The organism is Sphingomonas sp. LM7, assembly GCF_002002925.1.
Classification (GTDB): domain Bacteria; phylum Pseudomonadota; class Alphaproteobacteria; order Sphingomonadales; family Sphingomonadaceae; genus Sphingomonas.
This window is the reverse complement of sequence record NZ_CP019511.1, coordinates 341255-564618: the sequence shown is the minus strand read 5'-3', so window position 1 is coordinate 564618 and position 223364 is coordinate 341255. Positions and strand designations below refer to the sequence as shown.

The following is a 223364-nucleotide window of genomic DNA, read 5'->3' as shown; positions in this document are numbered from 1 at the left end:
AGCACGGCGCCGACGATACGGTCGTCCTTGACCACCACGCGCTTGTAGACTCCGCGGCTGGCGTCGCGCAGGACGATGTCCTCGGCGCCGTCGCCGCCCGAGAAATCGCCCGCCGAGAACACGTCGATCCCGGAGACCTTGAGCTTGGTCGAAGTGACCGAGCCCGTATAGCCGCTATGCTTCTCGACCAATCCGTCGGCAAGCGCGCGGCACATCTCCCACAGCGGCGCGACCAGGCCGTAGACTTGTCCGGCATGCTCGACGCACTCGCCGACCGCGAGCACATCGGCGTCGCTGGTGACCATATGGTCGTCGACCTGGATGCCGCGGCCAACCGCCAGCCCGGCCTCGCGGGCGAGCGCGGTGCTGGGGCGGATGCCCACTGCCATCACCACGAGGCTCGCAGGGATCACGCTGCCGTCCTTGAGCCTGACACCCTCGACTGCGTCCGTGCCGAGGATCTCGGCGGTGTCGGCGCCCGTCAGGATCGTCTGGCCTCGTGCTTCGAGAGCCGATTTGAGCAGCCATCCCGCCGCCTCGTCGAGCTGCCGCTCCATCAGCGTCGGCATCAGGTGGAGCACGGTGACCTTCATGCCGCGCAAGGTCAGACCGTGCGCGGCCTCGAGCCCGAGCAACCCGCCGCCGATCACCACGGCATCGCCGCCCTTGCCCGCCGCGGCGAGCATCGCATCGACGTCGTTCATGTCGCGGAAGCTGATCACTCCCGGCAGATCCTTACCCGGCACCGGGATGATGAAGGGGTCCGAGCCGGTGGCGATCAGCAGCTTGTCATAGCCGAGCGTCCGGCCGCTGCGCGACGTGACGGTTCTGCCCGCACGGTTGATCGCAATCACCGGGTCGCTGGAGACCAGCTCGATCTGGTTGTCGCGATACCAGGCGGCATCGTTGATCACGATCTCGTCGAAGGTCTTCTCCCCCGCGAGCACCGGCGAGAGCATGATCCGGTTGTAGTTCACATGTGACTCGGCGCCGAAGATCGTCACGCGATACCGGTGCGGATCGCGCGCCAGCAGTTCCTCGACGGCGCGGCACCCCGCCATGCCGTTGCCGACCACTACCAGATGCGGTCGCGGATCGGCTGCCGCCGCGCCTTCGCCGATCGTGCCAGGTTGGAAGTTCATCTGCTTCGCTCCAACGCAAAAAAGGCCGCCATGCAGGTCATCGGAGAGATCCGACGCCTGCATGGCGGCCTTGCCATTCACCCTGACCGGCGATTGCCGGTCGATGCGCCTCCGATTCCCGTCCTTGGGAGCGGCGGCTATGTCTCGTTCGGGCGACCTTGCCCGATCGCAGCCATGATGCTGATTCGCCGCGGCTTGATCAAGTGCGAATTTTGCACTGCAGCATCAAAGCGTCCAATCGAGCTGCAGCCATAGCTTCTGCGTATCGGTCGCGAAGCGATCCGCGTGATAATCGGCATAGCGCAGCGCCACGGTTGTCCGCCCCAGCTTGCCGCTGGCGATCAGGTCGATTTCGTCGCCATAATGCCGCACCAGCCGATCGCTCTCGAAATGGTGATACTGGGCCTGCAAGGTGACTGCCCTGAACGGTCCAGCCTTGGACCGGCCGAACCCGACCGTACCGAACAGGTCGCGGACGCCGTCGGGTGGGTCGGGCGAGAACTTGCCCGCATTGCCCTGATAGCGAAATGCCGTGCCCACCGGGAACTGGAACGAAGTGAACGGCCTGCCATCCGAAGCGCCGAGCACTTCATAGGTCGCACCGATCCGCCACGGCGCAACGTCGAGCCCGGCGTCGAGCTGATAATAACTAGCAGAATAGTGATTGGGATTGCGGTGATAGTCGCTCTGCCGCGCGTAGCTCCCGGCATAGGTCAGCTTCACGGTGCGCGAGAGCGGCTGGCTGCCGGCAAGCCGCGCGCCATAGCTCTGGTTGGACAGCCGATACCCCTGCACCGCCGCCTCGTCCTGATCGACAAGGATCGCGAAACCGGTGAGCGTCCCGACAGGCGTCGCGTAGCCCAAAGTCGCGAAGACATTGTCGCCGCCGACCGAAGCCTGCCGCGCGCCGTTGCCCTCGACGCCCCAGATCGTCCGCACGCTCCAGGCATAGGTCAGGTCCGCCTTGAGCCCCTTCAACGGCATCAGCTCGAAGCGCACCGCGTCGAAGGTCTGCGCATTTTGCCGGAACGGCGACGTCCCCACGAACCGCTCGTCGTCGAGCGCGATCCGCTGGCGCCCCGCGGTCACCACCACCGCCTTGCTCCTGTACTGAATTTGCGCGCGATACAGCGCGATATTCTCCGGGTCCGAGATCAGCGGCCGCGTCGCGGCGCCGTGCAGCCCGTCATAATAGTCGCCGACCACCGCCATGTTGCCCTGTGCCTCGACCAGCGCAGTCCAGTGTCCGGCCGACGCCTGCACGCCCGTGCGGACGCGTATCGTCACCGCCTCGGCGTCCTGCGCCAGCCCGTCCTGCTCGACATGCTCGTAGCGGACCCGCGCCTCGGCAAGGGGCTTGATTTCCTGCGCGCAGGCTGGCGCCGCGGTTGCCAGTGCGGCGCCCGCCAATAGCATAGATCGCATGTCGTCCCCCCTGCTGGGCGGTGCCGTAGCCCCTGCCCCCTGCCCGCTCAGATCCGCGCGCCGCTCGTCCAGGTCGCCCGCCAGCGCCCCTCGACCAGCCGCAACCCGGCCAGCGCCACCAGCGCCAGCCCCGCGAAGATCAGGAACCCCGCCGAGAAGCTCCCTGTCAACTGCTTGGCGACGCCCAGCGAAGAAGCGAGGTAGAACCCGCCGACTCCGCCGGCCATGCCGACCAGCCCGGTCATCACTCCGATCTCAGCCTGGAAACGCTGCGGCACAAGCTGAAACACCGCACCATTGCCGGTGCCCAGCGCAAGCATCGCCAGCACGAACAGGGTAAGTGCGCTCGCCACGCTTTGCGCCGCGCTGACGCCCGCCAGCGCGAGTGCCGCGACGACGAACACCACCGACAGCGCCTTCACGCCGCCGATCCGGTCGGCCAGCGCCCCACCGAGCGGTCGCACCAGCGATCCCGCGAACACGCAGGCCGCCGTGCAATAGCCCGCCGTGATCGTGCTCAGCTCGAACCGGTCGGTGAAATAGATCGGCAGCGACGCCGCCAGCCCGACGAACCCGCCGAAGGTGACGGCGTAAAAGCCCATCAGCCACCACGCGTCTGGCAGCTTGAGCGGTTGGAAATAGGCCGTCAGCTTCTTGGGCGCAGGCGCATTGGGCGCGTCCTTCGCCATCAGCATGTACGCGACGAACACGATCGCCAGCGGAATGCAGGCGAGCCCGAGCACTGCGTTCCATCCGAACAGCTTGGCCAATGCCGGCGCGAACAACGCGGCGAGCACCGTCCCAGAATTGCCCATGCCCGCAAGCCCCATCGCCTTGCCCTGATGCTCGGGCGGATACCAGCGGCTGGCCAGCGGCAATGCGATCGCGAAGCTCGCCCCGGCAAAGCCAAGGATCACCCCCAGCGCCAGCGTGCCGGCGAAGCTGTTCACGCCCATCGCCCACGCTGTGAACAGCCCGGCGATCACAATGATCTGGCTGATCGCGCCCGAGCGCTTGGGCCCGATCCGATCGACCAGCAGCCCGTTGACGACGCGCAGCAGCGCCCCGGCAAGCGTCGGTGTCGCTACCATCAGCCCCTTCTGCGCCGCGGTCAGCTGCAGCGTCTTGGCGATGTCCGGCGCCAGCGGCCCGAGCAGCACCCAGACCATGAACGCCAGATCGAAATAGAGAAACGCCGCGACCAGCGTCGGCGTGTGCCCCGATTGCCAGAAGGTTGCTTTCGGCCGTGCCGGAAGGCGGTCCACATCGGCGCCGCCGCCCGCATAGTCGAAGCCTTCGCGCATCAGTTCCGCAATCTTCATCGCCCGAACTCCCCGTTGCCATTTAGGCACGAAAAAAGCCGCCTCCGGCCTCATGCACATGCAGGGACCGGACAGCGGCTTTGCTGATAATGTGTGAGAAGGACCGCCCCGGCGCTGGGGTGCCCTCCATGGACGCGCTTCATCGCGCGTTGGCCCTAAAGCTTCCTCAATTCGATTCTTTTCGCAAGTGCAAAAAACTTACCCGCGCCTAGCGGGTAAGCGCAGCGAGATAGGCCGGAAGGTCCTCGGGATCGAACACCGTCCCGTCGAAGAAGCGATCCGGCCCCAGCGTCAATGCTCCCTGATGCGCGCCGACCGGCAACGGCGCAGCCAGCGCCCCCTCCAGCTTCATGCTTGCCCCAGGCATCGGCAGCCCTGCCCCGCCCAACGCGCGGCGGTAGATATCGGGCCGGAACACATCGGCGGCCCGGCGCTCGGTCACGGGATCGGCCTCGACCATCCCCCAGCGCACCAGCTGCGAATAGATCCACAGCGCCTGGCTCCGCCACGGAAAGCCCGAAGCCTCGCGGTGGAACAGCAGGAAATCTGGTATATCGACCGGGGCGTCGCCGCGGCGCAGCACGAACTTGCCGCTCAGCGCCGTCCCGATCCATTCTGCAGGCTGGCCGACATATTCAGGCCGTTCGAGCAAGCCCGCCAGTTCCGCGCGATTGGCTGGATCGTCGCACCACGCCGCCGCCTGCGACATCGCCACCAGCAATCGATCGACCGTCCCGGCATTGGCCTCCATCCAGTCGGTCCGCATCGCCAGCACCTTCTCGACGCCGCGCCGCCAGATATTGACTCCCACCGCGACGATCTCGCCCACCCCTTCGGCCACCGCGACGCTGTTCCACGGCTCGCCGGCGATGAACCCGTCGATCTCGCCGAGCCGCAGCGCTTCGACCATGAACGACGGCGGCAGCACGCGCAGGCTGACGTCGCGGTCGGGATCGACGCCCGCATAACCCAGCCAATAGCGCAGCATCAGCGCGTGGCTGGAGAAGCGGTGGACCACGCCGATCACCGGCTTGCGCTTGTAGAGCCCGATCGCGTTGGCGAAGTCGTGCGCCGCCGCCTCGGGATCCTGCACGCGCCTGGCCGGATCGGGATCGAGCGCCAGCGCGAATTCACTCGCCATCACCAGCGCATTGCCGTTGACGTTGAGCTTGAACGGCGCCGAGATCGCCGCCGGATGCTGGCTGAGCCCCAGATTCACGGCGATCGCCAATGGCGCCAGCATGTGCGCCGCCTGCACCTGGCCATAGACCAGCCGGTCGCGCAGCGTTGCCCAGGACGTGGTCCGCACCAGCTCGAGGTCGATTCCCTGCGCCTCGGCAAAGCCCTTTGCGCGGGCAACGACCAGGGGTGCGCTGTCGGTCAGCGGCAGGAAGGCAATCGAAAGCGGAATCATGGCTGCCCCCCGAGCAGGCTTTGGGCGGTGATCAGCGCATCGGCGACATCGGCGATGCGCCTGTTCTGGCGCATCGCCGTCGAGCGCAGCAGCGCATAGGCATCGGGTTCGGCGAGTCCGCGGGTCTGCATCAATATCGCCTTGGCCCTGTCGATCGTCTTGCGGTCGGCAAGCGCGGTGCGCGCCTCGTCCAGCTCGGCCTGCATCCGAGCAAAGGCATTGAACCGGCGGATGGCGAGATCCAGGATCGGCTTGACCCGGTCCTTGCGCAGCCCATCGACGACATAGGCCGAGATCCCCGCATCGATCGCCGCGCCTATCATCGCATCGTCGGACTGGTCGACGAACATCGCGATCGGCCGGGCCAGCGCGCGGCTGACCGCCAGCATCTCCTCCAGCGTGTCGCGGCTCGGGCTGCCCAGGTCCATCAGCACCACGTCGGGCGCCATCCGCTCGATCTTGGCAACGAACGCACCCTGTGGCGGCACGACGTGGATGTCGTCATAGCCCGCGTCCCGCAGCCCCTCCTCGAGCACGGTCGCGCGCAATCCGCTGTCGTCGACGATCACGATCCGCAAGGATCCGTTCCCCCAGGAGCCGCGAGCCTAATGCAGGCCCGCGACGCCGCCGGTCAATCGTCGATCGATCGCTTGTAGGTTTCGGGGAGCAGGAAAAGCCCCAGCACCAGCGTTACCAGAGCGGCGACCACCGGATACCAGAGCCCGTAATAGATGTCCCCGGTAGCTGCGACCATCGCGAACGCCGTCGCCGGCAGGAACCCGCCGAACCAGCCATTGCCGATATGATAGGGCAGCGACATCGATGTGTAGCGGATGCGGCTGGGGAACAGCTCGACCAGCAGCGCCGCGATCGGGCCGTAGACCATCGTCACCAGCAGGACGAGCGCAGTCAGCACCGCCACGACCATCGGCTTGTTGATCGCATCCGGATCGGCCTTGGCGGGATAGCCCGCCCCCGCCAGCGCCGCCTTTGCCGCATCCTCGAAATCGGCGATGCCGATCGTCGCAACGGCGTCCTCGCGCAGCACTTCCTTGCGCGGATCATAGGCGGGCACCTGCTGCGATCCGATCTGCACCACGGCGGTCGTCCCCGCCGGCGCCTCGATATTGCGATAGGCGACGCCTTGCTTGGCGAGGAACGTCTTGGCGATGTCGCAGCTGGAGCCGTTGAACTTGTTCTTGCCGATCGGATCGAACTGGAACGAGCATTCGGCGGGATCGGCGGTGACGCTGATCGGGGAGGTGCGCTGGGCATGCGCCAGCGCCGGGTTCGCCGCTTCGGTGAGCATCCCGAACAGCGGGAAATAGCTCGCCGCCGCAATCGCGCAGCCGGCAAGGATGATCGGCTTGCGCCCGATCTTGTCGGAGAGCCAACCGAAGAACACGAAGAACGGCGTGCCGATCGCCAGCGCGATCGCAATCAGGATGTTGGTCGTCCAGCCATCCACCTTGAGCGTCTTCTCGAGGAAGAACAGCGCGTAGAATTGCCCGGTATACCAGACCACGGCCTGCCCGACGACAGCGCCGAACAGCGCGATCAGCACTAGCCGCAGGTTGCTCCACCGTCCGAACGCCTCGGTCAGCGGCGCCTTGGACGTGGTGCCCTCGTCCTTCATCTTCTGGAACACCGGGCTCTCGTTGAGCTGGAGCCGGATCCACATCGAGACGCCGAGCAGTACGATCGAGACGAGGAACGGCACGCGCCAGCCCCAGTCGCCGAACGCCGCCTCGCCGATGATCCAGCGCGTGCCGATCACCACCAGCAATGCCGCGAACAGCCCCATCGTCGCCGTGGTCTGGATCCAGCTGGTGTAGAGCCCGCGCTTGTTGTTGGGGGCGTGCTCGGCGACATAGGTCGCGGCACCGCCATATTCGCCGCCCAGCGCCAGGCCCTGTGCCAGCCGCAGCACGATCAGGATCACCGGCGCAGTCACGCCGATGCTCGCATAGCTCGGCAACAGCCCGACCGCGAAGGTCGACAGGCCCATGATCGCCATGGTGACTAGGAAGGTGTTCTTGCGGCCGACGAGGTCGCCGATCCGCCCGAAGACGAGCGCGCCGAACGGTCGCACCGCAAAGCCCGCGGCAAAGGCGGCGAGCGCGAAGATGAAGCCGGTCGTCTCGTTGACGCCGGAGAAAAACTTGGCCGAGATGATCGTCGCGAGCAGGCCGTAGAGATAGAAATCATACCATTCGAAAACGGTGCCGAGCGACGAGGCCGCGATCACCAGCTTCTCGTTCTGCGTCGCCTGGTGGTGCTCGGGTGTCCCCGCAGTCTCGGCCATGAATCGCTCCCCCTTATTCACGTTATCGCTACCTGACGGCAACACGGCGCGAGTGCAAACCCCTTGTACTTCACAGCGCGCGACAAGCGCACTAAGCAACTCGGCATGATCGACCGTTTCTTCCTCTCTCACCCCCGCAGCGTCGGCGAGAGCTATGGCGAGCACGCCGCCACCGCGTCGCGCTTTGGTATCACCATGATCGTCGGGGGCGCCGCCTGCCTGGTGCATGCGGTGCTGCCGAACCTGTTCGCCCGCACGGCGAGCGACACGGTCAAGCGGCTCTACGGCCAGATGAAGGCGCGCCAGCCGGCCTTCTCGCAGGAGCGCCCGGCGTTCCAGCAGCCCGAATGGCAGATCGAATACGAAATCTGACTAATGCAGGGGACGTTGTCTTTTCCTCCCTCGCGGAGCGGGGGAGGTGGCGCGTGCAGCGCGACGGAGGGGGCCTCGCCACGCTCGACGCGCTTGCGGAGGCGCGCCCTCCGTCATGCTTTGCATGCCACCTCCCCCGCTTCGCGAGGGAGGAATTTTAGTTGATCGAACATGTCGCCATCATCGGCGCAGGCTTTTCGGGCACGCTTCAGGCGATCAACCTGCTCCGCCACGAAGGCCCGCGCGCCACGCTGATCGAACGCGCGCCGGTGGCGGGCACCGGCCTCGCTTATGGCGCCGCGCATCCCAGCCATGTGCTCAACGTCCGCGCCGGCAACATGAGCGCGTTCCCGGACGATCCTTCGCACTTTGTCCGTTGGCTCGAAGCGCGCGGCGTGCAGGATGCGCCGACTGCCTTCATCCCGCGCGTCACTTATGGCGAATATCTCCGCGAATTGCTCGAAGCAGCGCTCAAGGATCCCAGCGGCCGCCTCACGCTCCTTCGCGACGAAGTTCAGGATGTCGAGCTCAACGGCAGTGTGAAGGTCCAGCTGCGCAACGCCACGCTCCGCGCCGATGCCGCAGTGCTCGCGGTCGGCAATTTGCCGCCGCACGATCCGCCCGGCCTGGATCCCGCCAGGCTCTCCGCGATGCGCTACAAGGGCGATCCCTGGGACACGTCGGTTCCGGAGAATTTGGGACCGGACGATACCGTTCTGGTGATCGGCACCGGCCTCACCATGATCGACGTCGTGCTGCTGCTCGACGCACGCGGCTTTCGCGGCAAGATCGTCGCGCTGTCGCGCCGCGGGTTGCTCCCCCGCCCGCACGGACCCGGCAGCGACTGGCAGAAGATCGACGAGCGCCCCACCACTGCCGCCTCGCGCCTGCTTCAAAGCGTCCGCACGCGCGGTGATTCGATCGGCTGGCGCAACGCCGTCGATGAGCTCCGCCCCTTCACCCAGGCGATGTGGGGCAATGCCAGCGAAGCCGAACGCGCCCGCTTCCTGCGCCATTTGCGCCCATGGTGGGACGTCCATCGGCACCGCCTCGCGCCGGAGGTCCATGCACGGCTGATGGCAGTGATCGAGCGCGGCCAGCTCGACGTGATCGCCGGCAAGACAATGGACGTCGCCGAACGCCCCTATGGCATCGAAGTCCGCTTCCGCCGCCGCGGCGCCGACACAGGCGAGACGCTGCTCGCCCAGCGCATCGTCAACTGCACCGGCCCGCTCGGCGATCTCGCCCGCACCCAGGAGCCTTTGCTTCAGAAGCTGGCGGCACGCGGGCTGATCCGCCCCGATGCCGCACATCTCGGGATCGACGTCGACAATCAGGGCCAGACCATCGACGCGAACGGCCAGCCCAATGCCGATCTCTATGCGCTTGGCCCGATGACGCGCGGCGCCTTCTGGGAGATCGTCGCCGTACCCGACATCCGGACACAGACCTGGAACGTCGCCCGCCGTCTCTCCAACGCGCACTGGGTCGGCGGCGAAGGGCTCTAGCGTCGCGTCGGGCAGAGTTAGTATCAATTGACACTATGTGTTCTGCGGGCGTATCTGCAGTGCATGACCGATCCTGCAAATCCGAACCCCTTGGGCCTTAACGGCTTCGAGTTCGTGGAATTCACGTCGCCCGATCCGGACGCGATGGCGCGCCAGTTCGAGCAGATGGGCTTCGTCGCCAGCCACACGCATCCGCGCAAGAACGTCACGCGCTACAAACAAGGCCGCATCAACCTGATGCTCAACCGCGACGAGACCGGTCGCGTCGCCGAATTCCGCGCGGCGCACGGCCCTTCGGCCAGCGCGATGGCGTTCCGCGTCGCCGACCCCGAAGCCGCAATGACCTGGGCGCTCGAGCATGGCGCCAAGCCTACGATCGAGGACGACACCGTCATCGAGGGCATTGGCGGCTCGTACCTCTATTTCATCCAGGACGGCACCGACCTCTACGCCGATTGGCAGGAAATCCCCGGCTGGCAGCAGGCCGAGGCAGAGAACAATGTCGGGCTCGACCTGCTCGACCACCTCACTCACAACGTCCGCCGCGGGCAGATGCAGGTGTGGTCGCAATTCTACAAGACGCTCTTCGGCTTCGAGGAGCAGAAGTATTTCGACATCAAGGGCCAGGCGACCGGGCTGTTCAGCCAAGCGATGATCGCTCCCGACAAGGCGATCCGCATCCCGCTCAACGAGAGCCAGGACGACACCAGCCAGATCGAGGAATTCATCCGCGAATATCAGGGTGAGGGCATCCAGCACCTCGCGCTGACCACCCCCGACATCTACGATACCGTCGAGCGGCTGCGTGCCCGCGGGGTGAAGCTGCAGGATACGATCGAGACCTATTTCGAGCTGATCGACAAGCGCGTCCCCGGCCATGGCGAGGACGTCGAGCGCCTGCGCAAGAATCGCATCCTGATCGACGGCAGCGTCGAGAACGGCGAAGGCCTGCTGCTCCAGATCTTCACCGAGAACATGTTCGGCCCGATCTTCTTCGAGATCATCCAGCGCAAGGGCAATGAGGGCTTCGGCAACGGCAATTTCCAGGCGCTGTTCGAGAGCATCGAACTCGACCAGATCCGCCGCGGCGTAATCAAGGTCGACGCATAAGGTTTGGAGAGGAAGAGCCGGGACGCGGCGCGGCGCAAGCTGCGACGCGATCCCGGCCAATTCCCTTTCCCCTTGGGAGAAGGGTTCTAGGATCAGCCAATGACCGACTATTTCCCCGGCTTCGGCAACCATGTCTCCACCGAGGCAGTAGCCGGCGCGCTCCCTGTCGGCCGCAACAGCCCGCAAAGGCCCGCTTTCGGCCTCTATGCCGAACAGCTGTCGGGCAGCGCGTTCACCGCCCCGCGCCACGAGAACCGGCGCTCCTGGCTTTATCGCCTCCGACCCACCGCCGAACACCCGCCCTTCGTCCGCTACGAAGGCGCGAAGCACTTCGCTCCCGGCACGGTGGACGCGCCGCTGCCGCCCAATCGCCTGCGCTGGGACCCGATCCCCGCCCTCACCGCGCCTACCGATCTGATCGACGGCATGACCACGATGCTCGCCAACCGTGATCCCGCCGATCTCGAAGGCGTCGCCGTCCATCTCTACGTCGCCAACAAGGACATGATTGACCGCGTTTTCGTCAACGCAGATGGCGAACTGCTGTTCATCCCCCAAGCCGGGCGGCTCGAATTGCTGACCGAGCTGGGCAGGATCGTAGTCGCGCCGGGTCAGATCGCACTGATTCCCCGCGGCGTTAAGTTCCGCGCACTGCTCCCCGATGGCGAAGCGCACGGCTATGTCGCCGAAAACCACGGCGCGCTGTTCCGCCTCCCCGATCTCGGCCCGATCGGCGCCAACGGACTAGCTAACCCGCGCGACTTCGAGACCCCCGCCGCCTGGTTCGAAGACCGCGACGACGCCACCGAGGTGGTCCAGAAATATCTCGGCAGCCTGTGGACGACGACGCTCGATCACTCGCCGCTCGACGTCGTCGCCTGGCACGGCAATCTCGCGCCGTGGCGCTACGATCTGTCGCGGTTCAACACGATCAACACGGTGAGCTTCGACCATCCCGACCCGTCGATCTTCACCGTGCTCACGTCGCCCAGCGACGTCCCCGGCCGCGCCAATGCCGATTTCGTGATCTTCCCGCCGCGCTGGATGGTCGCCGAAGGCACGTTCCGTCCGCCCTGGTTCCACCGCAACGTGATGAGCGAAGCGATGGGGCTGATCCACGGCGCCTACGACGCCAAGGCCGAAGGCTTCGCGCCGGGCGGCTTATCGCTGCACAATCTGATGTCCGGGCATGGCCCCGATCTGGCGAGTTGGGAAGGCGCGTCGAACGCCGAGCTCAAGCCGCACAAGATCGAAGGGACGATGGCGTTCATGGTGGAGACGTGCTGGCCGTATCGGCCGACACAGTTCGCCCTGGACCGCGCGCAGCCGGATTATGATGCGGCGTGGAAGGGGTTTCCGAAGGCGGTACTGCCGACGTGACGGTCAACCCTACGCCGTTCGTGCTGAGCTTGTCGAAGCACCGTATTTCTATTTCCCGCGCGGATGACGAACAACCGCCCTTCGACAAACTCAGGGGGCACGGCTGTGGGTGAACGCCTCACCGCCACCCCACCCGGCGTAAAGCTAGGCCCCCTCACGCTCATCCCAGACGACACCGCCCGCAACTTCGTCCTGGAACTACGCGCCGGCCGCTTTCATGGCTTCGTCGTCCGGAAGGGTGACGCCGTGCATGGCTATGTCGATCTCTGCGCGCACATGGCGCTGCCACTCGCGCAAGAACTCGACCAATATCTCACGCCCGATGCCAGCCTCATCCAGTGCAGCTGGCACGGCGCGCTCTATCGAATTGAGGACGGCATTTGCGTCGGCGGCCCATGCGTCGGCGCGCGATTGCGGCCCTGGCCGGTGACGGTAAGCGACGGCATGATCGTCACCGCCTGAGTGCTTGCGATCCCACGCGAGATCGGCGAAAAGCAAGTCAAATAGGACAGCATTGCTGACACGTCCTCAAGGAGAGGCAAGATGGAACCCACGCTCGATTTCGGTCTCGGCGAGACCGCCGACATGATCCGCGAGACCACTGCGCGCTTCGCCGCCGACAAGATCGCCCCGCTTGCCGCCAGGATCGACGCCGAGGACTGGTTCCCGCGCGAGCTGTGGCCGGCGATGGGCGAGCTCGGCCTTCACGGCATCACTGTCGACGAGGAATATGGCGGCCTCGGCCTCGGCTATCTCGAGCATGTCATCGCGTGCGAAGAAGTCAGCCGCGCCTCGGCCTCGATCGGGCTTTCCTACGGCGCGCATTCGAACCTGTGCGTCAACCAGATCAGCCGCTGGGCGAGCCCCGAGCAAAAGGCCAAATATCTCCCCAAGCTGATCTCGGGCGAGCATGTCGGCAGCCTCGCGATGTCGGAGGCCGGCGCCGGCTCCGACGTCGTCAGCATGAAGCTGCGCGCCGAGAAGACTGCCAATGGCTATGTCCTCAACGGCACCAAATTCTGGATCACCAACGCAGCCTATGCCGACACGCTGGTCGTCTATGCAAAGACCGGCGAGGGATCGCGCGGCATCACCACCTTCCTGATCGAGAAGGACATGCCCGGCTTCTCGATCGGCCAGAAGATCGACAAGATGGGGATGCGCGGCTCGCCCACCGCCGAACTCGTGTTCAACGATTGCGAAGTCTCCGACGAGCAGGTGATGGGCCCGCTAAACGGCGGCGTCGGCGTGCTGATGTCGGGGCTCGATTACGAGCGCACCGTGCTCGCCGGGATCCAGCTCGGGATCATGCAGGCCTGCCTCGACGTAGTGTTGCCGTATCTGCGCGAGCGGAAGCAGTTCGGCCAGCCGATCGGGCATTTCCAGCTGATGCAGGCCAAGGTGGCGGACATGTATGTCGCGCTCAATTCGGCGAGGGCATATGTCTATACTGTCGCGAAGAATTGCGACGCCGGACGGACCACCCGCTTCGACGCGGCAGGCGCGATCCTGCTGGCGAGCGAAAATGCGGTGCGGGTCTCGCTCGAAGCAATCCAGGCACTGGGCGGCGCAGGCTATACCAAGGACTGGCCGGTCGAACGCTTCGCCCGCGACGCCAAGCTGCTCGATATCGGCGCCGGCACCAACGAGATCCGCCGCATGCTGATCGGCCGGGAATTGATTGGGGGCTAAATCTCGAATTCCCTCTCCCTTCGGGAAAGGGAGGGAGGCGACGAAGTCGGCGGAAGGGTGAGGGCAGATTGCGGGCACCTATGCCCTCGCCCTTCGCACCGCTTCGCGGTGGCCCCTTCCCGCTCTCAACAGGAGCGGGAGATTACCGGAACAGCTTCAGATCGATCGCCTCGCCCATCAAGGTCTCCCCACGCCCATCAGGGTGCAGATTGTCGCCGCCCTGAATGTTCGCAGCGAGTCGCTTCGGGTTGGCCGGATCGGCGACGATCTTCTCCATATCGATCACCGCGTCGAATGCCTTGGACGCGCGGATCCACTGGTTGACCTGTACCCGCATCGCCTCCCCTGCCGGCGTCGCATAGCCCGCACCTTCATACGGCAGGATCGTCATCGCATAGACCTTGATGCCGCGCTCATGCGCACGCACCGCAAGCTGCCTGTAGCCCGCGATAAGCTGGTCCGCGGTGATCGTCGGCCGCGGCACCCCGTTCACTTCGCGGCCCGAATTGCCGATGTCGTTGATCCCTTCGAGCAGCACGACATGGCTGACCCCCGGCACCGCAAGCACGTCGCGGTCGAACCGGGACAGCGCGCTGGGTCCGGTGCCATGCGCCAGGATGCGGTTGCCCGAGATTGCCTGGGTCACCACGACATGCGGCATGCCGGCAGCGGTCAATCGCCGCGCGAGCACGTCGCCCCAGCGGCAGCGCGGCATCGCGTCGTTGGCGCAGCCGACATTGTCGGTGATCGAATCGCCGAACGCGACGATCACGGGACGCGGCTTTACCGCCAATACGTCGAGCCCCGCGATCAGCGGGCGCAGGCGCCATTGCTCAGCAGGCGCAAAATCCTTGGCGCTATGGTCTCCAGGGGCCGAGACCAGCGTCTTCTGCCCGACCACGTCGTGGACGGTGTTGAGCTGCGTCGCTTCGGGGAAGAACAGCGAAACTTCGACCACGTCGAATGCCTTGACCGGCAGCGCAACCGGATCGCTGACCAGCGGCGCCCCCTCTGGCACGCGCACCGAGCCCTGGCCGCCGAACGTAACCCGCACCGCCTGCCCGCCGGGGAGCCGCACCGTCGCCGCACCGATCGTCAGCGCCGCGCCATAATCGTTGGCGAGCCGCAACCGGATTTGCCCGCCACCCGCGCCGACGCGCACCGCCGATCGGATCGTGACATTCTCCAGCGTCTTTACCTGATCGGCCGGCGCCTGCCACATGCTCGCGGTCCACGCGCGCGTCCAGCGATCGCCCGCCGGTGCCGCCGCAACGAGCCAAAGCGCCGTTGCCGCCGCGACGATCTTCATCCCCCGCATCCTCGTCTCCCCTTTTTGCTTACCAGACCTTCACGCGCTGCTCGGGCGTCAGGAACAGCTTCTGCCCCGCGGTCACGTCGAAAGCCGGATACCAGGCATCGAGGTTGCGCACCGTCTGCGCCCGCCAGCGCGCCGGCGCATGTGCGTCCGTGGCGATGCGCGCGCGCAGCGTCTGCTCGCGCGACTTGTCGCGCCACGCCTGGGCATAAGCGAGGAAGAAGCGCTGGTCGCCGGTCAGCTCACCGATCACCGGCGCCGCCTTGGCCCCCAGCGAGGCCCGATATGCCTCGTACGCCGCAGTCAGCCCGGCGACGTCGGCAATGTTCTCGCTCAATGTCTGCTGGCCCTTGAGGTGGAGGCCCGGCAGCGCCTCATAGGCGTCATACTGCGCGGCCAGTGCCTTGCCGCTCGCCTTGAACCGCGAGAGGTCCTGCGGCGTCCACCAGTTGCGCAGGCGCCCCGTCGCGTCGAAATTGGCACCGAGATCGTCGAAGCTATGGCTGATCTCGTGCCCGATCACCGCGCCGATCGCGCCGTAATTGGCCGCCGCATCGGCACCCGGATCGTAGAAGGGCGCCTGCAGGATCGCGGCCGGGAAGTTGAGCGCGTTCTGGAGCGGCAGGTTCACGGCATTGACCGTCTGCGGCGTCATCCACCATTCGCCGCGGTCCACCGGCTTGCCCAGCTTGCCGATCTGGTGGCGATATTCGGCCAGCTCGGCGCGGCGCAGATTGCCGACCGGATCGTCGGTTTTCACGTCGAGGGCGGCATAGCTGCGCCAGGTCTCGGGATAGCCGATCCCGACCTGCATGCCGGCGATCTTGCGACGCGCCTCGGCCTTGGTCGCATCGGCCATCCACGGCAGCGCGGCGACGCGCTTGTCGAACGCGGCGAGGATACCCTTCACCATTGCTTGGATATCTGCCTTGGACGACGCCGGGAAATAGTCCTTCACATAGAGCTGGCCGACGGCGTCGCCGAGCCAGTTGTTGACCGATCCGATCGCGCGCCTGTCGCGCGGGCGCGGCTTGGGCTGGCCGTTCAGCGTGTGGCTGAAGAACTCGAAATGCGCTTGGTCGAATGCGCTCGGCAGCACGTCGGCGACTTCGTTGATGCGGTGGAAGGTGAGCCAGTCCTGCCACGCCTGAAGCGGCTCGCTCGCCACCAGCTTCGCCACGGCGGCGACGGTCTGTGGCTGCCAGACGAGGAAGTCCTGCTGCCCGCCCAGCCCTGCAGCGGCCCAGAACGCATCCCAGTCGATCCCCGGCGCCTTCCTGGCGAAATCGGCCTTTTTCCACGGGTTGTTGGCCCTGTGGATGTCCTGGCTGGCGACGATGTCGGTATGCGCGCGCGCGATCTTGGTCTCGAGCTCGAACACGCGCTGCGCCCGGGTGTCGGGCTCGGTGATGTTGGCAAGGCTCAGCAGCTTGCCGATATAGGCGCGATACTGGTTGCGGATCGTCGCCATCTCGGGCTTGTCCGACAGATAGTAATCGCGCTCGGGCAGCCCGAGCCCGCCTTGCAGCAGATAGGGCAGATTGGCGTCGGGCCGGTCCAGCGCCTGGGTGACGAACAGCCCGAACAGATTCTCGGTCTCGAGATCGGTCGCATTCAAAGGGTCGACATCCGCTCGCACATTGGCGCCCAGCATCGCCGACAGCGCCTTCTTGTCGGACAGGCCCGCGATCGCGTCCATCTCGGTGCCCAGCGGTGCCAGTCCGCGCTGGTCGATCGCCCCAGTGTCGGTGAAGGCATTGTACCAGTCGGCGATGCGGCGCTGGTCGGTGCCCGGCGCGGCATTGGCGCGGAGTGCGGCCTGGATGATCGCGGCGTTGTTGGCTTCGGCCTTGTTGAACACTTCAAGGAACACGCCGGTGCTCGAACGGTCGGCCGGAATCTCGGTGCGCGCGCGCCAGCCGCCGCTGGCATATTCGTCGAAATCGTCGCCCGGCTTTACGCTCTTGTTGAGCCCCGCGACGTCGACTCCGATTCCGGCGCCCGCCTGGGTGGCAGCGTCGTTCCCCGGCGCGCCTCCCCCCGGCGTGCAGGCCGCGGTTGCGAGAAGCAGTGCAAACAACGCCGCGCGTGTCACCTTCGGGCTCTCCCACTCATTCCAGTCGTGCTGCGTGCTACTCCCGCAGCGGCGCGCGTACCAGTCTTTCCAACCGGCCGGCACGGGTGTAGGCAGGGGAAAACTAGGACAGGAAGGATGCCCTAATGAGCGCCCCGGTGCTCGAGACCAAGGTATCGCTCGAAGGAGAGGAATTTCGCGCCCGCGCCGCGCATAACCGCGCGCTGGCCGAGCGTTTGCGCGCAGATGTCGCGCAGGCCGCCCTCGGCGGACCGGAAGCTTCGCGTGAACGTCATACCAGCCGCGGCAAGCTCCTCCCCCGCGAGCGAGTCGAACGGCTGCTCGATCCCGGTTCACCGTTCCTCGAAATCGGCCAGCTAGCCGCCTGCGACATGTACGAAGGCGAAGTCCCCGGCGCGGGGATGATCGCGGGTATCGGCCGGGTCTCGGGGCGCACCTGCATGATCGTCTGCAACGATGCGACGGTGAAGGGTGGCACTTATTATCCGATGACGGTCAAGAAGCATCTCCGCGCGCAGGAGATCGCCGAGGCCAACCGACTGCCCTGCATCTATCTCGTCGATTCGGGCGGCGCCAATCTGCCCCACCAGGCCGAGGTGTTCCCCGACCGCGACCATTTCGGCCGGATCTTCTTCAACCAAGCGAACATGTCCGCGCTCGGCATCCCGCAGATTGCCTGCGTGATGGGCAGCTGCACCGCGGGCGGCGCCTATGTCCCCGCGATGAGCGACGAGAGCGTGATCGTCCGCAACCAGGGCACGATCTTCCTCGCCGGGCCGCCGCTGGTGAAGGCCGCGACCGGCGAAGTGATCAGCGCCGAGGATCTGGGTGGCGGCGACCTGCACGGCCGCAAGTCGGGCGTGGTCGATCATGTCGCCGAGAACGACGAGCATGCGCTGACCATCGTCCGCGACATCGTCAGCCACTTGCCTGCGGACCGCACGCCCGACATCGCATTGCTCGATCCCCGCCCGCCCAAATATGGCGCGGAAGAGCTCTACGGCATCGTCCCCGAGGATGTCCGCGCGCCCTATGACGTGCACGAGGTCATCGCGCGGATCGTCGACGGCAGCGAATTCCATGAGTTCAAGGCGCTCTACGGGACCTCGCTGGTATGCGGCTTCGCGCATATCTGGGGCATGCCGGTCGGTATCATTGCCAATAACGGCATCCTGTTCTCGGAGAGCGCGCAGAAGGGCGCGCACTTCATCGAACTCGCCTGCCAGCGCCGCATTCCGCTGTTGTTCCTCCAGAACATCTCCGGCTTCATGGTCGGCGGCAAGTACGAGGCCGAAGGTATTGCCAAGCACGGCGCCAAGCTCGTCACCGCCGTCGCCACCGCGACGGTCCCCAAGATTACCGTGCTGATCGGCGGCAGCTTCGGCGCAGGCAATTACGGCATGTGCGGGCGGGCGTATTCGCCGCGCTTCCTGTTCAGCTGGCCCAACAGCCGCATCTCGGTGATGGGCGGCGAGCAGGCGGCGAGCGTGCTGGCGACGGTCCACCGCGACGCCGAGAAATGGACGCCCGAGGAGGCCGAAGCGTTCAAGGCGCCGATCCGCGCGAAATACGAGGACGAAGGCAATCCGTGGTACGCCACCGCGCGTTTATGGGACGACGGCATCATCGATCCGGCGCAGACGCGCGACGTGCTCGGCCTAGCCCTCGCGGCAACACTCAATGCCCCGATCCCCGAGCGGCCGGCGTTCGGGGTGTTCCGGATGTGATGATGCAGGCGAGCCCTAGAATTCCTCCTCGGAACGGGGATGGGCGCCGCTCGCCTAAGGCGAGTGGCGGAGGGGGCCCACGCCAGCCAAAGGCACTACGCGCGCCGATCAAGGATGTGAAGAAGGCCCGCGCCGACCGCAAGCAAATGTCCTTCCCCGAAGTGCTGCTCTGGCAGCAGCTAAGGAAAGAACCGGACGGCTTCCGGTTTCGGCGGCAGAACCCGCAGATTGGCTATCTGACGCTACGCATTCCCGCTGTGGAGATCCTGAAGGATCTCGGTGCCGTGATCACCGGCCTTGTCGTCGCCTGCCGAGAGCGGGGCCCCCTCCACCGTCCTTCGGACGGGCCCCCTCCCCGTTCCGGGGAGGAATTTTGAAGGAATGCCGATGCTGCTCCCTCTCCTCCTCGCGCTGCAGACCACCCCGGTCGCGCCGATCGTCAAGGGCACGGCGCTGCCCCCGCCCGGCACCGAGGAAGCCGCGGTACTCGCGCCGATCAACGGCATCTTCACTGCCATCGCGCGCCGCGACGGCCAAGCCGCGCTGCCGCACGTCCGCGCCGAGGGACGCGCCACCGCGACCGGCACCAAGCCCGACGGCACCCCGGTGATCAACGGCCGCAGCTGGACCGAATTCGCCGGCGGTCTTACCGCTGGGCCTGAGCGCTATGAGGAACGGATGCCCAGCCCGGCGATCGAAGTCGATGGCGACATCGCGATGGTCTGGGGCGACTATGTCTTCCTGATCGACGGCAAGGTCGCGCATTGCGGCGTCAACCATTTCGACCTGGTCCGCGAAGCCGGTGCGTGGAAGGTGCTCAACATCACCTGGTCGCGCCGTACCACCGGATGCCCCGGCCAATGAGCCGCGACACGCTGTTCCTGCTCGAACCCGAATTCGCCGATCCGGCGCTTCCCGGCCGCAGCTTCTATTGCAAGGACTGTATCACGATCGAGGGCCTGCTCGCCGCCTTCCCCGATCGCGCGGCGAACATCAACGTTGTCCATGTCGCCTATCCGCGTCCGCGCGCTGCAGTGATCGCGGCGATCGGCGAGGCGAACCAGAACCTGCCCGCGCTCGTCTGGGACGGCGGTTTTGCAAACGAGATCGAAGCGCTGCTCGCCGCGCTCGCCGAGCGCCATGGCTTTCCGGAGCGCCATCCATGATCCGTTCCCTCCTCATCGCCAATCGCGGCGAGATCGCCTGCCGGATCATCCGCACCGCACGGAGGATGGGCGTGCGCACGGTAGCCGTCTATTCGGACGCCGACGCTGGCGCGCTCCATGTCCGCCAGGCTGATGAGGCAGTGCATATCGGCCCCTCGCCGGCGCGCGAAAGCTACCTTGTCGGCGACAAGATCATCGCCGCCGCCAAGGCGACAGGCGCCGAGGCGATCCACCCCGGCTATGGCTTCCTGTCCGAGAATGCCGACTTCGCCCAGGCGGTGATCGACGCCGGGCTGGTCTGGGTCGGCCCCAGGCCCGACAGCATCCGGGCGATGGGGCTGAAGGACGCCGCCAAGGCGCGGATGATCGCCGCGGGCGTGCCGGTAACCCCCGGCTATCTCGGCGAGGACCAGTCGCCCGAACGCCTCCAGGCCGAGGCTGATGCGATCGGCTATCCGGTGCTGATCAAGGCCGTCGCGGGCGGCGGCGGCAAGGGCATGCGCCGCGTCGATGCTGCGCAGCAATTCGCGGAAATGCTGCAGTCCTGCAAGCGCGAGGCGGCCTCCTCGTTCGGCGACGATCGCGTGCTGATCGAGAAATACATCCTCTCGCCGCGCCACATCGAAGTGCAGGTGTTCGGCGACAGCCACGGCAATGTCGTCCATCTGTTCGAGCGTGACTGCTCGCTCCAGCGCCGCCACCAGAAGGTGATCGAGGAGGCCCCCGCCCCGGGCATGGACTGGCCCACCCGCCATGCGATCTGCTCGGCGGCGGTCCGCGCCGCCAAGGCAGTCGACTATGTCGGCGCGGGCACGATCGAATTCATCGCCGACGCCAGCGAAGGCCTGCGCGCCGACCGCATCTGGTTCATGGAAATGAACACGCGCCTCCAGGTGGAGCATCCGGTGACCGAGGAGATCACGGGGGTCGATCTGGTCGAATGGCAGCTGCGCGTGGCTTCGGGCGAGGCGGTACCGAAGCGGCAGGGCGAGTTGAAGATCGACGGCTGGGCGATGGAAGCGCGGCTCTATGCGGAGGACCCGGCACGCGATTTCCTGCCGAGCACCGGCAAGCTCGACTATCTGTACCTGCCACAGGAGACCCGGATCGAAACCGGGGTGGAGGAAGGCGACACGATTTCGCCGTTCTACGATCCGATGATCGCAAAAATCGTGGTGCGCGGCGCCGACCGCGACGATGCCAGAACGGCTCTGGCGCAAGGGTGCGAGGCTACCTGCTGTGCACCAGTCCGCACCAATGCCTGGTTTCTGCGGCGGCTCGTCGAGCATCCGGTATTCGCCTCGGGCCAGATTTCGACCGGCTTCATCGGCGCGTTCGCCGACGAACTGACTGCCCCGCCGGAGCCCAGCCCGCTATTGCTGCAAGAAGCGGCGGAGCGCCTGATCTTCGACAATTGGGGCAAGCCCTCTGCGTGGGAGCATCGCGCGCTCGACTTCAAGCGCGGCCTCACCGGCTTTCGTCTCAATCGCCTGCCAGAGACGCGCGTGTCGCTCTACCTCGACAGCAAACCGCTGCCCACCTTCGCCTATGATCTCGCGCTCTATGACAGCGCAGCCACCTATGAAGTCAGCAACGGCGCATCGCACAACCTGCGCGAAGCCACCTATTTCGAGGGCGGGGCCGCCTTCACCTTCCGTCGATTTGCCGAAGTCTCCCGCGCGAGCACGGCAGGCGACGGCGCGATCCTCGCCCCGATGCCGGGGCGGGTTACGGCGGTCGAAGTCGGCAGCGGCGACATTGTCGCCAAGGGCCAGCGCCTCGTAACGCTCGAGGCGATGAAGATGGAGCATAGCCTCACCGCGCCATTCGATGGGGTGGTCGGCGAGATGAACGCGACTCCCGGCGCGCAGGTCAGCGAAGGCGTGTTGCTGGTGCGGATCGAGAAGGCCGAAGAATAGCGGCAAAAACCGTTCGCCCAGAGCTTGTCGAGGGGCCATTCTTCCAGGAGAACAAGGACGGTGCTTCGACAAGCTCAGCACGAACGGGACTGGTAGATGGCAGGCAGATTTTACGAGGAATGGCAGATCGGCGACCGGATCGAGCACAACCTGCGCCGCACGGTGACCGAAACCGACAATCTGCTCTTTTCCACCCTCACCCACAACACTCAGCCGCTGCACATCGACGCCGAGGCGGCGCGGGCGAGCGAGTTCGGCCAGATCCTCGTCAACGGCACTTTCACCTTCAGCCTGATGGTCGGGATCACCGTGGGCGACACCACCGCGGGAACGCTCGTCGCCAATCTGGGCTATGACAAGCTGGTGATGCCGAAGCCGGTGTTCCTCGGCGACACGCTGCGCGCCAGCAGCGAAGTCACCGAACTTCGCCCTAGCAAGTCGCGTCCTGGCCAGGGAATCGTCACGTGGCGACACCAGATGCACAACCAGCGCGGCGAACTGGTCTGCGAGTGCTTCCGCTCGGCACTGCTGCGGAGCCGCGCCACCTGAGCGGCGTTGAGCGACGATGAACGAAGTGAATGTCGCAGTGATCGGCGGGGGTGCAGCGGGGATTGCCGCAGCGCGGACGCTCGCCGATGCCGGAGTCGAAACCCTGATCCTCGAGGCGAGCGATCGGCTCGGCGGGCGCGCGCACACCGTGCAGGTCGACAATATGCCGCTCGATCTCGGCGCGGGCTGGCTTCATTCGGCCGAGCATAATCCGTGGGTCGGCATCGCCGAATCCAGCGGGTTCACCGTCGACCGCACGCTCCCGCGCTGGCGCGAGCAATGGCGCGATCTCGGCTTCTCCACCCCGGAACGCACCGATGCGGGCAAGGCCTATGAGGCGTTCGACCGGCGGATGCGCGACGACCCGCCCGCCAGCGACCGCGCCGCCGATGCGCTGGCGCCGGGCTGCGAATGGAACGGCTATCTCGACGCGCTGAGCGGCTACATCAACGGTGCGGGCAATGCCGAGGTCTCGATCCGCGATTACCTTGCCTATGACGACGCCGCGACCGAGACCGATTGGCGCGTGGTCCAGGGCTATGGCGCGCTGGTCGCCGCGCATGCAGCCGCAATCCGTACGCGCTTCTCCGCCCCCGTCACCGCAATCGATAGCAGCGACCAGTTGCTTCGCATCAGTACCCGGCAAGGCACGATCCGCGCGCGCTCGGCGATCGTCACGGTCTCCACCAACGTGCTGGCACGCGGCGCGATCCGCTTCGACGCGGCACACGATGCCGTGCTCCACGCTGCGTCGCGGCTGCCGCTGGGGCTTGCCGACAAGCTCTTCCTGGCGATCGACGGTGACGCGGAGATGGATGCGAACGCCCATCTGCTCGGCAATCCCCGCGCGGCGATCACCGGCACCTATACGCTATGGCCGTTCGGCCGCCCTGTCGTCGAGGTGATGTTCGGCGGCGAAGGCGCCAAGGCCATGGAGGCCGCGGGGCTGGACGGTGCCGACGCCTTCGCGCTCGACGAACTGTGCGGACTTCTGGGGAGCGGCTGGCGCAAACGACTTAGGCTGGTCGCCGGCTCGGCGTGGGGCCGCACCGATCATATCCTCGGCAGCTACAGCCACGCGCTGCCGGGCGAGGCCGATGCACGGCGGGTGCTCGCCGAGCCGGTCGATCCGCGCATCCGCTTCGCCGGGGAAGCCTGTTCGCCGACCGAATTCTCGACGGTGCATGGTGCCTACAAGACCGGCGTCGCAGCGGCGAAATCGCTGCTGGCTTAAGCGGCGCGGCGCCTGGCTGGCTCGGGATTGGAGAATTCCATCTCCTGATCGATGCCGCCATATTTCAGCGCCATCACGTCGAGCGTGTAATTCTGGTGCACCCGCCAGGGCTTGCGGGTGCCCTGCCGCGGCAGATGGGCGGCGGCGCGCTGGACATAGCCCGAGGTGAATTCGAGGAACGGCGCATCCTCGACCGGCGCCTTGAGCCGCGGCGTCACCTGCCGCATCCCGCGCTTTTTCATCGCGTTGAGCAGCCGCGTCACGTAGGTTGCCGTCAGATCGGCCTTCAGCGTCCAGCTGGCATTGGTGTAGCCGAACGAGATCGCGAAATTGGGAACGTCGGAGAACATCATGCCCTTGTAGGTCATGTGCTTCACTGGCTCGAAGCGCGTGCCGTCCACCATGACCGGCATGCCGCTCAGCAGCTGGATCTCCAGGCCCGTCGCCGTGACGACCAGATCCGCCGCAAGCTCCCTGCCCGACGCCAGCCGGATCCCCGTCTCGGTGAAGCGCTCGATCGTATCGGTGACGACTTCGGCCTTGCCCTCGCGGATCGACGCGAACAGGTCGGCGTCGGGAACGAGGCAGAGGCGCTGGTCCCAGGGATTATAACTCGGCGTGAAGTGGGTATCGACGTCATGCCCGGGCAACTCGGCCCGAACCATGTCGACCAGTGCCTTCTTCGCCTTGCCCGGATGTTTGCGCATCGCCCGGAAGAAATATTGCTGGAGCAGCACATTTTTCCAGCGGGTGATGCCATAGGCGGCCTTTGCTGGCAGCCTGCCGCGCAGCCAATTGGCGATTTTGTCCTCGGACGGCCGCGCGACGATATAGGTGGGCGAGCGCTGCAGCATCGTCACCGACGCCGCCTGCTTCGCCAGCTCGGGCACCAGGGTCACCGCAGTCGCGCCGCTGCCGATCACAACGACGTTCTTGCCGGCATAATCGATATCGTCCGTCCAGAATTGCGGATGGACGACCTGTCCCTTGAAGTCCGCAAAGCCGGGAAAGTCGGGCGAATAGCCGCGGTCGTAATTGTAATAGCCCGTGCACATGAACAGGAAGCCGCAAGTAAAGAGCATCTCTTCGCCTCCGCGCTCCACCACCACTGTCCAGCGCGCGTCCGCGCTAGACCAGTCGGCGCGCTTGACGCGGTGGCTATAGCGGATGTGCCGGTCGATGCCGTTCTCCCGGACCGTCTCGTCGAGATAGCGCAGGATCGACGGACCATCGGCGATCGCCTTGGCCTGCGTCCACGGCTTGAACGAGAAGCCGAGCGTGTACATGTCCGAATCCGAGCGGATGCCGGGATAGCGGAACAGGTCCCAGGTCCCGCCCAGTTGCTCCCGCCCTTCGAGGATCACATAGCTGCGATCGGGGCTGTTGGCCTGCAAATGCCAGCCCGCGCCAATGCCGGAAATCCCGGCTCCCACCACCACGACGTCGAAATGCTCGCTCATCCGGCCCTCCCCGGCCGACTGCTTACAACACTGTAAATAGCCGGGCCAGCATCAATAATCGCGTGAGTAGCGCAGGCTCACGCCGGATCCGCCGAACGAACCGGTCTGCGAGAGCAGGCTCAGCGCGCGGGTGAGCGCGATCTCGATCTGGGTAGCGGTATAGCCGCGGGCGTCTGTGATGATCTCGATATAGATGTCGTCGGTGATGTACTTGCCCGCCGCGAGCGAAGTGCCCCGCCCGCTGGCATCGTCGGCGCCGAGGATGCGCAGGCGGTCGATACCCGTCGCCGATTTAAGCTGGCCGAGGGGATTGAGGCCGCCGCCGGTCCCGCGCAGCGAATTGAGCGCCGCGGCCAGCTGGATCGCCTCAGTCGCGGACAAATTGGTCACGTTGGTCCCGAAGAACAGCCGCGCCAGCACTTCTTCCTGCGGAAGCGTCGGCGTCGAGGTGAACGCGATCTGCGGCCGCTGCGCGGTGCCCGACACCGACAGGATCGCCGTGATCCCCTCCGCTGTAGTGGTTGCCGCGATGTCGATCGTCGGGTTCGACAGCTGCCCGCCCTGGAAGCGGATCGTGCCGCGGGTCACTTCGAAGCGGCGGCTGGCGAAGCTGTAGGTGCCGCGCTCGATTTCCATCGTGCCGCGCACTTCGGGCGCCGCACTGGTACCGCCCACGACGATCCGCGCGCTCCATTCGGATTCGAGCCCCATGCCCGAGACGAAGATCCGGTTGTCGGCGACGATCCGCAGATCGAGGTCGAAGATCGACGCATTGCGTGCGGGCGCTTTGGCCGCAGTATCCCCATTCGCCACCAGCTGGCTCTTGCGGCGGATGCCGGTGAGCTCGGGGATCTCGGCCGCGCCCTGGCGGATGATCTCGTAGCGCGCCTCGGGGATCGTGAGCCGGCCCTCGATCTTCGAAACCTGCGGGTTCTTGGTGACCGTGATCTTGCCGGTCGCGGTGGCGCCGAGCGCATCGCTGCGCGCGAGCCGCGCATTGTTGAAGTCGGCGGTCAGGCTCATTGGATAGCCGTTGGCGGCCGAGAAGCCGATCCGGCCCTGCGCCTTGATCGTGCCGTCGCCCGCCTTGCCGCTCGCGTCGTTGAGGATCAGCTCGTCGTCCGAGAAGCGCCCGTCGATCTTCAGGTTGGTGATCTGGGTGCCATAGGTCTCGTTGCCATAGGTCAGGCCTTCGCCGCGCACGACGCCGGTGAGATCAGGCGCCTCGACACGGCCCGAGAAGTCGGCGGCGATTCCGATCGGTCCGGTCAGATGCTGGTCGGACAGGCCGGCCAGCGAGAAAGGCACCGCAGCGGGACCGTTATAGCGAATGCCGCCGGAAAGCGGCGCGCCGGACAGCCGCTCGGTCCACGAGCCAGCCCCCGGCCCCAGCGGCCGCAACGTGGCGACGACACGCCCGATCGTCGTCGTGCCGCGCTTGATCAGCGCGCGCATGTCGCCGCCGTCGGGCAGCAGCTTGCCGACGAAGCTGACATCTACGGGGGTCGATACGGTGGCGAGGCTCGACCGCGTGAAATTGTCGATCTCGAGCCGCGCATCGGCGCTCGGGAAGGCATTGGGATCGGGTTGCGCGAAATCCAGGCTGCCGCTCGCCGTGCCGCCCACGCCGATCCCCGGCATGAAGCCGTTGACCACCGCGAGGTCGAGCTTGTCGAGCCGCGCCTGCAGCGCGATGCCGTTGCCATAGCTGCCCGCGATCCGCGCGGTGCCCTGGTCGAAGTCGATCTGGGTCGGCAGCAGGCGATAGGCGCTGCCGGCGATGTCGATCCGCGCCGGATTGACCGTGTGGAACTTGATCCCGCTCCCCTGGCCCTGCAGCGCGACCAGCCATTGCTGCGGTGACAGGCGCGCATTGGCGGCGATCTGGAAGGGCACGCCCGACGATCCCGTCGCCACCACCTGCGCAGTGCCGTTACCGCCCTGGTAATCGACCTTCGCCCGCGCGGTCTTGAGCACGAACTGACCGCTGCGGAAATTGGCGATCTGCGCATCGGCGACGATCTGCGGCGTCTCGGTCAGCACGACGCTGGCGGTGACGAGCCCGCGGCCGATCGTCAGCCCGGCCTGGCCCGGTATCGCGGCGTTGAGCGCCCGCGCCTGGACGTCGGCGCGCTGATACTTGCCCTGCGCGGCTAGATCGGCGCTGCCGTTCACCCCCGAGCCCGCGAAGGTCAACCGCCCGGCGAACGGTCCCGCGGCAGTCTGCTGGAGGCTGCCGGCGATATCCATGCCGGCAAAGCGCGCGCTTTCGATGTCGACGCCGAGCGTGCGGCCGTTGCGGACCAGCACGTTCGCGCTGAACGGCCCGTAATTGGTCCCGCCGGTCGCCACGATCGCATAGGCATTGCCGCGTCCGCGAACCCGCGCTTCAAGATCGACCAGCCCGACGCCAAGCCCCGGCCGCGCGGCGCGCAGCAGCACTTGTGGCGCGGTGAGCGACCCGGTCACCCGTGCGCTGAGCGGGCCGTATACGGTCGACACCGCATCGGCGTTGATCAGGATCGGCCCGGCGGGATCATAGCGCCCCGAGCCGCGCAGGATGCGGAATTGCGGCGCGCGCATCCGGATGTCGCTGACCGCGATGATGCCCTTGGGATCCAGATTGACCCGCGCCGACGCGACTGCATTGCCGCCCAGGAAATCGCGCACGCTCGCATTGGTAAGGCGGTGCGTCTCGGCCGCGACTTGCCCGCGAATACCCCAGCCGCCGCCGGGCGCTGCATAGAGCTGCGCATCGGTCTTGAGATTGACCACGCCGACGCCGTTGATCGCATAGTCGTTTATCCGGCCCTTGATCGCGCCGGTATAGCGGCCGGTGCTCATGTCGGCGGCGATGATCGCCGTTGCATCGACACGGTCCGAGCGCAGGCGCAAATTATCGGAGAGGATCTGCGCGCCCGAGATGGCAAGGTCGCCGGCGACCGACAAATTGGTCACCAGCCCGCCGGCCGCAGCATTGAGCCCGCTGACCCGCGCCGCGCGCGCGCGCACCGGAATGAGGATACGGTCGGCATCGACGCGAGCCCGGCCCTCGGCATAGAGCTTCTCGACGACCATCTCGCCAAAGCCCAGCGCCGCGGCCTGGATCTTGTAGTCGACCACCGGCGCATTGAACGGCCCGTCGAGCGCCAGCGCGGCGCGTACCGAGCGGCCGTTGAGATTGGGCGCGATCGCCCCGGGGGTGAGCAGCATCGCATCGATGTTGAGATTGCTGAAACGGTTGCGGCCTAGATCGACAAGGCCCTTGGCTTCGAGCGACATCGCACTTGAGCGCAGCTTGAGCACGCCGTTCGCAGTACGGTCCTTCCACACCGCGTCCGCCTCGACATCGAGTTGCGGCGAGGCCAGCCGTTCGACGGGCCCTTCCATATATACGCCGGGCCACGTCGGGCCGCGAACCTGGAAGCGGCCGTTCTGCGCACTCACGGCGAGATCGGCGAGCTTGCGTCCGCCCAGCGTGCCCGCCGCCTGTCCGCGCCAGTTCTGCCAGTTGCCGCGCCCGCCGACCGTCACTGCGATCGGCCGGTCGAGGCCAGCGAGCCCGGTGACGAAGCCGCCGACCGGGCCGTTCAGCCGCATGTCGATATCGAGCTTGTTCTGCTCGGGCACCGCGTCGAGCTTGAGCACCAGCGCATCGCCGCCGGCCACACCCGGCGCGGCGACGGTCCCGCCGTCCAGCGCGAGTTCGGCCCGCCCGCCGGCGATACGTGCGCTGCCCTTGAGGCGCCCGATATGCCGCTGACCGGCCACCGCCGGCGCCAGGTCGATGCGCGCCACATCAAGCCGGGCGATGTCGATGTCGAGATCGGGCAGCAGCGGCCCGCTCGGATCGGTCGATGGCTTGAGCGCGGGCAGTCGCAGCAGCTTCACTTCGGGACTGGTCAGGCTGCGGACGTCGACATGGTTGCGGACATAGGCGAGCGGCCGCCAGTCGAGCGCGATCTCCTTCGACGTGGCGAACACGCCCTGGGTATCGCGCACCTCGACATCGCGCAGCACCAGCGCGCCGAACAGCGATCCCTCGATCCGGCCGATGCGGAAATTGAGCCCGGACGCCAGCGTGAGCTTGCTCAGCTGCTGGGCAACGAAGTTGCGGCCCGGCTGGGTATTGATCCCGATGACGAGCGCGCCGAGCAGCAGCGCGATCACACCGACGCCGACTGCGCCCCATTTGACGATGCGCTGCCAGAGCGGTGCCCGTTCGACGACATGCGTCACCGGCGCTTCGGCATCGTTGGTGATTTCGGTCTCGGGAAGGTCGGACGCCATCAGAATGCCTGTCCGATCGAAATGTAGAGGGCGATCTTGGATTCGCCAGGCTTGCGCCCGATCGGCGTCGCCACGTCGACGCGCAGCGGCCCGAAATTGGTGTAGAGCCGCCCGCCGATCCCCGCGCCGAAGCGCATGTTCTGGCCGGTCGGGTAGAGCCCCTCATAGACCTGTCCGGCATCGACGAACGGCACGATCCCGAAATTGCCGAAGCGATAGCGGGCCTCGAGCGCGAATTCGTTGAGGCTGCGCCCGCCCACAGGCTTGCCGTCGGGCGAGCGCGGGCCCAGCTCCTGATAGCCGAAGCCGCGCACCGATCCGCCGCCGCCGGCATAATAACGCCGCGAGGGCGGCAGATCGTTGCGAGCGATGCCGGGGATCGAGCCGACCCGCGCCCGGCCTGCAATCACGATGCTGGAAGACACCGGGTAATAGGCCGTGCCTTCGACCATCAGCCGCGCATAGGGCCGGATCGAGCCGCGCACCGATGTCTCAGGACTGACATTGGCCTTCAGGCGGAAGCCGCGCGTCGGATTGAGCAGATTGTCCGAAACGTCATAGCCGACAAAGCCGGGCAGCGCCGCGATCAGCCAGGTACCGCGATCGCGCGCGCCCTTGTTGTAATTATACTGGTCCTCGTTCGATCCGACGAGTTCCGCGCCGTAGAAATAGGTCCAGCGCTTCTGCCAGATCGGCGTCGAATCGCGTGACCATCGTACCGCCAGCGTGCCGGTGTAGGATTCATACGCGGCATAATCCGAATGATTGATCCCCGCCTGCATCTGGAACGTGCGGTCGCGCTGGCCCGCGTTCGATCGGCGGAACGTGCCGGAGATGCCTTGTTCCTGCGTGCCGAGCACCGCGCTGCCGATCAGCGCGCCTTCATGCGGGAAGAAATTGCGGTGCGTCCAGCTGCCCTCCGCGCGGAAGCCCTGCCCGGTGCTGTAGCCGATCTCGCCGGCCAGCGTGCGCGGCCGCCCGGCATTCTGGCGGACGAGCAGGTTCACCACTTCGGTGCCGTCGGGCCCCGGCTGACCGGTCTTCACCGGCTCGACCGCGACGGTCGAGAACAGGCTCGTCGCAACTAGCGCCTCGCGCAGATCGTCGACCTGGCGGGAATCGTAGATCGCCCCCTGTTTGTAGCGCCGCAGGATGTTGATGTGCTCGACATCGAACACCGGGCGCTCGCCCTGGCTGACGATCTCGCCGAATACCGCGCGCGGCCCGAGCTCGACCGGCAGGGTGTAATCGCCGAGCTGGGTTTCCTCGTCGAGCAGGATGTCGCGCTCGCCCAGCTTGACGAAGGGATAGCCCTGCTGCGGCAGCCTCAGGCTGACATTGGCTTCGGCGCCCTGGACGCGCTCGGCCTGGATCGGATCGCCCGGATTGAGGTTGAGCTCGCGGTCGACCAGCCCCGCCGGAACCGTGGGTCCGGCAACGACATTGACCTGGCCCAACCGATAGAGCTTGCCCGGCGTCGCCGTGATCGTCGCGCGGACATTGCCCGAATTCCTGGGGTTCTGGTCGATCATCGAGATCGCGGTGCCGTCATAATAGCCAAGCGACTGCATCAGCCGCACCGCAAGCCGCTCGTCCTCGCGCGCCCGCGCCGAAACCATCGTCGCGTTCGCCGCCTTGCCGTCGCCATCCTCCAGCGCGGAGAGATCGCGGAACCGGTCCTCGAGCCCGACGGCGTCGAGCCCCTCGACCACTGTCGTGTAGCGGATCGTCGCCACCTTCTCGTCGTCGACACCTTCGATCTTGACCGGCTCGACCTTGAATTCGGCGAGCGGCGTCAGCGGCCGCGCGAATTCGGGCGCCTCGGCCGCCGGCGGCGGGAAGCTCTCGATCTGGCTGGTTACGGCGCCCGGCGTCGCCGGCTGGGTAACCTGCGGCTTGTCGAAACCCTTCATGGGCTCCAGCGGCGCATTCATATCGTCGCTTAGCTTGGGCAACGCCGCTTCGAATTCGGCATCGGGAACGATCGCCTCGTCCTGCGCGGCGCTGTCCTGTGGCGTCGTCTGGACCGGTTCGGGATTGGGCAAGGACATTGGCGCGCCCTGCCCCGGCCCTGGATCGGAAACCTGCGCACACGCAATCCCCGGCAGGAACGCAGTCCCCGCCAGTGCGGCAATCCACACCGCTTTCACCCCTTTACGCACGCGCCTCCTCGGGAGCCGCAACCCGGGCCCACTCGCTAGCGTAACGACCGACTTCGGCTTTGGGTCCCGGCCCCTGCGATTCATCAGCAAATTCAGCGCGTAGCCACCAATTCACTTCTTGCAGGGCCCGGGATATTTTTCGCTCAACGCGTTGAGCAGGCCGCTGACCGCCGAATATTTGCGCGACTGCGGCTGGGCCCGCCAGCGATCGACCGCCACCTTGCGGATCGTCTCCGCGGTCGTGCCCCGGGGAATGCAGAAATCGACTTCGATCTGATCGGTGTCCTGATAATAGCTCGCCATGTCATGCGCGCCCATCAGGAACCAGTCGCACCGCGCCACGCTCTCGGCATCGGTCGAGACGCAATCGGCATAGACTTGCTCGCCAGTCTTGAAGACGCCGCGTGCCGGCGTGCCGTCCTGCGCCATCGCAGCCACCGGCAGCATGAGCGCGCCGCAAACCAGCGCGGCGCGTAGTTTCCCCGAAAGCATCGCGTCCCCCATCCTGTGCGAAACCGACCGTAACCGGCGCAATTGCAAATGCAATCACTCCGCCTTGGCGCGCGCGCGGAAGCTGTGGAGGAGCGGCTCGGTATAGCCATTGGGCTGGGCGACTCCGTCGAACACCAGAGCGCGGGCGGCCTGGAACGCAAGACTGTCCCCCTCGCGACCGGCCATCGGCCGGTACAGCGGATCGCCCGCATTCTGCGCATCGACCTTCGCCGCCATCCGCCGCAACGCCGCCTCGACATCGGCTTCGCTCGCCACGCCGTGGAGCAGCCAATTGGCGATGTGCTGCGAAGAGATGCGCAACGTCGCGCGGTCCTCCATCAGCCCGATATCGTGGATGTCGGGCACTTTCGAGCAGCCGACGCCCTGATCGATCCAGCGCACGACATAGCCGAGGATGCCCTGGGCATTATTGTCTAGCTCGCGTGCGACTTCGTCGGGCGACCACTTGCGCCCCTGCGCCACAGGTATCGTCAGCAGCGGCGCGAGCCCTGGCACCGGCTCGGACGCGATCGTGCGCTGTCGGGCGAACACGTCGGTCTGGTGATAGTGCAATGCGTGCAGCGTCGCCGCGGTCGGCGACGGCACCCAGGCGGTGTTCGCGCCCGATTCCGGATGCGCACCCTTTTGCGCGAGCATGTCCGCCATCCGGTCGGGCGCGGCCCACATCCCCTTGCCGATCTGGGCCTTGCCCGAGAGCCCGCAGGCAAGCCCGATGCGGACATTGCGGTCCTCATAAGCCTTGATCCAGGCCGAGCCCTTGATCTCGCTTTTCGGCATGATCGGCCCGGCGCGCATGCTGGTGTGGATCTCGTCGCCCGTGCGATCGAGGAAGCCGGTGTTGATGAAGGCGATACGGTCTTTCACGGCGTGGATGCACGCCGCGAGATTGGCCGAGGTCCGTCGCTCCTCGTCCATCACCCCGACCTTGATCGTGTGCCGCGCCAGCCCGAGCAAATCCTCCACCGCATCGAACAGCCGGTCGGTGAAGCCGCACTCCTCGGGCCCGTGCATCTTGGGCTTGACGATATAGACCGATCCCGCCCGGCTATTGCGGAACCGGCCAAGCCCGCGCAGGTCGTAGAGCGCGATCAGGCTGGTCACGATCGCATCCAGAATGCCCTCGGGCGCCTCCCGCCCGTCGGCGAGCAGCACCGCGGGGGTGGTCATCAGATGCCCGACATTGCGCACGAACAACAGCGAGCGTCCGGACAGATCGCCGCGATCCGGGTTCATCTGGCGCGTGACGCTCCGCCCGCCCTTGTCGAACCGCTCTTCCAGATCGCCCTGCATCAGCCCCAGCCAATTGGCGTAGGCGGCGACCTTGTCCTCGGCATCGACCGCCGCGACCGAATCCTCGAGATCGACGATCGTGGTCAGCGCCGATTCGAGCAGCACGTCGGCGATACCCGCCGGATCATCGTGACCGATCGGATGGCCGCGGTCGACCACCACCTTGATGTGCAGGCCGTTGTTGCAAAACAAGAAGCCGTCGCCGGATCGGCCGACCAACTTTTCCGGTTCGCACAGATAGAGTTCGACCTCTTCCGGCGACACTACGTCGGCCCAGTCGATTACCAGCGGCACCGCTTCGTCGAGGAACGCCCTGGCGCGGGCGATAACCTGATCACCCCGCTCCGCATCATATCCGCCTGGCCTCGCCACGCCCGGCAGCGCGTCGGTGCCATACAGCGCATCGTAGAGGCTGCCCCAGCGCGCATTGGCGGCATTGAGCACGAAGCGGGCGTTGAGCGCAGGAACCACCAGCTGCGGTCCGGCCATGCGCGCAATCTCATCGTCGACATTGGCCGTGCCGATCGTGAACGGCCCGGGTTCGGGAACCAGATAGCCGATATCGCGCAGGAATGCCTCCTGCGCCGCGGGATCGGCGGCGCGGGCCGGATTTTCGCCCGACCAGCGGTCGATCTCGGCCTGGAGGTCGTCGCGCTTCGCCAGCAGCGCGCGGTTTTCGGGCGTGAAGCGCGCGAAGAGCTCCGCCGCGCCCGCCCAGAACGCATCCGCCTCGATCGACAGCCCCGGCAGCACGCGCATCTCGACGAAGCGCACGAGCACTTCGGCGACCTTCAGCCCGGCGCGATCGACAGTAGCGGACATGAAAACTCCTCCTGGCGGTATCGTTTACGTGCCTGGGGAGGGCATAAGCGGAGTATCCGGCGTCGCGCCGCTAATCAACCCCGCCGTCCAACACGCGCGCCGCAGCCTCGATCCGCTCCAGCATCGCGCGCAGTTGTTCGCGTTCCGATTCGCTCAGCGTCTCGAAGATCCGCCGCTCGAATTCCAGCGCCTTGGGCGCGACCTGTTCGTAGAGCGCCCAGCCCTGCTCCGACAGAGTCAGAAGATGCGAACGCTGGTCCTCGGGGTTGGCGCCGCGCTGGATCAGACCGCGATCGGCTAGCGCGATCGCGGCGCGGCTGACGGTGACCTTGTCCATCCGCGTCCGCCCGCACAGCGCCTGCTGGCTCATCGCTCCGCCCTCGGCGAGCACTGCGACGAGCCGCCACTCCGGAATCCGCAGCCCGAACAATGTGCGATACGCGCTCGCGACTGCGTCCGACACGATATTGGAGGCGATCGAGAGTCGATAGGGCAGGAATTCGTCGAGCTTTAGCGTCTTGGCCATGCCGGTCACCGTGCGGTCAACTTCCGCTCGCTGCAAGTGACAACGTTGTACGATTGCATATTCTGCAATGGTATCGGCATCACTTCGCACTTGCAACATAACCCGCTGCGGCGCAGAACGATCGGGCCTTTCAGGCATCCTCTCCTAAAACTTTCAAACGGCCGTCCCTCGGGGCGGCCTTTTTTTTCAATTGTCGTCGGGCCGCGTCAGCGAACTCCACAGCCTGCGCAGACCGCGGCCGAATATATACTCAATCAAGCCATAGGCGATGAGGAGTAGGAACAGAACGAGCATCGCCTCCCAAGGGAATGCGCCCTCGGCCTCGCCCAATCGGGAAAGGATGGCCTGGGTCATTTCATCTGCCGTTTGATCGTCGCCCAGGTCGCCTTGCCATAAGGCGGCTTCATCCCCGCCAGCTTCGCCACGTCGAGCCGCGCCTGCTTGTAGATGCTGCGCGCATGGCTGAAGGTGCGAAAGCCTGCCTCGCCATGATAGGCGCCCGTTCCCGAAGGCCCGATCCCGCCGAAGGGCAGTTCCTCCTGGCTGACATGGAAGATCACGTCGTCCAGCGTCACCCCGCCCGAGATCGTCCGGCCGAGCACCCGGCGCCGCTCCTCGCCGTCGCTGCCGAAATAATAGAGCGCCAGCGGCCGGTCGCGGCGATTCACTTCGGCGACGGCGTCATCGATATGCCCGTAGCTCCGCACCGGCAGCACCGGCCCGAAAATCTCCTCCTGCATCACCGTCATCTCGTCGGTCGCGCCGCGGATGATGTGGAGCGGCAGCTTGCGCGAATTGGAGGCCGCGAAGTCCTCGCCCGCCGGGTTGACTGCGATCACTTCGGCGCCCTTGGCGCGCGCATCCTCGATCCAGTCGGTCAGCCGGGCGTGATGCCGGTCGTTGATCACCGCAGTATAGTCCGGGTTGGCGAGCAGGCTGGGATACATCGCCGCCGCGGCCCTTGTCAGCCCGGCGACGACTTCCGCCTCCTTCTCCTCGGGCACCAGCATATAGTCGGGCGCCAGGCATATCTGCCCGGCATTGAGCATCTTGCCCATCGCCACCCGCTCGGTGGCCTTGGCGATATCGGCCGATCGCCCGACCACCACCGGCGATTTGCCGCCGAGCTCGAGCGTCACCGGCGTGAGGTTGTCCGCCGCGGCATGGAGGATATGCCTGGCGATTCCCGTTGCGCCGGTGAACAGCAGATGGTCGAACGGCAATTCGGCGAACGCCTTGCCCACCTCCGGCCCGCCGCTGACGAACGCGACTTCCTCGATCGCGAAATAGCGCGGCGCCAGTTCCTCGAACAACGCCGCGACCACCGGCGTGAACTCGCTTGTCTTGACCATCGCTCGGTTGCCCGCCGCGAGCACGCCGGCCAGCGGACTCATCACCAGGTTCACCGGGAAATTCCACGGCGCGATGATCCCCACCACGCCCTTGGGCTGGTATTCCACCCAGGCGCGCGCACCGAGCAGCCCCAACGGGAACATCGTCGCCTTGCGTTCGGAGCGCGACCAGCGCCCGGCATGCTTGAGGGCGTGGCGGAGCGGCCCCACCGACGCGGCGATATCGGCGATCATCGATTGCTCGCGGCTGCGATGGCCGAAATCCTCGGAGAGCGCGTCGCAGAACCGGCCCGCATTGTCGGCCACCATCGCGATCGCGCGCTTCAGACGGTCGCGGCGCGCGTCGAGCGATACCGGCAGCTCGGTCATGAACGCGGCGCGCTGGCGCTCCAATAGATCCTTCATCGCCCCTCCTGTCCTGCGCAGCTTTATTGCGGCGGCACTTCCAAGTATATCGTGGTCGGCTCGAGCGCGGGCGCCGCCGTGATCGCAGCCCCAATCCACACCGTGAAGGCCGCGGCGGCAAGCATCACGCCGAACGGCAGCCGATCGGTCGCAGCGATCTTCCGCCCGCCCATCCACAGCCCAAATGCGGCCGCCAGCCCGATCAGCGCCGCGGCGAGCAGCACCATCGGCAGCGCCTGCCAGCCCAGCCAGCAGCCGATCGCGCCGAACAGCTTGGGATCGCCCCCGCCCAGCCCCTGCCGCCCACGGATCACGCGATAGCCCGCTGCCACTGCCGCCAGCGCCGCAAAGCCGCCGATCCCGCCAATCAGCCGCGCGTCGATCGCCGGCGCAAGGTCAAGCAATCCGCCCACCAGCCCCGTCGCAGCCAGCGCACCGGTCAGCCAATTGGGAAGCCAGAACGCGGCGAGGTCGAGCGCCGCCAGCGCAAGCAGCAGCCAGCCGAACACCGCCCCGGCCACGCCGGGCAGTCCCGGCGCAACCACACCGGCCGTGACCCCGATCGCCATGCCGGCCAGTTCGGTCGCGACATGCCCCGGATGCATCGGCGCACCACAGCCGCGGCACCGGCCGCGCTGGAGCACATAGCTCAGCACCGGCACCAGTTCACGCGCTACCAGCCCTTTGCCGCAGCCGTCGCATTGCGAGCGCCCCCGCAGCGCCGAGCGCCCCTCGGGCAGGCGAAGCGCTAGCGTGGCGATGAAGCTGCCGAAGACCAGGCCGAGTATCCCGAGCAGTATCGGCCACAGCCAGGCGTCAATCGGCATCATGCGGCGGCCGCTTGCGGATCAGATAGCGATAGACCCCGAAGATGTTGATGGCGAACAGCACCAGGTTCTGCGTCCACAGCGGCGGATCTTCGGACAGGAAGGCGCCGGTGATCCAGCAGATGCTCGACGCGACGAACAGCGCGAAGCCCCAGCCGGTCACTCGCCGCCCGAAATCGAGCGAGACCATGAAGGCGGCAATGATGCCGCTGATCGAAGCCGCCCATTTGAGGATGTCGATGAGCGTCATGCAGAAGCTTCCTTGAAGCGCGGCAGAGGCTTTTGCAAACCGCCCCGCGGGGGACTAGATCGCCCCAACAAACGAGAGGAACCGTAATGTCCGCCGACGAGATCGTCATCGCTTCCTATGCCCGCACGCCGATGGGCAGCTTCCAGGGGTGTCTGGCCGATGCCAGTGCCACCGATCTCGGCGCCACCGCAGTCGGCGCGGCAGTCGAACGCGCCGGGCTGAAGGGCGACGCGATCGAGCGGATCTACATGGGCTGCGTGCTTCCCGCGGGGCTTGGCCAGGCGCCCGCGCGCCAGGCCGCGCTCAACGCCGGGCTGCCGAACCACATCGAGGCGACGACGATCAACAAGATGTGCGGATCGGGCATGCAGGCGGCGATCATGGCCGCCGAAGCACTCGCCGCGGGCTCCGCCGACTTCATCGTCGCGGGCGGGATGGAGAGCATGACCAACGCGCCCTACCTCTCGCTGCGCCACCGCGCCGGCGCGCGGATCGGCCATGACGTGCTCAAGGACCATATGTATCTCGACGGGCTCGAGGACGCCTATGAGCCCGGCCGCCTGATGGGCAGCTTCGCCGAGGAAACCGCGCAGGAATATCAGTTCGCCCGCCAGGCGCAGGATGATTTCGCGATCCAGTCGCTCCAGCGCGCGCAAAAGGCGCAGCAATCGGGGGCGTTCGACCGCGAAATCGTCCCCGTCGAAGTCAAGGGCCGCAAGGGCGTCACCACGGTCACCCTCGACGAACAGCCCGCTCGCGGCGACATCGCGAAAATCCCGACGCTCAAGCCTGCCTTCTCGAAGGACGGCACGATCACCGCCGCCAATGCCTCGTCGATCTCGGACGGTGCGGCGGCGCTGGTGATGACGCGCGCGAGCGTCGCCGATCGGCTCGGGCTCACCCCCGTCGCGCGTGTCGTAGCGCATGCCGCGCACGCCCATGCGCCGTCGCGGTTCACCACCGCTCCGGTCTTTGCGATGCGCCGCGCGCTGGAAAAGGCCGGCTGGCAGATCGGCGACGTCGATCTGTTCGAAGTCAACGAGGCGTTCGCCTGCGTCGCGATGATCGCGATGCACGATCTCGGCATCAGCCACGACGTGCTCAACGTCCATGGCGGCGCCTGCGCGCTCGGCCATCCGGTTGGCGCCAGCGGCGCGCGCGTGCTGGCGACGTTGCTCTCGGCGCTCGAAACCCACGGCCAGAAGCGCGGCCTTGCCTCGCTCTGCATCGGCGGCGGCGAAGCCACCGCGATGGCAGTCGAACTGCTCGATTGAGTCAAGGCTGCATCGACATTCAGATCTCAAACCCCTCCCTCGCTCCGCAGGAGCGGGGGAGGAGGCAGACGTAGCCTGACGGAGGGGATTTGGCCGCAAATTGCACGCCCGTGGATACGCCTCTCCACCACCCGCTGCGGGCGATTTCCAGCGCCGGGTCGATCGGACGGCTGGGCGAGATTTCGCCTGCTGAGATCGACGGTCGGGCACTTAGCCCTTAGCTCTTTGACAGCGTCGATCCCGGCCAGAACGCAAAATCGCGTTGGTTCATCTTTTTTGAAATTTTCCGCCTGGTCACGCCGCCGCTGAAACATCCGCGATAGTGTGACCCCGGTGTGACCTTCGGCTTCGTGATGCGCCCGCCACTGCGATTGCCCTCGCCTCGCCAGCCTCCAATCGAAATGGACCTGAGGGCCCTTCTCCTTGGGGAGAAGAAGGGAGCCGACAAAGTCGGCGGAAGTGTGAGGGTGAAAGCCGGTCACCCTTTCCCATCGCTTCGCGGCGGGCTCCTTCCCGTCCCCAAAAGGAGCAGGAGCTATCAGTTCACCAGTTCGCCCGGCTCGACGCCCCAGATGCGCGATTGCTCGACATAGCCTGCGCGGCCGCCCACATCGAAGCGGCACCAGCCCTCGGCACATTTGCTGATGACACCGACAACCCCGGGCTCGGCGCGCCAGTTCAGATGGGCGTCGGGCTGCGGCGCGGAACGCAGGTCGGCGATGCTGCCGACCACGATTGCGGTGCGCCGCTCGTCGAGGAAGTTGCGCAGCATCCAGCCCTGGGTGCCGCCCGAATCCTCGACCTTGCGCCATTCGCCATAGACGTCGAGCACCTTGAGCGGCAGGTTGCGGCGCTTGTAGAGCCAGCTCGCGGGATAGTTACGCCCGGGGCCGGTGCGCAGATGCGCCTTGTCGACGTCGATCGACACCCAATAAGGCGGCTTGCGCTGCGCCGCGACGGGCACGGCAATCCCGAGCACCACCGCCGCCACTATCAGCCACCCAACGCGCATTCGATCCCCCTGTGTCTGACAGTGTGATACTGCGGGCCGGCCGTGCGCTTCAACCCGTTGACTGCGGCCCCGGCACCGGCCAAGCCGCCCTGAATGGCACAGACCGCGCGCCCCGCCCGCCCCCGCGTGACCGTCACCCGGACGCTTCCCGAGGCCGTGGAGGCGCGGATGGCGGAGTTGTTCGACGCCGTGCTCAACGCCGACGATCGCCCGCTTGACCGCCCGGCACTCGCCGCGGCGATGGCGGACGCCGACGTCTTCGTCCCCACGGTCACCGACCGGATCGACGCCGAGCTGATCGCCGCCGCGCCCGATCGCCTGCGCCTGATCGCCAATTACGGCGCGGGCTTCGGCCATATCGATCTCAGGGCGGCGCGCGAGCGCGGCATCACCGTCACCAACACGCCCGGCGTGCTGACCGAGGATACCGCCGACATGGCGATGGCGCTGATCCTCGCCGCGCCGCGCCGGCTGATCGAAGGCGACAAGCTCGTCCGCTCGGGCGAATGGAGCGGCTGGCGCCCCACCGGCATGCGCGGCCACCGCATCGGCGGCAAGAAGCTCGGCATCCTCGGCATGGGCCGGATCGGCCAGGCGGTCGCCCAGCGCGCCCGCGCCTTCGGCCTCCAGATCCACTATCACAACCGCCACCGCATCCCCGAAGTCGCCGAAGCCCAGCTTGGCGCGACCTGGCATGCCGATCTCGATGCGATGCTGCAGGCGGTCGACATCCTCACCATCCATACGCCGCACAGCGCGTCCACCGGCGGGCTGGTCGACGCGCGCCGGCTCGACCTGCTCGGGCCCCAAGGCTGGCTGATCAACACCGCACGTGGCGAGATCGTCGATCCCGAGGCGCTGGTGACGGCGCTGAGCGAAGGCAGGATCGCCGGCGCCGGGCTCGACGTCTATGTGAACGAGCCTGCCGTCGACCCGCGGCTGATCGCGCTCGACAATGTCGTCCTCCTCCCGCACCTCGGCTCGGCGACCTTCGAAGGCCGCGCAGCGATGGGACAGAAGGTCATCACCAACATCCGCTCCTGGGTCGACGGCCACCGCCCGCCGGATCAGGTACTGGAGGGGTGGCTTTAACAAATCCTCCCCCGCTGAAGCGAGGGAGGATTTATATGCCTCAATCCCCAGTCAAAATCCGGTCGACCAGCTGCTTCACCGTCGGCACGAACCCGTTCGAATAGAATGGATCGCGCTTGAAATTATACGCGCCGTGACCCGCGAACATGAGGTTTTCCTCCACCGGCCCGCCATGCGCGATGTCCTGCAACGTCTTCTGGATGCAGAAGCTGCGCGGGTCGGCCAGCCGGCCGGTCGAGTTGGTCTCGGTATCCGCCCAGGACGAGAATTGGCACTGGCTGAGGCAGCCCATGCAATCGGCCTGGTCCTTGCGGATCACGCCCTTCTCTTCCTCCCCGACGAAGACGAGCGTGTTGTCCGGGGTCTTGAGCGCCGAGGTGAAGCCCAGCCCGAACCACTCCCGCGCGCGCAGCAGATCATTGCGCGTCACCCAGAAGTTCTTGCCCTTCACGCCGACGTCGAGCTGGAAGGTGTGATCGCCCGCCTCCTCGGTCGAATAGGGTATCTGTCGCTCGCTGCGCGCTTCGAGGCTGCGCAGAAACGGATTGCGCACTGCGGACGAATAGAAGCCGGTCGGCGAGAAGCGGTGCAGTAGGATGTCGCCCTCCTCCAGCTGCATCAGCTCGTTCTTCCACCCCTCCGGGATCGGGCTTTCTTTGGTCAGTAGCGGCCGCGTGCCGAACTGGAAGGCGATCTTGCCGAGCTCGGGATTGTCGATCCAGTCGCTCCAGTCGCGCAGGAACCAGACGCCGCCTGCCATCACGATCGGCACGTCGTCCGAAATGCCGCCCTCGCGCATCACGTCGCGCAGTTCCTTGACGCGCGGATACGGGTTCTGCGGGACCAGCGGATCCTCGGCGTTGGACAGCCCGTTATGCCCGCCCGCCAGCCAGGGATCCTCATAGACCACCGCCGCCAGCCACTCGCTCGCTTTCGAATAGGCCCGCTTCCACAAGGCGCGGAATGCGCGGCCCGAGCTGACGATCGGCAGATAGCTCACACCGTACGACGCAGTGATTTCGCTCAATTTATACGGCATGCCTGCACCGCAGGTCACGCCCGCGACCATGCCGCGGGTGCGCTCGAGCACGCCGTGCAGGATCCGCTGGGCGCCGCCCATTTCCCACAGCACGTTGATATTCACCGCGCCCTTGCCGTCGGCGATCTCATACGCCTTCTTCACCTGGGTGACGGCGCCTTCGATCGCGTATTCGACCAGTTCCTCGTGGCGCTCGCGCCTAGTCAGCGCGCGATAGATTTGCGGGATGATCTTGCCCTCGGCGTCGTAGCTGTCGGCGTTGACCGCGCTCACCGTACCGATGCCGCCGGCCGCCGCCCAGGCGCCCGCACTGGCATGGTTCGTAGCCGCGACACCCTTGCCACCCTCGACCAGCGGCCAAACCTCGCGGCCGTTATAGTTGATAGGTGTCAGACCCTTGAACAAAACTACCTCCGGCAAAAATTTGAGCGACGCTATACGCAACCTGCAGCGGACGCGAGTAACATTTGTTACCCTAACACACCTGGACGGCCCATCGCCTCGCCATAGAGCCGCGCATAGGCCGCGATCATCTGTGCCTCGTCGAACAACGCACCAGCGCGCTGACGGTTCTGTTGCCCGATATAACGCATCGAATCCGGGTTGCGCGCCAGCGTGTCGATGCGGTCGCGCAAGTCGACTTCGTGGTGCCGGGGCGCGAGGAACTGGTCGTTCTCGGGCGAAACCATCACCGGGATGTCACCTACGCGGGTCGACACCACCGGCAGCCCCGCCGCCATCGCTTCCAGCACCGAGATCGGCGCCTGCTCGCTCTTCGACGACATCGCATAGATGTCGAACAGCCCCATATAGCGATACGGATCGGGCAGAAATCCGGGCAGGATGACCTGGTCCTCGATCGCCATCGCCTCGGCCGCATCCAGGATGTTCTGCCGCTCGGGCCCCTCGCCCAAGATCACCAGCTTGAAGCGCGCATTCACGCCCGCGCAGGCACGCACGAGCAGCGGCAGGTCCTTGACCGGCCGCAGCCCCGCGACGCAGCCGACGAACACCTCGCCCTCGCGCCGGTTCTTGAGCTGCGGGATCAGGTTCGCGTCGGGCTTGCCGGCATAGAGCGCCGTCGGCACGCCATTGGCGATCCGGTGGACCCGCTCCGCCGGCTGGCGCCAGTGCTTGAGCGCTACCTTCTCCAGCACATGGCTGGGGACCACCAGCGCATTCGCCGCGGGCAACGCGATCCGCCGATACATGTTGCGTACCGGGTTGAGCCGCTCGGCCTCGTCGGCGTTGAAGCCGTCCTCATGATGGACGATCGGCGGCAGCCCCTTGCCGAACACCCGCGCCGCCATCACCCCGTCGATCGCGCCCCAATTATAGGTGAGGACGAGATCGAAGCGCCGCATGAACCGCGCAATCTCCTCGTAGCGCCTGGCCGAGGGCCGGCCGGAGAGCGGCGGCGGGTTCTGGGCGATCTCGTACTTGATCCCCGTGGCGATCGCATCGCGCGCGCCCAGCTGGTCGGGCATCGCCGAGACGATCGTGTGCCGCGCACGATCCCCGAACGCATTCATCAGCCGGACGGCACGCGCTTCCTTGCCGCCATAGTTGAAGGTCGAGTGGAGGTGGAGGATGTGGACGGACATGCTGGGAGGGGTGCTTAGCGGGGAAATCGCTATCCGTCATGCCGGAGTTGCCCACGTCCGCGAGCAGCCTTAGCATCGCCGCATGAGAAGGCGCATCATCATCGGTGTCGGTTGCGCGATCTTCCTGCTTCCGATCGCTGCAGTCGCGCTTCCGCTCGTGCGGACAAGCGAACCCGCGACACAGCCGCATTACGCCAAGGGCCTCAAGCTCGAACTCGATAACTGGAGCGATCCGCCGGCGAGCGTGCGCAGCGGCTGGACCATCGGAGTGGACTATCCGGATTTGCAGCGCGTCCGCGCGTATCTTACCGCCACGACCGGTGGCGTTGACCCCAAATCCTTCAAGATCACTGCCCGTGCACTGGCGCATCCCCACGATGTGCAGGCGCCGGAGTGCTATGCTCCCACGCCCGATCCGGCCTGCATCGTCGTCATCGATCTCCAGCCGGGAGACCTCGCAAGCGGCCTCGAAGTGACGATAACCGGGCAAGGCGCGCTGAAATCGCGCTCCTTCACCCGTGTGTTCCAGTTCGAGAGGCGCACTACGTATAGCAGCCTGTGGTGGGAAGCGATGGTGGGCGTCTGATCGCCGGTCAGGCTTCGATCCGCGCCAACAGCCGCTCGATCGCCGCAACCACCTCGGGCTCGTCGAGCGTCGGGGCATGCCCAACGCCAGCGACGGTCACCAGCTCGCCCTGTGGCAGCCGCGCGACCATCTTCTCCGCCGTCTCCGCGCGCAAAATATCCGATCGCTCGCCGCGCACCACCAGCACCGGCTTGGCCTTGAGCGCATCGATCGTCGGCCACATGTCCGGCCCGGCCTCGTTGCCCGGCACGCGGAACGGCTCGGCGATCTTCATGTCATAGTCGAGCACGATCCGCCCCGAGCTGTTCACGCGGTACAACCGCTTGGCCATCCGCAGCCAATCCTCGATGCCGAAGCCAGGATAGACATCGGCGTTGCTCTCCGCGACGGCACGCGCCGCGTGCATCCAGGTCGGGTGCCACACTGCCTTGCCGACATAGGTGCGGATCCGCGCCAGCCCGCCGGGGTCGAGCTCTGGCCCAACATCGTTCAGCACTGCCCCGGCCAGCTTGGCGCCATCGGTCGCCGCGAGCAGCATCGTCACCAGCCCCCCCAGCGAGGTCCCCACCGCGACGAAGCGCGTGATCGCCAGCTCCGCCAGCAGCGCCTCGACATCCTGCAAATAGGTCAGCGGGACATAGGACATCGGGTCCTTGGCATAGGCGCTCTCGCCGCGCCCGCGGAACTCGACCAGGATGACGCGGCGGTCGCCGGCCAGCCGTTCGGCCAGCGGTGCATAATCGCGCGCATTGCGGGTCAGCCCGGGGAAACAGAGCACCGGCGGCGTGTCGTCGGCACCCGCATAGTCGCGATAATGCAGCCGCAAGCCGTCTTTCGACCACCAGTAGCCATCGCTGTAGTTGCGCCGCTCACCCATCGCTCCCCATATCGCCGCATGGACTTCACTCCGCAACAGGCGATCCTCGAACTGGGCGACGCCTTCTACGATCCCGTCCACGCGGCGAAATTCCCCAAGACCGTGCTGCGCTTCCGCAACGATCGCGCGGCGGCAAGCGTCGGTCTCGACGGACTGAGCGACGCGCGATGGACCGCGCATTTCGGCCGTTTCGAGCCGCTGGCCGGCAGCCTCCAGCAGCCGCTGGCGCTGCGCTATCACGGCCACCAATTCCGCGTGTACAACCCCGAGATCGGCGACGGCCGCGGCTTCCTGTTCGCACAGATGACCGACGACCGCGGCCGCCTGATGGACCTGGGCACCAAGGGTTCGGGCCAGACGCCATGGAGCCGCTTCGGTGACGGCCGGCTAACGCTCAAGGGCGGCATCCGTGAAATCCTCGCCACCGAGATGCTCGAAGCCCTGGGCGTCGAGACTTCGCGCACGTTCTCGCTGATCGAGACCGGCGAGGAGCTCCACCGCGGCGACGAGCCCTCACCCACGCGCTCGGCGGTGCTCGTCCGGCTCAACCACGGCCATATCCGCATCGGCACCTTCCAGCGCCTTGCCTATTCGCAGGACACGGAAAACCTGACGCGCCTCACCGCCTATGTCCTGCGCCATTATTTCGGGGAGGACGGCGGCGACGATGCCCCCCAGCGGCTGCTCGCCCATGTCGCCGCGCGCACCGCGCGGATGGCTGCGCGGTTCATGGCGGCGGGCTTCGTCCACGGCGTGCTCAACAGCGATAATATCAACGTTACCGGCGAGAGCTTCGACTATGGCCCCTGGCGCTTCGCCCCAACCTGGGCGCCCGGCTTCACCGCCGCCTATTTCGACCAGTCCGGCCTCTATTCCTTCGGCCGCCAGCCCGAGGCGATCTATTGGGATGTGATGCAGCTCGCCAGCTCGCTCCGCCTGATCTCGGAGGAGGAACCATTGGTCGCCGCGATGGAGGCGTTCCCTGAAATCTACCAGCGCGAAGTCGCCACCGCGATGCTCTGGCGGCTCGGGGTGACCCCGCGCGGGTCCCAGCATGACCGCCCGCTGATCGGCGCGATCGAGCGCGCGCTGGTCGAGACAGACACGCCGATCGACCGCTTCTTCTTCGACGGCTTCGGCGGCACGCTTCCCGAAAGCTATGGCGAGCCCTTCGCCGAGCTGCGCGCCCTGCTCGCTGCCTACGAGCCGCGCAAGGGCCGCGACCATCCCTATTGGTCCGATCCCGCCCCCTGCTCGATGCTGATCGACGAAGTTGAAGCGATCTGGGCGGCGATCGCGCATGCCGATGTCTGGTCACATCTCGAGGCTAAGGTGGTCGCAATCAGGAGAATGGGCGAAGCGCTCGCCTAGGGGTTGGCAAGCCTCGTCCATTTCGGGCAAGAGCAGGCATCATTCCGGGGACTTCAGCAGAACATAATGCCGGCAACGGAAATCATCTCGACCGAGCCGGCGACGGGTGCCGTGCTCTGGCGCCAGAAGGTCGGCGACGTCGACGTCGAAGTCGCGCACGCCCGCCGCAGCTGGGCCGAATGGGCGGCACGCCCGCTCGCCTATCGAATCGAGGCGCTGCGCCGCTTCGCCAATGTCGTCCGGCAAAAGGCCGACGCCTTCACCGACTTGCTCGCCCGCGAGACCGGGAAGCCGCTCTGGGAAGCGCGCACCGAAGTCGAGACGGTGATCGGCAAGGTCGATATCTCAATCAGCGCCTATTCGGAGCGCACCGGCCAGCGCCGCATCGAAGCCCCGATGAACACCCGGCTGGCGCTCCGCCACAAGCCGCACGGCGTGCTTGCGGTGCTTGGGCCGTATAACTTTCCGGCGCACCTTCCTAATGGGCACATCGTCCCCGCCCTGCTTGCGGGCAATGCGGTGGTGTTCAAGCCGTCGGAGAAGACCCCGGCTTCGGGCGCATTCCTCGTCGATTGCTTCCACCAGGCCGGTATTCCCGAAGGCTGTATCCGCCTGCTGGTCGGCGGTCCGGACGAAGGCAAGGCGCTCGCCGCGCATCCCGATATCGACGGACTGTTGTTCACCGGCTCGGCGAATACCGGCATCGCGCTCAACCGCCAGTTCGCCACGCGGCCCGAGAAGATCCTCGCGCTCGAAATGGGCGGCAACAATCCGATCGTGGTGTGGGACACGCCCGATCTCTATTCGGCCGCCGTGCTCGTCATCCAGTCGGCCTTCACCACCGCCGGCCAGCGCTGCACCGCCGCGCGCCGGCTGATCGTCGACCAGAATCTCTACGATCCGCTGATGGAAGAAGTGAACAAGCTGATCGGCCGCCTCATCATCGGCGAGCCACATGCCGATCCCGCGCCTTTCATGGGTCCGGTGATCGACAATGACAGCGCCGACATGCTGACCGAGAGCTTCCTTGCGCTATCGACGATGGGCGGCCGCCCGCTCCGCCACATGGAGCGCCCGATCGAGGGCCGTCCGTTCATCACCCCCGGGCTGATCGACATGACCCAGGCCAACGACAAGCCCGATGTCGAGCTGTTCGGCCCGGTCCTCCAAATCTACCGCAAGGCCACCTTCGAGGAAGCGATCGCCGAGGCCAACGACACGCGCTACGGTCTGTCGGCCAGCCTCGTCAGCCAGAATCCTCGGCTCTACGACCAGTTCTGGGCAAACATCCGCGCCGGCATCGTCAACTGGAACCGCCCGACCAACGGCGCCTCCTCGTCCGCGCCGTTCGGTGGTGTCGGCTGGTCGGGCAACCACCGCCCTAGCGCCTACTACGCCGCGGATTACTGCGCCTACCCGGTGGTCTCATCCGAATCCGAGCAGGCGCGCGCCTCGATCGGCCTGGGGCTGCGCGACGCCTGATTCTGTCCACGGATAATGTCGCTGGCTGCGCTGGACATCCCGGCGCGGGGCTCGCTATCGCCTTCCGCATGCCAGTTGTCGCCACGATCATGAATTCCACCACCGGCCAGCCGATCCAGAAGCTGACCTTCGGCCGCATGCCCAAGCCCTGGGCGTCGTTCACGCTGGAAAGCGGCGAACTGGTCACCGCCGACCGGGTCGATGTCGGCAAGCCCGCGCCGGGCAAGGTCGTCGTGCCGGTATCGGTCTGGGTGACGCCCAAGAAATAGCCGGCGGCCGCGCGAGCAATATTTCCTTACAGCGCTAACCTTCTCCCGCCATTGAATCCTAACCACTGCCGCCCTAGATTCTTGTCTGCGGGACCGGGCCCCTCTGGCGGCGGCTTCACTTGAAGCCCCGTGATGTCGGACCGCATCGAGCTAGCTCGGTGCAGGTTTGGCGGCTGTCCGTCACCACCCCTCACCGAAGAGCCGGCTCGATCGATGTAACTGTCGATTGGAGTGGCATGTGAGTAATCTGATTGAGCGGCTGATCGCCGCGCACCGCACCCTGAACCGCGAAATCCGTGGTGAGCTCGCGCGTCGCGTGCCGGACCGTTTCCGCCTGAGCCAGCTCAAGAAGGAGCGGCTCGCGATCAAGGACCGGCTCTTTCGCCATATCCCCGACGCGGCCGAAATGCGCCGCATCGCCCGCGGCGCGATCGCTCGCGCGCGCCACGCCTAGGAGAAACCTCAAGTGGATAATCTTTCCGCCTTCAACCGCAGCGCCGCCGCATCCGCGCAGGTCCGCTATGACGAAGGCCTTCGCCGGCACATGCTCGGCATCTACCGCAACATGGGGCTAGGCCTGGCCATAACCGGTCTGGTCGCCCTCGCGGTGGCCAACACGCCTGCGCTGGTCGCGCTGATCTTCGGCACGCCGCTCAAATGGGTGGCGATGCTCGCCCCTCTGGCGTTCGTGTTCTTCTTCACCTTCCGCATCGAGCGGATGACCACGGCCACCGCGCGCACGACCTTCTTCGCGTTCGCCGCAGTGATGGGCGTGTCGATGGCGAGCATCTTCCTGGTGTTTACCGGCACCAGCATCGCGATGGCGTTCTTCACGGCCTCGGCGATGTTCGCCGGCCTCAGCCTGTGGGGCTACACCACCAATCGCGACCTGACCGGCATGGGCACCTTTCTGTTCGTCGGCCTGATCGCAGTGATCGGCGCCAGCCTGGTCAATCTGTTTCTCGGCTCAAGCCTGCTCCAGATGGCGCTGTCGGTCGTCGGCGTGATCGTCTTCGCCGGCCTCACCGCCTGGGACACGCAGCGGCTGAAGAGCGAATATCTCGTCTATGCCAACAGCCAGGCAATCGAGAAGCTCGCGATCATGGGCGCGCTGTCGCTCTATCTCAATCTCATCAACATGTTCCAGCTGCTGCTGGGGCTGATGGGCGAACGGGAGTAACATCATGACCGGCACCTTCACTTGCCCCGTCGACGGCACCAAGCTGGTGCCGATGGAGCGCTCCGGGATCGAGATCGATCATTGCCCCAGCTGCCGCGGCGTCTGGCTGGATCGCGGCGAGCTCGACAAGATCATCGAGCGCAGCGCCGCCTCGGCCGCGCCGGCGATGCCCCAGCAGTCGCAGCCAGCGCCGCAGGCAGCGCGATGGTCCGACGATCGCCCGCGCTACGACGATCGCCAGCGCCATCATGGCGGCCATTATCCGCACAAGAAGCGCAAATCTTTCCTCGAAGAGCTGTTCGACTAAGCCCCCTTCCCCCGAACAGTTCGATCCTGCCCGTCGCCGCGTCCCGGCGGCGGGCATTTTTACGTCGCCGGCTTCCCACGCCGCTGCATCGCGTTACGATCGTCGCAAACCGGGTCGAAGGGAAATTGCATGGTCACGCGCAGAACGATGCTCGGCAGCGCTGCGGCATTGGCGGCCGCCACAAGCCTTCCCGCGCAGGCCGCGCCACCCGCCGCCTTCGTCCGGCGCGAAGGCACCCGCCTGACGCTCGCCGGCAAGCCCTATCGCTTCGCCGGCGCCAATCTCTGGTCCGGCGCCTGGCTGGGCGCCGCAGCCGACTATGGCAACCGCGACCGGCTCGCCCGTGAGCTCGATGCGCTCGCCGCCACCGGCGTCACCAATCTCCGCCTCCTCGCCTCGGCCGAAACCTCACCGCTCAAGAATTCGGTCAGCCCCGGTTTCCGCAACCGCGGCAACGCCTGGAACCCCGCGCTGCTCGACGGGCTCGACCATTGCCTGGCCGAAATGGCGAAGCGCGACATGAAGGCCGTGCTCTACCTGACCAATTTCTGGGAATGGTCGGGCGGCATGATGACCTATCTCTACTACGTCACCGGCAAGTACATGGACGCCAACGATCCGGCCCATCCCTGGCCCGCATTCGCCAACGCCACTGCCCAATTCTATGCCAATTCCAAGGCAGTCGGCCTCTATCACGATTGGGTGCGCACGATCGTAAGCCGTACCAACGCCGTCACCGGCACGCCCTATCGCGACGACCCGACGATCATGGCCTGGCAGCTCGCCAACGAGCCCCGCCCCGCCGGCGACGCCGTCACCGCCGAGCCGCTGCTCCCCGCCTTCTCGGCCTGGATCCAGAGCACCGCCAGGCTGATCAAGTCGCTCGATCGCAACCATCTGGTCTCGACCGGCGGCGAAGGCCTCAAGGGCAGCGTCGAGAACCCAGACATCTTCCGCAAAACGCATGCCTTTCCCGAAATAGACTATCTGACAGCGCATATCTGGCCGCTCAACTGGAGCTGGGTCGATGCGAAGGACATCCCCGGCACCCACGCCGGCGCCACGGCCAAGGTCGCTGAATATCTGCAGCAGCACCAGGCGCTTGCCCGCGAGATCGGAAAGCCGCTGGTGATCGAGGAATTCGGCTATCCGCGTGATGGCGGCGGCTATGATCCCGAAGCCAGCACCCACTTCAAGAACCAATATTACCAGCAGATCTACGACGCCGTCCTGACCAGCGCCCGCACCGGCGGACCGATCGCAGGCTCCAACTTCTGGGCGTGGAACGGCGAAGGCCGCGCCGTGCATGGCGACCACCGCTTCAAGCCCGGCGACACCGCCTGGCTAGGCGACCCTCCGCACGAACCGCAGGGCTGGTACGGCGTGTTCGATACCGACGCGAGCACCCGCGCGGTAATCTCCGCGCACGCGAAAGCGCTGGCGACTGTAGGCGAGCCGATCGCACGGTAGCTATCACCCCGGCTGCCGGAGTCCACGATGCAGCAACTGCAAGACTGGAGCCTCTTGCCCTCACCCCGCCTCACGGTGGACCCCGGCACGAAGTAACCGACGTTCCCGGGCAATCTTCGAAGGTACGCCAGCGCACCGATCGGGAACCGGCGAAAGCTCCGCTACGCCTCTCCCAAGCATCCTTCGATTGCTCCCGGCGCGGCGGAAGCCCATCTGCCGGACCATGGCATCCCTGCTCGATCCCTCCGCCCGCGGGCGCGTCATCCTCGTCGGCGCCGGCCCTGGCGATCCCGGCCTGCTCACCGTGCGTGCGGTGGAGGCGCTCAAGGTCGCCGATGTCCTCGTCCATGACGGGCTCGTCGATGCGCGCGTGCTCGATCTCGCACCCCAGGCGCATCGCATCTCGGTTGCCAAGCAGCGCAACCGCCACACGCTCCCGCAGGACGCGATCAACGCGCTCATCATCGCGCATGTGAAGACCGGCGCGATCGTCGTGCGGTTGAAGGGCGGCGACCCGTTCATCTTCGGCCGCGGCGGCGAGGAAGTCGAAGCCGTGCGCGCAGCCGGCCTGCCCGTCGAAGTCATCCCCGGCATCTCCGCCGCGCTGGGCGCCGCCGCCGAGGCGATGCTACCGCTAACCCATCGCGACTGGTCGAGCGCCGTCAGCTTTGTCGCCGGCCAGTGCAAGGGGCTGAGCGAACAGGATTGGTCGGGCCTCGCCGGCAAGGGTCGTACCCTCGTCATCTATATGGGCGTCGCGACGTGCCCCGACATCGCCGACAAGCTGATGAATGATGGCGTCGCCCCCGACATGCCCGTCGCGGTGCTCGAACGCGGTACGCTCGAAGGCAGCCGCGCGCTGCGCACTCTGCTCGCCGATCTCGGCCCGATGGTCGCGCGCGAGAAGGTCCAAAGCCCGGCGATCATCGTCGTCGGCGACGTGGTGATGCTGGCGGATGCGCAGGACAAGCTCGCCGTCTGGGCCAAGGCTGCGGAGGCGCTCGCATGAAGCTGCTGACCGGAAACGACCTCGCCACCGGCGACGTGACCTGGTGGACCGGCACCGGCTGGTCGCGCCATGTCGAGGACGCCGCCGATGTCGGCGATCAGGGCGACGCGATCGCCCATGCCGAGGAAGGCGCCCGCCGCGTCAACGGCCCCTATGTCATCGACGCGACCGCTACCCCTGAAGGCCCCCGCCCCGCCCACATCAAGGACCGCATCCGCGCGCTCGGCCCGACCGTCCGACCCGATCTCACGCTCAAGCCCGCCGACCCCGAGGCCGGGAGCTGGGTGATATGAGTTTCTTACGCGAAGCCGCTAAGGCGCTAAGAAGTACGCGGTTCGCGCAACGACGTGAAGATGCGACAATGAATCATGGCCGCGTCAGCAGCCCTTTCATGCATACCGTTGAGAAATTCCCTGCCGCTGACGTGGCGCTGTCGCGCAATGCAGATACAATCCTCGCCGCGTCGTCGCGTCGTTGGGCGAACCAATTCTTCGCGCCTTCGTGCCTTCGCGTGAACAATCTCCAGGCCACAAGCTGATGTACAAATACGACGAATATGACCACTCGATCGTCGCATCCCGCGTCGAGGAGTTCCGCGACCAGGTGAACCGCCGTCTCGCCGGCCAGATCACCGAGGACCAGTTCAAGCCGCTGCGTCTGATGAACGGGCTCTATCTCCAGCTCCACGCCTATATGCTGCGCGTCGCGGTGCCCTATGGCACGCTCGACAGCCGCCAGATGCACATGCTGGCCCACATCGCCCGCAAATATGACCGCGGCTATGGCCATTTCACTACGCGCCAGAACCTCCAGTATAACTGGATCAAGCTCGAGGACGCGCCCGATATCCTCGCCGAGCTCGCCACGGTCGAGATGCACGCGATCCAGACCAGCGGGAACTGCATCCGCAACATCTCGTCGGACCAGTTCGCCGGCGCCGCTGCGGACGAACTTGCCGATCCGCGCCCCTGGGCCGAATTGCTTCGCCAGTGGAGCACCTTCCACCCCGAATTCAGCTACTTGCCGCGCAAGTTCAAGATCGCGGTGATCGCCGCTGACGAAGACCGCGCGGCGATGCGGCTTCACGATATCGGCCTGCAGATCGTCGAGCGCGACGGCGCGCTCGGGGTGTCGGTCTATGTCGGCGGCGGCATGGGCCGCACGCCGATGATCGCCCCGCTGATCAAGGACTTCGTGCCGTTCGAGGACTTTGTCAGCTACATGGAAGCGTGCCTGCGCGTGTACAATCGCTACGGCCGTCGCGACAATATCTACAAGGCGCGGATCAAGATCCTCGTCCACGAGATCGGCGCGGAGAAATACGCCGCCGAGGTCGAGGAGGAGTTCGCCCAGGTCAAGGCGCTCGGCATCGATCCGCCCCAGGCCGAGTTCGACCGCATCGCCGCCTTCTTCGCGCCGCCCGCGTGGGAGACCGGGCTTAGCGACGACCTCGATCGCAGCGACCCCGATTTCGCCGTGTGGCTCGACCAGAACGTGGCCGCGCACAAGGCGCCCGGCTATGCGATCGTCACGATCAGTCTCAAGCCAATCGGCGGCATCCCCGGCGACGCCTCGGCCGATCAGATCGACCTGATGGCCAATCTCGCCGCCGCGTACAGCTTCGATGAGTTGCGCGTCACCCACGCCCAGAACATCGTCCTGCCGCACGTCCGGAAGGCCGATCTACACACGATCTGGCAGCAGCTCCGCGACGCCGGGCTGGCCGAGGCCAATCTCGACCTGATCAGCGACATCATCGCCTGCCCTGGACTCGATTATTGCAGCCTCGCCAACGCCCGATCGATCCCGCTCGCCCAGAAGATCGCGACACGCTTCGCCGATCCCGTCCGCCAGCGCGATCTCGGCGAGTTGAAGCTCAAGATCAGCGGCTGCATCAACGCGTGCGGCCACCACCATGCCGGCCATATCGGCATCCTCGGCGTCGACCGTAAGGGCACCGAGAACTACCAGCTGCTGCTCGGCGGATCGGGGGCGGAGGACGTGAGCCTCGCCAAGATCACCGGCCCCGGCTTCTCCGAGGACGGCATCGTCGACGCGATCGAAAAGGCCACCGACGTCTTCGTCGCAAACCGCGAACAGGGCGAGCGCTTCCTCGACACCTATCGCCGCATCGGCATGGAGCCGTTCAAGGAGGCGATCTATGGCTAAGCGCGACGCGGTCTTCCCCGCGAACCCCCATGCGCTGTTCGCCGAACACCGCTATTCCCCGGCGATCCGCGCGAACGGTCTGCTGTTCGTCTCGGGTCAGGTCGGCGCGCGGCAGGATGGTTCGCCCGAGCCCGATCTGGAGGCGCAGATCCGCCTCGCCTTCGACAACCTGATCGCAATCCTCGATGCCGCCGGCTGCACCTTCGACGACGTCATCGACACCACCCTGTTCCTGATCGACCCCGAGCGCGATTTCGAGACCTTGCTCAAGGTGATGCCCGACTATTGGGGTGAGGCGCCCTATCCGGCGCTGACCGGCGTCGGCGTGAACTGGCTCGCCGGCTTCCGCTTCGAGATCAAGGTGATCGCGCGCCTTCCCGAGGGAGCCGAGGCATGACCGACACGATCCTCCGCTTCCGCGACGACGAGCTCCACGAAGAGCCGGCTGTCACGCTCGACTCGTTCCTCGGCCAATCGAACGCCACTGCGGTCCGCATCGAATCGGGCGAGGACGCGCGCGTCCTGCTCCCGCATCTCGAGCGCCTCGCGCTGGTCGAAGTCAGCTTCCCCAAGTTCCGCGACGGCCGCGGCTATTCCTCCGGCCGGATCCTCCGCGAAGCCGGCTACAAGGGCGAGTTGCGCGCACAGGGCGACGTGCTGGTCGATCAGATTCCACTGATGCGCCGCTGCGGGTTCGACAGCTTCGCGCCCGAAGCCCCGGTCGATACCGCCACGCTCGAAGCCAGTCTCGCGCGCTACGACCATGTCTATCAGGCAGCGGCGGACGCTCATGTCCCCGTGTGGAAACGCCGCCATGGCTGAGGCGGCGATGCGCAAGGTCGATCGGCTGGACATCGCCCCCCGCTTCACCGAGCGGGACGCGATCCGCCTCAACAACATGTTTCGCGGCAGCTCGACCGACGAGATGCTGCGCACCGTGATCGGCGAGCAGATGCTCGGCGACATCGCTGTGGTGTCGTCGTTCGGCGCCGAGTCCGCTGCGCTGCTCCATCTGGTCGCCTCGGTCGACGCTTCCGTGCCGGTTCTGTTCCTCGATACCGGCCGCCATTTCCCGGAAACGCTCGCCTATCGCGACGCGCTGGTCGGGCGCTTGGGCCTCACCGACTTCCGCAACCTCCAGCCCGACCCCGACGTCCTCGCCGCGCGCGACGCCAGCGAGCTGCGCTGGTCGTTCGACCCCGATGGCTGCTGCGAAATCCGCAAGGTCGTGCCGCTGGCCAAGGGGCTCGCGGAATTCGACGCGACGATCACCGGCCGCAAGGCCTTCCAGGCCAGGACCCGCAACGCCCTGCCCCGCTTCGAACTCGACACTTCGGACATCTCGGGCCGGCTCAAGGTCAATCCGCTCGCCGACTGGACCCGCGCCGATCTCGACGCGTATTTCGTGCAGCACGATCTGCCGGTCCATCCGCTGGTCGCGCAGGGTTATCCCTCGATCGGCTGCGCGCCGTGCACCAGCGTGGTCAAGCCCGGCGAAGACCCCCGCGCCGGTCGCTGGCGCGGCTGGGACAAGACCGAATGCGGCATCCACACGCCTGTGGCCGATGGCGATCCGGACCTGCCGGTGTTCTGACGCGCCACGCGCCACCCCTCCACCGTCACCCCGGCCTTGTGCCGGGGTCCACGGTTCCGACAGCGAGAGCCTGAAAACAATCGCGCCGCGGTCGCGGCAAACTCTCTAGCCCTTCCCGCCCGGCACGGTGGACCCTGGCACAAAGCCGGGGAGACGAAAGAGGAAAAGGCCGGGGCCACCTCGCGGCAGCCCCGGCGCCCTGCTGACGAACGGTTAGAAAAGTATCGGCAAGCGCGGCGCGATATGGTCGCGCACCCGGTCGCTGCCCCGCGACTCCGCCCCGATCCCGAAGCTGCCCAACAGCGCCCCACCGAGGAACGCGCCGAGCAACAGGCTCAGCCCCGCCAGCGTCTCGCCGGCATCCGAGCCCGGCCCGAAAATCTCGCCCGGCTTCGTCGCATTGAGATCGGCCTGCGTCGCCACCTCCCCGGTATAGGCCGAGCGCCATCCCGCGCCGCTGTCATTCTCATGCAGCACGAAGCCGTCGGCATTGGCGCGGTCGAGCGCGCGGCCGTTGCCGCCCATCGTCACCTGAAGATCGCCGATCTCCTGCTGGCTGATCCCGGTGACCTCGATCGCCTGGTCGCCCTTGGTGATCGCTACCGAACTCGCGAAGTAGACGTTCGGGTTGCCATGGCCCTGCTCGGTGTTGATCGTGATCTTGGTGCCATTGTCGAGCGTGAAGGTCGTCGTGCCCCAGAAGTCATAGGCCTGCTTGCCGTCGATCTCGACATGCGGATCGCCCCAGATCCGCGTGGTCTCGCCGGTATTGGCGTTGGTGATCGTGATCTCGCTGTTATGCTCGTTGAGCTTCAGGCTGTAGCCGTCGCCGAGATCGATCGCGGCCTTGCCGTCGCCGCCGGTCTGCACGGTCCAGCTTGCCTTGGTCTCGCCGCCGCAACGCGCATCGACGTTCCAGTCGCGCGGCAGGCAACCCGAGGCGAACGGCCCGGCGCCGAGCGGGTTGAGCATCTTGCCCATGATCCCCGCGGCTAGCACGAAATTGGCCGAGGCCGATCCGGCAGCGAACGCCTGGAAAGCGCCGAAGGAAGCGTTGGTGTTCGCACTAATAGCGGTCATGTCGCGGTTCCCTGTCCTTGTGGTTCGACAGGACGGTACGCCGGCGCGACGTATCGCGCGCTCCGCATTCCGATTAGGCTGGCTAGTCGCTTCGACTAGCTCGCCCAGGCGGCGATATCGTCCTCCTGCGCGACCATCGCCAGCCCGTGCGCGATCGACGTGAGCTCGCCGCCGCTGCCGATCCGGTCCTCGCCGAAGCGCCGCACGAAGATGTCGCGCACCGCCGGGATCAGCGACGATCCCCCGGTCAGGAACACCCGATCGACTCCCGCCTCGCCTACGCCCGACGCCGCCAGCGCCTGGTCCACCGTCGCCTCGATCCGCGCGAGATCGGGCGCGATCCACCCCTCGAACTGCTCGCGCCGCACTTCGGTGGCGATCTTCACGCCGCCACCCTCGAACTTGAACTCGGCCTGCGCCACGCCCGACAATGCGCGCTTGAGCTTGCCCACTGCGTCGTACAGCCGATAGCCCAGCTCGTTCTCGATGATCGCGATCATCCGCCCGATCGCCTCCGGGTTTTCGGCCGAGCGCTGGAGCTTATGGAGCGCCTCCAGCGTCCGCCGGTTGCGCATCAGCGCCAGCCGCGACCAGTCGCCGAAATCGCTGAAATAACCGCCCGGTATCTCGAGGATCTTGTCGAACGACCGATAGCTCCCGCCCTTGCCGAGCAACGGCAGCACCAGCTGGTCGATGATCCGATAGTCGAACCGGTCGCCTGCGATGCCGATGCCGGCATGCCCCAGCGCGGTACAGCGCCGCGCCGAGCCTGGCGCATCGACGCGCACGACCGAGAAGTCGCTGGTGCCCCCGCCGAAATCCGCGACCAGCAAGGTCGCCGGATCGCTCAGCCTTTTGGCGTAGCTGAACGCCGCGCCGATCGGCTCGTAGACATAATGGATCTCCGCCCCGAACCCGGCGAACATCGCGTCATAACGCTCGCGCGCCAGCTTCGGATCGGGCCGGGCGCCGGCATATTCGATCGGCCGCCCCACAACGATCCGCTGCGGCCGCGCATCGAGCTTGCCCCCCGAATGCTCGACCAGCTTGTTCAGAAAAGTTCGCCCCAGCTCCTCGAAGCGCATCCGCTTGTCGAACACCGAAGCATGTTCGAACGCGCTGCTCGCCGCCACCGACTTGAACGACTGGAGGAACCGGCTCCCCTCGGGATATTCGAGATACTCGGCGATCGCCCAGGGTCCCGCCTCGACCTGCACTCCCGCGTCTTCCCAGAAGCACAGGGCCGAGCGGAACACGGCGCTGGTAGATTCGGGCCCAGCAAACTCCACCATCTCGGGCGCCTCGCCCTCCTGCGCGAGCGCGACCACGCTGTTGGTCGTACCGAAATCGAGCCCAAGGGCAGTGGCGGTCACGCGAGGGGTCCAATCTGAAGCTGCGACGGAGGGCGCCTATGGCCGGGAGAGGCGTGACTCGGCAATAGGGCGCATCTTCGATCGGAGGGAAAGACACAGTGACCACCCATGCCGGCTCCTGCCACTGCGGCGGCATCCGTTTCACGATCTCGCACGACCCCGACGAGCTGACGACGTGCGACTGCTCGTTATGCATCAAGCGCAATGCGTTGATGGTGAAGGTGCCGGAGGCCGCGCTGCGGATCGACGCGGGCGAGGAACTGCTAGCGCTCTACGAATGGAACACCCGGCGCGCCAGGCACCATTTCTGCCGCCGCTGCGGGATCTACGTCTTCCACCGCAAACGGTCCGCGCCAGACCATTTCGGAGTCAATGTCTTCTGCCTCGACGGGTTCGATCGGGCCGCGCTCCCCGTCCGCGCGACCGAAGGAATGGGCATGACGCTCGAATGCGATGCTCCCCGTCCCGAATGGCCCGGCCCGCGTGACGCTGCGGAATAGTCACAATACCGCGTGGAATCGTCACGCAGCTGCAACGGTCACGTCACTGGACTAGCGCGAAACCCCTCTACCGCCCCTCCGGGCTGCATTGTGCTTTGCAGCAATTGGGGGACTATAGAATGACTCGCACGTCGGTTTCGCTATTGGCTTTGGCCGTTTCGTCGCTCCTGCCCGCCGCCGCGATGGCACAGGATGCCGGCGCGCCCACTTCCGTCCCGCCAACCGAAATCGAGGATTCGTCGGTCATCGTCGTCACCGGCCGCGACACGCGCACCTCGGTGGTGCTGCCCGGCACCGAGATGCAAAAGATCCTGCCCGGCGTGAGCCCGCTCAAGGCGATCCAGACGCTGCCGGGCGTGCTGTACATCACCGCCGACCCGTGGGGCTATAACGAGCAGAACGCCCAGATCTTCATCCACGGCTTCGCCGCCAACCAGCTCGGCTACACGATGGACGGCGTGCCCCTCGGCGATCAGAGCTACGGCAATTACAACGGCCTTTCGCCCCAGCGCGCGGTGATCTCGGAGAATGTCGGCCGGGTCGTCGTGTCGACCGGCGCCGGCGATCTCGCCACAGCATCGAACAGCAATCTCGGCGGAACCGTCGAGACCTTTTCATCGGACCCCCGCCCCGCTTTCGGGATCGAGGCCGCCCAGACCGTCGGCAGCTACAGCACCTCGCGCAGCTTCGCCCGCGTCGATACCGGCACCTTCGGCGGCAACAATTCGGCCTATGTCTCGGCAGCGCGCCAGCGCGCCCGCGCCTGGGATTTCGATGGCATCCAGGGCGGCTGGCAAGCCAATGCCAAGTTCGTCCACGACGATTCGATCGGCAAGCTGACGCTCTATTTCGACTATAACGACATGACCCAGCCGAACGAGGACGCCACTGTCTTCTTCAAGCCCTCCGCGGGCGGCACCGCCACCCCGGTCCAGCTCTACACGCCCTACACCAAGCCGTTCTTCTATCCCGAGTTCGACACCTACCGGACTTCGTACCTGACCGCGCTTGGCAATTCGCCCGCGGCCGAGGGCAGCAACTACCGCAACTATTATTCGGACGCGCAGCGCACCGACTATCTCGCATATGGCCGCTACGACGCGCGCTTCTCCGACAAGGTGACACTGTCGACCACCGCCTATTTCCACCACAATGACGGCGCCGGCGTCGTGGCGGGTCCGCTGGGCCAGTCGATCACCACCGCCCAGCCCTATCTCGATCCGGCCTACGCGACGCTGCCCGCCAATTGCCGGTTCGGCGCCAACGCCAACGGCATCCGCCCCGCCGCCTGCACCGCGCTGACCACCGCCCAGGCAGCCGCAGCCGGCGCGGCGCTCGTCGCGGCCACCGGCGGCTCGGGCCTGATCACCCGCACCACCGAATATCGCATTGATCGCTTCGGCGTGATCTCGGCGCTCAACCTCGAGCTCGGCGCGCACAACATCGAGATCGGCGGCTGGTTCGAGCATAACAGCACTACCCAGTGGCGCCGCTGGTACGGGGTCAACGTCAACGACCCCGCTTCGAGCACACCCTATATCCGCCCGCTCGAAGCCGCGCAGCCGCTGTTCACCCAATATCAGGGCGAGGCGCGGATCAACCAGCTCCAGCTCCATGTGCAGGACAGCTGGCAGGTCATCGATCCGCTGCGCGTCCAGTTCGGGTTCAAGACCAGCGCGCAATGGGCCAATGGCTGGTTCCCTGTGCAGCCCAAAGCGGGCTCGCTCTCAGGCCTCGCCGGCGGGCTCCCGCAGGGCAAGATCGACACCAAGAACTGGTTCCTCCCCGCGGTCGGCGCGACCTGGGACTTCAACGGCCACGAGCAAGTCTATTTCAACGTCCAGAAGAACCTGCGCCAGTACCAGGCCTATCTCGCCGGCGGCGGCGGCCCGTGGTTCACTGGCAGCCAGGCGGCGTTCAATGCCTTCGCCACCGAGGGCAAGCCCGAGAGCAGCTGGACCTATGAAGGCGGCCTGCGCACCAGCCGCAGCTTCGCCAACGACATCAGCCTGAACGCGCAGATCAACTATTATCACGTCGTCTTCAACAACCGACTGCTCGCGATCTCGACCAATCCCGGCGGCATTGCCGGCGGCGGCATCACCGGCGGCACTTCGATCCTCGTCAACGTCGGCGACGTCCACACCGACGGCGTCGATGCCGCCTTCACGCTGCGCCTCGGCCGCACCTTCTCGCTCTACAACGCGACCTCGTACAATCTTTCGGAGTACCAGAGCGACTATACCTCCACCGCGTCCGGCATCGGCGCCGCCACCGGCACCTGCATCGGCGGCTACCTCGTCACGGCCGGGGTCGTGCCGACCTGCGGCAAGCAGCTTCCCGGCACGCCCAAATGGATGAACAAGACGGTCGCGACGGTCTCGGTCGGCCCGCTCGAGGCGCAGGTGATCGGCGACTATGTCGGCCGCCGCTACGCAACCTTCAGCAACGACGCCAGCGTGCCGTCGTACTTCCTCACTTCGTTCCGCCTCGCCGCCCGCGTGCCGGACAACATCCTGCCGCTGCGCAAGGCGGAAATCGCGCTCAACGTCACCAATCTGACCGACAAGAAGGGCATCTCGACGCTGTCGGTGGGCTCTGCCACCAACGGCTATTCGGCCTATCCGATCGCCCCCCGCCAGTGGTTCCTGACCTTCTCGGGCGCCTATTGAGGGCATGGGGGACGGCCGGCGTAAGCGCCGGCCGTCCCGTGACGTCGCGATCGATCCGCGGCGCGATAATCCGCCATCAAGTGCTCCTCCGAAAGCAGGAGCCCGGAATCATGCAGCCTTACGCAATACCAAGCTCCTGCCTGCGCAGGAGCACGAGCCGGAAAGGGCAACTATCGCCCCATTGCGGACGTTTTAGGTTTTGCGGGGGGATGCATTGCGCCATGCGTCGGACCTAAACTCTTGCGGCAATTCGTCCTGCCAGGGGTCGAGGCCAAGAGCTTCAACAGCGTCGTACCACTCATCGCGCTTAGAGGGCGGTAGCTTCTCCCCGCACCAGGGGCAGTAGAACAGGGCCTGCCGCGCCGATCCGGCGACTACCCAATACTCGTCGACACGACTGTCGTATTGAACAGTGCCCCAGTCGTTCTGCCGATGTTTGTCCATATGGCCTCGTGATGCGGAGGCCCGATTAATAATCGACTCTGGCAGAGTATCGTCCATGGCGCAGCCTAACCTAGCCCGCGAATGGCAGCTAGCCACCGATAGCGGACGCTCAGCGCCACTGGCGAGCTTGCCCGCTCGAGGCCGATCGATTCGTCGCATTCACGGCGTAGCGGAGGAGAACTACACTCAATCCCCCGACACCAACCGCTATGGCGAATTTGGGTTCGAGCCTGAAAGCGGGCTGGCGGGAAACGCCCCACTAGCGGACTAAAGGTTTTAGTGGTTATGTTCATCTATGAGACGAACCGTGCTCTTCTTCTATTTTGCAATGATCGCGATCGTAGCGCTCCTCTCTTCGCGAACTGCGGTTCGTTCGCTAGAATATATCCTCGATGGGCGATCTTCTGGTGCGATCCTTTTGATCATTGCAGGCTGGTCGCTCGCCACGTTCGCTGCACCACTTCTATCGGTGACTATCTCGACGCGTCGCGGGCGGTCCAAGGCACGCTGGATCCCTCATGCAGTATTCATCCCCTGTGCTATCACCGGCTATTGGGTGGGCGCATCGACGTTCTTCGCGATAGCTGGCGTCGGAGGCGAGGACATTGTTGCGGAATATGCGCTGGTCTGCGCGACCGGACTGCTCCTTCTGACCCTGCTGTTCCACGCTACGGCGATGATCCGGGCCATGGTCGCGACCACCCCTCAATCCGCGAATGGCAGCTAACCACCCGTTAGCAGCCGTCCCGCCCACCGCTTGCAATGTAGGATTTCGTCTGCTTGCCTGAGCGTTGGCCCCGCGCCCGCTCTTTGACGCTGTCGATCCCCTTCTCCCGACGAAACAGAATTTCCTACCCGCGCAACTTCATTGCCGATTCACCGTGAAAACCGTAAAAGTCCGGCCGCCATATCCAACATCCCGCCGCAGCGACGCGCGCTCAATACTCCTCGTGCGCCAAGTCGCTGAACTTGGTGAACTGCCGATCGAAGCGCATGTGCACCGAACCCGTCGCGCCGTGGCGCTGCTTGGCGATGATCACGGTCGCCTTGCCCGATACCTCGAGCTGCTTGGCCTGCCACGCCTCGTACGCCATCCGCTCCTCGGCGGTCTCGGTGCCGTCGGGCGTCTTGGTCGGCGCCTTGAAGTCGTGATAATATTCGTCGCGATAGACGAACAGCACGATATCGGCGTCCTGCTCGATCGATCCCGATTCACGAAGATCCGAAAGCTGCGGCCTTTTGTCCTCGCGGCTTTCCACCGCGCGGCTCAGCTGCGAGAGCGCCAGCACCGGCACATGGAGTTCCTTGGCCAGCGTCTTGAGGCCGCGGCTGATCTCCGAGATTTCCTGCACGCGCCCGTCGCCCGAAGCCTTGGCGCTGCCGGTCAGCAGCTGGAGGTAATCGACGATCACCATGCCGATCTTGTGCTGGCGCTTCATCCGCCGCGCGCGGGTGCGCAGCGCCGCGATGGTCAGGCCCGGCGTATCGTCGATGAACAAGGGCAGCCGCTCGAGATCGCCCGCGGCACGCGCGAACTTCTGGAATTCGGCATGGCTGATCTGCCCCGTACGCAGCTTCTCCGAAACGACTTCGGCCTGCTCGGAAAGGATACGCATCGCCAGCTGGTCGGCCGACATTTCGAGGCTGAAGAACGCCACCGGCGCCCCGATCGACTTGTCCTCGGGAATGCCGGCTTCGAGATCGTCGGCCCAGCGCTTGGCGGCATTGAACGCGATGTTGGTCGCGAGCGAAGTCTTGCCCATGCCCGGGCGCCCCGCGAGGATCAGCAGGTCGGACCGGTTGAACCCGCCGGTATTGGCGTTGAGGTCGGTCAGCCCGGTGGTGATGCCCGAGATGCCGCCGCCCGAATTCATCGCCTTCTCGGCCTGGCGAACCGCCAGCGTCGCGGCGCGCGTGAAGGACTTGAGACCGGCGTCCGAATCGCCCTTCTCGGCGACTTCGTAGAGCTTCATCTCGGCCTGCTCGATCTGCTTGGCCGGGTTGATGTCCTGGCTGGTGTCGAGCGCACCGTCGACCAGGTCGCGCCCCACCGTCACCAGCGCGCGCAGCATCGCAAGGTCATAGATCTGGTCGGCGAACGAGCGCGCGCCGATCAGGCTCGCCGGGTTGCCGGTAAGCTGCGCCAGATAGGCCGGCCCGCCGACTTCCTTCATCGCCGCGTCGGTGGCGAACAGCGGACGCAGCGTCACCGGAGTCGCCAGCCGGTTGTCGCCGACCATCGCCGCGATCGTCTCGTAGATCCGCCCGTGCAGCGGCTCGAAGAAATGCTCGGGCCGCAGCTTCTGGAGCACGTCCTCGGCGACGCGGTTGTCGATCATCATCGCGCCCAGCAGCGCGGCCTCGGCCTCGACATTCTGGGGCAGGCTTACGCCTTCAGGCGTTTCGGGTGTCGGAAAGGGGATCGGCTGGGCCATCCGGCCCTCATTCACTACCCGGGGGATTCGGGCAACGCCGCAGCCTTGTGAAAAGCGGTGATAGGCCGCAAAGCACTGGCGGAATGGCCGATCCGCGCATCATAGACGTGACGCTCGACGAACGCACGATCCTGTGGCGGTCGGCCGATATCGAGCAGGAACGCCGCATCGCGATCTTCGACCTGCTCGAAGAGAATCGCTTCGCTCCCCAGCGCAAGCATGCCGACGGCTATGAAGGACCGTACAAGCTCCATTTGCGAGTTGAGGAAGGCCGGCTGGCGCTGGAAATCCACCGCGCCGACGATTCGCCGCTCGAAACCCTCGTCCTCGGCCTCGCCCGTTTCCGCCGCCCGATCCGCGACTATTTCGCGATCTGCGACTCCTATTACCAGGCGATCCGCGCCGCCTCCCCCGCCCAGATCGAGACGATCGACATGGCAAGGCGCGGCATTCACAATCAGTCGGCCGAGCTGCTGATCGAGCGCCTGGAGGGCAAGATCGACGTCGATTTCGACACCGCCCGCCGCCTGTTCACGCTGATCTGCGTACTCCACATCAAGGGATGATCGCCCTTCTCCTCACGCTGGCGGCGCCCTGTAGCCATGCCGACCCGAGGGTTTCCGAACTGCTTGGCCGCTGGTGCCAGGCAATCGGGCAAGTCGAACGGCAACAGCCTGCTGCCGACGCGTCCCTTCGCGTGAAGATGCATCATCTCGTCCGCCTCGACGAAGTGACCCGCCAGAATCTCTGGATGATCGAGGACCCGTCGCTCGAAGCCGGCCAGCAGCAGATCGTCGGCGAGGCCTTGGGCACATCCCTTCGCGAGATCGACACCCGCAACACCGAGGCGCTGCGCAAGCTGCTTCCCAAGGCCGGCTGGTTCACCAATCGCCTGCACGGCAGGCAGGTCACCCATGGCGCCTGGCTGATCGCACAACACTCGCCCGACGACGCCTTCCGCGAATATGCGCTCGGCAAGATGACAGTGCTGCTCAAATCGGGCGATGTCGATGCGCGGGACTATGCGCTCACCTTCGATCGCGTGCAGGTTCGTAAGGGCCTGCCCCAGCGATACGGCAGCCAGGCCCGATGCCTGAACGGCCGCCTCATTCTCCAGCCAATCGAAGACGAGGCGGCAGTCAATGCAGCGCGAGAGGCAATAGGCTGGGCACAGACGCTAGAAGAGACACGGGGCGATCTTGAGATCGGCAAGCCCTGCAACCTGGGATGACGAGATGACCGACGAGGCACGCACTCTGATCGAAGCGGCCCGTAAGGCTGCGCAAAACGCCTACGCCCCCTATTCGAACTTCGCAGTCGGCGCCGCGGTGCTGCTCAGCGACGGCAGCATCGTCACCGGCGCCAATTTCGAGAATGCCAGCTACGGCCTGTCGCTCTGCGCCGAGACCGTGGCGCTGGCGAGCGTCAGCGCGCAGGGTCGCTTCGCCGACGTCGTCGCGATCGGCGTGATCGGCGGCCGCATCGGCCATGCCGACACCGACCCGATCAGCCCCTGCGGCCGCTGCCGCCAGGTGATCAACGAGGCGGCGCAGGTCGGCGGACGCGATCTGTCGATCTACTGCAGCGGCGCGACGGGAGACGAGGTCGCGGAGCACAAGCTGTCCGAACTTCTTCCTCATGCATTCGGGCCTGCCGATCTGGGGCTGACCGGCAATCGCCCTTGATCGAGCGCGTCCGCTCGCGCCCCAATCGATGACACTCACGGTCTGACGGTTGCCGCCCTTTAGCGGACGTGGGGCGCCTTCTCAAAGAGATGCGCTAACTGGGCCGAAGCATCCCAATGTGCTGGCCTCATACCGCGATGCCCTCTCCATGCCGCGGGCCTGTTCCACTGGGCGCGGTAGGCTTGTAGCGAGCCAAGGATAGTCTCCCGAGCGCAGGACGATGCGGCGGGATTATCATCGAAACCAGGTTCCCAAAGGCAGCACGGACAGATGCCGAGTGGAATGCCGCCTCTCTCATCGTAGGCGTCCGTGACCACATATCTGGAAAGCCGCATGCAGGACGCAGCAGCTTGCCCTGGTCATCACGGACATTGAACTGACAAGGGTCAACCATCCCTCGTTCTTACGATTGGGTAAGTCTGCTTTCCACCCTTGCGGCCTCTTGGCAGACAGTCCGCAAACCATCCACTCCCAGTCGTCCGGCCTTGCAATGTAGGATTTGCGCTGCTTACCGAAGCGTGGCCTCGCCGCACGCTCTTTCATATCGCAGGCAACTCCCCGAAAATCCTGCGATAGTGTGACTTTGGTGTGACCTTCAATGTCCTGCAGCTAGGACGTGGGTTCATCGCCCGCCGCGACGCGACGCAAGAATCGGCAGCAATCCACCATTCTCCGACCTTCGCCGGCGGCCGCATCCCGGCTCTTCGCCAAGACGCTTGCCAGTGCGCCCCTCCCTCTGCTCTGGTAGCGCTAACGGAGGAGATGCCATGATGATGCTGTCCCGGAGCGCGCTTGCGCTGCCGATGCTGTTCGCCGCGCCCGCGTTCGCGCAGGAGGCGCCGCCGCTGCTCCATCCGATGTTCCAGGATCATGGCGTGCTCCAGCGCGACCGTCCGATCGCGATCTGGGGCGATGCGCCTGCCGGCCAGAGTCTCGAAGTCACGTTCGGCGACAGGAAAATACAGGCGCGCGCCGACAAGGACGGCCATTGGCGCGTCGAGCTGCCGGCGATGCCCGCCGGCGGGCCCTATACGCTCACCGCGACCACGCGCGGCGGCAGGAGCCAGCGAGCCGAGGATGTGCTGGTCGGCGACGTCTGGCTGTGTTCGGGCCAGTCTAACATGGAATACCCGGTCAGCGGCGTGCTCGGCGCGGCGGGCGAGATCGGCAAGGCGAACGACCCCGAGCTGCGGCTGATGACGATCGAAAAGAAGACCAGCCTCAACCCCGAGCGCCAATTCTCGGCGCCCGTTCAGTGGCAGCGAACCACCCCGGAAACCGTCCGCGACTTCTCCGCCGCCTGCTACTTCATGGCGCGCGATCTCCGTGCCTTGCAAAAGGTGCCGATGGGGCTGATCGACGCCTCGTGGGGGGGCACCGCAATCGACGCCTGGCGGCCGGAAAGCGCACTCGCCAAGGATCCTGCGGCGCGCGAGGACCTCGCGCTGCTCCGCATTTATCGCACCGATCCCGCCAAGGCGAGCGCATCGTTCGGCGAGCGCTGGAAGGCTTGGTATCGCGGCAAATCCGGCGATGCCGCAGGCAACGAGCCATGGCAGGCGGCTGCGCCCGGCGAATGGCACCCCCTGCCCTCGTTCGATCCTTGGGAGAAATGGAGCGTCGCCGAGCTGGCGCAGTATAACGGCATGCTCTGGTATCGCACCGAAGTGACGCTCACCGCCGCGCAGGCCGCCAAGAGCGCAACGCTCGCGCTCGGCCCGGCCGACGACATGGATGCGAGCTTCGTCAACGGCGTCCCGGTCGGCGTGACCTACGCCTGGGGCGTTCCCCGCGTATACGCGCTGGCGCCCGGCACGCTCAAGGCAGGCAAGAACCTGATCGCCGTCGGTGTGCTCGATACCTGGGCGGAGGGCGGCTTGCTCGGCACGCCCGACCAACGCGCGATCCGCTTCGCCGACGGCACCGCCGTGCCGCTCGCCGGCCCCGAGGGCTGGACCTGGCGCAAGGCCCCCGCCGGCGTCGGCGATCCGCCGCATGCACCCTGGGAGGCGATCGCCGGCTTCTCCGGCATCTACAACGCGATGGTCGCGCCGATCGGGGCCTATGGCCTGCGCGGCGCGGCCTGGTATCAGGGCGAGGCCAACGCCGGCGCGCCCGATGGCTATGCCGGGAAGCTGGCCAGCATGATGGCGGCATGGCGCGACCAGTTCGCCAGCCCCGCTCTGCCCTTCCTGATCGCCCAGCTGTCGAACTGGGGTCCGCGTGCGTCCAAGCCCGTCGAAAGCGGCTTCTCGCAGATCCGCGACGAGCAGCGCCGCGCGGTCGCCGCCGACCCGCATGCCGCACTGGCCGTGACGATCGATCTCGGCGACGTCGTCGATATCCATCCGGCCAACAAGCTCGATGTCGGCCATCGCCTGGCCCGCGGTGCCGAGGCCCTCACTTATGGTGGCAAGGCCTCGCCCTCGGGGCCCTGGCCCGTCGAGGCGAAGCGCGAACCCGACGCGGTCCGCGTCCGCTTCACCGGCGTCGATACGGGGCTACTGGCCTACAGCGCCGCGCAACCGATCAGCTTCGAACTATGCGGCGTCGCGCCTGGCAGCTGCCGGTTCGCCACCGCGACGATCGCCGGCAACGACGTGCTGATCGCTGCCGGCACCGGCCCCACCGATCGCGTCCGCTTCTGCTGGGGGGATAGTCCGATCTGCAATCTTTATAACGGCACCGGGCTTCCGGCGACGCCGTTCGAGCTGCCGGTCCGTTAGCCCTTGCGGAGCTTCGCGCTTCCCGCGAAACGGGACCGCACCTCAGGGGGATTCATGAGTATTCTATCCGACCGCTGGATTCGCGAAAACGCCCTCGCCACCGGCATGATCGAGCCGTTCGTCGAGGCGCAGCGGCGCGAAGGCTGCATCAGCTACGGGCTGTCGTCCTATGGCTATGACGCGCGCGTCGCCGACGAGTTCAAGATCTTCACGAACATCGACAGTTCGGTCGTCGATCCCAAGAATTTCGATTCGAACAGCTTCGTCGATCGCAAGACCGACGTGTGCATCATCCCGCCCAACAGCTTCGCCTTGGCCCGTACGGTGGAGTATTTCCGCATCCCACGCGACACGCTGGTGATCTGTCTCGGCAAGTCTACCTATGCCCGCTGCGGGATCATCGTCAACGTGACGCCGCTCGAGCCCGAATGGGAGGGGCATGTCACGCTCGAATTCTCGAACACCACGCCGCTACCTGCCAAGATCTACGCCAACGAAGGTGCGTGCCAGTTCCTGTTCCTCAAGGGCGATCAGCCCTGCGAGACGAGCTATGCCGACCGTGCGGGCAAATATATGGGCCAGCGCGGTGTAACCCTGCCGCGGCTCTGAGCCAGCGCCGCCGATCCGATTCGCTCGCTGTGTCGTGACGGAGCGACCGGGACGCAGACGACGACGCGGTCGCTGAGGGAATCGGCGGAAGCGGCCAGGTGACCCCAACGCGACACAGCGGCGACGACAGCGCGCTGCTCTAAAGTTCCGCTCTTGATAGGAGAGGGCTGGATGGTGAACACCCCACGAGCGATATCACCGAAAGTCGGTCGCCCTCCCACCACCCGCGGCGGCGGCCCTCTCCCATCAAGGGAGAGGGGTATCCAATAAGCCTAAAGTGCAAACCCCGGGCCCAATTGAGCACGAATTCCAACTGAGGCCCCAACGCGATCAGCGGGCGCTGAACTGCACCGTATCGAGCCGGCGCAGGCCGCGCTGGGCGAGCGCATGCGATCCGGCGGTGCGATCGACGGTCAGGTCCATCAGCACGTCATCGGTGCTCAGCACCTTGGTGTAGAGGCTGCGCGCCTCGACCGCGCGGCCGGTCTTGGCATAGACGGCGGCGAGGTTGAGCATCAGCTCGGGGCGGCCCGGATGAATGCGCAGTTCGGCGAGCAGCGCTGACTCAGCCTGCGAATACTCGCCCTGCGCAATCTGCGTGCTGGCGACGGCGCTGTCCTGCGCCTGGGCCGGAAGCGCCGCGAACAATGGCGCGGCGGCGAGGAGTAGAAATCCGATACGCATGGCACCCTCCAGAATCATTGCATCACGGTGACGTTTCCGTGACATCTCGATGACTCTAATGTGACACTTTCATTGCATCAGAGCAAGCCGGCTGCGCGCAAAAAGAAAGGCGGCCCCGGAGGACCGCCTTTCGATTTTTTCAGGGCAGCGCCTTCGCGTGGCGCCCTGTCCGATGTCGGATCAGAAGTCGTTGCGATACTGCTCGTTACCGACAAAGCCGAGCTTGGTGATGTTCGCGCGCTTCACGATCGCCAGCACCCGATCGACCACGTCGTAGCGGGCATTGGGGTCCGGCTGGAAGTGCAGCTCGGGCTCCGGGCTCATCTGGAGCGATGCGTCCAGATACTGGCGCAGCGTCACATCGTCGATCTGTACGCTGTTCCAGAACACGTTGCCGTTCGCGTCGATGTAGACCTTGTTCTTCTGCGGCTCCACCGGCGGCGCGTTCTGCGGGCTGTTCTGCGGCAAGTCGACCTTAACCGCGTGGGTCTGGATGGGGATCGTGATGATGAACATGATGAGGAGAACGAGCATGACGTCGATCAACGGCGTCGTGTTCATTTCCATCATCGGCTCGCCATCGTCGCGGCCCGCGCTCATTGCCATTTCGAAAACTCCTTAAACGGGCGCGTCAGATGCGCGTGACGTTGGAGCCCGCTTCAGGCTCGGAGATGAAGCCGACCTTCGCGAAACCCGCCATCTGCATCGTGTAGATAGTGCCGCCAATGCAGCGATACGGCGTGTTGATGTCGCCGCGGATGTGCACCTCGGGAAGCTCTAGCCCGGCAGCATTGGGGCCGCCCTGGCGCTCGATTTCAGCCTTCAGCTTGACGACCGCCCTGTCGAGCAGTTCCTTGCTGGTGACCTCGGTCATGCCCCAGTAGACCTTGCACTGGCCACCGGCTCCCGTGATCGAGAGCGACACATTCTCTGGTTTGGTGGTGGTCGGTTCGAACTGGACCTTGGGAAGCGCCAGATCGATCGACTGGATCACCACGGGAACGGCGATCAGGAAGATGATCAGGAGCACCAGCATCACGTCCACGAGGGGCGTGGTGTTGATGTCCGACATCGGTGCGTCGTCGCCGCTGTCGCCTACGCTCATCGCCATTGGGCGTTATCCTATCCTTTATCGCTCCCGGACAGCCCGGGAGCAGGGTCGCACGCCGTGACGTGCGACCCGATCCTTGTCCTACGCGGGTTACGCGCGAGTCTGCACGCCACCGGCCTGGCCGGCGGTCGTGGTCGGGCCAACCGGCTTGGCAGTGGCGGCAGCCGGAGCCTTGCCTGCCACGGCGACGGCCTTCGGGCGGACGCGGCCGTCCGAAGCGAGATAGCCGAGCACGTCGTTCGAAAACGCGTTGAGGTTCTCGGAGATCGCCTTGTTGCGGCGCTGCAGGAAGTTGTACGCGAGCACCGCGGGAACCGCGACGACGAGGCCGAGTGCGGTCATGATCAGTGCTTCACCGACCGGGCCGGCGACGGCATCAATCGACGCCTGACCGGCCGAACCGATCTTGATCAGTGCGCGGTAGATGCCGACCACGGTGCCGAACAGGCCGATGAACGGTGCAGTCGCGCCGGTCGTCGCGAGGAACGCGAGGCCGCCGTTGAGCTGCGAGTTGATCGACGCTTCCGAACGCGCGAGCGAGCCGTGCAGCCAGTCATGCGCTTCGATAGGATCGGTCAGTTCCTTGTACTGGTCCTGTGCCTGGACGCCGTCGTCGACGATCTGGCGATAGGCCGAGTTCTTCTCCAGCTTCGCCGCGCCTTCGCGCAGGCTGTTGGACTGCCAGAACTGGGCGCGGACGCGCTTGTACTGGTTGATGATCTTCTGCTGCTCGAACAGCTTGGTAAACAGGATGTAGAGCGAGACGAAGAGCATCAGCACCAGGATGCCGAACACGGTCTGGGCGATCAGGCCGCCCTCGCGGAGAGCGGCCTCAAGGCCGTACGGATTGTCGCCCTTGGGCGCCGCCGCGGCGAGAATGGTCATGAGCATTGTCGGTTCTTTCCTCTAAATTAGTAGCGTTCCAGACTCCGGCGCGCCGCGACGGGGCGCGCCGGCCACTCCAATCAATTCTTCGGCAGTTCCCAGCGGAAACGGCTGACGAACGGTGCCGGGATCTTGTTGCCACTTGCGTCCTCGGCCGGTGCGAAGCGCGCGCGGCGCCGCAACAGCGAGCAGGCAGTGCTGTCGAGAACCGACGAACCGCTCGACGAAGTCACCTGGCAATCGACCACCTTGCCGGTCGCATCGACCTGAAGACGGAAGCCCGTGGTGCCCTGCTGCTCGGCGCGGATGGCCGCTGCAGGATAATCGTCGTTGGTCACCCAGCTGCCCGGAGGCGTGCGGGGCTTCAGCGGCTTTGCGACGCGCGGCGGAGCCGGTGGCTGCGGCGGCGCGACAGGCGCCGGCGGTGCCGGTGGCGTGATCGGCGGCGCTGGTGGGATGATCGGAGTCGTCACCATCGGCGGAGCCGGCGAAACCGTCTGCACGATCGCAGGTGGCGTCACCACCTGAGTCGGCGGCGGCGGCACGGGCGAATCCGGCGGCGGCGGCGGCGGCGGAACCTCCTCGGGAGGGGGCGGCGGTTCTTCGACCTCGAAGGTCTTCAGTTCCTCCGCCTTCTTCTTGATATATTGGTATGCCAAGCCCGTGACGAAGGCATAACCCATGCCAGCCACGATGATTGCGACTATGATAATCGCAACGAACCGGCTGCCACTTACATTCCGGTCAGCGTAAGCCATTCGGCAACGTCACTCCTCTAATCCTGTGCGACCCTGGGCGCCGGTATGCTCGGAGCACAAGCCCGTCCGCCGTTCGCTTGGTTGCGTTCGGTGCGGCAGAGCGCGAGTCTCTATCGTGGGCTTCCGGGGTACGCAAACGCTTTGTCGGACAAACAGCGCCTACCGCCGGCTCATGACGGAATTATTTCTGTATAAGAAGCGGGTGATCCGGTAACGGACACGCATGATACGCGTTCCCATGATAGCCTTTTGTTGCGCAGTAACGTTAACGGCACCTGCGCAATCCGCCCCACAAACCACGCAAAACCAAGCTTCTTCGACAGCTGTATTGCCCAGTTATGCCACTGTTGCAGGGCAAGTTCTGGGGGCGCCGCTGATCCTCGACGCGCGCATTCGAAGCGCCGTGAAAATCAAGGGCGCCGAAGCCGCAAATGTCGCCCCGGGACGTGTCCGATTCTATATCGAGGCCGATGTGACGGCCCTGATTCGCGGTTCGAACGCAGTCTCGACGAGAATCGGCTATGTCGCCGATGTGCCGCTCAACGAGCGCGGCCGTGATCCCAAGCTCAAGAAGCAGCGAGTGCTGCTGTTCGCGCGCGCCGTCCCCAATCGGCCCGACCAGCTCCAGCTCACCGGGCTCGACAGCCAGCGCGCCTTCACTCCCGAACTTGACGCGCTGGTCCGCGGCATTGCCCGCGAAGTGGTCGCGAACGATGCGCCGCCGGCAGTAACCGGCGTGGGCAACGCGTTCCATGTTCCCGGATCGCTGCCGGGCGAAGGCGAGACCCAGGTCTTCCTGCAGACTGCCAACGGCGCTCCGGTGTCGCTCCAGATCCTGCGCCGCCCCGGTGAACAGCCGCGCTGGTCGGTCTCGCTGGGCGATATCGTCGATGAGTCCGCCGGTCCGCCACAGACCAACACGCTGCTCTGGTATCGCCTCGCCTGCGGGCTGCCGCGCACTCTGCCGGCGGAAAGCATCGAATCGGGCGACCCCGCGCACGCGGCGATCGCGCGCGAGGACTATCGGATCGTGTTGCGCGCGCTCGGCCCCTGCGCCTGAGCGCGTCAGGGCTGGCAAACGCTAGCGCCGGTGGCGGACCATGGTGATCCCGATCGATTCGCCGTTCTCGGCGATCGCCAGCTTGATGATCTGCACCTCGACACGCTGCACCCGCGCGTCGGAGACGAACAGAGTCTCGCAGACATGGTCGGCCACGGCCTCGATCAGCGTGAAATGCACGTCCTTGGGCAGCGCCGTGGTCGCGGCATGCTTGAGGTCGATATAGCTCTTCGACGCGCTGAGCGGCGTATCAGGCACGAAACGCTCAGGCATATCGATATCGGCAGTCACCGAAATACGCAGCGGCTGCGGCAGATGCGTCTCTTCGGAATAGATCCCGGTCAGCACCTCGACTTCGAGGTCGTGCACCTGGAGCTTTAGCAAATCGCGCAATTGACGGCCTTTCGTGGGAACCGCGCCCCCTTAGGACTGGGAAGTGCCAGGCGCCATCCCCATTAAACCTTGCGTGCGCGCAGCACCTCGCTAAAGCGCGCGGCCCCGGCGGGGTTGCCGGGTGCCCTACCAAGGAAACGAAGTGATCGAACTGGTGCCGCTGGCCGTCGTCGACCCCCAGGCCGTGGAGGCGCTGCTCGACCGCGCCTTCGGCCCGGAGCGACGTACGCGCACGGCGTACCGGATCCGCAGCGGCACCCTCCCCGTCCCAGAGCTCAGCTTCGCCGCGCGCGACGCCGACGGCGCGCTACTCGGCACGATCCAGTGCTGGCCGGTCGCGCTTGCCTGCGACGGCGGTGCTGTGATGCCGTTGGTAATGGTGGGCCCGGTCGCCGTCGCGCCCGAACGCCAGCAGGGAGGCATTGGCCGCGCATTGATGGAGCGGATGCTCGCGGCAGTTCGGGACTGCCCGTCCGAAGGCTGCGATTCGCTGATGCTGGTCGGTGATCCCGAATATTATGGCCGCTTCTTCGGCTTCACTGCCGATCGCACCGCCGGCTGGCGCCTGCCCGGCCCGTTCGAGCCGCGCCGGCTGCTCGCGCGCGGCGACAAGGTGGCCGATTGCGCGGGCACGCTGGGGCCGCGGGTTCGCCAAGCCGCTTGAGGGGGCCGCCGCCCTGGCCTAACGAGCGTGGCATGCCGACCCCGCCTCCCCCCGATCTCGCCAGCCTGTCGCTCGCCGAGATCGCCCGGCTTGCCGAGGAAAACCGCCTACCGCCGGTGGAGAGCTGGAATCCCGACCATTGCGGTGACAGCGAGATGCGTATCGCCCGCGACGGCATCTGGTATCATCAGGGGTCGCCGATCGGCCGCGCGGCGATGGTGCGGTTGTTCTCGACGATTCTACGCCGCGAGCCCGACGGGCGATTCGTCCTCGTCACCCCAGTCGAGAAGCTCGACATCGAAGTCGAGGACGCGCCCTTCACCGCCGTCGAGATGAAGGCCGAGGGCGAAGGCGATGCGATGAAGCTCGCCTTCCGCCTCAACACCGGCGACCTGCTCACCGCCGGCCCCGAGCATGCGTTGCGCTTCGACGAGCGCGAGGACGGCCCCCGCCCCTATCTACACGTCCGCAGCGGGCTCGAGGCGCTGATCGCGCGGCCGGTCTATTACGAGCTCGCCGAGATCGCGCTTGCCAATGGCGGCACGTCGCCCGGCGTATGGAGCAACGGCGCCTTTTTCGCGCTGGAGCCGCAACCGTGACGCTTGCCGAGCGGCTGCGCGCCGCGCTGGACAGCGATCATGAGACCATCCTGCTCGCGGGCGATCATTTCGATTTCGATCCTGCTATCGCCGGGCATCCCGCCGCGGTGCTGGTCGCGGTCACCGATCGCCGCGAGCCGGGCGTGATCCTCACCCAACGCACCGAGACGCTGCGCCGCCATCCCGGCCAGGTCGCCTTCCCCGGCGGTAGGATCGATCCCGAGGACGACGGCCCGATCGCCGCCGCGCTACGTGAGGCGGAAGAGGAAATCGCATTGCCCCCTTCGGCAGTGCAGGTGATCGGCACCGGCGACCTCTATCGCACCGTGACCGGCTATGAAGTCACTCCGGTCGTCGGCGTCATTCCGCCCGATCTCGCGTTGGTGCCTGCCGAGGCCGAAGTGGCGGCGGTGTTCGAAGTCCCCCTCGCCTTCCTCCTGAACAGCGCCAACCATGCCGAGGCGACGGCGAGTTATCAGGGACAGGAGCGCCGCTATTACGAGATCCTGTGGAACGATCGCCGCATCTGGGGCGCCACCGCGGCGATGATCGTCAATCTCTCGCGGAGGCTGCGTTGGACAGCCTGACCCTGCCCCATGCCGAATGGCGGCACCGCGAAGGCCTCGATCGGCTGGTTGAAGTGCTCGGCGACGTGCGATTCGTCGGCGGGTCGGTTCGCGATACGCTGCTCGGCATTCCAGTCGCCGATATCGACCTCGCCACGCCACTGCCGCCCGAGCGAGTTCTCGAACTGCTCAAGGCGGCAGAGATTCGCGCCGTTCCCACCGGACTCGCCCACGGCACCATCACCGCGGTATTGACGAGCGGCCCGGTCGAGGTCACCACGTTGCGCCGGGACGTCTCGACCGACGGCCGCCACGCCACCGTCGCCTTCACCGACGACTGGTGCGAAGACGCCGCACGCCGCGACTTCACGATGAACGCGCTCTATGCCGATCCCCTGTCCGGCGAAATTTTCGACTATTTCGGCGGCCTCACCGATCTAGAAGCACGTCATGTGCGCTTCATCGGCGATCCGCTCCAGCGAATCGCCGAGGACCATCTGCGTATTCTCCGCTTCTTCCGCTTCCTCGCCCGATTCGGCGACCAGCCCGATGCCGCAGGCCTCGACGCCTGCACCGCGCGCGCCAAGGACCTGATGGCGCTGTCCCGCGAGCGGATCCGCGACGAGTTGCTCAAGCTGCTGCTCGCCAAGGACGCCGTCCGCGTCGTCCAGTTGATGATAGCGCGCGGCATCTTCGGGCCCGTGCTGCCCGAGATCGCCTCGGCCGAACTGCTCACTCATGTCGCGCACCGCGAAGCCGAAGCCGAACTCACGCCCAGCCCGATCCGGCGCCTCGCCGCACTCCTCCCGCAGGACGCGCATATCGCCGATCAGATCGGCGCCCGGCTCAAGCTGTCCAATGCCGAGCGCAAGCGCCTGGTCGCCGCAGTGGCGAAGCCGGACGGCCCCGCAAAACCGCTCGTCTACCGGCTCGGTGCCGATACCGCCCTCGACCAGCTGATCTTCTCGAACCGTGAAATCGCCGAGATTGCCGAAATCAGAACTTGGCAGGCACCGCGCCTTCCGCTGACCGGCGGCGCGCTGGTAACGCGCGGGCTGGCGAAGGGCCCCGATGTCGCCCGCGCGCTGCGCACGGTCGAGGATCGATGGATTGCGGAAGGTTTCCCTGACTCGGACCGCGTCGAGCAAATCGCCGACGACGTCGTGGCTCAGGCGTTGCGCGCGCCGAGCAGCGAAAAGGCAGCGCCTGGTTCGAGCGGCCGGGCATAGAGATAACCCTGGCCATAGGTGCAGCCGAGCGCCGCGAGCGTCTGCGCCAGCTCGTTGGTCTCGATGCCCTCGGCGGTGGTCTGCATCCCCAGCGCCTGCGCCAGGCTCAGCACCGCGCGGACGATCGCGATCTTGTCGCGGTCGGCCAGCATGCCGGAGATGAAGCTGCGGTCGATCTTGAGCTGGTCGATCGGCAGCTTCTGCAGATAGGCCAGATTCGAATATCCGGTGCCGAAATCGTCCATCGCCAGCGTGGTGCCGAGATCCTTGAGCGCCATCATCGTCTGGCTGATCCGGTCGGGATCGGTGACGATCGCGCTCTCGGTCAACTCTAGCGTCAGCCGCGAGCCCGACACGCCGTGCTGCTCCAGCGCCGCCTGGACCATTTCCGGAATGCGATCACGCTGGAGCTGGATCGCCGATAGGTTGACTGCGACCTTGACCCCGCAATCACCGCCCGCGGCCAGGTCCCACGCCGCCAGCGTCCGTGCCGCTTCGCCCATCGCCCAGCGTCCGAGCGGAACGATGAGCCCCGATTCCTCGGCGACGGGGATGAAGTCGTTGGGCGACAGCGCGACACCGCCTTCGGTGGTCCAGCGCGCCAGCGCCTCGAACGACACGACCTTGCCAGTGCCTAGATCGCAGATCGGCTGATAGTGGAGCGTCATGTCGCCATTCTCGATCGCGCGGCGCAGCTCGGTCTCAACGCTGAACTGTTCGCGGGCGATGTCGAAGGCACGAGTGTGATAGAGTTCGGTGCGACCGCTGGTCTTGGCGCGCTTCACGGCGAATTGCGCGTGGCGGATCAGGTCCTCGGGCTCGCCGCGATTATCCGATCCCAGCGCAATGCCGATCGAGCAATCGACGCGGATCTCGAAGTCCGAAAGCCGGAACGGCGTGGCAAGCGCAGCCTGGATACGCTTGGCGACATGGAGCGCGTCGCCCGGCCCGTCGTCGAGCGTCAACAGCACCCCGAATTCGTCTCCGCCCATCCGCGCCAGGATGTCACGGCCGCGGAGCGCCCCTTTCAGCCGCCGTGCGACCGAAATCAGCAGTTCGTCCCCGGCCAGACCGCCCATGCAGGCATTGACGCGACTGAACCGGTCGAGGTTGACCACCAGCACTGCGAAGCTGTCGGCCTCGTCCGGACCGATGGTCGCTTCGATCTGATCGCTGAAACCGGCGCGGTTGGGCAGGCCGGTGAGGCTGTCGGTCGCCATTTCGCGGCGCAGGCTGTGCTCGGTGCGCAGCTCGGACGTCTGATCGACCAGCGTAACCAGGCACCGCCCGCTGCCGCGCTGCGCGGCACGGCGGGCGAAGAGGACGCGGAAATAGCGGCAATCGACTTCCTCGCCGAACTGCCAGCTTATCTCGCGCTGCGTCTCTTCCGATTCGATGAATCGGCGAAGCTGGCTGCCTAGCAGCCGGACGAGCGGCGATTCGGATGCAACGGTGCCGAGTCCCGCAAGGCGGAACGCGCGGTTGAGCGCGCGAAACTGGAACTTGCCGCCTTCGAGAGAGACCGCGACCGCGGGCACCGGCAGCAGGTCGAGCATCAATCCGGTTTCCGACGGGCCGAGGGCACAAGTCTCCGCCGCCTGCAGCGCAGGTGCCGCAAGTGCGACAGAACTTGGCTTGAGCTTCCCGAATGCCATCTGCCTGACGGGCTAGCCGGAATTGGTTAAAGTGGGCTGAAGCGCTTGAGAATTCTCGGCTTCAACGGCGCTTCAAAAGCGATTGTCGCGGGGGAAGCCATTGGGCGCCATCCGCCCCGCCGCGCCGCGCGCCGCGCGCCATGCCGACAGGTCGGTCTCGCTGCGTGTCCGGCCGCTCTCGCCGCCCATCGCCCAGCTCAGCCCTTCGTCCATTTTGAAGGTTCGCACGTCCGAAAGCCCGCCGTCGCGATAGCGCTGGAGCTGCACGCCCTGCCCGCGTGCCAGCTCGGCGACTTCGGACAAGGGGAAGACCAGCATCTTGCGATTGTCGCCAACCGCGGCGACCGCATCATCCTCACGGCCGATCGGGCGCACCAGCTTGAGCTGCGCGCCGGCGCGGGGCGTAACCACTTGCTTGCCCTTGCGGGTCTCGGCCATCACATCGGCGACGTTGACGATGAAACCGCGCCCGTCGCTGGCCGCCACCAGCAATTTGCTCGCCGCGCTCGCCGGCAGGAACGCGATGATGTGGCGCTCGCCGTCGAGGTCGAGCATCAGCCGCACCGGCTCGCCAAAGCCGCGCCCGCCGGGCAGTTTGTCGCCGCCCAGCGTGTAGAAACGGCCATTGTCCGCGGCCAGCAGCAGCTTGTCGGTCGTCTGGGCGTGGAAGGCGAAGAGCGGCCCGTCGCCTTCCTTGAACTTGAGCGTCTCGGCCGACGCCAGCTCGACATGCCCGCGCATCGCCCGGATCCAGCCGCGTTGCGACAGGATCACCGTGATCGGCTCGCGTTCGATCATCGCCTCCAGCGGGATTTCGCGGGTCGGTGCCGCTTCGGCGATCGCAGTGCGCCGCGCGCCGAGCGGCGTATCCTGCCCATAACGCTCGATCATCTTGCCGAGATCGCGCTTCATCCGCGTGCGCTGGCGGGCGTCCGACGACAGCAGCGTCTCCAGCTCGCCCTTTTCCTTGAGCAGCGTCGCCTCTTCGCGCTTGAGCTCCATTTCCTCCAGCCGGCGCAGGCTGCGCAGCCGCATGTTGAGGATCGCCTCGGCCTGGCGGTCGTTCAGTTCGAACTCGGCGATCATCACCGCCTTGGGCTCGTCCTCGGTGCGGATGATCTCGATCACCCGGTCGAGGTTGAGGAAGGCGATGATATAGCCGCCGACCAGCTCCAGCCGGTCGGCGATCTTGTTCAGCCGATGCTCCGATCGGCGCCGCAGCACGACGAACTGGTGCTCGATCCAGGCGGTGATCGCCTCATGCAGGCTCATCACCCGCGGCGTGCGGTGCTTGTCGAGCACGTTGAGGTTCAACGGCACGCGTACTTCGAGGTCGCTCAGCCGGTAGAGCCCGTGGATCAGATCTTCCGAGCTCACCGTGCGGCTGCGCGGCTCGAGCACGATGCGCAGGTCCTCGGCCGATTCGTCTCGAACGTCGCCCAGGATCGGCAGCTTCTTCTCGTTGATCAGATCGGCAATGCCCTCGATCAGCTTGCCCTTCTGCACGCCGTACGGGATTTCGGAAACAACGAGATGCCAGCCGCCACCCTTCTCGCTGACGCGCTGGATCTTGGCGCGGACGCGGAACGATCCCCGCCCGGTCGCATAGCTTTCGGCGATTGCCGCGGGCGAATCGACGACGATGCCGCCAGTCGGAAAATCGGGCCCGCTGACATAGTCGAGGACATTGGCGGCCGGATTGTCGATCAGCGCCACCGCCGCGTTCATCAGCTCGGCGGCGTTGTGCGGCGGGATCGACGTCGCCATGCCCACGGCGATGCCGGCGGCGCCATTGGCGAGCAGATTGGGGAAGAGGCCCGGGAAGAGCTCGGGCTCTTCCTCTTCGCCGTTATAGGTCGCGCGGAAATCGACGGCATTCTCGTCGAGCCCGGCCATCAGGTCCATCGCGACCTGAGTCAGCCGCGCTTCGGTGTAGCGATAGGCTGCGGCGTTATCGCCGTCGATATTGCCGAAATTGCCCTGACCGTCGACCAGCGGATAGCGCAGCGCAAAGGTCTGGGCGAGGCGGACCATCGCATCATAGACCGACTGGTCACCATGCGGATGGTATTTGCCGATGACGTCGCCGACGACGCGCGCGCACTTCTTGTAGCCTGAAGCCGGATCAAGCTTGAGCAGCCGCATCGCCCAGAGCAGTCGCCGGTGGACCGGCTTCAGCCCGTCGCGGACATCGGGCAGCGAGCGCGCAGTGATCGTCGACAGCGCATAGACGAGGTATCGCTCCGAAAGCGCGCTGTCGAACGGGACATCGGTGGGGCCGGCGGGAACAATATCGCTATCGAGGCTCATCGTGCGACGGATAGCAGGGAGAGACCCGCAAGGCCAAGCCGATGTTCACAAGGCGTTCCCGAATCGCGCGTCACTCCGTCGTCGGCGCCACGAACGCACTCAGCGGATCGTCGCGCCCCGCATCCGCCAGCTCAGCGAGCAGCCAGTCGCGAAAGCCGCGGATCTTGGGCAAATTGCGCTTGTTCTCGGGATACATCAGCCAGAAGCTGTTGCGATAATTGGTAAAATGCGGAAGCACCTGGACCAGCAGCCCCGCATCGATCGCCGGCTGCCACATTGGCGGGCTCAGGATCGCTAGCCCAGCGCCAGCGATAGCCGCGTTGCCGTCCAGCACCTGCGAATCGAAACGAATGCCCGATGCCTGGCCGCGGTCGCCCGACTCCCCCAGCGCCGTCCCGAACCACAAATCCCACCAGTCATCCTCGGGCGAGATCCGTGGCAGCCGCAGCAGATCGGCGGGCGATTTGACCGGCGGATGCTTCGCCAGGAACGCCGGATTGGCCAGCGGCGTGACCGGCATCCGCATCAGGAAATGCGCACACAGGCCCGCCATCGGTCCGCCGGCACCGCGCAGTGCGACATCGGCCTCGCCGGCCTGCAGATCGACCATCTCGTCGCTGACCAGCAACCGCACCGCCAGACCGGGGCGCGACAGCTGAAACGATCCCAGCCGCCCCGCGAGCCAATTGGTCGCGAGCGTGCGCGGCGCGGCGATCGTCATCACGCTCTCCGATTCGACGCGCACCGAGGCAAAGGCTTCGCCCATCGCATCGAACGCGCCCGTGATCTGCGGCGCGATCCGACGGCCGAGTTCGCTGAGAATCACTGCGCGGCCGACCCGTCCGAACAGCGGCGCGCCCAGCCGCTCCTCGAGCAGCTTGATCTGATAGCTGACCGCCGCCTGGGTCATCCCAAGTTCTTCGGCGGCGCGCGTGAAATTACCGTGGCGGGCAGCGGCCTCGAACACACGGACGGCAGCGAGCGGCGGAATCTGGCGCATGCAAATTCATAAGCTCACCTTGTTAAACGAGTCCAATGATTTGTTGGCGCGGCGGCAGCGGGAGGGGCACATGTATGGGGCCACCGCAGATGCCACGACAAAGGAACCGAGCCATGCTGACCCTGTTATTGTCCCTCGCCGCCGTCACCGCCACCGCGCAGACGGCCCCGCTCGAACCCGCTCCGACGCTTCGCGTGCGGCATTCCGATCTCGATCTTTCTCGACCACGTGACCGAGAGATTTTCGACCGGCGCATCGCCCGCGCCGTCGAGGCGCTGTGCCCCACGCATCAGCTTGGGCAGATCACGCGCTCTTCCGCCGGGCTGCAATGCCGCGCCGAGACGCTGGCGCGCCTGACCCCGCAACGAGACCGCGCAGTCGCCCAGGCGACCGCTCCGGTCCTGCTGACCGCCAACGCCCGATAGGGCCGCGGCGGACAGCCAGGAGGCGCGGCCTGCCATCGATCATCACAAGCCACGTTGATGATTCCCTCTGGCGGGCCGCGCCAATGCTTCTTGGGAGAAATACCATGCCACACGCATTTGACGGCGCCGCGTGGGCGGACAACCGCCAGCATCGAAGCGCCGGCATCGCGCATCTGTTCAAAGAACTCGCACACGCCTTCGAACGCCTTTCCGCCATCGAATATGACGCACCGTGGGAGCGCGTACGCCGCTGATTTCGGGCTAACCAGCCGCCTCGAACCAGCCTGCCACATTCTTGTCCAAATTGTGGCAAGAATGTGTCTTGACGCTTTCCTACGGACGTGATGGGATATCATCCTCAATGCAGGAGATATGCCCATGCGCGCACTTTCCCTCACTCGCTCCGTTGCCTTCATCGCCCTAGTCACGGCGCTCACTGCCTGCTCGTCCCAGCCCGGCGACGCCTCTGGAAGCGACCGGAACCCGGCCTCTCCGACGGCGTCGGAAACGGTCTCAGAGATAACCTCGCCCGATGCCGCGACTGCGACGCCCGCGACGCCCGCGACGCCGGGAACGCCGGGAACCCCGGCCAAGCTGCCGGTCTCGCTCCCCAAACTCACCTATGCCTATGCGCTTTCCTATATGCTGCCCGGCGACAAGATCGCCGCCGCGCAGGACGCCCACCGCTCCTTGTGCGATGAAATGGGGCCGGCGCGCTGCCAGCTCCTCGCGCTCGAACGCGGTGTGGGCGAGGAGGAATCGAACCACGCCCTGCTCAAGCTGCGCGTCGCCACCAGCGAATCCCGCCGCTTCCAGGTGCTGCTCGATCACGATGTGACCGAAGCCGGCGGCCGTGCCGAAACCGCGAAGATCGGCACCGACGAGGTCTCGAAGCAGATCGTCGATGCAGAGGCGCGGATCCACCAGCGCGAGCTGCTCGTCGGCCGGCTCACCCAGATCCTGCGCACCCGCAACGCCAAGGCGTCGGAACTGCTCGAAGTCGAGCGCAACGTCACCCAGGCGCAGGAAGAACTAGATCAGGCGCGCGGCTGGCTCGGCGAGCTCAAGGGCCGCGTGGCGATGTCCGAATTCGACATCCGCTACGCCGCAATCGCTCCCTCGGCGACTTCGCGAAGCGTCGCGGGCCAGCTCGGCGAGGCTGCACAGGGATCGGGCGCCGTCTTCCTGATCGGGCTCCGCTTCTTCCTGTCTCTCTTCATCTATCTGCTCCCCTGGCTCGCCCTCCTAGCGCTGCCGGTCTTCGCGATCCGCGCACTCCGCCGGCGGCGTCTTCCCACCGAAGCGTGATTGCACCGCAACACGGCGTGCTTTATAGGCCCGGACCTTCCACGGCCCCGGTAGCCGTGCGGCCTTCGTCGCACCGCCGGGGCCACGCTTTTCAGGGGTAAGAGCCAACATGGCACGCCGCCGTCAGATCTACGAAGGCAAGGCAAAGATTCTCTATGAGGGTCCCGAGCCGGGCACGCTGATTCAGTATTTCAAGGACGACGCGACTGCGTTCAACGCCCAGAAAAAGGGCACGATCAGTGGTAAGGGCGTGCTCAACAACCGGATTTCGGAGCACGTCTTCACCCTGCTCGCCGGGATCGGTATCCCGACGCACTTTATTCGCCGCCTCAACATGCGCGAGCAGCTGATCCGCCAGGTCGAGATCGTCCCGATCGAAGTCGTGGTGCGCAACGTCGTCGCCGGCAGCCTCGCCAAGCGCCTAGGCATCGAGGAGGGCACGCCCCTCCCCCGCACGATCGTCGAATATTATTTCAAGGACGATGCGCTCGGCGATCCGATGGTTACCGACGAGCATATCCTCGCCTTTGGCTGGGCCGCGCAGGAAGAGCTGCACGACATGGCCGATATGGCAATCCGCGTGAACGACTTCCTTTCAGGACTGTTCGCCGGGATCGGCATCCGCCTGGTCGACTTCAAGCTCGAATTCGGCCGGATCTGGGACAATGACTATGCCCGGATCATCCTGGCGGACGAGATCAGCCCCGATGGCTGCCGCCTGTGGGACATGGTCACCAACGAGAAGCTCGACAAGGACCGGTTCCGCCGCGATCTCGGCGGCGAAGTCGAGGCGTATCAGGAAGTCGCGCGTCGGCTTGGCCTGTTCCCGGAGGGCGCCGATTCTGCGGTGCTCGACCTCGAGAGCCACCGCAAGCGCCGCGGAAAGTAAACCGCGGCCCGGCGTGCGAACCGCACGGTTTTCGCGCGCCGGATAAACAGCTTCTTAACCATGGCGCGCCTAATCCTCTGGCCGAAAATTCGGTCAGGGGAATCTCCCATGCGTTCGTTTCGTGCCTATCTCGCGCTCTCCGGCGCCATCACGCTCGCGGCCTGTGGCGGCGACACGGGTCCCCAGACGGTGGGCAGCAATCCGGCGCCGATCGGCGGCACGCCCACGCCGACCCAGTCGAACCTGCTCGATGTCAGCAGCACCGTCACCTACGACGCGATCGGCTCATTCCAGGCGCTCGACACTACTACCACGATCACCACCCCGGCGGTCGGCACCCCGACCGGCAGCGTGGCGTCGCTATACACCGGCAATGCCGCCACGGTGAACGCCCCCAACGGCTCGATCACCTATAGTCCGCGCGACGGCATCTTCACGGTCAAGATCACCGACAGCGCCGCCAAGGTCACTCGCGACTATAATTTCCAGGATCCTGCGCACCGCACTACCTTTTCAGGGTCCGATTTCGCGCGCTTCCAGATTCCGAACCTGTCGACCTTCAACTATCTCCAGGTACTCGACGGCACCGCGCAGCCGGTATTCTTCTATCAGCGCCCCGGTGCCAAGACGACCTTCGTGTCGCTCGCCGGCTTCTCGCGCGTGATCGAGAACCGCACCACCAGCGGCACGGCGCCCGCCGATGTCGTAACCACCACCACCTTCCAGGGCGAGCGCGGCGCATTCGTCTTCGGCCAGAAGACCGCCAACGGTCAGGTTCCGGTTTCGGGCGAGGGCACCTATAGCGGCGACTTCCTCGCCTCGATGGTGATGGACCCCACCGGCGGCGGGCGCTCGACGCTGCAGTGGATCACCGGCGGCAGCCAGGTGAAAGTCAATTTCGCGACCGGCAAGGCCGATCTCGCGCTCAGCGGCACCGTCGGCGACGCCTATGTGCTCGGCGCGACGGTGACGGCTCCGATCGGCACCGGCTCGACCTTCACTGCAAACGGTACCGCCCAGGTCGATCTGATCCGCAGCGGCGGCTTCACCGGCGCCTTCACTCAGAACGCCGCCGGCGCCAACAATGTCGGCTTCACCAGCGGTGGGACGTTTGTCGGGATCGACTTCGCCAGCGCCGCGGCGGGCGGTCCCACCGCAGGCGCCAGCTCGATCGACGGCGCGTTCTACGGCCCGAACGCCGTGAATGTCGGCGGCAATTTCCGCATCATCGGCGGCATCCCCAACCAGCGCGTGGATATTCTCGGCGCGTTCAGCGGCGCCAAGTAACCGCGTCCAGCCGGAGCCGCACCGTGCGCCTCGCCTTGATCGCCGCCCTGCTCCTCGCCGGAGCGGGAACGGCGGCCCATGCCCAGACTACGCCGTGCGCGGCGGAGAGCTGCGAGTTGCGGCTCACCCCCGCACAGCTGCTGGCGAGCGCCGAACGCCTCGTCACCCTGCGGCGGTTCGACGAAGCGCGTCCGCTGGTCGAGGCGCTCAAGCTGGCGCCGGGCTACAAGCTCCAGACTCGTTTCCTCACCGGCCTGATCGCAGCCGAGAGCGGCGACTTCCACGCCGCCGCCGACCAGTACAAGGCGATCCTCGCCGACGATCCGGCCCAGACCCGCGTCCGGCTCGAACTCGGCAAGGCGATGATGGCGATGGGCAAGCCGCAGAGCGCCGACAAGCAATTCCGTCTCGCCGGACAGGACCGCGAGCTTCCGCCCGAACTCGCCAAGGCGATCCGCGGCGTGCGTGCGGTAATCCGCCAGCAACGCGCGTGGCGGCTCGACGTCGATTTCGGCATCGCCCCGGACAGCAATATCAACAACGCCACCGCGGTCGATCAGGTGACGGTCAATCTCGGCGGCTACCAGCTGCCGCTCGAACTCAACGAGGCGGCCAAGGCACGTTCGGGCACCGGCCAGACCGCGACGATCTCGGCAGGGCTGCGGCTCCCGGTCGGCACCGACCTATCGATGCTCGTGGATCTCGACAGCAATGGCAGCAATTATGCCGGCAGCGAGTATGATGATTATCTCGTCCAGTTCGCCGCCGGCCCGGAGCTTCGCCTCTCGCAGGCCGCGAGCATCTCGGCCGAGGCACTCGGCGCGCAGCGCTGGTATGGCGGGCGCCTGATCACGCGCCAGGCAGGAATCAAGGCAGGCGCACAGACCATTCTCGGCGCCAGCGACCGCGTCGGTATCCAGCTCGATATGCGCCACACCGAGGCGCTGTTCGACCCGGGCTACAGCGGCTGGCAGGCCGGGCTGTACGGCACGTTCGAACATGCACTGTCCCGCAGTCTGATCGGATCGGTCAGCGTCTTCGGCCGGCGCGACTGGCTCAACGAAGCCGCCTATTCGAACAAGGAAGCCGGCACGAGCCTCGCGTTCGGCGGCGAGCTGCCGCACGGAATCAACTTCAGCCTCAGCGGCACGGCGTCGCACGCCGTCTATGATGCGCCGCTACAGTTCTTCTCGGCCGAGCCGCGCCGCGACTGGCGCCTGAGCGCACGCGCGACGCTGGGCAATCGCGGCATCCGCGTGTTCGGCTTCTCGCCCGAGCTGAGCCTCGCTTATGCCCGCACCGATTCGAGCATCGCCTTCTACAGCACCGATCGCCTCCGCTTCCGGGTCGCGCTCGCCCGCTATTTCTGATTGCGGGACTCGCGCAGCCGGGCCATAGGCGCGGCCATGAAGCTCCGCATCATCGTGACCCTAAAGAACGGCGTGCTCGATCCCCAGGGCAAGGCCATCCAGCACGCTCTCGGCGGCCTCGGCTTCCAGGGCGTCGAAGACGTCCGCGCCGGCAAGCTGTTCGAGCTCGACGTGGCCGACGACACCAGCGACGCGGCCATCGACGAGATGTGCCGCAAGCTGCTCGCCAACACCGTGATCGAGAATTACCGGGTCGAACGGGCATGAAGACCGCGGTCATCGTCTTCCCCGGCTCCAATTGCGATCGCGACATCGCGACTGCGCTTGAAGACGTGACCGGCACTGCACCTTCGATGGTGTGGCACGGCGAGAGCGAGCTGCCTTCGGGCCTCGGCCTGATCGCCCTGCCCGGCGGCTTCTCCTATGGCGATTACCTGCGCTGCGGCGCGATCGCTGCACGTTCGCCGGTGGTGCGTGCCGTGGTCGAGGCGGCCGAGCGCGGGGTGCCCGTGATCGGCATCTGCAACGGCTTTCAGGTCCTCACCGAGACCGGGCTGCTCCCCGGCGCGCTGATGCGCAATTCGGGGCTCAACTTCGTCTGCCGCAACGTCGCGCTGACTGTCGACAACAGCCAGTCGATCTTCACCAGCAGCTATGATGCCGGCGAGACGATCACCGTCCCGGTCGCGCACCACGACGGCAATTACTTCGCCGACTCCGAGACGCTCGACCGTCTCGAAGGCGAAGGCCGAATCGCCTTCCGCTATGCCGAGGACGTCAACGGCTCTGCGCGCAACATCGCCGGCCTGCTCAACAAGAGCGGCAACGTGCTCGGCATGATGCCTCACCCCGAGCGCCGCATCGAAGCCGCGCATGGCGGCACCGACGGCCGCCGGCTGTTCGAGGGACTGCTCGAAGCGGTCGCCTGAGGCTTCGGCTTGCCCGGCGGTCGGCGCGATTGATCGGCGCCGGCTTGCATTGGCGGCCAGTCGCCCCTCCAATATGTCTCACAGCCTTCTCGCTCTTATGCGAGGTTGCCCAGGCATCAGGACAGGGAGCCGACCGTGAATGACACCAAGGTGGAATGGCCCCCATTGCCATATGCCGATTGGGCGGAAACCTGCACCGCGCTCCATCTGTGGGCCCAGATTGTCGGCAAATATCGACTGGCGCACACCCCCTGGGTTAATCACTCATGGCACGCCACGCTCTACGGCACGCCCCGCGGCCTGACGACAGGGCCTATCGCTGACGGCAACCTGCCGATTACCCTGACCTTCGACCTTCGCGCGCATGTCCTGATCGGCGAGACGCCCGAAATGCGGGAGCAGTTTGCGCTGGAGGCGATGAGCACGGCCGACTTCCTCGAAAGGACCACCGCGCTGGTCAATCGGCTCGGCGGACGCATGGACATCGATGGGAGTCCGAACGAAATCCCCGATGCGACGCCCTTTGCAGAAGACCGGACGCCGCGCCCCTATGACCGGGAGGCGGTTCAGCGGTTTCATACCGCCCTCATGCAAATCGAAAGGGTTTTCCAGCAATTCCGCACCGGCTTCCTCGGCAAGGTCTCGCCCGTGCACCTGTTCTGGGGCTCCTTCGATGTCGCCGTCACGCGTTTCTCAGGCCGCAGCGCGCCGCCGCATCCCGGCGGCGTGCCCGGGCTTCCCGACGATGTCACCCGCGAGGCCTATAGCCATGAGGTCTCGTCCGCCGGATTCTGGCCCGGCGGCGCCGGTGCCGACGAAGCGATGTTCTATTCCTATGCCTATCCGACTCCCGCCGGCTTCGCCGAGTGGCCCGTCGATCCGCCCGCGGCGCGCTTCGACCGGCAGCTCGGGGAGTTCGTGCTGCCCTATGAGGCCGTACGGACAAGCGCCGACCCTGCGGCCGAGCTGATGCGCTTCCTTCAGTCCACCTACGCGGCCGCGGCGGACTCGGCCGGATGGGACCGGCCGGCGCTTGAATGCGCCCTCGGCATCCCCCGGCGGCCGCGCGTGGTGCAGCCCTGAACGCCCACGGCGCGGCTTCTTATGCCCGGCCGGGATGACACTTGGCAGGTGCCGATCGACGACCGTGTCGGCTGCTTGCAAAGTAGGATTTCGTCTGCTTGCCTCGGGCGGTCGGCCTTGCCACCCGCTCTTTGACATCGTGGGACTCGATTACGCGCGGACCGCATTTGGCCCTCCCACCACGACCCCGCGGCGTCCATGGCGTTCCACCCAGCCCTCACCAACGCGGAATGCGCTGCGCGCGACTGTGCCAGCCTCGGCGTTCACATGTTCCACTTTGCCCAGGCGAACCGGCACCAAGAGTTCCGCGCTCGCGGGCACGGAGACAAGTGTTCCGCGTTTCTCCCTCGGACCAAGAACTTCGTCTCAATCCCGTGAGACGCCGCCTTACAGATGCGCCTCCAGCCAGCCCTTGATATCCCCCATCACTTCCTCCTTGCCGAAGTCGGCGAGCAGGTCGTGATAATGGTCCTTGTAGAGCTTGAGCGTCTTGTCTGCCGACCCGGCTGTCTCATGGAAGAATACGCTGCCTTCGCACACCGTGGCCTTGTCCGCCGTGCCGTGCATGATGAGCACCGGCAGCGTGATCGTCGGGAATTCCTCGCGCAGCCGCTCGTCGGCGCGGACCAGAGCCGCCACCGTAGCGGCGGGCTGTGTCTCGTCCTTGATATACGGGTCATTGTTGAGCGCTGCGACTGCGGCGGGATCGCGCGAGAAATCCTCGTTCTTGAGCTTGAGCACGCCCAGGCGCGGCGCGATGTGGCTCAGCCCCTTGATCGCGGCAAGCGCGAAGCCCGGTGCCGGCACCTGAAACGCGAAGCTTTCGCAGATGAACCCGTCGATCTCGGCCTGGTGATCGAGCACATAGCTCGCCGAAGTCACCCCGCCCGCGCTATGCCCCAGCAGGAAGAGCTTCGATCCCGGATAGGCTGCCTTGGCGATCGCGATCGTCCCCGAGACGTCGGCGACATAGTCCGCGATGTTCTCGACATAGAAGCGCTCGCCCTCGGAGCGTCCGCGCCCCCGCAGATCGAGCGCGAACACCGCATAGCCGCTAGCGACGAGCTGCTCGGCCGCCCAGAGATACTGTCCGCCATGCGAATTGACCCCGTGGCAGATAACTACCACCGCACGCGGCGCGCCTTCGGGCTGCCATGCCCGATAGAAAATGTTGATCCCACCCGCGCTGGTGAATGTCGCTTCTTCGGCTGCCATGGTGCGCTCCTTTCGTGGAGCATCAAATCTGTTCCGAAAGTGCAACGATGTGCAAGTGCCCAAATTGCAAACGCCGTGCGCCGCGTCAGACTCGCGTAGCGAACGGCGTGAAGTCGGTCCCCTCGTCATAGACATCGACGCCTTCGCGGCGCTTGAGGAAGCCCACCACAGCATAGGTCACCGGCGTCAGCAGCACCTCCCAGCCGACCTTGAGCGCCCATTGGGTAAACAGCACCTGGATCACCAGCTCGGTCGTCCAGCCCTCGGCATAGAGGAACGCAAGCGGATAGAAGATCAGGCTGTCGATCGCCTGCCCGGCAAAGGTCGATCCGATCGTCCGCGCCCACAGCATCCGACCCTGGGTCCATAATTTCATTCGCGCGAGGACATAGGAATTGACGAACTCTCCGGCCCAGAACGCGCAGACCGATGCCAGCACGATCCGCGGCACCTGCCCGAAGATCGTCTCGTACGCTGCCTGGTTGCCCCAGCTCGGCGCCGGCGGCAGCAGGACGACGATCCACGACATGAACGCCATGAACAGCACCGCGCCGGTGCCCGCCCAGATCACGCGCCGGGCGCGGGCATAGCCATAGACTTCGGTCAGCACGTCGCCGATCACATAGGAAAGCGGGAAGAACAGGATGCCCGCCCCGAACGGCCAATAGCCGACACCGGGCAGCCAGACCTGCGCCACCTTGCCCGCGCCGAGCACGTTCGACAGCAGCAGGATGGCGACGAACGCCGCCATGACGAAGTCGTAATAGCGGAAATGGCCACCAGTCACGTCGCGCGCGGCAACCTGCGCCGGTCTCTCTGTCCCCTGGGTCATGTCGGATTTATGATCCCGGTTTCGCTACCGCGCAATCCGTGGCAGAGGCATCGCCGCGCGCGCCCGTAGCTCAGCTGGATAGAGCACATGCCTTCTAAGCCTGTGGTCGTTGGTTCGAATCCAACCGGGCGCGCCATTTCACCCGACCGCCACGCCGATCGCCTCCAGCAACGCATCGGGATCCACCGGCTTGGTCAGAAATGCTGCGGCGCCTGCCGCCATCGCCTGGTCGCGTGCCGCGTCGGTCGGATAGGCGGTCATTAGGATCACCGGCTGCGGCCAGCCGCGCCGGCCGATCTCGGCTTGCAGCGCGAGGCCCGTCATGCCCGGCATGTGCAGGTCGGTGACGACGCACGCCAGTTCCCCCTGCACGTCCGATGCCAGCAGCGCTTCGGCACCGGCAAAGCAGCGCGGCGTCAGACCGGCCGAGCGCATCAGGCTGTCGAGGCTCCTGCGCACGTCCGGGTCGTCGTCGACGATGCCGATGATGGAAGCGGAACGCACAGGGGATACTCCGGAAACTGTAGCGCACCGCGCCGATCGAGAGATCACAAATGCACGCGGCCCGCGGATTTCGCCATCATACTCAGATGTTAAACCGGCTGATGCTCTCGTCGCGCACGCCCAGCAGCTCGGCCATACGGACCAGGTCGGCGAGCGACTGCGCCTCCATCTTGCGCATCACGTTGCCGCGGTGGATCTTTACGGTGATCTCGGACAAGTCCATCCGCGCGGCGACTTGCTTGTTCATCAGCCCGGTGACGACGAACCCCATGACTTCGCGCTCACGCTGCGTCAGCCGCTCGTAGCAATGCCGCAGTTGCTCGCTGCCCGCTGCCTCGGCCCGGCGTGCGCGATCGGCGTCGAGCGCCGCCGTCACCGCCGCGAGCATCTGCTCGTCGTCGAACGGCTTGGGCAGGAAATCGACTGCGCCGGCCTTCATGCCGCGCACGGTCATTGGAATATCGCCATGGCCGGTGATCAGGATCACCGGAATCTGCATGCCCCGCCCTGCCAGCGTCTCCTGGAAATCGAGCCCGCTCTGCCCGCGCAGCCTGATGTCGAGCACCAGGCACGATGCCGTGTCGGGGATGCCCGCCGCGAGAAAGTCGTCGGGCGTCTCGTACAACGCCACTTCGAACCCGGCCGACCGCAACAAGCTGCCCAGCGAGCCTCGCACATCGGCATCGTCGTCGATCACGCAGACCCGGCCTTCGCTCGTCATGCCACCGCACTTTCCTCGTTGGAGATCGGCAGGCGAAACCGGAAGGTCGCGCCGCGTATCGCATTGTTGGTGGCGACCAGCGAGCCGCCATGCTGCTCGATGATCGACCGGCAGATCGAAAGCCCCATGCCCAGCCCGGCGCTCTTGGTGGTGTAGAACGGCGCGAACAGGCGCTCGGGATCGGCGGCGATTCCGGTGCCGCAATCGCACACTGCCACGCTCACGCCACCGCCGTCATGTTCGATATCGACGCAAAGTTCGCGCTCGGCCTCGGGCGCGTCCGCCATCGCCTGTTCGGCGTTGAGGATCAGGTTCATCAATACCTGCTGGATCTGGACCCTATCGCCGGAGACCGGCGGCAGATCATCGGCGGCAGTCACCCGGATCGCCACGTCATGCGTCTGCAAGTCGCGCTGGAGCAAAGCGAGTGTTTCGTCGATCAGCGCCGCCATCTCGATCCTGCCATGCTGCGGATCCGCCTTGCGTGCGAGGTCGCGGATACGCGCGATGACATCGGCTGCACGCGTGCCGTTTGCCGCGATCTGGTCTAGGCAGTCGACGACTTCCGGGGCGTCCGGCGCCTCGCGCGCCAGCCAGCGCCGGCCCGATTTTGCATAGGTGATGATCGCCGACAGCGGCTGATTCACTTCGTGCGCGATCGACGCGGCGAGCTGGCCCAAAGTGGTGACGCGCGAGACGTGAGTCAGCTCCGCCTGCGACTGCGCCAGCCGTGCCTGCGCCCGGTTCCGCTCGGTGACGTCAACCGCCATGGTCAGCACGCGCGTCCAGCCGTCGCTGCCGGGCGGCAAGGTGACGCGCAGGACGACATCGACCACCTCGCCGGAGGCCGTGAGGAATTGCGTTTCCTCCTCGATCGTCGGGTCGCCCCGCATCAGCGCCGCGAGGATATGGCCCAGCGTCGCCTCAGCTGCGGGGGTGTGATGCGCGACGATCGTGCCGCCGACCAAAGCCTCGCGCCCGGACAGTCCAAACAGCTGCGCGGCGGCGTCGTTGGCGTCGCGGATAATGGCGACACGCGCGATGCGATCGACATCCTCGGGGCCCGGCATCGCGCCGCTGCGCAATATGGCATAGGCGGCAGACCAGTCGCCCTCCCAGATCGGCAGTCCGGCGGCATTGAAGATCGTGCGATAGCGGATCTCGGAGCGATGCTGCTGCTCGGCGGCGGCATGGTTGCGCACGCACAGCCAGGCGGTGATTCCTATCGCCGTCAGGCTCACCACCAGCCGCATCGCGGGCGATCCCAGCGGTTCCGACCAATGGCTGACGAAATAACCGGCAATCGCTAGAAGCGCCGAGGCGATGCCTGCGACGATCATCAATGCACGATCATGGCTGCGCGCAGCCATCAGCACGACGATGGTGTAGAGCACCGCGACCGCGCCCTGCAGCGGACTCAGCACGTCGAGCGCGAAGATCACCAGCGCAAGCGCCATCGCCGCGGCGCCCTGCACGCGCGTCACCAGCCGTCGCCCCTCTACGTCACCGCGCATCATCGCCTCCCGCAATTGGCCGAGAGTGGCCAGTTGACGCCGGGTCACGCTGGACGAGTGGTTTCGCGATCGCAACAGCCAACCCCTCCGGCGCTGAAATCAGCTCTTGGGGACATGCAGGGTGAAGCAAGTGCCCGGGCGCGCCTCGTGCCACGCGTGGCGCGCGCCCAGCCGGCCTGCCATCATCGCGATCAGGCGGCTGCCGAGCCCCGTCCCCTGCACCGCCGCGCCGGCCTCGATCCCACGACCCCGGTCGGCGACATCGAGCCGGTATCCGCCGAACGGCAGTGCCTGAAGGACGATGCGGATGTCGCCGGTCTCGCCGGGGGCATAGGCATATTTGCACGCGTTGCCGACCAGTTCGGACACGATGATCCCGATCGACGTCGCATCCTCGGGCGGTGCCGTCACGGGATCGGCCATCACTACGATCCTCCGGCCCACATCGTCGCCGAAGCTGCGCTCGAGATCGGCGCTCAGTTCGGCGATATACGCGCCCAGATCCACCGATGCCGCCGCCGGGGATTGGTAGAGATGCCGGTGCACGCTGGCGATCGCCCCGATCCGCCGCAGCGTCATCTCGAACGCCGCGAGCGCCGCCGGATCGACGATCCGCCGTGCCTCCACCGACACCATCGCCGCCAGCAATTGCAGGCTGTTGGCGATACGATGGTTGCTCTCGCTGGCGCTGTCGGGATCGGCGAGCGCCGGCAGCACCGTGATCGGAGCAGCTTCGTGCGTCGCGGCATGTTGTGCCAGGGTCATCGGCCGTCTCCTGTCCGCGGGTGCGGTTCGATGACGTGTGATCCCCGATCGGCCGGCGCGCGGCTATCATACGCAGGTTTAGGAGAGCCAATACCCACCCCCAAACCTGCGTATGATACCCGCCGCCACCCGGCACTCCGATATTCGTCGCATCGGACGAGGCATGGGCCGCGTCCGTCCCGAAATCGGAGGACATCATGGCGTATATCACCACGCAGGACGGCGCGGAAATCTTCTACAAGGACTGGGGCCCCAAGGATGCCCAGCCGATCGTGTTCCACCACGGCTGGCCGCTCTCGTCGGACGACTGGGACGCACAGATGCTGTTCTTCCTGGGCGAGGGGTATCGCGTCGTCGCGCATGACCGCCGCGGGCATGGCCGCTCTTCGCAGATCGATACCGGCCACGACATGGACCATTATGCCGCCGACGCATCGGCGGTCGCCGAGCATCTCGACCTGAGGAACGCCGTGCACATCGGCCACTCGACCGGCGGCGGCGAAGTCGCGCGCTATGTCGCGAAGTTCGGCCAGCCCCAGGGCCGCGTCGCCAAGGCGGTGCTGGTCAGCTCGGTCCCGCCGCTGATGCTCCAGACGGAAAGCCACCCCGCCGGCATCCCGCTCTCAGTGTTCGACGGCTTCCGCAAGTCGTTGGCGGAGAACCGAGCGGCCTTCTTCCTCGATCTCGCTTCGGGTCCGTTCTACGGCTTCAACCGGCCCGGCGAGACCGTGTCCGAAGGCGTCATCCGCAACTGGTGGCGCCAGGGCATGATGGGCAGCGCACTGGCGCATCATGCCGGCATCAAGGCTTTCTCGGAGACCGACCAGACCGAGGATCTCAAGGCAATCACCGTGCCGACGCTGGTGATGCAGGGCGATGACGACCAGATCGTGCCCTATGCCGAAGCCGCGCTGCTCCAGATCAAATTGCTCAAGAACGGCGCGCTCAAGATCTATTCCGGCTATCCGCATGGCATGCTGACCACGCATGCCGACGTGATCAATGCGGACCTGCTCGCCTTCATCCGAAGCTGATATCCACCGGCGGTGGGGCGAGTCTTCGCCGCCGGGTTTTCATGTAAGGGAAGTCGCATGACATCGTGCATCCACAGCACCACGATCAATGACGTGACGCCCAGCGCGCGCGGGTGCGAGGAGTGCCTCAAGATCGGCAGTCCCTGGCTCCATCTCCGCCTGTGCCGATCGTGTGGCCATGTCGGATGCTGCGACCAGTCACCGAATCGCCACGCCTCCTCACATTTCCACGCCACCCGCCATCCGATCATCGAAGGCTATGATCCGCCCGAAGGCTGGGGCTGGTGCTATGTCGACGAAGTCGAAATCGCCTTGCCCGACCAGACTCAGCAACGCGGCCCCATCCCGCGCTATTATTGAGAGCGGCCGCTCAGTCGGCGGCGATCACATAGTCGAAGCCGTGCCGTATCCCGCCTTCGCGCGTTTCATATGCGAGCGCCCGCGCGCGGATCGCCTCGCCTTGCGCTGCTAGCGCCGCGGCCAAACTGCGGTCCTCAAGCTTCGCCAGCCGCTGGGCACACATATCGATCTGGCTGTTCACGAACCGCGCCTTGTAGCGAATTGGAAAGCGCTGCGCGTCAAGGATGCGGAATCCCGCCTGCGCCATCCGCACCACCACCCAGTCCATCGGATATTCGCGATAGGGCCGCTCGCCAGCGAGCAGCAGGCATGCATCGCGATACCGCCCGATTTCCCAGGCCAGCCGCCCGGCTTCGCTATCGGGTTCGTGGGTGACATAGGGCTCGAGCCCGACAAGGTAGAAGCGCCGCCCAGTGAGCGCGCGCAGCCTCGCGAACATCTCGCCCTGGAAATAGGGCGCGAAGCCCTCGACTGCGCCGATCAGATAGTCGGCCAACACGGTATCGAACCGCTCGCCGTGCAACAGTGCGGGATCCGCCCAGTTCGCGACGACAATCCGATCCCGCGGCCGCCGCACCGGATCGACCGTATCGCGGACCTGGACCGCATGGCCGGTCGCCCCTGTCACCGCCACCCAGCGTTCAGTCGTCAGCCCCGAAACCCAGCGGATCGAATGGGTGCCGGTGCCCGCATCGAGGAAGGATCCCCAGGGCAGATCGCCCTGGAGATCCTCGATGTGACGGAACAGCGCCGATTGGCGTCGCGGCTTCGACGGCCCGCTCAGAAGCTGGTCCTCAACCCGAACACCACGTTGCGACCGCGCAGCGGCGACGCATCCTTGATGAACGATGCGTGGTTGAACGCCAGCGTATCGGTCAGGTTAGAGCCGCGTACGAACAGCTCGGCGCTGCGCCGCGCGCCGAGGTCGAGCCGATAGGCGACCGTCGCATTGACCATGTCATAGCTCGGCGTGCGGGTCTCGAACGAAGCGATCTTGCCCTGTTCGAACACATGGTAATATTCGGCATCGGCAGTGAACCCGCCGACATGAGCGTCGGCCCGCGCGCCCAGCCGGCCCGCCGGGATGCGCGGCAGATTGCCGAGATCATCCTTGAACTTTGCGCGGACATAGTCGCCGAACACCGATGCCGCGAACTGCGGCGTGAAGCGATGCCGCACTTCGCCGTCTACCCCGGTGAAGGTCGCGCCTGCGCCGACATAGCGGATCAGGCGGAAATCCTCGAATTGATCAAGCGTCTGGGCGTAGAGGTAGTTATCGAAGTTCTGATGGTACGCGCCGATCGTGAAGGTCGTCGGCCCGCGCGTCTTGCGCAGCGTCAGGTTGACCGACTTCGACGTTTCCTCGTCGAGCGACGCCTTCTCGGCGAACCGAGCATTGCCGGTGATCAGCCCGATCTCATAGGTGTTGGTCGCCAGATGGACGCCATTGGCATAGAGTTCCTGGACGCTCGGCGCACGCTGCGAGCGGGCGAGCGACAGCGCCACCGAATAGTCGTCGTTCACGTCCCACACCGCCGCGGCCGAGGCCGAGAACGGATCGTGCCGCACCGATGGATAGAGTTCGGTCGCCGGGGTGACGTCCTGCCATTCCTGCCGCGCCGCTAGTTCGAGCCGCACCGGACCAACTGGCAGCGTCTCCATTAGAAAGATTGCGGTGTTCTTGGTCTTGGTATCGATCAGAAAGGCCTCTTCGCCCACCGCCTCGAAATCGCTCTGCGAATGCTGCACCCCGAAGACACCGCGCAACCCGCCGATCGGCTTGTGCGTCAGTTCGAAGCGCAGGTCATATGCCTTGTTGCGGAAGGTCGTCGCGACTTCGTCGCCTTCGATTTCGTCATGCTCGTAATCGGTAAAGGCCAGGCGCAGGCGTGCCTTCTCGATGCCGGGAAGCGGATTGCGATAGTCGCCGCGGATCGAAGCGCTCGCTGCGCAGCTTCACGAACGGCACTTCCTCGTGCTCATGCTCGTGATCGTGGTCATGGTCGTCCTCGTCATGACCATGAGCGCCGCAGTGCAGGCTGATCCCGTGTGGATGGCAGCTCTCATACTGATGGCTGTGGCCAGGCAGCCCATATTCGCTGCGCTGGCGGGTATAGGCAGCACCGATATAGCCATCCGGCCCGACCCACGAACCGCCGACGCTGACGGTCGACGTATCGTTGTACGAGCCATCGACGCGCCGCGTCGCGAAACCGTCGCCGACGCGGTAATCGTCCGAGCGGCGATGCACCCCCTCGACGCGCAGGGCGAACTGGCCGACTCCGGCAGTGACGCCGCCGACCGCGGACATCTCGTCGTCCGCCGTGCCGATCCGCCCTTCGAACGCGCCCGAAATGCCGCCTTCAGGCACGAAGGTAGGCACCTTCTCGTCGAGCAGATTGACTGCACCGCCGATCGCGCCGCTGCCGTAGAGCAAGGTCGCGGGGCCGCGCAGCACTTCGATGCCGCGCAGCAGCAGCGGCTCGGCGGTGACATTGTGATCGGGCGAGATAGTCGATGCGTCCTGGATATTGGCGCTGTCGCTGAGCGCCTGGACCCGCGGCGAGGTCTGGCCGCGAATCACCGGACGGCTGGCACCGCCGCCGAAATTCTCGAAATTGATGCCCGGCTGACCGGCAAGCGTCTCGCCGAGCGTCGCGGCGCGGCGGTGGACCAGTTCGTCGCCGGTCAAGGTCAGTACCGGTGTCGCGGTCTCGTCGGCGCGCTGGTCGAGCGGCGCTGCCGTCACCACGATTTCGTTCTCGGAATGGCCGCCAGCCTGTGCATGCGCGACGGCCGGTGCGATCGCCAAGACGGACGCAGCATGAAGAAAATGAAGACGGCTTGTCACCAAGGGACCCCTTTCGTTATCGGAACGCGGGCCTGCTAGGTTACAGTATATCATTACGCAACTAGGAAACGATGAGCAGAGAATTTGAGGGGATTTGGCCGGTCAGAACATTCCAACGGGAAAGGGATTCAACCCAGCAGAGAAATCAGCAAGGTCGCAGGCATCGTGGGGATGATGCCAATGGCGCCCGTGACGGCTCAGGCCGTTTCGGCCTTGGCGTCGAGCGCCGCTGCGTCGAGGATCGTGACGGTGCGGGTGCCCGACAGACGGATCACGCCCGCGGTCTTGAGCCGGGTGAGCTGGCGGCTGACCGTCTCGATGGTGAGCCCGAGCACGTCGGCGATCTGGCCGCGGGTGAGCGGCAGATCGAAGGTTACCGGGCCGTTTGGGGTGGCGCGGCATGCGTTCGAACCGGCACGTGCGCCCATGTCGCGGACAAAGCCGGCGACCTTTTCGGAGGCCGATTTGCGCGCGAGGGTCAGCATCTGGGCGCGGGCGTCGCGCAGCGCCTGGAGGGTGCGCTGGAGCAGCAGCTTCTCCATCCGGCCATGATCCTCGAGCACCCGCTCGAACGGCGCGCGGGGGAAGATGCAGAGCTCGGCGTCGGTAACCGCGGTAACCGTGAAATCGGCTTCGCCTGCATAGGGCTGGCCGACAAAATCGGCGGGATACAGCAGCCCGACGATCTGCTCGCGCCCGTCCGAGGTTGAAGCGACCAGCTTGAGCACGCCCGACAGCAGGTTGGCACAGATCACGCTGTCCTCGCCCGCCCAGATGATGCTCTCGCCGCGGACGACGCGGCGGCGCTGACCCAGCTGATTGAGCGCGATCAATTCCTCATCGTTGAGGCTGCCGCACAATGCCTGATCGCGGACCGCGCATTCGGAGCAGATATCCTGGTGAATCATGCCTTCCCCTTTAGGAAGGCGGCAGCGGTTTGTCTCGCATCTGCGAACGATTCAGCGCGGCCGGTGCTCACACCGCACTACTGAAGCGATGCCCTTGCTGACGATAGCAATCGAGCGCGGAGGCGATGCCGCGGGCATAGGGCAAAGCGTCCCCGCCCAGCGTCACACGGCGGCCGGCCCAGCCGATCAGCCCCGCCGCTTCGAACGGCGCCAGCCGCTCACGAACCTCCTCGAAACCGGGGATGTCGGACAGATCCGCGCTGCCGGCAGTGAGGGTGGCCGTGATGGCCCTGCCCCGGACACGGTCTTCGGCAGTGCGGAGCAGCCCGCGCGACGTGGCGAAGCGCCCGGCACCGATGGCGAGGTGGTACCGGCCGGTGTTCTTCTCGTTCTGGAGCAGCCGATCGGGGAACGCGCTGATCGAGCTGGCGCCCAAGCCTATCAGAATTTCGGCCTGATCCTCGGTGAAGCCCTGGAAGTTGCGGCGCAGCGTCCCCGCTTCGGCGGCCTGCGCAAGGGCGTCGCCGGGCCTGGCGAAATGATCGAAGCCGATTGCGCGATAGCCGGCGCCGGTCAGGACGCCGTGCGCCTGCGCGGCCTGGGCGAAACGGGCGGCGGCATCGGGCAGCGCCGTGGCGTCGATCCGGCGCTGGCGGGGAATTATGTGCGGGACATGGGCGTAGCCGAACACCGCCAGGCGATCGGGCGCCATCGCCAGCGCCGTCTCCAGCGTGGCCGCCAGGCTCGCTTCGTCCTGGCCCGGCAGGCCGTACATCAAGTCGAAGTTGATCGAGGTGACGCCGGCACCGCGCAGCAACGCGACGGTGCGCTCGATATCCTCGACCGGCTGGACCCGGCCGATCCGGGACTGGATCGCCGGATCGAAAGTCTGGACGCCGAGACTGACTCGCGTGGTGCCGGTGGCTTCGAGCACCGCTGCCCATTCGGCGTCGAAGCCGCGCGGATCGATCTCGACCGACAGCACCGGATCCGCGCAGCGCAGCCGGGTCACCACTCGCTCGACCAACGACGCGAAGGCGGTGGTAGGAATCGCATTGGGGCTGCCACCGCCGAACGCGATCCGCCCGATCCGTCCGCGGCCGCTCAGCCGCTCGACCAGCAAGTCGATCTCCTCGTCGAGCCGCTCGAGATAGGCGGCGAGCCGGCTGGTGCGGTTGGCGGCACCGGTGTTGCACCCGCAATACCAGCAGATCTCGTGGCAATAGGGGATGTGGAGATAGAGCGAGATGCGCTCGTCCACGCCGATCGCGTCGAGCGCCGCGGCCATGTCGGCATGGTCGACGCTGTCGCCGAACTCGGCGGCGGTGGGGTAGCTCGTGTAGCGCGGGACCGGACGCGCGAGCAGCGCGGGATGATATTTCCACATGCGATCGCTGTGGCCGAGCCCGGCGCACGCCTCTTTGACCTTCGTCAAATTCAAGTTTGCGCGCGATCAAGGTTTCCGCGCCTCACAGGCCTAGGCGCTTGCTCAGAAACAAGGAGCAAGACGATGGTTCGACATATTCTCACCGCAGGCGTGATCGGAGCCGCGCTGCTGGCGACGCCGGCGCTGGCGCAGGACGACGAAACCGGCATCCGTGCCGGCGACGTGCTGCTGCGTGCGCGTGCAATCGTGGTGGCGCCTAACGAGCGTTCGGGCGATATCCTCCCGGCCTTTCCGGGCGAGAAGGTCAGCATCAGCGACAGCGTGATGCCCGAAGTCGACATCACGTACATGGCGACCGACAATATCGGATTCGAGCTGATCGCATCCACAACCAAGCACAAGGCCGACGGCCGCACCGGCACCACCGGTTCGATCGGCGAACTCGCCTCGACCTGGGTGCTGCCGCCGACGCTGACCGCGCAATATCACTTCAATCCGCGCGGCACTGTGCGGCCCTATGTAGGCGCGGGCGTCAACTATACGATCTTCTGGAACGAGAAGGCATCGGGCGAACTCACCGGCGCAGTGGGGCCGACCAAGGTCCGTATGAAGGACAGCTTCGGCTGGGCGGCGCAGGCGGGGATCGATATCGACCTGTCGAGGAAGTTCTTCCTCAACCTCGACGTCAAATATATCGACATCGACACGACGGCGCGGCTCGACACCACCGCGGCAGGCCGCCAGTCGGTCAAGGTGAACATCGATCCGCTGGTGTTCGGAGTGGGTTTCGGCGTCCGCCTCTGAAGCCTGGAGCGCGCCGCTGCTTGACCACTCGCCCGCGGCGCGATCCTTTCCAACAATAAGCAGGCGCCGGAGTTGGATTCCCGGCGCCTATTTTCACGTTTTTCACGGTGAACGCGCAATAGTGTTGCGTGCCCACGTAACTTTCTGGCGTGATGATGGGGCGGGATTTTCCAACAGTCTCAAAGAGCGGGCCGAGATGATCCAGCCAATGCGCAGGCAATCACGCGAAATCCTACATTGCAACCGAGACTGCTTGCCTGCCAATCGACGAGACGGCATCTACAGTCGATCGGACCGCCTCGGAGGTCATATGACGCGGCGCAGACAAGTCTTCCGCAATTCGAGCGATCGCTCGCTGATTCTCTTCCTCGAGCTATCGACCGCGCGTTTCCGGCTTTCGCCGGGGCGAGAGCTGGTGCTGCTTTACGAGGACGACGCAGAGGCCGATGGGCCGGACGCGCCGCTCCGCATCGAATATATGTTCGACGGGGATGATCCCCAGATCGTGATCCACACGGACGAGGACGCGATGTTCCTCGCGGACGGCACCGAGGCTGTCCGCGATTATTCGTAGAGGGCGTGCAGCCCTTCGCTACCCCGGGCTCCTGCTTTCGCAGGAGCATTGGGGGGCGTGGCGCTTACCGCCGCCCGCTTTTACGTTCGCAGCCCAGGATGGCGTGGCAAGGCAGCGAGTCCGGGTCGTCGCGTGCCGGAGTGGCGGGGCCGGAGCCGCACCACCGGCCGATGCTAGCTTCCGCCACAGGGATCTGCCCGGCAACCAGGCCCAGCGGATATAGCATTGCCACCACCATGCGCGTGCGCATCACGACTCCTCGTCGTCGAGCAGGATGCGCATCGCCGCGCCGTCGATATCGTCATACTGGCCGGCGCGGACCGACCAGAAGAACGCGCCGAGGCCGATCAGGCCGAAGAACAGCGCGATCGGGATGAGCAAGGCGAGACCGTTCATCGGGTGGCACTCCGAAGGCGCAGGGCGTTGGCCACCACTATCACCGACGACCCCGACATCGCCAGCGCGGCGATCAGCGGCGTGACTTGTCCCGCCATCGCCAGCGGCACGGCGAGGACATTGTAGCCGATCGCCAGGGTGAAGTTCTGCCGGACGACGCGCAAGGTGCGGCGCGCTGCGGCGACCGCGACGGGGATCGCCGACAGGTCGTCGCCGAGGAAGAGCAGGTCGGCGGCGGTCTGGCCGACATCGCTTGCCGAGGCGGGCGCGATCGAGACGTGCGCGGCCTTGAGCGCGGGGCCGTCGTTGAGGCCGTCGCCGACCATCAGCACTTTCCGGCCCTGCCCGGCCATCCCTTCGATCCGCCCGAACTTGCCCTGGGGGCTGAGGTTGGCGTCGCCCTCGATGCCGAGCTGTCCAGCAACCGTGGCGACGACTTCGGGGCGGTCACCCGAGAGGATGCGCGCGGGCAAGCCAAGGCTTCGCAGCCGATCGACCGCGGCGCGGGCGTCGGGCCGGAGTGCGTCGCTGAAGTGGAGGACATGGACGTCGCCTCCCAGCGCGAACGCCGTTGCCATCGCCGCGCCGGGGGATTGCGCGCCGACCCAGTCGGGACGGCCGAGCCGGGCGAGGCAGCCCTGATAGAAGCCCTCGACACCCTGCCCCGCGACTTCGCGGATGTCGATCACCTCGGCCGATGTGATCCCGGCGTGATCGATCTGACGGGCGAGCGCGGCGGCGAGCGGGTGGCGGCTGGCCGAGGCGAGCGCCAGCGCGACGGCGCGTTCCTCGGTCGACAGCGGCAGCGCGCCGACCAGTTCGGGACGGCCGCAGGTGAGCGTGCCGGTCTTGTCGAACAGCACCGTGTCGGCCTCGGCGAGCCGCTCGAGCGCCGAGCCGTCCTTGATGAGGATCCCGCGGCGCATCAGCGCACCCGAGGCGACGACCTGCGCCACCGGGACAGCGAGCCCGAGCGCGCACGGGCAGGTGATGATCAGCACTGCCACCGCGATCGTCACGGCCTGGTGGACGCCGGCGCCGGTGAGCAGCCAGAAGGCGAAGGTCGCGGCGGCGAGGGTGTGGACCGCGGGCGCATAGATGCGCGCCGCGCGATCGGCGATGCGGAGGTAGCGCGACTTGGTGCCGCCCGCGGCTTCCATCAGCCGCGCGATGTCGGCGATCGCGGTGTTCTCGCCCGCGGCGGTGACCTTGACCGTCAGCGGCGCATCCAAGTTGATCGTGCCGGCGAGCACCGCACTGCCTACCGTTACCTTGTCGGGGATGCTCTCGCCGGTGACGAGCGAGCGATCTACGCTGCTCGTGCCGACCTCGACGATGCCGTCGGCCGCCAGCCGCTCGCCCGCGGCGACGAGCAGGCGCATGCCGGGCGCCAGTTCCTCGGCGGCGCGCCAGCGGCGGCTGCGCTCGGGGCCGAGGACGAACCCGCCCGGAGGCGTCTGGCGAAGTAGCGCCGCGACGCCATCCTGCGCCCGAGCGCGCATCACGCTGTCGAGCACGCGGCCGGCGAGCAGGAAGAACAGCAGCATCACCGCGCCGTCGAAATAGGCGTGCGGCCCCCAGGTGAGGACTTCGTAGAGGCTCGACACGCAGATCACCGCCACCCCGATCGCGATCGGCACGTCCATGTTGGTGCGGCCGTGGCGAAGTGCGCCCCATGCGCTGCGGAAGAAGGGCCGGCCGGCATAGGCGATCGTGGGGAAGGCGATGAGTGCCGAGAGCCAGTGGAAGAGCTGCCGCGTCGCGCCCTCGGCCCCCGACCATACCGAGACCGAGAGCAGCATCACGTTCATCGACGCGAAGCCTGCGACCGCGAGGCATTTGACCAGATCGCGGCTCTCGCGATTGGCCTCGCCCTCGACGTCGCCGAGGAACGGGTGCGCGACGAAGCCGATGCGTTCGAGTTCGTGGCGCAGCGCCTCGGCCTCGATGCCCTCGACATGCGAGACGCGGACGCGCTTCGAGGTGAAGTTGACGCGCGCCTCGATCACCCCCTCGGCGCGCCCGAGCTCGCGCTCGATCTTCGAGATGCAGCCCGCGCAGTGGATGCCCGGGACGCTCAGCGTGGTGACCGCGTTCATTTGAGCGCGTCCTCGAAGCGTGCGCTGTGCGCCCCGTCGCGCAACTCGATACGCAGCTGCCAGCGGCCGGCGGGAAGCGGGGTTGTCGAGACGAAGCCGGCACCCCGGCGTGTGAAGGCCAGCGCCTGATCGGGGGCCCGGCCGAGTGGGTGGTGGATCGTCGCCGATGCGGCGGTGCCTGCCGGGACGTTGGTGGCGAGCACTACGTGGCGCTGCGCGTCGAGGCTCGCGGTTGCGGTCCAGCCCAGGGCCCGCTGCGCGCGGGCCTCGGCGAGGTAGCGATTATAGTGCTGGCTTGCGACATAGCTGTTGTCGACCACGGTGCCGCCAAAGGTGCGGATCGCCGCGCGCGCCATCACGAAGTTTACTGCGACGATCGTGCCGAACATGGCGAAGAGGATCGCGAACATGTGCCAGCCGGTGAAGTTCCTGGTCATCGGCCGGTCTCCGGGCGTTCGAAATGGATCTGGTGCGTGTCCTCGCCGCCCTCGGCATCGAGCGCGCGGACGCGGAAGGTCAGGTCGCTGCGCGGCGGGCCGTCGCTGGGCGCCGCGACGAACAGGCGAAGCTTGGTGACCTTGTCGGCGGGGACGCTGAGGCGGAGGCTGTTGGCCGCGCCTTCGCGCGCACCGCCCTCGGACCATAGCGCACCGCCCGGGAGCCCCTCGATCGACACTTCCACTTCGCGCGGGCGGCTCTGCATGTTGCGGACCTTGAGCGTGAAAGTGTTGCGAATGCTGCCGTCGGAGAGGCGGACATAGACCGGGTTGCGGTTCTGGCTGACCGAGAGATCGAGCCGGCTGCGCGTGCCGAGCGCGAACAGCATCGCGAGGCCGATCGAGGCCCAGATCAGGAAATAGGCGATCGCGCGGGGGCGGAAGAGCCGCTTCATCGGATGCTCGGGCGCCCTGCCCTCGCCCGCTGCCTGCTCGTCGGCGATGGTCGAATAGCCGATCAGCCGGCGGGGGCGATCGAGCCGGTCCATGACTTCGTCGCACGCGTCGATGCACAGGCCACAGGTGATGCAGCCGATCTGGGCGCCCTCGCGGATATCGATGCCGGTGGGGCAGACCGCGACGCACGCGTTGCAATCGATGCAGTCGCCGATCTTCGGGGCGAGCTCGGGATTGGCGGCAAGCGCGACCAGCGACGGAACGCCGGGCATTGGTGCTGCGCCCTTGTCGGTCTCGGGTTGGCGGGCAGCGGGAGCGGCGCGCTTGAGGCCGTGGGTGCGGGGTTCGCCGCGCCAGTATTTGTAGGTGACGAGCAGCGACTTCTCGTCGAGCATCGCGCCCTGGATGCGCGGCCACGGACAGGCATAGATGCAGAACTGCTCGCGCATCAGCCCGCCGAGCACATAGGTGGTCGCCGTGAGCAGCGCGATCGTGGCGTAGGCCACGGTCGGACCCTGCCCGATGACGATGTAGCGCGCCAGGGTAGGCGCGTCGGCGAAGTAGAAGACCCAGGCGCCGCCGGTGAGCAGCGCAATCGCCAGCCAGATGGCGTGCTTGGTGACGCGTTTGGCGATCTTGGACGGACCCAGCGGCGCCTTTTGCAAGCGGATCTGAGCGTTGCGGTCGCCGTCGATCAGGCGCTCGACGTGGAGGAACAGGTCGGTCCACACCGTCTGCGGACAGGCATAGCCGCACCACGCGCGCCCGACCGACGAGGTGACGAGGAACAGCCCGATCGCCGCCATGATCAGCAGCCCGGCGACGTAGTAGAATTCGTGCGGCCAGATCTCGATCGCAAACATGAAGAAGCGGCGATTGGCGATGTCGACCAGCACCGCCTGGTCCGGGGCATAGGGACCCCGGTCCCAGCGCAGCCAAGGCGTGATGTAATAGATCGCGAGCGTCACCGCCATGATCGCCCATTTGAGGTTGCGATACGAACCGCGAACCGCCTTGGGGAAGATCTTCCGCCGCGCTTCGAAAAGCTGCGGCGGCTTGGGGGCGATCAGGTCTTCAGGGCTTGCCATTGGCTGACGGGGCCGGAGCCGCCTCCGTGGGGCTCGGAGACGGCTGGGGCACGATCGCCTCGCCGCCGCCGAGCGAATGGACATAGGCGGCGAGCATCTTGATCGTCACCGGATCGAGGCGCGTCCCCCAGGCGGGCATTACCCCCCCGCGCGAATTGGTGATCGTCTGGACGAGCGATTCACGGTCGCCGCCATAGAGCCAGATCTTGTCGGTAAGGTTCGGCGCGCCGAGCTCGCGGCTGCCCTTGGCGTTGGCGCCGTGGCAGACCGCGCAATTGGTAGCGAACAGGGCCGCACCGCGTTGTGCAGAAGCGCTGGGCTTCTCCTGGCCCGATACGATGCGGACATAGCTGGCGACGTCTTCGATTTCGTCGGACTTGAGCAGCTGGTCGCGGCCGAAGGCGGGCATCATCGAGACGTGCGTCGCGTCGTTGCCGGGCTGGCGGATGCCGTTGGTGATCGTCGCGACGAGCATCTTGAGATCGCCGCCCCACAGCCAGTCATCGTCGTTGAGGTTGGGATAGCCCTTCGATCCCGCCGCGCCCGAGCCGTGGCACTGGACGCAGTGCACCTTGAACGCCGAGGCGCCGCCGGCGACCGCGGCCTCGAACAGCTTCGAATTCTCGGGCAGCCGCTCGATCGGGATGCGGGCCAGTTCCTCGCGCACCGCGCTGCGCCGGACGCCCTCGGCGGCGACTTCCCTGGCGTATTCGCCGCGGCTCGACCAGCCGAGCACGCCGCGGGTGGCGTCGTGCACCAGCGGCCAGGCCGGATAGGCGACGACATAGCCCAGCGCGAAGATGATGGTGGCGTAGAAGGTATAGAGCCACCAGCGCGGCATCGGGGTGTCGAGTTCCTCGATGCCGTCCCATTCGTGGCCGACCGTGCGGGTGCCGGTCTTTTCGTCGACGCGCTGCTCAGCCATCGATGCGCTCCTCGTCGAAGATCATGCGGGCGGCGGCGTCGTGATGCGCGCGCGCGCCGCGGCGGAAGGCCCAGCCGGTCAGGGTCAGGAAGGTCACCGTCATGAAGACGAGCCCCCAGCTGTCGGCGAAGTGCCGCAGGGTTTCGTAGGTCATCGCGGCTTCTCCTGCGGCGCCGCGGCGCGGTGATCGACCAGGGTGCCGAGCATCTGGAGATAGGCGACCAGCGCATCCATCTCGGTCGCGCGGTTGGGATCGCCGTCAAAGTCGCGCGACTGTGCCTTGGGATAGCGGCTGGCGAGGTCTGCTGTGTCGGCGCCGGGGGTCGCCTGGTCGAGCATGTCCTTCGCCGCGTTCTCGATATCGGCCTTGCTGTAGGGCACGCCGACGCGGGAGAGCGCCGTGAGGCGCTGGGCGGCGTCGCGCGTATCGAGCTCGCGTTTGGCGAGGAAGCCATAAGCCGGCATGATCGATTCGCCGACCACCGAGCGCGGTTCCTTGAGGTGCTGGACATGCCATTCGTCCGAATAGCGCCCGCCGACGCGCGCCAGATCGGGGCCGGTACGCTTCGATCCCCATTGGAAGGGGTGATCGTACATGCTCTCGGCAGCGAGGCTGTAATGCCCGTAGCGCTCGACCTCGTCGCGGAACGGACGGATCATCTGGCTGTGGCAGTTATAGCAGCCCTCGCGGACATAGATGTCGCGGCCGGTCTGCTCGAGCGGGGTGTAGGGCCGCATGCCCTCCACCTTCTCGATGGTCGAGTCGATCCAGAACAAGGGCGCGATCTCGACGATCCCGCCGATCGCCACGGTGACCAGCGCGAGCGCGCCGAGCAGGGTGACGTTGCGTTCGATCTTCTTGTGATCGATGAGCGAAGCCATTTCGGAATTCCTTATTCCGCCGCGGCCGGCACGAGCGGGCGGTCCTTTGCGGGGTCGTAGGGAGCGGTGGACATCGGGGCCTCGGCGCGGAGCTTGCCGCGGATGGTCATCCAGATGTTCCAGGCCATGATGAGCGCACCGGCGAGGTAGAATAGCCCGCCGAGCACCCGGATGAGGTAATAGGGCTGCATCGCGGCGACGACTTCGGCGAAGGCGTAGACGAGGTAGCCGTCCTCGCCGTACTCGCGCCACATCAGCCCCTGGGTGATCCCGGCCACCCACAAGGCCGAGGCGTAGAGGACGATCCCCAGCGTCGCGAGCCAGAAGTGCCAGTTGACCATGCGCAGCGAATAGAGCCGCTCGCGGCCCCAGAGGCGCGGCGCCATGTAGTAAAGCGCGCCGAAGGTGATCATCCCGTTCCAGCCGAGCGCGCCGCTATGGACGTGGCCGACGGTCCACTCGGTATAGTGGCTGAGCGAATTGACGCTCTTGATCGACATCATCGGGCCTTCGAAGGTCGCCATGCCGTAGAAGGCGAGCGCGAACACCATCATGCGGATGATCGGATCGGTGCGGATCTTGTCCCACGCGCCGTTGAGCGTCATCAGCCCGTTGATCATGCCGCCCCAGCTCGGCATCCACAGCATCACCGAGAACACCATGCCCAGCGTCTGCGCCCAATCGGGCAGCGCGGTGTAGTGGAGGTGGTGCGGACCGGCCCAGATGTAGAGGAAGATCAGCGACCAGAAGTGGAGGATCGACAGCCGGTAGCTGTAGATCGGCCGCTCTGCCTGCTTGGGCACGAAGTAATACATCATCGCCAGGAAGCCGGCGGTGAGGAAGAAGCCGACGGCGTTGTGGCCGTACCACCATTGAGTCAGCGCATCCTGCACGCCGGAGAAGGCCGAGTAGGAACGCGAGCTGAGCAGCGAGACCGGGATCGCCAGGTTGTTGACGATGTGCAGCATCGCGATCGTCAGGATGAAGGCGAGGAAGAACCAGTTGGCGACATAGATGTGCGGCTCGGCGCGGCGCACGATCGTGGCGACGAAAACGATGAGGTAGGCGACCCAGACCACGGTCAGCCACAGGTCGATATACCATTCGGGCTCGGCATATTCCTTTGACTGGGTGATGCCGAGGACATAGCCGGTCGCCGCCAGCACGATGAACAGCTGGTATCCCCAGAACACGAACTTGGCGAGGCCGGGAAAGGCGAGCCGTACGCGGCAGGTCCGCTGGACGATGTAGAAGCTGGTGCAGATCAGTGCGTTGCCGCCGAAGGCGAAGATCACCGCGGAGGTGTGCAGCGGCCGGATGCGCCCGAAATTGAGATATTCGCCCAGGTTGAGCCCGGGAAAGGTCAGCTGCGAAGCGATCACCACGCCGACCAGGAAGCCGACGATCCCCCAGAACACCGTGGCGATCACGCCCCAACGGATCACGTCGTCGTCATAGCGCGAGGCCATGGCGAACTTTGCAGCGCTGCCCGTCACCGTGTCGCGGCTCACCGCACGCATCGAGATGAACCCCGCGGCAACCGCCGCCAGCGCGAAGATGCTCATATGTATGGCAAAGCCGGCATCAGCGGTTGCTGCTGCCGCGACGAGCGCGACGATGCCGAGCAGCAACCAGCCCCCGGCGCCGGTGACGGCGTTATCCATGGATCAAATGCCCCAAAGAAGAAGAGAGATGCGCAGTCATGGCCGCTGGACCGTGGGATCGTTCGCGGTCCAGCCGGATGTGATCGTCCCGCTGACGTAGAGCGCGAGGAAGGTGCCGAGGCCGGCGCACGACAGGCCGAAGACCGCGCCCGCTACCCACAGGCCGGTGCGCGAGGTCCGCCGCGCGGGCGGACGCGTCCGCCCCGGCACCACGTCATTATCGGGCGTGTCGGCCTCGCGTGCGACTGCGTTGGCGCGCAGGAGCAGCCAATAGCCCGACGCCAAGGTGGCCATGATCAATAGTGCGAAGATCGCTGCGAAGCCGCCGATCGGCATGGGTCATCCCGCGCTGCAGGCCGCACGAGATTGCCCGGCCAGGTCGCACTGCCCATCGCACTTCGCGATCGCGCTGAATTTGTCCGCGGTCAAAGAAGCCGCGTTTGCGACGCGCGATGAAGGGGGATGACATCGCCAACCGGCCTCTTCTTCGAGGGACTGCCGCCGGAGCTGCTGACCCGGCTCCTGGAAAGCGGTGCCCGCCGCAGCCACGCCGCCGGTGAGGCGCTGTTCCACGAGGAGGATCCGGCGTCGCAACTGCTGGTCATCGTCGAAGGCCAGGTGCGCGTGTGGCGGACCTCGCCGCGGGGATCGGCGATGACGGTGCACCTGCTGGGTCCGGGCGATCTGCCCGGGGTCGCCGCAGTGGTGCAGCGGACCCCCTACCCGGCCACCGCGTCCGCGGTGACGCCGGTCAGGACATTGGGCTGGCCGGCCGAGCGCGCGCTATCGATGCTGTTCGATCATCCGAGCCTGGCGACCAACACGATGCGCTTCATCTCGCTGCGCAACGAGGAGATGCTCCAGCGGCTGCACGAAGTATCGACCCAGCCGGTCGAGCAGCGCCTGGCACGCGCCGTGCTGCGCCTCACCGACAATGACACGCGGTCGGTCGATATCTCGCGGCAGGAACTCGCCGAACTCACCGCGACGACGCTGCACACGGTGAGCCGGATCGTCAGCCGCTGGGAGACCGAAGGCGTGATCGATGCGGCACGGCGGCGGATTACGCTGATCGAAGGACGCGCACTGGGGGATCGGGCCGGGGTGAGTGTGACGGAGTAGGTTCGAGATTCCGCCTCCCTTTCAGGGAGGGGGGATTCCCCGAGCAACCGGCAGCACTACGACAAAGCGCGTGCCGCTCGCTTCCGGATCGAGCATCAGCCCTCCACCTCCGGCGCGCAGCAGCGACATCGAGATCGCAAGGCCCAGCCCGGTGCCGCCCGCCGCGCGGCGGGTGGTGAAGAAGGGTTCGAAGATGCGCTCAGCATCAGCGGGGGCGATGCCACGGCCATTGTCGGTGACGGCGATTTCGAGCGTATCGCCCCGCCGCTCGATGCCGATCGTCGCTTCGCTCGCACCGGCCTGGCGGGCGTTTTCGAGCAACGTCGTGACCACCGCCTCGACCGTCGAAGCCTGAACCGCCACGGGCGCGGCCTCGCCCGGTTCGATCAGTACGCGGAAATCGCCGCCGCCCTGGGCATCCGTAACCTGCCGGATCACCGCGAGCGCGTCGACCGCGACGTCGGGATCGGCCTGCGCCATGTCGGCGCGGGCGAGATCGAGCAGCCGGGTAACCAGCTGCGACAGCCGCGAAGCATCCGCCTTGATGTTGCCGAGAAACCGTTCGCGCTCCTGCGGAGTCATCGTCGCGCCGTGATCCTCGAACAGCTCGATCGCGCCCGAAATTCCGGCCAACGGCGTCTTGAATTCGTGGCTGACCGAAGCGGCGAAATCACGCAAATAATGCGATCGGCGGTCGATCGCCGCCGCCATCGCGCGGAAATTCTCGAACAATGCCCGTATCTCGATTGCCGCGGTCACCGGCGCGTCGGGCACCGATCCGGTGCCGTTGGCAACGCCGCGGGTCGCATCGCCGAGCGCCTCGATCGGCCGGGCGATGCCGCGCGAGAGCAACCCGGTCAGCCCGAGCAGCACGAGGAAGATCAGTCCGATACCCAGCAGGATCTTGCCGCGATCCTCATATAGCCCGCGGAACAGCGCGCGCGGCGAGCGCGACTGGAGCAGCACGCCCACTACGCGCCCCTCGACGATGATCGGCCGGACATGGTGGATCCGCAGCGACGAGGCACGGCTGAGCCATTCGAAGGCGTAACGCTGACGATAGGCGCCGTTGGTACGCAGCACCGTGCCGACGCGCCCGTGCAGCGCCGCCGCCACTTCGGGAAGCGCGGCATAGGAACCGCCCGCCTGATGCCCGACCAGGATCACGCCATTTCCGTCAAGCAGCTGGAGCGAGGCGAGCGTCGTGCGCGCAGTGGCGGCGAGGATCGGGTGCAGCCGGCGCGCCATCGCCATCGCCTGGGGATCGGGCGCGTGCGTGCGCGGTAATGCCGGCGGCCGCTCGTCGAGCACCTTGGTAGTTCGCAGGTCGATTGTCGAACCTTCGGGACGATACGGCCGCGGATCGGTCGAGCCGGGCGCTGCGCCGGGCCATAGTGCCTGCGCGGTGGCGACCAGCACCGCGCCTTGTGCAATCAGCTCCGCCTCGGTCTGGCGGACCAGCGTATTCTCATAGACGCGCAGGAACAGCGCGCCTGCGCCGGGCAGCGCGGCGGTGAACAGCAAGGTGCCGAACAGGATCGTGCGCAGCCGCAGCGCCGGCCAATGCCGCTTGAGCACCGCCTTGAGGCCAGCGATCACGCCGGCGCGCCCGTGCAGCTCCCGATCCGATAGCCGACGCCGGCGCGAGTCTCGATCACGTCGGTGCCGCCGACCCCGGCGAACTTGCCGCGCAGATTGCGGATATGGCTGTCGATCGTGCGATCGGTCACCGCGAAGCCGGGGCCGTGGAGCCGGTCGATGATCGCGTCGCGGCTGAATACCTTGCCCGGCATCACCGCCAGCGTGCGGAGGATCGAGAATTCGGTCACCGTGAGCGCGATCTCGGTGCCCGCCCAGGTCGCCCGCCAGCCCTCGACGTCGAGCGCCAGCCGGCCATGATCGATCCGCCGCCCGTCATCGGTGGCCGCCGGCCTGGCGCCGGTGCGGCGCAGGATCGCCATCGAGCGCGCCACCACTTCGCGCGGGGAGAACGGCTTGACGACGTAATCGTCGGCGCCAAGCTCGATCCCGAGTACGCGATCGATCTCGTCGTCGCGCGAGGAGAGGAACAGGATCGGCAGGTCGCCGGCGGTGCGCAACCGCCGGCACGTCTCGAGACCGTCCATCCGCGGCATGTTGATGTCGAGCACCACCAGATCGACGTGCCGCGCCTCCACCAGCGCGAGCACCGCCTCGCCGTCATCGGCTTCGAGCGTGTCGAGCCCGGCCTTGGCGAAGGCGAAGGCGAGCAGCTGACGGATGTGCGGATCGTCGTCGGCGATCAGGATGGTGCGCGGCATGGGGCACATGATCATCGCGCGGCCTCGTTCGTCAATGCCGCGGGCGCGGGGACGAGCGTATCGGGCGGGACCGGCCCCGTCGCCGCCGAGGCTTCCGCGGGCGGCGCGGGCACCGGCTCGGGTGCGGGCGGCGGGATCAGGCTGCCGTCGCAGTTTCTCCCGACGGGCCCTTCGGACGGCCCGGCGCGCAGCCTGCGTCCTGCCAGCATCGTCTCGACTTGCTTCAGCCGCCGGTCATTGCGCCAGATCCATTCGCCGCCGCGCTGCCCTTCGATCGTGTCGTGCAGCACGCGGTGGCGCACCCAGGCGACGCGCTCGGCGAAATCGCCATCGAGGTCATTGTCGATCTCGAGCGCGGCCAGCGATGTAAGTGCCGAGGGTCCGAGTTGGCGCAGATAGCAAAGGTCGAGCGCGGCGCCCTTGCCGCCGACTTCGCGTGCATGACGGACATTCCACGACGCCGCGACCGCGCCGAGATCGACGACGGTGCACACCGCGAGCACCGCCAGCGCCGCACCCGCATTGGCGTTGATCAACCACGCCGCGCTGCGTCCGCCGAGCATCCGCCACAGGATCAGCACCAGCCCAAGCGCCACCAGCGCCATCCAGGTCAGCGCGGCGATGCGTAGCCCGGTGAGCGAATAGATTTCGATATAGTCGATCGTGCGCAGGATACTGGAGGCGACGAGGAAGACGTTCTGCGCGACCCACAGCACCACCAGCCGCCGGATAGCGGGGACCGAAGCGGTTGCCGATCCCGGCCGCAGCGCGACCAGCACGAACAGCCCGGCAAGCAGTGCCGTGGCGATCAGGGGGTAGGCGCCGCGATGGGCATAGTCCGCCAGCGTCACGCCCACGGGCAACGGGGCGCCGCTCCACAGGAACGCGATATCCAGGCCGTTCTGCAGTGCGAACAGCGCGTTGAAGGTAATCAAGGCAAGCAGCACCGAGCCACTCGTCACGCCGGGGATGGCCGACGGCATGCTCGCCGCGGGCAGATACGCGGCGAAGCGCAGCCGGTGCGGGCGCAGCGTTACCCAGACAAGCGTGAGGATCGCGCCCCAGAAGACGAACCGGCCGAGCGTGGCGTCGTCGAAACGCGGCGTGCCGAGCGCGACGAGCGCCTCGCTGATCACCGGGTTGGCGCTGGCGAACAGGCTGAGGAACACCGCGCCGCCGATCAGCGGCAAGGGCAGCAACGGCAGGATGCGCTGGCGTGGCAGCCCGCGGCCGAACGGCTTGCGCAGCCGGATCAGGTCGCGCCAAGGTCCGATGGCGCTAACGATGCCGTGAAGCGCCAGCCGCAGCACCCAGCGCCCGGCATGGCCGAACTGCGCCGCACGCGGCAGCAGCACCGCCATCGCCAGACAAGTGCCGAACAGCAGTACCGCCAGCGGTCCGGGGCTGTCGAGCAACGGCAGGACGAGGAGCAGCGCACCCGCCGCCGCGATCCAGCTCCGCCGGTCGCGCCACAAGGTCGGCGTGAGCGCCACAGTCGCGGCGGTCCAGGCAAGCGCGAACACGCCGAGATTGGAGCCGATGCCCTGCCCGGCCCAGAACAACCGGTCGGCGAGCAGGACGAGCCCGCCTGCCGCGGCGATCTTGGCGAGGAAACTGGAAGATAGTCGCAAGCGCATGTGAAACTCCCCGATAGTCGGGAAGCGTCATCGCGCTTCGATGTGCCGATCGGCCGGTAGCCGGCGTCAGCGCATCATGGTGATGTCGTGCAGATCCGGTGCAGGCCGCGCCGCCGGAGCGGGCGGCCCACCGGGTTCAGGCGATCAGAGCTCGCGCTCGATCCACTGCTTGATGCCGCTCTTGGGCAGCGCGCCGACCTGGGTGGCGGCAGGCTGGCCGTTCTTGAACAGGATCATCGTCGGGATGCCGCGCACGCCGTATTTGGTCGGCGCGTCGGGGTTCTCGTCGATATCGAGCTTGACGATGTTGACCTTGTCGCCGAGTTCGGCGGCGAGTTCTTCGAGCGCCGGTGCGATCATCCGGCAGGGTCCGCACCATTCGGCCCAGAAGTCCACGAGCACAGGCTTGTCGGCCTGGAGGACATCGGCGTCGAAGCTGGCGTCGGTGGTAGCCTGAGTGGCCATGAAACGGTCTCCTGAATGAGTCTTGATCGTTATCTATGTGCGCCGGGGTCCCGGCTCAAGCGCGCGAAGCCAAGCTTTGCTCCGTGGCGAGCAAGTCGGCCTTTCGCGCCGCGAGCAATTCGGGCGGCAGGACGTGGAGCGTAGGCCCCGCAGTGTAGAGCAACGCCGCTTCGATCCGGCGCCCAGGGAAGATCACCGCCAGCGCCGCGGCATAGGCCGCCATCTGACGCACATGGTAAGGCGGCATGGCGTCGAGCGTCGCGGACGCCCGCCGCGCGGTCTTGAAATCGACTACGCGCACCACGTCGTCGCGCACCACCAGCCGATCGACCGTCCCCGACACCACCAGCCCCTCGACCACCGCAGCGATCGGCGCCTCGGCGAGCGCATCGGGCGCGAACAGGTCGGCGAAGCGCAGATCCTCGATCACCGCAAGCGCCGCCGCGGCGATTTCGGCGCGGGCCGCCATATCCTCCACGCCCCCGGGCCCGGCCAGCCAGCGCTCCGCAGCTGGAGCACGCACGTCGGGCGCCAGCGCGGGCAAGCGCTCGAAAAGAGCATGGAGCAACCGCCCCCGCTCCGCTGCCAACCGCATTGCTGGCGTCGGCGGCGGATCGGCGGCAAGATCCTCACCCAGCGACGACGGCGCCAGCGGCCGTGGCGGGCGTGCCTCGGCCGGCGCAGGCAGCTTGATCCAGCCGGGCAAAGCGGGGTGTTCGGCGGGCTTCTCTCCCTTCTCCGTCGACACAGCAACCGGCGCCGCCGGCGTGATCCCGCGAAACTCGCGCGCCTCCCCTTCGGGCACCCCGAGCGCGTCGAGCGCCCGCGCACACGCGGCGTACCAGCTCGCCTCGGGCGGCACGCCCTTGGCCTGCGGGCCGAGCGCCCCGGCGATCACCAGCCGCTCCTCCGCCCGCGTCGCCGCGACGTAGAACAGCCGCCAATGTTCCTGCAGCTCGCGCCGGTCAGCCATTTCGAGCACCACGTCCAGCGGCCCGCCCCGCTCCGCCGCGCGCGGCCGGAAGATCGGGAACGGCGCGGCGTCGTGGTCCTCGGGCGCCCAAAGCAGGAAATCGCGCGGGCTTCGCGTCGGGTCCACGGTCGCGTCGGCGAGGATCACCAAAGGCGCCTGCAGCCCCTTGGCGCCATGCGCGGTCATCACCCGCACCGACCCCGCCGGCTGCGCCGCATCGCGGACGATCTCGACATCGCCGCGATCGAACCAGTCGAGGAAGCGCTGGAGCGACGGCGTCGCGACATTTTCGAAGTTGAGCGCGGCGTTGAGCAGTTCCTCGATCGGGTCCCGCGCCTCTTCCCCCAACCGCAGCAGCAGCTTTCGCCGCCCGTCGAGCGCGCCCGAAAGGATTTCCTCCAGAAAGCGATACGGCGTGGTGAAGTCGGCCCGATTGAGCAACGCTTCGAGCGGTCCGATCCGATCCTTGGCAGTATCGCGCAGATGCGACCACAAGGACGCACTCTTCGGCCGCAGCGCTGCGGCCATCAGTTCGTCCTGGCTCCACCCGATCAGCGGCGACACCAGCAGCGACGCCAGCGACAGATCGTCCTCGGGCTGGAGCACGAAGCGCACCGCGGCGAGCAGGTCCTGCACCGCCAGCGGCGCATTGAGCCGCAGCCGGTCGACCCCGGCCACCGGCACGCCCTCGGCATAGAGCCGCGCGACGATTAGCGACGCCAGTTCGCCGCGCCGCTTGACGAGGATCATGACGTCCTCGGGACGCAGCGCCCGCCCCTTGCTTTCGAGCATCAGCCCGTCGGCGAGCCATGTCTTGATCGCCCGCGCAATGTCCCCCGCCAGCTTCCGGGTGGTGTCGCCGACCCATTCCTCCTCATCGGCATCGCTGCCGCCTTCGGCAGTCGCCGGCCACAGCGTCACCGTCCCCGGCCCCGGCACTTCACTGGCATGCGGCTCGGCGTCGCTGAGATCGCCCATCCCCGGCTCCGCCAGCCCGCCGATCGCCGCATCGACGAATTCGAGCACCGGCCGGGTCGAGCGGAAGCTGTGGGTCAGCGACAGCGATTCGAGCTCGCGCGCCTCTACATCGAAGTCGGGCTGGACCCGCGAGGCCTGCCAGAAGCGCTCGAACGCCGCGCGGAAATAGATCGGATCGGTGCCCTGGAAGCCGAAGATCGCCTGCTTGTAGTCGCCGACAGTGAACAGCGTCCCGACCGCCTCGCCGCGTGCGCCCTGCCCCGCGAAGAACTCGTCGGCAATCGCGCTGACGATCGCCCATTGCTGCGGATTGGTGTCCTGCGCCTCGTCTATCAGGACATGCTCGGTGACCTGGTCGAGCTTGTAGCGCACCCATTCGCCCATGCCCGGCTCGGCGAGCAGCGCGACGGTCTTGCGGATCAGGTCGTTGAAATCGACTGCACCGACCCGGCGCTTGGCCCGCGCATAGGTGTCGGCATAGGCTCGCCCCGCCTCCAGCCCGCGCGCGAGCAAGTCTGCGAAATCGGCCTGCACCTTCAACCCGATCAACTCGCCGCACCGCCCGTGCAGCCGCATTGCCAGATCGGCATAGGCTTCGTCCTGCGGCGCCTGCCCCTTGCCGAACGAGCGCGGCTCGCCCTTGGCAGTGGCCCAGACCGAATGAAGGTCGGCGAGCCGCAGCGCGCGCCTGGCCGGCGGCAGGGTCAGCCACATCGCGATCTCTTCGGCGCGCGCGAGGCCCGTCTTGGTGCCCCAAGCGGCATTCATGGTCGCGATCTGGCGCAGTCCGGCGCAATCGAACGCGTCATCGCCGCAGCATTGCTCGATCTCGGCGGCGATATCGCCCGAAGGCAAGCCAAGCGCGCGGCGCAGGAACGGCTGGATGCCGCTGGGCAGCGCCGCCATCGCCTCGCCGTTCGACGCGCAGATCTTCAGGAACGCCTCGGCCTTGCCCTCGCCCAGCCGCAGGCTGAGCGCACCGACTGCGTCGATCAGCACGGTCCGCCCCTCTCGGCCCGCATCGACCAGCATCTCGGCCAACGCCTCGCGCGCCAGCACCGCCTCTTCGCGCTGGTCGAGCGGGCGGAAGCCGGGGACCAGGCCCGCCTCGACCGGAAAGGCCGAAAGCAGCGACTGGCAGAAGCTGTGAATCGTCTGGATGCGGATCCCCCCGCCCGGCGCATCGAGCACCTTGGCGAACAGCGTGCGGGCACGCGCGCGGCCTTCGGGGGCGATGCTTTCGCCCAAAGCCTCGAGATCGGCGACCAGCTCGGCGTCGCTTGCCCGCACCCAGCGCGCCAGCCGGCTGGTGATCCGCTCTGACATCTCAGCGGCGCCCGCCTTGGTGAAGGTGAGGCACAGGATCGCGCCGGGATCGGTGCCGGCGAGCAGCAGCCGCCAGACGCGCGCGGCGAGCACCTGCGTCTTGCCAGTGCCCGCCGACGCCGACAGCCAGATATGCCGCGACGGATCGCTTGCGCGGCGCTGGTTGCCCTTGAGGGGATGGAGCGTGCGGACCTCAGTCACGGCCATACCATTCGTCGCGGCGCATCAGCTGGTCATACTCGGCATAGGGCGCGTAATCGGGGTGGAGCTTGGCGGTGAATGGCTCGTCCCCGGTCAGCCACATCCGTGCCGCGCCCTCGAACTGCGCGACGGCGCGATCGACGAAATCGTCTGCAGGCAGATAATCGCGCCGCCTGGGATCGCACGGGCTCTCGACATAGCCGAACGCGCCGCGGCTGTTCTTCGACAGCGACCAATATTCGAACTGCTTGGCGCGCCCCTCGATTCCATCGAACCCACCGCGTTCGGCGATCAGACCGAGCAGCCCCAATTGCAGGCTGAAGCCCTCGCGGACCGCGGCGAGGCTTGGCGGCTTGCCGGTCTTGTAGTCGACGATCGCAAGGCTGCCGTCGCCCATACGGTCGATCCGATCAAACGTACCGCTGAGCTCGACCCCGGCGAAGGGGATCACGCCGCGCTTCTCGACCGCAATAACTTTCCGGGACGGATCGGCGGCGATCTGCCCGGCGATCCAGTCGATGGCTTCCATCAGCCGCGGTGCCCAGAGCGCGCGCATCATCGGATGCGTCCGCTCATCGCTCAGCATCGCCTCCGCGCGCGCACGCAAACGCTCCGGCGCACACTCGTCAAGCTCAAACCATTTCTGAAGAACGTCGTGTACCGCCGTGCCACGCCACGCCGCGCTCGGATCGGCATCGACGGGATCGAGCGGCATCAGCCGCAGCATCCGCCGCGCGTAAAACGCATAGGGGTCGGCCTTGAGCCGATCGACTTCGGTGACCGACAGCGCCTTGGGACGCAGTTCGACTGCCGGTTGGGGCGCCGGCCGATCGGCGGGCTGGTGCGCGCCCGGATCGTCGATCCCGCGCAGCCACGCGACGATCTCCCCGGCACGCTCCAGCCCGCCCGACAACGCTTCGAGCCGCAGCCAGAAGCGCGAGGCGATCGTCGGGGCGCTGGCATCGCGGCGGGCGCGAGTGAGCAACACCTGCGGCGCGCCCAGCGCCCCGGCAAGATCGTGCGCCGAGAGTCCGATGCGCCGCTCCAGCCCCGGCAGCCCCAGTTCGGCGCGGATGCGCGGCGCGAGCCACGGGTCGGGCGCGGGTAGCCCCGGCCACACGCCTTCGTTCAATCCGCCGAGGATCATCAGGTCGGCGGTCTGCAGCCGCGCCTCGATCAGGCCCAGGATCGCCAGCCGCGGATGCCCGCCCTGCGGCGGCCGCACCGCGACTTCCTCCATCAAGGTGCGCAGCATCGGTGCCAGCGCCTCGGGCTCGGCGCGCGGTGGGCCATTGGCGGCCTCGCGTTCGGCGGCATCGAGCAGGTTCGCCGCCTCGCGTCCCTCGCTGCGGGCCCAGAGCGCATCACCGCCCAGCGCCTGCGCGGTCTCGCGCAAGGCGGCGAGCAATGCCGGCACGGGCTGCGGCCCACCGGCGAACACGTCCTCCAGCGGCGCCAGCAGCGCCCGTGCCTCGGGCCACCAGCGCTGCGCCGCGCGGCGCAAAAGCCCGTCTCGCCCATCTTGCTCGGCAAGATGCCGGTCGATCCCCTGCAATCCCGGTGCAGGTCGTGGCCCGCGCAATGCCCTATCAAGCCGGCGCACCCCCTCAAGCCATTCGCCGCGGCGTTCGGCCATCACCAGCGGATGCTTGAGCAGGGTGAGCAACGCCAGCGGCGCGAAGCCCTGCGCCGCGGCATCGGCAAGCGCGAGCAGCAGCGTCCCCGGCGGCAGGATCGACAGCGGCTGGCCGGCGGAATCGTCGACCGCGATCCCCCAGCGCGCGCAATGCGCCGCGACGCGCCGCGCCAGCGCCCGATCGGGGGTGACCAATGCCGCGGTCCGCCCCGGCGTCTCCAGCACTTCGCGCAGCGCCAGCGCGATGCCCTGCGCCTCCTCGGCGGGAGTCGCGACTTCGAGCACGCGCACCCCGTCGAGCCGCCGCTCCGCCGCCGGCAGCGCAGTCCAGCCATGGGTCAATTCGGGCGGCGCCATTGCCGATGCGATCGCCCTGCTCCGTGCCGGCGGCGCGTCATGCTCACTGACCACCCGCCACGGATCGAACTCGCTGCGATGCACGCCCATCCGGTCAAGCAGCAGCTTCAAATGGAATTGCGGATGGCTCTCCAGATTGCGCCGGCGCCGGCCGGTGACCGGATCGGGCTTGTGCGGGCCCAGCGCGTCCCATTCGGCGTCGCTGATCCCGGTGGCGAGCCCGGGCAGCACCACCATCCCCTGCGGCAGCGCCGCAACGGTGCGCAGCAGCCGCGCGAACACCGGCGACGCCGCGGCGACGCCCGCCGCGCAGACGAAGCCCGCGGGCGGTGCGCTACGCCAGCGCCTGGCGACCTTGTCGATCAGCCGCCGCCGCCGTTCGGCAAGGTCGATTCGGCCGAGCCGCTCGAGCTCCCTGGGCCAGCGCGTCAGCACCACTTCGAACAGCGCGAGCGAGCGCTCCCAATGCGCCGACAATTCTTGGCTGAGCTCGATCTCCTTGAGCGCGCGCGGCGCGACTTCCTCGATCAGCAACTGGTCGAGCGTCGTCGCCAGGTCGCCCGCCAGCCGCACCGCCTCGGCCGCATCGACCGGCGCGCCCGATTCCTGGATCAGCCTCGCGAGGATCATGCGGCGCTGGAGCGGCTCGACTGCAGGCGGGATCGGGTCTTCGTCGCCGGCAGTGTCGAACACCGCTTCGTCAAGCTCGGGATCGCCCACCGCGACCAGCCGCGGCAGCAGCAGCCCGCGTTCGCTGGCGCGGACGAACGCGTCCTGGATCGCGCGCTTGGCGCGGTTGTTGGGCAGCAGCACCAGCCCCCGCGCGAGCCGCAGCGGATCGCTGCCGAACCGCCGGATCAGCCCGATCGCCAGCGCATCGGCGAACGCACGATGCGGCGGGATGGTGTAGAGATGGAGGCGTTCGGGCATTGGCCTATTCGCTACGCGCCCCGCGCCGAAACGCCAATGTCGCGAATCTCAAAACCGTCACCCCGGCCTTGTGCCGGGGTCCACCGTGCCGCGCCGGTGAACCATAGAGGATCGAGGGAATCGCAAAGCCGCGTGGTGGACCCCGGCACAAGGCCGGGGTGACGGGCTAAAGACAGCCAATGCCCGTCACATCTCCGCCAGCACCGCCTCCGCCGCGCCGACTGCCGCGGGCGTGCCGACGTCGAACCACAACCCCTGGTGTACCACGCCCCATAGCCGCCCCGCCTCCAGCGCGCGGGTGAAGAACAAATTGGTCGAGAACGGTCCCTCGGGCCAGTCGCGGATCAGCCGGGGGGAGAGGATCGACACCCCGATGAATACGAATGGCGCCACCCGCCCGGGCTTGCGCCGCTCGGTGATCCGGCCGAGCGCGTCGAGCCGGAAATCGCCCTGGCCCTTGTGGCAATTGGCGCGCGCCAGCGGCACTACCAGCAGCAGCGCGTCCATCTTCGCTTCGTCCCACTGCGCCGCGAGCCCGCGGATCGCATCGACCGGGCCATCGATCCACAGATTGTCGCTGTTGACGCACAGGAACGGCTTGTCGCCGATCAGCTCGCGCGCCTGGACGATGCCGCCGCCGGTCTCCATCAATTGCTTGCGCTCGTCGGAAATCAGCACTTCCACGCCGCTTGCCCGCGCGCGCAGATGCGCTTCCATCTGGTCGGCGAGGTAATGGACGTTGACGATCGCGCGCTTCACTCCCGCCGTGCGAAGATGATCGAAAGTGTGGTCGATCAGTGTTTTGCCGGCGACTTCCACCAACGGCTTGGGACGCGTGGCAGTCAGTGGACGCATCCGCTTGCCGAGCCCGGCCGCCATCACCATCGCAGTCTCGGGCACGGCCGCATCGGGCTGCGGCCGCAGCGAATAGATCGCGCTCATTCGCCGACGATCGCCAGCGGATCCCCGCGCATCTCTGCGGGAATGTTCGCATCGAACCAGTCGCACACCGGCTTGAGCGCCGGGTGCTTCAGATCCCGCTCCAGATAGCCCCAGACGCGTGGGCAGAATCCGGCATAGCGCGGCTTGCCGTCGCGCCGCCACAGCCGCGTAAAGATGCCGACGATCTTGGCGTTCCGCTGCGCGCCGAGCACATGATAGGCAACGTCGAAGGCGTCGCCGGCGCCGGTGATCCGCTTGTAGCGATCGAGCATCGCCGTCTCGAGCTCGGCAGGCACGTCGCGCCGCGCGTCCTGCAACAGCGAGACGAGGTCATATGCCGGGTGCCCGGCAAGCGCGTCCTGGAAATCGAGCAGGCCCAGGCTCTCGCTCCCTTCGATCAGCATGATGTTCTCGGCATGGTAATCGCGCAGCACCGTGACGGGCGTATGACCCGAAAGCACGGGCGCCAACGCCGCGTCCCACGCGTCGATATAGCCTGCCATGTCGACTTCGAGACCGACTGCGGGCGAATACCATTCGGGCAGCAACGCCACTTCGCGATGATATTCGGCAAGGTCATAGGGGCGGATATCGGCCGCCGCATGCTGGCCAAGCCGGACCAGCAGATCCACGGCTTCCTCGTACAGCCGGAGTTCGCTCTCCGGGGCGGCATCCACGGTCTCGCGCAGCCGCGCGTCGCCGAAATCCTGGAGCAGCACCAGGCCTTCCGCGAGATCCTCGGCAAGGATTTCCGGCGCCGCGAAGCCGCGTTCGCCCAGCCAGCGCGCGATCGAGATGAACGGGCGCGGATCCTCGTGCGGCGGCGGCGCGTCCATCAGGATCGCGCTGCGATCATGATGGACCACGCGGAAATAGCGGCGGAACGAGGCGTCGCCGGCGAGCGGGCGTATCTCGGCACCTTCCCATCCGGCGGCGACCAGGAAGTCGGGCGCCGCGGCGGGCGGATTCATGTCCAGGGGAGTATTTGCGACCATCGATCCTCCCATGCCGCCGGCACCTTGGCTGTCAAGCCACGCGCGCCGTCCGGCGTTACATCCAGGGTGAGCCACAGCGCATCGGCCCAATAGGCCGCGCCCAGCCGCTCGGGCCATTCGACGAGCAGCAGCGAATCGAAGCGCGCATCGTCGAGGCCTAGTTCCTCGGCCTCGTAGGGGTCTTCGATTCGGTAGAGATCGACGTGCAGCACCGGGAACCGCACTTCCGGCGGCGCATAGGGCTGGACGATCGCGAAGCTCGGGCTCGGCGCCTCTCCCTCCAGCCCCAGTGCAGCGAGCAGGCCGCGCGCGATGCTGGTCTTGCCCGCGCCGAGCGGCCCGGACAGCGCGATCACGTCGCCGGGGCGGACGAGCGCGGCGAGCTGCTCGCCGAGCGCGAGCGACTCTTCGGGCGACGCGAGCCGCATCCCAAAATCGTCCCCCCTCACGTCCGCGGCAGTTCGACGGTCACCAGCGTGCCCTCGCCCGGCTCGGAGATCAGCTCGATCCGTCCGCCATGCGCCTCGACGAACTGCTTCGCCAGCGGCATGCCCAGCCCCAGCGCACGCTCGCCGCCGCGCGAAATGCCGTGCTGGGCGAAGCTGTCGAACGCCTTTGCCGCGGCTTCCCTGCTCATCCCCGGCCCGTTGTCGGATACGATCACCCGCGCCACCTTCTTGTTGCCATCGAGGTGGAGCAGCACCCGCCCGTCCTCGGGCGTGCAGGCGACGGCGTGGCGCAGCAGATGCTCGACCACCTGGCGAAGCCGCTTGAGGTCGCCGGTCACGACGCCCGCGGTGCCGGCATCCTCGACCACCAAGTCGATGCGCTTGGCCTTGGCGAGCGGCGCGATCGCCTCGGCCGCGGCATTGGCCGCCAACTCGAGATCGACCGGCACCCGCTCCAGCGGCGCGCCTTCGCTCTGGGTCAAGTCGAGCACGTCATCGACCAGCGCGCTCAGCCGATCGACCGACACCAGGATCGCCTCGGTATATTCGACGGCGTTCTTGGTCAGCCGGCCTGCAAAGCCGCCATTGAGCATCTCGGTGAACCCCTTGATCGAGGTCAGCGGGGTGCGCAGCTCATAGCTCATATTGGCGACGAACGCGGTCTTCACCCGGTCCGCCGCCTCCAGCGCCTCGTTGCGGTCGCGCAGCGCGCGCTCGGCGCGGTGATGATCGGTGGTGTCGAGCATCGTCACCAGCGCATTGCCATCGGGCAGCGGCACCGCGGTGATGTCGAAATGCCGCCCGTCGGCGAAGGCCACGGTGCTGCCGCGAGTCTGGCGGTCCTTGGCCGCCAGCCGGATCAGGTCGCCCAGCACTTCGGCACGCCCCGGATTGCTGAGCCGCGACGCGACCGCCTTGACCAGCTGGCCGATCTGCGGATGCCCGTCGAGGAATGCGTCCTCGAAGCCCCAGACTTGGCGGAACTTGCGGTTCCACAGCTGCAGCCGGCCCTTGCCGAACACGCCGACTGCCTCGGCCAGGCTCTCCAGCGTCGCGGTGCGCACCTGCTGCATCTCGCCATGTTCGCGCTGCAGCTCGAATTGCTGGGTGCGATCCTCGAAGATCAGCAGCAGCCCGCCTTCGGGCAGCGGCTGGGCGACGACGCGCAGATGCGTGCCGCCGACGCTCCACGTCTCCTCGACTGCGTCGGGCGCCACGAACCATTCGCGCCGCTCGGCCTTCCACGCCGGATAGTCGCGCACTTCGGGAAGCCGGTTGGCCTCGCGCATCCGGTCGAGCACCCGGTCGAACTCGGGGCGGTCGGCCAGCCATTCGGTCTTCATCGCGAACATGCGGCGGAACGGCTGGTTGCAGAACGCCAGGCTGCGATCGGGCGCGAATTGCGCGACGCCGGCGGAAAGCCGGTCGAGCATCGCCCGTTGCGCTTCGCCGAAGCGCTTCAGTCCGCCGCGCAGCTGCTCGTAATCCTCGATATCGATCGCGAAGCCTGCGACGCCGCCTGTCGGCAACGGCACGTCGTGGAGGCGTAGCATCCGCCGCGCATCGCCGATCGTCGCGGGCATCGCCGTGGTCTGCGGTTCGCCGGTATCGCGTGCGATGGCGGCATTCGCCAGCGGGCCGCCCAGCCCTGCCCCTTCGACCAGTTCGATGCCGCGCGCGACCACATCCTCGCTGTCGGCACCCTCGACGGCGCGGACATAGGCCGAATTGACCATCAGCAGCCGCAGGTCGGGCCCGCGATACCACATCGGCATCGGCGCCGCCTCGATCAGCGCGGTCAGGGCGTCGAACGCCGCGCGCAGCCGGCTCGCTTCATGCTGGAGCCGGGCGATCTCGCTCTGGCTCTCGGTCGCGTCGAGGAACCACAGCACCACTCCGCCCGGCCCGCGCCCGGCATCCGCCAGACGCTCGCCGACGACGAGCAGCGCCCGTTCGGACCCTTGCGCGCGCACCGACAGGCTGAACGGCTGCCCCGCCTTCTGCGCCGCGATGACATGCGCCTCGAGCACTGCGGCATCGGGTGCGACCAGCCCGCTCTCGATCCCGGCCAGATCCGATAGCTCGCGCGGCTGCAAGTCGAGCCCCAGCCAATCGGCCAGCCGCCGCGGCACTTCGACGCGGCCATCGGGACGCACCACCATCGCCTGGGCGGGCGATCCGGCGACCAGTGCCGCCAGCCGCGCATTGCGGTCCGCAGTTTCGCGCGCCTCGGCCCGCGCGCGCAGGCCGGTGAACAGCATCCAGGTCGCGCCGACCAGCAGCAGGGCGAGCACGGCGCCCGCCACTATTGCCGCCGATTGCGGAATCTCGATCAAGCCGCCTCTCCGCGACTTCGCTGGACCATCATATGCCAACCCTTAGGCAAAGCGCCGCGGATCGGAAAGCGGCTTGCGCGGGCCTAGGCGCGCATATCGCCATCTTGTTTGCCCAGCAGGCGCCGGAGCAACGGTTTGCGGGGATGTGGCGCGGCTTCGTCGGGCACGGGCGCCGCATTGGCCAGCGGCTCGATCGACAGGTGCAGCATCAGCCGCCGCGTCTCGTCTTCGAGCGCGTCCTCCTCGGGAGTGCCCAGGGCGCCACGCAGGATCTCGGCGATCCGTTCGCGTGCGTGCCCGGCGTCGTGATTGGCTTCGCTGTTCCTCAATTCAGCGGTCGAACGAAGCAAGCTCCGGCTTGGGCGCAGCATCATCGATCGTGTCGGGACGATCCGACGCAAATGCCAGATCGGTCGATTCAAGCGCAGTCGGCTGCTCCGGAAGCTCGGCTTCCCAGGCAGTTGCCGAGCGCTGCTTGTAGAAATCGAACGAACCCGAAGTGGTATAGTTCGCCAGCCCCATGCCGGCGACGCTGCCGCACATGCATATGCCGAGGCATCCGAGCGCCAGCTTGGCGAAGGTCTCGCGCTGCATAATCGTCTCCCTGTGCCGCCATAACGTGGGCAACGCCGCCACCGTTCCACTGCCGGAAACCGCCATGCAGAAAGGGGCCCGGCTCGCGCCGGACCCCTTTTGCTTTTCCTGGTCGGCGACGGCTTCAGAAGCCAGCGAAAGCCACCCGTGCACCGGCGTAATAGGTCCGGCCGACAAAGCTGTAGGGATAGCCCGTGGACGCCACGTCGCCCTGCTTGTTGGTGAGGTTGTTCACGCCGCCATAGAAGGAGAACCGGTCGTTGACCGCGACTGCCGCCTGAATGTCGTGCTCCAGCTTGTCGCTGTACCAATGATATTTGGGATCGGCGATATCCGGGTTCGCGCGGAGCTGATCGACGCTGTAGCGGCGCGTCTTGCTGAAATAGGCCATGCCGTAGTTCAGCGTCAGCGGGCCGTTCGACCAGGTCAGGTCCAGCGTGCCGCTATATTCCGGCGAATAGGCAGTGAGCTTGTCGATTTCGACATCGGCGCCCGGCGTCGGGACGAACGTCGCCTTGTCGAGATAGTTGCCGACCACGCGCAGGTTGAACTGCCCGAGCGAGCCCACCGTGAAGCCATAGTTGACGGTGAGGTCGAGGCCCGCGGTCTGCAGCCCCGCGACGTTCTGCGGCCCGACATAGAAGTCGTTGACATAGCCGGTGGTGCCGCTGCGTGCGACGTTCGAGCAATAGATGTTCGTCACGTCGGGCTGATCGACGCAGAGATCGACGATCTCCTGTGCAGTCGCCGTGCGGATCGCGTTGCGCAGGCGAATGTCGTACCAGTCCGCCGTGATCGTCAGGCCCGGGACGAAGCTGGGCTGAAGCACGATGCCGGCGGTCCAGGTGCGCGCGGTTTCTTCGCCCAGATTGGTATTGCCGCCGGCCCGGCCGGGAAGGCTGACCGTCGCCGTCGGATCGCTGGTCGGATTGAAGTTGGCGATCTGCGCCGGGGTAAGGCCCGCCGCCGCCAGCAAGGTCTGGCAATTGGCGGCGCGGAACTGCGTGCCCTCGGCCAGGTTGGTGGGGTCGCACGGATCATCGATGAACGCGAAGGTGCCGTTGGTCGGCGAGAACAGCTCGGTGATGTTCGGCGCGCGCACTGCCTGTGAATAGGTGCCGCGGATGCGGAAGTCGCGGATCGGCGCGTAGACGCCGCTGAACGAATAGGTCGTGGTGTTGCCGACCGTCGAATAGTCCGAGAGACGCAGCGCCGCGTTGAACTCGAGCGTCTCGGCGAAGGGCAGGTTCTTCAGCAGCGGTACGCGGAGCTCGCCGAAGATTTCCTTGACGTCGAAGCTGCCGCGCTCGGGCAGAATCTGCGCGATATCGGCAAGCGCCCCGGCCTGGAGATAGGGATCCGAATCGAAGTCGCTGATCTCCTTGCGGTACTCGCCGCCGACGGCGAAGCCGATCGGGCCGCCCGGCAGCTCGAAGAACTGGCCGAAGTCGCCGGCCAGCGATCCCGAAACGACGTGCTGCTGAACCTTGTAGCGGTTCACCAGATCGACGTTGAAGAAGGCGAGCGCCGCCTGGCTCCCGACATTCTCGCCGATCAGGTTGAGCGGTGCGCAGCCGCTGTTCGCGCCCGGCGTGAAGGTCGATGCAGGCTCGTCGAAATTGTTGGGATCGATGTTCGACGTGGGATCGAGCGTCGAGCGGCAGACGATCTGGCCGCTGACGGGATCGCGCACCGCGTCCACCGCCGCATAATAACGATCGGTGAGACGATAGTTCGTGCTCAGGAAGCGGCTCTTGGTCTGCCCATAGGTGTAGGATAGTTCATAGGTCGCGTGCTCGCTGATGCGTCCGTCGATGCCGAAGACACCGCGCAGCGTTTCGCGCTCGGCCGATTCACCGCGGATGCCGTGGTCGAAATTGTCGCGCGAGATGAGCGCGCCGCCCGCGGCGAGCGCGCCGAACCGGTCGGTCAAGAACGGATTGTCCGGCGTGAGATAGGTGTAGAAGTCGTAGCTCGGCTGCGCCACCGAATAGCTCTGCGTATTGGCATATTTGCCCTGCGCGAACACGCGGAACGCCGGCGAGAATTCGAAGCTCGACAGCAGATTGACGTTGTGGATCCGGTTCTCGGGCTGGAGATCGCCCTGATAGCCGGCGGTCGGCGTGCTGTCGCCGCCCTGGGTCAGACCGCCCGAACCGGGGAGCAGGCGGCCACGATCGTAGATGCCGCCATTGCCGTTATAGTCCGGGATACCGTCGAAATCGAAGTCGATCGCGCCGTTCCGCGAGCTGTCCGCATAGCGCACATTGTTGGTCAGCACGCGATCGAACACATTGGGATCATCGACGGCATAATCGCTCGGATCCTGCAGCAAACTGTAGCTGCGCAGCGGGTCGCCGACACGCGCGCGGCCGAACCCGGTGACGCGATCGTCCTTGGTATACTCGTACGACAGCGCGAGGTTGGCGCGATCGTCGAAGAAGTTCTTGCCCACCGTCAGCGAGAAGAACTGGTTGCCCGCGTCGCCTGCGTCCGAGATGCCGGCCTGGGCACGGGCACGAAAGCCCTCGAAATTGCGCTTGAGGACGAAGTTGACCACGCCCGACACGCCGTCCGCGCCATAGACTGCGGAGGCACCGCCGGTCTGGACATCGACGCGCTCGATCAGGTCCTTGGGGATCGTGTTCACATCGACCGACGCCGAGCCCGGCAGGCCGGCGACATGGCGGCGGCCATCGACCAGCGTGAGCGTGCGGTTGGTGCCCAGATTGCGCAGGTTGAGCAGGTTCGCACCGGTGGCGCCAAAGTCGCCATTCGATCCCGACTGGTCCTGGCTGGTATCCGACGCGAGCAGCGCCGGGTTCTGGACGAGAAAGTCGGTCAGGTTGGTGCGGCCCGATTGTTCGAGGGTCGCGGCGCTATAGGATACCATCGGATTGGGCGACGCGATCTCGGGACGCGCGATACGCGAACCGGTGACGACGATGTCCTGCGCCTCTTCGGCCTGGCTGGTCTGCGGCTCGTCGGCGACAGTCGCGCTGTCCTCGGTCTGGGCATAGGCCGGTGCCAGGCAGGCAATCGACAGGGCAGCGACGGAAACGGTGAGCAGTCCACGCGAGCGGAGAACGGGATACGCCATCGGACAATCCTTTTACGGTAAGGCTGACGCCTCCCGCGGCTACGTTTCCCGAGTGTTTCTGATCCCGCTGCACCGCAGCATGCGTGACAGTTCTGCGACGAGTGTAGCCGCGCCGCAACAGTCTCGTATCAATTGAAACGAAAAGGGCCGCGCCTCCCAAAAGGAGACGCGGCCCGTTTCAACCGATACTCGAAAGATCAGTAGCGGTAGTGATCCGGCTTGAACGGACCTTCGACCGGCACGCCGATATAGCCTGCCTGCTTGGCGGTGAGCTTCGAGAGCTTCACGCCGAGCTTTTCGAGGTGCAGCGCCGCGACCTTCTCGTCGAGGTGCTTCGGGAGCACATAGACTTCGTTCTTGTAGTTCTCGCCCTTGGTGAATAGCTCGATCTGCGCCAGCGTCTGGTTGGTGAACGATGCCGACATCACGAACGACGGGTGACCGGTCGCGCAGCCGAGGTTCACCAGGCGGCCCTTGGCGAGGATGATGATCTGCTTGCCGTCGGGGAACTTCACCAGGTCGGTGCCCGGCTTCACTTCGTCCCACTCATAGTTGCTGAGCGCGGCGATCTGGATCTCGCTGTCGAAGTGGCCGATGTTGCAGACGATCGCCATCGGCTTCATCGCGCGCATGTGATCGGCGGTGATGACGTCGGCATTGCCGGTCGCGGTGCAGAAGATGTCGGCGCGCGTCACGGCCTCGTCCATCGTCACGACCTCGAAGCCTTCCATCGCCGCCTGCAGAGCGCAGATCGGATCGACTTCGGTGACGAGCACGCGCGCGCCGCCGTTGCGGAGCGACTGCGCCGAGCCCTTGCCGACGTCACCGAAGCCGGCGACGCAGGCGACCTTGCCGGCGAGCATCACGTCGGTGGCGCGGCGGATCGCGTCGACCAGCGATTCCTTGCAGCCATAGAGGTTGTCGAACTTCGACTTGGTGACGCTGTCGTTGACGTTGATCGCCGGGAACGGCAGCTCGCCCTTCTTGGCGATCTCGTACAGGCGATGGACGCCGGTGGTGGTCTCTTCCGAGACGCCCTTCAGGTTCTTGACCGTCTGGGTCAGGTAACCCGGATACTTGGCGATGAACGCCTTGAGCGCGCGCTGGAACTCGACCTCTTCGTCATTCTCCGGCTCGCCGAGCGTCGCGCCGGCTTCGAGCTTGGCGCCCCATAGTGCGAACATGGTGGCGTCGCCGCCGTCGTCGAGGATGATGTTGGCCGTGGTGCCGTCACCGTCGGCGCCCCAGTTGAAGATGTCGCCGACATAGTCCCAATAATCGGCCAGGCTTTCGCCCTTCACTGCGAACACCGGGATGCCGGCAGCGGCGATCGCCGCGGCGGCGTGATCCTGCGTCGAGAAGATGTTGCAGGTCGCCCAGCGCACGTCGGCGCCGAGCGCTGTCAGCGTCTCGATCAGGACGGCAGTCTGGATCGTCATGTGGAGCGAACCAGTGATCCGCGCGCCCTTGAGCGGCTGAGCAGCGCCGAATTCCTCGCGCAGGCTCATCAGACCGGGCATCTCGGTCTCGGCGATTTCGATTTCCTTGCGGCCGAAAGCGGCGAGTTCGATGTCCTTGATGACGTAGTCGTTCTTGTCGAGCACGGTAGCCACGGGCTGATCTCCAGCAGGTATAAAAGGAGCGCGCGCCGGACTCGCCGGCCGCGATTGGCGCGCCCTACAGGCTCAGACGGGAATGCGCAAGTCAGATATAAAGATATCTTTATATGTCTTCGCCAGCGCTGCATTCTACGCGCGCGAGCCGGGAATGCTTCGGCGGGATTTCGCGACATTCGGGCAAGTGACGCACCGCCTCCGGTGGTGAGTCAGGCCGTCCCGGTGCTGTTCGCCAGCATCCGGGGGTCGATCCCCACGATCTCGAAACCCTTCGCCCATCGCCGCTCGGCATCGACGTCGTACAGCAGCGCGGTGTCGCCGCTGGTGCTGAACCAGCCGTGTCGAGTCATCTCCTCGTCGAGCTGCCCTTCGGCCCAGCCGGCATAGCCGAGCGCAACCAGCCAGCGGCTCGGCCCCTTGCCCTCGGCGATCGCCTTGAGCACGTCGATCGTGCCCGACAGCGACCAGCGCCCGCCGACATCAATCGTGTCCTGCCCGCCCCAATCGGTCGAATGGAGCACGAAGCCCCGCCGCGGCTCGACCGGGCCGCCGAAATGCACCGGGGCGTCAGGCACGTCGCCGGGATCGATCTCGAACTGCTTGAGCAATTCGTGCAGGCCCAGCCCGTCGATCGTCTCGCCGATACCGATGCCAAGCGCGCCTTCGTCGTCATGCGCGCACATTGCGATCACTGCGCGTTCGAAGCGCGGATCGCCGATGCCGGGCATCGCGAGGAGGAACTGGCCGGTGAGATAGGGTGTCGAATCCATGCCCGGTCAACTTATCGCTTCGGTTTCGGGTCCGTCACGCTTGAAAATGTCATCCGCGACGCCGATTGGGTCGGTACCCGCAAAAGGAGAGTGAAATGACCATCCAGGTTGGCGACCGCATTCCCACCACGACGCTCGTCAAGGTGACCGAAGAAGGCCCCGAACAGATCGGCTCGGACGAATATTTCGCCGGCCGCAAGGTCGCGCTGTTCTCGGTGCCCGGTGCGTTCACGCCGACCTGCTCGGCCAAGCATCTCCCCGGCTTCGTCGACAAGGCCGACGAACTGAAGGCCAAGGGTATCGACGAAATCGCCTGCACCGCAGTCAACGACGCGTTCGTGATGGGCGCGTGGGGCAAAGCGTCGGGCGTCGACGGCAAGGTGACGATGCTCGCCGACGGCAATGGCACCTTCGCCAAGGCGATGGGCCTCGAGATGGACGGCAGCGCCTTCGGCCTCGGCCAGCGTGGCAAGCGCTATTCGGTGCTGGTCAACGATGGTGTCGTCGAGCAGCTCAATGTCGAGGCGCCCGGCCAGTTCGAAGTCAGCTCGGCTGATTATCTGCTCGGCCGGCTGTAAGGACCGGCTGCGAAACGGAACTGCCGTGCGGGTGTGCGAGTTGATCCAGGTAACTTCTACGAAAGGGAAGATTCATGGCCGACAGCAATAGCAGCAGCACGAGCAACTCCGGCGGCACGACCGCGAACCAGGCAACGGAAAAGTCGTTCCTCGCCTCCGCGCAGGAAACCGTGAGCGGCGCCGTCGAAGCGACCGTCGAAGCCGTCAAGGAACATCCGGTCGCGGCGGCGGCGATCGCCGCGGGTGCAGCTGCCGCAGTCGGCGGCGCAGTCTATGCCGCTACCCAGCTGGGCGGCGACAAGGACTCCTCCAACAAGAAGTAAGTCGCGCGGCTCCCTTTCCCCGGTGAAAGGGAGCCGCCGTCTTGCCAGAGTCACTTTCGCGCATTAGCGATCCAAGATGACTCAAGCATCCGACATCGTCGCCGAGCTGGACCGCCTCTATCGCGCCTCGGTCGAACGCCTCCAGACTGCGCTCAATCGCTATCTGACCGACGGCACCCCGCCGGCCCCGTCCAGCCGCACCGACGGCTCCTTCGCCTATCCCGAGATCCGCCTTACCTATCGCGGCGGCAGCGATCGCCCTGCCCCGCCCCGCTCGTTCGGCCGCCTGATCGATCCGGGCGAATATCGCATCAGCGTCACCAAGCCGGCGACCTTCTCCGACTATCTGGTCGAGCAGCTGACTTTCCTGATCGAAGACTATGACGTCGAAGTCGACGCCGCCACGGGCCGGCAGGAAATCCCTTTCGCCTATGTCCTTGATCCCGGCCACGCGCTGCGGCTCGACGAAGTCTCGGCCACCGAGCTGGCACGCCATTTCCCAGCTACCGAACTCGCCCATATCGGCGACGAGATCGCCGACGGCCTGTGGATGTCGCATGACGGCACCCGCCCGCTGGCGCTGTTCGACGGGCTGCGCACCGATTTCAGCCTCGCGCGGCTGCGCCACTATACCGGCACGCCGACCGAGCACGTCCAGCAATACATCCTGTTCACCAACTATCACCGCTATGTCGACGAGTTCGTCCGCTGGGCCTGCGCGCAGCTTGGCGAAGGCAGCCGCTTCACCGGCGTGTCAGGCGCTGGCGGGATCGTTATCGAAGACCCGGCCGACATGGACCGGCTGATCTCGGACAGCGCGTGGCGCCGCCACCAGATGCCCGCCTATCACCTGATGGCGCCGGGCCGCACCGGCATCACCCTGGTCAATATCGGCGTCGGCCCTTCCAACGCCAAGACGATCACCGATCATCTCGCGGTGCTGCGGCCCGAGGCGTGGCTGATGATCGGGCATTGCGGTGGCCTGCGTCCCAGCCAGCGGATCGGCGACTATGTCCTCGCCCATGCTTATCTGCGCGACGATCACATCATGGACGACGTGCTGCCGCCCGAGATTCCGATCCCCGCCATCGCCGAGGTCCAGCTTGCGCTCGCCCGCGCCGCGGAGACGGTATCCGGCCAGTCGGGCGACGAGCTACGGCAGCGGCTGCGCACCGGGACGATCGTCACCACCGACGACCGCAACTGGGAACTGCGCTATTCGCGTACGGCGCTGCGCTTCTCGCTCAGCCGCGCGGTCGGCGTCGACATGGAATCGGCGACGCTCGCGGCGCAGGGCTATCGCTTTCGCGTACCCTACGGCACCTTGCTCTGCGTCTCGGACAAGCCGCTCCACGGCGAATTGAAGCTGCCTGGCCAAGCCAACCGCTTCTACGAGCGCGCGATCAACGAGCATCTCCGCATCGGCATCGAGACGGTGGAGGAACTCCGCCGCGAAGGCGCCAAGCTCCACAGCCGCAAGCTGCGCGCATTCAACGAGCCGCCGTTCCGTTGATTTTGAATTCCTCCCTCGCGTAAGCGGGGGAGGTGGCATGCGAAGCATGGCGGGGCCGCAAGCACATGGCCCGCGGAGATGCCTCCCTACGCCACCGCCTTTGGCGGCGGCCCCCTCCCCGCTCTGCGAGGGAGGAAAGATGGGCAGCGCCGTGCGTTCTCTCACCAGAGGAGCCCGCAATGACCGATCCCGAAAAGCAGCCCGCCGACACCGAAGCCCCGCACGCGCATCAGCCCGACGGCACCGATTCTTCCGCCGAGTTCGCAGCGGGAATCGCCGACGAAAACACGATCCCCGACGAATTACCGGACTAGGATCGGGTGCGGCCGGGCGATGGCCGTTTGGTTAACCTGTGCGATTTCCGGATAGCCGCGCCGCCGCTGAAACATTAGCGACAGTGTGAACCCGGTGTGGCCTTTGCTGTCGCAATGCCCCGCTGCGATAGCCATCGCCTGGATCAGCGACGGCGCGGCCGCGCGATGGGTGGTGGAGGAGGCGCAGCCGCAAACGTGTCGTTTGCGGCCAAAGCCCCCTCCGTCAGGCTACACCTCTTCCGCTCATGCTTAGCGAGGGAGGAACCTAGAAATCCGCGTGCCGATACGACCCAGCCTCAGCGGCTGAGCTGGAATTCCACGACGAGGCTGGCGTTGACGGTCACCTGATCGACCCCGCCGTCCTTCTTCGGCGCGACGATCGTGACCAGTTCGCCGATCAGCGCGAGCGCGCCCGCGGTCGGATCCTGCTTCTCGCTGACCTTGACGATGGTGCTGCGCTTGAGCCCCAGCGTGGCGGCATAGGCATCGGCCTCGTCCTGCGCCTTCTTGATCGCCGCGGCCTTGGCCGCACGCGTCGGCGCGACATAGTCGTTGAGCAGCGGCAGCACGTCCTCGTCGAGCGTGCCACCACTCACCTCTACCGGCGCCTTGGCACGTTCCACCGCGGCGCGCGTCGGCGCGTCGAAGCCCACCGTCTCGGTTGCAGTCGATTGCGGGGTTTCCTCGCTATCTTCGTCGAGCGTCTCGACGCTGAAGCTCGGCTTCGACTTGGTGCCGGCGAAGGTCGAGATCAGGCCCACCAGCGAATTGGTGGTGCCGATATCGCCCTTGGCTTCGCCGATGTTGAGCGCCGCGAGCGCCCGGATCAACTTGGCCTTGTTGGCTGCCAGCGTCGCGCCCGCAGCCGCCTCGTCCTTGCCCTTGGCGGTGAGCGTCACCGACAGGCGAAAACGCTGCGCCGGCACGCTTACTTGCCCGGTCGAAACGATTTCGACCGAGACCGGCCCGGCGGCGGTCGCCGTCTGCGCCTGCGCCGCCAGCGGCACGCTGAACGGTGCCGCGAGCAACGCGAGCGCAAGTCCATGCTTCATCATGTCATTCCCCTTTTGGTGATCGGCTTCACCAGCCCTGCGGCTGGCCCTTGTTCTGCTGGTCGAGCCACTTCTTGAGCGGCGCGAAATATTCGGCCATCGCCTTGCCCGAGATTTCGCGGGTGCCGGTGAATGCCTCCAACGCGTCCGGCCAGGGCTTGGACGCGCCCATCTCGAGCATCTTGTTCAGCCGCGCGCCGACTTCCTTGTTGCCGTAGAAGGAGCAGCGATGCAGCGGGCCTTTCCAGCCGGCCTGGTCACATGCCGCCTTGTAGAACTGGAACTGGAGCAGCCGCGCGAGGAAGTAGCGCGTGTAGGGCACGCTGCCGGCGACATGGTATTTGGCGCCCGCGTCGAAGCGGGTCTCGTCGCGCGCGACCGGGGGCTTGAGCCCCTGATAGTCGAGCCGCAGCTTGTCCCAACCGGCCTGATAGCCCTCCGGCTTGATCGCCCCGGAAAAGATCTGCCAGCGATATTTGTCGACCAGCAGGCCGAAGGGCAGGAACGCCACCTTGTCCATCGCCTGGCGCAGCAGCAGCCCGGTGTCCTTGTCGGCACCCGGCACCGCCGCCTTGTCGAGCAGACCGATCTGGACGAGATAGTCGGGCGTGATCGAGAGCGCGACGAAATCGCCGATCGCCTCATGGAAGCCGTCGTTCGCGCCGTTGCGGTAGAGCTGGGGCTGCGCCTTATACGCGCGCTGATAGTAATTGTGGCCGAGCTCGTGGTGGATCGTGACGAAGTCGTCGGAATTGACCTTGATGCACATCTTGATGCGCAGGTCGTCCTTCTCGTCCACGTCCCAGGCCGAGGCGTGGCACAGCACTTCGCGGTCGGCGGGCTTGAGGAACAGCGAGCGCTGCCAGAAGCTCTCCGGGAGCGGCGCGAGGCCGAGCGAGGAATAGAAGCCCTCGCCGGTCTGCACCATCTTCTTCCAGTCCTGCCCCTTGGCCTTGAGCAACTCGCCGACGTCATAGCCCAGATCGCCCGCGCCCGCCGGCGCGACGACGTCGTAGATGCCGCCCCATTCCTGCGCCCACATATTGCCGAGCAGGTCCGCGCGGATAGGTCCCGTCTTGGACTGGACCGCGTCGCCATATTTCTCGTTGAGCTTCCGCCGTACATAGGTGTGGAGCGCGACATAGAGCGGCTTGACGTCCGCCCAGAGCTTGTCGGTGAGCTTGGCGAACTCTTCCGGCGGCATGTCATAGGCCGAGCGCCACATCGTGCCCGTATCGGCAAAGCCCAGCCCGGTGGCACCCTGATTGGCGATTGCGGTCATCTTGGCATAGTCGCCGCGCATCGGCGCGCCGACATTGTCGTTCCAGCTCGTCCACATCTCCTGGAGCTCGGCCGGATTGCGGCTCTCGCTCATCGCGGCTTCGATGTCGCTGCCGTTGATCGGCTGGCCGCCGCGCGTGCCCTTGCCCTTGCCGTAGAGCGAGCCAAGCTTGGTAGATATGTCGGAGAGCTGCTGCGCGGCGCCCGGCGTGGTCGGCGCGGGCAAGGTGATCGCGCTGCGGATCATGGTGAGCTGACGCTGCTGCTCGGGCGTGAGCCCGGGCGCCTTCTGGTACTTTGCCGCCTCGAGCGCGAAGCCCACCGCCATCTCGGTGCCGCGTGCGCCATAGTCCGCCGCGAGCGCATCGGTATCGTCGGTGATATAGGTCGCATTGATCCACGCCACCCGCGAGGCGACGAGGTTGAACTCGGTATATTCCTTCTGGACGCGGTCGAGGAATGCCTGCGCCTCGGCGGCGGTGGGCGTGGCGGACGCAGTGGTCGCCGGCGCGGTCTGCGCAACTGCGGGAACGGCCTGGAACGCGACGAGCGCGAGCATCGAAATGCCGGTACGGATCATGATGTTGAAGCCCCTGAGGATCTTTGGATGCCGCGACGATTGCGCGTCCTCCCGATAAGCGTCAAGCGGCGAGGAATTCCGCGATCGCATCGCCCAGCTCAGGCCGGGTGACGGCGCTCATGTGATTCCCCGGAACCTCGACGAAGCGACCGTCGGGAAGCAGGTCCGCGACTTCCTGCGCCGAGCCATTGTCGAAATCCTCGGCGCCCGTGACGACCAAGGTCGGCACGTCGATCGCGGCGATCTCGTCCTCGGCGGTGTCGACGAAGGTCTGCAGGATCAGCAGCAGTGCCTCAGGATCGCCCTTGGTGGTCTTGAGGAACGCTTCAGTCAGCCATTCCGAGCTGCCGCGCTCGAAGCTGCCGAGATTGGTGAGGACGCGCTTGAAATAGGTCCCGCGCCCGCTGGTATCGGTCAGCCCGGCCAGCCCCATGCCGCACAGCACCGCGCGCCGCGGCTTGGCGCCATGGACCAGCATCCGCAGCGTCGTCCGCCCGCCCAGCGAATAGCCGCCGAGATCATAGTCGGTCAGCCCGAGATGCTCGATTAGCGCAAAGCCGTCACGCATCAGTACATCGGGGGGATAGGCGGCGGGATCGTGGGGGCGATCGCTAAGGCCATGGCCGCGCAGATCGGGCAGGATCACCCGGAAGCCGCGCGCTGCGAGCTTGGCGGCATGGCCGTATTTGATCCAGTTGACTTCGGCGGTGGAGAAATAGCCGTGGATCAGCACCACCGGCCTACCCTCCCCCATTTCGGTCCAGGCGAGTTCAACTCCGTCGAAGCTCGTGAAGCGGTGCGTGTCAGTCGGGAAGCTTGCCAACTTTTTCCATCCAGCGGCGAACAACGTTCGGGTTCTCGTCGGTCCGTGAAGCCGGCAGATGGCTGGTGTCAAGCCAGTCGCGGTGCCAGCTCTCGCAGGCTGAATGCTCGGTGGGCTTGAAGCGATACGGATCGTCGAAGCTGCCAACGGTCAGGTCCATGCGCGGCGCATCGGGAAACCAGAAGGTCAGCGGCGTGCCGCACTTGGAACAGAATCCGCGCTCGGCGATCGGCGAGGAGCGATAGAGATCGGGTTCGCGCTCCCACGTCACGCGCGCCTTCTCGATGCTCTTGAACGCGATCGCCACGCCGCCCGTCGCACGCTGACACATCCGGCAATGGCAAAGATACGCCTCGTCATCCTCGACCATCGCACGGTAGCGCACGCGTCCGCACTGGCACCCGCCGGTCATTTCCTCAGCCATGACGATCCTCTCTTGCTGCACTGCACAATTAAATCGGGTCCTCGATTGCTATCTATAAGCCTGCTTACTATGTGTCTGCTATGGCCGAGAATGTAGGGTTTCTGATGGGCGATGTCTCGCGCCTCATGCGCCGCCGCTTCGACGAGCGGGCACGCAAGAGCGGCGCGACGGGCCCGCAATGGCGAACACTCAAGATGCTCGAACGGCATGAGGGACTAAATCAGGGACAGCTCGCCGAGTTGCTCGAAGTCGAGCCGATTACCTGCTGCCGGATGATCGACCGGCTGGAGGAAGCCGAATTGGTCGAGCGTCGCCGCGATCCGGCCGACCGGCGGGCGTGGCGCATCTATCTGACCGACAAGGCCCATCCCGTGCTGAGTGAGCTGCACGACGTCGCCGGCGAGATGATCGAAGCGGCGCTTCACGGGTTGAGTCCGGCGCAGCGCGACCAGCTGACCGCGGCGCTCAACACCATCCGATCGAACATAACCCATACGCAAGAGAGCAAAGAGGCCGCCAATGGCTGAGGCTGATCCGAAAATCGAAAAGGGACCCGAGACGGTGGCTGTCGAACCCACATCCGAGGCGGAAATCGTGGAGCCCCGCGCCAGGCGAGGCCTGTTGCGCCCATTGCTGATGTTCGGCGTGCCTATCATCCTGCTCGGCGTGGTCGGCTTCTTCTGGTTGACCTCGGGCCGCTTCGCCTCGACCGACAATGCCTACGTCCAGCAGGACAAGGTTTCGGTCTCCGCCGAAGTCGCGGGGCGCATCGTCAATGTCGCGGTGCGCGAGAACCAACGGGTCAAGAAAGGCGACTTGCTCTTCGAGATCGACTCGGCCCCCTATCGCATCGCTGTCGCCCAGGCCGATGCCGCAATTGCCAATGCGCAGGTCGAGCTCCAGACGCTCAAGACGAGCTATGCCGGAACCGGCGCCGATATCCAGGCCGCGCGCGATTCGATGCTCGCGGCGCAGGAAGACTATCAGCGCCAGTCCGAGCTGATGAAGAGCGGCTTCACCACCCGCGCCCGGCTGCAACAGTCCGAGCACGGCCTCGAACAGGCGCGCGCCACCCTCCAGCGGGCCAATGCCGACGCTGCCGAAGCGCGTTCGAAGCTCGCCACCGGCGCGGCGGTCCCCGGCGAGAATCCGCAGATCGCCGCTGCCCGCGTCCAGCGCGACCAGGCGCAGCTCAACCTAGGCCGCACCAGGGTCTATGCACCCGCCGATGGTGTCGTCAGCCAGTCCGAGCGGCTCCAGGTCGGCCAGCAGATGATGACGGGTCTGCCCGCGCTCACCATCGTCACCAGCGATCGTTCGTGGATCGAAGCGAACTTCAAGGAAACCGATCTCAACAAGATGCGCGTCGGCCAGTGCGCCGACGTCAGCTTCGACGCGTATCCGGGGCTCAAGCTCAAGGGCCATGTCGCGTCGATCGGCGCGGGCACCGGCTCCGAATTCTCGGTGCTGCCGGCGCAGAACGCCAACGGCAATTGGGTGAAGGTCACCCAGCGTGTGCCGGTGCGAATCTTCATCGATGACAAGAGCCCGCGCGCGCTGATCGCCGGCCTGTCGTCCGATGTCGAGGTCGATCTCCAGGGTCCATGCAAGTGACGTCTTCCTACCCTCCCTGCGTGCAGGGAGGGGATCGAGAGGTGGGTGCCCTCCTCCTCGATACGGTTTCCGGTGTGGCACGCACGCACCCCCAGCCCCTCCCTACAAGCATGGAAGGGAGCCAAGAGTAATTCCATGGCCACCGCTGCCCGCTCCGCTTCCGCACCGCCCGCGCCACAGCCCGGCGCCGCTGCGCTCCCCGTCAGCCATCGCGGGCTGCTGACACTCGGCGTGATGCTGGCGACGATCATGCAGATCCTCGACACTACGATCGCCAATGTCGCGCTGCCGCACATGACCACCGAGCTGGGCGCGAGCGCGGATACGATCACCTGGGTGCTGACCAGCTATATCGTCGCCTCGGCGATCGCGATCCCGATCACCGGCTGGCTTTCGGACACGATCGGATCGCGCAACCTGTTCCTGCTTTCCACGGTTGGCTTCATTATCGCCTCGGCGCTGTGCGGGATGGCGCAGAATCTCGAGCAGATGGTCGCCTTCCGTATCCTACAAGGTATCTCGGCGGCGTTCATGAACCCGCTCAGCCAGACAGTGATGCTCGACATCAATCCGCCCGAACGCCAGGCCAAAGCGATGTCGATCTGGGGCATGGGGATCATGATCGGGCCGATCATGGGACCGGTGCTCGGCGGCTGGCTGACCGACAATTTCAACTGGCGCTGGGTGTTCTACGTCAATCTGCCGCTGGGCGTGATCTGTATCGCGATCCTGTGGTGGCTGCTGCCTTCGCGCCCCATCCGCAAGCGGCCGTTCGACCTGTTCGGTTTCTCGCTGCTGGCGCTCGGCATCTCGGCGCTCCAGCTGATGCTCGATCGCGGCCAGGGCGAGGATTGGCTGGGGTCGACCGAAATCTGGATCGAGATGCTCGTCGCCGGGATCGCATTGTGGATGTTCACCGTCCACATGTTCACCGGCAAGAACCCGATGTTCGAACGCGATCTGTGGAAGAATCGCAACTTGGTCACCGCGATCTTCTTCATGCTGGTGATCGGCGTGATCATGATGGCGACGATGGCGCTGCTCCCGCCGATGCTCCAGACACTCTACGGCCATTCGGTACTCGATACCGGCATGTTGCTAATGCCGCGTGGCGTCGGCGTGGTGCTGACCATGGCGATCTCGGCGCAGCTCACCCAGCGCGGCGTCGACGCCCGCTGGCTGGTCGGGCTCGGTATGGCGCTCGCCGCCTGGTCGCTGTGGCAGATGTCGAGCTGGTCGCTGGAGATGGGCACGGGGCCGATCATCGTCTCGGGCTTCGTCCAGGGGCTCGGCATGGGACTTGTGTTCATGCCGCTCAACGGGATGGCCTTCGCCACGCTGCCGCCGCACCAGCGCACCGAGGGGTCGTCGCTGATGAACCTGTCGCGCAACATTGGCGCCTCGGTCGGCATCTCGGTGGTGACCACGATCCTCGCGCGCAGCATCCAGGCGAGCCATGCCGCGCTGGCGCCCAACATCTCCGCCGCAAACCTCGACACGATGGACCCGAACCTGCTTCAGATCCTCGGCGGGTCAGGCGATGCGGTGCTGGCGATGGCCAATGCCGAGATCAACCGTCAGGCGATGATGATCGGCTATCTCAACGATTTCTGGGCGATGATGATCGTCACCGCACTGTCGATTCCGCTGGTACTGTTCCTCAAGCGTCCGAAAGGCCCCGCGGCCAAGTCGGACCCGTCCGCCGCAGGACATTGATCGAGATTAGCTGACCAATCGCGCCGGCGATACCTGCAAGCCTCTATAAGGATAGCAAACCCTGCGTCGTCCCGGCGCCTGCTTTCCCCCGAGGTTCGATGCTCGCCAAGTTCAACGCACTGCCGCTCGCCACCAAGACGACGGTGCTCACCATTGCCGCGCTGCTCACGCTCGCGCTCACCATCTTCGTGATCGCCGACCGCTCGATCACCGCCGATGCGGGGCGCCAGGCGGCCGAGCGCCAGGAGACCAACATGCGCGTCGCCTGGGACGTGCTGCGCGGCCAAGGCGATGAATTCCGCGCCGAGGGCGACGATCTCTATGTCGGCGACAAGAAGCTCAACGACTGGACTCAGCCGGTCGATTTGGTGAAGACCCTGGTCGGCGGCACCGCCACGGTGTTCCGCGGCGACAAGCGCATCACCACCAACGTCACCAAGCCAGACGGCACGCGCGCAGTCGGCACCCCCCTCGCCGCCGGCCCGGCGCGCGATACCGTGCTCGGCAAGGGCGAAGCGTTTCGCGGCGACGCCGACATCCTCGGTCGCGCCTTCTTCACCGCCTATGACCCGATCAAGGACAAGAACGGCAAGGTCATCGGCGTGCTCTATGTCGGCATTCCCAAGGACGAAGCGCTCGCCGCCGTCGCCTCGCTGCGCTGGTCGATGGGGATCGGTGTGCTCCTGGCCACGCTGCTGATCACCGGCGTCATCTTCGCCCTCAACCGCGCGATGTTCCGCCCGCTCGGCAGCATGAACGCCGCGATGCAGGACCTCGCCAAGGGCGCGACCAGCACCGACATCCCCGGCCGCGAGCGTCGCGACGAGATCGGCCGCATGGCCGAAGCGCTGGTCAGCTTCCGCGACGCCGCGATCGCCCGCGAGCGGATCGAGGCAAGTAGCCGCGCGTCGGATGCCGAACGCCAGACCGCGATGGCCGTGCTCAACGAATCGCTCCGCTGCGTTTCGCAAGGCGACCTCAGCACCACGCTCGGCGCCAGCTTCCCGGCGAGCTATGCCGAGTTGCGCACTAACTTCAATGATGCGCTGGGCGCGCTGTCGACGCTGGTCGGCACCGTGCTCGACAGCACCGACACGATACGCAACGGCGCGACCGAGATCGCTACCGCGTCCGAAGACCTGGCCCGCCGCACCGAGAGCAACGCCGCCAGTCTGGAAGAAACCGCCGCCGCGGTCACCCAGATGAACGGCCGCGTCGGCGAAACCGCATCGGCTGCCACTCGCACCGTCGAGCGTGCCGATGGCGCGATCACCATCGTCTCGGGCGGCCGCGCAGTCGCCGACCAGGCGGTACAGGCGATGAGCCGGGTCGCCGCAGGCGCCAAGGGCATCGACAGCGTGATCGAAGGGCTCGACAAGATCGCCTTCCAGACGCGCGTGCTCGCGATGAACGCCGCCGTCGAAGCGGGCCGTGCCGGTGAGGCCGGCCGCGGCTTTGCAGTCGTCGCCGACCTCGTCAGCGCGCTGGCGATGCGTTCGGAAGAAGAAGCCGCCCGCGCCCGCGACCAGCTCACCGCCACCCAGACCGATATCGTCTCTGCAGTCGATGCCGTCGAGAAAGTCGATTCGGCGCTGTCCGAGATCGTCGGCACCGTCGGCGAGGTCCATGGCCTGGTCGCGCGGATCGCAACCGACAATTCGGCGCAGTCCTCCGCGATCGGCGAGATCAGCACTGCGATCGGCGCGATGGACCGCTCGACTCAGCAGAACGCGGCGATGGTCGAGGAAACCTCGGCCGCGGCACGCAACCTGTCCGAGCAGGTCGATCGCCTCGCCACCCAGGCCCGCGCCTTCCGCGTCCAGGAAGAGCCGCGCACCGCGCGGCGCGACGTCTTCGAAGTCGCCGGGCCTACCACCGCACAGTAAGTAACTTCCCCTCCCTGCCAGCAGGGAGGGGAGAAGAAGGTCAGGCCGCCTTCTTCAGATGCCGGCGACCGAGCAGTTCGGCGATCTGGACCGCGTTAAGCGCCGCGCCCTTGCGGAGGTTGTCGCTCACGCACCACAGCGACAGGCCATTATCCACCGTCGAATCCTCACGGACGCGGCTGATGAAGGTGGCGTATTCGCCGACGCATTCGATCGGCGTGACGTATCCGCCGTCCTCATGCTTGTCGATCAACATCACCCCGGGCGCCTCGCGCAGGATGGACTTGGCCTGCGCCGCCGAGATCTCGTCTTCGAATTCGATGTTGATCGCTTCCGAGTGCCCGACGAACACGGGTACGCGCACGCAAGTGGCGGTCACCTTGATCTTGGGATCGAGGATCTTCTTGGTCTCGACCACCATCTTCCACTCTTCCTTGGTCGAGCCGTCGTCGAGGAAGCTGTCGATGTGCGGGATCACGTTGAACGCGATCTGCTTGGTGAACTTGCTCGGCGTCGCAGGATCGCCGACGAAGATGTTGCGGCTCTGCTCGAACAGCTCATCCATCCCCGCCTTGCCCGCGCCGGAGACCGACTGATAGGTCGCGACGACCACGCGCTTGATCTTGGCGGCATCGTGGAGCGGCTTGAGCGCCACAACCATCTGCGCCGTAGAGCAGTTCGGGTTCGCGATGATGTTGCGCTTCTTGTAGCCGTCAATCGCTTCGGGATTCACTTCGGGCACGATCAGCGGCACGTCCGGATCCATGCGATAGAGCGACGCATTGTCGATCACCGTGCAGCCCGCTGCGGCGAAACGCGGGGCGTGGAGCGCGCTGCCTTCCGATCCGATCGCGAACAGCGCCATGTCCCAGCCGGTGGGATCGAAATGCTCGATGTTCTGGACCTTGAACTTCTTGCCGGTCTCGCCGAAGTCGATCTCGTCGCCCTGGCTGCGCGACGACGCGAGCACGGCGAGCTCGTCGATCGGGAATTCCCGCTCGGCGAGGATGTTCAGCATTTCACGCCCGACATTGCCGGTGGCGCCTGCGACCACGACACGGTAGCCCATTTTCGTCCTTCCATCAGGATCGTCGCACGCGGGGCGACGAGCGGTTCATTGGTGGTAGATGAGAAGGAATGCCAGCGCATTCCAGATGCTTCGAAGCACGACGCTTCGCGCGCCGATCAGGCGCGGGTCGTAATTCGCAGAGTAGTTCGCGGTTTTCGAAGCATGTCGGCCGCCTAGCAGACCGAAAGCTGCGTGGCGAGGGGTAATTCGGATAATTTTCGGAAAGTCCGGCCGACTTTTTGGAGTAGGCGGCCGGAACCCCGTGTCAGCGCTTCGCCTGGTCGGTATGGCGATCAAGGAAATTGAGGATCGTCGTCCAGAGATGCTCGCTGATACCTGGCCCGCTCACCCGGTGGGTGTGGCCGGGATAGAGCATCATCTCGAACGGCACCTTGGCCTTTTGCAGCGTCGCCGCCATCGCCGTGGTGTTGTCGAGCACGACATTGTCGTCGGACATGCCGTGGAGGATCAGCAGCGGATCAGCGATGTTGGCGGCATTGCCGATCGTGTCCGACACCTTGTACGCTTCAGGCACCTTAGTCGGGTCGCCCATGTAACGCTCGGTGTAGAAGGTGTCGTAAAGCTCCCAGCGGCTGACCGGCGCGCCCGCCACACCTGCGGCGAACACCCCCGGCGCGCCTTCGAGCATCTTGAGGGTCATATAGCCGCCGTACGACCAGCCATAGGTGACGATCTTAGCCGGATCGACATAATCGAGCGTCTTGAGATAATTCGCCCCGGCGACCTGGTCCTCGACTTCGACCGAGCCCATCGCGTGGAAGATCGCATCTTCGAACACCTTGCCGCGATTGGCCGAGCCGCGATTGTCGATCTGGAACCAGATATAGCCGCGATCCACCAGATATTGCTGGAGCGCCCCGCCCCAGCCCTTGCTCACCGTCTGCGAATGCGGCCCGCCATAATGCTGGAAGAACACCGGATAGCGCTTGCCCGGCTCAAGCACCGGCGTGATCATCTCCCAGTTGAGTTCGGTGCCGTCGGGTCCCTTGATCGTGCCGAATTTCCGCTCGCGATGGCTGGCGAGATAGGCGTTATACGGGTGATCGGCCTTCGTGACGGCATTCTCCTCCACCCAGGCAATGCGCTTGCCCGCGGCGTCGGCGAGATAAACCTGTGAGGGCTGATCGGTATTCGAGCGGCTGACGATCGCGCGCGTCGCCGCGCCGTCCATCGTCACCTTGTTCCACCAGCCCGCCTCGGTTAGCCGCGTCACGGCGCCGGGTTTCTTGATGTCGACCGAATAGAGGTGGCGTTCGAGCACCCCGTCCTTGTTGCCGAGAAAGAACACGCGGCCCTTGGCCTCGTCGACGCCGACCAAGTCGCCAAAGACTTCCCAGTCGCCCTTGGTCAGCTGGGTCCATTTACCGGCCTTCCAGCGATAGATATGGCCATGACCGTCGCGCTCGGACCACCAGAGCAAGCTGCGGTCCTTGAGCGCCGTAAATGCGCTGGAGAGGTTCACCCAGCTCGTGGGCCCGGACTTCTCGCTGAACAGCACGCTCGACTTGCCCGTCGCCGGATCGACCTTGAGCACATCCAGAACGGTCTGGTCGCGGTTCATCCGCTGGACGTAGAGCGCGCTGGCATCGGGCGCCCAATCGACGCGAGTCAGATAGATGTCCGTCTCCGCGCCGAGATCGACCTTGACCTTGTTCGCCCCGGCCGGGTCCATCACATACAGATCGACCAGCACGTTGGGCGTTCCCGCCTTGGGATAGCGCTGCTGATAGGTGCTGGTGCCCGACGCGCCGATCGCGGTGCGGGCGACGACGCCCACCGGCGCCTCGTCGAAGCGCTCGACTGCGATGTAACGGTCGCCAGGCGACCACCAATAGCCGGTGAAGCGGGACATTTCCTCCTGCGCCACGAATTCGGCCTCGCCCCAATGCACCGTGCCGGTGCCGTCCTGAGTGATCTTCGCGGGCGTACCGTCGGCAAGCTTGCCGACCACAAGGTTCTGATCGTTGACATAGCTGACATAGCCGCCCGCAGGGCTGATCACCGGATTGAGCTTGGAGCCCTGTTCCTGGGTCAGCCGGGTGATCTGGCCGTCGAGGGTGGAGAGATAGAGCTCTCCGTCCAGCGGCACCAGGATCGCCTTGCCGTCCGGCGCCCAGTCATAGCCGACGATCCCGGTCTTGCCGACGATCGAGCGATCGCGCTCGCGCTGCATCTTCTCGGCTTCGGAAAGCTCGGCGCCCGTCCCCACCTTCTTAGAATCGACCAGCATCCGCCACTGACGGGTGGCGGTGTCCATCGCCCACAGATCGTAGCGCTCCTTCTCGTCGGCGCGGTTGCGCAGCAGCGTCAGATACTTGCCGTCTGGCGAGAGCTTGGGCTGTAGCGGCGCGCTGCCGGCAAGATCGGGGCTGGCGAAGACGCGTTCCAGCGTGAGGTCCTTGACCTGGGCGGCGGCGTCACCGGCCATCAGCGGCGCTCCCAGCGCGGCCAGAGCCAATCCCAACGACCATCTACGCATTCCCGTCTCTCCGGAGTTCGCGCACCGCAGTCGCGGCGCGAGGGCGCCTTATTGCGTCCAAGGCTGGCGCGGTAAAGGGCCCTGCCTTCGCGGGCTTGCTCGACTGCCCGACTCGACTTACCCTCATGCCGATGCAGGTGACGGGGGACTATCAGCAAGACGGCTATGCCCTCGTCGAAGGACTGCTGCCCCGCGAAGTCTGCAATGCCTTTCTCGACCAGTTCCAGCGCGTCGTGGCGCAAAGCGGCGCCAGCCTGAGCGACTTCAACAACATCTCCCATGTGCTCCAGCGCGAGGCCGTCGAGATGTACTGCTATCATTTCCCGTCGATGCTGACGCTGCTCTGGGGGCTGACGCCCGTCGCCGAGCAGGTCAGCGGCAAGACGCTGCTGCCGAGCTACAGCTATTTCCGGATATATCGTGAAGGCGACATCTGCCGGGTGCACAGCGACCGTCCCTCGTGCGAGCACAGCATGTCGCTGACGCTGGATTACAGCGACGGCGTTCCGTGGAGCCTCGAGCTCCAGCGCAGCGATTCCGAACCCTCGCAGCGTGTCGAGGAGGATTTCGGCGGTGAAGCCTCCGCTGCATTGGCGATGCAACCCGGCGACGCAGTGCTCTATCGCGGCGTCCATCGGCGGCACGGTCGCACCGCCCCCAATCCCAATGGGTGGTCGGCACACCTCTTCCTGCACTGGGTCGAGCGCGACGGCCCCTATGCGGATTTCGCCTTCGACAAGCAGGCCGAGATCGCCCGGCCAGTCAATTTCAGCTTCCGCTGATCACTCCGGGTCGCCAAGCCCCAGCGCAACCTTGCGCGAAACCAGGATGAAGCGCGGCCCCGCACCGTTCGCCGCGGCGCGATCGTCGGCATTGTAGAGCGCGCATTTCTTCAGGCTCAGGCAGCCGCAGCCGATACAGCCGTCGAGATCGTCGAGCGTGCGCTGGAGTTGCGCGACCCGCGTCTCTATGACCTGGCGGAAGCCGCGACTGATCCGCTTCCAGTCCGCCGCGCTCGGCGCGCTTCCCTCGGGCAGCTTGCCAAGCTCCGCGGCGATCTGCGGCAGCGTGAACCCAAGTTGCTGCGCGATCAGCGCGAACGAGACCCGGCGGATGTCTGCGCGCAGGAAGCGCCGCTGGTTGCCCGACGTGCGGATTGGATGCACCAGCCCCTTGCTCTCGTAGAAGCGCACCGCCGACACCGACAGGCCTGTGCGAGCCGCCAGTTCGCCGATCGTCAGAAGCTCGTTTCCGCGGTTCACGCTGCCTCCGGGTTTTTGCGCTTGACCTCAACTTAGGTTGAGGTTGTAGCTGCTCATGGCATGGCCTCCAACCGGGAAAGGGACCCCATGCCGCAGCCTTATATCGAGCACGTAAACCTGACCGTCAGCGACCCCGAACGCATGGCCGGGCTGCTCGACCAATTGTTCGACTGGCATGTCCGCTGGCAGGGGCCGGCGCGAGACGGGGGACGCGTCATCCATGTCGGCGACGAACGCACCTATCTCGCGGTCTATACCCCCGCGATCAGCCTCGATCCGGATGTTTTTGCCAAGGGGCGCCCGCTCAACCATGTCGGCATCCTCGTCGATGATCTCGACGATATCGAGCGCCGCGTGGTTGCCGCCGGGCTCGAGCCGTTCAACCATGCCGATTACGATCCCGGCCGCCGTTTCTACTTCCTCGACTATGACGGCACCGAGTTCGAGATCGTCAGCTACGCCTGACGCGAAAAGGGCGCGGTAGCCATCGCTACCGCGCCCTTTGCTTGCCCCTCGCGGGAAGCGCTTACTCGGCTGCCGCGACCTCGGTCGGGCGGACGTCGCGGCGCTCGGCGATACGCGCCGACTTGCCGGTGCGGCCACGCAGATAATAGAGCTTGGCGCGACGGACGATGCCCTTGCGGACGACTTCGATCGCTTCGATGTTCGGCGAATATAGCGGGAAGACGCGCTCGACGCCCTCGCCGAACGAAATCTTGCGCACGGTGAAGCTGCTGCCCATGCCGCGGTTCGAACGCGCGATGCACACGCCTTCATAGTTCTGGACGCGGGTGCGCTCGCCTTCGACGACCTTCACGCCGACGCGGAGGGTATCGCCCGGGCGAAATTCCGGAATCTTCTTCGCCTCGTTGAACTTGGCGATCTGCTCGGCTTCGAGCGTCTGGATGACGTTCATTTTCTTCGTCCTATTTACGTCGCCGCGCGCCAGAGGGAGGACTGACCCGAGCGCCCTCATGGCGCTCCCAAAGGTCCGGCCTCCTTAGCCGTGTATCGGTCTCCGCCTGGGCACGTCGCCAGGCTTCGATCCTCGCATGATCCCCCGATCGCAGCACTTCGGGGATCGTGCGCCCTTCCCACTCAGCAGGTCGGGTATATTGCGGATATTCGAGCAGCCCCGTTTCGAAGCTCTCGTCCATGCCGCTGGAAGCCGCGCCCATTACGCCGGGAATGAGCCGAATGCAAGCATCGAGGAGGGTCAGCGCCGCCATCTCGCCGCCTGAGAGGATATAGTCGCCGATCGAGACCTGTTCGATCTCGCGCCCCTCGAACAGCCGCTCGTCGATCCCCTCGAAACGGCCGCACAGGATGGTCACGCCCGGGCCTTCTGCAAGAGCACGTACGCGCTGCTGGGTGAGCGTCTTGCCGCGCGGCGTCATCGCCAGCACCGGCCGGCCAGCGGGGACGCTGTCCAGCGCCGCAGCGAGCACGTCGGCGCGCATCACCATCCCTGCCCCGCCGCCCGCGGGCGTGTCATCGACCGAGCGATGCTTGTCAGTGGCAAAGTCGCGGATCTGCACCGCATCGAGCCGCCACAGCCCCTCGCGCAGCGCGCGTCCGGCAAGCGAGACGCCAAGGGGTCCGGGGAACATCTCGGGATAAAGGGTCAATATGGTCGCGGCGAAGGTCACTTGGTCCAATTCTCTATCTTCAGCCCAGGCACGTCGGCAAAATCCGCTTCGTTGCGAGTGACCAACGTACGACTGAGCGCACGAGCATGTGCAGCGATCAAGCGATCAAAGCTCCTCCGCTTCACACCGACACTGCGCGCAAGCACGCCATATTCTCCCGCAGCGCGCACATCGAACGGTCTGACCAGGATCGTGCCGACAAAAAGGTCGAGACGGCGCTCATCCTCCGGGTCGGCTCCAGGATGCCTGGGCCCTACCCGAAGCTCCCCCAGCGTTACCATCCAGATCGAGAGACCATTGCTGTAGGAGCGACGAACCCGCGCACGTGACGCTTCACTGCGCGCAAGCACGAAGTCGATGCACGTATTCGAGTCGAGCATGAACATCGTTCTGGCTGCCGCGCCTCTAGAAGGCCCTTCCCTCCTCAGGCACTCCGGCCTCCTGTATATACCATATGGTATATACAGCCTTCTTTTCGGTCAAGGAACGATCCCCCTCCCCGCACGCTTCCGGCTCTCATGGACGACTGCATCATCATCGGCGCCGGCCCGGCGGGGCTCACCGCTGCGATCTATCTCGCACGCTTCCATCTCAAGATTCGGCTGTTCGACTGCGGATCAAGCCGCGCCGCGCTGATCCCGTGCACGCATAACCATGCCGGCTATCCCGACGGGATCTCGGGCAAGGAGCTTCTCGCGCGGATGGCCGAGCAGGCGGAGAAATACGGCGCCGAGCGCGAGCTGGCCGAAGTCACCGCATTGCGCACCGACGACACTGGCTTCGTCGCGCGGGTCGGGGAGCGCGATTATCCGGCGCGCACTATCCTGCTCGCCACCGGCGTGGTCAACCATCGCCCCAAGATCGACGACGCGCTCCATGCCGAGGCGCTGGCCCGCGGGCTGCTGCGCTATTGCCCGATCTGCGATGGCTACGAGGTGACCGACAAGCGCGTCGGCGTGATCGGCACCGGCGAGCGCGGCACCAACGAGGCATTGTTCCTGCGCGGCTTCACCGCCGACGTGACATTGGTCTCCCCCGAAGCCGAACACGATCTTCCCGACGCGCTGGCGGCTCAGCTGGACGATGCTGGCATCAAGCGCATCGACGGCCCGTGCGGCGACTATGCGATCGAAGGCGACCAGCTTGCCTTCGACACCGCGCATGGGCGCCTAGCCTTCGACAGCGTCTATCCCGCGCTGGGATCGCGCATCCGCTCGCGCCTTGCAATCCAGACCGGTGCGCGGGCGGCGGAGGACGGATGCCTGGAAGTCGACGATCACCAGCGCACATCGGTCCCGGGGCTATTTGCGGCAGGCGACGTCGCCAAGGGCCTCGACCAGATCAGCCACGCGATGGGCGAAGCCGGCGTCGCGGCGACGACGATCCGGAATCTGTTGGCCGAGCAGCGTCCCTTACGACGCTAGCTCCCACAACCGCCGCAGCAGCCTAGACCTTCCCCGTTGCCAGCGCCCGCCCCCAGTCGCTGCGGCCTTCGCGTTCTGCCTTCGCGGCGGCGGAAGCATGGGCATAATCTATCGCGTGAAAGGCGATTTTCCCGTCCTCGACGATCGCATAGCGCGCGCGCACGTCCCCGCTTTCGACGACATAGGGATAGGGCTGGTCGTCATGGAACGCCTGCAGCCCGACGCTGCCGGGATTGGCGACTTTGCGTCCGTCCGCGAGCTGCTGGAGCCCGGGAATGTGCGAATGCCCGCACAGCGTCAGCCCCTCGCGGCGCGCGCCCAGTCGCTCGGCGATTTCGGCCCGCGTCGCCGGGCGGAGTCCATCCGGCTCGACCGTCTCGAGGAAATGCTCGACATCGTTGCGCGGGGTGCCGTGGCACAGGAACAGGCCGTCCAGCGCCAGCGTGGCCGGCATCGCCGCAATCCAGGCCAGGTGCGCGTCCGACAACAGCGGCCTGGTAAAGGCGTCGGAGGCGTTCATCCGCGCGAGAGGCGCCTGCAATTGCCGCTCATGATTGCCCGCGATGGTCGGCCAGTCGCGCGCGATCAGGAACTCTGCGGTCTCCGCCGGCCATAGCGGCCCCGACAGGCTGTCGCCCAGATTGAGGAAGCCGGTGCAGCCGCGCACTTCCGCATCGGCGACGACCGCTTCGAGCGCAGGCAGATTGCCGTGAATGTCTGAGAGAACCGCAATGCGGCTCATTCGGCAAAGCCGGCGGTAATCACCAGCCGCGTGTCATCCCATTCGAGCACTGCTTCGGGCTGCATCGGCACCATGAAGCGCTTGCCGTCCGGGCGCTCGACCTCGAGCACGTCGCCCGCGCCGTAATTGTCGATGGCGATCACCTTGCCCAGCGCGTCGCCCGCGTCCGAAACCGCGGCGAGCCCGAGGATATCGACGTGATAATATTCGCCATCCGCGAGCGGCGGCAGCGCCGAACGCGGAACGGTGAGCTGGGTGCCGCGCAGCGCCTCGGCGGCGTTGCGGTCGGAGATTTCGGCGAAGCGCGCGATCGTGCCGTTCGAGCCCGGCCGGGCGGTCTTGAGCGTCAGCGCCCCGCCGTTGAACGATTTGTAGCTGGTAAGATCGTCGGCGAACACCTTGAGGCGGACTTCGCCGGCGATGCCGTGGGCGCCAATGATCGCGGCGAGCGTGACGGAGCGGTCGGTCATCAAATCCCCGTGCTTCCGGCGAGTGCCGGGATCGCATGCCACCAGCGGCGTAGCTGCAGCCGAAGACCCCGGCTTTCGCCGGGGCAACGGCCAGGCTCACCCTTCAGGGGAGCCCGGCTGCTCGGGCGGCGTATCGTCGCCGCCTTCCGCGGGTGCATCGGTCGATGCGCCTGCGGGGTTGGTCTGGGTGCTGCCGGGGTTCTCACGATCCTCGGCATCCGGACCGGTTTCGGGTTTGCTGGCCATCCTGCGCTCCTTGGGACGTATCTCGCCCCGCAGAACGCATGATGGCCGGCAAGTGCCTCAGCCTTCCGACTTTTCTTCGGCGGCTTCGGCCGGAGCCTCGGCAGCGGCTTCCTCGGTCGGCGCTGCTTCGGCAGTCGCTTCAGCGGCCGGAGCCTCCTCGGCGGCAGGTGCGGCCTCGGGGGTCGCAGCCGCTTCGGCGGGGGCTTCCTCGGCAGCCGGAGCGGCTTCCTCGGTCACTGCTTCGGCCGGAGCCTCCTCAGCGGCAGGGGCTTCTTCAGCAACCAGCTCGGGCTCGGGTGCCGGTGCTGCAGCTGCCTCGGCAGCGGCTTCCTCGGCCGCCTTGGCCTTCTCGGCACGCTCCTCGGCGCGCTCGACGGCCTTCTCGCCCGGCTTGCCCTTGTTCGGGTTGTTCTTGGCGGCGCGCTCCTTGACGCCCAGCACGTCGAGGAAACGGGCGACGCGGTCGGTCGGCTGCGCGCCGACGCTCAGCCAATGCTTGGCGCGGTCGCCGTCGAGGATGACGCGCTTCTCGTCATCCTTGCCGAGCAGCGGGTTGTAGGTGCCGATCTTCTCGATGAACTTGCCGTCGCGCGGGCTGCGCGCATCGGCAATCACGATCCGGTAGTACGGGCGCTTCTTCGAACCACCGCGCGAAAGACGCATAGAGAGAGCCATTAGAAATCTTCCTTCTTACAATCTGAGTACAAGTTACTTCTTTTTCAGCAAATTCTCGAAACCAGGGGGCAGGTTGGCGCCGCCGGGAAGCCCGGGAAGGCTGCCGCCCATCTTGCCCATCATCTCGCCCATTTCCGGGCCGCCCAGCGCATTGCCGATGCCGCCCATGCCGCCGCCGGGACCGCCCTTGCCGAGCATGCCCAGCATGCCCTTCAATCCGCCCATCTTCTTGAGACGCTTCATCGCGCTCTGCATCTCCTGATGCATCTTGAGCAGCTTGTTGACGTCCTGAACGGTAGTGCCGCTGCCCTTGGCGACGCGGATCTTGCGCTTGGCGTTGAGCAGTTCGGGCTTGGCGCGCTCCTTGACCGTCATCGATCCGATCATCGCGTCCATGCGCAGCAGGATCTTCTCGTCGACTGCGCCCGAGGCCATCGCCGCCTGCGCCTTCTTCATGCCGGGGATCATGCCGGCAAGCGCGCCGAGCCCGCCCATCCGGCGCATCTGCGCGAGCTGGCTGCGCAGGTCGTTCATGTCGAACTGGCCCTTGGCGAGCCGGCCCGCCATCCGTTCGGCATCTTCTTCGTTGACTGCTTCGGCGGCGCGCTCGACCAGCGAGACGACGTCGCCCATGCCGAGGATGCGGCCGGCGACACGCTTGGGATGGAAGGGCTCGATCGCGTCGAGCTTCTCGCCCATGCCGGCGAACTTGATCGGCTTGCCGGTCACCGCGCGCATCGACAGCGCGGCGCCGCCGCGGGCGTCGCCGTCCATGCGGGTCAGGATCACGCCGGTCAGCGGCACCTGCGCAGAGAAGCTCTGCGCGACGTTGACGGCGTCCTGACCGGTCAGGCTGTCGACGACGAGCAGGATTTCGGCAGGCGTGGCGATATCCGCCACCGCCTTCATCTCGTCCATCAGCGCCTGATCGACGTGGAGACGACCCGCGGTATCGAGCATCAGCACGTCGAAGCCCTGCAGCTTCGCCGCGCTCATCGCGCGCCTGGCGATCTCTACGGGCGTCTGGCCCGCAACGATCGGCAGCGTCGAAACTTCGGTCTGGGTGCCGAGCACCGCGAGCTGTTCCTGCGCGGCCGGGCGATTGACGTCGAGCGACGCCATCATGACCTTCTTGCCCTGCGACTTGGTCAGCAGCTTCGCCAGCTTGGCGGTCGTCGTCGTCTTGCCCGAGCCCTGGAGGCCGACGAGCATGATCACCGCCGGCGGGGTGACGCCCAGTTCCAGCTCGGCGGTGTCGCTGCCGAGCATGTCGACCAGCGCGTCATGGACGATCTTGACGACCTGCTGCCCCGGCGTGACCGAACGCAGCACGTTCTGGCCGACCGCCTGCTCGGTGACTTTCTCGACGAAATCGCGCGCGACCGGCAGCGCGACATCGGCCTCGAGCAGCGCGATCCGCACTTCGCGCATCGCGGTGCGGACATCGGCCTCGCCCAGCGCGCCACGCCCGCGCAGACGCTCGAAGACGCCGCCTAGCCGATCGCTCAGACTGTCGAACATGGGACCAAGATCACTCCAAAATCACGCCCGATCCGCCAAACGCAAAACACGCCGGCGGACGAAACCTCGTCGGCCGGCGTCACCCCAGGGGGTGCACAAATGTTCGCGCTCCGAAGAACGGTCGGGGCGGCACATAGCGGCAGATGGCGGAAAGCGCAACCTTGGAGCGCCCGGGCCCCGGTAACCTTTGGGAAAGCACGCCGCGTAACCCGATCTACACTGCGACGGTGGCAATATCCTCCCTTATCGTCGAGGGGGCACGCGCCGGCAATGTCGCTGGATATCGAAGACACCATGCAGGACCAGGCTTCACGCCCCAGCCTCCTCACCGGCGCGATCAGCGTCGCGGCGATCCTGCTCTTCGTCGGGATCGGCAGCGCCGTGCTGTCGAAATCGCTGCAATATTATTTGCAGGGCGGCGAACCGGTCAGCCAGCCGCTGGTCATCGCGCTGCTGCTCAACGTCGCGCTGATCCTGCTCGGCTGGCGCCGCCACGCCTCGCTCAGCCGCGAACTCCAGATCCGCGCCGCCGCCGAGGAACGCGCCCAGCAGCTCGCCAGCCGCGATCCGCTGACCGGCTTCCTCAATCGCCGCAGCCTGGCCGAAGAAGGCGCCGCGATGTTCGTCCGCGCCCAGCGCCGCCGCAAGGCGATGGCGCTGGTGATGCTCGATCTCGATCACTTCAAGACGATCAACGACATGCACGGACACGCCGTGGGCGACGCGCTGCTCCGCGCCGTCGCCAGCGAGATCGCGCATTTCATGCCGCCGATCGCGCTCACTGCAAGGCTGGGCGGCGACGAATTCGCCTGCGGCTTCCTGTTCGACGCCGCCGAGCCCAACACCGTCGAGCGGATCGCCGAGAAGCTGGTCAGCCGCATGGCCCAGCCGTTCGAAGCCGAGGGCCTGCGCCTGCACATCAGCTGCTCGCTCGGCATCGCCCGATCGGACTTCGACTGCACCGGCATCGACGCGCTGATGCGTGCCGCCGATATCGCGATGTACCAGGCCAAGAAGTCGGGCCGGAACCGCTTTGCCTGGTTCGACCAGTCGATGGAGCGCGACCTCCAGATCCGCAACGACCTCGAGTCCGGCCTGCGCCTGGCGATCCCGCGCCAGGAAGTCGTCCCCTATTTCGAGCAGCAGATCGACCTGACCACCGGCCGCCTCCACGGCTTCGAAGTGCTCGCGCGCTGGGAACATCCGCAGCGCGGGACGATCAGCCCGGAGCTGTTCATCCCGATCGCCGAGGAAACCGGCATGATCGGCGACCTGTCGCTGTCGATCATGCGCCAGGCACTGCTCGCCGCGCGCGACTGGGATTCGTCGCTCAGCATTTCGATCAACATCTCGCCCTGGCAGCTGCGCGACGCGTGGCTGGCGCAGAAGATCATCAAGGTGCTCACCGAGACCGGCTTCCCCGCCAACCGGCTCGAAGTCGAGATCACCGAGAGCGCATTGTTCGACAATCTCGCGCTGGCCCAGTCGATCGTCGGCAGCCTCAAGAACCAGGGCGTCCAGCTCGCGCTCGACGATTTCGGCACCGGCTATTCGTCGCTGGCGCATCTGCGCGCGCTGCCCTTCGATCGCATCAAGATCGACAAGAGCTTCATCATGTCGCTCAACGAAAGTGCCGATTCGGCGGCGATCGTCAACGCGATCATCAGCCTGGGCGAGAGCCTGAACCTGCCGATCACCGCCGAGGGCGTCGAGGATGCGGCGATCGAGGAGCGCCTGCGCGCGCTAGGCTGCGCCAAGGCGCAGGGCTGGTATTACAGCAAGCCGCTGTCGATCGCGGGCGCCCGCCGCCTGCTCGCGGAGCGCCGCCTGCTGCGCCATTCCAGCCCGATCGATGCGCCGGTCGCGGTCACCAGCCAGCGCCGGGCCGGCTGAGATATTCCAGCTCCTCGGGCGTCGATTCCCGTCCGAGCGCGGCGTTGCGGCTCGGAAACCGCCCGTAGCGCGCAATGACTTCGGCATGCTGGCGGGCATATTCGAGCGCTTCCTCCTGCCCGAGCGCCTCATAGCAATTCAGGCTCACCGCCTGCAGCTCGCGATCCTCGGCATGTTCGAACGGCAGATAGAGGAACTGGCGCTGCTGCGGCGTCATCTCGCGATCCCAGCCGCGCTCGACTGCGAGGCAGGCGAGTTCCTGCGCCAGCGGATCGGCGGCGAAGGCCTGCGCAGTGCCGCGATGCACATTGCGGCTGAACTGGTCGAGCAGTATCACCGCGGCAAGCAGCGTCTCGGGGGTGTCCCGCCATCCCGCCGCTTCGCTTTCGAGCACCGCCGCGCGCAGCCCCTCGAAACGCTCGCCGATCTCATGATCGAGCCCGTCGGACTTGGCGAACCATTGCTCGGGCATCAGCGCCTCGAACCAGAAGCTCAGCACTTCGCGGGCCCTTGCGTGGACTTCCGACGCTGCCGTCCCTAGATCGCTCGCCAATGCCAACCTCCTCTCCTCAGATTATTAACATGGGTTGCCGTCTCAACCTTGCAGAGGGCGAGTCGATCCGTGCGCTTCTGGCGGGACGTGACACGATCGTGGTCAATAGCTGCGCGGTGACCAACGAAGCGGTCAAGCAGACGCGCCAGGCGATCCGCCGCGCGCGCCGCGAAAGTCCCGAAGCGGAACTGGTCGTCACCGGCTGTGCCGCGCAGATCGATCCGGCCAGCTTCGCGGCGATGCCAGAGGTCAACCGCGTCATCGGCAACGCCGAAAAGCTCAGAGCGGAAGCTTGGGAAGCTTACGATGAGGTCCTCGTCCAGGACATCATGGCAGTGCGCGAAACCGCGCCGCATCTCGCCGCCAGCTTCTCGACCCATGCCCGCGCTTTCGTCGAGGTCCAGAACGGCTGCGATCATCGCTGCACCTTCTGCGCGATCCCCTATGGCCGCGGCAACAGCCGCTCGGTCCCTGCCGGCGCAGTGATCGACCGCATCGCCGCGCTGGCCGAGAGCCATGCCGAAGTGGTGCTGACCGGGGTCGATCTCACCAGCTATGGCCCGGATCTTCCCGGCGCGCCGAGCCTCGGCCAACTGGTCGAGCGCATCCTTGCGCATGTCCCGCATCTGCAGCGCCTGCGCCTCTCCTCGCTCGACGGCATCGAGATCGATGAGCGCCTGTTCGCGCTACTCACGCAGGAGCCGCGCCTCCAGCCGCATATCCACCTCTCGCTCCAGGCCGGTGACGACATGGTGCTCAAGCGGATGAAGCGCCGCCACAGCCGCGCCGACAGCGTCGCATTGGTCGAGCGCCTCAAGGCCGCCCGGCCCGAAATCGCGATGGGCGCCGATCTCATCGCCGGGTTCCCGACCGAGGACGAGGCGATGTTCGCCAATACGCTCGCGCTCCTCGACGACTGCGACGTGGTCCACCCGCATATCTTCCCCTACAGCCCGCGCGCCGGCACCCCTGCCGCACGCATGCCGCAGGTTGCGCCGGAAGTGGTGAAAGCCCGCGCCGCACGCCTGCGCGAAGCCGCCGCCGCGCGCCGTTCGCGCTGGCTGCAAAGCCTGATAGGCAGTGAGCAGCAAATCTTGATAGAGCGCCCCGGCGACCGCGGCCATGCCGGCAATTTCGCCGAAGTTCGTTTTCCCGCCCAGGAGATTGGTTCGATCGTGCAAGTGACGATTACCGGCGTTTCAGAGCATGGGCTCTCCGCCACTCCCGTTTGTCATCCCGGCCTAGTGCCGGGGTCCACCGCGCGGCTAGATGATGGCCCCGAGCCTCTTGCCTCACCGTCGCGGCACCGTGGACCCAGGCACGAGGCCGGGGTGACGAATTTGGGGGAAGCCGCATGAGCACCAATCCCTCATGGCACGATCGCCTGCTTGGCGGCTTCAAGAAGACGTCGGACCGGCTGCTCGGCAACCTCGCCGGCCTGTCCGGCGCGCGGCTCGACGACGCCACGCTCGATGAGATCGAGGAAGCGCTGATCGCCTCGGACCTCGGCCCCGGCACTGCCGCCCGGGTGCGCGCCCGCCTCGCCGAAGGCCAGTATGAGCGCAACATGGAGGAGCTCGGCATCCGCCTCGTCGTCGCCGAGGAGATCGAGAAGGCGCTCCAGCCGGTCGCCAGGCACCTGGAGATCGAGGCGTTCCCGCGCCCGCAGGTGATCCTCGTCATCGGCGTCAACGGCAGCGGCAAGACCACTACGATCGCCAAGCTCGCCAACAGCTTGGTCGAGCAGGATTACGGCGTGATGCTCGCCGCGGGCGATACCTTCCGCGCCGCCGCGATCGGCCAGCTCAAGACCTGGGCCGAGCGGATCGGCGTGCCGATCATCACCGGCCCCGAAGGCGGCGACGCTGCCGGCATCGTCTACGAAGCCGTCAAGCAGGCGACGGCGACCGGCATCGACGTGCTGATCGTCGATACCGCCGGGCGCCTCCAGAACAAGCGCGAGCTGATGGACGAGCTCGCCAAGATCCGCCGCGTGCTCGGCCGGCTCAACCCCGCCGCGCCGCACGACGTCGTCCTCGTTCTCGACGCCACCACCGGCCAGAACGCGCTCAGCCAGATCGAAGTGTTCAAGGAAGTCGCCGGCGTTACCGGCCTCGTCATGACCAAGCTCGACGGCACCGCGCGCGGCGGCGTGCTCGTTGCCGCAGCCGAGAAATACGGCCTGCCGATCCACGCCATCGGCGTCGGCGAGAAGGTCGACGACCTCCGCCCGTTCGATCCCAACGAAGTCGCCCGCATCATCGCCGGGGTCGAAGAACTCATTTCTCCGCGGAAACCAGCATGAACCAGCCGACGCCCCGCACGCCGCTCTCGCCTGGCCTGCGCATGCTGATCGATTTCGGTCCGCTCGCGATATTCTTCCTCGTCAACAGCTATGCGCCCGGGCTGCAGATCCAGCGCATCATCACGGCGACCGCCGCATTCATGGTCGCGATGGTCGCCGCGATGCTGCTGTCGTGGTGGAAGGCGAAGCACGTCTCGCCGATGCTGTGGATCACTGCAGCGCTGGTGATCCCGTTCGGCGCGCTGACCATCTATTATCACGACCAGAGCTTCATCCAGATCAAGCCGACGATCGTCTACACGATGTTCGCGGTGATCCTGGGCTATGGCCTGATCGCCAAGAAGCCGCTGCTCCAGATGCTGCTGGAAACCGCCTATCCGGGGCTGTCGGCCAAAGGCTGGCGGCTGCTGACGATCAACTGGACCGGCTTCTTCCTGGCGATGGCCGTGCTCAACGAAGCGATGCGCCACGCGCTGACGTGGGACCAGTGGGTCACCTTCAAGACCTGGGCGGTGATTCCGACGACGTTGGTCTTCGCGATGCTCAACATCCCGATGCTGCTCAAGCACGGGCTGCAGCTGGAAAAGCCCGAAGACACGCCGCTTCCGCCGGAGGGCTGAGGCAAGAATCCCTCCCCCATCGGGAGAGGGAGGGAGCCGACGCAGTCGGCGGAAGGGTGAGGATCGATCCCTGCCCCCACCCTTCCCACTGCCTTCGGCAGCGGGCCCCTTCCCGCCCCCAGCGGGAGCGGGAGAATGGAAAAGGGGCGCCGGATTGGTGTCCGACGCCCCTTGTTTCGATCAGCGAAATTCAGCCCTTGGCGGCTTCGTAGCGCTCCGAGACTGCGTCCCAGTTCACGACGTTCCACCAGGCCTTGAGATATCCCGGACGATCGTTGCGATAGGTGACGTAATAGGCGTGCTCCCACACGTCGTTGCCGAGGATCGGCGTGCCCTTGACCGGCGCGATGTCCATCAGCGGATTGTCCTGGTTCGGCGTCGAGGTGATCTCGAGCTCGCCCGAGCCGTTGACGATCAGCCATGCCCAGCCCGAGCCGAACTGGTTGGCGCCGGCAGTGTTGAACTGCTCCTTGAGCGCGTCGAACGAACCGAACTTGGCGTCAATCGCCTCGCCCAGCGCGCCGCTCGGTGCACCGCCGCCGTTCGGGCCCATCGTCTTCCAGAAGAAGTCGTGGTTCCAATAGCCGCCGCCATTGTTGCGCAGCTTGGCAGGCGCCTTGCCCATCTGCTGCATCAGCTCCTCGATGGTCTTGCCTTCGAGGCTGGGATCCTCGGTCACCGCTTCGTTGAGCTTGGCGGTATAGGCAGCGTGGTGCTTGTCGTGGTGGAGCGTCATCGTCTCCTTGTCGATCGTCGGCTCCAGCGCGTCATAGGCATAGGGAAGCGGCGGCAGTTCGAAAGCCATGATGGTTTCTCCTCTCGGGGTTCGTAGGGGCAACGCAATGCGCGCCATATGGCTCCGCAGGATTCGTTTCGCCAGCGTATCCGAAGGTATTTTTGGCAGGCCTCGCCTCAAATTCACCGTGACCCTGGCCCTGTGCCGGGGTCCACCGAGCCACCTTGGAAACGCTCATCCCTCTTGCTTCTCGCCCAGCAGCCTGGTGGGCCCCGGCACAAGGCCGGGGTGACGAAGAAAAATGGTCAGCCCCCCGCCCCCAGCAACTCGTGGCGCTTCAGCGCATGCCGCAGCTGGTCATAGGTCAGCCCCAGCGCCTCGGCGGTCGAGCGCTGGTTGTAGCGATGCTCGGCCAGCGCGCGCGACAGCAACTGGCGTTCGAACGCGGAGACTCGGGTCTTGAAGTCGGTCCCGCCATCGAACGCGGCAACCGGCGCCTGCACTTCGGTCACGGCTGGTGCCTCGGCCGGCGCCGCGAGAGTCGCGCTGCCGGTCGGCGACATCGTCCGCGGGCGGAACGGCGATTTGAACGGATCTATCTCGATCGAATCCACCGGTCCCTCGCGCTCCCAGCGATAGACTGCGCGCTCGACGACATTGCGCAGTTCGCGGACATTGCCCGGCCAGTCATAGGTCATCAGCGCGTCGAGCGCGTTGGGTCCCCAGCCCGGCCAGTCGGCCAGTCCGATTTCCGACGCCATCCGCCGCCCGAAGAAATCGGCGAGCACTTCGATGTCGCCGCGGCGTACGCGGAGCGGCGGCAGCGTCACGACTTCGAAAGACAGCCGGTCGAGCAAATCGGCGCGGAACGTGCCCTTCTCCACCTTTTCGGGGAGATGCTCGTTGGTGGCCGCGACGATGCGCACATCGACGTTGAGCGGCCGCGACGAGCCGATCCGCGTCACTTCGCCATATTCGACTGCGCGCAGCAGCCGCTCCTGCGCCGCCATCGACAGCGTGCCAAGCTCGTCGAGGAACAGGGTGCCACGATGCGCCTCCTCGAAGCGCCCGGTCCGCGCCTTGGTCGCGCCGGTGAACGCGCCGGCCTCGTGTCCGAACAACTCCGCCTCGATCAGCGTCTCGGGCAGCGCCGCGCAGTTCATCACTACCAAAGGCTGGTCCCAGCGCGGCGACAGGCGGTGGAGACGCTCGGCGACCAGTTCCTTGCCGGTCCCGCGCTCGCCGATCACCAGCACGGGACGATCGAGCGCCGCCGCCCGGCTGGCGCGCTCGAGGGCATCGAGAAAAGCTCCGGACTGGCCGATTACTTGGGTAGCGCGTTCCATGCCGAACCTTTGGCGAATTTTCCTAACTCTTGGCAAGCCATATTCGGTGGTTGAATGCCCGATGAACGGCAAAAGCGGCGGATTTCTGCGGTTTTCGAAAACTGGCACGCCGCCTGCAATGCTGTTTGCAAGCCCGCCAACGGGCCAACGAAAAACACCAGGTTCAGGGAAACAGATCATGACCTACGAAGCAAAGAATGTCCGCAACGCCTTCTTCGCCGTCACCGTCGCCTTCTTCGCCAGCGCCATCCTGATGGCCGGCGCGGTTGGCCCGGCGATCGCCTGAGGCAAACCAGGTCGCTCCGCCCGCCTGCCCCGGCGAGCGGAACCCCGCCGGGAGGGTCACCCCCTAGATCCCTCCCGGCGGAACATAAAACGAAGGAGCATCACTATGGGTATCTTCTCGCGAACCCGCGATATCATCGCCGCCAACGTCACCGACCTGCTCGACAAGGCCGAAGACCCGGCCAAGATGATCCGCATGATCATCCTCGAGATGGAGGAGACCTTGGTCGAGGTTCGCGCTTCCGCCGCCCGCACCATCGCCGACCAGAAGGAAATGCGCCGCCACATCGCCAAGCTCGACAAGCTCCAGGAGAGCTGGACCGAGAAGGCCGAACTGGCGCTGAGCAAGGGCCGCGAGGATCTCGCCAAGGCAGCCCTGGTCGAGAAGCAAAAGGCGGCCGACATGTGCGACCAGCTCTCCACGGAGATCGCCGTGCTCGACGAAGCGCTCAAGGCTTCGGAAGAGGATATCACCAAGCTGCAGAACAAGCTGCGCGAAGCACGGGTTCGCCAGAACTCGGTGGTCGCCCGCCTCGAGAGCGCCAACAACCGGACGCGCCTGCGCGAGATGACCAACGGCTCGAAGATGCAGGATGCCTTTTCGCGCTTCGACGTCCTCGAACGCCGGGTCGACTTCGCCGAGGGCCGCGCCGATGCGGCAGGCCTGGGTGCAGCGCCCAAGACGCTAGAGGAAGAGATCGCCGAGCTGCGCTCGTCCGAGAAGGTGGATGCCGAGCTCGAAGCGCTGAAGGCCCGCCTGAACAAGGGAGCATAAGCGATGGAAGAGGTTTTCCTGCCCATCGTCATCGTCGGGATCCTGTTCGTCGGACTTCCCTGGGTGATCATGCACTATATCACCAAGTGGAAGACTGCCGCGACGATCACCGGCGAGGACGAGAAGCTTCTCGACGAGCTCTATTACACTGCCAAGCAGCTCGAGGAGCGCCTGCTCACCGTCGAACGCATCATCGCTGCCGACAATCCCGATTTCCGCCCGCTCTCGGCCTCGCGCCCCGAGCCGAGCCCCTTCGATATCTCGAGGAGGAACTGAAATGTCCGCCCGTACGAAATTCTATCTCGACAAGCAGAACTCCAAGGTTTGCGGCGTCTGCTCCGGCCTCGCCGACTATACCGGGATCGAGGCGATCTGGCTCCGGGTCGGCATGGTCTTCCTGGCCTTCGCGACCAGCGGCACGTCAATCCTGTTCTACTTCCTGATCGCCTGGCTTGCACCGAGCAAGCCGGCGGGGCTCTACCAGGGGCCTGAGGAAGAGAAGTTCTGGCAAGGCGTCCGCTCGAACCCGAGCCGCTCGACCGCGCAGGTCCGCTCGACCTTCCGCGACATCGATCGCCGGCTCGCCGACATCGAGATGTACTATACGAGCCGCAATACCCGGCTCGCCGACGAGATCGACAGCCTGCGCTGAGGCGGGGCTGTCAACAGGGAGGAAAGACCATGAACTGGGGTGGACCGGGCTTCGTCGTCGCAATCATCGCGATCTCGACCATCGGCTGGGTGATCAACAACTGGATCCGCGCGAAGCACGGCTATCCGGTGGAGAATGAGTGGAAGGGCATGACGCACAAGGGCGATCCCGCCGCCGAGCGCAAGATCGAGCTCCTCTCCACGGAGAATGAGCGCCTGACCGGCCAGATCTCGCGGCTCGAGGAGCGGATCGCAGTGCTCGAACGGATCGCCACAGATCCTGCCGAGCGCACCGCCCGCGACATCGACGCACTGCGCTGAGCGCCAGGACGAGGAACAGGAAATGACCGACAAGCTTCCCTTCATCCAGGCGATCTTCCCGATGATCGCAGTCATCGTATCGGTGGCGATCGGCGGATGGGTGCTCACCACCTGGCTGCGCATCAAGAACGGCTACCCGCTCGACGGCAGCTGGGGCCAGGCACTCTACCCCAAGCGCGACGACGAGATGGCGGAGCGCATCAAGCTGCTCAGCCAGGAAAGCGCCCAGCTCCGCGCCGAGCTCGGTTCGGTCAAGGATCGCCTGGCCAATGTCGAGCGCATCGTAACCGACAGCGCGCATGGCCTCGACCGCGAGATCGAAGCGCTGCGCGGCAAGAACAACTGAGGAGGATATCGTGATCAACCCCCTGCTCATCCCGATCCTCGGCATCTCCTGCGGGCTGCTGGCCATCCTAGGTGGCGTATTCGTGAAGCCCTGGTTCAAGCTCAAGGAGCGCCAGATGGAGATCGAGTCGCAGATGGTCGCCGAAAAGGCCGCCCAATATGCCGCCCAGACCGAAAGGCTCGAGCAGCGGGTCCGCGTCCTCGAACGGATCGTCACCGACCGCGGCATCGAACTCGCGGATGAAATCGACAAGCTGCGCGACGCGCCGCTCAACTAGAACCCGCTGCGCCCGGCGCAGCAAATCCAAGGACCGATAAAATGATCATCGTTGTGTTCGCAGTGCTGACGGCACTGTGCGGGGGAGCTATTGCCCTCGCCGAAGCCCGGGACCGCCCCGTCCGTCGCGCGGAAAAGCTGGCCCGGCAGCAGCAACAGGGCGCCTGAGGCGCTCGCCAAGGAGTACACGGAATGAACCCGTTCGAAATGGTTGTCGCGATCATCGTCATCGTCACGATCGGCAGCGTCCTCAAGGCGCGGCTCGGCATCCACAAGGACAAGCACGGCAACGAGGTCTTCCGCGGCAACGACGCGGCGCAGACCGCCGACGCCGCCCGCCTCCGCGACGAGCTGCGCTCGCTCAAGGAGCGCGTTCAGGTCCTTGAACGGGTCATCACCGACAGTGAAGCCAGCAGCCTGCGCCTCGATCGTGAAATCGAAGCGTTGCGCGACAAGAAAAACCCCTGAACAGGGAGGCAAGCAATGACCGTAGATCCCAATCTCTACATCACCCTCTCCGTCTCGGGCCTCGCCGGCCTGGCGATGGTGACCGCGGCGGGGCTCTCGGGCTGGCGCGGCTGGCTGGCACTCAAGGGCCAGGAGCTTGCCCAGCACGGGACCGGCGCACCACATGCCGAGCCGGCAATGCCCTCCGCCGCCTCGCGCATCGAAGTCGCCGACCTCAAGGAACGCATCCGCAAGCTCGAAGCGATCGCCGCCGGGGTGGACCTCTAGGGTCCACCCGGTTAGCGGGGCGGCATGACCAGCCTCGCCGACCTTCGCGACGAATATGAATTCCTCGACGCCGACGACCGATACCGATTGCTGATCGATCTGGGGCGCGGTCTCGAACCGATGCCCGAGGCCCTCAAGACCGATGCCACGCTGGTCCGCGGCTGCTCCGCAGCCGTCTGGGTCTATCCTACCGGCGGGGACGCCGACACGCTCCACTTCCTCGCCGATTCAAACGCCGCAATCACCAAGGGCATCATCGCGCTGGTGCTGCTCACGGTGCAGGACCGCAGCCCGGCCGACATTCTCGCCACCGACATCGAAACCGCGCTCGCCCCGTTCGACCTGCGCAACCAGCTCAGCTCGAACCGCACCCAGGGGATTCCCAACATGATCGCGCTGATCCGCGAGACCGCGCAGCGTTACGCGGATTAGGTTTTCGTCACCCCGGCCTCGTGCCGGGGTCCACCGGGAGGCGAAGGAAGGAAAAGCAGCTCAAGCCCAACCGGTGCTGCTTGGTGGACCCCGGCACGAGGCCGGGGTGACGACTGTTTAAACGAGGAGGACGGCTTTCAAAGGAGCCCCAGCTCCGCCGCCACCCCATCGAGGTCAGCCCCCTCGGGCACCAGCAACCACTCGCGAGCCTGCGCGCCGTTGACCACCGTCACCGCGCCGCGCGGGCACACGCCGAGGCATTTGACCTCGACGATCCCCGCCCCGGCCTTGCGGCCTTTCTTCAATCCGAGATGTTTCCGCAGCGCCTTGGCGAGCGGCGCCTTGCCCGTGGGCCCGAAGCCGCCGTCCAGCTTCTTTGAGCATTTCGCGCAGACGAGAATGGCGTTCGACCAGTTGGACCGGACCAAAGGCTTCAATCGGGCTTCCACGTCCGGCGCTCTTCGGCGACCTTGAGCACTTCATACGCCGCCTGGATCGCCTGGAAGCGCTTGGCCGCGTCGGCATCGCCGGGCTTCACATCGGGATGGTTCGACTTGGCGAGCCGGCGCCACGCCATCCGCACCGCTTCGAAATCAGCGTCGACTTCGAGATCGAGCAGTTCGAGCGCGCGAATTTCGTCACGCGAGCGCGTGCCGTCGCCGGGGCCCGCCCAGCTGTTATGCTTCGATTCTGAAAAGCCGCCTGCGTCGCGCCGCTCCTCGGCCTCGCGCTGCGCGGCCTCTTCGGCAGTCAGTCCTTCGAAGTAATTCCAGTTGCGGTTGTACTCGCCGGCATGCGTCTCGCAGAAATACCAGCGATCTGGGCTGTTGGGCGATTTGGGCGCTGGCCGGTCGCCGGGTTCCTCGCAGCCATGCCGGTCGCACAGCCGCACCTTCACGGCCTCGCGCTCGGCACCATAGGCGCGCCAGCGTGGAAAGCCCCAGTCGGAAGAACGCGTTGCACGAGCCATGACAGGCCAGATAGGGGCGTCGGTTCATTAAGGCTAGGCGCAAGCCGCAAAACAACGTCACCCCTTGTGCCGGGATCCACGGCGACGCGCGGGAGAAGCTAGAGGCGTTGGCTTCTCGGCCATCCGCAAGGTGGACCCCGGCACGAGGCCGGGGTGACGACAATAAAGAAGATGCCAGAGGGTCTATAAGCCGGGTTCTGTCCTCGCCCGAAAGCGATGTGCGACCATTCCTCTAGGCGACGGATTGCTCCGCCGCTCCAGCAACCAACCCGGGCGACGGGCCGGAACCAGGCCCCCGGACTCGAAGTCCATTGCCGCCCCTATTCGGTCTTGCTCCCGGTGGGGTTTGCCGTGCCGCTTCGGTTGCCCGTCGCGCGGTGCGCTCTTGCCGCACCCTTTCACCCTTGCCCTTAGTTCCGAAGAACCAGTGGGCGGTCTGCTCTCTGTGGCACTTTCCCTAAACCAGCAAGCTGGCCCGCCGGGCGTTACCCGGCACCGTGGTTCCGTGGAGCCCGGACTTTCCTCGCGTGCTTGCGCACCCGCGGCCGCCCGACCCTCTGGCACCCGCCGCTCTAGCGGCACGCGGCCGCCACGCAAGCGATTATGCCGCGTCGGCCTCGTCGTCGGCGGCTTCAGCCTTTTCTTCGACGACCTCGGCTTCTTTCACCGCGGTGCCCCAGGCCTGCACCGCGACCAGCGCCTGGGTCGACAGCGGGCCGCGCCCTATCGTGATCCGGCGATAGTCCGAGCCGACGCTGATCACGCCATCGGCGCCGTTCACCCGCGCCGCGCGATTGAGCAACGCCGTCGCCTCGGCCACCGTCGGCGTGTTCACCGACGGCGTTTCCTTGTCGTCCTCATCGACCTTGACCACGCCGCTGAGCCGCACCTGCACCGGACCCATCCGGGTCATCCCGCCACCATTGAGCATCGATTCTGCCTCCAGTCTCGCTGGATAACGCCGGCTTGGCTGCTACGGAATTTCCGGACAAAGTGAACGCGCCGCGAACCTTCTTTTTCGTGCAGCTGTCTCAGTCGTCGCCCTGTGGCTTGGGAAGCAGCAGCGCGAGCAGGATGCAGCGGCACTCCATGTCGATCTCGCCATCGACCAGTTCGGGCCGGAAGCGGCGCTGAAACGCCGTCACCGCCGCCCCGGCATCGTTGGTGTCATAGCCGAACCGTTCGAGCGCGAGCAGGAAGCCGGCATCGGGCCAGCCCGGATCTACGAGGTTCCGCGTCGGCCGCGGCAGCGCCAGCCGCAGCCGCGCCAGCGCATGCCAATTGAACAGCTCGCCCGGATCCTGCTTGCGCGCCGGCGCCACGTCCGAATGGCCGACGACATTGCCGCGGGTGATGCCGTGGCGTTCCTTGATCTCGGCGACCAGCGGGATCAGCGCCCCCATCTGCGCTTCGGGAAATGGGCGATAGCCGAACTCGTGGCCGGGATTGACGATTTCGATGCCGATCGAGGCGGAATTGACGTCGGTCACTCCGCGCCAGTGCGAACGCCCGGCGTGCCAGGCGCGGTGACGCTCATCGACCAGCCGCAGGATGCGGCCATCTTCGTCGACCAGATAATGCGCCGAGACCTTGGCCTCGAGATCGCGCAATCGGTCGATCGCCGCCTGCGCGCTTTCCATGCCCGTATAATGGAGCACGATCATCGAGATGGGGAGTTCGCGCGCGTCGAAATTGGGCGACGGCATGTCGGTGATCTGGAGGCCGCTGGTCATCGCGGCGATGGTACGAGCCCGCGCCCGCACCCGGCAAGGGACTTCAGCCGAAAGCGGCGCGCTTCATCGGTGCCGCGTCGGTCGCGCGATAGAAGCCGCGGAACCGGTCGCACGGGCGGAAGCGATCGGTCAGCCCGATCACGGTCTCGCCCGCGCCGAGGACGAGCAGCCCGCCCGGGCGCACTGCCGAGGCGAGGATATCGAACACGTCGCGGCGCACGTCCTGAGAGAAATAGAGCATGACGTTGCGGCACAGCACCACGTCGAACTTGCCCGGCGGCGGCGCATCGGCCGTGAGGTTGTGCTGGCGGAACTGGATGCGGCGGAGCAACTCGGGCTTGGCCGCCCAGTCGCCGCCGTTGCTGTCGAACCACGTCATCATCCGCCGGACCGGCAGCCCGCGCTGGATCTCGAACTGCGAATAGCGGCCGGCGCGCGCGCGGGTCAGCGCCGCGGGCGAAACGTCGGTGGCAACGATCTCGGGCGCGCTCATCCCTTCGCCCATGCCGCGTTCGTCGAACAGCATCGCAAGGCTCAGCGGCTCCTGGCCGGTCGAGCAACCCGACGACCACAGGCGGATCTTGCGGTCGGGCGTGTCCGCCTGCAGCGCCTTGGTGGCGTCCGCGATCATGTCGAGCACCGCCGCGTCGCGGAAGAAGCTCGTCTCCTGGTTCAACAGCGCATCCACGACTTGATCCCCCAAATCCCCCGTTCGCGTCGCGACCAGCTGGGATACCAGCTGATCCAGCGATGCGAGTCCCCTCTCGCGCAGCAGCGGCTTGAGCGCGGTCTCGATCCGCCACGCCCGGTTGGCAGCGATCTGCTGCCCGGTGCGCTGCTCCAGCAGCGCCGAAATGATGTTCATGGCGCTCGACTTGCCGGCCGACGCCGCTCCGGGAAAGTGCATCATGCCCTCCCCTGCCGCGCGACCAGCCGGCCGATCTCGTCGGGCGGCAGCACTGCGCTGGCATGGCCGGCATTGGCCACCGCGCCGGGCATCCCCCAGATCACCGAGCTCTCGCGATCCTGCACCAGGATCCGCGCGCCGGCCTCGACCAGGTGGCGCGCACCCTCGGCGCCGTCGCGTCCCATCCCGCTCAGCACCACGGCGAGCGCGCGCTTGCCGAACACATCGGCAAGCGATTCGAACATCGGATCGACCGAGGGCATGCAGCCGCTCAGCGATTTCTCGTCGCTCAGCCGAACCGCCCAGCCTTCGGACATCCGCACGACTCGCATATGCGCATCGCCCGGCGCCACGATGATCCGGCCCGGCCGGATGCGCATCCGGTCGCACGCCACTTCGCACGGGCGCCCGCCCAGCACTGCGAGCTGCGCCGCGAAATAGCTCATGAACGAAATCGGGAGATGCTGGGTGACCAGGATCGGAGTCTGGAAGCTGGCCGGGATCGCACGCAGCAGCTGGCTAAGCGCATGGATGCCGCCGGTCGAAGCGCCGATCGCAACGATGTCGAAGTCGTTGGGCGCGTTGACCGGACCCGAACTCGCGAGATGCGACACCGGCTCGGAATGAATGTCGAGCAGCCGCGACAGACGGTCTTCAAGCACTTCGGCGAAGCGCCCGCCGAACGTGCCGATGCCCGGCTTGACCAGCGTATCCGCGGCGCCCAGCGCCAGCGCCTGCACTGTAACGGCTGCGCCTTCGTCGGCGGAGGAGGACACGATCAGCACCCGCGCGCCCTTGCCCGCCGCGATCACGTCGGGCAGCGCAGTCAGCCCGTCGATGCCGGGCATGTCGATGTCGAGCAGGACGATGTCGACGCGGTGGCGTTCGAGATATTCCAGCGCCGCGCGCACGTCGCTGAGCGCCGCCGCGACGCGGAAGCGCCGCGTGCCGTCCACCATCCGGCCGAGCACCGATCGCGCGACGACCGAATCATCGACGATCAGTACCTGTGCCGGCGGCACGACGCCACGCGAGTCAGGCAGGATGGAACTGAGTGCCACGGCCATGTGCCGGATCCGCGTTCAGGCGACGCCGACGATCTGCAGCTTGCTTTCCAGCGTCTCGCGATCGAACGGCTTCATGACATATTCGTCGGCGCCGGCTTCGATCGCTGCGCGGATATAGGCCATGCCGTTCTCGGTGGTGCAGAACACCACCTTGGGCCGTGTCGGCAGCCCCGAATCCTTGAGCGCGCGCAGGAAGTCCATCCCGCTCATCACCGGCATGTTCCAGTCGAGCAGGATCACGTCCGGCGCTTCGGCCAGGCAGGAATCGAGCGCCTCGCGGCCGTCACCAGCTTCGCGGACTTCAAAATCGAGCGTCTCGAGGATGTGCCGCGCGACTTTGCGGATCACCTTGGAGTCGTCGACGACGAGACACGTTTTCATTTCCCTGTTCCCCGATAGCCAGGTGTCTGTTTCATCATAGTGCGGCAACAGGTGTAAGCGCCGCGTTAATCGGACAAAATCAGTTAAGCGCCGCCGAATAGCCCGGCACCAGCGCCGCAAGGTCGATCGCCAGGATCGGCTCGCCGTCGCGTTCGACGATCCCCCGTCCCGCGCGCTGCCACGCCACGTCCAGCGCAACTCCGCCGGCCAGCGGCAGCAAGTCGAACGGCGCGACATCGTCCAGCGCATCGACGAGCATCGCATAATGATGCCCCTCGACATGGGTGATCACTGCGCGCCGCGCCTGGCTGGAGCTTTCGAGCCCCAAAGCAGTGTGGGTATCGACCACGGTCACCACGCGGCTGCGCAGCGCGGCGAGCCCGCGGACATGTTGCGAGGCGCGCGGCACCTGGGTGACCTCGCCGATATCGACCACCGATTCGACTTGGTCGGAATCGATCGCGACGGCGCGTCCCGCCACCTGGGCGATGAGATAAAGGTGCGACATCAGCGGCCCTTCCCGGCCACACGGGCCTCGAGCGCGGAGAGCAGCCCCGCACGGTCATAGCGATAGACGCTGTCGTCGCCCGCGCCCGCCGACGCGCGGCGGCTGCGCAGCCGGACGACCGGTGCGGTCGCGGCGAGTTCAGGCGGTGCGGCCTCGGACGACAGTACCACCGCCGGCAGCTCGCCGGTGGCCAGCTGCGTGACGACGCGATAGCCCGCGGTCTCCAGCAGCGGCCGCACGAACGATGCCATCCAGCCGTCCTTGTCGCCTGCGATCAGGCAGAGCGGCGCGGTTTCCTCGCAATCGCGATCGGCATGTTCGTCGAACACCCACAGGATATCGAGCAGTTCGACCTGCTCGCCGTCGATCAGCGCGACGCCGGCAACCGGCCCCGGCTCGCGCGCGGGCACCAGTTCCTCGGGCAGCTGGATGATGTCCAGCGCCTCGTCGATCGCGTAGCTGACTTCGTTGACGCCGTCCTTGAGGCGCAGCACGTTGAGCCGCGCACGGCCCTCGATCTTGCCCTGCGCGGCGAGCGGCAGGATGCGTCCGTCGATCGTCACGCGGAAACGGCCGGCAGCGAAGCGCACGCAATCGCCCTCGACTTGCTCGACGCGATCGACTGCCGCCAGCGGCACTGCACGATGCGCGCCGTCCAGATCGCGGAACAACAGCGCCGGGATGCCCGGTGCCGCTTCGGCTTCCTCGAGCTCGTCCTGGTTCTGCTCGTCGTCGCGATGGAAATTGAGCCCGGCGATGCTGGCGATCCCGGCGCAGTCGAGCAGCAGCATCGGCAGCCCTGAATCGGGCAATGTCTGTCCCGCGTAGACGCCGGTAGACATCACTGCGGGCGATGCCGGCTTGATCACCAGCTCCTCATTGTCGAGCACATGATCGGCGGCGAGCGCGTAGCTGCCTTCGCCGACATTGACGATCGAGATCATCCGCGGCCCGATCGTCGCGGCGCGCTCGATGCCGAGCACTTCGCACAGGTTGAGCAACGGCATCCGGCGTCCGCGCAGGCTGAGCACCTGCGCGCCGCCGACCGTGTCGATCCGGATCGCGCCGCCATGGTCGGAAACGATCTCCTCGATCGCCTGGCGCGAGATCGCGAAGCGCTGTCCCCCTGCCCCGACGACGATCGCCGAGATGATCGACAGCGTCAGCGGCACATGGATCGCGAGGCGCAGCCCCTTGCCCGGCGCGCTGTCCAGCTCGACGCGGCCGCCGATCTGCTCGATCGCGGCACGGACGATGTCCATGCCCACGCCGCGGCCCGAAACGTCGCTGACTTCGTCCTTGCTCGAAAGCCCTGCCTCGAAGATCAGCTCCAGCTTGCCGCGCTCCGAAAGCGCGCGCAGCTTGGCCTCGTCGCGGCCGTTGGCGACGAGCTTGCGGATCAGTTTGTCGGTGTCGATCCCGCGGCCGTCGTCGGTGATCTCGATGATGATCTGGTTGCCCGACTGGCGTGCCGAGACGACCAGCCGGCCATTCTCGCGCTTGCCCGCGCCGCGGCGTTCCAGCGGCGATTCGATGCCGTGATCGATCGAATTACGGATGATGTGGACCAGCGGGTCGCGCATCATCTCGATCATCTCGCGGTCGAGCTCGACGTCCGAACCCTCGACATGGAGCAGCACCGACTTGCCCAGCCCCGCCGCGGTATCGCGCACCATCCGCGGCAATGCCGAGAACAGCGCGTCGATCTTCTGCATGCGGGTCCGCGTCACCGTATCGCGCATCTCGCCGACCGTCAGCGAAAGCCGCTCAAGCGCCGCCTCGATCGTCGGATCGATGTCGCCGCCGCGCAGCCGCCGCGCCAGCTCGTTGCGCGCCAGCACCATGTCCGACATGCCCGACATCATCCGGTCGAGCAGGTCGACGCCCAGCCGCACGCTGCGCGCCGGCGCGCGGTGCAGCCCGGGGATATTGGTCGGCGCGACTTCCTCGGCGCCCTTGGCCAGCGCCGCGATCAGCAACTCGTCGCCATGATCAGGAAGGCTGGTGCCCGAATCGATCGCCTCGACCAGTTCGCCGATCCGATCGACCACCGCGAGAACCGCATTGACCAGCGGCCGATCGGGCGATCGCAGGCCCTCGCGGACCTGGGCGAGTACGTCCTCGGCGGAATGGCTGAGGCGGCCCAGGCGCGGCAGATCGAGGAAGCCGCAGCTTCCTTTTACGGTGTGCACGAAGCGAAAGATCGCATCCAGCCGCGCGCGATCCTCGGGATGCGCTTCCCAAGCGACGATCTCGCCCGAAAGCGCCTCGAGCGTCTCGCGCGTCTCGGCGATGAATTCCTGAACCAGATCGTCCATGGTGCCCCGAAGCAAATTTGCGGGGCCACTCTGCGGCAGCGGTGGTTAAAAGGGCGTTAGTCCCCGCGCGTGGCTCAGAAAGAGAAGCGGCCCAGCATCGCCATCGCCCGGGCGATGCTCGCAAAGGGCTTCGCGCACGCCGCATGATAGCTGCCGCTCATATCTGCGCTGTCGGCATGGTCCGGGAAACGGACTTCCTCGACGGCATGATGCGCGAGGATCGGCGCCTGGCAGCTCTTGCATGCCCGCCGGGGCGCGTCGCCCCAATGCGGGCCAAGCGGGTTCGAATCGAGAAACATGGGCGCGACTCCGGGAGGGCAAACCCCGAGGAGACCCCGCGGATAACCCCGACGCCAAGCTGCTGAAAATCCCTAGGGGTTCGTTCGCGCTACGTTCGCGATAGGTTGCGCCTTGCGAACCGCGAAAACCGCCTGCTATCCTCCTGCCATGCCGCGGACAGCCCGATGATCGATTGGCGAAAGCTGTTCGCGTTGCCCCGCCGTGAGGCGTCCGACGGCCCATTGGACGAACCCTATCGCGTGTATACCCGCGACCATGATGTCGAACTCCACGCCGCGGACATCCCCGGTCGACTGGCGAGGGTCAGCCCCGATAAGCGCGAATGGCGCGATGATGAGGGTAATGGCTGGCGCAATGCCGTGCGCCTGGCCGAGCACTTCGCTGATCTCCAGACGCCGGACGACTCCGCCATCCGCGCGCATCTCGGCAGCGATGCCGCCGAATTCGCCGTCAGCCTTCTAATCGACCAGTCGGGATCGATGAAGGGCGAGCCGATCGCGGCAGTGGCCGGTGCCGTACGCGCCTTCGAAGCAAGCCTGTCGGCCGCCGGCGCGCGCACGGAAATCCTCGGCTTCTCCACGGCTGGCTGGCATGGCGGGTACGCTCGGCAGGCGTGGCTTCGCGAAGGGAGGCCCCCGCGTCCTGGACGGCTCTGCGCGCTGCTCCATATCGTTTACAAATCGGCAGGGGAGCGCGTCTGGGCGACACCGTCACAGGAGGCGATGCTGCATCCCGATCTGCTGCGTGAGAATGTGGACGGCGAGGCGCTGGACTGGGCCATTGCGCGCCTCACCGCGATACCCGCGCGGCACAGGCTGCTGATCATCTTGTCCGACGGCGCGTCGGTGGACGATTCCACGCTGATGGAAAACGGCCCGTCCTATCTCGAACGAAGCCTTTTTCAAACGATCGCGCGGATCGACAGTGACAAGCGAATCGTCCTTGGCGCGCTGGGCATCGGCTACGCAGTCGATCGCTATTACCGGCATGCACAGGCCGCCAGCATCCAGACGATTCTACGGGATCTGACGGCGCTGTTGGGGTCGCTCGCGTCGCGCTCTCACGCCGCCGCTGACTAGCCGACCCGGAAGCTCGCTCCGAACAGCAGCACGTCCGAATCAGGCGGGCTCACCTGAAGCGTGCCGCCACCCTGCACCACCAGCGCATGCGCGAGGAACGCCGCCGCCGCCCGCGGGGTGACAGGCATGTCGTCCTGGCCGCCCGCAAGCGCACCGCGAAGCTCGGAATCGAGCACGATCCGTGGCCCGTCAGCGCGCACGACGATCTCGATCGATCCGTCGACGATCTCCGCGCCGATATCGAGCTGGCCGCCGCGGATCAGCGCGTCGCCGCCGATCAGCGCGAGGTTGAGCAGCACCTTGATTGCCTGCTTGGGCAATACCGGGTCCTCGACCATCCAGCCGACCTTGACGCGATGGTTCTCGCCGAACAGCCCCTCGATCGCCGCCTGCGCCTCGCGCGTGTCGACGGTCTCGCCAAAGCCTCCCGCTGCGCCGAAGGCGAGGCGGAAGAACTTCAGCTTGTTGGCCGATGCCTTGGCGCTCTCGCTGAGAAGCTCCAGGCAGCGCGCGCGCATCTCCGGATCATGCTCGTCGGCAAGCAGCTCCAGCCCGTTGTTGAGTGCGCCAACCGGACTCAACAGGTCGTGGCAAAGCCTTGAACACAAAAGGCTCGCGAAATCGGTCGGGCTGATGTTCAAGGATTTTGGCTCCGGTTACCCCAGCGCCTCTTTGGCGCAGCCGCGAGGTCGCTGCAAGCTGCGCCGGCCGTGGCGCTAGACGACGCGACGGCCCGAGAACAGCTGGATCAGCCCGACGACGAGCGCGATGACCAGCAGGATGTGGATCAGCCCGGCGCCGACATGGAAGGTGAAGCCGAGCAGCCACAGGATGACGAGGATGACGACGATGGTCCAAAGCATCTCAGGCACTCCCTTTGTTATGGGAGGGCAACGAGGCACGGGGGCGAAACGTTCCCGCTTTTGCGCCATGAGGCAGTTCTGAGCTTTTGTAACACCAAAGCCACACCGTCGCCGGGATCGTATCGGCCGGTGCCGTCCCCCATTGCGCAAGCGCCGCCCGTTTGTTTCTCTACTGTTACAGAAACCACGAAACAGGATGTCGCGAACGGCCTTTAACGGAGGATCGATTCATGCGCGAGATCAGGGTTTGGAAGAATGTCGGCGTCGCGACTGCAGCGCTCGCCGCGGGACTTGCCGCGATACCGGCACAGGCACAATCGGCCCCGCAAACCGACGAGCCTGCCGTCACCGAAGACATCGTCGTCACGGGATCGCGCATCCGGCGCAATCCGCTCGATCAGGACAAGCCCGTGGTCATGGTCGACGAGGCGGCGATCGCCCGCACCGGCCTCAGCTCGGTCGCCGATGTCCTCCAGCGCCTGCCCAGCGCGGGCGGCGGCCTCAATACCAAGGTCAACAACGCCGGCAATATCGGCGGCCCGCCCGACGGCACCGGCGTCAGTTCGGGCTCGGCGGAGATCGACCTGCGCTATCTCGCCGCCAAGCGCACGCTGGTGCTGGTCGACGGCCTGCGCTTCGTCAACGGATCGGCGGCGGGCGGCATTCCCGCCTCGGTCGATCTCAACGCGCTGCCGACCAGCATGATCGAGCGGATCGAAGTGCTCCAGTCGGGCGCATCCCCCCTCTATGGCACCGATGCGGTGGCCGGCGTGATCAACATCATCACCAAGCAGTCGCAACAGGGCCTGCGCGCTTCGGCGCAGTTCGGCACCTATCGCGCGGGCGACGGCCATACCCAGAATTACGAGGCGAGCTACGGCATCCAGTCCCTGGATACGGGCTCCTCGCTGGTGTTCGGCGGCTATTATACCAAGCAGGAAGGCGTGAGCACCGCGGACCGCGACATCTCGCAATTCCCCACGCCCGGCGCCACCAGCTGCGCCGCGGGCGGCTGTTCCAGCGCGACGCCCAACGGCCGCTACGACGTGCTCGGCCAGAGCCTGACCCTGGCCACCCCGGTGATCGGGCGCCGCCCGGTGCTCGCCGACTATCGCAATTATTCCTCGGCAACCGACTCGTTCAACTTCGCGCCGTTCAACTATCTGCTGACGCCGTCGGAGCGCTATGGCGGCTTCTTCAACTTCAAGCAGGAGCTGGCCGAAAACGTCAATCTGCGCGCCAAGCTGGTCGCCAACCATCGCCATTCGACGACCGAGGCGGCGTTCCTCCCGCTGTTCGTCGGGCCGGACGCGGGCAACGGCAATCTGCTCGACACGATCTCGATCGACGCGACCAACCCGTTCAATCCGTTCGGCGTCACGCTCTCCTCGGGCGCTGGCGGCACCCCGGCCAATTACTCGACCGTGCGCCGCCGCTTCGTAGAGGCCGGGCAGCGGGTGTTCACCCAGGATGTCGACACCATGTCGGCCACCGTCACGCTCGACGGGTCGTTCGATGTCGGCAGCCATAAATGGTATTGGGACATCAACGGCGTCTACGGGATCAACGACGCGCATCAGGTCTTCACCGGCAACGTCAATGCCGCCAACCTCGCCCGCGCGCTGGGCCCGGTCGCGGCCTGCACCGGCGCCTGCGTGCCGTTCAACATCTTCGGGGGCGCCGGATCGGTTACCCAGGCGATGCTCGACTATGTGACCTTCGACGAACGCGACAAGAGCAAGCAGCGCCTGTGGGACTTCACCGCCAATGTCTCGGGCGAGCTGTTCGACTTGCCCGGCGGCGCAGTCGGCGTCGCAGTCGGCTATGAGCATCGCGATCAATATGCCAGCTACGATCCCGATCCGATCATCGTCGCCGGTCTGGGCGCCGATGTGCCGACCAGCCCGGCGCGAGGCGGCTTCAACGTCGACGAATTCTACGGCGAGATCCGCATCCCGCTGTTCGCAGGCAAGCCCTTCTTCCACTTGCTCGAGCTCGACGGCGCAGTGCGACACTCGAACTATTCGTCGTTCGGCAGCAACACCACCTTCACGGCCTCGGGGTTGTGGAAGCCGGTGCCCGACCTGCTGTTCCGCGGCGGCTATGCCGAGAGCCTGCGCGCGCCGAGCATCGGCGAGCTCTATGCCGGCCCTTCGCGCTTCGACGCGACGATCGACGATCCGTGCACCAGTGCTGCCGGCGGCTCGTTCCAGACCAACCCCACTGTCCGCGCCAATTGCATCGCCAATGGCGTTCCCGCCAGCGGCAGCTACGCTGAACCCACCGGGGGCCAGCTCGGCGTGTTTTCGCAGGGAAATACCACGCTTCTACCCGAAACCGCGGAGACCTGGACCGCGGGCGGAGTCTACAGCCCCAGCTGGGCCACTGGCAGCTTCGCCAGCGCGCTGAACCTCGAAGTCAATTGGTACAGCATCAAGCTGACCAACGCGATCGACTCGGTCCCCGCAACGCTCACGCTCTCGCGCTGCGCGTTCAATGCCGATCCGGTCAGCTGCGCCGCGATCACGCGCACCGGAAGTGGCACGATCGCTTCGATCAATGCGCGCCTGCTCAACCTCAATGCGATCGAGACCTCGGGAATCGACTGGACCGTCAATTTCCGCTCGACCGAGTTCGGCGGCGGAACCGTGGGGCTCGCCGTCAACGCGGCGCATCTGATCAAGTACAACATCGTGCCGCCGTCGGATCTCAACGCGCCGACGCAGGAATATGCCGGAACCGAACGCGGCAGCCCCGATCAGGCCTATCCCAAGTTCAAGCTCAACGGCACGATCGACTGGTCGGCACGCAGTTACGGCATCTCGTTCACCGGCCGCTACATCGCCGCGGTCGACGAGCGCGACGGCGTCCACCGCATGGGCAATGTGTTCTACGGCGACGTCCAGCTCTATCTGTCGCCCGGCTGGATGGATAACCGCCTGCGGCTCACTGCCGGCGTGAACAATGTGTTCGATCGCGATCCGCCGCAGTGCTTCACTTGCGACAGCGCCAATTTCGACCCGACGACCTACGATCTGCCGGGCCAGTTCGGCTATGTGCGCCTTTCCTACGGCTTCTAGGGCCGGATGAAGCGAAGAGGGCCCGGGTGGCGACACCCGGGCCCTTCGAGCATAGCAACGCGGCCAAGGTTATTCGGTCAGATCGAACGGCATTGCATCGAACCGGCCGTGCAACGCCCCGCCCTCGCCCGCCCGCCACAAGCCCGCCGTCTCGCCCGCAACGATCAGCCACAGCTTGCCGTCGGCCGCCGCCATTGCCGCATCGGTGATCGAAGGCGTCGCATCGCCGCTGGGATGCGAATGCCAATAGCCGATAATCTTCGGCCCGCCCGCCCGCTCGGCCCTCAGCGCCGCGAACAGCGCCGACGGGTCGATCTCGAAGCGTCGTTCGGGGTCTTCCGCCACGTTTTCAGCGGCTTGCCAGCCCGTGATCGCGTCCTCGCCGCCAAACAGCAATCCGCACGCCTCGCGCGGGGCAAGATCGGCGGAAATCCGTCGAATACCGATCAGTACAGATCTTGAAACATGCGTTCCCATCCCCATCTAGCCCTACAGAATGGACCGGGGGGTTACTACACTCGAAGCGCGGATTACGGAGGCCGCGAATGGCTGGCGGCTCGACCGTGCGCTCGCCGACGCTCTGCCTGCGCTTTCGCGCGAACGGCTGAAGGCGCTGATTTCCAGCGGCGCGGTGACCGGACCCGAAGGTCTCGTCCGCGATCCTGCCAAGAAGGCGCCCGGCGGCGCGCTGTTCAGCATCGCCGTGCCGGACCCGACGCCGGCGCATAACGAAGCGCAGGACATCGCACTCGATATCGTGTTCGAGGACGAACATCTGATCGTGATCGACAAGCAGGCCGGGCTGGTCGTCCATCCCGCGGCGGGCAATCTCGACGGAACGCTGGTCAACGCGCTGCTCCATCATTGCGCGGGGCAGCTCTCGGGGATCGGCGGCGTGGCGCGCCCCGGGATCGTCCACCGGATCGACAAGGATACTTCGGGTCTGATGGTGGCCGCAAAGACGGACCGTGCCCATGTCGGGCTCGCCGCGCAGTTCAAGGCGCATACAATCGACAGGCGGTACAAGGCATTGGTCGCCGGCCGCGTGTCAACTTCGGCAGGTACAATTTCCGCGTCTCTCGGGAGATCGTCCACAAACCGCAAGAAAATGGCCGTGGTCCGCGAAGGAAGTGGAAAACACGCGGTCACGCATTGGAACATGATCCGATCGTTGCGCGACGCCGCCCTCGTAGAATGTCGTCTCGAAACCGGGCGGACGCATCAGGTTCGCGTTCACATGGCGTCGATCGGCCATCCGTTGCTCGGGGACCCGGTCTATGGGAGCGCGCGTCCGGTCCATCGGGCAGTTCTGGCAACGCTGGATTTCCGGCGACAGGCCTTGCATGCGGCCCATCTGGGGTTCATTCACCCTGTGAAAAGCCACGCTTTGGCATTCGATAGCGAAATGCCTGCAGATATGCAGGAACTGTTCAATAAGCTCATCGTATGATTTTCGTGGCGCAACCCGTGCGGTACTGCGCCCAGTGAAGGGAGATTGATCATGGCAAATGGCAGCAACGTCCCCGCGACGATTCCTGCACTCGGCGGCGAGGCGAGCCTCAACCGCTATCTGTCGGAGATCAAGAAGTTTCCGATCCTCGCGCCCGAGCAGGAATATATGCTCGCCAAGCGCTTCGAGGAGCATGGCGACGCCGATGCGGCTGCGCAACTGGTCACGTCGCATCTGCGACTCGTGGCCAAGATCGCCATGGGCTATCGCGGCTATGGCCTGCCCGTGTCCGAGCTGATTTCGGAGGGCAATATCGGCCTGATGCAGGGCGTGAAGAAGTTCGAGGCCGATCGCGGCTTCCGCCTGGCGACTTATGCCATGTGGTGGATCCGTGCGTCGATCCAGGAATTCATCCTGCGCAGCTGGTCGCTCGTGAAGATGGGCACCACTGCGGCGCAGAAGAAGCTGTTCTTCAACCTGCGCCGGATGAAGGCCAAGCTCGACGCGTTCGAGGATGGCGATCTTTCGCCCGAGCATCTTACCAAGATCGCCACCGATCTCGGCGTGACCGAGGACGAAGTCACCTCGATGAACCGCCGCATGGCGATGGGCGGGGATACTTCGCTCAACGTGCCGGTGCGCGAGGATGGCGAGGGCCAGTGGCAGGATTGGCTGCAGGACGACAGCCAGCTCCAGGACGAGGCAGTGGCCGAGGCTCAGGAGGCCGACGTCCGTCACTCGATGCTGGTCGATGCGATGGACGACCTCAACGAGCGGGAGAAGCACATTCTCACCGAGCGTCGCCTGACCGACGATCCCAAGACGCTCGAAGAGCTCAGCCAGGTCTATGGCGTGTCGCGCGAGCGCGTCCGCCAGATCGAGGTTCGCGCCTTCGAGAAGCTCCAAAAGGCGATGATGCGCTTGGCGGGTGAGAAGCGGCTGCTCGCAGCCTACTAACGACGAAGCGGTTGCGTTGAACGTCGCGCCCCGCCAATCGTGCCCTTATGGGTGACGAACGGCACGACGATCCGACGCAACCGCGCAGTCCGCAGGCGACGACGCCTGTCGATGCGCCCGAGCCTGCGCCCGAGCCCCGTCGCCCTCGCAAGCCCTTGTGGCGCAGGGTGCTGGTATGGATCGTCAAGGCGATCCTGGTCTTCCTCATCGGCTCGATGCTCTGGGTCGCGGCGCTACGGTTCATCAATCCGCCGATCACCTTCACGATGATGGGCGACATCGTCGCCGGCCACGGCGTAACCAAGCACTGGATGCGCTTCGATCGCATCGACTCGAGCATGGCCCGCGCCGCGATTGCCGCCGAGGATTCGCGATTCTGCGAGCATAACGGCTTCGACTACAAGGCGATCGCCGCCGCCGCCGCGCGCAACGCCACTGGCAAGAAGCGCATTCGCGGCGGATCGACGATCAGCCAGCAGACCGCCAAGAACGTCTTCCTGTGGCAAGGCGGCGGCTATTTCCGCAAAGGCCTGGAGGCCTATTTCACGCTGCTCATCGAGAATATCTGGGGCAAGCGGCGGATCATGGAAGTCTATCTCAACGTCGCCGAGACCGGGATCGGAACGTACGGCGTCAATGCCGGCGCGATGCGCTATTTCAAGCACGATGCCTCGCGCCTCTCGCAGCGGGAGGCGGCGCTGATCGCTGCAGTGCTGCCGCTGCCGAAAAAGCGCGCCGCGATCGACCCCAGGGGCTTCACGCGGCGCTATGGCAATTCGATCAATAAGCGGATCGGCGTCGTCCGCGGAGACGGGCTAGACGCCTGCCTGCGCTGACTATTCGACCTTCTTGGCGGCATCCTTCGCGGCACCACCGACATCCTTCGCGGCATCGCTCACGCTACCGGCGGCTTCGGTAACCGCGTTGGTCTTGGCGTTCTCGCGGTTGTTCTGGTTGTACAGATAGACGCCGCCGATCACCAAGGCGATCAACAGCACGAGCCCGACCAGCAGCCCGCCACCGCCACCGCGCCGCTCGACCACCACCGTGCTCGGGCTGCTGGTCTCGGTAACGCGCTCGGCGGTGACGCCATCGGTACGCTCTACAATTCGATCGGCCATGAAAACTCACTCCCTCGATTACGTGATCGCACGAACCGAGAGGCTGGGCCGATTGTTCCGCCTGCGACGATCAGAAGGGCAGCTTGAACCCCGGCGGCAGCGGCAAGCCGCTGCTCATTTTCGACATTTCGGTGGCCGAAGCCGCATCTGCCTTGGCCCGCGCATCGTTGAATGCCGCGGCGACCAGATCCTCGAGCATACCCTTCTCGGACGGGGCGAGCAGCGATTCGTCGATGTCGATTCCAATCACCCGGCCCTTGGCGCTCGCCTTGACCTTCACCAGCCCACCGCCCGAAGCGCCCTCGACTTCGATCGTGTCGAGATTGGCCTGTGCCTTGGTGAGTTCGGCCTGGACGTTCTGCGCCATCGCCATGATGTCTTCGAGGCTCTTCATGCCTGATTACTCCGTACATTGTTCCAGCCGATCAGCTCGGCATCGGGAAAGGCTTCCATCGCAGCGGCGACCACCGGCGAACCCAGCACCGCCGCGCGTTCTGCGGCTTCGTTCGCCGCCGCCTGCTCGCGCAGCGTCGGCGCGCCTGCATCGTCAACGCACTTGAGCCGCCAATTGACCCCGGTCGCGTCGCGAAGCGCGGTGCCCAGTTCGCGGATGAAGTCCTGGGGCAACTCGCGCGCCGCACCGAATTCGAATTCGGATCCGTCGAACTTCACCGGCCGCAGATAATCGCGCACCTGCTGCGCGAGCTGGAAACGCTTCGCGGCCTCCAGACGGGCAGCCAGTTCGGCAATACTCGACGGCATCGCCGGTTCGGCAGGCTTGGCGGGGGCCGCGGCAGGCGCGGACACGCTCACGCTGCCGCTGGCGATCTGCCGCGCCAGTTCGCCCGGATCGGGCAGCTGCGAGGCGTGGATCACCCGCAGCAGCGCCATTTCACAGGCTTCGATCGGCAGCGCCGCCTTGGCGACTTCGTCATGCCCGCGCAGCAGCAGCTGCCACAGCCGGTGCAGCGCGGGGAAGGACAGGCCCGCCGCCCAATCCTGCAGCGCCTTCAATTCTTCGGCCGACTGGCCTGCGCCGGCATCCGTGCCGAGCTTCGCCAGCGTCACGCCATGCACTGTCTCCAGCAGCGTGCGCAGCACCGCCTGCGGATCGACACCCAGATCATATTGCCCGCGCAGCGCCGCGAGCGCACCGAGCGCATCGCCCGCGAGCAGCAGCCCGAACAACGATCGGATCGCCCCGCGGTCGGACAGTCCGAGCATCGCCCGCACCGCCTCGGCGCGCACGCCGCCGCCTTCCAGGCCCGCATGCGCGATCGCCTGGTCGAGGATCGACAGCCCGTCGCGCGCCGATCCCTCGGCCGCGCGCGCGATCAGCGCCAGCGCATCGGGCTCGGCTTCGACGCCCTCGGCCTGGGAGACGCGCGCAAAATGCCCTGCGAGCATTTCCGCCGGGATCCGCCGCAAGTCGAAGCGCTGGCACCGCGACAGCACGGTCACCGGCACCTTGTTCACCTCGGTGGTGGCGAACAGGAACTTCACATGCGCCGGCGGCTCCTCGAGCGTCTTGAGCAGGCCGTTGAACGCGGCCTTGGACAGCATATGGACTTCGTCGATGATGTAGATCTTGTAGCGCGCCGACACCGCCGAATAGCGCGACGCCTCGATGATCTCGCGGATATCGTCGATGCCGGTATGGCTCGCGGCATCCATCTCGATGACGTCGATATGGCGCCCCTCCGCGATCGCGCGGCACGGCTCGCACACGCCGCACGGATCGATCGTCGGCCCGCCCTGCCCGTCCGGCCCGATGCAGTTGAGCGCCTTGGCGATCAGCCGCGCAGTCGAGGTCTTGCCGACTCCGCGGACTCCGGTGAGCAGGAAGGCATGGGCAAGCCGGTCGCGCTTGATCGCGTTGCCCAGCGTCGTGACCATCGCATCCTGCCCGATCAACTCGGAGAAGGTCTGCGGGCGATACTTTCGCGCAAGGACGCGATACGCCTCCTGCTTGGGCTGGGGCGGTTCGTCGAGGCCAAGGAGGGAATCGGACATCGACGCCTATGTAGGCTGGCGGGCGCAGCTTGTCGAAGGATCAGGGCAAATGGCGAAGCGCGTCCATCCGCTCATGGAGCACGCGCTGAATGGTGATCGTGTCGCCAATCGACCGATAGAGATCAGGTGACTGCCATTTCGCAATCGGCGATAGCCGCTGGCGCGATGCCCCAACGCTCTTTCGTAAGGTGATACATGGCTTCCAGATCTCGGCCGGCTTGGACCGAGATGACGCGCCTCACTTGATCCAGCGCTTTCGAGGGTCGATCCCGCTCGCCTCGCCCTCTTCAAGTGCCTTTGCGAGTTCCAGCGTCATTTCCCGGCTGTCATCCAACTGTGCGCTGATCAGATCGCGCAGGTAATCCGCGACATCTGCGTAATCGGAATCGCGCGCACGCGCTTCAAGCCTCGCCTGCATTTCGTCGGGAAGCTGTAGCTGGATCATCGCCCTGTGTAGCTGGATCATCGCCCTGTGTGGAACGTCGGCATTCGCGGACTGCAAGTCAACGCGCACCAATGGTGGGAGCCGGAACGACCCGCGGCGAAATCGTTGTGGCTGCTTCCTTCCGGATCTGACCAGGTTGGCGACGACCACGTCCGCCCGACTCCCGCGGCGCATATGGGCGAAGTGTTTCGGCTAGGCAAGGGCGGGAGCGCCCGATTTGCGCGCTCCCGTCTTCGCATCACCGATAGGCGCGTACCTTGCGGCAAACGCGGACGCGATGACCGTTGCGCCATTTGCGGCTGCAGACTGTGCGGGTATAGGCCCGACGGTGGCGGCGGCGGTCGTACCGGCGTTCGTCGCGGTTCCAGCGGCGGCCATCCTGCGTGGTGATCGCAGTGGCACTGGCGGCGAAGGCGGCCGCCGTAATCGCGCTGGTCGCCGCCGGCGCCGCAGAGGCCGATGCGGCCGGAACCGCCAACAAGGCTGCAGCCGCCGCTGCGACGAGGGTCAGAATCTTCATGCGCACTCTCCCGATTCCCAGGGTAAACCCCTAGGTCCATTGCAATCCCGAAACGGCAGGTTGGTTCCGTGTGCCGCGAGTCAGTGCGGCCGATCGTCGCGACCGGTGGTGACGACGCTCTTGCTGCGCCGCTCGGCGAGCACCTCTTCGGCCTTGTCGCCGGTGATGCGCAGGGCTTCGAGCTCGGCCTCGCTCTTGCTTTCGATGCCCATCACTTCGTCGCGCGCACCTTTGAGGCCGTGGATCAGCTCATCGATCTTGAAGTGGAGCGCCGCCTCGTGCCGCTTCTGCTGATTGAGCACCATCTGGGTGAGCGTGATCGCCATCACCGACAGCACCAGCGTGAGTACCTCGGTCGCCTCGTCGCCGATCGGCAGCAGGAACCAGGAGAGGCAGAGAACCACCACGACGATCTGCGCCATCGGATGCGCGGCGAGATTGGCGACGCTATCCGAGATGCGGCAGCCGATTACGTACAGGGTCTGGCGGATCGTCTGCTTCGGCACCGCGTGGAAACGAAGCAGGTCCGAGCCCGTTCCGGCGGCTCAGCGCCCCTGCATGTCGCGGTGTTGGGGCGGCATGCGCACGGTCAGACCGTCGAGATCGGGAGTCAGCAGTATCTGGCAGGCGAGCCGGCTGGTCCGCGCCGCGCCGACTGCGAGATCGAGCATATCCTCTTCCTCCTCGCTCGCGCGTGGCAGTTTGGGAAAGTCTTCCGCGGCGACGAGCACATGGCAGGTCGAGCACGACATCTGCCCCTCGCAAGTGCCCTCCAGCGGCTGACCGGCATTCTGCGCCACGTCGAGCAGGATGGCGCCATCGGCCGCCTCGGCCTCACGGGTCTCGCCGCCATCGGCACTGACGAACCGCACCCGGATCATGCCGCGACCTTCTGCGATCGCGCCGCGGCGGTGATCCGGTCGAGCGCCGTCATCAATTCCTCTTCGCTGGTGGTCCGCCCCAACCCCAGCCGGATGCTTGACCGCGCCTCGCCGTCGCTCAGCCCGATCGCGCGCAGCACATGACTCGGCCGACCGGATCCGCTCGCACAGGCCGATCCCGCCGAGAAGGCGATATCGCGCAGGTCGGACATCAGGCGCGCAACGTCGAGCCCGTCGCGGCGAAGGTTGAGATTGCCGTGGTAACGCTCGTCGCGCGATCCGTTGAGGTTCCAGTCGCTGCCCATATGCGCCAGCGCGGCGCGAAACAGCTGCTCGGCATGGGCATGATCCGCCCCGAAGCGCTGCTTGGCGAGCCGCGCCGCCGCGCCGAACCCAGCGCATAGTGCCGGCGACAGCGTTCCCGATCGCCCGCCGGGCTCCTGCCCGCCGCCGTGGAGCAGCGGCTCCAGCACGACGCCGTCGCGTATCCACAGCGCGCCGACGCCCTTGGGCCCATGGATCTTGTGCGCCGACACCGCGACCAGATCGCAGCCCTGGGGGATCAGCACCCGGCCATAGCCCTGCACTGCGTCGCACAGGAACAGCGCCCTCGCTGCTTTCGCCAGCTCGGCAAGCTGCTCGACCGGCTGGATCGTGCCGATCTCATTATTGACCAGCATCGCCGCGACCAGCCCGGTGCCCGGCCGGATCGCCGCGCGCGCCGCCGCGAAATCCACCAGCCCATCGCTTCCTACCGGCAGCACCGTTACTTCGCGGCCCTTACGCGCTTCCGCCGCAACCGTGTCGAGCACCGCGGCATGCTCGGTCGCCAGCGTGACGATCGGTCCCGCCGTGCCCTTGACCGCCCAGTTGAGCGCTTCGGTCGCGCCGCTGGTGAAGCTCACCGTTCCGCCGTCGGGCATCAATGCTGCGACATCTTCGCGCGCGACCTCGACAACTGCCTTGGCGGCACGCCCCGGCGCATGCGCAGAATGCGGATTGGCGTGCTGGCTCTCAAGCCAGGGCAGCATCGCGGCGAGCGCCTCTGGCGCGAGCGGCGTGGTCGCCTGATAATCGAGATAGGTCATGCCGCACGCGTCCGCGCTTCGTCGGCGGTCCTGCACCACACTTCGGCGAAGCGCACCACTTCCTCTTCGGTCGTGGACCGACCGAAGCTCACCCGCACCACTTCGCGAAGCGCAGGGTCCTGCCAGCCCATCGCCGAAAGCACATGGCTCGGCCGCATGCTGCCCGACGAACAGGCGCTGCCTGCGGAAACCGAAATTCCACCTAGGTCTAGCCGAATCAACTGCGCCGCCGCCGACACGCCCGGCATCCGATACGCGCCGATCAGCGGACTGCGGGGGCTGGCTTCGCCTACCAATTCGGCTCCGGCACTGCGGATCGCCTGCTCCAGCCCGTGCCGAAGCTGCGCCATCCGCGCCAGATCCTCCGGCTCGCCGACCGCTGCGGCATAGCCGAGCGCACCCGGCAGATTCTCGGTGCCGGCGCGATAACCCTTCTCCTGCCCGCCCATCGGCAGCAGCGTGCCAAAATCACGCACCAGCAAAGCCCCGATCCCCGGCGGCCCGCCGCGCTTGTGCGCGGAAACCGCGACAAGATCGGCATGGCGCAGCACCGCCTCGTCGGCCCGCGCCGGCATCTGCGCGGCATCAACCAGCAGAATGCCGCCGGCGGCGTGCACCAATTCGGCGATCGCCGCGATCGGCTGGCGCACCCCGGTCTCGCTGTTCGCCCATTGCACGCAAAGCAACGTGCGGCCCTTGCCTTCGAGCGCCGCCCGCAGCGCGGCGAGATCTAGAATGCCGTTTCCGTCCACCGGCAGCACCTTGGCGCCTTCAGAATGCCGCAGCACCGAATCATGCTCAACTGCAGAGATCAGCCGATGCTCCGCCATCGATCGCGTCAGCGCCAGATGCAGCGACTCGCTCGCGCCGGAGGTGAGTACCAGCTCGTGTGCCCAGCCATAGGCTGCCGCGATGCGCGCCCGCGCCGCCTCCAGCGCCGCCCGCGCCGCCCGCCCCTCGGCATGCGGCGACGACGGGTTCGCCCAGCGTGCCATGCCCTCGATAACCGCCGCAACCGCGGCTTGGGTCATCGGCGTCGTCGCGGCATGGTCCAGATAGATACGGTCGGCCAAGTTGGTTCCAATTGCGTGAAGGGCGGCGGTGCCTATATAGCGCGCAACTCCCCGCGCTCCACTGCGCGCCCCATTTTCAAGGCAGGCTTACATTGCCCGAAGTAATCTTCCCCGGTCCTGAGGGCCGCCTCGAAGGCCGTTTCGCTCCCGCTCCGCGTCCGCGCGCGCCCGTTGCGATGATCCTCCACCCGCATCCCAATGCGGGCGGCACGATGAACAACCGCATCGTTCAGGAGCTCTACAAGACCTTCCAGCGCCGCGGCTTTGCCACGCTGCGCTTCAATTTCCGCGGCGTCGGCAAGAGCCAGGGCACGTTCGACAATGGCATCGGCGAACTCAGCGACGCGGCCTCGGCGCTCGACTGGGTGCAGAGCTTCCACCCCGAAGCCTCGACCACTTGGATCGCCGGCGTCAGCTTCGGCGCGTGGATCGGCATGCAGCTGCTGATGCGCCGCCCCGAGATCCGCGGCTTCATCTCGGTCGCCCCGCCGGCGAACATGTATGATTTCAGCTTCCTTGCGCCCTGCCCGTCCTCGGGCATCATCATCCAGGGCGAAGGCGACGAAGTCGCCACTCCGGCCGCGACTCAGAAGCTGGTCGACAAGCTGCGCACCCAGAAGCACATCACGATCCACCACGACACGATCCCCCAGGCGAACCATTTCTTCCAGGACGAAATGGAGCAGCTGATGGGCTCGGTGGACCGCTATCTCGACATGCGGCTCGACCCTAACTCGCCGATTCGCTGAACGGACCAGACCGTCGCCCCGGCCTCGTGCCGGGGCCGACAAACCTGAACCGCCGTCTCAGCCCTTGAGTAGATTCTGCGCGCCGCCAGCCTGCGCTGCAGCGCTTGCCTCCTCGGCGCCGCGATACGCTTCCTGATAGGCGACGCTCCAATATTTGAGGTCCCTCAGCGCGATCTTGTCGCCGCTGACCGCGCACAGCACATAGCCGCCGCGATGGACCACATGCAGGTCGGGTGTGTCGTAACGAAGGATGGCGAGGCCGGCCGAATCGAGCATGGCGCGCCCTATAGCGACCAGATCAGCAGATTGCCCAGTAGCACCAGCGCGCAGACGATCATCAGCACGCCTTTCTGACGGTCGCCGCCGCGCCAGGTGCGCACCCCGCCCCAGACCAGCGCGAACATCGCGACCACCGCGATGCTCAGCAGGATCGGATTGAGCTGGGGATCGATCATCGCACGATCAGCCAGATCAGCACGGCGATCGCCAGCCCGACGCCGACGAAGCCCGCAATCACCTTGGGCTCGCCGCGATAGATCAGTCGCAGGAAATACCACAGGAACAGCCCGAGCCCGCGTGCGCCGACGCTCAGCACATTGGCCATCACGGCGCCGAATCGCGTTTCCTTCATCAGTCCCTCGATCCCAGCACCGCCGCATACGCGTCCGGATCGGCATTGCCGCCCGACAGGATTACCAGCAACCCCGGTTTCGCCTCGACCTTGCCCGCGAGCAGCGCCGCCAGCGCCACCGATCCGCCCGGTTCGAGCACCAGCCGCAATTTCGACGCCGCCCAGCGCTGCGCCGCGCGGATCTCCGCCTCGCTCACGGCGATGCCCGCAGCGCCCCGCCGGCTGAGCACGTCGAAGGTCAGCGGCGACACTTCTCGAGTCTGCAGCGCGTCGCATGCCGTCGGCGGCGGATTATCGCCCACCGGCTCGATCCACCCCGCTTCCAGGCTGCGGCGCATATCGTCCCAGCCCTCGGGCTCGACTACGGTCACCTCGGCGTCAGGCAGCGCCAGCGCCAGTCCCGCCGCCAGCCCGCCGCCGCCGCACGGCACCACCACGTTGGCGGGATCGGGCAGCTTCATCTCGACCATCTGGGTCATCGCCTCGATGCCGGCGCTGCCCTGCCCTTCGATGATCCACGGATCGTCAAAGCTAGGTACCAGCGCCGCGCCGCGGGCGTGCGCGAGATGCGCGGCGATCTTCTCGCGGCTTTCGCTCGCGCGATCATAGCGGACCACCTCGGCGCCCAATGCCAGCGTCGCGTCCAGCTTCACTCTCGGCGCGTCGGCGGGCATTACGATCACCGCCGGAATGCCCAGCCGCTTCGCCGCCCAGGCGATTCCCTGCGCATGATTTCCCGACGAGAAGGCAACCACGCCCCGTTCACGCGCCGCAGCGTCCAAAGCGGTAAGTCGATGCCAGGCGCCGCGGATCTTGAAGGCGCCAATCGGCTGCAGCGATTCGGCCTTGAAGCACACCGTCGCCCCGCGAATTTCCGCTGTCAGCAGAGGGGTTTGCGGCAAGATTGCTGCGACCTTCGCTGCAGCGTCACGCACCCCGGCGCGGGTAGGCTGTCGTACAATCGTCACACTTCATCCCCGCCGTACAATTCCGGATATCGAATCACTTTACACGCGGGAACCTCGCCCCTAAATGCCGCCTTCCGCTGCCCCATGGGACTTCCAACCGCAAGGCAGCTTTTCGTCAATGTTTGCCGCAAGGCATTTGGAGGTCCCTTGAATTGCACAAGCATCTTAGCGCGCTGGGGCTAGCGTCGGCCCAATCGACCGCACTGCGCGGTATCGACATCGCCAGCCAGCGGCCGGTCAACCCGGTCACGCTGACTCGTCCGCACGCCGCATCGCGTGCCGCCCGCTTCTTCGCAGAGAAGTTTCCGGGTCGCTCGATGTATGCCGTGAAGGCCAATCCTTCGCCGGATCTGCTCCAGATCCTGTGGGATAGCGGAATCACGCATTACGACGTGGCCTCGATCGCCGAGGTTCGCCTCGTCGCGCGTACGCTTCCCGATGCGACCCTATGCTTCATGCACCCGGTCAAGGCCGAGGAAGCGATCGCGGAGGCGTATTTCACCCACGGCGTCCGCGTGTTCAGCCTCGACAGCATCGAAGAGCTCGACAAGATCGTCGCCGCCACCAAGGGCGCCGAAGATCTCACGCTGTGCGTCCGCCTGCGTGTCTCGTCCGACCATTCGAAGCTCAGCCTCGCCTCCAAGTTCGGCGCCGCCCCCGGCGAGTCGAAGGAACTACTGATGGCCACCCGCCAGGTCGCCGATGCGCTGGGCATCTGCTTCCATGTCGGCAGCCAGGCGATGTCGCCCGAAGCCTATGCCAATGCGATGGAGCGCGTCCGCGCCGCGATCGTCGAGGCAGCCGTCACCGTTGACGTGATCGACGTAGGCGGCGGGTTCCCCTCGTCTTATCCCGGCATGGAGCCGCCGCCGCTCGAGCATTATTTCGCGACGATCCATCGCGCGTTCGAGAGCCTGCCGATTTCCTATTCGGCCGAGCTCTGGGCCGAGCCGGGCCGTGCGCTGTGCGCCGAGTACAGCTCGATCATCGTCCGCGTCGAAAAGCGCCGCGGCGACGAGCTCTACATCAACGACGGCGCGTATGGCGCGTTGTTCGATGCGGCGCATATCGGCTGGCGCTTCCCCGTCCGTCTCCTCCGCGAGCCGGATTCGAACGCACGCGATGTCGAGTTCAGCTTCTACGGCCCGACCTGCGATGATCTCGATCACATGGCGGGGCCCTTCCCGCTGCCCGCCGACATCCGTGCGGGCGACTATATCGAGATCGGCATGCTCGGCGCCTATGGCTCGGCGATGCGGACCGCGTTCAACGGCTTCGGATCGGACCAGACGGTGATCGTCGACGACGAACCGATGACCTCGCTCTATCTCGAGCAGGACGAGGAACGCGCGCGTCCCTCGAACGTCGTCAAGCTGTAACCAGACCCCGCCACAGCGCGGGCTTTGAAATCGGGGGCGGGGTGCTCTATGCGCCCCGCCTTCCTATGGGTTTCCGCGTCCCCTGAATGACGGCGGCCATGCTGAATGGGAGCTCCCATGACCGACACCCTCACCAAGACCGCCGCGGCGAACCCGCCGATCAACGACACGCGCAAGGCGGAGCTTCTCTCCAAGGAAGTGAAGCACATCGACATCACCAAGTTCGATGCGCGCCCGATCGTCGACGCGATGGCGGACATGAGCTTCACCAGCCGCGATCTCGGCCGCGCGACCAACATCTACAACCAGATGCTGGCCGACAAGGATTGCACGATCTTCCTGGTCATCGCCGGCTCGACCTCGGCCGGCGGCTGCATGGATCTCTATGCCGAGCTGGTGCGCAACAACATGGTCGACGGCATCGTCGCGACCGGCGCGACCATTGTCGACATGGATTTCTTCGAGGGCCTCGGCCACAAGCACTATCAGGCGCTCGAGATCCCCGACGACGACACGCTGCGCTCGCTCTACATCGACCGCATCTACGACACCTATATCGACGAGACCGACCTCCAGAACGTCGACCACACGATCTTCGAGATCGCCGAGAGCCTCGAGCCCAAGGCGTACAGCTCGCGCGCGTTCATCCGCGAGATGGGCAAGTATCTCGTGGAGCACGGCAAGAAGGAGAACAGCCTCGTCAAGCTCGCCTACGAGCATGACGTGCCGATCTTCTGCCCGGCGTTCGTCGACTCGTCGGCCGGCTTCGGCCTCGTCAAGCACCAGGTCGATGCCGCCAAGGAAGGCCGCCCGTATCTGATGATCGACGCCGTCGCCGACTTCCGCGAACTCACCGACATCAAGATCGCGGCGGGCACCACCGGCCTGCTGATGATCGGCGGCGGCGTGCCGAAGAACTTCATCCAGGACACCGTCGTCTGCGCCGAGATCCTCGGCCATGAGGACGTCGCGGTGCACAAGTACGCGGTTCAGATCACCGTCGCCGACGTCCGCGACGGCGCCTGCTCGTCCTCGACGCTGCAGGAGGCGGCATCGTGGGGCAAGGTCAACACCGGCATCGAGCAGATGGTCTTCGCCGAGGCCGGCAGCGTGATGCCGCTCCTCGCCAGCGACGCGTACCACCGCGGCCACTGGAAGGACCGCGCCAAGCGCGGCTGGGCCAAGCTCTTCGCCTGAGCTGAGCAGCATCGAACAACGCAGCGGCCGGGAAGCGATTCCCGGCCGTTTTGCTTGGGCGCCAGGGCATGTTAGCCTCCCACCAAGACAAGTGCTTGGAGAGTGCTTCATGCTGTCGCGTGTGAACCTGGTGCTATTGTTGGGCTCAATGCTGAGCGCCGGGCCCAGCCTGTCGCAGGAAGCCCCGAGCGACCAGGACCTGAAAGTCACCGGCCAGCGCATGCCCGCGGCCGAGGCGCCGCGCTCCTCGACCTGCGAGGTGCTCGCGCGCGATCCGTTCCTGCGCGCCTCGGGCATGGCATCGCGCGCCTATCTCCCCACCCGTCCGACGCGTAGCCCCGATTACAGCGCCCCGCCCCAAATACCCGAAGGTTCGCCTCTCCCCGAGCTGTCCCGCACGCGCTTCGCCGTCCAGTCCGGCGCGGACGACAACGCACCCGATACCTTCGGCCCTAGCGCGCTAGACGGCACCGCTGCCGCCGACGGCGCCGCCGCCTCGCTAGACCAGAACAGCCTCGCCAGCGCGATCGCGGCATGCCGCAACGGCTATATCCGCGGCGGAGGCGATATCGGCGACGGCAGCACCGGCTATATCTCCGCCAACAGCGGCGCGTCGGAGAACGGCGTTGCCGCGCTCGCCGCCGAAGCGCGCGTTGCCGCAGCCAACGGGCGCTATGTCCAGGCCCGCGCCTTCATCGCCAGCCGCGACCAGACGCTCCCGATGGGCTTCGCTTTGTTCGATCAGGGCCGCTACCGCGAGGCGCTGGGCTGGTTCCGCAAGGCCGCGGGCAAGCTCCAGATGCGCGAGGGTGGCGACGAGGCCGCGCTGTTCGTGGGCAAGATCACGCTCCAGGGCCTGGGCGCGCAATCCGATCCGGTGGAAGGCGTCAAATGGCTCAAAAAGGCCGCAACCGCGCCGTTCAATCCGCAGAACGAAACCCCGATGTTCGATCCGCGCCAGCCCGATCGCAACACCGCGGTCGGCGAAGCGGCAGTGATCCTCGGCAATGTCTATCTCAATGGCTTCGGCCCCGTCGCCAGGGACCCCCAAGAGGCCCGCAAATGGTTCGATCGCGCCAGCGATGTCGGCCATGTCCCCGGCGCCAAGAAGCTCGGCGACCTCTATGCCGAGGGCATTGGCATCCCGCGTGACATGGCCAGGGCCGTGACGTGGTACACTCGTGCCGCCAAGCTCAATCACCCAAACGCCCAGACCGCGCTCGCCGACATCCTGTGGACCGGCGAAGAGGGCGTCGCGCAGGATCGCAAGGCCGCGCTCGGCTGGTATCAGGCCGCCGCGCGCAACGGCAACGCCGCCGCGCTCTACGCGCTCGGCCGCGCCTATGACCTCGGCGAAGGCGTCAAGCCCGACGCCGAATTGGCGATGGGCTTCTACAAGACCGCCGCGCTCGGCGGCAGCGCGCCCGCCAAGGCGGCGATGGGCACCTATTTCTACGAAGGCAAGCTGCTCGCCAAGGACGACGCCACCGCGCGCAAATGGTTCGAAGCCGCCGCCGCCGGCAACGATCCCGACGGCATGTTCAACCTCGCGGCGATGCTCGCCAAGGGCGAAGGCGGCGACAAGGACGTCGACAAGGCTCTCGCCCTGCTCCGCCGCGCCGCGCTGCAAGGCCACCCCAACGCCCCGCTCGCGATTGCAGCGCTCGAACGCCAAAAACGCTAGCTGACGTCTGCTTGACACCGGTGGACCGACAGTGACTATCCCCGCGATAACAAACCGGGGGGATGGAGTGCGGCTTCGCGGATTTCTGGCCATCGCACTTCTGGCTGCGATCCAACCGGCATCGGCGATGCCCACCTCACCAAGCGCTACTGCGCCCCAGCCCGCGAAGGTGCGGCTGTTCGTGCTTACCGACATCGGCGGCGACCCCGACGACAAGATGTCGATGGTCCGGCTGATGACCTACGCCAATCACTTCGACATCGAGGGGCTGGTCGCCACCCGCAACGGCGGCGGGCTGTTTCCCGAGCAGATCGAAAAGGTGATCCAGGGCTATGCGAAGGTGCGCGACAATCTCGCGCTCCATGAGCCCGGCTTCCCCTCCACCACCGCGCTTCGCGCTACGATCGCGCGCGGCCTCCCGGTCGATGGCCAGGCGAGCATCGGGCCCGGGATGGACTCGCCGGGCTCCGACAAGCTGATCGAGGCAGTCGATCGGGCGGATAGCCGACCCTTGTGGGTGACGGTGTGGGGCGGGCCGAGCGTACTCGGCCAGGCCCTGTGGAAGATCCGCCAGACGCGTTCGAAGGCAGCGCTGGACCGCATCGTCGCCAAGCTGCGCATCTATGCGATTTCCGACCAGGACGACAGCGGCCCGTGGATTCGCCGCGAATTCCCCGAGCTGTTCTACATCGTCAGCCCGGGCGCGACGTTCCACAAATCGACCTGGATCGGGATCAGCGGCGACAGGTTCCACGGCCGCTTCGCCGGCGGCGACTATTCGCTAGTCACCAACGAGTGGATCGACCGCAACATCCGCGGCAAGGGCGCGCTCGCCGCTGAATATCCCAATTGGAAGTTCCAGATGGAAGGCGACACGCCGTCCTTCCTGTACCTGGTCGACAACGGCCTCAACGCCCCCGAGCATCCCGATTGGGGCGGCTGGGGTGGGCGGTATGAGCTGTACGCCCCGCGCCCGCAGAAATGGTTCCTCACGTCCGAGACCCGGCCGATCTGGACCGATACGACCGACGAAGTCCTCGGTCAGGACGGCCAGTGGCACGATGATCCATATGCCACGGTCTGGCGGTGGCGATCGGCATTCCAGAACGATTTCGCCGCGCGGATGGACTGGACGATCAAGCCGTACGATCAGGCCAACCACCCCCCGGTACCGAAGCTCGCCACACCGGCGCGGATCACCGCCGCCCCCGGCCAGCGCGTCGATCTGAGCGCGATCGGCTCCACCGATCCCGACGGGGACGCGCTTTCCTATCACTGGTTCGTCTATGAGGAACCTGGCACGCGCAGCATGTCGAACAATATCAGCGGCGAGAAGCTGCAGGTTCGCGACAGCGATCAGCCCAAGGCGTGGCTCACGGTGAAGACCGACCGCACTGTGGCGCCTGGCACCGGGACCATCCACGTGATCCTGGCAGTGACCGACCAGGGCACGCCGCGGCTCACGCGCTACAAGCGCGTCATCATCGACGTGCGCTCCTGAAGATCGCAGCCGGAGCCTCCCTCAACCCTCCCTCGCCTTCCGCGCAAAATCGTTGAGCTGCGCCAGCGTGGCATCGAAGCGCCCTTCCGCCTCGGCATTGCGCAGGAACTTGACCCGCTCGACCAGGATCTCCTCGGGCGTCGGCGACTGACCGAACAGCGCCATCACTTCGTCGATGAAGTCGTCGAGCGGCATATAGCCCGGCCGGTTCTCCTGTCCCGGCGTCAGCCCGGTCTGTACCGCGGGCGGGACCAGCTCGATCACTTCCACCCTGCCCTTCACCGCCTCGCGCAGCGACAGCGTGTAGCTGTGGATCGCCGCCTTGGTGGCGTTGTAGGTCGGGGTGTCGACCAGCGGCACATAGGCCAGACCCGAAGTCACGTTGACGATCGCCGCATCGGCCTGTGCGGTCAGATGATCGATCAGCGCATTGGTCAGCCGGATCGGGCCGAGCAGATTGGTGGCGATCGTTGCCTCGGCGTCGGCGAGGTCGCGCCGCACATCCAGCGCTTCGAAGCGCATGATCCCGGCATTGTTAATCAGCACGTTGAGATCGGAATGCGCTGCCCTTACCCGCCGCGCGAAATCCTCGACACCCTCGGCGCTTTCCACGTCGAGGGTCATCGCGAACATCCCCTCGCGCCCTGCAACCACGGCGTCGAGCGCATCCTGCCGCCGCCCCGCGACGATTACCTGGTTGCCGAGCGCGTGGAAGCGCTCCGCGAGCGCCGCGCCGATGCCCGAACCGCCGCCGGTGATCAGGATGGTGTTGCCGCTGGTCTTCATCGCGCTGCTCCTTGCTGTTGCTCCAGCCTATCTAAACCGATACTCTCCGCGGGTAAGAAGGCACCGAAAAGTTTTATACGCACCATTTGGAGAGTGCATCTTGGCCAAGCCTGCGCCGCTCGCCCCCCAACGCACCAAAGCCTGGCCCGATACCGATCTTCGCGTGGACGCCCTGGTCACCGAGGTGATCGGTCGCGTCGCCGACAAATGGACGATGCTGATCCTCGAAGCGCTCGCCGAGCACGAGCATCTCCGCTTCACCCAGGTCGGCAAGCTCGTCCCCGGGATCAGCCAGAAGATGCTCACCCAGACGCTGCGCCAGATGGAGCGCGACGGCCTCGTCACGCGCACCGTCCTCCCGGTGATCCCGCCGCATGTCGAGTATCGCCTGACCGATCTCGGCGAGAGCCTCGGCGCGGCGTTCTGTGGCGTGTGGCTCTGGGCAGAAGCCAATCTCGAGCGAATCGAGGCAGCGCGCGGTGCCTTTGACGCGCGTTAGTGTCGCTTTCCTACAAGCCGCCGATTTGCTATCAGGGATGAGGTTCGGAGGCGCCTTGTAGGAAGAGTTTTGCGCAGGCGTTCGAAATAAAGTTTCAAGCGAAACAAAATTTCAGGTGCGCCGTGAAAATCGTGAAATTCGGCGCTGCGAATCCTATTGTTCCCCGAGGATCTGTAGGAAAGAAAGCATTCGCACGCAGCTGAGAGGGGATGCCATGCCGATCGACCGCCGCACGCTCATCGGAGGCGCCGCCGCCAGCCTCGCGCTCGCGCCCGTCGCCCGATCCCAGCAAGCCCCCGTCCCCTATGTGCCGGGCACCGGCACTGCCGCCTGGCCACCGCGCGAGCATTTCAAGCTCTGGCCCGACTCGCCCCCCGGCGCGCCCTTGCCGCTGCCGGCCAATAACTTCACGATCAACGGCAGCTTCAAGGAGCTGTGGCTGCGCGGCGTTTCCGAGCCGATGGTCGGCGTCTATCGCCCCGCCAAACCCGACGGCCGCGCCGTCCTGTCGATCCCCGGCGGCGGCTATGGCTTCGTCTCGATCGAGAATGAAGGCGTGGACGTCGCCAAGGCGCTGACCCCGCACGGCATCACTGTGTTCGTCCTCGCCTACCGCCTGCCGGGCGAAGGCTGGGCCAACCGCGCCGACGTGCCGCTCCAGGACGCCCAGCGCGCGATGCGGCTGATCCGTGCCAATGCCGCGCGCTACGGCGTGGATCCCGCCAAGCTGGGCATTTGCGGCTTTTCCGCCGGTGGGCATCTCGGCGCGTCGCTTGCGGTGGGCCATGCCGACCCCGTCTATGCACCGATCGACGCCGCCGACCGTGCGAGCGCCCGCCCCGCTTACGCCGGGCTCGTCTATCCGGTGGTGTCATTCAGCACCGCGGGGCTCAACAGCCGGTCTGCCGGCATGCTGCTCGGCGACAACCAGGATCCCGCGCTCCTCGCCCGCTACGAAACCAGCGACCGGATCAGTGCGGATACCCCGCCGATCTTCCTGGTCCACGCGATCGACGACGGCACCGTGCCCGTCGCCCAGACGCTGCTGACGATCGAGAAATGCCGCGCAGCCGGCGTGCCCGTCGAAGCGCATATCCTCGAAAAGGGCGGCCACGGCTTCGGCGCGCTGCATTTGCCCGTACAGGCGCCGGGCCGGCTCTGGCCCGACACCTTCGCCCGCTGGACCGCGACCCGCTAGGTCCGTTGCATTTCCGAACCGACTGCGGCAGCCTGTTCGGATAATTGGAGGGGACACCAATGCACAGCCAGATTCTCGGAGCGGTCGTGGCGCTCGTCGCCTGGTCGATCGTGATGCTCATCTGGATGATGGTAGTGCGCATGCCCGCGCTCAAGCGCGCCGGGATCGACTTGTCGCGGGCGCGCGGTGGCCGGCCCGGCATCCTCGACGGCATGGTCGAGGAGCGCGCCCAATGGCCCGCGCACAACTACATCCACCTGATGGAACAGCCCACGCTATTCTATGCGATCGCAGTCACGCTGGCGCTGCTCGGCCAGGGCGACGGGATCAACGCGTGGATCGCCTGGGTCTATGTCGGCCTGCGTATCGTCCACAGCATCATCCAGGCGACGGTCAACAAGGTCGCGGTCCGCTTCAGCCTGTTCGTGCTGTCGACCTTCGCGCTGGCGGCGCTGACGCTCCATGCGGGCATTGCGATGCTACACTAGGGCGTCTGGAAGCCCAGCGCGCGCAGCTCGAGCTTTTGCCCACGCGGATCGCCCTTGAAGAACAGCCCGCCTTTCACCTGGGCATTGCCCGCGACATAGTCCAGCGTCGCGCTGCTGGTCTCGGCACCGAGCTGTCCTTCGATCTCGACTGCGGCGGCAGTACCGCTGGCATGGTTGGTCACTTCGAACTCGACGACGAAGCCGGTGGCATTGGGCGAAACCCGCGTCGCCTGCACTTCGAGCGCAGGAAGCTGGTCCGGCTCGGAAGTGAATGCCTCACGCCCGATCACCGCTGTGACGAACAGGATCGCGGCAAGCCCGATCCCCGCCGCAATCCATTCGAGCGCGGGTTCGGATTCGGGATGCTTCTTGTCGGATGCCATCGCGCTTTTCCTAAACCACCAGCCGCGCGATCGCCGCGCCGATCGCCGCGGGGAAGCTCAGCACCACCACTGTGCCCGCCACCGTCGCAAGCGCATTTCCGTCCACCCGCCCGAACGTCCACAGCACATAGAAGCTGACGATCAGCGCGATCGCATAGCCGGGCACAGTGAACGCCAGGAACCGCCGCGCGACGCCATAGCCCTCGGGCGCGTCTTCCTGCCCCGCCAGGCCGACGCGGAACACCAGCAGATGCAATACCAGCATCGACGCCAGCATCAGCACCAGGCTGTGCCACGCGCTCATCTTGTAGCCGATCAGGATCATCTCCTCGGTCGGCGCGACGTTGAAGGCAAGGAACAGCGCGCCGGCCAGCATCAGGAAAAGCTGGCCGAGATAGCCTGCCGAGCGTGCGGCCTTTTCCTCATCCGATTCCTCCTCGCCCGCGCCCAGCTGCTTCCGGGCGATCATCGCGCCGAAGCTGCCGGGCACTGCCTGGATCGCTATCATGCCCACCAGCTCGTCGAGCGCCATGTCGATCGGCAGCAAGCCGAACAGCGCGAGGATCGCCGCCGACGAGAGCATCCCCACGGCGTAGGCGGCCAGCGCATCGAGCGCGTCGTCGCGAAGGCTGGCGGTCCGCTCGAACCCGCCGAAGCGCGACAGGATCACCAGCACCAGGAAATTGGCGAAGAGGAACAGCAGCAGCCGCAGCGGATGGATGTGCAGCCCGATCGACCACATCTCCATCGTCATCAGCAGCGGCAGCGCGAAGATGACCGACCCGCCGAACGCCCTCGCCAGGCCGGCGGCATAGTCGCGATTGGGGCGGTCGGCGGACATGGCGCACTCTCCCACGCCGCGCGGCCCGCCGCAATAACTTCGGCTAACCGAACAGCCGCTCCAGGCTGCGTTCGAGCATCAGCAACTGCCACAGGGTCCGGCCATGCTCGCCGCGCCCGGCCTTGTGCTCGGCCGCAAGCCTCTCGATCACTGCCGGCTCGAACCAGCCGGTCCCCGCCAGCACGCGCGACTTCGCCAGCCCCGCCGCCTCGTCGGCCAGCGCCTTGCGGAACCACGCGCTGATCGGGGTCACGAACCCCATTTTGGGCCGATAGAGGATGTCCTTGGGCAAATAGGGCTCAAGCGCCTTCTTCATCAGCCACTTGCCCTGCCCCGCCTTGATCCGCAGCGCCGGCGGCAGGGTAGCTGCGAACTGGACCAGCTCGTAATCGAGCAGGGGCTCGCGCGCCTCGAGGCTCACCGCCATGCTGGTGCGATCGACCTTGGTCAGGATGTCGCCGGGTAGCCAATGCTGGATATCAGCGTATTGGGCGCGGTCGAGCGCATCGCGCGCCGGGGCGCGGCGCATCGCATCGACATAGCGCTGCTCGGCGTTGTGTCCCGCCAGCGTGTGCTTCGCCGCGCTGGTATAGAGCTGGTCGCGCAGTTCCGGCGTCGTCACGCCGACTGCCTTGGGGTAGGCGAACTCGCCATTCTCGGCGAGCGCGAGCAAAGTCGTCTTCGCGCGGAATGCCCGCGGCGCCCAATCGGCCTTGGGATAGAGTCGCCCCAAGGTCCCGAACACGTTCTGACGCAGTTTCTCCGGAAGCAGCCCGCGCACGCGCTCCTCGGCGGCGAAGAACTTGTAGCGGCGATACCCCGCAAACGCCTCGTCCGCACCGTCGCCCGACAGTGCCACCGTCACCGTCTCGCGAGCCAGTTCGCACACCCGGTAGGTCGGCAGCGCGGACGCGTCGGCAAAGGGTTCGTCGAACGCGGCGACCAGCGTGTCGATCAGCGCGTAGTCGTCCGAACCGACGAGCCGCGAGCGGTGCGCCGTGGCGAAACGCTCGGCGACCTGCTCGGCATACATGCTCTCGTCGAGCCCGGCCTCGTCGAATCCGATCGTGCAGGTCTTGACCGCGGCCTTGCTCGCCTCTGCCATCAGCGCGACCACGGCGCTGCTGTCGACTCCGCCCGACAGGAACGCGCCGAGCGGCACGTCGGCGATCATCCGCGAACGCACCGCGGCGCGCATCCGGTCGATCAGCTCGGCTTCGAGATCGCGGACCTTGCCGCTCGCGCGGTTGGAAAAGTCGATATCCCACCAGCGCACCGGCTGCGGTATCCGCTTGCCGCGCTGGAGCAGCAGATAGTGGCCCGCCGGCAGCTTCTTGACCCCGACGAGCAGCGAGGCGTCGTCAGGCACATAGCCAAGCCCGAGATAATCCTCGACCGCGCGGAAATCGGGTTGCCGCCGGAACATCGGATGCGCGAGCAGCCCCTTGATCTCGGAGGCGAAGGCAACGCCGCCGTCGGAGAGCTTGGTATAGACCAGCGGCTTCACCCCGAAGCGGTCGCGCGCGAGGAACAGGCTCTGCTTCTCGGCGTCGTAGAGTGCAAAGGCGAACATGCCGTTGAGCTTGGGCAGCATCGCCGGGCCCCAGGCACGCCAGCCATGGAGCAGAACTTCGGTATCGCTTTCGGTCTGGAACCGCGCGCCCTTGGCTTCGAGCTCGGCGCGGACCTCGCGGAAATTGTAGATCTCGCCATTATAGGTGACGACGACGCTTTGGTCGGGCGTCGCCATCGGCTGGACGCCGCCTTCGAGATCGATGATGGACAGCCGCCGATGCCCGAGCCCGACGCCCGGCGCGGTCCACACACCTGCCCCGTCAGGCCCGCGATGCGCCAGCGCGTCGCGCATCTGGACGATACGGGCGGGATCGACGGGTTTCGCTATGGCGGGGTAGTAAAGCCCCGCAATGCCGCACATCGACTAGCGACCGGCCATGCGGTCGGCGAAGCCATCCACCGGGCCGAGCGCGCGCAGGAAGTCGCGGACCGCCACCTGCGCACCAGCATCCTCGCTTTGCTCGGCCGATACCAGCACGGCCACCGCAGCCTGATTCCTCCCCAGCAACTTGGTCTTCAGCGTCTCGAACTTCACGCGATTGTCGCTCCCGGTCAGCGTATCGCCGACCCGGTACCAACTAACCGTCGTACGTTCCACCCGCGAGGGACCGGTCATGCGCAGCGCGTGCCCGCCCGAAAGATCGGGCAGGTCGGCGATGCGCACCCAGCGGTCGTTCTCGCGGATCGCGCCGATCCCGAAGCCGACCAGTTCCTTGCCCTCATGCTGCCCGGCATAGACTGCGACCGAGAGATCGACCGTCCGACCCTGCGCATCGGCATAATGGCCGATCAGGAAATGATCGGCGCCGGGGAAATTGGGCGACCAGGGCGCCACCGCGCCCGGCGCCACGCGGTGCCATCCGGCGACCTCGGGCAGCTCGACCTTGGCCGGCAACGGGGCCGCGCGTACGGCGATCAGGCTCGACCAGCCGAGAAATAGGCTGGCGACAGTCAGCGCGAGCAAGGCCGTGATCGGGGCTTCGGCGCGAGCCGAAACCGGCGCCTGCAGCCGCATCGGATCGAACCAGGCGGCGTCGGGATCGCGATCGAACCATTTCCAGCCGATCGCCAGCACGGCCGCCATCACCGCGGCAAAGAAGAACCAGCCATAGACGATATGGTCCATCCCGGTCGCCGCCTCGACCGAGGTCCACCACGCGGCATAGATCGTTCCGAACGCCCGCAGCCCGTTGGCGAGGACCGGCACGACTAGTGCCATCGCCAGGAAAGCGATGCGGCGGGTCCAGGAAAGGTAACACACATTGGCGACGAGCGCGCCGAACGCGATCATCGCGATGACGAACTTGGCGCCTGAACACGCCTCGGCGACTTCGAAATAGCCGTTCGAGGTAGTGATCAGCACGCCGTCCACGCTCGCCGGCACGCCGAACAGATGGAGCAGCGGCATCGTCATCGCGACGGTGATGTCCTGGAGCGGCTTTTCGAGGAAATCGCCGAACGGCACGAGGAACGCCATATAGGCGACCGGGAAGAGCAACGCGCGGCTCACATTGGGTCCGAGCACGCTCACCGCGGCGCCCTGGAGCATCAGCACCAGCCCGGCGTGGCGGAACAGTGCGACGCCCGCGGCATCGCCAAGCAGCCAGCCGAGCCCGCCGGTAGCGACCAGCGCGAGCCCCGGCCACCAGCCCTGCGGCGCCACCAGCGCAAGTTCGCGCCGCCGTTGCCAAACCAGCCAGCCGATCACCGGCGCGACGAACAGGCAGTGCCCGAAGGTGGTATTGGTCCAATAGATCGTCGCAAGGTCGATCGTGTCGCGACGGAAGAGGAGTAGCAGTACTGCCCAGGCGCCAACCAAGATCGCCGCATGCCGCTGCCAGCGCGCATCGAACGCCGCGTTCGTCGGCGCAAAATCACCCTGTGGCACCGCGACGGTCATGCCGCCTGCCCCAGATTCTGCGGCAAGCCGAGCAGCGCGTCGAGCGGCGCCAGCCGTGCGTCCCAGCCGTAGCGCGCGATCACCCGCGCGCGCGCCCCGCGCCCGAGCCGGTCGGCGGTCTCGCGCTCGGACAGCAACCTCGTCACTGCCTCTACCATGTCGGCGACACTGGCTCCCACCGCGATCGTCCCCTTGTGGTCGATGCCCTCGGCCGCGGCTGCCGACGCGACCACCGGCCGCGCCATCGCCATCGCTTCGAGCACCTTGTTCTGGATCCCGCGCGCCAGCTTTAGCGGCGCCACCACCACCGCGGCGGCAGAGAGCCAGCCACGGACATCAGCGACTTCGCCCGTCACGATCACGCCATCGCGATCGGCCAATGCCTTCACCGCGTCGCTGGGATTGCGTCCGACGATCGCGAATTCCGCACCAGGATGCGTCGCCTGCACCCCCGGCAGGATCTCCTCGGCGAACCAAGTCACCGCTTCGATATTGGGGCGATAATCCATCTGCCCGGTGAACACGATCAGTTGCGAACCCGCTTCCGGCCGTTCGAAGTCCGATGTGGGATCGAAATGCGCCGTGTCGATGCCGTTCTCGATGGCGTGAACACGCTGGGCACCGGTGGTGCGGCGGAACAGCCCGGCCTCGGCCTCGCTCACGAACAGGCTGGCATCGGCGCGTGCCGCGACCGTGGCCTCATAATCCTGCAGCAGCCGCGCCTCGCGCACGAGCATCCAGCGCATCGGCCCCTTGGCCGCATCGGCATAGGCGGCGAACTTGGCCGAATCCATGTCGACGAAATCCATCACGACGCGCGCGTTCGGCTCGGCCGGAACATATTGCGCCATCTGGCTGGAGAATACGAAGATCGTCTCGATATCCTCTCGCGCCAGCACATCGCGAACCGCGCGGCGTATCCCCGCATCGTCGAATCCCGTCAGCGACAGCGGCCGCCCGGTCGCCAGCGCCTGGAGCCCGGCCAGCGCTTGCGACTTGGTGCGCCGAACGATCGCCCGGCTCGCGGTGAACGGCGCGAGTTCGGGCCGGTCCATGTCGCGCGGATCGTCGGCAAAAGCGGCGAGGTGCACGCGCCCATGCCGCGCCAAATGGCGTAGCATGTGGAAGCTGCGGATCTTGTCGCCGCGATCGGGCGGATAGGGCACGCGGTGCGCGAGGAACAGGATGTCGCCCATCACCCCAGCCCTTGCGCGATCCACGGGCCGACACGGTTGGCGAGCCATAATGGCATCCGCTTCCACGCCTGGACCTGCAGGCTGTATTTGGGATCGAGCGGATTGACCTTCCGGGGCGCGGCGCCGTCGGCAGCCCGCGCGAAATAGGTCAGCGTCCGGGGCTCGAATCCCCAATTCTTTTTGAACGCGGCGGCACCCGTTCCCGCCTTGGACCGCCCGAAATCGAACCGCGCGCAACCGCGCTCGCGCGCGTGCCGCATCAGTCCGAAATACATCGCGTCATTGGCCCGCAGCGCGCGCGCGGCATCACCGCCCCCGCCCCAATAGGGATAGACGGTTTCCTCCCAGTAGAGGCTGAGCACACTGGCGACGCCTGTCCCCTGGTGCCGGACTGTCAGCACGTCCGCCGCATTGCCAAATTCGCGAAGCACTTCGGCAAACAGTGTCCGCGGGAACACCGGCGTGCCGAGGTTGCGCACGCTCTCGGCATAGAGCGCGTAATGAGTCGCCGCGTCGGTCCCGATGTCGATTGTCAGATCATTGCCGAACGACCGCCGCACTTCGGCGCGCTGCTTGCGCGGGATCGCGAGCAATTCGGCCTCGTCGTCCGCGGCCAGATCGCGGACGAAGCCGAGATAGGTCGTGTCGTCGACATGCCAGCCCACGCCCGGCGACGCTCCGCCGCGCAGCTCGACGCTGGGGCAGCTCAGCCGCCCGGCGAGCGTCCAGGCCGCATCGGCCAGTGCGCGTACCGTCGCCGCGTCATCGGCGAGGATACCCCCGCCGACGCCGAACCCCGCCGAGACCAGCGCCCGTCCGAACAGCGGCGAATGCGTCTCGGTCAGCGGCAGCACACCGCCGATGCCGTTGCCGCGCTCGGCGACGAGATAATGGCTCTTCTGCCGGCACCCACGCGCCACCGCCATGCTCCAGGCGGGCAGATGGAACGGCGTACCCCCGGCATGTTCCTGCACGAACGAGTCGATCCGCGCGCGATCGGCTGCATCGCTCAGATCGGCGATGCGCAAGCCCAGCGGCCGCCTCAAAAGCGGCGCGTTCATTGCAGCCGCCCTGCCTCGCGCGCGGCGATCGCATCCATCCGGCCCCATGCATGACTGGCGACCAGCTTTTCGAGCTTCCCCGCCATCGCGCCGAGCCGGGCATAATGCCGCAGCTTCGACTTGAGCGGCGCATTGGCGACGCGCGGCTGGCCGGGATCGACTTCCCAGGGATGGAAATAGAAAATCGCTGCGCTGTCCGCAGCGTTGGCGGTCCGCACCGCGCGGTCGGTCACCCCGTTGGGCAGCAACCGGAAGAACCCGCCCCCTGCGGTGATCTCACGCCCGAATATCGTGGCGATGGTGATCGGCAGTTCGATCAGGTCCGCGCGCGGGATCGGCCGGAACGCACTGCGTGGCGCTTCGGGCCAGCCATAATGATCGTGGCGAATCGGTGCGATGCTCGAAGAATATAGATAGCCCGCATCTGCCAGTTCGGCATGCGCCCAGGGCGTGCGCTTGTCGATCGAGAAGCTCGGCGCGCGATAGCCGGTCACCGCGGTGCCGCTGGCATCTTCCAGCGCCGCGCGCGCGCCGGCCAGATCGGCGCGGAATGCCTTGGGTTCCATCGTGAACACGCGCTGGTGCGCCCAGCCATGGCTGGCGACTTCGTGCCCCGCCTCGGCGATACGACGGATCAGCGCCGGATAGCGCTTCGCCACCCAGCCGAGCGTAAAGAAGGTCGCGTGGACGCCGGCATCGTCGAACAGCGCCAGCACCCGATCGGTATTGGCCTCGACGCGATGTTCCAGTCCGTCCCAGTCCTCACGCGCGATCGTCTTCTCGAACGCACCGACCTGAAACCAGTCCTCGACGTCTACGGAGAGGCCGTTGACCAGCACGCGCTCAGGCCGCGTGCCCGCGTAGCGCCGACAGGTCGGGACGGCGCTCGCTGTCGCCGCTCTCGACCCAATCGACCAGCAGGGTCAGCACGCGGCGCAGCGCCGCATCCTGTTCCTGCAACTGCTTCTCGAGCGCGGCGATACGCAGATCGACCGGTGCCTCGGCAACCGGCGCCGGGGTCTCGACGACGAGCGACTCGGCACGAAGCGGGCGCGGCTCTTCGGGCGCGGACGGCGTCGGCGTGCCCATCGGCATCGGCGCAATGTCGCGCAGTTCCAGCGGCTCGGCGAACGCCTCGCTCCGCGTCAGGGCGACAGGGCCCGCCGCATCATTGTCGAGATCGGTGATCACGGCATTGAGCTCGGGCGCGCCGAACGTGTCGAGCCGCTCGATCGCGCCGAACAGCAGCACGCGGCTGGCAAGCTGGTTCACCCGGCGCGGAATGCCGCCCGACCAGCGGTGCATCGCCGCCAGCGCATCGTTGGTGAAGCGCGGTTTGCCGCGCCAGCCGACGCACGACAGGCGGTGGAGCAGATAGGGTTCGACTTCATTGGCATCCATCGGTGCCAGATGGTGCATCGCGATCACGCGCTGGCGCAACTGGTCGAGCTTGCCGTCCTGCAGCGTCAGCCGAAACTCGGGCTGGCCGAGCAGGAAGATCTGGAGCAGCGGATAGCCGCCGGCCTGGAAATTGGAGAGCATGCGCAGCTCTTCCAGGCTCTCGGCCGGAAGCGCCTGCGCCTCGTCGATGATCAACAGGGTGCGGCGGCCGCTGCGCGCCACTTCGTGCAGGCCATGCTCGATGCTCGCGAGCATCGCCGCCTTGCTGGCGCCGGTCGCGTCGATCTCGAGCCCCGCACAGACGGTCTGCAGCAGGTCCTCGGGACGCAGCTGGGTCGAAACGATCTTGATGACGTTGAGCCGCTCGCTGTCGATCTCGCCGAGCAGATGCCCCATCAGCGTGGTCTTGCCCACGCCGGGATCGCCGGTGATCACGACAAAGCCCTCGCCCTGGCTCAGCCCATAGCCGAGATAGGCCATCGCCTTGCGATGCGTCGCGGTGTCGAACCAGAAGCGGGGGTCCGGCGTAAGCTGGAACGGCCGTCCGCTCAGTCCATAATGATCGTCGTACATCTGCATGCCTCGGCTCTAGAATCCGTACCGCAGCCCCACCAATGCCTGCGCCTGCGCAGACGCATTGGCGTCGCCTTCCCTGTCGAAACCGAACAGCCCGAGCGACGCGGTCGCCCCGAGCGGTCCGAACATATGCGTATATGCCGTGTTGGCGCCGTAGCCGAGGATGCCCTGGGCTCCGGCGAGGTCGCTGGTGTAGTAGCTGCCGTACACGCTGGTGCTGATCGATCCGTTGCGGCCGACGTCACTCGACGCGAAGAGCTGCGCGTACACGCTCTCGTCCGACGTGCCGTCGATGCTCACACCGCCCACGCTCTGCGGCGCAAGGAAGGTGCGTCGGCCATAGCCGCCGCCCACGCCGATCCGTGTGCCGCCGCGGTTGAGCACTGCGACGCCCGTCACGCCGCGGGCGCGATAGGCCGAGGTCACGCTCGATGCGAACACCTGGTTGAGGCAGCCACCTGCCGCTGCGCCGGTCGTGCCGTAGATGCAGCCGCCGAACTGGTTGCCGAACGGATCGGTGGTGCTGACGAAGCTGGTCGGCAGTCGGCTGACCGAACCGTTGAGCTCCTGCCCGAAGGTCTCGACGCTGTCGTAGACGCCGATCTGCACGCCGCTGCCCGGGCCGATCTTATACGTCGCCGAGCCCGTATAGCTCATCGAGCCATAGCGGCGGCCCGCGCGCGCCTCCAGGAAAGTGCGGCTGCTCGGCCGCCAGATGACGCCGCCATCCCAGAAAGCGCCGTCGAACTGATAGGCGAGCCGGCGCGGCGAGGACGGATCGGTGACGAAGCGGCCATTGCCGTCGATCACCGGCGCACCGCCGCTCATCAATGCGTCGCGCTGGCTGACTTCGATCTTCTCATAGCCCACGCCCGCAGTGAGCGCGATGCCGCGGCCGACCGGGAGGACCACGTCGCCGCGGGCATATTTGCCCTCGAAACGCTGGTCGAGCTGGCTGGCGTCCTCGCGGGTGTAGGATCCGCTGGCGGTGACGCCGATCGGCAGCACCGTGCCCGATTTCGCCCCGATGCTGGCAGTTGCGACATGAACCTTTGAATCGTCGTAGCGGTCGAGCGGCGGCTGGCCGGCGGGAACGCCGGTGCCGCCATTGGGCACTTCCACCTTGGTATAGCCGAAGCGATACGCGGCGTTGGCGAACATCGGGCCGACGCGCGTGGCGATGCTCGGTCCGGCATAGGCCGAATAGATCTGGCTGCTGTTGCGCAGATTGCCCTGCGACGTGGCGAATGCGTCGCCACGGATGTCGGAGCGGCCGCGCGCGGCGATGGCGCCGGCTTCAAACGTCAGGTCCGGCGTGATCCGCACGCGGGCCTGCGCCAGGCCGCTGTGCATCGAATCGTCGGCAAGGTCCTTGTCGTACGAGAAGCGGTGTTCATACTGGTAGCTGACCTGCACTTCGACGCGGCGGGTGGTCACCTGCGCGTCGATGCCCGCGCCGATCGTCGAATAGGTCAGCAGGTCGCCGCCATTGGTGAGATCGGATACGAGCACCTGGCTCGCTTCGATATACGGCGTCACGCGCGTGCGCTGGGCCTGCGCGGGCACAGCCGCACAAACCACCGCTACCGTCGCAGCAAGAACAAGCCGGGTCACTCGCCCGCCTCCCCATAATAGCTTCCGAACCGGCGGCCGCCGGGCTGGAACGAAACCGAATTGAGCAGCAGCTGGATATGCTCGCAGCCGTCGAGCACGTTGACCGCCTCGCGCAGGTCGCCTTCGCTGGTGCGGTCGGCGCGGACGACGAGCATCACCTGCCCGGCATGCTGCGCGAGCACCGCGGCGGGCGACGCCGCGAGCGCGGGCGGCGAATCGAAGATCACGATGCGGCGCGGATTGGCCTTGGCCAGCCCGTCGAGGATCGCGCGCGCGCGGTCGCTCGCCAGCAATTCGGTATCGCTGTTGGTCTTAGTGCCCGCGGGCAGCACCAGAAGCTGCGGCACGTCGGTCTCGACGATGCAGTCCTCGACCTCGACGGCGCCGGCAAGCGCGTCGAGCAGGCCCGGACCTTCGGGAAGCCCCAGCCGGTGAAGCACGTCAGGCTTGGCGAAATCGGCATCGACCAGCAGGATCTCCATGTCCTTCTCGGCCGCCATCGAGAGCGCCAGGTTGATCGCGCAGAAGGTCTTGCCTTCGTCGGGCTGTGCCGAGCAGATCAAAATCATTCGCGCGTGATCGGCGGCATTGGCGCTGCCCTTTGCCGCGACCGCACGCGCGGTCAGCAGCAGCTGGCGCTTCACCATGCGGAATTCCTCCGCCATCGCGGTGATCTGTCCGCCGGGCACAAGCATCCCGCCCTCGCGAAGCGCGACGCGGTCGATCGGTGCGAAAGGCCGCCCGGCGCGCGATGCGGGCCTGGGCTGTAGCTTCGACTCGGGCCGTACAACTGGCGCAGGTGCCTCGGCTTCCGCAATCGTCTCGGATTCCGGCGCCACTTCGACATCGAAGCCGCGGCGCAGCAGCGGGCCGCGCGGATCCACCGCCGGGATTTCCGGCAGCGGTTCGGCGGGCACGCGAACCGTCAGCGTCAGCGGCTCTTCCTCGGGCGTCCGCAGCGGCGCGGGCACCGTCGCGGGGCGGTTGAAGCCATATTGCTCCGCAGCCCTTTCGAGCAGCGAGCCGCGATAGCGGCGCGGGGTTTCGTCGTTCATGTCAGGCCCCCATGCCGCGCTGGACGAATTCGAGCCCGAGCAGCCCGACGAACGCGACTGCCAGCCCGGCGAATGCCCCGGCGAACAAGCGCAGCTTCCTGCGGCGCATCTCGGTCTGCGAGGCAGTCACCACTTCGGCGATCGAACCGATCACCGGCATCCCGCTCGCCTTTTCCAGCCGCGACGCTGTCGAGAAGGTCGTGGTCAACTTGCCGAGCCCGAACGCCGCGGCAACACCGGCGCCGAGACCGGCGATCAGCACGGCGATCAGCAGCAGCGGCCGGTTTGGCTTGGTCGGCGCGCGCGGCAGCGTCGGCGGATCGACGACGTTGAACTTGACTGCATCGGTCTCGGTCTGCGCCTGGCTGCGGATTCGCACCTGCTCGCGGTCCGAGAGCAGCTTGTCATACTGATCCTTGAGGACCTGATATTCGCGGTCGATCTGGCCCTGCTCGGCCGCCAGGCCCGGCGCGCCGGCCATCTTGGCTTCGAACTGGTCGAGATCGCTTTCGATCTGGTTCTTGCGCTGGGTGAGCGCGGCAACGGTCGCAGACTTGTCGGCCTGCATCGACTTGAGGCTGAGATAAAGCGGGTTCGATGCGCCCGCCGCCCCGCCGATCGCCGGCTCGGCACGCGCCGCGGCCTGGGCGGCGGCAAGCTGGCTGTTGAGCGCGATCATGTCGGGATGGCTGTCGGTCCAGCCGCGGCTGCGCCCTTCGGCGAGCTGGCCCTGGATCGCCTGGAGGCGTGCACGCGCCGGTCCGGTAACCGCAACGCCCTGCCCCGCCACGTTCATCGGCGTGCCGGCCATCTGGCCGTTGACCGCGCTGAGCCCGCTCTGCGCCGCGGCAAGGTCCGACTGGACCTGCGAAAGCTGCGTGCGCGCCGCGCCGATGCGGTCGTTTAGCGATCCGGTGCCCGGCAGCGCGCCGAGATAGCGCGCCGCGAAGTCGGCCTTCTTGGCCTCGGCTTCCTGCAGCGCCTTCTGGCGGACGTCGAGCTGCTGATCGAGGAAGCGCAGCGATTGCCCGCTGGCGTCGCGGCCATCGGCAAGATTTTCCTCGACGAAGATGTCGATCAGCTTCTGCGCGATCTGCTGCGCCATCTTGCCGCTCGATGCGGTGACGGTGATTTCGAACAGATTGTCCTGCTGTGCGGTCAGCTTGATTGCGGTTTGCAGCCCGGCGATGCGATCCGCGATGTCGCGGTCGCTCGAAACGGTCTTAGCCAGGTCGGTGCCGCGGACCACCTTTTCGAGATTGACCGCCGAGGTCAGCGTCTGGCGTACGCGATCGATGTCGCGCTGCTGCTGCGCAGCCGAGGCGGCGCCGTCGGTCGGCAGGATCTGGCGGAGCTGGACGAAGATGCGCGCGCGAGATTCATAGCTGCTCGGCATTTGCGACACGACCAGCCACCCCGCGAGGCACAGCCCCCAGGCGACCGCGAGCGCGATCCAGCGCCGCATCCAGATCGCGTGCAGCGCCGCGCGGACTTCGTCGAAAATGCTATCCATCAGAACATGCTCTGGGGGACGATCAGCACGTCACCCGGCTCGAGGCGGACATTGGCGGAGATGTCGCCGTTCTTGAGCAAATCGCCCAGGCGGATCTTGTACTCGCGCTGCTTGCCGGTCGCCTTGTCGTAGCGAACCAGCCGCGCGCGGTTGCCCGACGCGAATTCGCTCAAGCCCCCGACGGCGATCATCGCGTCGAGCGCGGTCATGTTGGCGCGATAGGGAATCGACGCCGGCTTCTCGGTCGCGCCGACGATGCGGACCTGCTGGCTGTAGGTGCCCGAGAAATTCTCGACGATCACCGATACGATCGGGTCCTTGATATACTCGCCGAGCGCATATTTCAGGTCGTCCGCGAGCATCGCCGGGGTCTTGCCGACCGCGGGCATGTCGTTGATCAGCGGCGTGGTGATCCGGCCGTCAGGGCGCACCTGCACCTTCGCCGACAGCTCGGGATTGCGCCACACGAAGACGTTGAGCTGGTCCATCGGGCCGATGACATATTCGTCGCTCGGCGCCTCGCGCGTAGCGACGGCGCCGGCGGGCGGCAGCTCGGGGCGGCTCCCCCCGGAGCATCCCGACAGCAGTGTAGCGGTGACGCCAAGTCCCGCCAAAACCCTGCCAAACGACTTGAAAACCATGTTCGAGCTCCCTCCCCAGCGAGTCGAAGGCAGCCGATTGCTCGGTCACTCTCCCCGCCTGGATCAGGGTCAGCTATGCGATCGAGAGGTAAAGATAGCGTTAGGCGTGGCCCGGGCCGGCCGGTGCCCCGACCAGCAGCTCGCGCGCCGGGGGGTGGCCGAGGAACGCCGACGGGCTCGCGCTGGCGCCATACGCGCCCGAGGCGAACACCGCGATGACGTCACCTACATTGGCCCTGGGCAGCGCCACGCGGTCGGCCAGCCGGTCGAGCGGCGTGCACAACGGCCCGACGATCGTCACAATCTCCTCGGGCGGATCCTGCATCCGATGCGCCACTGCGACCGGATAGTTACGGCGCACCACCGTGCCGAAATTGCCCGTGGCGGCGAGATGGTGGTTGAGCCCGCCATCGACGATCAGGAACGTCTCCCCCTGGCTCACCTTCCGATCGACGACGCGCGCGAGATACACGCCCGCCTCGCCGACGAGCCAGCGTCCCAGCTCGATCGCATAGTTCGTGTCGAGCTGGTCGAGCTCCCCCGCCAGCGCCGCGCCGATCGCCTCGACATCGAGCGACACGTCGCCCAGAAAATAGGGAATGCCGAAGCCGCCGCCCAGATTGACCAGGGGCGGCGCGCGGCGCGCTTCCTCGGCGATCCGCGCCGCCAGCGCTACCGTCGCCGCCTGCGTCTCGATCACCGCAGCCGGATCGAGCGCCTGCGATCCCGCAAAGATGTGCAGCCCGCGCCACTCGGCGCCGCCGATGATCAGCCGCTTGACCAGCCCGGCGACATGGGCCGCCTCGACTCCGAAAGGCGAGGCGCGCCCGCCCATCTTCATCCCCGAGCCGCGCAGCTCGAAATCGGGGTTCACCCGCACCGCGAGCCTCGGCCGCATGCCGAGTTGCCCACCTATGGCCAGCGCGCGCTGCCCCTCGCTCTCCGACTCGACGTTGAGCGTCACCCCCGCGCGGATCGCCAGCTCGATCTCGGCGTCGCGCTTGCCGGGCCCGGCAAAGCTGATCGCGCCTGCCGCCATGACGTCGAGCGCCTTGTCCATCTCCCCCGCCGAAGCGACGTCGAGCCCGTCCACAAGCGGCGCGATCGCCGCAAGCAGCGCCTGCAACGGATTGGCCTTGATAGCGTAATGCACCGCCACCTTCGTCGGCAGCGCCGCCCGCAGCCGCGCAATCCGCGCCGCTATAATGTCGAAATCGTAGACATAGGCCGGGGTCGCCTCATCGAGCCACGGCAGCGCGGAAAGGTCGCGAAACTCCGGCGGGATCGGGCCAAAGGCTTTGGGGTTCACTTCGTCCCCTCCCCGCAATGGACGGGAGAATAGATCGCTCGCGGCACCCTCATGAAAGCCCCATTTTCAAAGCGGTCCGATCCAGCTTCCCATTGGCATTGCGCGGTAACTCCCCCCGCCAGTCATACCGCGCCGGCTGCATGAAGCTCGGCAATTCCCGCCGAAGCCGCGCGCGCAATTCGTCCTCCCGGACACCGTCGCCCCGCGCTACCACCACGATTACCTGCCCCAGTCGCGCGTCGGGCACTCCGAACGCCGCCGCCTCGGCCACTTCGCCGCCGCTCAGTACCGCATCTTCGATTTCGGTCGGGCTGATCCGGTTGCCGGCGCTCTTGATCATCTCGTCGTCGCGCCCGACGAAGCGTAGCAGCCCATCCGCGTCCGCCACTACAGTATCCCCCGACCACACCGCCATGCCGCCGCTTGTGGCGAATTCGGGCGCCGGACGGAAGCGCTGCGCCGTGCGCTCTGCATCCTGCCAATAGCCCTGCGCGACCAGCGCCCCGGCATGGACCAACTCCCCCGGCTCGTCCGCTGCGGCACGGCTGCCGTCGGGCCGCACCACCAATATCTCGGCAAAGGGGATCGCCCGCCCGATCGACTCCGGATGCGCATCGACCAGCGCGGGCGCTAGATAGGTCGAGCGAAACGCCTCGGTCAGCCCGTACATCGGATAGAGATCGGCCTCCGGAAAGCGCTCGCGCAGCCCGCGCACCAGCCGCGGCGTCAGCGCGCCCCCCGAATTGGTCAACCGCTTGAGCCGAGCCGCCGTCTCGCTGGGCCAGTCCGCCTCCAGCAATTGCACCCATAGCGGCGGCACCCCGGCCAGGCTCGTGACGTCATGACGCTCGACAGCCTTCACCACGTCGCGCGCGGTCAGGTAATCGAGCGGGATCACCCGCCCGCCCGCCGCCCAGGTGGAGAATAATTGGTTCTGCCCATAATCGAAGCTCAACGGCAGCACGCCGAGCACGCGATCCTCAGACCCAATCTCAAGATAATGCGCTACGCTGATTGCGCCGAGCCACAAATTTGCGTGGCTAAGCATTACCCCCTTGGGCCGTCCGGTCGACCCCGAAGTATAGAGGATCGCCGCCAGCGTATCCGGCCCCGCGGCCGAAGGCGGCAGTGCGTCGCCCGAGCCCAGTTCCTCCTCGGTGACGATCGCACACCCCGCGGGCACGTCGCCCGGCTCCAATGCCGCGATCCGCGCGGCTTGGGTCACCAGCACCCGCGCGCCGCTATCGGCAAGGATATGCGCCACCTGCGCGCGCTTGAGCACCGGATTGATCGGCACATGCACCAGCCCCGCGCGCGGCGCCGCCAGCGGCAGCATGCAGGCGGTGCGTGTCTTGGGCAGCCACGTCGCGACGCGCTCGCCCGCCGTCAGCCCGTGCCGCGCCAGCCCATGCGCGATGCCGCCCACCCCGGCTTCGAGTTCGGCATAGCGCAGCGTCCCCGCCCGGTCCTCCAGCGCCACCGCATCCGGCGCGCCCCGCAGCGTCAGCGTGTCGATTGGTTTCGGAACGGGATCGGGATCGGTCATCGCGACCGACCTTACCCTTGGCAGCGCACCCGCCAACCCTTACGGAAGCGAAAAATCGCACGCAGGGGATCGGCATTGCAGCGCGAAGGGTTCGCAGAGGTACAAGAAGCAGTCCGCGGCGTGCTCCGCGACGTGCTGGGCTTGAGCGCGGAGCGCGCTGCCGCGTTCCACGAGGACACGCCGCTGTTCGGCGCGCTGCCCGAGCTCGATTCGCTCGCCGTGGCGGGGGTGCTGACCGAGATCGAGGACCGGCTCGGCATCCTGATCGAGGATGACGAAGTTGATGGCGAGATGCTCGAAAGCTTCGGCGCGCTTGTTCGCTTCGCCGCCGACAAGGCGCTCGGTTGATCGATCACTATGACTGGGCCGGTGGCCGCGAGGCGATGCTTCGCTTCGGCCCCGCCACCGGCCCGGTGATAGTCGCAGCGCTTCCATTGTTCGAGGAAGCCAATCGCACCCGCGCGTTCACGGTGACGATCCTGCGCGCGCTCGCCGAACGCGGCATCGCTGGCGCGCTCCCCGATTTGCCCGGACAGGGCGAGAGCCTCGTCGCCACCGAGTCGGTGCGGCTGGGCGACCTGCGCGATGCATTCGCCGCCGCGGCTCGCCATTGTGGCCCCCCGGGCTACACGCTCGGCATCCGCAGCGGCGCGCTGCTCGATGCCACGACCTTGCCGCGCGGCCGCTGGCACCTAGCCCCAAGCACTGGCCCCGAACTCCTCCGCGAACTCGAACGGCTGCATCAGGCGGGTGGCGGCAACGACTATGGCGGCAACCGCGTGTCGCCGGCCTTGCTCGGCGAGTTGGAAACCGCCGGCATCGCCGCGCAGAACCGCACGATCCGCCTCGAAACCGACGCCAGGCCCGCCGATCTGAAAGTCCCCGGCAGCCCGCTCTGGCGCCGCGCAGAACCCGACAACGATCCCGCGCTGGCCGGGCGCCTCGCCGACGATATCGCCGCTTGGGTCCGCACATGCGAAGGCTGATCGAATTCCCCTGCGCCGGCGAGACGCTGCTCGGCACGCTCGACGAAGCGCCAGGCACCACTGGCCTGCTGATCGTCTCGGGCGGCAACGAGATTCGTATCGGCGCGCACCGCGGCATGGCGCTGCTCGCCCAGCGCGTAGCCGAGGCCGGCCACCCGGCATTCCGCTTCGATCGCCGCGGCATCGGTGATTCGACCGGCGAGAATCACGGCTTCGAAAGCACTGCCGAGGATATCGCCGCCGCCGCCGCAACCTTTCGTACGGAGACCGGCGTTACCCGCATCGTGGCCTATGGCAATTGCGACGCCGCAACCGCGCTCGCCTTCTTCCATGCGCAAGCCGGCATCGATGCACTCGTCCTCGCCAACCCCTGGGTGATCGAGGCCACCGACGACCTCCCTCCCGCCGCCGCAATCCGCGCGCGCTATGCCGAGCGGCTACGCGATCCTCGAGAGTGGCTGCGGCTGCTGCGTGGTGGCGTGAATATCCCGAAGTTGATCAGCGGGTTGCTCAAGGCTTCTCGCAGCCAGCCTCAACTGGAGGACGGCTTGCCTGCCCGTCTGGCCAATGCGCTCGTGCAGACGCAAGTCCCGGTCACCATCCTGCTCGCCAAGCGCGACAACACCGCGATCGCCTTCGCCGACGCATATGCCGGCCCTGCCTTCGCCGCAGCCCGCGCCAAGGCAAGCCTTGTCGAGCTCGACAGCGCCAGCCACAGCTTCGCGTCGCAATCCGACAAGGATTGGCTGTTCAAGGAAGTCCGCGCGCACCTCTAGGCTGGCGGCTCATATCCGATACGACCGCCCGGTCGCCGCTCTTCGACAATGTCGATCTCGACATGGGGCGAGTCTGGACCAAACCTTCACGGACTCCGCCATGGACCGTTCGCCGATGAACATGCGCGACAGTGTGAGCCTGGTGTGACCTTCTGCTCGCAAGCTGCCCGCAGCGGTGCGATTGCCCCTTGGTCGCCCATGGCTTCCAGTTAAATCCTGACCTCGATGATACTCACCAGGTTCGGTGGCTACTCCGCCGCTTCGGCGACCTGTTCGAAGTCTGCCTCGGCCAGGAATCGCTCGGCGTCGAGCGCGGCCATGCAGCCGGTGCCCGCGGCAGTGATCGCCTGACGGTAATGCTTGTCCATCACATCGCCGCACGCGAACACGCCGGGGACGTTGGTCCGCGTCGTGCCCTTGTCGACGGTGATGTAGCCATCGTCGTCTAGCGCGATATGCCCGCGGAACAGCTCGGTCGCCGGATGGTGCCCGATCGCGACGAAGCCGCCGTCGACGTCGAGCGTCGAAAGCTCGCCGGTCTCCATGTCCTTGAGCTCGATGCCCACCAGGCCCGTCACGCCGCCACCGTCGATGAAGCGCTCCACCTTCTTGTTCCACAGCGTGGTGATCTTGTCGTTGGCGAACAGCCGCTTTTGCAGGATCTTCTCCGCGCGGAGGCTGTCGCGGCGGTGGATCAGGGTCACGTCATGGCTGTGGTTGGTGAGGTAGAGCGCCTCCTCGACCGCGGTGTTGCCGCCGCCGATCACGGCGACCTTCTTGCCGCGGAAGAAGAAGCCGTCGCAGGTCGCGCAGGCGCTGACGCCCTTGCCCTGGAGCAGCTTCTCCGAATCGAGCCCCAGCCACTTGGCCTGCGCGCCGGTAGCGATCACCAAAGTGTCGCCGACATAAACAGTGCCGCTGTCGCCGACCATGCGGAACGGCCGCTGGCTGACATCGACTTCGACGATCGTGTCCCACAGCATCTGCGCGCCGACCGCCTCGGCCTGTGCCTGCATCTCCTGCATCAGCCACGGCCCCTGGATGACCTCGCGGAAGCCGGGATAATTCTCGACATCGGTGGTCGTCATCAGCTGCCCGCCGGGCTGGATGCCTTGCACCACGATCGGCGCGAGGCCGGCACGCGCGCCATAGATGGCGGCGGAGAGCCCGGCCGGGCCCGAGCCGAGGATGAGCATGCGAGTCGAGTGCGTGGCAGTCATGGTGTCTTCCGGAGTCGCTGGAGGCTGCATCTAGTGGGACGGCGTCCCTTCACGCAACATGGGCGCGCGGCCTTGCGGCACAATGCTGTGGGCAAACAGGCTTTCTTTGCCGTCCGAAAGGCGGGGACTTGGTAGCGGAGGAGGGACTTGAACCCCCGACCCCAGGATTATGATTCCCGTGCTCTAACCAACTGAGCTACTCCGCCGAGCGGTGCTCCAAGTCCCTAAGGAGCGCGCCACATAGGTCCGGCTTTTCGCGGGGTCAAGCGAACATGTGCCGCGAATGCGGCTCCCAGGGCCCGCCGCGATACCACCAGCTCGCCAGCCCGGCGATCTCCACCTCGCGCGGCACGAAATCGCGCGACAGCGCCCCCAGGACCACCTTGGCGAGCGACGGGGTTACCTTGTTCTGCACGGTCACATGCGGCCGCCAGCGGCCGGCATCCTGTGGCATAAGCAGGCCCGCGAATGCTTGGCTCAGCCCGTCGCGAATCTCGCTCAGCGCCGGCGCCTCGATCCGATAGGCGACGCCCCCGCCGAGCGACATCAGACCGGTCACCTTCGCCCGCGGCGCACGGATGCCGCGCGTATCGTTCGACAAGCGCTGCTTGAGCTCCTCGGCCACGCTCGGCGGCAGATGGTGGAACAGCGTCAGATGCGCCGCCAGCACATTGCGTTCGGGCGGGTAATGCTCGCGGCGCAGTACGTCGAACCACGCCTGGTCCTGCCGCCCGAACAGCGCCGTCACAATCAGCGGCGCCGGGCTCGTCAAATCTCCACCTGGCTCCCCAGCTCGACCACGCGGTTGGTCGGCAGGCGGAAGAACTCCATTGCGCTTTCGGCGTTGCGCAGCATCCACGCGAACAGCTTCTCGCGCCACACCATCATCCCCGGCTTGGCCGAGGGCAGCAAAGTCTGCCGCGCGAGGAAGAAGCTGGTGTCCATCATCTTAAACTCGGCGCCGCACGCACTGACCTGCTTCAAGGCCGCGGGCACATCGGCCTCCTGCATGAAGCCGTAGAACAGGATCATGCGGTGGAAGCCCTTGCCGAGATCGTCGATTTTCATCCGCTTCTCGTCGGGGACATACGGCACGTCGGCGATCTTGACGGTCAACAAGATCACCCGCTCGTGAAGCACCTTGTTGTGCTTGAGGTTGTGTAGCAGCGCATGCGGCACGCCGTCGGGCGTCGAGGTCATGAACACCGCGGTGCCGGGCACG

General features: G+C 66.4%; 228 protein-coding genes, 2 tRNA genes, 2 other RNA genes and 1 pseudogene (2 of these 233 running past the window's edge). 98 read left to right on the top strand and 135 right to left on the bottom strand.

Annotation, left to right across the window (positions count from 1 at the left end):
• The 6 genes from nirB to BXU08_RS02675 form a co-directional block, all read right to left on the bottom strand.
• On the bottom strand, positions 1–1142 hold the 5' end (the start) of the coding sequence (gene nirB / locus BXU08_RS02700; protein ID WP_077511938.1) for a nitrite reductase large subunit NirB. It extends 1357 nt beyond the left edge of the window; only the first 1142 of its 2499 coding nucleotides appear in the window; its start codon is at positions 1140–1142; its stop codon lies off the left edge, out of view.
• A 225-nt stretch (positions 1143–1367) separates the two neighbouring features.
• Entirely contained in the window at positions 1368–2567 is a 1200-nt protein-coding gene (locus tag BXU08_RS02695) for an alginate export family protein (RefSeq protein ID WP_077508555.1), read from the bottom strand.
• Positions 2568–2614: 47 nt separating this feature from the next.
• Positions 2615–3871 (bottom strand): NarK/NasA family nitrate transporter, encoded by a 1257-nt coding sequence (locus BXU08_RS02690; RefSeq protein ID WP_077511936.1) that lies wholly within the window; start codon positions 3869–3871, stop codon positions 2615–2617.
• Positions 3872–4097: 226 nt separating this feature from the next.
• Positions 4098–5303: a CmpA/NrtA family ABC transporter substrate-binding protein gene (locus BXU08_RS02685; RefSeq protein ID WP_077508553.1), complete on the bottom strand. Its 1206-nt coding sequence runs from the start codon at positions 5301–5303 to the stop codon at positions 4098–4100.
• Positions 5300–5881, bottom strand: coding sequence for an ANTAR domain-containing response regulator (locus BXU08_RS02680; RefSeq protein ID WP_077508551.1), 582 nt, complete (start codon positions 5879–5881; stop codon positions 5300–5302). The genes BXU08_RS02685 and BXU08_RS02680 overlap by 4 nt, the downstream gene beginning before the upstream one ends.
• Positions 5882–5934: 53 nt before the next feature.
• Complete coding sequence (locus BXU08_RS02675; protein ID WP_077508549.1) at positions 5935–7608, bottom strand: MFS transporter; 1674 nt, start codon at positions 7606–7608, stop codon at positions 5935–5937.
• A 105-nt stretch (positions 7609–7713) separates the two neighbouring features.
• Between BXU08_RS02675 and BXU08_RS02670 the strand changes: the two genes are divergently transcribed.
• The 6 genes from BXU08_RS02670 (at position 7714) to BXU08_RS02645 (ending at position 13670) form a co-directional block, all read left to right on the top strand.
• A complete protein-coding gene (locus tag BXU08_RS02670) occupies positions 7714–7980 on the top strand; it encodes a DUF6356 family protein (protein WP_077511934.1) in 267 nt (88 codons plus the stop codon).
• Positions 7981–8141: 161 nt separating this feature from the next.
• On the top strand, positions 8142–9488 hold the full coding sequence (locus BXU08_RS02665; RefSeq protein WP_077508547.1) for an FAD/NAD(P)-binding protein: 1347 nt from the start codon (positions 8142–8144) through the stop codon (positions 9486–9488).
• Positions 9489–9551: 63 nt separating this feature from the next.
• Entirely contained in the window at positions 9552–10598 is a 1047-nt protein-coding gene (gene hppD, locus BXU08_RS02660; protein WP_077508545.1) for a 4-hydroxyphenylpyruvate dioxygenase, read from the top strand.
• 99 nt (positions 10599–10697) lie between these two features.
• Complete coding sequence (gene hmgA, locus BXU08_RS02655) at positions 10698–11978, top strand: homogentisate 1,2-dioxygenase (RefSeq protein WP_077508543.1); 1281 nt, start codon at positions 10698–10700, stop codon at positions 11976–11978.
• A 105-nt stretch (positions 11979–12083) separates the two neighbouring features.
• Positions 12084–12440 carry a Rieske (2Fe-2S) protein gene (locus tag BXU08_RS02650; RefSeq protein WP_253190480.1) on the top strand — a complete coding sequence of 119 codons (357 nt, stop codon included), beginning with the start codon at positions 12084–12086 and terminating at the stop codon, positions 12438–12440.
• Between the two features lie 81 nt (positions 12441–12521).
• A complete protein-coding gene (locus BXU08_RS02645) occupies positions 12522–13670 on the top strand; it encodes an isovaleryl-CoA dehydrogenase (RefSeq protein WP_077508539.1) in 1149 nt (382 codons plus the stop codon).
• 142 nt (positions 13671–13812) lie between these two features.
• Here the strand turns inward: BXU08_RS02645 and BXU08_RS02640 are convergent, their stop codons facing one another.
• Positions 13813–14988 carry an SGNH/GDSL hydrolase family protein gene (locus BXU08_RS02640; protein ID WP_077508538.1) on the bottom strand — a complete coding sequence of 392 codons (1176 nt, stop codon included), beginning with the start codon at positions 14986–14988 and terminating at the stop codon, positions 13813–13815.
• Between the two features lie 19 nt (positions 14989–15007).
• On the bottom strand, positions 15008–17080 hold the full coding sequence (locus tag BXU08_RS02635) for a M13 family metallopeptidase (protein WP_077508536.1): 2073 nt from the start codon (positions 17078–17080) through the stop codon (positions 15008–15010).
• A gap of 125 nt (positions 17081–17205) precedes the next feature.
• On the opposite strand from BXU08_RS02635, the gene BXU08_RS02630 reads away from it, so the two are divergent.
• From BXU08_RS02630 to BXU08_RS02600, 7 genes are all read left to right on the top strand, one after another.
• Complete coding sequence (locus BXU08_RS02630) at positions 17206–18807, top strand: carboxyl transferase domain-containing protein (protein WP_077508534.1); 1602 nt, start codon at positions 17206–17208, stop codon at positions 18805–18807.
• 116 nt (positions 18808–18923) lie between these two features.
• Positions 18924–19184, top strand: coding sequence for a DUF559 domain-containing protein (locus tag BXU08_RS19460; RefSeq protein WP_253190479.1), 261 nt, complete (start codon positions 18924–18926; stop codon positions 19182–19184).
• A 10-nt stretch (positions 19185–19194) separates the two neighbouring features.
• Positions 19195–19671: a nuclear transport factor 2 family protein gene (locus BXU08_RS02620; protein WP_253190478.1), complete on the top strand. Its 477-nt coding sequence runs from the start codon at positions 19195–19197 to the stop codon at positions 19669–19671.
• Positions 19668–19973, top strand: coding sequence for a DUF3088 family protein (locus BXU08_RS02615; protein WP_077508530.1), 306 nt, complete (start codon positions 19668–19670; stop codon positions 19971–19973). The genes BXU08_RS02620 and BXU08_RS02615 overlap by 4 nt, the downstream gene beginning before the upstream one ends.
• Positions 19970–21892 carry an acetyl/propionyl/methylcrotonyl-CoA carboxylase subunit alpha gene (locus BXU08_RS02610; RefSeq protein WP_077508528.1) on the top strand — a complete coding sequence of 641 codons (1923 nt, stop codon included), beginning with the start codon at positions 19970–19972 and terminating at the stop codon, positions 21890–21892. The genes BXU08_RS02615 and BXU08_RS02610 overlap by 4 nt, the downstream gene beginning before the upstream one ends.
• A 96-nt stretch (positions 21893–21988) precedes the next feature.
• On the top strand, positions 21989–22441 hold the full coding sequence (locus BXU08_RS02605; protein ID WP_077508526.1) for a MaoC family dehydratase: 453 nt from the start codon (positions 21989–21991) through the stop codon (positions 22439–22441).
• Positions 22442–22457: 16 nt separating this feature from the next.
• Entirely contained in the window at positions 22458–23675 is a 1218-nt protein-coding gene (locus BXU08_RS02600) for an NAD(P)/FAD-dependent oxidoreductase (RefSeq protein ID WP_077508524.1), read from the top strand.
• Here BXU08_RS02600 and BXU08_RS02595 read toward each other — a convergent pair.
• From BXU08_RS02595 to BXU08_RS02555, 10 genes are all read right to left on the bottom strand, one after another.
• Positions 23672–25135, bottom strand: a complete 1464-nt coding sequence (locus BXU08_RS02595; RefSeq protein WP_150125387.1) for an NAD(P)/FAD-dependent oxidoreductase — start codon at positions 25133–25135, stop codon at positions 23672–23674. The two genes, BXU08_RS02600 and BXU08_RS02595, sit on opposite strands and share 4 nt — an antisense overlap.
• 51 nt (positions 25136–25186) lie before the next feature.
• Entirely contained in the window at positions 25187–29425 is a 4239-nt protein-coding gene (locus BXU08_RS02590; protein WP_077508522.1) for a translocation/assembly module TamB domain-containing protein, read from the bottom strand.
• Positions 29425–31476: an autotransporter assembly complex family protein gene (locus BXU08_RS02585; RefSeq protein WP_253190477.1), complete on the bottom strand. Its 2052-nt coding sequence runs from the start codon at positions 31474–31476 to the stop codon at positions 29425–29427. The genes BXU08_RS02590 and BXU08_RS02585 overlap by 1 nt, the downstream gene beginning before the upstream one ends.
• Positions 31477–31698: 222 nt before the next feature.
• On the bottom strand, positions 31699–32079 hold the full coding sequence (locus BXU08_RS02580) for a Rap1a/Tai family immunity protein (RefSeq protein ID WP_171982393.1): 381 nt from the start codon (positions 32077–32079) through the stop codon (positions 31699–31701).
• A gap of 54 nt (positions 32080–32133) precedes the next feature.
• On the bottom strand, positions 32134–34212 hold the full coding sequence (locus BXU08_RS02575) for a malate synthase G (RefSeq protein WP_077508516.1): 2079 nt from the start codon (positions 34210–34212) through the stop codon (positions 32134–32136).
• A 70-nt stretch (positions 34213–34282) separates the two neighbouring features.
• Positions 34283–34738, bottom strand: a complete 456-nt coding sequence (locus BXU08_RS02570; protein WP_077508514.1) for a MarR family winged helix-turn-helix transcriptional regulator — start codon at positions 34736–34738, stop codon at positions 34283–34285.
• A gap of 186 nt (positions 34739–34924) precedes the next feature.
• Positions 34925–35092, bottom strand: coding sequence for a hypothetical protein (locus BXU08_RS19725; RefSeq protein ID WP_171982392.1), 168 nt, complete (start codon positions 35090–35092; stop codon positions 34925–34927).
• A complete protein-coding gene (locus BXU08_RS02565) occupies positions 35089–36495 on the bottom strand; it encodes a coniferyl aldehyde dehydrogenase (RefSeq protein WP_077508512.1) in 1407 nt (468 codons plus the stop codon). The genes BXU08_RS19725 and BXU08_RS02565 overlap by 4 nt, the downstream gene beginning before the upstream one ends.
• 23 nt (positions 36496–36518) lie before the next feature.
• The gene (locus BXU08_RS02560; protein WP_253190476.1) at positions 36519–37325 is read right to left on the bottom strand and encodes an A24 family peptidase; all 807 of its coding nucleotides are present in this window, start codon (positions 37323–37325) and stop codon (positions 36519–36521) included.
• Positions 37312–37572 carry a hypothetical protein gene (locus BXU08_RS02555; protein ID WP_253190475.1) on the bottom strand — a complete coding sequence of 87 codons (261 nt, stop codon included), beginning with the start codon at positions 37570–37572 and terminating at the stop codon, positions 37312–37314. Before BXU08_RS02555 ends, BXU08_RS02560 begins: the two co-directional genes overlap by 14 nt.
• Positions 37573–37658: 86 nt before the next feature.
• On the opposite strand from BXU08_RS02555, the gene BXU08_RS02550 reads away from it, so the two are divergent.
• Positions 37659–38846 carry an acetyl-CoA C-acyltransferase gene (locus tag BXU08_RS02550; RefSeq protein ID WP_077508510.1) on the top strand — a complete coding sequence of 396 codons (1188 nt, stop codon included), beginning with the start codon at positions 37659–37661 and terminating at the stop codon, positions 38844–38846.
• 538 nt (positions 38847–39384) lie between these two features.
• Here BXU08_RS02550 and BXU08_RS02545 read toward each other — a convergent pair.
• On the bottom strand, positions 39385–39858 hold the full coding sequence (locus BXU08_RS02545) for an SH3 domain-containing protein (RefSeq protein WP_077508508.1): 474 nt from the start codon (positions 39856–39858) through the stop codon (positions 39385–39387).
• 93 nt (positions 39859–39951) lie between these two features.
• Here BXU08_RS02545 and BXU08_RS02540 point away from each other — a divergent pair, with 93 nt between their 5' ends.
• The gene (locus BXU08_RS02540) at positions 39952–40950 is read left to right on the top strand and encodes a D-glycerate dehydrogenase (protein WP_077508506.1); all 999 of its coding nucleotides are present in this window, start codon (positions 39952–39954) and stop codon (positions 40948–40950) included.
• Positions 40951–40990: 40 nt separating this feature from the next.
• Here BXU08_RS02540 and BXU08_RS02535 read toward each other — a convergent pair whose 3' ends face one another.
• Together BXU08_RS02535 and BXU08_RS02530 are read right to left on the bottom strand one after the other, a co-directional pair.
• Positions 40991–42394 carry a nitronate monooxygenase family protein gene (locus tag BXU08_RS02535; protein ID WP_077508504.1) on the bottom strand — a complete coding sequence of 468 codons (1404 nt, stop codon included), beginning with the start codon at positions 42392–42394 and terminating at the stop codon, positions 40991–40993.
• A 65-nt stretch (positions 42395–42459) separates the two neighbouring features.
• On the bottom strand, positions 42460–43593 hold the full coding sequence (locus BXU08_RS02530) for a glycosyltransferase (protein WP_077508502.1): 1134 nt from the start codon (positions 43591–43593) through the stop codon (positions 42460–42462).
• Positions 43594–43675: 82 nt separating this feature from the next.
• Between BXU08_RS02530 and BXU08_RS02525 the strand changes: the two genes are divergently transcribed.
• Positions 43676–44179: a hypothetical protein gene (locus BXU08_RS02525; protein ID WP_077508500.1), complete on the top strand. Its 504-nt coding sequence runs from the start codon at positions 43676–43678 to the stop codon at positions 44177–44179.
• Positions 44180–44186: 7 nt separating this feature from the next.
• Here BXU08_RS02525 and BXU08_RS02520 read toward each other — a convergent pair whose 3' ends face one another.
• On the bottom strand, positions 44187–45056 hold the full coding sequence (locus tag BXU08_RS02520; RefSeq protein ID WP_077508498.1) for an alpha/beta fold hydrolase: 870 nt from the start codon (positions 45054–45056) through the stop codon (positions 44187–44189).
• Between the two features lie 18 nt (positions 45057–45074).
• On the opposite strand from BXU08_RS02520, the gene BXU08_RS02515 reads away from it, so the two are divergent.
• The 13 genes from BXU08_RS02515 (at position 45075) to BXU08_RS02455 (ending at position 55907) form a co-directional block, all read left to right on the top strand.
• Positions 45075–46427, top strand: coding sequence for a protein adenylyltransferase SelO family protein (locus tag BXU08_RS02515; protein WP_077508496.1), 1353 nt, complete (start codon positions 45075–45077; stop codon positions 46425–46427).
• Positions 46428–46493: 66 nt separating this feature from the next.
• Positions 46494–47909: a succinylglutamate-semialdehyde dehydrogenase gene (gene astD / locus BXU08_RS02510; RefSeq protein ID WP_077508494.1), complete on the top strand. Its 1416-nt coding sequence runs from the start codon at positions 46494–46496 to the stop codon at positions 47907–47909.
• Between the two features lie 68 nt (positions 47910–47977).
• Complete coding sequence (locus tag BXU08_RS02505; RefSeq protein ID WP_077508492.1) at positions 47978–48178, top strand: hypothetical protein; 201 nt, start codon at positions 47978–47980, stop codon at positions 48176–48178.
• Between the two features lie 238 nt (positions 48179–48416).
• Complete coding sequence (locus tag BXU08_RS02500) at positions 48417–48632, top strand: YdcH family protein (RefSeq protein ID WP_077508490.1); 216 nt, start codon at positions 48417–48419, stop codon at positions 48630–48632.
• A 90-nt stretch (positions 48633–48722) separates the two neighbouring features.
• Entirely contained in the window at positions 48723–49358 is a 636-nt protein-coding gene (locus BXU08_RS02495; protein ID WP_077511924.1) for a Bax inhibitor-1/YccA family protein, read from the top strand.
• Positions 49359–49362: 4 nt separating this feature from the next.
• Positions 49363–49665, top strand: a complete 303-nt coding sequence (locus tag BXU08_RS02490) for a zf-TFIIB domain-containing protein (RefSeq protein ID WP_077508489.1) — start codon at positions 49363–49365, stop codon at positions 49663–49665.
• Between the two features lie 129 nt (positions 49666–49794).
• Entirely contained in the window at positions 49795–51135 is a 1341-nt protein-coding gene (locus BXU08_RS02485) for a cellulase family glycosylhydrolase (RefSeq protein WP_077508487.1), read from the top strand.
• 223 nt (positions 51136–51358) lie between these two features.
• Complete coding sequence (gene cobA / locus BXU08_RS02480) at positions 51359–52144, top strand: uroporphyrinogen-III C-methyltransferase (protein ID WP_077508485.1); 786 nt, start codon at positions 51359–51361, stop codon at positions 52142–52144.
• Positions 52141–52437: a DUF2849 domain-containing protein gene (locus BXU08_RS02475; RefSeq protein WP_077508483.1), complete on the top strand. Its 297-nt coding sequence runs from the start codon at positions 52141–52143 to the stop codon at positions 52435–52437. Before cobA ends, BXU08_RS02475 begins: the two co-directional genes overlap by 4 nt.
• Positions 52438–52681: 244 nt before the next feature.
• Positions 52682–54313, top strand: a complete 1632-nt coding sequence (locus BXU08_RS02470) for a nitrite/sulfite reductase (protein ID WP_077508481.1) — start codon at positions 52682–52684, stop codon at positions 54311–54313.
• Positions 54306–54710 carry a RidA family protein gene (locus BXU08_RS02465; RefSeq protein ID WP_077508479.1) on the top strand — a complete coding sequence of 135 codons (405 nt, stop codon included), beginning with the start codon at positions 54306–54308 and terminating at the stop codon, positions 54708–54710. The genes BXU08_RS02470 and BXU08_RS02465 overlap by 8 nt, the downstream gene beginning before the upstream one ends.
• Positions 54707–55135, top strand: a complete 429-nt coding sequence (locus tag BXU08_RS02460) for a DUF934 domain-containing protein (protein WP_077508477.1) — start codon at positions 54707–54709, stop codon at positions 55133–55135. Before BXU08_RS02465 ends, BXU08_RS02460 begins: the two co-directional genes overlap by 4 nt.
• Positions 55128–55907 carry a phosphoadenylyl-sulfate reductase gene (locus BXU08_RS02455; protein WP_077508476.1) on the top strand — a complete coding sequence of 260 codons (780 nt, stop codon included), beginning with the start codon at positions 55128–55130 and terminating at the stop codon, positions 55905–55907. The genes BXU08_RS02460 and BXU08_RS02455 overlap by 8 nt, the downstream gene beginning before the upstream one ends.
• Positions 55908–56120: 213 nt before the next feature.
• Here the strand turns inward: BXU08_RS02455 and BXU08_RS02450 are convergent, their stop codons facing one another.
• Together BXU08_RS02450 and BXU08_RS02445 are read right to left on the bottom strand one after the other, a co-directional pair.
• On the bottom strand, positions 56121–56987 hold the full coding sequence (locus BXU08_RS02450) for a DUF1521 domain-containing protein (protein WP_077508474.1): 867 nt from the start codon (positions 56985–56987) through the stop codon (positions 56121–56123).
• A 95-nt stretch (positions 56988–57082) separates the two neighbouring features.
• Positions 57083–58360: an Hsp70 family protein gene (locus tag BXU08_RS02445; protein WP_253190474.1), complete on the bottom strand. Its 1278-nt coding sequence runs from the start codon at positions 58358–58360 to the stop codon at positions 57083–57085.
• A 98-nt stretch (positions 58361–58458) separates the two neighbouring features.
• On the opposite strand from BXU08_RS02445, the gene BXU08_RS02440 reads away from it, so the two are divergent.
• Positions 58459–58860 carry a GFA family protein gene (locus BXU08_RS02440; protein WP_077508472.1) on the top strand — a complete coding sequence of 134 codons (402 nt, stop codon included), beginning with the start codon at positions 58459–58461 and terminating at the stop codon, positions 58858–58860.
• Between the two features lie 119 nt (positions 58861–58979).
• Positions 58980–61532, top strand: coding sequence for a TonB-dependent receptor (locus BXU08_RS02435; RefSeq protein ID WP_077508470.1), 2553 nt, complete (start codon positions 58980–58982; stop codon positions 61530–61532).
• Between the two features lie 192 nt (positions 61533–61724).
• Here the strand turns inward: BXU08_RS02435 and BXU08_RS20570 are convergent, their stop codons facing one another.
• Positions 61725–61976: a DUF6980 family protein gene (locus BXU08_RS20570; protein ID WP_077508468.1), complete on the bottom strand. Its 252-nt coding sequence runs from the start codon at positions 61974–61976 to the stop codon at positions 61725–61727.
• 307 nt (positions 61977–62283) lie between these two features.
• Between BXU08_RS20570 and BXU08_RS02425 the strand changes: the two genes are divergently transcribed.
• Positions 62284–62703: a hypothetical protein gene (locus tag BXU08_RS02425; protein WP_077508466.1), complete on the top strand. Its 420-nt coding sequence runs from the start codon at positions 62284–62286 to the stop codon at positions 62701–62703.
• A 211-nt stretch (positions 62704–62914) separates the two neighbouring features.
• On the opposite strand, the gene BXU08_RS02420 is transcribed toward BXU08_RS02425, so the two are convergent.
• On the bottom strand, positions 62915–64411 hold the full coding sequence (locus BXU08_RS02420; protein ID WP_077508464.1) for a replicative DNA helicase: 1497 nt from the start codon (positions 64409–64411) through the stop codon (positions 62915–62917).
• An 83-nt stretch (positions 64412–64494) separates the two neighbouring features.
• Between BXU08_RS02420 and BXU08_RS02415 the strand changes: the two genes are divergently transcribed.
• From BXU08_RS02415 to dcd, 5 genes are all read left to right on the top strand, one after another.
• Positions 64495–64977 carry a UPF0262 family protein gene (locus BXU08_RS02415; protein WP_077508462.1) on the top strand — a complete coding sequence of 161 codons (483 nt, stop codon included), beginning with the start codon at positions 64495–64497 and terminating at the stop codon, positions 64975–64977.
• On the top strand, positions 64974–65642 hold the full coding sequence (locus BXU08_RS02410) for a DUF6624 domain-containing protein (protein WP_077508460.1): 669 nt from the start codon (positions 64974–64976) through the stop codon (positions 65640–65642). The genes BXU08_RS02415 and BXU08_RS02410 overlap by 4 nt, the downstream gene beginning before the upstream one ends.
• A 4-nt stretch (positions 65643–65646) precedes the next feature.
• On the top strand, positions 65647–66096 hold the full coding sequence (locus BXU08_RS02405; RefSeq protein ID WP_077508458.1) for a cytidine deaminase: 450 nt from the start codon (positions 65647–65649) through the stop codon (positions 66094–66096).
• A gap of 767 nt (positions 66097–66863) precedes the next feature.
• Positions 66864–68822, top strand: coding sequence for a sialate O-acetylesterase (locus tag BXU08_RS02400; protein ID WP_150125385.1), 1959 nt, complete (start codon positions 66864–66866; stop codon positions 68820–68822).
• 54 nt (positions 68823–68876) lie between these two features.
• Positions 68877–69431, top strand: a complete 555-nt coding sequence (gene dcd, locus BXU08_RS02395) for a dCTP deaminase (protein WP_077508456.1) — start codon at positions 68877–68879, stop codon at positions 69429–69431.
• 330 nt (positions 69432–69761) lie between these two features.
• Here dcd and BXU08_RS02390 read toward each other — a convergent pair whose 3' ends face one another.
• From BXU08_RS02390 to BXU08_RS02370, 5 genes are all read right to left on the bottom strand, one after another.
• Complete coding sequence (locus BXU08_RS02390; protein WP_077511918.1) at positions 69762–70115, bottom strand: tetratricopeptide repeat protein; 354 nt, start codon at positions 70113–70115, stop codon at positions 69762–69764.
• 180 nt (positions 70116–70295) lie between these two features.
• Complete coding sequence (locus BXU08_RS02385) at positions 70296–70721, bottom strand: biopolymer transporter ExbD (protein WP_077508454.1); 426 nt, start codon at positions 70719–70721, stop codon at positions 70296–70298.
• 25 nt (positions 70722–70746) lie between these two features.
• Positions 70747–71226 (bottom strand): biopolymer transporter ExbD, encoded by a 480-nt coding sequence (locus tag BXU08_RS02380; RefSeq protein WP_077508452.1) that lies wholly within the window; start codon positions 71224–71226, stop codon positions 70747–70749.
• A gap of 90 nt (positions 71227–71316) precedes the next feature.
• Complete coding sequence (locus BXU08_RS02375; RefSeq protein ID WP_077508450.1) at positions 71317–72117, bottom strand: MotA/TolQ/ExbB proton channel family protein; 801 nt, start codon at positions 72115–72117, stop codon at positions 71317–71319.
• A gap of 74 nt (positions 72118–72191) precedes the next feature.
• Positions 72192–72869 (bottom strand): TonB family protein, encoded by a 678-nt coding sequence (locus tag BXU08_RS02370; protein WP_077508448.1) that lies wholly within the window; start codon positions 72867–72869, stop codon positions 72192–72194.
• A 403-nt stretch (positions 72870–73272) separates the two neighbouring features.
• On the opposite strand from BXU08_RS02370, the gene BXU08_RS02365 reads away from it, so the two are divergent.
• Positions 73273–73929: a hypothetical protein gene (locus tag BXU08_RS02365; protein ID WP_253190473.1), complete on the top strand. Its 657-nt coding sequence runs from the start codon at positions 73273–73275 to the stop codon at positions 73927–73929.
• A 21-nt stretch (positions 73930–73950) separates the two neighbouring features.
• Here the strand turns inward: BXU08_RS02365 and BXU08_RS02360 are convergent, their stop codons facing one another.
• Positions 73951–74322 (bottom strand): dihydroneopterin aldolase, encoded by a 372-nt coding sequence (locus tag BXU08_RS02360; RefSeq protein ID WP_077508445.1) that lies wholly within the window; start codon positions 74320–74322, stop codon positions 73951–73953.
• Between the two features lie 142 nt (positions 74323–74464).
• Here BXU08_RS02360 and BXU08_RS02355 point away from each other — a divergent pair, with 142 nt between their 5' ends.
• The 4 genes from BXU08_RS02355 to BXU08_RS02340 are packed head-to-tail and all read left to right on the top strand — an operon-like array spanning position 74465 to position 77380.
• Positions 74465–74986 carry a GNAT family N-acetyltransferase gene (locus BXU08_RS02355; RefSeq protein ID WP_077511916.1) on the top strand — a complete coding sequence of 174 codons (522 nt, stop codon included), beginning with the start codon at positions 74465–74467 and terminating at the stop codon, positions 74984–74986.
• A 32-nt stretch (positions 74987–75018) separates the two neighbouring features.
• Complete coding sequence (locus tag BXU08_RS02350; protein ID WP_077508444.1) at positions 75019–75585, top strand: DUF1285 domain-containing protein; 567 nt, start codon at positions 75019–75021, stop codon at positions 75583–75585.
• Positions 75582–76172, top strand: a complete 591-nt coding sequence (locus tag BXU08_RS02345) for a CoA pyrophosphatase (RefSeq protein WP_077508443.1) — start codon at positions 75582–75584, stop codon at positions 76170–76172. The genes BXU08_RS02350 and BXU08_RS02345 overlap by 4 nt, the downstream gene beginning before the upstream one ends.
• Positions 76160–77380 carry a CCA tRNA nucleotidyltransferase gene (locus BXU08_RS02340; protein WP_077508441.1) on the top strand — a complete coding sequence of 407 codons (1221 nt, stop codon included), beginning with the start codon at positions 76160–76162 and terminating at the stop codon, positions 77378–77380. The genes BXU08_RS02345 and BXU08_RS02340 overlap by 13 nt, the downstream gene beginning before the upstream one ends.
• Here the strand turns inward: BXU08_RS02340 and BXU08_RS02335 are convergent.
• The 3 genes from BXU08_RS02335 to BXU08_RS02325 all read right to left on the bottom strand — a co-directional run bounded on the left by BXU08_RS02335 (position 77320) and on the right by BXU08_RS02325 (position 82345).
• The gene (locus BXU08_RS02335) at positions 77320–78936 is read right to left on the bottom strand and encodes a bifunctional diguanylate cyclase/phosphodiesterase (RefSeq protein ID WP_077511914.1); all 1617 of its coding nucleotides are present in this window, start codon (positions 78934–78936) and stop codon (positions 77320–77322) included. The two genes, BXU08_RS02340 and BXU08_RS02335, sit on opposite strands and share 61 nt — an antisense overlap.
• Before the next feature lie 171 nt (positions 78937–79107).
• Positions 79108–81345, bottom strand: coding sequence for a DNA topoisomerase IV subunit A (gene parC / locus BXU08_RS02330; RefSeq protein WP_077508439.1), 2238 nt, complete (start codon positions 81343–81345; stop codon positions 79108–79110).
• A gap of 70 nt (positions 81346–81415) precedes the next feature.
• On the bottom strand, positions 81416–82345 hold the full coding sequence (locus BXU08_RS02325; RefSeq protein WP_077508437.1) for a LysR substrate-binding domain-containing protein: 930 nt from the start codon (positions 82343–82345) through the stop codon (positions 81416–81418).
• A 113-nt stretch (positions 82346–82458) separates the two neighbouring features.
• On the opposite strand from BXU08_RS02325, the gene BXU08_RS02320 reads away from it, so the two are divergent.
• The 9 genes from BXU08_RS02320 (at position 82459) to BXU08_RS02285 (ending at position 89636) form a co-directional block, all read left to right on the top strand.
• Positions 82459–82770 carry a UrcA family protein gene (locus tag BXU08_RS02320; protein WP_171982391.1) on the top strand — a complete coding sequence of 104 codons (312 nt, stop codon included), beginning with the start codon at positions 82459–82461 and terminating at the stop codon, positions 82768–82770.
• A gap of 104 nt (positions 82771–82874) precedes the next feature.
• Positions 82875–83024, top strand: a complete 150-nt coding sequence (locus tag BXU08_RS19720; protein ID WP_171982390.1) for a hypothetical protein — start codon at positions 82875–82877, stop codon at positions 83022–83024.
• A gap of 124 nt (positions 83025–83148) precedes the next feature.
• Entirely contained in the window at positions 83149–84078 is a 930-nt protein-coding gene (locus tag BXU08_RS02315; protein WP_171982389.1) for a DUF4349 domain-containing protein, read from the top strand.
• Between the two features lie 109 nt (positions 84079–84187).
• Complete coding sequence (gene purC, locus BXU08_RS02310) at positions 84188–84967, top strand: phosphoribosylaminoimidazolesuccinocarboxamide synthase (RefSeq protein ID WP_077508431.1); 780 nt, start codon at positions 84188–84190, stop codon at positions 84965–84967.
• Positions 84968–85075: 108 nt separating this feature from the next.
• Entirely contained in the window at positions 85076–86254 is a 1179-nt protein-coding gene (locus BXU08_RS02305) for a hypothetical protein (protein WP_077508429.1), read from the top strand.
• Positions 86255–86277: 23 nt separating this feature from the next.
• Positions 86278–87624 (top strand): surface lipoprotein assembly modifier, encoded by a 1347-nt coding sequence (locus BXU08_RS02300; RefSeq protein ID WP_150125384.1) that lies wholly within the window; start codon positions 86278–86280, stop codon positions 87622–87624.
• A 36-nt stretch (positions 87625–87660) separates the two neighbouring features.
• Positions 87661–87891, top strand: a complete 231-nt coding sequence (purS, locus tag BXU08_RS02295; RefSeq protein WP_077508425.1) for a phosphoribosylformylglycinamidine synthase subunit PurS — start codon at positions 87661–87663, stop codon at positions 87889–87891.
• Entirely contained in the window at positions 87888–88553 is a 666-nt protein-coding gene (purQ, locus tag BXU08_RS02290) for a phosphoribosylformylglycinamidine synthase subunit PurQ (RefSeq protein WP_077508423.1), read from the top strand. Before purS ends, purQ begins: the two co-directional genes overlap by 4 nt.
• 135 nt (positions 88554–88688) lie before the next feature.
• Entirely contained in the window at positions 88689–89636 is a 948-nt protein-coding gene (locus BXU08_RS02285; protein ID WP_077508421.1) for a DUF5996 family protein, read from the top strand.
• A gap of 387 nt (positions 89637–90023) precedes the next feature.
• On the opposite strand, the gene BXU08_RS02275 is transcribed toward BXU08_RS02285, so the two are convergent.
• Positions 90024–90851 (bottom strand): alpha/beta hydrolase, encoded by an 828-nt coding sequence (locus BXU08_RS02275; protein ID WP_077508417.1) that lies wholly within the window; start codon positions 90849–90851, stop codon positions 90024–90026.
• An 85-nt stretch (positions 90852–90936) separates the two neighbouring features.
• Entirely contained in the window at positions 90937–91683 is a 747-nt protein-coding gene (locus tag BXU08_RS02270; RefSeq protein WP_077508415.1) for a queuosine precursor transporter, read from the bottom strand.
• A 59-nt stretch (positions 91684–91742) separates the two neighbouring features.
• Here BXU08_RS02270 and BXU08_RS02265 point away from each other — a divergent pair.
• Positions 91743–91819: transfer RNA gene (locus BXU08_RS02265), tRNA-Arg, on the top strand.
• 2 nt (positions 91820–91821) lie between these two features.
• Here BXU08_RS02265 and BXU08_RS02260 read toward each other — a convergent pair.
• The 4 genes from BXU08_RS02260 to BXU08_RS02245 form a co-directional block, all read right to left on the bottom strand.
• Positions 91822–92187 carry a response regulator transcription factor gene (locus BXU08_RS02260; RefSeq protein WP_216352895.1) on the bottom strand — a complete coding sequence of 122 codons (366 nt, stop codon included), beginning with the start codon at positions 92185–92187 and terminating at the stop codon, positions 91822–91824.
• Positions 92188–92269: 82 nt separating this feature from the next.
• Positions 92270–92908 (bottom strand): response regulator transcription factor, encoded by a 639-nt coding sequence (locus BXU08_RS02255; RefSeq protein WP_077508413.1) that lies wholly within the window; start codon positions 92906–92908, stop codon positions 92270–92272.
• The gene (locus tag BXU08_RS02250) at positions 92905–94422 is read right to left on the bottom strand and encodes a sensor histidine kinase (protein WP_171982388.1); all 1518 of its coding nucleotides are present in this window, start codon (positions 94420–94422) and stop codon (positions 92905–92907) included. Before BXU08_RS02250 ends, BXU08_RS02255 begins: the two co-directional genes overlap by 4 nt.
• Positions 94423–94521: 99 nt before the next feature.
• Entirely contained in the window at positions 94522–95187 is a 666-nt protein-coding gene (locus BXU08_RS02245; protein ID WP_077508408.1) for a sensor histidine kinase, read from the bottom strand.
• A gap of 197 nt (positions 95188–95384) precedes the next feature.
• Between BXU08_RS02245 and BXU08_RS02240 the strand changes: the two genes are divergently transcribed.
• The gene (locus BXU08_RS02240) at positions 95385–96221 is read left to right on the top strand and encodes an alpha/beta fold hydrolase (RefSeq protein ID WP_077508405.1); all 837 of its coding nucleotides are present in this window, start codon (positions 95385–95387) and stop codon (positions 96219–96221) included.
• A 57-nt stretch (positions 96222–96278) separates the two neighbouring features.
• A complete protein-coding gene (locus BXU08_RS02235) occupies positions 96279–96581 on the top strand; it encodes a UBP-type zinc finger domain-containing protein (RefSeq protein WP_077508402.1) in 303 nt (100 codons plus the stop codon).
• Positions 96582–96591: 10 nt separating this feature from the next.
• Here the strand turns inward: BXU08_RS02235 and BXU08_RS02230 are convergent, their stop codons facing one another.
• The 5 genes from BXU08_RS02230 to hemN all read right to left on the bottom strand — a co-directional run bounded on the left by BXU08_RS02230 (position 96592) and on the right by hemN (position 101727).
• On the bottom strand, positions 96592–97215 hold the full coding sequence (locus tag BXU08_RS02230; RefSeq protein ID WP_216352894.1) for a hypothetical protein: 624 nt from the start codon (positions 97213–97215) through the stop codon (positions 96592–96594).
• A gap of 146 nt (positions 97216–97361) precedes the next feature.
• A complete protein-coding gene (locus BXU08_RS20260; RefSeq protein WP_253190567.1) occupies positions 97362–98432 on the bottom strand; it encodes a TonB-dependent receptor in 1071 nt (356 codons plus the stop codon).
• A 4-nt stretch (positions 98433–98436) separates the two neighbouring features.
• Positions 98437–99393, bottom strand: coding sequence for a TonB-dependent receptor plug domain-containing protein (locus BXU08_RS20255; RefSeq protein ID WP_253190472.1), 957 nt, complete (start codon positions 99391–99393; stop codon positions 98437–98439).
• Between the two features lie 236 nt (positions 99394–99629).
• Complete coding sequence (locus BXU08_RS02220) at positions 99630–100340, bottom strand: Crp/Fnr family transcriptional regulator (RefSeq protein WP_077508398.1); 711 nt, start codon at positions 100338–100340, stop codon at positions 99630–99632.
• A gap of 67 nt (positions 100341–100407) precedes the next feature.
• A complete protein-coding gene (hemN, locus tag BXU08_RS02215) occupies positions 100408–101727 on the bottom strand; it encodes an oxygen-independent coproporphyrinogen III oxidase (RefSeq protein ID WP_077511910.1) in 1320 nt (439 codons plus the stop codon).
• A 123-nt stretch (positions 101728–101850) separates the two neighbouring features.
• Between hemN and BXU08_RS02210 the strand changes: the two genes are divergently transcribed.
• On the top strand, positions 101851–102531 hold the full coding sequence (locus tag BXU08_RS02210; RefSeq protein ID WP_077508397.1) for an OmpW family protein: 681 nt from the start codon (positions 101851–101853) through the stop codon (positions 102529–102531).
• Positions 102532–102841: 310 nt separating this feature from the next.
• The gene (locus tag BXU08_RS02205) at positions 102842–103105 is read left to right on the top strand and encodes a hypothetical protein (protein WP_077508395.1); all 264 of its coding nucleotides are present in this window, start codon (positions 102842–102844) and stop codon (positions 103103–103105) included.
• A gap of 249 nt (positions 103106–103354) precedes the next feature.
• Here the strand turns inward: BXU08_RS02205 and ccoS are convergent, their stop codons facing one another.
• The 9 genes from ccoS to BXU08_RS02160 are packed head-to-tail and all read right to left on the bottom strand — an operon-like array spanning position 103355 to position 111388.
• Positions 103355–103501, bottom strand: coding sequence for a cbb3-type cytochrome oxidase assembly protein CcoS (gene ccoS / locus BXU08_RS02200; RefSeq protein WP_077508393.1), 147 nt, complete (start codon positions 103499–103501; stop codon positions 103355–103357).
• Complete coding sequence (locus BXU08_RS02195; RefSeq protein WP_077508391.1) at positions 103498–105600, bottom strand: heavy metal translocating P-type ATPase; 2103 nt, start codon at positions 105598–105600, stop codon at positions 103498–103500. The genes ccoS and BXU08_RS02195 overlap by 4 nt, the downstream gene beginning before the upstream one ends.
• Positions 105597–106037, bottom strand: a complete 441-nt coding sequence (locus tag BXU08_RS02190; RefSeq protein ID WP_077508389.1) for a FixH family protein — start codon at positions 106035–106037, stop codon at positions 105597–105599. Before BXU08_RS02190 ends, BXU08_RS02195 begins: the two co-directional genes overlap by 4 nt.
• On the bottom strand, positions 106034–107581 hold the full coding sequence (locus BXU08_RS02185; protein ID WP_077508387.1) for a cytochrome c oxidase accessory protein CcoG: 1548 nt from the start codon (positions 107579–107581) through the stop codon (positions 106034–106036). Before BXU08_RS02185 ends, BXU08_RS02190 begins: the two co-directional genes overlap by 4 nt.
• Positions 107568–108506, bottom strand: coding sequence for a cytochrome-c oxidase, cbb3-type subunit III (ccoP, locus tag BXU08_RS02180; RefSeq protein WP_077508385.1), 939 nt, complete (start codon positions 108504–108506; stop codon positions 107568–107570). The genes BXU08_RS02185 and ccoP overlap by 14 nt, the downstream gene beginning before the upstream one ends.
• A complete protein-coding gene (locus BXU08_RS02175; protein ID WP_077508382.1) occupies positions 108499–108660 on the bottom strand; it encodes a cbb3-type cytochrome c oxidase subunit 3 in 162 nt (53 codons plus the stop codon). Before BXU08_RS02175 ends, ccoP begins: the two co-directional genes overlap by 8 nt.
• Positions 108657–109388: a cytochrome-c oxidase, cbb3-type subunit II gene (gene ccoO / locus BXU08_RS02170; protein ID WP_077508379.1), complete on the bottom strand. Its 732-nt coding sequence runs from the start codon at positions 109386–109388 to the stop codon at positions 108657–108659. The genes BXU08_RS02175 and ccoO overlap by 4 nt, the downstream gene beginning before the upstream one ends.
• Before the next feature lie 11 nt (positions 109389–109399).
• Entirely contained in the window at positions 109400–111052 is a 1653-nt protein-coding gene (gene ccoN / locus BXU08_RS02165; protein WP_077508376.1) for a cytochrome-c oxidase, cbb3-type subunit I, read from the bottom strand.
• 36 nt (positions 111053–111088) lie between these two features.
• Positions 111089–111388: a hypothetical protein gene (locus BXU08_RS02160; protein WP_077508373.1), complete on the bottom strand. Its 300-nt coding sequence runs from the start codon at positions 111386–111388 to the stop codon at positions 111089–111091.
• A gap of 126 nt (positions 111389–111514) precedes the next feature.
• On the opposite strand from BXU08_RS02160, the gene BXU08_RS02155 reads away from it, so the two are divergent.
• Positions 111515–112174 carry a Crp/Fnr family transcriptional regulator gene (locus BXU08_RS02155; protein WP_077508370.1) on the top strand — a complete coding sequence of 220 codons (660 nt, stop codon included), beginning with the start codon at positions 111515–111517 and terminating at the stop codon, positions 112172–112174.
• 21 nt (positions 112175–112195) lie between these two features.
• Here the strand turns inward: BXU08_RS02155 and BXU08_RS02150 are convergent, their stop codons facing one another.
• The 15 genes from BXU08_RS02150 to BXU08_RS02080 form a co-directional block, all read right to left on the bottom strand.
• Complete coding sequence (locus BXU08_RS02150; protein ID WP_077508367.1) at positions 112196–113773, bottom strand: HAMP domain-containing sensor histidine kinase; 1578 nt, start codon at positions 113771–113773, stop codon at positions 112196–112198.
• Positions 113770–114489, bottom strand: a complete 720-nt coding sequence (locus BXU08_RS02145; RefSeq protein ID WP_216352893.1) for a response regulator transcription factor — start codon at positions 114487–114489, stop codon at positions 113770–113772. Before BXU08_RS02145 ends, BXU08_RS02150 begins: the two co-directional genes overlap by 4 nt.
• Positions 114486–116111, bottom strand: coding sequence for a DUF4153 domain-containing protein (locus BXU08_RS02140; protein WP_077508364.1), 1626 nt, complete (start codon positions 116109–116111; stop codon positions 114486–114488). The genes BXU08_RS02145 and BXU08_RS02140 overlap by 4 nt, the downstream gene beginning before the upstream one ends.
• Positions 116112–116255: 144 nt before the next feature.
• A complete protein-coding gene (gene trxA, locus BXU08_RS02135; protein WP_077508361.1) occupies positions 116256–116576 on the bottom strand; it encodes a thioredoxin in 321 nt (106 codons plus the stop codon).
• A 55-nt stretch (positions 116577–116631) separates the two neighbouring features.
• Positions 116632–120060, bottom strand: coding sequence for a double-strand break repair helicase AddA (addA, locus tag BXU08_RS02130; protein WP_077508358.1), 3429 nt, complete (start codon positions 120058–120060; stop codon positions 116632–116634).
• On the bottom strand, positions 120047–122977 hold the full coding sequence (gene addB / locus BXU08_RS02125) for a double-strand break repair protein AddB (RefSeq protein ID WP_077508355.1): 2931 nt from the start codon (positions 122975–122977) through the stop codon (positions 120047–120049). Before addB ends, addA begins: the two co-directional genes overlap by 14 nt.
• Before the next feature lie 186 nt (positions 122978–123163).
• Positions 123164–123919, bottom strand: coding sequence for a nucleotidyltransferase family protein (locus tag BXU08_RS02120; RefSeq protein WP_077508352.1), 756 nt, complete (start codon positions 123917–123919; stop codon positions 123164–123166).
• Positions 123916–124890, bottom strand: a complete 975-nt coding sequence (locus tag BXU08_RS02115) for an aminoglycoside phosphotransferase family protein (RefSeq protein ID WP_077508349.1) — start codon at positions 124888–124890, stop codon at positions 123916–123918. Before BXU08_RS02115 ends, BXU08_RS02120 begins: the two co-directional genes overlap by 4 nt.
• Positions 124887–125342 carry a tRNA (adenosine(37)-N6)-threonylcarbamoyltransferase complex ATPase subunit type 1 TsaE gene (gene tsaE / locus BXU08_RS02110; RefSeq protein WP_077508346.1) on the bottom strand — a complete coding sequence of 152 codons (456 nt, stop codon included), beginning with the start codon at positions 125340–125342 and terminating at the stop codon, positions 124887–124889. Before tsaE ends, BXU08_RS02115 begins: the two co-directional genes overlap by 4 nt.
• A 17-nt stretch (positions 125343–125359) precedes the next feature.
• Entirely contained in the window at positions 125360–127699 is a 2340-nt protein-coding gene (locus BXU08_RS02105) for a PAS domain-containing sensor histidine kinase (protein WP_253190471.1), read from the bottom strand.
• An 83-nt stretch (positions 127700–127782) separates the two neighbouring features.
• Positions 127783–128049 carry a hypothetical protein gene (locus BXU08_RS02100; RefSeq protein ID WP_171982387.1) on the bottom strand — a complete coding sequence of 89 codons (267 nt, stop codon included), beginning with the start codon at positions 128047–128049 and terminating at the stop codon, positions 127783–127785.
• Complete coding sequence (locus BXU08_RS02095) at positions 128030–128293, bottom strand: hypothetical protein (RefSeq protein WP_077508340.1); 264 nt, start codon at positions 128291–128293, stop codon at positions 128030–128032. Before BXU08_RS02095 ends, BXU08_RS02100 begins: the two co-directional genes overlap by 20 nt.
• A 124-nt stretch (positions 128294–128417) precedes the next feature.
• A complete protein-coding gene (locus tag BXU08_RS02090; protein ID WP_077508337.1) occupies positions 128418–131393 on the bottom strand; it encodes a TonB-dependent siderophore receptor in 2976 nt (991 codons plus the stop codon).
• 197 nt (positions 131394–131590) lie between these two features.
• Positions 131591–133006 carry an adenosylhomocysteinase gene (ahcY, locus tag BXU08_RS02085; protein ID WP_077508334.1) on the bottom strand — a complete coding sequence of 472 codons (1416 nt, stop codon included), beginning with the start codon at positions 133004–133006 and terminating at the stop codon, positions 131591–131593.
• 212 nt (positions 133007–133218) lie between these two features.
• Positions 133219–133779 (bottom strand): YqgE/AlgH family protein, encoded by a 561-nt coding sequence (locus tag BXU08_RS02080; RefSeq protein WP_077508331.1) that lies wholly within the window; start codon positions 133777–133779, stop codon positions 133219–133221.
• A gap of 95 nt (positions 133780–133874) precedes the next feature.
• Here BXU08_RS02080 and BXU08_RS02075 point away from each other — a divergent pair, with 95 nt between their 5' ends.
• From BXU08_RS02075 to BXU08_RS20445, 4 genes are all read left to right on the top strand, one after another.
• On the top strand, positions 133875–134357 hold the full coding sequence (locus tag BXU08_RS02075; protein ID WP_077508328.1) for a peroxiredoxin: 483 nt from the start codon (positions 133875–133877) through the stop codon (positions 134355–134357).
• Positions 134358–134431: 74 nt separating this feature from the next.
• The gene (locus tag BXU08_RS02070) at positions 134432–134680 is read left to right on the top strand and encodes a hypothetical protein (protein ID WP_077508325.1); all 249 of its coding nucleotides are present in this window, start codon (positions 134432–134434) and stop codon (positions 134678–134680) included.
• A gap of 76 nt (positions 134681–134756) precedes the next feature.
• On the top strand, positions 134757–136193 hold the full coding sequence (locus BXU08_RS02065) for an AMP nucleosidase (RefSeq protein ID WP_077508322.1): 1437 nt from the start codon (positions 134757–134759) through the stop codon (positions 136191–136193).
• Positions 136194–136372: 179 nt separating this feature from the next.
• Positions 136373–136507, top strand: coding sequence for a hypothetical protein (locus BXU08_RS20445; protein ID WP_290439637.1), 135 nt, complete (start codon positions 136373–136375; stop codon positions 136505–136507).
• 296 nt (positions 136508–136803) lie between these two features.
• Here the strand turns inward: BXU08_RS20445 and BXU08_RS02060 are convergent, their stop codons facing one another.
• The 4 genes from BXU08_RS02060 to BXU08_RS02045 all read right to left on the bottom strand — a co-directional run bounded on the left by BXU08_RS02060 (position 136804) and on the right by BXU08_RS02045 (position 140667).
• The gene (locus BXU08_RS02060) at positions 136804–137562 is read right to left on the bottom strand and encodes an SIMPL domain-containing protein (RefSeq protein ID WP_077508320.1); all 759 of its coding nucleotides are present in this window, start codon (positions 137560–137562) and stop codon (positions 136804–136806) included.
• A gap of 25 nt (positions 137563–137587) precedes the next feature.
• Positions 137588–139420, bottom strand: coding sequence for a M2 family metallopeptidase (locus tag BXU08_RS02055; RefSeq protein WP_077511904.1), 1833 nt, complete (start codon positions 139418–139420; stop codon positions 137588–137590).
• A gap of 61 nt (positions 139421–139481) precedes the next feature.
• Complete coding sequence (locus tag BXU08_RS02050) at positions 139482–140243, bottom strand: alpha/beta fold hydrolase (RefSeq protein WP_077508317.1); 762 nt, start codon at positions 140241–140243, stop codon at positions 139482–139484.
• Entirely contained in the window at positions 140224–140667 is a 444-nt protein-coding gene (locus tag BXU08_RS02045; RefSeq protein ID WP_077508314.1) for a GFA family protein, read from the bottom strand. Before BXU08_RS02045 ends, BXU08_RS02050 begins: the two co-directional genes overlap by 20 nt.
• A gap of 80 nt (positions 140668–140747) precedes the next feature.
• On the opposite strand from BXU08_RS02045, the gene BXU08_RS02040 reads away from it, so the two are divergent.
• The 4 genes from BXU08_RS02040 (at position 140748) to BXU08_RS02025 (ending at position 145883) form a co-directional block, all read left to right on the top strand.
• The gene (locus BXU08_RS02040; RefSeq protein WP_077508312.1) at positions 140748–141194 is read left to right on the top strand and encodes a MarR family winged helix-turn-helix transcriptional regulator; all 447 of its coding nucleotides are present in this window, start codon (positions 140748–140750) and stop codon (positions 141192–141194) included.
• Complete coding sequence (locus BXU08_RS02035) at positions 141187–142281, top strand: HlyD family secretion protein (RefSeq protein ID WP_077508309.1); 1095 nt, start codon at positions 141187–141189, stop codon at positions 142279–142281. Before BXU08_RS02040 ends, BXU08_RS02035 begins: the two co-directional genes overlap by 8 nt.
• A gap of 135 nt (positions 142282–142416) precedes the next feature.
• The gene (locus BXU08_RS02030; RefSeq protein ID WP_077508306.1) at positions 142417–143997 is read left to right on the top strand and encodes a DHA2 family efflux MFS transporter permease subunit; all 1581 of its coding nucleotides are present in this window, start codon (positions 142417–142419) and stop codon (positions 143995–143997) included.
• Between the two features lie 98 nt (positions 143998–144095).
• Entirely contained in the window at positions 144096–145883 is a 1788-nt protein-coding gene (locus BXU08_RS02025; RefSeq protein WP_077508303.1) for a cache domain-containing protein, read from the top strand.
• A gap of 40 nt (positions 145884–145923) precedes the next feature.
• Here the strand turns inward: BXU08_RS02025 and BXU08_RS02020 are convergent, their stop codons facing one another.
• Entirely contained in the window at positions 145924–146952 is a 1029-nt protein-coding gene (locus BXU08_RS02020; protein ID WP_077508300.1) for an aspartate-semialdehyde dehydrogenase, read from the bottom strand.
• Positions 146953–147217: 265 nt separating this feature from the next.
• A complete protein-coding gene (locus BXU08_RS02015) occupies positions 147218–149452 on the bottom strand; it encodes a S9 family peptidase (RefSeq protein ID WP_077508297.1) in 2235 nt (744 codons plus the stop codon).
• Between the two features lie 131 nt (positions 149453–149583).
• Here BXU08_RS02015 and BXU08_RS02010 point away from each other — a divergent pair, with 131 nt between their 5' ends.
• On the top strand, positions 149584–150234 hold the full coding sequence (locus tag BXU08_RS02010; RefSeq protein ID WP_077511902.1) for a hypothetical protein: 651 nt from the start codon (positions 149584–149586) through the stop codon (positions 150232–150234).
• On the opposite strand, the gene soxR is transcribed toward BXU08_RS02010, so the two are convergent.
• Positions 150235–150714, bottom strand: coding sequence for a redox-sensitive transcriptional activator SoxR (soxR, locus tag BXU08_RS02005; protein ID WP_077508295.1), 480 nt, complete (start codon positions 150712–150714; stop codon positions 150235–150237). It lies immediately after the preceding gene.
• An 87-nt stretch (positions 150715–150801) separates the two neighbouring features.
• Between soxR and BXU08_RS02000 the strand changes: the two genes are divergently transcribed.
• A complete protein-coding gene (locus tag BXU08_RS02000) occupies positions 150802–151179 on the top strand; it encodes a VOC family protein (protein ID WP_077508292.1) in 378 nt (125 codons plus the stop codon).
• A 61-nt stretch (positions 151180–151240) separates the two neighbouring features.
• Here the strand turns inward: BXU08_RS02000 and rplS are convergent, their stop codons facing one another.
• The 3 genes from rplS to BXU08_RS01985 are packed head-to-tail and all read right to left on the bottom strand — an operon-like array spanning position 151241 to position 152749.
• A complete protein-coding gene (gene rplS, locus BXU08_RS01995) occupies positions 151241–151630 on the bottom strand; it encodes a 50S ribosomal protein L19 (protein WP_077508290.1) in 390 nt (129 codons plus the stop codon).
• 10 nt (positions 151631–151640) lie between these two features.
• On the bottom strand, positions 151641–152363 hold the full coding sequence (gene trmD, locus BXU08_RS01990; protein ID WP_077511900.1) for a tRNA (guanosine(37)-N1)-methyltransferase TrmD: 723 nt from the start codon (positions 152361–152363) through the stop codon (positions 151641–151643).
• A complete protein-coding gene (locus tag BXU08_RS01985; RefSeq protein WP_077508288.1) occupies positions 152360–152749 on the bottom strand; it encodes a type II toxin-antitoxin system VapC family toxin in 390 nt (129 codons plus the stop codon). Before BXU08_RS01985 ends, trmD begins: the two co-directional genes overlap by 4 nt.
• Before the next feature lie 132 nt (positions 152750–152881).
• On the opposite strand from BXU08_RS01985, the gene BXU08_RS01980 reads away from it, so the two are divergent.
• Positions 152882–153787 carry an NAD(P)/FAD-dependent oxidoreductase gene (locus BXU08_RS01980; RefSeq protein ID WP_077508285.1) on the top strand — a complete coding sequence of 302 codons (906 nt, stop codon included), beginning with the start codon at positions 152882–152884 and terminating at the stop codon, positions 153785–153787.
• A 22-nt stretch (positions 153788–153809) separates the two neighbouring features.
• On the opposite strand, the gene BXU08_RS01975 is transcribed toward BXU08_RS01980, so the two are convergent.
• From BXU08_RS01975 to ffh, 5 genes and pseudogenes are all read right to left on the bottom strand, one after another.
• Entirely contained in the window at positions 153810–154529 is a 720-nt protein-coding gene (locus BXU08_RS01975; protein WP_077508282.1) for a metallophosphoesterase, read from the bottom strand.
• Positions 154526–154999 (bottom strand): ribosome maturation factor RimM, encoded by a 474-nt coding sequence (gene rimM / locus BXU08_RS01970; protein WP_077508279.1) that lies wholly within the window; start codon positions 154997–154999, stop codon positions 154526–154528. Before rimM ends, BXU08_RS01975 begins: the two co-directional genes overlap by 4 nt.
• 96 nt (positions 155000–155095) lie before the next feature.
• Entirely contained in the window at positions 155096–155245 is a 150-nt protein-coding gene (locus tag BXU08_RS19715; RefSeq protein WP_171982386.1) for a hypothetical protein, read from the bottom strand.
• 228 nt (positions 155246–155473) lie between these two features.
• Positions 155474–155920 (bottom strand): annotated as a pseudogene (gene rpsP, locus BXU08_RS01965) (30S ribosomal protein S16); the annotation flags it as partial.
• 33 nt (positions 155921–155953) lie between these two features.
• Positions 155954–157441 (bottom strand): signal recognition particle protein, encoded by a 1488-nt coding sequence (gene ffh, locus BXU08_RS01960; protein ID WP_077508273.1) that lies wholly within the window; start codon positions 157439–157441, stop codon positions 155954–155956.
• Positions 157442–157711: 270 nt separating this feature from the next.
• On the opposite strand from ffh, the gene BXU08_RS01955 reads away from it, so the two are divergent.
• Positions 157712–159334, top strand: coding sequence for a bifunctional diguanylate cyclase/phosphodiesterase (locus BXU08_RS01955; RefSeq protein WP_077508270.1), 1623 nt, complete (start codon positions 157712–157714; stop codon positions 159332–159334).
• Here the strand turns inward: BXU08_RS01955 and BXU08_RS01950 are convergent.
• Positions 159309–159887 (bottom strand): DUF924 family protein, encoded by a 579-nt coding sequence (locus BXU08_RS01950; protein WP_077508267.1) that lies wholly within the window; start codon positions 159885–159887, stop codon positions 159309–159311. The two genes, BXU08_RS01955 and BXU08_RS01950, sit on opposite strands and share 26 nt — an antisense overlap.
• Before the next feature lie 29 nt (positions 159888–159916).
• Between BXU08_RS01950 and mtaB the strand changes: the two genes are divergently transcribed.
• The 3 genes from mtaB to BXU08_RS01935 are packed head-to-tail and all read left to right on the top strand — an operon-like array spanning position 159917 to position 162812.
• On the top strand, positions 159917–161245 hold the full coding sequence (gene mtaB / locus BXU08_RS01945; protein ID WP_376787769.1) for a tRNA (N(6)-L-threonylcarbamoyladenosine(37)-C(2))-methylthiotransferase MtaB: 1329 nt from the start codon (positions 159917–159919) through the stop codon (positions 161243–161245).
• The gene (gene ftsY / locus BXU08_RS01940) at positions 161242–162192 is read left to right on the top strand and encodes a signal recognition particle-docking protein FtsY (protein ID WP_077508261.1); all 951 of its coding nucleotides are present in this window, start codon (positions 161242–161244) and stop codon (positions 162190–162192) included. Before mtaB ends, ftsY begins: the two co-directional genes overlap by 4 nt.
• A complete protein-coding gene (locus BXU08_RS01935) occupies positions 162189–162812 on the top strand; it encodes an inner membrane-spanning protein YciB (RefSeq protein ID WP_253190470.1) in 624 nt (207 codons plus the stop codon). Before ftsY ends, BXU08_RS01935 begins: the two co-directional genes overlap by 4 nt.
• Before the next feature lie 190 nt (positions 162813–163002).
• On the opposite strand, the gene BXU08_RS01930 is transcribed toward BXU08_RS01935, so the two are convergent.
• Together BXU08_RS01930 and pspF are read right to left on the bottom strand one after the other, a co-directional pair.
• Positions 163003–163617, bottom strand: a complete 615-nt coding sequence (locus tag BXU08_RS01930) for a superoxide dismutase (RefSeq protein ID WP_077508258.1) — start codon at positions 163615–163617, stop codon at positions 163003–163005.
• A gap of 236 nt (positions 163618–163853) precedes the next feature.
• Complete coding sequence (gene pspF, locus BXU08_RS01925; protein WP_077508255.1) at positions 163854–164894, bottom strand: phage shock protein operon transcriptional activator; 1041 nt, start codon at positions 164892–164894, stop codon at positions 163854–163856.
• Between the two features lie 391 nt (positions 164895–165285).
• On the opposite strand from pspF, the gene pspA reads away from it, so the two are divergent.
• From pspA to BXU08_RS01880, 10 genes are read left to right on the top strand one after another with little or no spacing between them, the layout of a single operon-like run.
• Entirely contained in the window at positions 165286–165954 is a 669-nt protein-coding gene (pspA, locus tag BXU08_RS01920; protein ID WP_077508252.1) for a phage shock protein PspA, read from the top strand.
• A gap of 3 nt (positions 165955–165957) precedes the next feature.
• Positions 165958–166230, top strand: coding sequence for an envelope stress response membrane protein PspB (gene pspB / locus BXU08_RS01915; RefSeq protein WP_077508249.1), 273 nt, complete (start codon positions 165958–165960; stop codon positions 166228–166230).
• Between the two features lies 1 nt (position 166231).
• Entirely contained in the window at positions 166232–166606 is a 375-nt protein-coding gene (gene pspC, locus BXU08_RS01910; protein ID WP_077508247.1) for an envelope stress response membrane protein PspC, read from the top strand.
• 29 nt (positions 166607–166635) lie between these two features.
• Positions 166636–166926: a hypothetical protein gene (locus BXU08_RS01905; RefSeq protein ID WP_077508244.1), complete on the top strand. Its 291-nt coding sequence runs from the start codon at positions 166636–166638 to the stop codon at positions 166924–166926.
• 22 nt (positions 166927–166948) lie between these two features.
• Positions 166949–167272, top strand: coding sequence for a hypothetical protein (locus tag BXU08_RS01900; RefSeq protein WP_077508241.1), 324 nt, complete (start codon positions 166949–166951; stop codon positions 167270–167272).
• Positions 167273–167285: 13 nt separating this feature from the next.
• Positions 167286–167549 (top strand): hypothetical protein, encoded by a 264-nt coding sequence (locus BXU08_RS01895; RefSeq protein ID WP_077511896.1) that lies wholly within the window; start codon positions 167286–167288, stop codon positions 167547–167549.
• Positions 167550–167590: 41 nt separating this feature from the next.
• Positions 167591–167716, top strand: coding sequence for a hypothetical protein (locus tag BXU08_RS20440; protein WP_290439636.1), 126 nt, complete (start codon positions 167591–167593; stop codon positions 167714–167716).
• A 24-nt stretch (positions 167717–167740) separates the two neighbouring features.
• Positions 167741–168016 carry a hypothetical protein gene (locus BXU08_RS01890; RefSeq protein WP_077508238.1) on the top strand — a complete coding sequence of 92 codons (276 nt, stop codon included), beginning with the start codon at positions 167741–167743 and terminating at the stop codon, positions 168014–168016.
• 15 nt (positions 168017–168031) lie between these two features.
• Positions 168032–168283, top strand: coding sequence for a hypothetical protein (locus tag BXU08_RS01885; RefSeq protein WP_077508235.1), 252 nt, complete (start codon positions 168032–168034; stop codon positions 168281–168283).
• Positions 168284–168307: 24 nt separating this feature from the next.
• Positions 168308–168715: a SufE family protein gene (locus tag BXU08_RS01880; protein ID WP_077508233.1), complete on the top strand. Its 408-nt coding sequence runs from the start codon at positions 168308–168310 to the stop codon at positions 168713–168715.
• A gap of 137 nt (positions 168716–168852) precedes the next feature.
• On the opposite strand, the gene BXU08_RS01875 is transcribed toward BXU08_RS01880, so the two are convergent.
• The 11 genes from BXU08_RS01875 to BXU08_RS01825 all read right to left on the bottom strand — a co-directional run bounded on the left by BXU08_RS01875 (position 168853) and on the right by BXU08_RS01825 (position 176898).
• On the bottom strand, positions 168853–169152 hold the full coding sequence (locus BXU08_RS01875) for a hypothetical protein (RefSeq protein WP_077508230.1): 300 nt from the start codon (positions 169150–169152) through the stop codon (positions 168853–168855).
• On the bottom strand, positions 169149–169685 hold the full coding sequence (locus tag BXU08_RS01870) for a J domain-containing protein (RefSeq protein WP_077508227.1): 537 nt from the start codon (positions 169683–169685) through the stop codon (positions 169149–169151). Before BXU08_RS01870 ends, BXU08_RS01875 begins: the two co-directional genes overlap by 4 nt.
• Positions 169686–169855: 170 nt before the next feature.
• An RNA gene (gene rnpB, locus BXU08_RS01865) (RNase P RNA component class A) lies at positions 169856–170246 on the bottom strand.
• A gap of 40 nt (positions 170247–170286) precedes the next feature.
• Positions 170287–170616 carry a hypothetical protein gene (locus tag BXU08_RS01860; RefSeq protein ID WP_150125380.1) on the bottom strand — a complete coding sequence of 110 codons (330 nt, stop codon included), beginning with the start codon at positions 170614–170616 and terminating at the stop codon, positions 170287–170289.
• Between the two features lie 100 nt (positions 170617–170716).
• Positions 170717–171418 (bottom strand): N-acetylmuramoyl-L-alanine amidase, encoded by a 702-nt coding sequence (locus BXU08_RS01855; RefSeq protein ID WP_077508221.1) that lies wholly within the window; start codon positions 171416–171418, stop codon positions 170717–170719.
• A 43-nt stretch (positions 171419–171461) separates the two neighbouring features.
• On the bottom strand, positions 171462–172328 hold the full coding sequence (locus BXU08_RS01850) for a CheR family methyltransferase (protein WP_376787768.1): 867 nt from the start codon (positions 172326–172328) through the stop codon (positions 171462–171464).
• Positions 172325–173392, bottom strand: coding sequence for a chemotaxis-specific protein-glutamate methyltransferase CheB (gene cheB, locus BXU08_RS01845; RefSeq protein WP_077508216.1), 1068 nt, complete (start codon positions 173390–173392; stop codon positions 172325–172327). The genes BXU08_RS01850 and cheB overlap by 4 nt, the downstream gene beginning before the upstream one ends.
• Positions 173393–173407: 15 nt before the next feature.
• Positions 173408–173773, bottom strand: a complete 366-nt coding sequence (locus BXU08_RS01840) for a response regulator (RefSeq protein WP_077508213.1) — start codon at positions 173771–173773, stop codon at positions 173408–173410.
• A 79-nt stretch (positions 173774–173852) separates the two neighbouring features.
• Complete coding sequence (locus BXU08_RS01835; RefSeq protein ID WP_077508210.1) at positions 173853–174281, bottom strand: chemotaxis protein CheW; 429 nt, start codon at positions 174279–174281, stop codon at positions 173853–173855.
• On the bottom strand, positions 174281–176599 hold the full coding sequence (locus BXU08_RS01830; RefSeq protein ID WP_077508207.1) for a chemotaxis protein CheA: 2319 nt from the start codon (positions 176597–176599) through the stop codon (positions 174281–174283). Before BXU08_RS01830 ends, BXU08_RS01835 begins: the two co-directional genes overlap by 1 nt.
• Before the next feature lie 74 nt (positions 176600–176673).
• The gene (locus BXU08_RS01825) at positions 176674–176898 is read right to left on the bottom strand and encodes a hypothetical protein (RefSeq protein WP_077508204.1); all 225 of its coding nucleotides are present in this window, start codon (positions 176896–176898) and stop codon (positions 176674–176676) included.
• Positions 176899–177063: 165 nt separating this feature from the next.
• On the opposite strand from BXU08_RS01825, the gene BXU08_RS01820 reads away from it, so the two are divergent.
• The gene (locus BXU08_RS01820; RefSeq protein ID WP_077508201.1) at positions 177064–177978 is read left to right on the top strand and encodes a hypothetical protein; all 915 of its coding nucleotides are present in this window, start codon (positions 177064–177066) and stop codon (positions 177976–177978) included.
• Here BXU08_RS01820 and BXU08_RS01815 read toward each other — a convergent pair.
• Both BXU08_RS01815 and BXU08_RS19450 read right to left on the bottom strand, forming a co-directional pair.
• A complete protein-coding gene (locus tag BXU08_RS01815) occupies positions 177975–178619 on the bottom strand; it encodes a histidine phosphotransferase family protein (RefSeq protein WP_077508199.1) in 645 nt (214 codons plus the stop codon). The genes BXU08_RS01820 and BXU08_RS01815 overlap by 4 nt on opposite strands.
• A 75-nt stretch (positions 178620–178694) precedes the next feature.
• A complete protein-coding gene (locus BXU08_RS19450; protein ID WP_150125379.1) occupies positions 178695–178841 on the bottom strand; it encodes a lmo0937 family membrane protein in 147 nt (48 codons plus the stop codon).
• Positions 178842–179071: 230 nt separating this feature from the next.
• Here BXU08_RS19450 and BXU08_RS01810 point away from each other — a divergent pair, with 230 nt between their 5' ends.
• Positions 179072–181921, top strand: a complete 2850-nt coding sequence (locus tag BXU08_RS01810; protein WP_077508196.1) for a TonB-dependent receptor domain-containing protein — start codon at positions 179072–179074, stop codon at positions 181919–181921.
• 69 nt (positions 181922–181990) lie between these two features.
• Here BXU08_RS01810 and BXU08_RS01805 read toward each other — a convergent pair whose 3' ends face one another.
• Positions 181991–182398 carry a M67 family metallopeptidase gene (locus BXU08_RS01805; protein ID WP_077508194.1) on the bottom strand — a complete coding sequence of 136 codons (408 nt, stop codon included), beginning with the start codon at positions 182396–182398 and terminating at the stop codon, positions 181991–181993.
• Between the two features lie 19 nt (positions 182399–182417).
• On the opposite strand from BXU08_RS01805, the gene BXU08_RS01800 reads away from it, so the two are divergent.
• The 3 genes from BXU08_RS01800 to mtgA are packed head-to-tail and all read left to right on the top strand — an operon-like array spanning position 182418 to position 185164.
• Positions 182418–183371 (top strand): RluA family pseudouridine synthase, encoded by a 954-nt coding sequence (locus tag BXU08_RS01800; RefSeq protein ID WP_077508191.1) that lies wholly within the window; start codon positions 182418–182420, stop codon positions 183369–183371.
• 51 nt (positions 183372–183422) lie between these two features.
• Positions 183423–184328: an RNA polymerase sigma factor RpoH gene (gene rpoH / locus BXU08_RS01795; protein ID WP_077508188.1), complete on the top strand. Its 906-nt coding sequence runs from the start codon at positions 183423–183425 to the stop codon at positions 184326–184328.
• A gap of 47 nt (positions 184329–184375) precedes the next feature.
• Positions 184376–185164 carry a monofunctional biosynthetic peptidoglycan transglycosylase gene (gene mtgA, locus BXU08_RS01790; RefSeq protein WP_077508185.1) on the top strand — a complete coding sequence of 263 codons (789 nt, stop codon included), beginning with the start codon at positions 184376–184378 and terminating at the stop codon, positions 185162–185164.
• Here mtgA and BXU08_RS01785 read toward each other — a convergent pair whose 3' ends face one another.
• The 10 genes from BXU08_RS01785 to BXU08_RS01740 form a co-directional block, all read right to left on the bottom strand.
• Positions 185165–185449: a hypothetical protein gene (locus tag BXU08_RS01785; RefSeq protein ID WP_077508182.1), complete on the bottom strand. Its 285-nt coding sequence runs from the start codon at positions 185447–185449 to the stop codon at positions 185165–185167.
• A 70-nt stretch (positions 185450–185519) separates the two neighbouring features.
• Positions 185520–185843 carry a YbaB/EbfC family nucleoid-associated protein gene (locus BXU08_RS01780; RefSeq protein ID WP_077508179.1) on the bottom strand — a complete coding sequence of 108 codons (324 nt, stop codon included), beginning with the start codon at positions 185841–185843 and terminating at the stop codon, positions 185520–185522.
• On the bottom strand, positions 185840–187462 hold the full coding sequence (locus BXU08_RS01775) for a DNA polymerase III subunit gamma/tau (RefSeq protein ID WP_077508176.1): 1623 nt from the start codon (positions 187460–187462) through the stop codon (positions 185840–185842). Before BXU08_RS01775 ends, BXU08_RS01780 begins: the two co-directional genes overlap by 4 nt.
• 238 nt (positions 187463–187700) lie before the next feature.
• On the bottom strand, positions 187701–187907 hold the full coding sequence (locus tag BXU08_RS01770; protein WP_171982385.1) for a type II toxin-antitoxin system ParD family antitoxin: 207 nt from the start codon (positions 187905–187907) through the stop codon (positions 187701–187703).
• A 70-nt stretch (positions 187908–187977) separates the two neighbouring features.
• An RNA gene (gene ffs, locus BXU08_RS01765) (signal recognition particle sRNA small type) lies at positions 187978–188075 on the bottom strand.
• Between the two features lie 70 nt (positions 188076–188145).
• Entirely contained in the window at positions 188146–188427 is a 282-nt protein-coding gene (locus BXU08_RS01760) for a hypothetical protein (protein WP_077508170.1), read from the bottom strand.
• Positions 188428–188507: 80 nt separating this feature from the next.
• Positions 188508–188933, bottom strand: coding sequence for a low affinity iron permease family protein (locus tag BXU08_RS01755; RefSeq protein WP_077508168.1), 426 nt, complete (start codon positions 188931–188933; stop codon positions 188508–188510).
• Positions 188934–188972: 39 nt separating this feature from the next.
• Positions 188973–189308: a 2Fe-2S iron-sulfur cluster-binding protein gene (locus BXU08_RS01750; RefSeq protein WP_077508165.1), complete on the bottom strand. Its 336-nt coding sequence runs from the start codon at positions 189306–189308 to the stop codon at positions 188973–188975.
• Complete coding sequence (locus BXU08_RS01745; RefSeq protein ID WP_077508161.1) at positions 189305–190396, bottom strand: cysteine desulfurase family protein; 1092 nt, start codon at positions 190394–190396, stop codon at positions 189305–189307. The genes BXU08_RS01750 and BXU08_RS01745 overlap by 4 nt, the downstream gene beginning before the upstream one ends.
• Complete coding sequence (locus tag BXU08_RS01740) at positions 190393–191469, bottom strand: cysteine desulfurase family protein (protein ID WP_077508158.1); 1077 nt, start codon at positions 191467–191469, stop codon at positions 190393–190395. The genes BXU08_RS01745 and BXU08_RS01740 overlap by 4 nt, the downstream gene beginning before the upstream one ends.
• 92 nt (positions 191470–191561) lie before the next feature.
• Here BXU08_RS01740 and BXU08_RS01735 point away from each other — a divergent pair, with 92 nt between their 5' ends.
• Entirely contained in the window at positions 191562–192218 is a 657-nt protein-coding gene (locus BXU08_RS01735) for an alpha/beta hydrolase (protein WP_077508155.1), read from the top strand.
• Positions 192219–192275: 57 nt separating this feature from the next.
• Here the strand turns inward: BXU08_RS01735 and BXU08_RS01730 are convergent, their stop codons facing one another.
• From BXU08_RS01730 to BXU08_RS01720, 4 genes are read right to left on the bottom strand one after another with little or no spacing between them, the layout of a single operon-like run.
• Positions 192276–192494 (bottom strand): DUF2093 domain-containing protein, encoded by a 219-nt coding sequence (locus BXU08_RS01730; protein WP_077508153.1) that lies wholly within the window; start codon positions 192492–192494, stop codon positions 192276–192278.
• 8 nt (positions 192495–192502) lie between these two features.
• Positions 192503–192673: a hypothetical protein gene (locus tag BXU08_RS19710; protein ID WP_171982384.1), complete on the bottom strand. Its 171-nt coding sequence runs from the start codon at positions 192671–192673 to the stop codon at positions 192503–192505.
• Positions 192670–192849, bottom strand: a complete 180-nt coding sequence (locus tag BXU08_RS01725) for a hypothetical protein (RefSeq protein ID WP_077508150.1) — start codon at positions 192847–192849, stop codon at positions 192670–192672. Before BXU08_RS01725 ends, BXU08_RS19710 begins: the two co-directional genes overlap by 4 nt.
• Positions 192849–193817 (bottom strand): threonine/serine dehydratase, encoded by a 969-nt coding sequence (locus BXU08_RS01720; RefSeq protein WP_171982383.1) that lies wholly within the window; start codon positions 193815–193817, stop codon positions 192849–192851. Before BXU08_RS01720 ends, BXU08_RS01725 begins: the two co-directional genes overlap by 1 nt.
• 152 nt (positions 193818–193969) lie before the next feature.
• On the opposite strand from BXU08_RS01720, the gene BXU08_RS01715 reads away from it, so the two are divergent.
• From BXU08_RS01715 to BXU08_RS01700, 4 genes are all read left to right on the top strand, one after another.
• Positions 193970–195196: a type III PLP-dependent enzyme gene (locus BXU08_RS01715; RefSeq protein WP_077508144.1), complete on the top strand. Its 1227-nt coding sequence runs from the start codon at positions 193970–193972 to the stop codon at positions 195194–195196.
• Between the two features lie 117 nt (positions 195197–195313).
• The gene (locus BXU08_RS01710) at positions 195314–196393 is read left to right on the top strand and encodes a deoxyhypusine synthase (protein WP_077508141.1); all 1080 of its coding nucleotides are present in this window, start codon (positions 195314–195316) and stop codon (positions 196391–196393) included.
• Between the two features lie 109 nt (positions 196394–196502).
• On the top strand, positions 196503–198077 hold the full coding sequence (locus BXU08_RS01705; RefSeq protein WP_077508138.1) for a tetratricopeptide repeat protein: 1575 nt from the start codon (positions 196503–196505) through the stop codon (positions 198075–198077).
• Positions 198078–198204: 127 nt separating this feature from the next.
• Entirely contained in the window at positions 198205–199578 is a 1374-nt protein-coding gene (locus BXU08_RS01700) for a nucleoside hydrolase-like domain-containing protein (protein ID WP_077511894.1), read from the top strand.
• Between the two features lie 21 nt (positions 199579–199599).
• On the opposite strand, the gene BXU08_RS01695 is transcribed toward BXU08_RS01700, so the two are convergent.
• A complete protein-coding gene (locus BXU08_RS01695; protein ID WP_077508135.1) occupies positions 199600–200364 on the bottom strand; it encodes an SDR family oxidoreductase in 765 nt (254 codons plus the stop codon).
• Between the two features lie 97 nt (positions 200365–200461).
• On the opposite strand from BXU08_RS01695, the gene BXU08_RS01690 reads away from it, so the two are divergent.
• The 3 genes from BXU08_RS01690 (at position 200462) to BXU08_RS01680 (ending at position 202549) form a co-directional block, all read left to right on the top strand.
• Positions 200462–200863, top strand: coding sequence for a winged helix-turn-helix transcriptional regulator (locus BXU08_RS01690; RefSeq protein WP_376787774.1), 402 nt, complete (start codon positions 200462–200464; stop codon positions 200861–200863).
• 214 nt (positions 200864–201077) lie between these two features.
• On the top strand, positions 201078–202061 hold the full coding sequence (locus tag BXU08_RS01685; protein ID WP_077508131.1) for an alpha/beta hydrolase: 984 nt from the start codon (positions 201078–201080) through the stop codon (positions 202059–202061).
• 59 nt (positions 202062–202120) lie between these two features.
• Positions 202121–202549: an MAPEG family protein gene (locus tag BXU08_RS01680; protein WP_077508128.1), complete on the top strand. Its 429-nt coding sequence runs from the start codon at positions 202121–202123 to the stop codon at positions 202547–202549.
• On the opposite strand, the gene BXU08_RS01675 is transcribed toward BXU08_RS01680, so the two are convergent.
• The 14 genes from BXU08_RS01675 to BXU08_RS01610 all read right to left on the bottom strand — a co-directional run bounded on the left by BXU08_RS01675 (position 202546) and on the right by BXU08_RS01610 (position 219160).
• Positions 202546–202932: a hypothetical protein gene (locus BXU08_RS01675; RefSeq protein ID WP_077508125.1), complete on the bottom strand. Its 387-nt coding sequence runs from the start codon at positions 202930–202932 to the stop codon at positions 202546–202548. The genes BXU08_RS01680 and BXU08_RS01675 overlap by 4 nt on opposite strands.
• Positions 202933–202942: 10 nt before the next feature.
• On the bottom strand, positions 202943–203773 hold the full coding sequence (locus BXU08_RS01670) for a TIGR02587 family membrane protein (RefSeq protein WP_077508122.1): 831 nt from the start codon (positions 203771–203773) through the stop codon (positions 202943–202945).
• Between the two features lie 43 nt (positions 203774–203816).
• Entirely contained in the window at positions 203817–205709 is a 1893-nt protein-coding gene (locus BXU08_RS01665) for an XrtA/PEP-CTERM system amidotransferase (RefSeq protein ID WP_077508119.1), read from the bottom strand.
• 3 nt (positions 205710–205712) lie between these two features.
• The gene (xrtA, locus tag BXU08_RS01660) at positions 205713–207248 is read right to left on the bottom strand and encodes an exosortase A (protein ID WP_077508116.1); all 1536 of its coding nucleotides are present in this window, start codon (positions 207246–207248) and stop codon (positions 205713–205715) included.
• The gene (locus BXU08_RS01655) at positions 207245–208444 is read right to left on the bottom strand and encodes a TIGR03087 family PEP-CTERM/XrtA system glycosyltransferase (RefSeq protein WP_077508113.1); all 1200 of its coding nucleotides are present in this window, start codon (positions 208442–208444) and stop codon (positions 207245–207247) included. Before BXU08_RS01655 ends, xrtA begins: the two co-directional genes overlap by 4 nt.
• On the bottom strand, positions 208444–209505 hold the full coding sequence (locus tag BXU08_RS01650; protein ID WP_077508110.1) for a FemAB family XrtA/PEP-CTERM system-associated protein: 1062 nt from the start codon (positions 209503–209505) through the stop codon (positions 208444–208446). The genes BXU08_RS01655 and BXU08_RS01650 overlap by 1 nt, the downstream gene beginning before the upstream one ends.
• Positions 209502–210344, bottom strand: a complete 843-nt coding sequence (locus BXU08_RS01645) for an XrtA system polysaccharide deacetylase (RefSeq protein ID WP_376787767.1) — start codon at positions 210342–210344, stop codon at positions 209502–209504. Before BXU08_RS01645 ends, BXU08_RS01650 begins: the two co-directional genes overlap by 4 nt.
• A gap of 4 nt (positions 210345–210348) precedes the next feature.
• On the bottom strand, positions 210349–211479 hold the full coding sequence (locus BXU08_RS01640; protein ID WP_077511892.1) for an AAA family ATPase: 1131 nt from the start codon (positions 211477–211479) through the stop codon (positions 210349–210351).
• A gap of 15 nt (positions 211480–211494) precedes the next feature.
• Positions 211495–213096, bottom strand: coding sequence for a hypothetical protein (locus tag BXU08_RS01635; RefSeq protein ID WP_077508107.1), 1602 nt, complete (start codon positions 213094–213096; stop codon positions 211495–211497).
• Entirely contained in the window at positions 213093–214151 is a 1059-nt protein-coding gene (locus BXU08_RS01630) for an AAA family ATPase (RefSeq protein ID WP_077508104.1), read from the bottom strand. The genes BXU08_RS01635 and BXU08_RS01630 overlap by 4 nt, the downstream gene beginning before the upstream one ends.
• 1 nt (position 214152) lies before the next feature.
• The gene (locus BXU08_RS01625) at positions 214153–215664 is read right to left on the bottom strand and encodes an XrtA system polysaccharide chain length determinant (protein ID WP_077508101.1); all 1512 of its coding nucleotides are present in this window, start codon (positions 215662–215664) and stop codon (positions 214153–214155) included.
• Entirely contained in the window at positions 215664–216305 is a 642-nt protein-coding gene (locus tag BXU08_RS01620; protein ID WP_077508098.1) for an XrtA/PEP-CTERM system exopolysaccharide export protein, read from the bottom strand. The genes BXU08_RS01625 and BXU08_RS01620 overlap by 1 nt, the downstream gene beginning before the upstream one ends.
• 100 nt (positions 216306–216405) lie before the next feature.
• Positions 216406–217590, bottom strand: coding sequence for a pyridoxal-dependent decarboxylase, exosortase A system-associated (locus tag BXU08_RS01615; protein WP_253190564.1), 1185 nt, complete (start codon positions 217588–217590; stop codon positions 216406–216408).
• A gap of 73 nt (positions 217591–217663) precedes the next feature.
• Positions 217664–219160 (bottom strand): acyl-CoA ligase (AMP-forming), exosortase A system-associated, encoded by a 1497-nt coding sequence (locus BXU08_RS01610; RefSeq protein WP_077508092.1) that lies wholly within the window; start codon positions 219158–219160, stop codon positions 217664–217666.
• 75 nt (positions 219161–219235) lie between these two features.
• Between BXU08_RS01610 and BXU08_RS01605 the strand changes: the two genes are divergently transcribed.
• The 3 genes from BXU08_RS01605 to BXU08_RS01595 are packed head-to-tail and all read left to right on the top strand — an operon-like array spanning position 219236 to position 220922.
• Positions 219236–219508: an acyl carrier protein gene (locus BXU08_RS01605; protein WP_077508089.1), complete on the top strand. Its 273-nt coding sequence runs from the start codon at positions 219236–219238 to the stop codon at positions 219506–219508.
• Complete coding sequence (locus BXU08_RS01600; RefSeq protein WP_077508086.1) at positions 219505–220146, top strand: hypothetical protein; 642 nt, start codon at positions 219505–219507, stop codon at positions 220144–220146. The genes BXU08_RS01605 and BXU08_RS01600 overlap by 4 nt, the downstream gene beginning before the upstream one ends.
• The gene (locus BXU08_RS01595) at positions 220134–220922 is read left to right on the top strand and encodes a hydrolase 1, exosortase A system-associated (protein WP_077508083.1); all 789 of its coding nucleotides are present in this window, start codon (positions 220134–220136) and stop codon (positions 220920–220922) included. Before BXU08_RS01600 ends, BXU08_RS01595 begins: the two co-directional genes overlap by 13 nt.
• 248 nt (positions 220923–221170) lie before the next feature.
• On the opposite strand, the gene trxB is transcribed toward BXU08_RS01595, so the two are convergent.
• From trxB to BXU08_RS01575, 4 genes are all read right to left on the bottom strand, one after another.
• A complete protein-coding gene (trxB, locus tag BXU08_RS01590; RefSeq protein ID WP_077508080.1) occupies positions 221171–222142 on the bottom strand; it encodes a thioredoxin-disulfide reductase in 972 nt (323 codons plus the stop codon).
• Positions 222143–222271: 129 nt separating this feature from the next.
• Positions 222272–222348, bottom strand: a tRNA-Met gene (locus BXU08_RS01585).
• 56 nt (positions 222349–222404) lie between these two features.
• Positions 222405–222914 carry a 2'-5' RNA ligase family protein gene (locus BXU08_RS01580; RefSeq protein WP_077508078.1) on the bottom strand — a complete coding sequence of 170 codons (510 nt, stop codon included), beginning with the start codon at positions 222912–222914 and terminating at the stop codon, positions 222405–222407.
• Positions 222911–223364 carry the 3' portion of a potassium transporter Kup gene (locus BXU08_RS01575; protein WP_150125603.1) on the bottom strand. Its footprint extends 1472 nt past the window's final position, so the window shows 454 of its 1926 coding nt (coding positions 1473–1926); the start codon falls outside the window, past its right edge — the gene reads right to left on this strand; the stop codon is at positions 222911–222913. Before BXU08_RS01575 ends, BXU08_RS01580 begins: the two co-directional genes overlap by 4 nt.

Bases quoted from the DNA above. Each gene is read 5' to 3' on its own strand.
- BXU08_RS02695 (WP_077508555.1), bottom strand. From the start codon at position 2,567: ATGCGATCTATGCTATTGGCGGGCGCCGCACTGGCAACCGCGGCGCCA.
- BXU08_RS02690 (WP_077511936.1), bottom strand. From the start codon at position 3,871: ATGCGCGAAGGCTTCGACTATGCGGGCGGCGGCGCCGATGTGGACCGC.
- BXU08_RS02685 (WP_077508553.1), bottom strand. From the start codon at position 5,303: ATGATTCCGCTTTCGATTGCCTTCCTGCCGCTGACCGACAGCGCACCC.
- BXU08_RS02675 (WP_077508549.1), bottom strand. From the start codon at position 7,608: ATGGCCGAGACTGCGGGGACACCCGAGCACCACCAGGCGACGCAGAAC.
- BXU08_RS02670 (WP_077511934.1), top strand. From the start codon at position 7,714: ATGATCGACCGTTTCTTCCTCTCTCACCCCCGCAGCGTCGGCGAGAGC.
- hppD (WP_077508545.1), top strand. From the start codon at position 9,552: ATGACCGATCCTGCAAATCCGAACCCCTTGGGCCTTAACGGCTTCGAG.
- hmgA (WP_077508543.1), top strand. From the start codon at position 10,698: ATGACCGACTATTTCCCCGGCTTCGGCAACCATGTCTCCACCGAGGCA.
- BXU08_RS02645 (WP_077508539.1), top strand. From the start codon at position 12,522: ATGGAACCCACGCTCGATTTCGGTCTCGGCGAGACCGCCGACATGATC.
- BXU08_RS02640 (WP_077508538.1), bottom strand. From the start codon at position 14,988: ATGCGGGGGATGAAGATCGTCGCGGCGGCAACGGCGCTTTGGCTCGTT.
- BXU08_RS02630 (WP_077508534.1), top strand. From the start codon at position 17,206: ATGAGCGCCCCGGTGCTCGAGACCAAGGTATCGCTCGAAGGAGAGGAA.
- BXU08_RS02620 (WP_253190478.1), top strand. From the start codon at position 19,195: ATGCTGCTCCCTCTCCTCCTCGCGCTGCAGACCACCCCGGTCGCGCCG.
- BXU08_RS02615 (WP_077508530.1), top strand. From the start codon at position 19,668: ATGAGCCGCGACACGCTGTTCCTGCTCGAACCCGAATTCGCCGATCCG.
- BXU08_RS02610 (WP_077508528.1), top strand. From the start codon at position 19,970: ATGATCCGTTCCCTCCTCATCGCCAATCGCGGCGAGATCGCCTGCCGG.
- BXU08_RS02605 (WP_077508526.1), top strand. From the start codon at position 21,989: ATGGCAGGCAGATTTTACGAGGAATGGCAGATCGGCGACCGGATCGAG.
- BXU08_RS02600 (WP_077508524.1), top strand. From the start codon at position 22,458: ATGAACGAAGTGAATGTCGCAGTGATCGGCGGGGGTGCAGCGGGGATT.
- BXU08_RS02595 (WP_150125387.1), bottom strand. From the start codon at position 25,135: ATGAGCGAGCATTTCGACGTCGTGGTGGTGGGAGCCGGGATTTCCGGC.
- BXU08_RS02590 (WP_077508522.1), bottom strand. From the start codon at position 29,425: ATGGCGTCCGACCTTCCCGAGACCGAAATCACCAACGATGCCGAAGCG.
- BXU08_RS02585 (WP_253190477.1), bottom strand. From the start codon at position 31,476: ATGTCCTTGCCCAATCCCGAACCGGTCCAGACGACGCCACAGGACAGC.
- BXU08_RS02580 (WP_171982393.1), bottom strand. From the start codon at position 32,079: ATGCTTTCGGGGAAACTACGCGCCGCGCTGGTTTGCGGCGCGCTCATG.
- BXU08_RS02575 (WP_077508516.1), bottom strand. From the start codon at position 34,212: ATGTCCGCTACTGTCGATCGCGCCGGGCTGAAGGTCGCCGAAGTGCTC.
- BXU08_RS02570 (WP_077508514.1), bottom strand. From the start codon at position 34,738: ATGGCCAAGACGCTAAAGCTCGACGAATTCCTGCCCTATCGACTCTCG.
- BXU08_RS19725 (WP_171982392.1), bottom strand. From the start codon at position 35,092: ATGACCCAGGCCATCCTTTCCCGATTGGGCGAGGCCGAGGGCGCATTC.
- BXU08_RS02565 (WP_077508512.1), bottom strand. From the start codon at position 36,495: ATGAAGGATCTATTGGAGCGCCAGCGCGCCGCGTTCATGACCGAGCTG.
- BXU08_RS02560 (WP_253190476.1), bottom strand. From the start codon at position 37,325: ATGATGCCGATTGACGCCTGGCTGTGGCCGATACTGCTCGGGATACTC.
- BXU08_RS02555 (WP_253190475.1), bottom strand. From the start codon at position 37,572: ATGACGCTCATCGACATCCTCAAATGGGCGGCTTCGATCAGCGGCATC.
- BXU08_RS02550 (WP_077508510.1), top strand. From the start codon at position 37,659: ATGTCCGCCGACGAGATCGTCATCGCTTCCTATGCCCGCACGCCGATG.
- BXU08_RS02545 (WP_077508508.1), bottom strand. From the start codon at position 39,858: ATGCGCGTTGGGTGGCTGATAGTGGCGGCGGTGGTGCTCGGGATTGCC.
- BXU08_RS02540 (WP_077508506.1), top strand. From the start codon at position 39,952: ATGGCACAGACCGCGCGCCCCGCCCGCCCCCGCGTGACCGTCACCCGG.
- BXU08_RS02530 (WP_077508502.1), bottom strand. From the start codon at position 43,593: ATGTCCGTCCACATCCTCCACCTCCACTCGACCTTCAACTATGGCGGC.
- BXU08_RS02525 (WP_077508500.1), top strand. From the start codon at position 43,676: ATGAGAAGGCGCATCATCATCGGTGTCGGTTGCGCGATCTTCCTGCTT.
- BXU08_RS02520 (WP_077508498.1), bottom strand. From the start codon at position 45,056: ATGGGTGAGCGGCGCAACTACAGCGATGGCTACTGGTGGTCGAAAGAC.
- BXU08_RS02515 (WP_077508496.1), top strand. From the start codon at position 45,075: ATGGACTTCACTCCGCAACAGGCGATCCTCGAACTGGGCGACGCCTTC.
- astD (WP_077508494.1), top strand. From the start codon at position 46,494: ATGCCGGCAACGGAAATCATCTCGACCGAGCCGGCGACGGGTGCCGTG.
- BXU08_RS02505 (WP_077508492.1), top strand. From the start codon at position 47,978: ATGCCAGTTGTCGCCACGATCATGAATTCCACCACCGGCCAGCCGATC.
- BXU08_RS02495 (WP_077511924.1), top strand. From the start codon at position 48,723: ATGCTCGGCATCTACCGCAACATGGGGCTAGGCCTGGCCATAACCGGT.
- BXU08_RS02490 (WP_077508489.1), top strand. From the start codon at position 49,363: ATGACCGGCACCTTCACTTGCCCCGTCGACGGCACCAAGCTGGTGCCG.
- BXU08_RS02485 (WP_077508487.1), top strand. From the start codon at position 49,795: ATGGTCACGCGCAGAACGATGCTCGGCAGCGCTGCGGCATTGGCGGCC.
- cobA (WP_077508485.1), top strand. From the start codon at position 51,359: ATGGCATCCCTGCTCGATCCCTCCGCCCGCGGGCGCGTCATCCTCGTC.
- BXU08_RS02475 (WP_077508483.1), top strand. From the start codon at position 52,141: ATGAAGCTGCTGACCGGAAACGACCTCGCCACCGGCGACGTGACCTGG.
- BXU08_RS02470 (WP_077508481.1), top strand. From the start codon at position 52,682: ATGTACAAATACGACGAATATGACCACTCGATCGTCGCATCCCGCGTC.
- BXU08_RS02465 (WP_077508479.1), top strand. From the start codon at position 54,306: ATGGCTAAGCGCGACGCGGTCTTCCCCGCGAACCCCCATGCGCTGTTC.
- BXU08_RS02460 (WP_077508477.1), top strand. From the start codon at position 54,707: ATGACCGACACGATCCTCCGCTTCCGCGACGACGAGCTCCACGAAGAG.
- BXU08_RS02455 (WP_077508476.1), top strand. From the start codon at position 55,128: ATGGCTGAGGCGGCGATGCGCAAGGTCGATCGGCTGGACATCGCCCCC.
- BXU08_RS02450 (WP_077508474.1), bottom strand. From the start codon at position 56,987: ATGACCGCTATTAGTGCGAACACCAACGCTTCCTTCGGCGCTTTCCAG.
- BXU08_RS02435 (WP_077508470.1), top strand. From the start codon at position 58,980: ATGACTCGCACGTCGGTTTCGCTATTGGCTTTGGCCGTTTCGTCGCTC.
- BXU08_RS20570 (WP_077508468.1), bottom strand. From the start codon at position 61,976: ATGGACAAACATCGGCAGAACGACTGGGGCACTGTTCAATACGACAGT.
- BXU08_RS02420 (WP_077508464.1), bottom strand. From the start codon at position 64,411: ATGGCCCAGCCGATCCCCTTTCCGACACCCGAAACGCCTGAAGGCGTA.
- BXU08_RS02415 (WP_077508462.1), top strand. From the start codon at position 64,495: ATGGCCGATCCGCGCATCATAGACGTGACGCTCGACGAACGCACGATC.
- BXU08_RS02410 (WP_077508460.1), top strand. From the start codon at position 64,974: ATGATCGCCCTTCTCCTCACGCTGGCGGCGCCCTGTAGCCATGCCGAC.
- BXU08_RS02405 (WP_077508458.1), top strand. From the start codon at position 65,647: ATGACCGACGAGGCACGCACTCTGATCGAAGCGGCCCGTAAGGCTGCG.
- BXU08_RS02400 (WP_150125385.1), top strand. From the start codon at position 66,864: ATGATGATGCTGTCCCGGAGCGCGCTTGCGCTGCCGATGCTGTTCGCC.
- dcd (WP_077508456.1), top strand. From the start codon at position 68,877: ATGAGTATTCTATCCGACCGCTGGATTCGCGAAAACGCCCTCGCCACC.
- BXU08_RS02390 (WP_077511918.1), bottom strand. From the start codon at position 70,115: ATGCGTATCGGATTTCTACTCCTCGCCGCCGCGCCATTGTTCGCGGCG.
- BXU08_RS02385 (WP_077508454.1), bottom strand. From the start codon at position 70,721: ATGGCAATGAGCGCGGGCCGCGACGATGGCGAGCCGATGATGGAAATG.
- BXU08_RS02380 (WP_077508452.1), bottom strand. From the start codon at position 71,226: ATGGCGATGAGCGTAGGCGACAGCGGCGACGACGCACCGATGTCGGAC.
- BXU08_RS02375 (WP_077508450.1), bottom strand. From the start codon at position 72,117: ATGCTCATGACCATTCTCGCCGCGGCGGCGCCCAAGGGCGACAATCCG.
- BXU08_RS02370 (WP_077508448.1), bottom strand. From the start codon at position 72,869: ATGGCTTACGCTGACCGGAATGTAAGTGGCAGCCGGTTCGTTGCGATT.
- BXU08_RS02350 (WP_077508444.1), top strand. From the start codon at position 75,019: ATGCCGACCCCGCCTCCCCCCGATCTCGCCAGCCTGTCGCTCGCCGAG.
- BXU08_RS02335 (WP_077511914.1), bottom strand. From the start codon at position 78,936: ATGCTCGACCTGCTGCCGGTGCCCGCGGTCGCGGTCTCTCTCGAAGGC.
- parC (WP_077508439.1), bottom strand. From the start codon at position 81,345: ATGAGCCTCGATAGCGATATTGTTCCCGCCGGCCCCACCGATGTCCCG.
- BXU08_RS02325 (WP_077508437.1), bottom strand. From the start codon at position 82,345: ATGCGCCAGATTCCGCCGCTCGCTGCCGTCCGTGTGTTCGAGGCCGCT.
- BXU08_RS02320 (WP_171982391.1), top strand. From the start codon at position 82,459: ATGCTGACCCTGTTATTGTCCCTCGCCGCCGTCACCGCCACCGCGCAG.
- BXU08_RS19720 (WP_171982390.1), top strand. From the start codon at position 82,875: ATGCCACACGCATTTGACGGCGCCGCGTGGGCGGACAACCGCCAGCAT.
- BXU08_RS02315 (WP_171982389.1), top strand. From the start codon at position 83,149: ATGCGCGCACTTTCCCTCACTCGCTCCGTTGCCTTCATCGCCCTAGTC.
- purC (WP_077508431.1), top strand. From the start codon at position 84,188: ATGGCACGCCGCCGTCAGATCTACGAAGGCAAGGCAAAGATTCTCTAT.
- BXU08_RS02305 (WP_077508429.1), top strand. From the start codon at position 85,076: ATGCGTTCGTTTCGTGCCTATCTCGCGCTCTCCGGCGCCATCACGCTC.
- purS (WP_077508425.1), top strand. From the start codon at position 87,661: ATGAAGCTCCGCATCATCGTGACCCTAAAGAACGGCGTGCTCGATCCC.
- purQ (WP_077508423.1), top strand. From the start codon at position 87,888: ATGAAGACCGCGGTCATCGTCTTCCCCGGCTCCAATTGCGATCGCGAC.
- BXU08_RS02275 (WP_077508417.1), bottom strand. From the start codon at position 90,851: ATGGCAGCCGAAGAAGCGACATTCACCAGCGCGGGTGGGATCAACATT.
- BXU08_RS02270 (WP_077508415.1), bottom strand. From the start codon at position 91,683: ATGACCCAGGGGACAGAGAGACCGGCGCAGGTTGCCGCGCGCGACGTG.
- BXU08_RS02255 (WP_077508413.1), bottom strand. From the start codon at position 92,908: ATGACGAGCGAAGGCCGGGTCTGCGTGATCGACGACGATGCCGATGTG.
- BXU08_RS02250 (WP_171982388.1), bottom strand. From the start codon at position 94,422: ATGCGCGGTGACGTAGAGGGGCGACGGCTGGTGACGCGCGTGCAGGGC.
- BXU08_RS02245 (WP_077508408.1), bottom strand. From the start codon at position 95,187: ATGACCCTGGCACAACATGCCGCGACGCACGAAGCTGCTCCGATCACG.
- BXU08_RS02240 (WP_077508405.1), top strand. From the start codon at position 95,385: ATGGCGTATATCACCACGCAGGACGGCGCGGAAATCTTCTACAAGGAC.
- BXU08_RS02235 (WP_077508402.1), top strand. From the start codon at position 96,279: ATGACATCGTGCATCCACAGCACCACGATCAATGACGTGACGCCCAGC.
- BXU08_RS02220 (WP_077508398.1), bottom strand. From the start codon at position 100,340: ATGATTCACCAGGATATCTGCTCCGAATGCGCGGTCCGCGATCAGGCA.
- hemN (WP_077511910.1), bottom strand. From the start codon at position 101,727: ATGTGGAAATATCATCCCGCGCTGCTCGCGCGTCCGGTCCCGCGCTAC.
- BXU08_RS02210 (WP_077508397.1), top strand. From the start codon at position 101,851: ATGGTTCGACATATTCTCACCGCAGGCGTGATCGGAGCCGCGCTGCTG.
- BXU08_RS02205 (WP_077508395.1), top strand. From the start codon at position 102,842: ATGACGCGGCGCAGACAAGTCTTCCGCAATTCGAGCGATCGCTCGCTG.
- ccoS (WP_077508393.1), bottom strand. From the start codon at position 103,501: ATGAACGGTCTCGCCTTGCTCATCCCGATCGCGCTGTTCTTCGGCCTG.
- BXU08_RS02195 (WP_077508391.1), bottom strand. From the start codon at position 105,600: ATGAACGCGGTCACCACGCTGAGCGTCCCGGGCATCCACTGCGCGGGC.
- BXU08_RS02190 (WP_077508389.1), bottom strand. From the start codon at position 106,037: ATGACCAGGAACTTCACCGGCTGGCACATGTTCGCGATCCTCTTCGCC.
- BXU08_RS02185 (WP_077508387.1), bottom strand. From the start codon at position 107,581: ATGGCAAGCCCTGAAGACCTGATCGCCCCCAAGCCGCCGCAGCTTTTC.
- ccoP (WP_077508385.1), bottom strand. From the start codon at position 108,506: ATGGCTGAGCAGCGCGTCGACGAAAAGACCGGCACCCGCACGGTCGGC.
- BXU08_RS02175 (WP_077508382.1), bottom strand. From the start codon at position 108,660: ATGACCTACGAAACCCTGCGGCACTTCGCCGACAGCTGGGGGCTCGTC.
- ccoO (WP_077508379.1), bottom strand. From the start codon at position 109,388: ATGGCTTCGCTCATCGATCACAAGAAGATCGAACGCAACGTCACCCTG.
- ccoN (WP_077508376.1), bottom strand. From the start codon at position 111,052: ATGGATAACGCCGTCACCGGCGCCGGGGGCTGGTTGCTGCTCGGCATC.
- BXU08_RS02160 (WP_077508373.1), bottom strand. From the start codon at position 111,388: ATGCCGATCGGCGGCTTCGCAGCGATCTTCGCACTATTGATCATGGCC.
- BXU08_RS02155 (WP_077508370.1), top strand. From the start codon at position 111,515: ATGACATCGCCAACCGGCCTCTTCTTCGAGGGACTGCCGCCGGAGCTG.
- BXU08_RS02145 (WP_216352893.1), bottom strand. From the start codon at position 114,489: ATGATCATGTGCCCCATGCCGCGCACCATCCTGATCGCCGACGACGAT.
- BXU08_RS02140 (WP_077508364.1), bottom strand. From the start codon at position 116,111: ATGCGCTTGCGACTATCTTCCAGTTTCCTCGCCAAGATCGCCGCGGCA.
- trxA (WP_077508361.1), bottom strand. From the start codon at position 116,576: ATGGCCACTCAGGCTACCACCGACGCCAGCTTCGACGCCGATGTCCTC.
- addA (WP_077508358.1), bottom strand. From the start codon at position 120,060: ATGGCCGTGACTGAGGTCCGCACGCTCCATCCCCTCAAGGGCAACCAG.
- addB (WP_077508355.1), bottom strand. From the start codon at position 122,977: ATGCCCGAACGCCTCCATCTCTACACCATCCCGCCGCATCGTGCGTTC.
- BXU08_RS02120 (WP_077508352.1), bottom strand. From the start codon at position 123,919: ATGAGCGCGATCTATTCGCTGCGGCCGCAGCCCGATGCGGCCGTGCCC.
- BXU08_RS02115 (WP_077508349.1), bottom strand. From the start codon at position 124,890: ATGAATCCGCCCGCCGCGGCGCCCGACTTCCTGGTCGCCGCCGGATGG.
- tsaE (WP_077508346.1), bottom strand. From the start codon at position 125,342: ATGCGGCTCGCGTCGCCCGAAGAGTCGCTCGCGCTCGGCGAGCAGCTC.
- BXU08_RS02095 (WP_077508340.1), bottom strand. From the start codon at position 128,293: ATGCAGCGCGAGACCTTCGCCAAGCTGGCGCTCGGATGCCTCGGCATA.
- BXU08_RS02090 (WP_077508337.1), bottom strand. From the start codon at position 131,393: ATGGCGTATCCCGTTCTCCGCTCGCGTGGACTGCTCACCGTTTCCGTC.
- BXU08_RS02080 (WP_077508331.1), bottom strand. From the start codon at position 133,779: ATGGATTCGACACCCTATCTCACCGGCCAGTTCCTCCTCGCGATGCCC.
- BXU08_RS02075 (WP_077508328.1), top strand. From the start codon at position 133,875: ATGACCATCCAGGTTGGCGACCGCATTCCCACCACGACGCTCGTCAAG.
- BXU08_RS02070 (WP_077508325.1), top strand. From the start codon at position 134,432: ATGGCCGACAGCAATAGCAGCAGCACGAGCAACTCCGGCGGCACGACC.
- BXU08_RS02065 (WP_077508322.1), top strand. From the start codon at position 134,757: ATGACTCAAGCATCCGACATCGTCGCCGAGCTGGACCGCCTCTATCGC.
- BXU08_RS20445 (WP_290439637.1), top strand. From the start codon at position 136,373: ATGACCGATCCCGAAAAGCAGCCCGCCGACACCGAAGCCCCGCACGCG.
- BXU08_RS02060 (WP_077508320.1), bottom strand. From the start codon at position 137,562: ATGATGAAGCATGGACTTGCGCTCGCGTTGCTCGCGGCACCGTTCAGC.
- BXU08_RS02055 (WP_077511904.1), bottom strand. From the start codon at position 139,420: ATGATCCGTACCGGCATTTCGATGCTCGCGCTCGTCGCGTTCCAGGCC.
- BXU08_RS02045 (WP_077508314.1), bottom strand. From the start codon at position 140,667: ATGGCTGAGGAAATGACCGGCGGGTGCCAGTGCGGACGCGTGCGCTAC.
- BXU08_RS02040 (WP_077508312.1), top strand. From the start codon at position 140,748: ATGGCCGAGAATGTAGGGTTTCTGATGGGCGATGTCTCGCGCCTCATG.
- BXU08_RS02035 (WP_077508309.1), top strand. From the start codon at position 141,187: ATGGCTGAGGCTGATCCGAAAATCGAAAAGGGACCCGAGACGGTGGCT.
- BXU08_RS02030 (WP_077508306.1), top strand. From the start codon at position 142,417: ATGGCCACCGCTGCCCGCTCCGCTTCCGCACCGCCCGCGCCACAGCCC.
- BXU08_RS02025 (WP_077508303.1), top strand. From the start codon at position 144,096: ATGCTCGCCAAGTTCAACGCACTGCCGCTCGCCACCAAGACGACGGTG.
- BXU08_RS02020 (WP_077508300.1), bottom strand. From the start codon at position 146,952: ATGGGCTACCGTGTCGTGGTCGCAGGCGCCACCGGCAATGTCGGGCGT.
- BXU08_RS02015 (WP_077508297.1), bottom strand. From the start codon at position 149,452: ATGCGTAGATGGTCGTTGGGATTGGCTCTGGCCGCGCTGGGAGCGCCG.
- BXU08_RS02010 (WP_077511902.1), top strand. From the start codon at position 149,584: ATGCAGGTGACGGGGGACTATCAGCAAGACGGCTATGCCCTCGTCGAA.
- BXU08_RS02000 (WP_077508292.1), top strand. From the start codon at position 150,802: ATGCCGCAGCCTTATATCGAGCACGTAAACCTGACCGTCAGCGACCCC.
- rplS (WP_077508290.1), bottom strand. From the start codon at position 151,630: ATGAACGTCATCCAGACGCTCGAAGCCGAGCAGATCGCCAAGTTCAAC.
- BXU08_RS01985 (WP_077508288.1), bottom strand. From the start codon at position 152,749: ATGTTCATGCTCGACTCGAATACGTGCATCGACTTCGTGCTTGCGCGC.
- BXU08_RS01980 (WP_077508285.1), top strand. From the start codon at position 152,882: ATGGACGACTGCATCATCATCGGCGCCGGCCCGGCGGGGCTCACCGCT.
- BXU08_RS01975 (WP_077508282.1), bottom strand. From the start codon at position 154,529: ATGAGCCGCATTGCGGTTCTCTCAGACATTCACGGCAATCTGCCTGCG.
- rimM (WP_077508279.1), bottom strand. From the start codon at position 154,999: ATGACCGACCGCTCCGTCACGCTCGCCGCGATCATTGGCGCCCACGGC.
- BXU08_RS19715 (WP_171982386.1), bottom strand. From the start codon at position 155,245: ATGGCCAGCAAACCCGAAACCGGTCCGGATGCCGAGGATCGTGAGAAC.
- ffh (WP_077508273.1), bottom strand. From the start codon at position 157,441: ATGTTCGACAGTCTGAGCGATCGGCTAGGCGGCGTCTTCGAGCGTCTG.
- BXU08_RS01955 (WP_077508270.1), top strand. From the start codon at position 157,712: ATGTCGCTGGATATCGAAGACACCATGCAGGACCAGGCTTCACGCCCC.
- mtaB (WP_376787769.1), top strand. From the start codon at position 159,917: ATGGGTTGCCGTCTCAACCTTGCAGAGGGCGAGTCGATCCGTGCGCTT.
- ftsY (WP_077508261.1), top strand. From the start codon at position 161,242: ATGAGCACCAATCCCTCATGGCACGATCGCCTGCTTGGCGGCTTCAAG.
- BXU08_RS01935 (WP_253190470.1), top strand. From the start codon at position 162,189: ATGAACCAGCCGACGCCCCGCACGCCGCTCTCGCCTGGCCTGCGCATG.
- BXU08_RS01930 (WP_077508258.1), bottom strand. From the start codon at position 163,617: ATGGCTTTCGAACTGCCGCCGCTTCCCTATGCCTATGACGCGCTGGAG.
- pspF (WP_077508255.1), bottom strand. From the start codon at position 164,894: ATGGAACGCGCTACCCAAGTAATCGGCCAGTCCGGAGCTTTTCTCGAT.
- pspA (WP_077508252.1), top strand. From the start codon at position 165,286: ATGGGTATCTTCTCGCGAACCCGCGATATCATCGCCGCCAACGTCACC.
- pspB (WP_077508249.1), top strand. From the start codon at position 165,958: ATGGAAGAGGTTTTCCTGCCCATCGTCATCGTCGGGATCCTGTTCGTC.
- pspC (WP_077508247.1), top strand. From the start codon at position 166,232: ATGTCCGCCCGTACGAAATTCTATCTCGACAAGCAGAACTCCAAGGTT.
- BXU08_RS01905 (WP_077508244.1), top strand. From the start codon at position 166,636: ATGAACTGGGGTGGACCGGGCTTCGTCGTCGCAATCATCGCGATCTCG.
- BXU08_RS01900 (WP_077508241.1), top strand. From the start codon at position 166,949: ATGACCGACAAGCTTCCCTTCATCCAGGCGATCTTCCCGATGATCGCA.
- BXU08_RS20440 (WP_290439636.1), top strand. From the start codon at position 167,591: ATGATCATCGTTGTGTTCGCAGTGCTGACGGCACTGTGCGGGGGAGCT.
- BXU08_RS01890 (WP_077508238.1), top strand. From the start codon at position 167,741: ATGAACCCGTTCGAAATGGTTGTCGCGATCATCGTCATCGTCACGATC.
- BXU08_RS01885 (WP_077508235.1), top strand. From the start codon at position 168,032: ATGACCGTAGATCCCAATCTCTACATCACCCTCTCCGTCTCGGGCCTC.
- BXU08_RS01880 (WP_077508233.1), top strand. From the start codon at position 168,308: ATGACCAGCCTCGCCGACCTTCGCGACGAATATGAATTCCTCGACGCC.
- BXU08_RS01870 (WP_077508227.1), bottom strand. From the start codon at position 169,685: ATGGCTCGTGCAACGCGTTCTTCCGACTGGGGCTTTCCACGCTGGCGC.
- BXU08_RS01860 (WP_150125380.1), bottom strand. From the start codon at position 170,616: ATGCTCAATGGTGGCGGGATGACCCGGATGGGTCCGGTGCAGGTGCGG.
- BXU08_RS01855 (WP_077508221.1), bottom strand. From the start codon at position 171,418: ATGACCAGCGGCCTCCAGATCACCGACATGCCGTCGCCCAATTTCGAC.
- BXU08_RS01850 (WP_376787768.1), bottom strand. From the start codon at position 172,328: ATGATGCACTTTCCCGGAGCGGCGTCGGCCGGCAAGTCGAGCGCCATG.
- cheB (WP_077508216.1), bottom strand. From the start codon at position 173,392: ATGGCCGTGGCACTCAGTTCCATCCTGCCTGACTCGCGTGGCGTCGTG.
- BXU08_RS01840 (WP_077508213.1), bottom strand. From the start codon at position 173,773: ATGAAAACGTGTCTCGTCGTCGACGACTCCAAGGTGATCCGCAAAGTC.
- BXU08_RS01835 (WP_077508210.1), bottom strand. From the start codon at position 174,281: ATGTCGCACCTTTATCTCATCGCCCAGGTGGCGGGACGCGCCGTCGCG.
- BXU08_RS01830 (WP_077508207.1), bottom strand. From the start codon at position 176,599: ATGGACGATCTGGTTCAGGAATTCATCGCCGAGACGCGCGAGACGCTC.
- BXU08_RS01825 (WP_077508204.1), bottom strand. From the start codon at position 176,898: ATGTTTCTCGATTCGAACCCGCTTGGCCCGCATTGGGGCGACGCGCCC.
- BXU08_RS01820 (WP_077508201.1), top strand. From the start codon at position 177,064: ATGATCGATTGGCGAAAGCTGTTCGCGTTGCCCCGCCGTGAGGCGTCC.
- BXU08_RS19450 (WP_150125379.1), bottom strand. From the start codon at position 178,841: ATGCTTTGGACCATCGTCGTCATCCTCGTCATCCTGTGGCTGCTCGGC.
- BXU08_RS01810 (WP_077508196.1), top strand. From the start codon at position 179,072: ATGCGCGAGATCAGGGTTTGGAAGAATGTCGGCGTCGCGACTGCAGCG.
- BXU08_RS01805 (WP_077508194.1), bottom strand. From the start codon at position 182,398: ATGGGAACGCATGTTTCAAGATCTGTACTGATCGGTATTCGACGGATT.
- BXU08_RS01800 (WP_077508191.1), top strand. From the start codon at position 182,418: ATGGACCGGGGGGTTACTACACTCGAAGCGCGGATTACGGAGGCCGCG.
- rpoH (WP_077508188.1), top strand. From the start codon at position 183,423: ATGGCAAATGGCAGCAACGTCCCCGCGACGATTCCTGCACTCGGCGGC.
- mtgA (WP_077508185.1), top strand. From the start codon at position 184,376: ATGGGTGACGAACGGCACGACGATCCGACGCAACCGCGCAGTCCGCAG.
- BXU08_RS01785 (WP_077508182.1), bottom strand. From the start codon at position 185,449: ATGGCCGATCGAATTGTAGAGCGTACCGATGGCGTCACCGCCGAGCGC.
- BXU08_RS01780 (WP_077508179.1), bottom strand. From the start codon at position 185,843: ATGAAGAGCCTCGAAGACATCATGGCGATGGCGCAGAACGTCCAGGCC.
- BXU08_RS01775 (WP_077508176.1), bottom strand. From the start codon at position 187,462: ATGTCCGATTCCCTCCTTGGCCTCGACGAACCGCCCCAGCCCAAGCAG.
- BXU08_RS01770 (WP_171982385.1), bottom strand. From the start codon at position 187,907: ATGATCCAGCTACAGCTTCCCGACGAAATGCAGGCGAGGCTTGAAGCG.
- BXU08_RS01760 (WP_077508170.1), bottom strand. From the start codon at position 188,427: ATGAAGATTCTGACCCTCGTCGCAGCGGCGGCTGCAGCCTTGTTGGCG.
- BXU08_RS01750 (WP_077508165.1), bottom strand. From the start codon at position 189,308: ATGATCCGGGTGCGGTTCGTCAGTGCCGATGGCGGCGAGACCCGTGAG.
- BXU08_RS01745 (WP_077508161.1), bottom strand. From the start codon at position 190,396: ATGACCTATCTCGATTATCAGGCGACCACGCCGCTCGCGCCAGAGGCG.
- BXU08_RS01730 (WP_077508153.1), bottom strand. From the start codon at position 192,494: ATGCTCGATTCGGCCGGCCTCGCCATCCTTCGTTACGACACACCCGAC.
- BXU08_RS19710 (WP_171982384.1), bottom strand. From the start codon at position 192,673: ATGATCGATCCCCAGCTCAATCCGATCCTGCTGAGCATCGCGGTGGTC.
- BXU08_RS01725 (WP_077508150.1), bottom strand. From the start codon at position 192,849: ATGAAGGAAACGCGATTCGGCGCCGTGATGGCCAATGTGCTGAGCGTC.
- BXU08_RS01710 (WP_077508141.1), top strand. From the start codon at position 195,314: ATGACCGACACCCTCACCAAGACCGCCGCGGCGAACCCGCCGATCAAC.
- BXU08_RS01705 (WP_077508138.1), top strand. From the start codon at position 196,503: ATGCTGTCGCGTGTGAACCTGGTGCTATTGTTGGGCTCAATGCTGAGC.
- BXU08_RS01700 (WP_077511894.1), top strand. From the start codon at position 198,205: ATGCCCACCTCACCAAGCGCTACTGCGCCCCAGCCCGCGAAGGTGCGG.
- BXU08_RS01695 (WP_077508135.1), bottom strand. From the start codon at position 200,364: ATGAAGACCAGCGGCAACACCATCCTGATCACCGGCGGCGGTTCGGGC.
- BXU08_RS01685 (WP_077508131.1), top strand. From the start codon at position 201,078: ATGCCGATCGACCGCCGCACGCTCATCGGAGGCGCCGCCGCCAGCCTC.
- BXU08_RS01680 (WP_077508128.1), top strand. From the start codon at position 202,121: ATGCACAGCCAGATTCTCGGAGCGGTCGTGGCGCTCGTCGCCTGGTCG.
- BXU08_RS01675 (WP_077508125.1), bottom strand. From the start codon at position 202,932: ATGGCATCCGACAAGAAGCATCCCGAATCCGAACCCGCGCTCGAATGG.
- BXU08_RS01670 (WP_077508122.1), bottom strand. From the start codon at position 203,773: ATGTCCGCCGACCGCCCCAATCGCGACTATGCCGCCGGCCTGGCGAGG.
- BXU08_RS01665 (WP_077508119.1), bottom strand. From the start codon at position 205,709: ATGTGCGGCATTGCGGGGCTTTACTACCCCGCCATAGCGAAACCCGTC.
- xrtA (WP_077508116.1), bottom strand. From the start codon at position 207,248: ATGACCGTCGCGGTGCCACAGGGTGATTTTGCGCCGACGAACGCGGCG.
- BXU08_RS01655 (WP_077508113.1), bottom strand. From the start codon at position 208,444: ATGGGCGACATCCTGTTCCTCGCGCACCGCGTGCCCTATCCGCCCGAT.
- BXU08_RS01650 (WP_077508110.1), bottom strand. From the start codon at position 209,505: ATGAACGCGCCGCTTTTGAGGCGGCCGCTGGGCTTGCGCATCGCCGAT.
- BXU08_RS01640 (WP_077511892.1), bottom strand. From the start codon at position 211,479: ATGTACGACGATCATTATGGACTGAGCGGACGGCCGTTCCAGCTTACG.
- BXU08_RS01630 (WP_077508104.1), bottom strand. From the start codon at position 214,151: ATGAACGACGAAACCCCGCGCCGCTATCGCGGCTCGCTGCTCGAAAGG.
- BXU08_RS01625 (WP_077508101.1), bottom strand. From the start codon at position 215,664: ATGGATAGCATTTTCGACGAAGTCCGCGCGGCGCTGCACGCGATCTGG.
- BXU08_RS01620 (WP_077508098.1), bottom strand. From the start codon at position 216,305: ATGGTTTTCAAGTCGTTTGGCAGGGTTTTGGCGGGACTTGGCGTCACC.
- BXU08_RS01610 (WP_077508092.1), bottom strand. From the start codon at position 219,160: ATGACCGATCCCGATCCCGTTCCGAAACCAATCGACACGCTGACGCTG.
- BXU08_RS01595 (WP_077508083.1), top strand. From the start codon at position 220,134: ATGCGAAGGCTGATCGAATTCCCCTGCGCCGGCGAGACGCTGCTCGGC.
- trxB (WP_077508080.1), bottom strand. From the start codon at position 222,142: ATGACTGCCACGCACTCGACTCGCATGCTCATCCTCGGCTCGGGCCCG.